At 67.4% G+C, this 227,729-nt stretch carries 211 protein-coding genes, 3 tRNA genes and 1 pseudogene (1 of these 215 running past the window's edge); 103 read left to right on the top strand and 112 right to left on the bottom strand.

The window, feature by feature from the left end; genetic code table 11:
* Window positions 1-4,196: the 3' portion of an alpha-(1->3)-arabinofuranosyltransferase family protein gene (locus ACKY0W_RS01075; RefSeq protein ID WP_409436025.1), read on the top strand. It extends 55 nt beyond the left edge of the window; 4,196 of the gene's 4,251 nt are visible here — the last part of the coding sequence; its start codon lies beyond the left edge, outside the window; it ends in the stop codon at window positions 4,194-4,196.
* Between the two features lie 291 nt (window positions 4,197-4,487).
* Here ACKY0W_RS01075 and ACKY0W_RS01070 read toward each other — a convergent pair whose 3' ends face one another.
* On the bottom strand, window positions 4,488-5,414 hold the full coding sequence (locus tag ACKY0W_RS01070) for a hypothetical protein (protein WP_409436024.1): 927 nt from the start codon (window positions 5,412-5,414) through the stop codon (window positions 4,488-4,490).
* A gap of 112 nt (window positions 5,415-5,526) precedes the next feature.
* Here ACKY0W_RS01070 and ACKY0W_RS01065 point away from each other — a divergent pair, with 112 nt between their 5' ends.
* Window positions 5,527-6,909, top strand: a complete 1,383-nt coding sequence (locus tag ACKY0W_RS01065; protein ID WP_409436023.1) for an NADP-dependent succinic semialdehyde dehydrogenase — start codon at window positions 5,527-5,529, stop codon at window positions 6,907-6,909.
* Window positions 6,910-6,918: 9 nt separating this feature from the next.
* Here the strand turns inward: ACKY0W_RS01065 and wrbA are convergent, their stop codons facing one another.
* From wrbA to ACKY0W_RS01050, 3 genes are read right to left on the bottom strand one after another with little or no spacing between them, the layout of a single operon-like run.
* Window positions 6,919-7,521, bottom strand: a complete 603-nt coding sequence (gene wrbA, locus ACKY0W_RS01060; RefSeq protein ID WP_409436022.1) for an NAD(P)H:quinone oxidoreductase — start codon at window positions 7,519-7,521, stop codon at window positions 6,919-6,921.
* Between the two features lie 30 nt (window positions 7,522-7,551).
* Window positions 7,552-8,151: an FMN reductase gene (locus ACKY0W_RS01055; protein ID WP_409436021.1), complete on the bottom strand. Its 600-nt coding sequence runs from the start codon at window positions 8,149-8,151 to the stop codon at window positions 7,552-7,554.
* Complete coding sequence (locus tag ACKY0W_RS01050; protein ID WP_409437910.1) at window positions 8,148-9,245, bottom strand: LLM class flavin-dependent oxidoreductase; 1,098 nt, start codon at window positions 9,243-9,245, stop codon at window positions 8,148-8,150. Before ACKY0W_RS01050 ends, ACKY0W_RS01055 begins: the two co-directional genes overlap by 4 nt.
* 159 nt (window positions 9,246-9,404) lie before the next feature.
* Here ACKY0W_RS01050 and ACKY0W_RS01045 point away from each other — a divergent pair, with 159 nt between their 5' ends.
* Window positions 9,405-9,863 (top strand): MarR family winged helix-turn-helix transcriptional regulator, encoded by a 459-nt coding sequence (locus ACKY0W_RS01045; protein WP_406758951.1) that lies wholly within the window; start codon window positions 9,405-9,407, stop codon window positions 9,861-9,863.
* Between the two features lie 53 nt (window positions 9,864-9,916).
* On the top strand, window positions 9,917-10,894 hold the full coding sequence (locus tag ACKY0W_RS01040; RefSeq protein ID WP_409436020.1) for a phosphotriesterase-related protein: 978 nt from the start codon (window positions 9,917-9,919) through the stop codon (window positions 10,892-10,894).
* Between the two features lie 15 nt (window positions 10,895-10,909).
* On the opposite strand, the gene ACKY0W_RS01035 is transcribed toward ACKY0W_RS01040, so the two are convergent.
* On the bottom strand, window positions 10,910-11,485 hold the full coding sequence (locus tag ACKY0W_RS01035) for a TetR/AcrR family transcriptional regulator (protein WP_409437909.1): 576 nt from the start codon (window positions 11,483-11,485) through the stop codon (window positions 10,910-10,912).
* Between the two features lie 94 nt (window positions 11,486-11,579).
* On the opposite strand from ACKY0W_RS01035, the gene ACKY0W_RS01030 reads away from it, so the two are divergent.
* Window positions 11,580-12,908 (top strand): DUF2236 domain-containing protein, encoded by a 1,329-nt coding sequence (locus ACKY0W_RS01030; RefSeq protein WP_409436019.1) that lies wholly within the window; start codon window positions 11,580-11,582, stop codon window positions 12,906-12,908.
* A gap of 13 nt (window positions 12,909-12,921) precedes the next feature.
* On the opposite strand, the gene ACKY0W_RS01025 is transcribed toward ACKY0W_RS01030, so the two are convergent.
* Window positions 12,922-13,515 (bottom strand): helix-turn-helix domain-containing protein, encoded by a 594-nt coding sequence (locus ACKY0W_RS01025; protein WP_409436018.1) that lies wholly within the window; start codon window positions 13,513-13,515, stop codon window positions 12,922-12,924.
* A gap of 150 nt (window positions 13,516-13,665) precedes the next feature.
* On the opposite strand from ACKY0W_RS01025, the gene ACKY0W_RS01020 reads away from it, so the two are divergent.
* Complete coding sequence (locus ACKY0W_RS01020; protein ID WP_409436017.1) at window positions 13,666-14,994, top strand: DUF2236 domain-containing protein; 1,329 nt, start codon at window positions 13,666-13,668, stop codon at window positions 14,992-14,994.
* On the opposite strand, the gene ACKY0W_RS01015 is transcribed toward ACKY0W_RS01020, so the two are convergent.
* Window positions 14,931-16,121: an acyltransferase family protein gene (locus ACKY0W_RS01015; protein WP_409436016.1), complete on the bottom strand. Its 1,191-nt coding sequence runs from the start codon at window positions 16,119-16,121 to the stop codon at window positions 14,931-14,933. The genes ACKY0W_RS01020 and ACKY0W_RS01015 overlap by 64 nt on opposite strands.
* Before the next feature lie 104 nt (window positions 16,122-16,225).
* Between ACKY0W_RS01015 and ACKY0W_RS01010 the strand changes: the two genes are divergently transcribed.
* Both ACKY0W_RS01010 and ACKY0W_RS01005 read left to right on the top strand, forming a co-directional pair.
* On the top strand, window positions 16,226-17,494 hold the full coding sequence (locus tag ACKY0W_RS01010) for a DUF3068 domain-containing protein (RefSeq protein WP_406758946.1): 1,269 nt from the start codon (window positions 16,226-16,228) through the stop codon (window positions 17,492-17,494).
* A gap of 7 nt (window positions 17,495-17,501) precedes the next feature.
* Window positions 17,502-19,211 (top strand): hypothetical protein, encoded by a 1,710-nt coding sequence (locus tag ACKY0W_RS01005; protein WP_409436015.1) that lies wholly within the window; start codon window positions 17,502-17,504, stop codon window positions 19,209-19,211.
* Here ACKY0W_RS01005 and ACKY0W_RS01000 read toward each other — a convergent pair.
* Window positions 19,189-19,968 carry a PhzF family phenazine biosynthesis protein gene (locus tag ACKY0W_RS01000; protein ID WP_409436014.1) on the bottom strand — a complete coding sequence of 260 codons (780 nt, stop codon included), beginning with the start codon at window positions 19,966-19,968 and terminating at the stop codon, window positions 19,189-19,191. The two genes, ACKY0W_RS01005 and ACKY0W_RS01000, sit on opposite strands and share 23 nt — an antisense overlap.
* A complete protein-coding gene (locus tag ACKY0W_RS00995; RefSeq protein ID WP_409436013.1) occupies window positions 19,969-20,391 on the bottom strand; it encodes a thiol-disulfide oxidoreductase DCC family protein in 423 nt (140 codons plus the stop codon).
* 106 nt (window positions 20,392-20,497) lie between these two features.
* On the opposite strand from ACKY0W_RS00995, the gene ACKY0W_RS00990 reads away from it, so the two are divergent.
* A complete protein-coding gene (locus ACKY0W_RS00990) occupies window positions 20,498-21,832 on the top strand; it encodes an amidase (RefSeq protein WP_409436012.1) in 1,335 nt (444 codons plus the stop codon).
* 12 nt (window positions 21,833-21,844) lie between these two features.
* Here the strand turns inward: ACKY0W_RS00990 and ACKY0W_RS00985 are convergent, their stop codons facing one another.
* A complete protein-coding gene (locus tag ACKY0W_RS00985; RefSeq protein ID WP_409436011.1) occupies window positions 21,845-22,999 on the bottom strand; it encodes a glycosyltransferase family 4 protein in 1,155 nt (384 codons plus the stop codon).
* A gap of 111 nt (window positions 23,000-23,110) precedes the next feature.
* Between ACKY0W_RS00985 and ACKY0W_RS00980 the strand changes: the two genes are divergently transcribed.
* From ACKY0W_RS00980 to ACKY0W_RS00970, 3 genes are all read left to right on the top strand, one after another.
* A complete protein-coding gene (locus ACKY0W_RS00980; RefSeq protein ID WP_409436010.1) occupies window positions 23,111-23,878 on the top strand; it encodes a class I SAM-dependent methyltransferase in 768 nt (255 codons plus the stop codon).
* A gap of 54 nt (window positions 23,879-23,932) precedes the next feature.
* On the top strand, window positions 23,933-25,405 hold the full coding sequence (locus ACKY0W_RS00975; RefSeq protein WP_409436009.1) for an aldehyde dehydrogenase: 1,473 nt from the start codon (window positions 23,933-23,935) through the stop codon (window positions 25,403-25,405).
* A gap of 66 nt (window positions 25,406-25,471) precedes the next feature.
* Complete coding sequence (locus tag ACKY0W_RS00970; RefSeq protein ID WP_409436008.1) at window positions 25,472-26,227, top strand: hypothetical protein; 756 nt, start codon at window positions 25,472-25,474, stop codon at window positions 26,225-26,227.
* A gap of 7 nt (window positions 26,228-26,234) precedes the next feature.
* Here the strand turns inward: ACKY0W_RS00970 and ACKY0W_RS00965 are convergent, their stop codons facing one another.
* From ACKY0W_RS00965 to ACKY0W_RS00940, 6 genes are all read right to left on the bottom strand, one after another.
* Complete coding sequence (locus tag ACKY0W_RS00965; RefSeq protein WP_409436007.1) at window positions 26,235-26,729, bottom strand: hypothetical protein; 495 nt, start codon at window positions 26,727-26,729, stop codon at window positions 26,235-26,237.
* 72 nt (window positions 26,730-26,801) lie between these two features.
* The gene (locus ACKY0W_RS00960; RefSeq protein ID WP_409436006.1) at window positions 26,802-27,725 is read right to left on the bottom strand and encodes a diiron oxygenase; all 924 of its coding nucleotides are present in this window, start codon (window positions 27,723-27,725) and stop codon (window positions 26,802-26,804) included.
* A 50-nt stretch (window positions 27,726-27,775) separates the two neighbouring features.
* Complete coding sequence (locus ACKY0W_RS00955) at window positions 27,776-28,441, bottom strand: TetR/AcrR family transcriptional regulator (RefSeq protein ID WP_409436005.1); 666 nt, start codon at window positions 28,439-28,441, stop codon at window positions 27,776-27,778.
* Between the two features lie 66 nt (window positions 28,442-28,507).
* Window positions 28,508-30,343 carry an acyl-CoA dehydrogenase gene (locus ACKY0W_RS00950; RefSeq protein WP_409437908.1) on the bottom strand — a complete coding sequence of 612 codons (1,836 nt, stop codon included), beginning with the start codon at window positions 30,341-30,343 and terminating at the stop codon, window positions 28,508-28,510.
* 50 nt (window positions 30,344-30,393) lie between these two features.
* Window positions 30,394-31,020, bottom strand: coding sequence for a S1 family peptidase (locus ACKY0W_RS00945; protein ID WP_409436004.1), 627 nt, complete (start codon window positions 31,018-31,020; stop codon window positions 30,394-30,396).
* Window positions 31,020-31,850 carry an arylamine N-acetyltransferase family protein gene (locus ACKY0W_RS00940; RefSeq protein WP_409437907.1) on the bottom strand — a complete coding sequence of 277 codons (831 nt, stop codon included), beginning with the start codon at window positions 31,848-31,850 and terminating at the stop codon, window positions 31,020-31,022. Before ACKY0W_RS00940 ends, ACKY0W_RS00945 begins: the two co-directional genes overlap by 1 nt.
* A gap of 189 nt (window positions 31,851-32,039) precedes the next feature.
* Between ACKY0W_RS00940 and ACKY0W_RS00935 the strand changes: the two genes are divergently transcribed.
* Both ACKY0W_RS00935 and fadD12 read left to right on the top strand, forming a co-directional pair.
* Window positions 32,040-32,780 (top strand): 1-acyl-sn-glycerol-3-phosphate acyltransferase, encoded by a 741-nt coding sequence (locus ACKY0W_RS00935; protein WP_406759026.1) that lies wholly within the window; start codon window positions 32,040-32,042, stop codon window positions 32,778-32,780.
* A gap of 5 nt (window positions 32,781-32,785) precedes the next feature.
* The gene (gene fadD12 / locus ACKY0W_RS00930) at window positions 32,786-34,420 is read left to right on the top strand and encodes an acyl-CoA ligase FadD12 (RefSeq protein WP_409436003.1); all 1,635 of its coding nucleotides are present in this window, start codon (window positions 32,786-32,788) and stop codon (window positions 34,418-34,420) included.
* Window positions 34,421-34,423: 3 nt separating this feature from the next.
* On the opposite strand, the gene ACKY0W_RS00925 is transcribed toward fadD12, so the two are convergent.
* On the bottom strand, window positions 34,424-35,842 hold the full coding sequence (locus tag ACKY0W_RS00925) for a WS/DGAT/MGAT family O-acyltransferase (RefSeq protein ID WP_409436002.1): 1,419 nt from the start codon (window positions 35,840-35,842) through the stop codon (window positions 34,424-34,426).
* A 44-nt stretch (window positions 35,843-35,886) separates the two neighbouring features.
* Window positions 35,887-37,119 carry an alpha/beta hydrolase fold domain-containing protein gene (locus ACKY0W_RS00920; protein ID WP_409436001.1) on the bottom strand — a complete coding sequence of 411 codons (1,233 nt, stop codon included), beginning with the start codon at window positions 37,117-37,119 and terminating at the stop codon, window positions 35,887-35,889.
* 89 nt (window positions 37,120-37,208) lie between these two features.
* On the opposite strand from ACKY0W_RS00920, the gene ACKY0W_RS00915 reads away from it, so the two are divergent.
* Genes ACKY0W_RS00915 through ACKY0W_RS00905 form a run of 3 tightly spaced genes read left to right on the top strand, consistent with a single transcriptional unit; the run spans window position 37,209 to window position 40,336 of the window.
* Window positions 37,209-38,105, top strand: a complete 897-nt coding sequence (locus tag ACKY0W_RS00915) for an alpha/beta hydrolase (protein WP_409436000.1) — start codon at window positions 37,209-37,211, stop codon at window positions 38,103-38,105.
* Window positions 38,106-38,109: 4 nt separating this feature from the next.
* The gene (locus ACKY0W_RS00910; protein ID WP_409435999.1) at window positions 38,110-39,177 is read left to right on the top strand and encodes an acyl-CoA dehydrogenase family protein; all 1,068 of its coding nucleotides are present in this window, start codon (window positions 38,110-38,112) and stop codon (window positions 39,175-39,177) included.
* 1 nt (window position 39,178) lies between these two features.
* Complete coding sequence (locus ACKY0W_RS00905; protein WP_409435998.1) at window positions 39,179-40,336, top strand: acyl-CoA dehydrogenase family protein; 1,158 nt, start codon at window positions 39,179-39,181, stop codon at window positions 40,334-40,336.
* A 158-nt stretch (window positions 40,337-40,494) separates the two neighbouring features.
* Here ACKY0W_RS00905 and ACKY0W_RS00900 read toward each other — a convergent pair whose 3' ends face one another.
* On the bottom strand, window positions 40,495-41,463 hold the full coding sequence (locus tag ACKY0W_RS00900) for a MaoC family dehydratase (RefSeq protein ID WP_409435997.1): 969 nt from the start codon (window positions 41,461-41,463) through the stop codon (window positions 40,495-40,497).
* Window positions 41,464-41,490: 27 nt separating this feature from the next.
* On the opposite strand from ACKY0W_RS00900, the gene ACKY0W_RS00895 reads away from it, so the two are divergent.
* Complete coding sequence (locus ACKY0W_RS00895) at window positions 41,491-42,642, top strand: acyl-CoA dehydrogenase family protein (protein ID WP_409435996.1); 1,152 nt, start codon at window positions 41,491-41,493, stop codon at window positions 42,640-42,642.
* A 70-nt stretch (window positions 42,643-42,712) separates the two neighbouring features.
* Here ACKY0W_RS00895 and ACKY0W_RS00890 read toward each other — a convergent pair whose 3' ends face one another.
* Window positions 42,713-44,998 (bottom strand): PGRS repeat-containing protein, encoded by a 2,286-nt coding sequence (locus ACKY0W_RS00890; protein ID WP_409435995.1) that lies wholly within the window; start codon window positions 44,996-44,998, stop codon window positions 42,713-42,715.
* A 384-nt stretch (window positions 44,999-45,382) separates the two neighbouring features.
* Here ACKY0W_RS00890 and ACKY0W_RS00885 point away from each other — a divergent pair, with 384 nt between their 5' ends.
* Complete coding sequence (locus tag ACKY0W_RS00885; RefSeq protein ID WP_409435994.1) at window positions 45,383-46,696, top strand: PGRS repeat-containing protein; 1,314 nt, start codon at window positions 45,383-45,385, stop codon at window positions 46,694-46,696.
* Between the two features lie 6 nt (window positions 46,697-46,702).
* Here ACKY0W_RS00885 and fadD4 read toward each other — a convergent pair whose 3' ends face one another.
* The 4 genes from fadD4 to ACKY0W_RS00865 form a co-directional block, all read right to left on the bottom strand.
* Window positions 46,703-48,220 carry a fatty-acid--CoA ligase FadD4 gene (gene fadD4 / locus ACKY0W_RS00880; protein ID WP_409435993.1) on the bottom strand — a complete coding sequence of 506 codons (1,518 nt, stop codon included), beginning with the start codon at window positions 48,218-48,220 and terminating at the stop codon, window positions 46,703-46,705.
* A 139-nt stretch (window positions 48,221-48,359) separates the two neighbouring features.
* A complete protein-coding gene (locus tag ACKY0W_RS00875) occupies window positions 48,360-50,180 on the bottom strand; it encodes a phosphoenolpyruvate carboxykinase (GTP) (protein WP_409435992.1) in 1,821 nt (606 codons plus the stop codon).
* Between the two features lie 131 nt (window positions 50,181-50,311).
* Window positions 50,312-51,799, bottom strand: coding sequence for a hypothetical protein (locus ACKY0W_RS00870; RefSeq protein ID WP_409435991.1), 1,488 nt, complete (start codon window positions 51,797-51,799; stop codon window positions 50,312-50,314).
* Window positions 51,796-52,740, bottom strand: coding sequence for a hypothetical protein (locus tag ACKY0W_RS00865; RefSeq protein WP_409435990.1), 945 nt, complete (start codon window positions 52,738-52,740; stop codon window positions 51,796-51,798). The genes ACKY0W_RS00870 and ACKY0W_RS00865 overlap by 4 nt, the downstream gene beginning before the upstream one ends.
* A 217-nt stretch (window positions 52,741-52,957) precedes the next feature.
* Between ACKY0W_RS00865 and trmB the strand changes: the two genes are divergently transcribed.
* From trmB to ACKY0W_RS00850, 3 genes are all read left to right on the top strand, one after another.
* On the top strand, window positions 52,958-53,719 hold the full coding sequence (trmB, locus tag ACKY0W_RS00860) for a tRNA (guanosine(46)-N7)-methyltransferase TrmB (protein WP_409435989.1): 762 nt from the start codon (window positions 52,958-52,960) through the stop codon (window positions 53,717-53,719).
* A complete protein-coding gene (locus tag ACKY0W_RS00855; protein WP_409435988.1) occupies window positions 53,719-54,414 on the top strand; it encodes an NYN domain-containing protein in 696 nt (231 codons plus the stop codon). The genes trmB and ACKY0W_RS00855 overlap by 1 nt, the downstream gene beginning before the upstream one ends.
* A gap of 74 nt (window positions 54,415-54,488) precedes the next feature.
* Window positions 54,489-57,395, top strand: coding sequence for an MMPL family transporter (locus ACKY0W_RS00850; RefSeq protein ID WP_409435987.1), 2,907 nt, complete (start codon window positions 54,489-54,491; stop codon window positions 57,393-57,395).
* On the opposite strand, the gene ACKY0W_RS00845 is transcribed toward ACKY0W_RS00850, so the two are convergent.
* Window positions 57,355-58,503, bottom strand: a complete 1,149-nt coding sequence (locus ACKY0W_RS00845) for an AI-2E family transporter (protein ID WP_409435986.1) — start codon at window positions 58,501-58,503, stop codon at window positions 57,355-57,357. The genes ACKY0W_RS00850 and ACKY0W_RS00845 overlap by 41 nt on opposite strands.
* Window positions 58,504-58,656: 153 nt before the next feature.
* On the opposite strand from ACKY0W_RS00845, the gene ACKY0W_RS00840 reads away from it, so the two are divergent.
* Entirely contained in the window at window positions 58,657-59,856 is a 1,200-nt protein-coding gene (locus ACKY0W_RS00840) for a YbhN family protein (RefSeq protein ID WP_409437906.1), read from the top strand.
* 19 nt (window positions 59,857-59,875) lie between these two features.
* Here ACKY0W_RS00840 and ACKY0W_RS00835 read toward each other — a convergent pair.
* Window positions 59,876-60,175 (bottom strand): annotated as a pseudogene (locus tag ACKY0W_RS00835) (hemophore); the annotation flags it as partial.
* Between the two features lie 383 nt (window positions 60,176-60,558).
* Here ACKY0W_RS00835 and ACKY0W_RS00830 point away from each other — a divergent pair.
* Together ACKY0W_RS00830 and ACKY0W_RS00825 are read left to right on the top strand one after the other, a co-directional pair.
* The gene (locus tag ACKY0W_RS00830) at window positions 60,559-63,555 is read left to right on the top strand and encodes an MMPL family transporter (protein ID WP_409435985.1); all 2,997 of its coding nucleotides are present in this window, start codon (window positions 60,559-60,561) and stop codon (window positions 63,553-63,555) included.
* A complete protein-coding gene (locus ACKY0W_RS00825; RefSeq protein WP_409435984.1) occupies window positions 63,552-64,046 on the top strand; it encodes a helix-turn-helix domain-containing protein in 495 nt (164 codons plus the stop codon). Before ACKY0W_RS00830 ends, ACKY0W_RS00825 begins: the two co-directional genes overlap by 4 nt.
* 24 nt (window positions 64,047-64,070) lie before the next feature.
* On the opposite strand, the gene ACKY0W_RS00820 is transcribed toward ACKY0W_RS00825, so the two are convergent.
* Together ACKY0W_RS00820 and ACKY0W_RS00815 are read right to left on the bottom strand one after the other, a co-directional pair.
* Entirely contained in the window at window positions 64,071-64,784 is a 714-nt protein-coding gene (locus ACKY0W_RS00820; RefSeq protein WP_409435983.1) for a hypothetical protein, read from the bottom strand.
* Complete coding sequence (locus tag ACKY0W_RS00815; RefSeq protein WP_409435982.1) at window positions 64,781-65,503, bottom strand: hypothetical protein; 723 nt, start codon at window positions 65,501-65,503, stop codon at window positions 64,781-64,783. Before ACKY0W_RS00815 ends, ACKY0W_RS00820 begins: the two co-directional genes overlap by 4 nt.
* 51 nt (window positions 65,504-65,554) lie before the next feature.
* Between ACKY0W_RS00815 and ACKY0W_RS00810 the strand changes: the two genes are divergently transcribed.
* Entirely contained in the window at window positions 65,555-67,561 is a 2,007-nt protein-coding gene (locus ACKY0W_RS00810) for a M13 family metallopeptidase (RefSeq protein WP_409435981.1), read from the top strand.
* A 46-nt stretch (window positions 67,562-67,607) separates the two neighbouring features.
* On the opposite strand, the gene ACKY0W_RS00805 is transcribed toward ACKY0W_RS00810, so the two are convergent.
* From ACKY0W_RS00805 to ACKY0W_RS00790, 4 genes are all read right to left on the bottom strand, one after another.
* Complete coding sequence (locus ACKY0W_RS00805) at window positions 67,608-68,738, bottom strand: L,D-transpeptidase family protein (protein ID WP_409435980.1); 1,131 nt, start codon at window positions 68,736-68,738, stop codon at window positions 67,608-67,610.
* Between the two features lie 160 nt (window positions 68,739-68,898).
* Window positions 68,899-70,110 (bottom strand): MFS transporter, encoded by a 1,212-nt coding sequence (locus ACKY0W_RS00800; protein WP_409435979.1) that lies wholly within the window; start codon window positions 70,108-70,110, stop codon window positions 68,899-68,901.
* Between the two features lie 79 nt (window positions 70,111-70,189).
* Window positions 70,190-70,483 (bottom strand): metal-sensitive transcriptional regulator, encoded by a 294-nt coding sequence (locus tag ACKY0W_RS00795; RefSeq protein WP_406758909.1) that lies wholly within the window; start codon window positions 70,481-70,483, stop codon window positions 70,190-70,192.
* Complete coding sequence (locus tag ACKY0W_RS00790; RefSeq protein ID WP_406782322.1) at window positions 70,480-71,052, bottom strand: DUF305 domain-containing protein; 573 nt, start codon at window positions 71,050-71,052, stop codon at window positions 70,480-70,482. Before ACKY0W_RS00790 ends, ACKY0W_RS00795 begins: the two co-directional genes overlap by 4 nt.
* A 76-nt stretch (window positions 71,053-71,128) precedes the next feature.
* Between ACKY0W_RS00790 and ilvD the strand changes: the two genes are divergently transcribed.
* Entirely contained in the window at window positions 71,129-72,850 is a 1,722-nt protein-coding gene (ilvD, locus tag ACKY0W_RS00785) for a dihydroxy-acid dehydratase (protein ID WP_409435978.1), read from the top strand.
* 55 nt (window positions 72,851-72,905) lie between these two features.
* Here ilvD and ACKY0W_RS00780 read toward each other — a convergent pair whose 3' ends face one another.
* Both ACKY0W_RS00780 and ACKY0W_RS00775 read right to left on the bottom strand, forming a co-directional pair.
* Entirely contained in the window at window positions 72,906-73,349 is a 444-nt protein-coding gene (locus ACKY0W_RS00780) for an SPW repeat protein (RefSeq protein WP_409435977.1), read from the bottom strand.
* A 129-nt stretch (window positions 73,350-73,478) separates the two neighbouring features.
* Window positions 73,479-74,138 carry an O-methyltransferase gene (locus ACKY0W_RS00775; RefSeq protein WP_409435976.1) on the bottom strand — a complete coding sequence of 220 codons (660 nt, stop codon included), beginning with the start codon at window positions 74,136-74,138 and terminating at the stop codon, window positions 73,479-73,481.
* A gap of 122 nt (window positions 74,139-74,260) precedes the next feature.
* Between ACKY0W_RS00775 and ACKY0W_RS00770 the strand changes: the two genes are divergently transcribed.
* Window positions 74,261-74,410 carry a metallothionein gene (locus ACKY0W_RS00770; RefSeq protein WP_125079112.1) on the top strand — a complete coding sequence of 50 codons (150 nt, stop codon included), beginning with the start codon at window positions 74,261-74,263 and terminating at the stop codon, window positions 74,408-74,410.
* A 110-nt stretch (window positions 74,411-74,520) separates the two neighbouring features.
* Here the strand turns inward: ACKY0W_RS00770 and ACKY0W_RS00765 are convergent, their stop codons facing one another.
* From ACKY0W_RS00765 to ACKY0W_RS00740, 6 genes are read right to left on the bottom strand one after another with little or no spacing between them, the layout of a single operon-like run.
* Complete coding sequence (locus tag ACKY0W_RS00765; protein WP_125079130.1) at window positions 74,521-74,853, bottom strand: Imm63 family immunity protein; 333 nt, start codon at window positions 74,851-74,853, stop codon at window positions 74,521-74,523.
* Window positions 74,854-74,911: 58 nt separating this feature from the next.
* Window positions 74,912-75,925: a TNT domain-containing protein gene (locus ACKY0W_RS00760; RefSeq protein ID WP_409435975.1), complete on the bottom strand. Its 1,014-nt coding sequence runs from the start codon at window positions 75,923-75,925 to the stop codon at window positions 74,912-74,914.
* A gap of 38 nt (window positions 75,926-75,963) precedes the next feature.
* Window positions 75,964-76,533: a hypothetical protein gene (locus tag ACKY0W_RS00755; protein ID WP_409435974.1), complete on the bottom strand. Its 570-nt coding sequence runs from the start codon at window positions 76,531-76,533 to the stop codon at window positions 75,964-75,966.
* 59 nt (window positions 76,534-76,592) lie between these two features.
* On the bottom strand, window positions 76,593-77,102 hold the full coding sequence (locus tag ACKY0W_RS00750) for a TIGR04338 family metallohydrolase (RefSeq protein ID WP_024442654.1): 510 nt from the start codon (window positions 77,100-77,102) through the stop codon (window positions 76,593-76,595).
* On the bottom strand, window positions 77,099-77,848 hold the full coding sequence (locus tag ACKY0W_RS00745) for a DUF2786 domain-containing protein (RefSeq protein WP_024442653.1): 750 nt from the start codon (window positions 77,846-77,848) through the stop codon (window positions 77,099-77,101). The genes ACKY0W_RS00750 and ACKY0W_RS00745 overlap by 4 nt, the downstream gene beginning before the upstream one ends.
* 45 nt (window positions 77,849-77,893) lie before the next feature.
* Window positions 77,894-78,733, bottom strand: a complete 840-nt coding sequence (locus tag ACKY0W_RS00740; RefSeq protein ID WP_409435973.1) for a lysophospholipase — start codon at window positions 78,731-78,733, stop codon at window positions 77,894-77,896.
* A 48-nt stretch (window positions 78,734-78,781) separates the two neighbouring features.
* Between ACKY0W_RS00740 and ACKY0W_RS00735 the strand changes: the two genes are divergently transcribed.
* Window positions 78,782-79,525, top strand: coding sequence for a glucose 1-dehydrogenase (locus ACKY0W_RS00735; RefSeq protein WP_409435972.1), 744 nt, complete (start codon window positions 78,782-78,784; stop codon window positions 79,523-79,525).
* A 68-nt stretch (window positions 79,526-79,593) separates the two neighbouring features.
* Entirely contained in the window at window positions 79,594-80,718 is a 1,125-nt protein-coding gene (locus ACKY0W_RS00730) for an NDMA-dependent alcohol dehydrogenase (protein ID WP_067968924.1), read from the top strand.
* Window positions 80,719-80,722: 4 nt separating this feature from the next.
* Here ACKY0W_RS00730 and ACKY0W_RS00725 read toward each other — a convergent pair whose 3' ends face one another.
* Together ACKY0W_RS00725 and ACKY0W_RS00720 are read right to left on the bottom strand one after the other, a co-directional pair.
* Window positions 80,723-81,196: an LppA family lipoprotein gene (locus tag ACKY0W_RS00725; RefSeq protein ID WP_409435971.1), complete on the bottom strand. Its 474-nt coding sequence runs from the start codon at window positions 81,194-81,196 to the stop codon at window positions 80,723-80,725.
* Window positions 81,197-81,279: 83 nt separating this feature from the next.
* Entirely contained in the window at window positions 81,280-83,193 is a 1,914-nt protein-coding gene (locus ACKY0W_RS00720; protein ID WP_409435970.1) for an alpha/beta hydrolase, read from the bottom strand.
* 65 nt (window positions 83,194-83,258) lie between these two features.
* Between ACKY0W_RS00720 and ACKY0W_RS00715 the strand changes: the two genes are divergently transcribed.
* A complete protein-coding gene (locus tag ACKY0W_RS00715; RefSeq protein ID WP_409435969.1) occupies window positions 83,259-83,981 on the top strand; it encodes a pirin family protein in 723 nt (240 codons plus the stop codon).
* Between the two features lie 124 nt (window positions 83,982-84,105).
* Entirely contained in the window at window positions 84,106-85,194 is a 1,089-nt protein-coding gene (locus ACKY0W_RS00710) for a phosphodiester glycosidase family protein (protein WP_406758892.1), read from the top strand.
* A gap of 24 nt (window positions 85,195-85,218) precedes the next feature.
* On the opposite strand, the gene ACKY0W_RS00705 is transcribed toward ACKY0W_RS00710, so the two are convergent.
* Together ACKY0W_RS00705 and ACKY0W_RS00700 are read right to left on the bottom strand one after the other, a co-directional pair.
* Window positions 85,219-85,851, bottom strand: coding sequence for an Mce protein (locus ACKY0W_RS00705; protein ID WP_409435968.1), 633 nt, complete (start codon window positions 85,849-85,851; stop codon window positions 85,219-85,221).
* Between the two features lie 139 nt (window positions 85,852-85,990).
* A complete protein-coding gene (locus ACKY0W_RS00700; protein ID WP_409437905.1) occupies window positions 85,991-86,536 on the bottom strand; it encodes a hypothetical protein in 546 nt (181 codons plus the stop codon).
* A 425-nt stretch (window positions 86,537-86,961) separates the two neighbouring features.
* Here ACKY0W_RS00700 and ACKY0W_RS00695 point away from each other — a divergent pair, with 425 nt between their 5' ends.
* From ACKY0W_RS00695 to ACKY0W_RS00650, 10 genes are all read left to right on the top strand, one after another.
* The gene (locus tag ACKY0W_RS00695; protein ID WP_406758890.1) at window positions 86,962-87,831 is read left to right on the top strand and encodes an MlaE family ABC transporter permease; all 870 of its coding nucleotides are present in this window, start codon (window positions 86,962-86,964) and stop codon (window positions 87,829-87,831) included.
* Between the two features lies 1 nt (window position 87,832).
* On the top strand, window positions 87,833-88,690 hold the full coding sequence (locus tag ACKY0W_RS00690) for an ABC transporter permease (RefSeq protein WP_406758889.1): 858 nt from the start codon (window positions 87,833-87,835) through the stop codon (window positions 88,688-88,690).
* 1 nt (window position 88,691) lies between these two features.
* Complete coding sequence (locus ACKY0W_RS00685) at window positions 88,692-90,260, top strand: MlaD family protein (RefSeq protein WP_409435967.1); 1,569 nt, start codon at window positions 88,692-88,694, stop codon at window positions 90,258-90,260.
* Complete coding sequence (locus ACKY0W_RS00680) at window positions 90,257-91,336, top strand: MCE family protein (protein WP_409435966.1); 1,080 nt, start codon at window positions 90,257-90,259, stop codon at window positions 91,334-91,336. The genes ACKY0W_RS00685 and ACKY0W_RS00680 overlap by 4 nt, the downstream gene beginning before the upstream one ends.
* A 57-nt stretch (window positions 91,337-91,393) precedes the next feature.
* A complete protein-coding gene (locus ACKY0W_RS00675; protein WP_409435965.1) occupies window positions 91,394-92,446 on the top strand; it encodes an MCE family protein in 1,053 nt (350 codons plus the stop codon).
* A 110-nt stretch (window positions 92,447-92,556) separates the two neighbouring features.
* Window positions 92,557-93,648, top strand: coding sequence for an MCE family protein (locus ACKY0W_RS00670; RefSeq protein ID WP_409437904.1), 1,092 nt, complete (start codon window positions 92,557-92,559; stop codon window positions 93,646-93,648).
* A 38-nt stretch (window positions 93,649-93,686) separates the two neighbouring features.
* Window positions 93,687-94,898, top strand: a complete 1,212-nt coding sequence (locus ACKY0W_RS00665) for an MCE family protein (protein WP_409435964.1) — start codon at window positions 93,687-93,689, stop codon at window positions 94,896-94,898.
* Window positions 94,895-96,145 (top strand): MlaD family protein, encoded by a 1,251-nt coding sequence (locus ACKY0W_RS00660; protein ID WP_409435963.1) that lies wholly within the window; start codon window positions 94,895-94,897, stop codon window positions 96,143-96,145. Before ACKY0W_RS00665 ends, ACKY0W_RS00660 begins: the two co-directional genes overlap by 4 nt.
* Window positions 96,146-96,164: 19 nt before the next feature.
* The gene (locus ACKY0W_RS00655; RefSeq protein ID WP_409435962.1) at window positions 96,165-96,770 is read left to right on the top strand and encodes an Mce protein; all 606 of its coding nucleotides are present in this window, start codon (window positions 96,165-96,167) and stop codon (window positions 96,768-96,770) included.
* A gap of 10 nt (window positions 96,771-96,780) precedes the next feature.
* Entirely contained in the window at window positions 96,781-97,566 is a 786-nt protein-coding gene (locus tag ACKY0W_RS00650; protein WP_409435961.1) for a mannan-binding protein, read from the top strand.
* Window positions 97,567-97,589: 23 nt separating this feature from the next.
* On the opposite strand, the gene ACKY0W_RS00645 is transcribed toward ACKY0W_RS00650, so the two are convergent.
* The 15 genes from ACKY0W_RS00645 to ACKY0W_RS00575 all read right to left on the bottom strand — a co-directional run bounded on the left by ACKY0W_RS00645 (window position 97,590) and on the right by ACKY0W_RS00575 (window position 113,240).
* On the bottom strand, window positions 97,590-98,258 hold the full coding sequence (locus ACKY0W_RS00645; protein WP_409435960.1) for a YoaK family protein: 669 nt from the start codon (window positions 98,256-98,258) through the stop codon (window positions 97,590-97,592).
* Window positions 98,259-98,287: 29 nt separating this feature from the next.
* On the bottom strand, window positions 98,288-99,013 hold the full coding sequence (locus ACKY0W_RS00640) for a mammalian cell entry protein (RefSeq protein ID WP_409435959.1): 726 nt from the start codon (window positions 99,011-99,013) through the stop codon (window positions 98,288-98,290).
* The gene (locus tag ACKY0W_RS00635) at window positions 98,980-99,528 is read right to left on the bottom strand and encodes a mammalian cell entry protein (protein ID WP_409435958.1); all 549 of its coding nucleotides are present in this window, start codon (window positions 99,526-99,528) and stop codon (window positions 98,980-98,982) included. The genes ACKY0W_RS00640 and ACKY0W_RS00635 overlap by 34 nt, the downstream gene beginning before the upstream one ends.
* Window positions 99,525-100,481 carry an RDD family protein gene (locus ACKY0W_RS00630; protein ID WP_409435957.1) on the bottom strand — a complete coding sequence of 319 codons (957 nt, stop codon included), beginning with the start codon at window positions 100,479-100,481 and terminating at the stop codon, window positions 99,525-99,527. Before ACKY0W_RS00630 ends, ACKY0W_RS00635 begins: the two co-directional genes overlap by 4 nt.
* Window positions 100,478-101,134, bottom strand: coding sequence for a hypothetical protein (locus ACKY0W_RS00625; protein WP_046189173.1), 657 nt, complete (start codon window positions 101,132-101,134; stop codon window positions 100,478-100,480). Before ACKY0W_RS00625 ends, ACKY0W_RS00630 begins: the two co-directional genes overlap by 4 nt.
* The gene (locus ACKY0W_RS00620; RefSeq protein ID WP_409435956.1) at window positions 101,104-102,696 is read right to left on the bottom strand and encodes an MCE family protein; all 1,593 of its coding nucleotides are present in this window, start codon (window positions 102,694-102,696) and stop codon (window positions 101,104-101,106) included. The genes ACKY0W_RS00625 and ACKY0W_RS00620 overlap by 31 nt, the downstream gene beginning before the upstream one ends.
* The gene (locus tag ACKY0W_RS00615) at window positions 102,690-103,841 is read right to left on the bottom strand and encodes an MCE family protein (RefSeq protein ID WP_409435955.1); all 1,152 of its coding nucleotides are present in this window, start codon (window positions 103,839-103,841) and stop codon (window positions 102,690-102,692) included. Before ACKY0W_RS00615 ends, ACKY0W_RS00620 begins: the two co-directional genes overlap by 7 nt.
* Before the next feature lie 17 nt (window positions 103,842-103,858).
* Complete coding sequence (locus ACKY0W_RS00610) at window positions 103,859-105,424, bottom strand: MCE family protein (RefSeq protein ID WP_409435954.1); 1,566 nt, start codon at window positions 105,422-105,424, stop codon at window positions 103,859-103,861.
* Window positions 105,421-107,025 (bottom strand): MCE family protein, encoded by a 1,605-nt coding sequence (locus ACKY0W_RS00605; RefSeq protein ID WP_409435953.1) that lies wholly within the window; start codon window positions 107,023-107,025, stop codon window positions 105,421-105,423. Before ACKY0W_RS00605 ends, ACKY0W_RS00610 begins: the two co-directional genes overlap by 4 nt.
* Window positions 107,022-108,050, bottom strand: a complete 1,029-nt coding sequence (locus tag ACKY0W_RS00600; RefSeq protein ID WP_409435952.1) for an MCE family protein — start codon at window positions 108,048-108,050, stop codon at window positions 107,022-107,024. Before ACKY0W_RS00600 ends, ACKY0W_RS00605 begins: the two co-directional genes overlap by 4 nt.
* A complete protein-coding gene (locus ACKY0W_RS00595) occupies window positions 108,047-109,258 on the bottom strand; it encodes an MCE family protein (protein WP_046190985.1) in 1,212 nt (403 codons plus the stop codon). Before ACKY0W_RS00595 ends, ACKY0W_RS00600 begins: the two co-directional genes overlap by 4 nt.
* 5 nt (window positions 109,259-109,263) lie before the next feature.
* On the bottom strand, window positions 109,264-110,133 hold the full coding sequence (locus ACKY0W_RS00590) for an ABC transporter permease (RefSeq protein WP_047320359.1): 870 nt from the start codon (window positions 110,131-110,133) through the stop codon (window positions 109,264-109,266).
* 1 nt (window position 110,134) lies between these two features.
* A complete protein-coding gene (locus tag ACKY0W_RS00585) occupies window positions 110,135-110,872 on the bottom strand; it encodes an ABC transporter permease (protein ID WP_109413487.1) in 738 nt (245 codons plus the stop codon).
* A 323-nt stretch (window positions 110,873-111,195) separates the two neighbouring features.
* Entirely contained in the window at window positions 111,196-112,779 is a 1,584-nt protein-coding gene (gene fadD5, locus ACKY0W_RS00580) for a fatty-acid--CoA ligase FadD5 (protein ID WP_409435951.1), read from the bottom strand.
* 20 nt (window positions 112,780-112,799) lie between these two features.
* The gene (locus ACKY0W_RS00575) at window positions 112,800-113,240 is read right to left on the bottom strand and encodes an SRPBCC family protein (RefSeq protein ID WP_409435950.1); all 441 of its coding nucleotides are present in this window, start codon (window positions 113,238-113,240) and stop codon (window positions 112,800-112,802) included.
* A 94-nt stretch (window positions 113,241-113,334) separates the two neighbouring features.
* Here ACKY0W_RS00575 and ACKY0W_RS00570 point away from each other — a divergent pair, with 94 nt between their 5' ends.
* On the top strand, window positions 113,335-114,756 hold the full coding sequence (locus ACKY0W_RS00570; RefSeq protein ID WP_409435949.1) for a serine/threonine-protein kinase: 1,422 nt from the start codon (window positions 113,335-113,337) through the stop codon (window positions 114,754-114,756).
* Window positions 114,757-114,773: 17 nt separating this feature from the next.
* Here ACKY0W_RS00570 and ACKY0W_RS00565 read toward each other — a convergent pair whose 3' ends face one another.
* Window positions 114,774-115,250, bottom strand: a complete 477-nt coding sequence (locus ACKY0W_RS00565; protein WP_409435948.1) for an acyl-CoA thioesterase — start codon at window positions 115,248-115,250, stop codon at window positions 114,774-114,776.
* Between the two features lie 14 nt (window positions 115,251-115,264).
* Between ACKY0W_RS00565 and ACKY0W_RS00560 the strand changes: the two genes are divergently transcribed.
* Complete coding sequence (locus ACKY0W_RS00560) at window positions 115,265-116,380, top strand: alcohol dehydrogenase catalytic domain-containing protein (protein ID WP_409435947.1); 1,116 nt, start codon at window positions 115,265-115,267, stop codon at window positions 116,378-116,380.
* On the opposite strand, the gene ACKY0W_RS00555 is transcribed toward ACKY0W_RS00560, so the two are convergent.
* From ACKY0W_RS00555 to ACKY0W_RS00525, 7 genes are read right to left on the bottom strand one after another with little or no spacing between them, the layout of a single operon-like run.
* On the bottom strand, window positions 116,361-117,827 hold the full coding sequence (locus tag ACKY0W_RS00555; protein WP_409437903.1) for a flavin-containing monooxygenase: 1,467 nt from the start codon (window positions 117,825-117,827) through the stop codon (window positions 116,361-116,363). The two genes, ACKY0W_RS00560 and ACKY0W_RS00555, sit on opposite strands and share 20 nt — an antisense overlap.
* Window positions 117,824-118,555 carry an SDR family NAD(P)-dependent oxidoreductase gene (locus ACKY0W_RS00550; RefSeq protein WP_409435946.1) on the bottom strand — a complete coding sequence of 244 codons (732 nt, stop codon included), beginning with the start codon at window positions 118,553-118,555 and terminating at the stop codon, window positions 117,824-117,826. The genes ACKY0W_RS00555 and ACKY0W_RS00550 overlap by 4 nt, the downstream gene beginning before the upstream one ends.
* Entirely contained in the window at window positions 118,552-119,301 is a 750-nt protein-coding gene (locus ACKY0W_RS00545) for an HpcH/HpaI aldolase family protein (protein ID WP_409435945.1), read from the bottom strand. Before ACKY0W_RS00545 ends, ACKY0W_RS00550 begins: the two co-directional genes overlap by 4 nt.
* Window positions 119,298-120,266: a zinc-binding dehydrogenase gene (locus tag ACKY0W_RS00540; protein ID WP_409435944.1), complete on the bottom strand. Its 969-nt coding sequence runs from the start codon at window positions 120,264-120,266 to the stop codon at window positions 119,298-119,300. The genes ACKY0W_RS00545 and ACKY0W_RS00540 overlap by 4 nt, the downstream gene beginning before the upstream one ends.
* 3 nt (window positions 120,267-120,269) lie before the next feature.
* Window positions 120,270-121,445, bottom strand: coding sequence for a cytochrome P450 (locus tag ACKY0W_RS00535; RefSeq protein ID WP_409437902.1), 1,176 nt, complete (start codon window positions 121,443-121,445; stop codon window positions 120,270-120,272).
* 50 nt (window positions 121,446-121,495) lie between these two features.
* On the bottom strand, window positions 121,496-122,212 hold the full coding sequence (locus ACKY0W_RS00530) for an NIPSNAP family protein (protein ID WP_409435943.1): 717 nt from the start codon (window positions 122,210-122,212) through the stop codon (window positions 121,496-121,498).
* On the bottom strand, window positions 122,212-122,769 hold the full coding sequence (locus ACKY0W_RS00525; RefSeq protein ID WP_409435942.1) for a hypothetical protein: 558 nt from the start codon (window positions 122,767-122,769) through the stop codon (window positions 122,212-122,214). Before ACKY0W_RS00525 ends, ACKY0W_RS00530 begins: the two co-directional genes overlap by 1 nt.
* A 145-nt stretch (window positions 122,770-122,914) precedes the next feature.
* Here ACKY0W_RS00525 and ACKY0W_RS00520 point away from each other — a divergent pair, with 145 nt between their 5' ends.
* Entirely contained in the window at window positions 122,915-123,610 is a 696-nt protein-coding gene (locus tag ACKY0W_RS00520) for a DUF427 domain-containing protein (protein ID WP_409435941.1), read from the top strand.
* Here the strand turns inward: ACKY0W_RS00520 and ACKY0W_RS00515 are convergent.
* Complete coding sequence (locus ACKY0W_RS00515; RefSeq protein WP_409435940.1) at window positions 123,605-124,504, bottom strand: acyl-CoA thioesterase; 900 nt, start codon at window positions 124,502-124,504, stop codon at window positions 123,605-123,607. The two genes, ACKY0W_RS00520 and ACKY0W_RS00515, sit on opposite strands and share 6 nt — an antisense overlap.
* Window positions 124,505-124,592: 88 nt before the next feature.
* Between ACKY0W_RS00515 and ACKY0W_RS00510 the strand changes: the two genes are divergently transcribed.
* Entirely contained in the window at window positions 124,593-125,453 is an 861-nt protein-coding gene (locus ACKY0W_RS00510; RefSeq protein ID WP_409437901.1) for an SMP-30/gluconolactonase/LRE family protein, read from the top strand.
* Between the two features lie 10 nt (window positions 125,454-125,463).
* Window positions 125,464-126,270 carry a thioesterase family protein gene (locus ACKY0W_RS00505; protein WP_409435939.1) on the top strand — a complete coding sequence of 269 codons (807 nt, stop codon included), beginning with the start codon at window positions 125,464-125,466 and terminating at the stop codon, window positions 126,268-126,270.
* Here the strand turns inward: ACKY0W_RS00505 and ACKY0W_RS00500 are convergent.
* Complete coding sequence (locus ACKY0W_RS00500) at window positions 126,247-126,864, bottom strand: SDR family NAD(P)-dependent oxidoreductase (RefSeq protein ID WP_409435938.1); 618 nt, start codon at window positions 126,862-126,864, stop codon at window positions 126,247-126,249. The two genes, ACKY0W_RS00505 and ACKY0W_RS00500, sit on opposite strands and share 24 nt — an antisense overlap.
* 163 nt (window positions 126,865-127,027) lie before the next feature.
* On the opposite strand from ACKY0W_RS00500, the gene ACKY0W_RS00495 reads away from it, so the two are divergent.
* A complete protein-coding gene (locus tag ACKY0W_RS00495; protein WP_406758864.1) occupies window positions 127,028-127,564 on the top strand; it encodes a TetR/AcrR family transcriptional regulator in 537 nt (178 codons plus the stop codon).
* Here the strand turns inward: ACKY0W_RS00495 and ACKY0W_RS00490 are convergent.
* A complete protein-coding gene (locus ACKY0W_RS00490; protein WP_409437900.1) occupies window positions 127,561-128,925 on the bottom strand; it encodes an FAD-binding oxidoreductase in 1,365 nt (454 codons plus the stop codon). The two genes, ACKY0W_RS00495 and ACKY0W_RS00490, sit on opposite strands and share 4 nt — an antisense overlap.
* A gap of 49 nt (window positions 128,926-128,974) precedes the next feature.
* Between ACKY0W_RS00490 and ACKY0W_RS00485 the strand changes: the two genes are divergently transcribed.
* The 3 genes from ACKY0W_RS00485 (at window position 128,975) to ACKY0W_RS00475 (ending at window position 132,365) form a co-directional block, all read left to right on the top strand.
* Window positions 128,975-129,874: an alpha/beta hydrolase gene (locus ACKY0W_RS00485; protein ID WP_409435937.1), complete on the top strand. Its 900-nt coding sequence runs from the start codon at window positions 128,975-128,977 to the stop codon at window positions 129,872-129,874.
* A gap of 45 nt (window positions 129,875-129,919) precedes the next feature.
* A complete protein-coding gene (locus tag ACKY0W_RS00480) occupies window positions 129,920-131,083 on the top strand; it encodes a DUF222 domain-containing protein (RefSeq protein WP_409435936.1) in 1,164 nt (387 codons plus the stop codon).
* 199 nt (window positions 131,084-131,282) lie between these two features.
* Entirely contained in the window at window positions 131,283-132,365 is a 1,083-nt protein-coding gene (locus tag ACKY0W_RS00475) for an IS110 family transposase (protein WP_409434447.1), read from the top strand.
* 388 nt (window positions 132,366-132,753) lie between these two features.
* Here ACKY0W_RS00475 and ACKY0W_RS00470 read toward each other — a convergent pair whose 3' ends face one another.
* Window positions 132,754-133,401: a TetR/AcrR family transcriptional regulator gene (locus ACKY0W_RS00470; protein ID WP_406759395.1), complete on the bottom strand. Its 648-nt coding sequence runs from the start codon at window positions 133,399-133,401 to the stop codon at window positions 132,754-132,756.
* A 134-nt stretch (window positions 133,402-133,535) separates the two neighbouring features.
* On the opposite strand from ACKY0W_RS00470, the gene ACKY0W_RS00465 reads away from it, so the two are divergent.
* On the top strand, window positions 133,536-133,679 hold the full coding sequence (locus ACKY0W_RS00465; protein WP_109470502.1) for a hypothetical protein: 144 nt from the start codon (window positions 133,536-133,538) through the stop codon (window positions 133,677-133,679).
* Between the two features lie 83 nt (window positions 133,680-133,762).
* On the top strand, window positions 133,763-134,599 hold the full coding sequence (locus tag ACKY0W_RS00460) for a tyrosine-protein phosphatase (RefSeq protein ID WP_409435935.1): 837 nt from the start codon (window positions 133,763-133,765) through the stop codon (window positions 134,597-134,599).
* 34 nt (window positions 134,600-134,633) lie between these two features.
* On the opposite strand, the gene ACKY0W_RS00455 is transcribed toward ACKY0W_RS00460, so the two are convergent.
* The 3 genes from ACKY0W_RS00455 to ACKY0W_RS00445 form a co-directional block, all read right to left on the bottom strand.
* On the bottom strand, window positions 134,634-135,494 hold the full coding sequence (locus ACKY0W_RS00455; RefSeq protein ID WP_406759397.1) for an SDR family oxidoreductase: 861 nt from the start codon (window positions 135,492-135,494) through the stop codon (window positions 134,634-134,636).
* Between the two features lie 126 nt (window positions 135,495-135,620).
* Complete coding sequence (locus ACKY0W_RS00450; RefSeq protein WP_409435934.1) at window positions 135,621-136,559, bottom strand: class I SAM-dependent methyltransferase; 939 nt, start codon at window positions 136,557-136,559, stop codon at window positions 135,621-135,623.
* Window positions 136,560-136,630: 71 nt separating this feature from the next.
* Window positions 136,631-137,203 carry a TetR/AcrR family transcriptional regulator gene (locus ACKY0W_RS00445; protein WP_409435933.1) on the bottom strand — a complete coding sequence of 191 codons (573 nt, stop codon included), beginning with the start codon at window positions 137,201-137,203 and terminating at the stop codon, window positions 136,631-136,633.
* A gap of 187 nt (window positions 137,204-137,390) precedes the next feature.
* On the opposite strand from ACKY0W_RS00445, the gene ACKY0W_RS00440 reads away from it, so the two are divergent.
* Complete coding sequence (locus tag ACKY0W_RS00440; protein ID WP_406759400.1) at window positions 137,391-137,981, top strand: TetR/AcrR family transcriptional regulator; 591 nt, start codon at window positions 137,391-137,393, stop codon at window positions 137,979-137,981.
* Here ACKY0W_RS00440 and ACKY0W_RS00435 read toward each other — a convergent pair.
* The gene (locus tag ACKY0W_RS00435; protein WP_409437899.1) at window positions 137,968-138,894 is read right to left on the bottom strand and encodes a DNA-3-methyladenine glycosylase family protein; all 927 of its coding nucleotides are present in this window, start codon (window positions 138,892-138,894) and stop codon (window positions 137,968-137,970) included. The genes ACKY0W_RS00440 and ACKY0W_RS00435 overlap by 14 nt on opposite strands.
* 64 nt (window positions 138,895-138,958) lie before the next feature.
* On the opposite strand from ACKY0W_RS00435, the gene ACKY0W_RS00430 reads away from it, so the two are divergent.
* On the top strand, window positions 138,959-139,348 hold the full coding sequence (locus ACKY0W_RS00430) for a nuclear transport factor 2 family protein (protein WP_047320337.1): 390 nt from the start codon (window positions 138,959-138,961) through the stop codon (window positions 139,346-139,348).
* 11 nt (window positions 139,349-139,359) lie between these two features.
* On the opposite strand, the gene ACKY0W_RS00425 is transcribed toward ACKY0W_RS00430, so the two are convergent.
* From ACKY0W_RS00425 to ACKY0W_RS00415, 3 genes are read right to left on the bottom strand one after another with little or no spacing between them, the layout of a single operon-like run.
* Window positions 139,360-139,746 carry a DUF427 domain-containing protein gene (locus ACKY0W_RS00425; RefSeq protein ID WP_409435932.1) on the bottom strand — a complete coding sequence of 129 codons (387 nt, stop codon included), beginning with the start codon at window positions 139,744-139,746 and terminating at the stop codon, window positions 139,360-139,362.
* Complete coding sequence (locus tag ACKY0W_RS00420; RefSeq protein WP_409435931.1) at window positions 139,743-140,753, bottom strand: NAD-dependent epimerase/dehydratase family protein; 1,011 nt, start codon at window positions 140,751-140,753, stop codon at window positions 139,743-139,745. Before ACKY0W_RS00420 ends, ACKY0W_RS00425 begins: the two co-directional genes overlap by 4 nt.
* Entirely contained in the window at window positions 140,750-141,256 is a 507-nt protein-coding gene (locus ACKY0W_RS00415) for a nuclear transport factor 2 family protein (RefSeq protein WP_409435930.1), read from the bottom strand. Before ACKY0W_RS00415 ends, ACKY0W_RS00420 begins: the two co-directional genes overlap by 4 nt.
* A 132-nt stretch (window positions 141,257-141,388) precedes the next feature.
* On the opposite strand from ACKY0W_RS00415, the gene ACKY0W_RS00410 reads away from it, so the two are divergent.
* From ACKY0W_RS00410 to msrA, 6 genes are read left to right on the top strand one after another with little or no spacing between them, the layout of a single operon-like run.
* On the top strand, window positions 141,389-141,928 hold the full coding sequence (locus tag ACKY0W_RS00410; protein WP_406759405.1) for a VOC family protein: 540 nt from the start codon (window positions 141,389-141,391) through the stop codon (window positions 141,926-141,928).
* Window positions 141,929-141,939: 11 nt separating this feature from the next.
* Window positions 141,940-142,773 carry an enoyl-CoA hydratase/isomerase family protein gene (locus ACKY0W_RS00405; RefSeq protein WP_409435929.1) on the top strand — a complete coding sequence of 278 codons (834 nt, stop codon included), beginning with the start codon at window positions 141,940-141,942 and terminating at the stop codon, window positions 142,771-142,773.
* Complete coding sequence (locus ACKY0W_RS00400) at window positions 142,770-143,408, top strand: TetR/AcrR family transcriptional regulator (protein ID WP_409435928.1); 639 nt, start codon at window positions 142,770-142,772, stop codon at window positions 143,406-143,408. Before ACKY0W_RS00405 ends, ACKY0W_RS00400 begins: the two co-directional genes overlap by 4 nt.
* A gap of 16 nt (window positions 143,409-143,424) precedes the next feature.
* A complete protein-coding gene (locus ACKY0W_RS00395) occupies window positions 143,425-144,537 on the top strand; it encodes an alpha/beta hydrolase (protein WP_409435927.1) in 1,113 nt (370 codons plus the stop codon).
* Complete coding sequence (locus ACKY0W_RS00390) at window positions 144,537-145,703, top strand: cytochrome P450 (protein WP_409435926.1); 1,167 nt, start codon at window positions 144,537-144,539, stop codon at window positions 145,701-145,703. The genes ACKY0W_RS00395 and ACKY0W_RS00390 overlap by 1 nt, the downstream gene beginning before the upstream one ends.
* Window positions 145,704-145,720: 17 nt before the next feature.
* Window positions 145,721-146,227, top strand: coding sequence for a peptide-methionine (S)-S-oxide reductase MsrA (gene msrA / locus ACKY0W_RS00385; protein WP_409435925.1), 507 nt, complete (start codon window positions 145,721-145,723; stop codon window positions 146,225-146,227).
* Between the two features lie 6 nt (window positions 146,228-146,233).
* On the opposite strand, the gene ACKY0W_RS00380 is transcribed toward msrA, so the two are convergent.
* Window positions 146,234-147,583, bottom strand: a complete 1,350-nt coding sequence (locus tag ACKY0W_RS00380; protein ID WP_409435924.1) for a cytochrome P450 — start codon at window positions 147,581-147,583, stop codon at window positions 146,234-146,236.
* A 109-nt stretch (window positions 147,584-147,692) separates the two neighbouring features.
* On the opposite strand from ACKY0W_RS00380, the gene ACKY0W_RS00375 reads away from it, so the two are divergent.
* Window positions 147,693-148,301, top strand: coding sequence for a TetR/AcrR family transcriptional regulator (locus tag ACKY0W_RS00375; RefSeq protein ID WP_409435923.1), 609 nt, complete (start codon window positions 147,693-147,695; stop codon window positions 148,299-148,301).
* Between the two features lies 1 nt (window position 148,302).
* On the opposite strand, the gene ACKY0W_RS00370 is transcribed toward ACKY0W_RS00375, so the two are convergent.
* Together ACKY0W_RS00370 and ACKY0W_RS00365 are read right to left on the bottom strand one after the other, a co-directional pair.
* Window positions 148,303-149,394, bottom strand: coding sequence for a fatty acid desaturase family protein (locus tag ACKY0W_RS00370; protein ID WP_409435922.1), 1,092 nt, complete (start codon window positions 149,392-149,394; stop codon window positions 148,303-148,305).
* A gap of 16 nt (window positions 149,395-149,410) precedes the next feature.
* Window positions 149,411-150,475 (bottom strand): ferredoxin reductase, encoded by a 1,065-nt coding sequence (locus tag ACKY0W_RS00365; protein WP_409435921.1) that lies wholly within the window; start codon window positions 150,473-150,475, stop codon window positions 149,411-149,413.
* Window positions 150,476-150,544: 69 nt separating this feature from the next.
* Between ACKY0W_RS00365 and ACKY0W_RS00360 the strand changes: the two genes are divergently transcribed.
* The 6 genes from ACKY0W_RS00360 (at window position 150,545) to ACKY0W_RS00335 (ending at window position 158,256) form a co-directional block, all read left to right on the top strand.
* The gene (locus tag ACKY0W_RS00360; protein ID WP_406759415.1) at window positions 150,545-151,243 is read left to right on the top strand and encodes a TetR family transcriptional regulator; all 699 of its coding nucleotides are present in this window, start codon (window positions 150,545-150,547) and stop codon (window positions 151,241-151,243) included.
* A gap of 3 nt (window positions 151,244-151,246) precedes the next feature.
* Entirely contained in the window at window positions 151,247-152,296 is a 1,050-nt protein-coding gene (locus ACKY0W_RS00355) for a DUF4185 domain-containing protein (protein ID WP_409435920.1), read from the top strand.
* A 163-nt stretch (window positions 152,297-152,459) separates the two neighbouring features.
* Window positions 152,460-153,860 carry an alkaline phosphatase family protein gene (locus ACKY0W_RS00350; protein WP_409435919.1) on the top strand — a complete coding sequence of 467 codons (1,401 nt, stop codon included), beginning with the start codon at window positions 152,460-152,462 and terminating at the stop codon, window positions 153,858-153,860.
* A 53-nt stretch (window positions 153,861-153,913) separates the two neighbouring features.
* Window positions 153,914-155,362 carry an alkaline phosphatase family protein gene (locus tag ACKY0W_RS00345; protein ID WP_409435918.1) on the top strand — a complete coding sequence of 483 codons (1,449 nt, stop codon included), beginning with the start codon at window positions 153,914-153,916 and terminating at the stop codon, window positions 155,360-155,362.
* A gap of 163 nt (window positions 155,363-155,525) precedes the next feature.
* Entirely contained in the window at window positions 155,526-156,959 is a 1,434-nt protein-coding gene (locus ACKY0W_RS00340) for an alkaline phosphatase family protein (protein WP_409435917.1), read from the top strand.
* Between the two features lie 178 nt (window positions 156,960-157,137).
* The gene (locus ACKY0W_RS00335) at window positions 157,138-158,256 is read left to right on the top strand and encodes a nitronate monooxygenase (protein ID WP_409435916.1); all 1,119 of its coding nucleotides are present in this window, start codon (window positions 157,138-157,140) and stop codon (window positions 158,254-158,256) included.
* 3 nt (window positions 158,257-158,259) lie between these two features.
* Here the strand turns inward: ACKY0W_RS00335 and ACKY0W_RS00330 are convergent, their stop codons facing one another.
* Window positions 158,260-158,871, bottom strand: coding sequence for a GNAT family N-acetyltransferase (locus ACKY0W_RS00330; RefSeq protein WP_409435915.1), 612 nt, complete (start codon window positions 158,869-158,871; stop codon window positions 158,260-158,262).
* Window positions 158,872-158,925: 54 nt separating this feature from the next.
* On the opposite strand from ACKY0W_RS00330, the gene ACKY0W_RS00325 reads away from it, so the two are divergent.
* Window positions 158,926-159,882: a dipeptidase gene (locus tag ACKY0W_RS00325; protein WP_409435914.1), complete on the top strand. Its 957-nt coding sequence runs from the start codon at window positions 158,926-158,928 to the stop codon at window positions 159,880-159,882.
* On the opposite strand, the gene ACKY0W_RS00320 is transcribed toward ACKY0W_RS00325, so the two are convergent.
* Window positions 159,879-160,805, bottom strand: coding sequence for an alpha/beta fold hydrolase (locus ACKY0W_RS00320; protein WP_409435913.1), 927 nt, complete (start codon window positions 160,803-160,805; stop codon window positions 159,879-159,881). The two genes, ACKY0W_RS00325 and ACKY0W_RS00320, sit on opposite strands and share 4 nt — an antisense overlap.
* A gap of 78 nt (window positions 160,806-160,883) precedes the next feature.
* On the opposite strand from ACKY0W_RS00320, the gene ACKY0W_RS00315 reads away from it, so the two are divergent.
* The 5 genes from ACKY0W_RS00315 (at window position 160,884) to ACKY0W_RS00295 (ending at window position 165,893) form a co-directional block, all read left to right on the top strand.
* Entirely contained in the window at window positions 160,884-161,216 is a 333-nt protein-coding gene (locus ACKY0W_RS00315; protein WP_373693206.1) for a VOC family protein, read from the top strand.
* A gap of 69 nt (window positions 161,217-161,285) precedes the next feature.
* On the top strand, window positions 161,286-161,768 hold the full coding sequence (locus tag ACKY0W_RS00310) for a hypothetical protein (RefSeq protein WP_409437898.1): 483 nt from the start codon (window positions 161,286-161,288) through the stop codon (window positions 161,766-161,768).
* A 264-nt stretch (window positions 161,769-162,032) separates the two neighbouring features.
* Entirely contained in the window at window positions 162,033-162,512 is a 480-nt protein-coding gene (locus ACKY0W_RS00305) for a hypothetical protein (RefSeq protein ID WP_409435912.1), read from the top strand.
* Window positions 162,513-164,232: 1,720 nt separating this feature from the next.
* Window positions 164,233-164,940, top strand: coding sequence for a DUF5631 domain-containing protein (locus tag ACKY0W_RS00300; RefSeq protein ID WP_409435911.1), 708 nt, complete (start codon window positions 164,233-164,235; stop codon window positions 164,938-164,940).
* A complete protein-coding gene (locus ACKY0W_RS00295; RefSeq protein WP_409435910.1) occupies window positions 164,937-165,893 on the top strand; it encodes a hypothetical protein in 957 nt (318 codons plus the stop codon). Before ACKY0W_RS00300 ends, ACKY0W_RS00295 begins: the two co-directional genes overlap by 4 nt.
* Window positions 165,894-165,900: 7 nt before the next feature.
* Here ACKY0W_RS00295 and ACKY0W_RS00290 read toward each other — a convergent pair whose 3' ends face one another.
* Complete coding sequence (locus ACKY0W_RS00290; RefSeq protein WP_409435909.1) at window positions 165,901-166,527, bottom strand: sensor domain-containing protein; 627 nt, start codon at window positions 166,525-166,527, stop codon at window positions 165,901-165,903.
* A 26-nt stretch (window positions 166,528-166,553) separates the two neighbouring features.
* Window positions 166,554-167,468, bottom strand: a complete 915-nt coding sequence (locus ACKY0W_RS00285) for a hypothetical protein (protein WP_409435908.1) — start codon at window positions 167,466-167,468, stop codon at window positions 166,554-166,556.
* Window positions 167,469-167,612: 144 nt separating this feature from the next.
* Here ACKY0W_RS00285 and eccB point away from each other — a divergent pair, with 144 nt between their 5' ends.
* The 12 genes from eccB (at window position 167,613) to eccA (ending at window position 184,486) form a co-directional block, all read left to right on the top strand.
* Complete coding sequence (gene eccB / locus ACKY0W_RS00280) at window positions 167,613-169,112, top strand: type VII secretion protein EccB (protein ID WP_409435907.1); 1,500 nt, start codon at window positions 167,613-167,615, stop codon at window positions 169,110-169,112.
* A gap of 3 nt (window positions 169,113-169,115) precedes the next feature.
* A complete protein-coding gene (gene eccCa, locus ACKY0W_RS00275; RefSeq protein ID WP_409435906.1) occupies window positions 169,116-173,324 on the top strand; it encodes a type VII secretion protein EccCa in 4,209 nt (1,402 codons plus the stop codon).
* 109 nt (window positions 173,325-173,433) lie between these two features.
* Window positions 173,434-173,739, top strand: a complete 306-nt coding sequence (locus tag ACKY0W_RS00270; protein WP_406759547.1) for a PE domain-containing protein — start codon at window positions 173,434-173,436, stop codon at window positions 173,737-173,739.
* Window positions 173,740-173,742: 3 nt separating this feature from the next.
* Window positions 173,743-174,927, top strand: a complete 1,185-nt coding sequence (locus ACKY0W_RS00265) for a PPE family protein (RefSeq protein WP_406759436.1) — start codon at window positions 173,743-173,745, stop codon at window positions 174,925-174,927.
* A 115-nt stretch (window positions 174,928-175,042) separates the two neighbouring features.
* Window positions 175,043-175,360, top strand: a complete 318-nt coding sequence (locus tag ACKY0W_RS00260; RefSeq protein ID WP_409435905.1) for a WXG100 family type VII secretion target — start codon at window positions 175,043-175,045, stop codon at window positions 175,358-175,360.
* A gap of 36 nt (window positions 175,361-175,396) precedes the next feature.
* Window positions 175,397-175,690, top strand: coding sequence for a WXG100 family type VII secretion target (locus ACKY0W_RS00255; RefSeq protein WP_065041726.1), 294 nt, complete (start codon window positions 175,397-175,399; stop codon window positions 175,688-175,690).
* A gap of 106 nt (window positions 175,691-175,796) precedes the next feature.
* Window positions 175,797-176,645 (top strand): ESX secretion-associated protein EspG, encoded by an 849-nt coding sequence (locus ACKY0W_RS00250; RefSeq protein ID WP_409435904.1) that lies wholly within the window; start codon window positions 175,797-175,799, stop codon window positions 176,643-176,645.
* A 94-nt stretch (window positions 176,646-176,739) separates the two neighbouring features.
* A complete protein-coding gene (locus ACKY0W_RS00245; protein WP_406759548.1) occupies window positions 176,740-177,756 on the top strand; it encodes a MinD/ParA family protein in 1,017 nt (338 codons plus the stop codon).
* 5 nt (window positions 177,757-177,761) lie between these two features.
* Window positions 177,762-179,360, top strand: a complete 1,599-nt coding sequence (gene eccD, locus ACKY0W_RS00240) for a type VII secretion integral membrane protein EccD (RefSeq protein WP_409435903.1) — start codon at window positions 177,762-177,764, stop codon at window positions 179,358-179,360.
* Complete coding sequence (mycP, locus tag ACKY0W_RS00235; protein ID WP_409435902.1) at window positions 179,345-181,027, top strand: type VII secretion-associated serine protease mycosin; 1,683 nt, start codon at window positions 179,345-179,347, stop codon at window positions 181,025-181,027. Before eccD ends, mycP begins: the two co-directional genes overlap by 16 nt.
* On the top strand, window positions 181,024-182,583 hold the full coding sequence (eccE, locus tag ACKY0W_RS00230; RefSeq protein WP_409435901.1) for a type VII secretion protein EccE: 1,560 nt from the start codon (window positions 181,024-181,026) through the stop codon (window positions 182,581-182,583). Before mycP ends, eccE begins: the two co-directional genes overlap by 4 nt.
* 103 nt (window positions 182,584-182,686) lie before the next feature.
* Window positions 182,687-184,486: a type VII secretion AAA-ATPase EccA gene (gene eccA / locus ACKY0W_RS00225; protein ID WP_409437897.1), complete on the top strand. Its 1,800-nt coding sequence runs from the start codon at window positions 182,687-182,689 to the stop codon at window positions 184,484-184,486.
* A gap of 15 nt (window positions 184,487-184,501) precedes the next feature.
* On the opposite strand, the gene ACKY0W_RS00220 is transcribed toward eccA, so the two are convergent.
* From ACKY0W_RS00220 to ACKY0W_RS00190, 7 genes are all read right to left on the bottom strand, one after another.
* Window positions 184,502-184,819 (bottom strand): DUF2710 family protein, encoded by a 318-nt coding sequence (locus tag ACKY0W_RS00220; RefSeq protein ID WP_406759441.1) that lies wholly within the window; start codon window positions 184,817-184,819, stop codon window positions 184,502-184,504.
* A 50-nt stretch (window positions 184,820-184,869) separates the two neighbouring features.
* Entirely contained in the window at window positions 184,870-186,411 is a 1,542-nt protein-coding gene (locus tag ACKY0W_RS00215; protein ID WP_409435900.1) for a DUF5631 domain-containing protein, read from the bottom strand.
* Between the two features lie 300 nt (window positions 186,412-186,711).
* Entirely contained in the window at window positions 186,712-187,026 is a 315-nt protein-coding gene (locus tag ACKY0W_RS00210; protein ID WP_409435899.1) for a DUF2694 family protein, read from the bottom strand.
* Complete coding sequence (locus tag ACKY0W_RS00205) at window positions 187,023-187,340, bottom strand: type VII secretion target (RefSeq protein WP_409435898.1); 318 nt, start codon at window positions 187,338-187,340, stop codon at window positions 187,023-187,025. The genes ACKY0W_RS00210 and ACKY0W_RS00205 overlap by 4 nt, the downstream gene beginning before the upstream one ends.
* Before the next feature lie 15 nt (window positions 187,341-187,355).
* A complete protein-coding gene (locus ACKY0W_RS00200) occupies window positions 187,356-188,666 on the bottom strand; it encodes a DUF4226 domain-containing protein (protein ID WP_409435897.1) in 1,311 nt (436 codons plus the stop codon).
* A gap of 123 nt (window positions 188,667-188,789) precedes the next feature.
* A complete protein-coding gene (locus tag ACKY0W_RS00195) occupies window positions 188,790-189,623 on the bottom strand; it encodes a C40 family peptidase (RefSeq protein WP_409435896.1) in 834 nt (277 codons plus the stop codon).
* A 2-nt stretch (window positions 189,624-189,625) separates the two neighbouring features.
* Entirely contained in the window at window positions 189,626-190,396 is a 771-nt protein-coding gene (locus tag ACKY0W_RS00190) for a helix-turn-helix domain-containing protein (protein WP_409435895.1), read from the bottom strand.
* A 148-nt stretch (window positions 190,397-190,544) separates the two neighbouring features.
* Between ACKY0W_RS00190 and ACKY0W_RS00185 the strand changes: the two genes are divergently transcribed.
* Window positions 190,545-190,961, top strand: coding sequence for a WhiB family transcriptional regulator (locus tag ACKY0W_RS00185; protein ID WP_409435894.1), 417 nt, complete (start codon window positions 190,545-190,547; stop codon window positions 190,959-190,961).
* A 70-nt stretch (window positions 190,962-191,031) separates the two neighbouring features.
* Window positions 191,032-192,006 (top strand): pirin family protein, encoded by a 975-nt coding sequence (locus ACKY0W_RS00180; protein WP_409435893.1) that lies wholly within the window; start codon window positions 191,032-191,034, stop codon window positions 192,004-192,006.
* A 9-nt stretch (window positions 192,007-192,015) separates the two neighbouring features.
* Here ACKY0W_RS00180 and ACKY0W_RS00175 read toward each other — a convergent pair whose 3' ends face one another.
* From ACKY0W_RS00175 to ACKY0W_RS00150, 6 genes are read right to left on the bottom strand one after another with little or no spacing between them, the layout of a single operon-like run.
* Window positions 192,016-193,086, bottom strand: a complete 1,071-nt coding sequence (locus ACKY0W_RS00175; protein WP_409435892.1) for a dihydrodipicolinate reductase — start codon at window positions 193,084-193,086, stop codon at window positions 192,016-192,018.
* Window positions 193,087-193,120: 34 nt separating this feature from the next.
* Complete coding sequence (locus tag ACKY0W_RS00170; protein ID WP_409435891.1) at window positions 193,121-194,146, bottom strand: alcohol dehydrogenase catalytic domain-containing protein; 1,026 nt, start codon at window positions 194,144-194,146, stop codon at window positions 193,121-193,123.
* 4 nt (window positions 194,147-194,150) lie between these two features.
* On the bottom strand, window positions 194,151-194,936 hold the full coding sequence (locus tag ACKY0W_RS00165; RefSeq protein ID WP_409435890.1) for an SDR family NAD(P)-dependent oxidoreductase: 786 nt from the start codon (window positions 194,934-194,936) through the stop codon (window positions 194,151-194,153).
* A gap of 2 nt (window positions 194,937-194,938) precedes the next feature.
* Complete coding sequence (gene fadD1, locus ACKY0W_RS00160; protein ID WP_409435889.1) at window positions 194,939-196,543, bottom strand: fatty-acid--CoA ligase FadD1; 1,605 nt, start codon at window positions 196,541-196,543, stop codon at window positions 194,939-194,941.
* A gap of 8 nt (window positions 196,544-196,551) precedes the next feature.
* A complete protein-coding gene (locus tag ACKY0W_RS00155; RefSeq protein ID WP_409435888.1) occupies window positions 196,552-197,469 on the bottom strand; it encodes an alpha/beta hydrolase in 918 nt (305 codons plus the stop codon).
* Window positions 197,466-198,830 carry a flavin-containing monooxygenase gene (locus ACKY0W_RS00150; protein ID WP_409435887.1) on the bottom strand — a complete coding sequence of 455 codons (1,365 nt, stop codon included), beginning with the start codon at window positions 198,828-198,830 and terminating at the stop codon, window positions 197,466-197,468. Before ACKY0W_RS00150 ends, ACKY0W_RS00155 begins: the two co-directional genes overlap by 4 nt.
* 117 nt (window positions 198,831-198,947) lie before the next feature.
* Here ACKY0W_RS00150 and ACKY0W_RS00145 point away from each other — a divergent pair, with 117 nt between their 5' ends.
* The gene (locus ACKY0W_RS00145; RefSeq protein WP_409435886.1) at window positions 198,948-199,589 is read left to right on the top strand and encodes a TetR/AcrR family transcriptional regulator; all 642 of its coding nucleotides are present in this window, start codon (window positions 198,948-198,950) and stop codon (window positions 199,587-199,589) included.
* The gene (locus tag ACKY0W_RS00140) at window positions 199,586-200,428 is read left to right on the top strand and encodes an LLM class flavin-dependent oxidoreductase (RefSeq protein ID WP_409435885.1); all 843 of its coding nucleotides are present in this window, start codon (window positions 199,586-199,588) and stop codon (window positions 200,426-200,428) included. Before ACKY0W_RS00145 ends, ACKY0W_RS00140 begins: the two co-directional genes overlap by 4 nt.
* Window positions 200,429-200,433: 5 nt before the next feature.
* On the opposite strand, the gene ACKY0W_RS00135 is transcribed toward ACKY0W_RS00140, so the two are convergent.
* The gene (locus ACKY0W_RS00135) at window positions 200,434-200,919 is read right to left on the bottom strand and encodes a winged helix-turn-helix transcriptional regulator (protein ID WP_409435884.1); all 486 of its coding nucleotides are present in this window, start codon (window positions 200,917-200,919) and stop codon (window positions 200,434-200,436) included.
* A 96-nt stretch (window positions 200,920-201,015) separates the two neighbouring features.
* On the opposite strand from ACKY0W_RS00135, the gene ACKY0W_RS00130 reads away from it, so the two are divergent.
* Genes ACKY0W_RS00130 through ACKY0W_RS00120 form a run of 3 tightly spaced genes read left to right on the top strand, consistent with a single transcriptional unit; the run spans window position 201,016 to window position 203,241 of the window.
* Window positions 201,016-201,717: an SDR family oxidoreductase gene (locus ACKY0W_RS00130; protein ID WP_409435883.1), complete on the top strand. Its 702-nt coding sequence runs from the start codon at window positions 201,016-201,018 to the stop codon at window positions 201,715-201,717.
* A gap of 31 nt (window positions 201,718-201,748) precedes the next feature.
* Window positions 201,749-202,174: a tautomerase family protein gene (locus tag ACKY0W_RS00125; protein WP_409435882.1), complete on the top strand. Its 426-nt coding sequence runs from the start codon at window positions 201,749-201,751 to the stop codon at window positions 202,172-202,174.
* A 14-nt stretch (window positions 202,175-202,188) separates the two neighbouring features.
* The gene (locus tag ACKY0W_RS00120) at window positions 202,189-203,241 is read left to right on the top strand and encodes a DUF6670 family protein (RefSeq protein ID WP_409435881.1); all 1,053 of its coding nucleotides are present in this window, start codon (window positions 202,189-202,191) and stop codon (window positions 203,239-203,241) included.
* Between the two features lie 88 nt (window positions 203,242-203,329).
* Here ACKY0W_RS00120 and ACKY0W_RS00115 read toward each other — a convergent pair.
* Window positions 203,330-203,412: transfer RNA gene (locus tag ACKY0W_RS00115), tRNA-Leu, on the bottom strand.
* A gap of 257 nt (window positions 203,413-203,669) precedes the next feature.
* On the opposite strand from ACKY0W_RS00115, the gene ACKY0W_RS00110 reads away from it, so the two are divergent.
* The 7 genes from ACKY0W_RS00110 (at window position 203,670) to pknB (ending at window position 213,262) form a co-directional block, all read left to right on the top strand.
* Window positions 203,670-205,157: an FhaA domain-containing protein gene (locus ACKY0W_RS00110; protein WP_409435880.1), complete on the top strand. Its 1,488-nt coding sequence runs from the start codon at window positions 203,670-203,672 to the stop codon at window positions 205,155-205,157.
* 151 nt (window positions 205,158-205,308) lie between these two features.
* A complete protein-coding gene (locus ACKY0W_RS00105; protein WP_406759465.1) occupies window positions 205,309-205,776 on the top strand; it encodes an FHA domain-containing protein FhaB in 468 nt (155 codons plus the stop codon).
* A complete protein-coding gene (locus tag ACKY0W_RS00100) occupies window positions 205,773-207,224 on the top strand; it encodes a PP2C family protein-serine/threonine phosphatase (protein WP_409435879.1) in 1,452 nt (483 codons plus the stop codon). Before ACKY0W_RS00105 ends, ACKY0W_RS00100 begins: the two co-directional genes overlap by 4 nt.
* Before the next feature lie 50 nt (window positions 207,225-207,274).
* The gene (locus ACKY0W_RS00095; RefSeq protein WP_409437896.1) at window positions 207,275-208,684 is read left to right on the top strand and encodes an FtsW/RodA/SpoVE family cell cycle protein; all 1,410 of its coding nucleotides are present in this window, start codon (window positions 207,275-207,277) and stop codon (window positions 208,682-208,684) included.
* Complete coding sequence (gene pbpA / locus ACKY0W_RS00090) at window positions 208,681-210,162, top strand: D,D-transpeptidase PbpA (protein ID WP_406759467.1); 1,482 nt, start codon at window positions 208,681-208,683, stop codon at window positions 210,160-210,162. The genes ACKY0W_RS00095 and pbpA overlap by 4 nt, the downstream gene beginning before the upstream one ends.
* Window positions 210,159-211,391 carry a protein kinase domain-containing protein gene (locus ACKY0W_RS00085; RefSeq protein ID WP_409435878.1) on the top strand — a complete coding sequence of 411 codons (1,233 nt, stop codon included), beginning with the start codon at window positions 210,159-210,161 and terminating at the stop codon, window positions 211,389-211,391. The genes pbpA and ACKY0W_RS00085 overlap by 4 nt, the downstream gene beginning before the upstream one ends.
* Window positions 211,388-213,262, top strand: coding sequence for a Stk1 family PASTA domain-containing Ser/Thr kinase (gene pknB / locus ACKY0W_RS00080; RefSeq protein ID WP_409435877.1), 1,875 nt, complete (start codon window positions 211,388-211,390; stop codon window positions 213,260-213,262). The genes ACKY0W_RS00085 and pknB overlap by 4 nt, the downstream gene beginning before the upstream one ends.
* 21 nt (window positions 213,263-213,283) lie before the next feature.
* On the opposite strand, the gene ACKY0W_RS00075 is transcribed toward pknB, so the two are convergent.
* Together ACKY0W_RS00075 and ACKY0W_RS00070 are read right to left on the bottom strand one after the other, a co-directional pair.
* Window positions 213,284-213,952: an aminodeoxychorismate/anthranilate synthase component II gene (locus ACKY0W_RS00075; RefSeq protein ID WP_409435876.1), complete on the bottom strand. Its 669-nt coding sequence runs from the start codon at window positions 213,950-213,952 to the stop codon at window positions 213,284-213,286.
* A gap of 92 nt (window positions 213,953-214,044) precedes the next feature.
* Window positions 214,045-214,794 (bottom strand): DUF881 domain-containing protein, encoded by a 750-nt coding sequence (locus ACKY0W_RS00070; RefSeq protein ID WP_409435875.1) that lies wholly within the window; start codon window positions 214,792-214,794, stop codon window positions 214,045-214,047.
* A gap of 92 nt (window positions 214,795-214,886) precedes the next feature.
* Between ACKY0W_RS00070 and crgA the strand changes: the two genes are divergently transcribed.
* Together crgA and ACKY0W_RS00060 are read left to right on the top strand one after the other, a co-directional pair.
* Entirely contained in the window at window positions 214,887-215,171 is a 285-nt protein-coding gene (gene crgA / locus ACKY0W_RS00065) for a cell division protein CrgA (RefSeq protein WP_406782669.1), read from the top strand.
* 141 nt (window positions 215,172-215,312) lie between these two features.
* On the top strand, window positions 215,313-215,744 hold the full coding sequence (locus ACKY0W_RS00060) for a PH domain-containing protein (protein ID WP_409435874.1): 432 nt from the start codon (window positions 215,313-215,315) through the stop codon (window positions 215,742-215,744).
* Window positions 215,745-215,764: 20 nt separating this feature from the next.
* Here ACKY0W_RS00060 and ACKY0W_RS00055 read toward each other — a convergent pair whose 3' ends face one another.
* The gene (locus tag ACKY0W_RS00055) at window positions 215,765-216,313 is read right to left on the bottom strand and encodes a peptidylprolyl isomerase (protein ID WP_406759473.1); all 549 of its coding nucleotides are present in this window, start codon (window positions 216,311-216,313) and stop codon (window positions 215,765-215,767) included.
* A gap of 40 nt (window positions 216,314-216,353) precedes the next feature.
* On the opposite strand from ACKY0W_RS00055, the gene cwsA reads away from it, so the two are divergent.
* The gene (gene cwsA, locus ACKY0W_RS00050; RefSeq protein ID WP_409435873.1) at window positions 216,354-216,779 is read left to right on the top strand and encodes a cell wall synthesis protein CwsA; all 426 of its coding nucleotides are present in this window, start codon (window positions 216,354-216,356) and stop codon (window positions 216,777-216,779) included.
* Window positions 216,780-216,810: 31 nt separating this feature from the next.
* Here cwsA and ACKY0W_RS00045 read toward each other — a convergent pair.
* From ACKY0W_RS00045 to dnaA, 9 genes are all read right to left on the bottom strand, one after another.
* A tRNA-Ala gene (locus tag ACKY0W_RS00045) sits at window positions 216,811-216,883 on the bottom strand.
* A 12-nt stretch (window positions 216,884-216,895) separates the two neighbouring features.
* Window positions 216,896-216,969 (bottom strand) — tRNA-Ile (locus tag ACKY0W_RS00040).
* Window positions 216,970-217,042: 73 nt separating this feature from the next.
* Entirely contained in the window at window positions 217,043-217,870 is an 828-nt protein-coding gene (locus ACKY0W_RS00035) for a DUF3566 domain-containing protein (RefSeq protein WP_409435872.1), read from the bottom strand.
* Between the two features lie 55 nt (window positions 217,871-217,925).
* Window positions 217,926-220,421, bottom strand: a complete 2,496-nt coding sequence (gene gyrA / locus ACKY0W_RS00030) for a DNA gyrase subunit A (protein WP_409435871.1) — start codon at window positions 220,419-220,421, stop codon at window positions 217,926-217,928.
* Between the two features lie 82 nt (window positions 220,422-220,503).
* On the bottom strand, window positions 220,504-222,555 hold the full coding sequence (gene gyrB, locus ACKY0W_RS00025) for a DNA topoisomerase (ATP-hydrolyzing) subunit B (RefSeq protein WP_409435870.1): 2,052 nt from the start codon (window positions 222,553-222,555) through the stop codon (window positions 220,504-220,506).
* 199 nt (window positions 222,556-222,754) lie between these two features.
* On the bottom strand, window positions 222,755-223,333 hold the full coding sequence (locus ACKY0W_RS00020; protein ID WP_409435869.1) for a DUF721 family protein: 579 nt from the start codon (window positions 223,331-223,333) through the stop codon (window positions 222,755-222,757).
* Window positions 223,330-224,490, bottom strand: a complete 1,161-nt coding sequence (gene recF, locus ACKY0W_RS00015; RefSeq protein WP_409435868.1) for a DNA replication/repair protein RecF — start codon at window positions 224,488-224,490, stop codon at window positions 223,330-223,332. Before recF ends, ACKY0W_RS00020 begins: the two co-directional genes overlap by 4 nt.
* A 39-nt stretch (window positions 224,491-224,529) precedes the next feature.
* Window positions 224,530-225,726, bottom strand: a complete 1,197-nt coding sequence (gene dnaN / locus ACKY0W_RS00010; RefSeq protein WP_409435867.1) for a DNA polymerase III subunit beta — start codon at window positions 225,724-225,726, stop codon at window positions 224,530-224,532.
* 533 nt (window positions 225,727-226,259) lie between these two features.
* Window positions 226,260-227,729: a chromosomal replication initiator protein DnaA gene (gene dnaA / locus ACKY0W_RS00005; RefSeq protein WP_409435866.1), complete on the bottom strand. Its 1,470-nt coding sequence runs from the start codon at window positions 227,727-227,729 to the stop codon at window positions 226,260-226,262.

Raw genomic sequence — 227,729 nt, 5'->3', positions numbered from 1 at the left:
TCAGCCTGCTACAGGCTCCCGGCCGGATCTCTCCGGACACCAAGCTCGATCTGACCATCGCTCCGCTGCGCTTCCTGGCTCGTGCCGCCAATCTGTGGAGCAGCGAACTGCCGTTCGGTCAGGTGCAGAACCAGGCGTACGGCTACCTGTTCCCGCACGGCACCTTCTTCCTGGCCGGTGACCTGCTGGGACTCCCCGGCTGGATCGTTCAGCGGCTCTGGTGGGCGGTGCTGCTCACGGTGGGGTTCTGGGGTCTGCTGCGGGTCGCCGAGACGTTGCGGATCGGGACGCCCACGGCGCGGTTGATCGGCGCCGCCGCGTTCGCCCTGTCGCCGCGAGTGCTCACCACCCTGGGGTCGATCTCGTCGGAGACGCTGCCGATGATGCTGGCCCCCTGGGTGCTGCTGCCGGTCATCCGGGCGCTCGGCGCGCCGCGTGATCCGAACCAGGACGCCCCGGAACGACCCGCTCGGGTGCTGGCCGGCCAGGCTGGGGTCGCGGTGGCCTTGATGGGCGCCGTGAACGCGGTCGCGACGCTGGCGGGGTGCCTGCCGGCGATGATCTGGTGGCTGTGTCATCGCCCGAACCGGCGCTGGTGGCGGTTCTCCGGCTGGTGGCTGCTAGCACTGGCACTGGCGGTGACCTGGTGGGTGGTGGCCCTGCTGCTGCTCGGCCGGGTCAGCCCGCCGTTCCTGGACTTCATCGAATCGGCCGGCGTCACCACCCGCTGGACGTCGCTGACCGAGATGCTGCGCGGCACCCACAGCTGGACTCCGTTCGTCGCGCCGAATGCCACCGCCGGGGCGCCACTGGTCACCCGCCCGGTGATGATCCTGGGCACCTGCCTGGTCGCGGCCGCAGGTCTGGCCGGACTGACCGGCCTGCTGTCTCGGCGGGCGCCCGGCGCCGGACGGCTGGTCACCATGCTGCTGATTGGGATGACGCTGCTGGCCATCGGCTATGCCGGCGGGCTGGGCTCGCCGCTGGCCCACTCGGTGCAGGCCTTCCTCGACGGAGCCGGAGCGCCGCTGCGCAACCTGCACAAGCTCGAGTCGGTGATTCGGATCCCGGTGGTCCTGGGGCTCACCCATCTGCTGGGCCGCATCCCGCTGCCGGGCAGCGCGCCGGCGCTGGTGTGGCGGCGCGCGTTCGTCCACCCCGAGCACCACAAGTCGGCCGCGGTCGGCCTGGTGGTCCTGACGGCGCTGATGGTCTCCACGTCACTGGCCTGGACCGGCCGGCTCGCCCCGTCGGGGACATTCAGCGCGCTGCCGCAGTATTGGCGCGACGCCGCCACCTGGCTCGCCGAACACAACGGTGGCGGCCCCACGCCGGGCCGGGTGCTGGTGGCGCCGGGCGCGCCGTTCGCCACCCAGACCTGGGGCACCAGCCACGACGAAACCCTACAGGTTCTCGACGTCGGACCGTGGGGAGTGCGCGACTCGATCCCGCTGACCCCGCCGCAGACCATCCGGGCACTCGACTCGGTGCAGCGCCTGTTCGCCGCCGGCCGCCCGTCGGCCGGGCTGGCCGACACCCTGATCCGACAAGGCATCTCCTATCTGGTGGTGCGCAACGATCTGGACCCCGACACCTCGCGGTCGGCTCGGCCACTGCTGGTGCACCGCGCTGTCGACGGCTCGCCGGGGTTGCAACGGGTGGCCCAATTCGGCGATCCGGTCGGGTCGGGCACGGTCCCGGGATTCGTCTCCGACAGCGGTCTGCGGCCGGCCTATCCGGCGATCGAGATCTACCGGGTCGGTGACCCGGGGGCCGTCGCAAACCCGGGCGCGCCGTACCTGGCCGACCTTGACGCGATGCCGCGGGTCGACGGAGGCCCCGAGGTGTTGCTGCGACTCGACGAACACCGACGGTTGCGCGGTGAGCCGGTGCTGGGTCCGGTGCTGATGACCGCTGACGCGCGGCGCGCGGACTTGGGCACACCGGTAGTCACCGTCACCGACACGCCCCTGGCCCGCGAGACCGACTACGGCCGGGTCGATGACCACTCGTCGACGATCCGGGCGGCCGGCGACGCCCGGCACACGCTGAGCCGGGTGCCGGACTATCCGACACCCGGCGCCAGCACGGTGTTCGGCGGCTGGCTCGGAGGCCGGCTCACCGCCTCCAGCTCGTCCTCGGACGCCACCACGCTGCCCGACGTCGCGCCGTCGACCTCACCGGCCGCCGCCATCGACAGCGACTCGGGCACCGCCTGGGTGTCCAACGCCCTGCAGTCGGCGGTCGGGCAATGGCTGCAGGTGGACTTCGATCACCCGCTGACCAACGGCACCATCACCTTGACGCCCAGCGCCACGGCCGTCGGCGCGCAGGTGCGCCGGATCCAGATCTCCACGGTCAACGGCACCACCACGCTGCGGTTCGACCGCGCCGGCGAGCCCCTGATCGCTGCGCTGCCCTACGGCGAGACACCCTGGGTGCGGATCACCGCATCGGGCACCGACGACGGCTCCCCGGGCGTCCAGTTCGGCATCACCGATTTGGCGATCACCCAGTACGACGCCTCGGGCTTCGCGCATCCGGTCGACCTGCGCCACACGGCCCTGGTTCCCGCGCCACCGGCGGGCGCCCAGGTGGCGCAGTGGGACTTGGGGGCGGGCTTGCCGGGCCGGACCGGTTGCGCGACGGCCGACGGCACGGTGCGCTGCGCGGCGTCGATGATGTTGGAGCCCGAGGAGCCCGCCAGCTTCAGCCGCACCCTGAACGTGCCGCGGCCCATGTCGGTGACCCCGACCGTTTGGGTGCGGCCGCGTCAGGGACCGAACCTGGTCGACCTGATCGCCGAGCCGGGCACCCTGCGGGCCCGCGGTGACGCCGACGTGCTCGACGTGCTGGGGTCGGCGTATGCCGCCGCCGACGGTGACCCGGGCACGGCATGGACCGCGTCGCAGCGAGTGGTCGCGCACCGATCCCCGCCGACCCTGACCATCACCTTGCCGCGACCGGTCAAGGTGACCGGAGTGCGGTTCACTCCCAGTCAGTCCCCACTGCCGGCGCATCCCACGCTGGTGGCCATCGACCTGGGATCCGGTCCCCAAGTCCGGGACCTGGCGGAATCCGACGATCAGCGGGTGCGCTTGCTGCCGCGGGTCACCGACACCGTCACCATCAGCCTGCTGGGTTGGGAGGACGTGATCGACCGCACCGCGATCGGCTTCGACCAGCTCAAACCACCGGGGCTGGCCGAGGTCAGTGTGCTCGGCGCCGACGGACGTCCCGTTGCTCCCGCCGATCCCGCCCGCAACCGGTCGCGTCCGGTCCACATCGACTGCGACCGCGGCCCGATCATCGCGATCGCCGGCCGGTTCGTGCACACCTCGATCACCACCACGGTCGGTGCGCTGCTCGACGACAAGCCGGTGGCGGCGCAGGCGTGCGACCAGCGTCCGATCGCGTTGCCGCCCGGCGCGCAGGAATTGATGATCAGCCCGGGTCCGGCTTTCGTCGTCGATGGCGCGACGCTGTCCGGACCATCAGCAGCCACCGGGGCGTCCGCGACGACACCCGCGGTCCTCGGCACGTGGGGCTCGGACCGTCGTGAGGTGACGGTGCCGGCCGCGGCGACCGCTCGAGTGCTGGTCGTTCCGGAGAGCATCAACGGCGGGTGGGTGGCCCGCACGTCGGACGGCACCCGCTTGGCTCCGGTGGCGGTCAATGGATGGCAGCAGGGCTTTGTGCTGCCCCCGGCCACCGACGGCGCGATCACCCTGACATTCGGGCCCAATCGGATGTACCGACTCGGGATGGCCGGCGGTCTGGCTCTGCTACCGCTGCTGGCGTTGCTGGCCTGGTGGCCGGCGCGGCGGACCCGTGATCCCGGCCCGCCGGTGCAGCCCTGGGGGCCGAGCCGCCGCGTGGCGGCGACCGGTGCGCTGACGGTCGGATTCTTGATCGCCGGGATCACCGGCGCAGCGGTGCTCGGGGCCGCGATGGCGTTGCTGATCGCGTTGCGGCATCGGCAGCGCGCCTTTGATGTGGCCCGGCTCGGGTTGAGCGCCGGCGGCCTGATCACGGCGGGTGCGATGCTGTGCCGGCATCCTTGGCGGTCGGTGGACGGCTATGCCGGCCATTCCGCGGGAGTGCAATTAGCGGCCCTGGTCTCGGTGGCGGTCCTGGCGGCCACGGCGGTGGTTGCGAGGCCGACGGAGTCGGGCGAAGCAGACCAGCGCCCATAAACACGGCGGTGGTTACGCGCGGTGGTCGCAAGCGCGACGGAGTCGAGGGCAGCGGGCCACCGCAATAGGCCCAGCCGACGGAGTCGGACGAAGCAGACCAGCGCCCATAACCCGCGCGCCACATCCGCACCGCGCGTACCGTCGGCCCGCCATTGTGTGTTGTTCGAATCGGATATTGACGGCGCTATCACCGACGGACCAACCGGCGGGCGATAGCGCATGCGCTAGCCGATCCGAACAGCTCTACGTGGTTCCATCACGAGGCAGGTGAGTCCCCTGCGGCGCCCGGGACTACTGCGCGGCTTCGAGCTTCTCGATCTGCGTGTTGAACAGCTTCACCAGATCATCGGCGTGCGAGGAGTCCTCGGATCCGTCGCTCTCCATGCGCAAACCGATGTCGTTGCTGGTCGCAACCACGAGCACCCCGCGGTAGTAACCGGAGATGGTGGAGGCGGTGATCGAGATCGGCAACCGGATGGCGGCCTTGCTCGCGCTCGTGATGACCGTCGCGACCGCCCACGGTGGCACCCCATCGGCGTCCAGCGGATTCATCTGGATGTCGGTGGTCACCGAACGCCCACCCTGCTCGAAGGTCTGCTTGAACGTCTGGCACTTCTCCACGTACCGCTTGAGGTTCGGGTGATCCGGCGTCAGGGCCAGTCGCACCCGCATCGTGTGCAGACCGCCGGGCTGCAGCTTGGCCAGTGTCGCCGTCGCCGTCTGGGTGGCCGAGGAGGGGCTGGAGTAGAAGTCGGCGCATTCGGGCGGGTCGACCGTCAGATTCGGCATATCCGAGGGCGCGTCGCCGGCGCTGTTCACCCCGCTGATCCACTTCCCGCCGGACGGGTCCGGGAAGGAGGACCGCTCCACGAGCATCTCCGACGTGAGGTCTTTGATGTCCGGCTTGCTAGACGGCTTGTCCTCCGTCGTGAGTCGGCCGCCCAGGCTCAGAACCAGACCGGCGACCACCACAACCACCACTGCAGCCGCCGCCAGCGACAGCCACAACACCTTGCGTGACCTGGGCTCGGGCGCCGGCCCCGGCCACGGCGCACCATAGGGCGGGTAGCCCCCGGGGGCCACGCCGGCAGCGTCGTCCTCCACCCACAGCGGCCAGCCCGGAGGCAGGGGCGGCCACGTCGGATCAGGCGCCCAATTGGCGTCCGGTGCCCAGCCAGGCGGCGCAGGCGGCCAGGTGGGCGGTGGGTTGAAACGCATCGGGCAACTCCCGTATCGATGTACTGACGCTGGCTCGTGGCGAGCCTACGCGGTTCGATGGTGGCAGGCTGGACATGCACTCTCACACCGCAGCGCTCCAAAGGAGGCCCGCGTGCCCGCAACACCGATAGCCACGACCAACCCGGCCACCGGCGAAACGGTCAAGACGTTCACCGCCGCCAGCGACGCGGAAGTCGATGCCGCGATCACCCGCGCGGCGAATCGCTTCGTCGACTACCGTCGCACCGATTTCGCTCAACGCACCAGATGGATGCATGCCGCCGCCGATCTGCTGGAGAGCGAAGCCGACGAGGTCGCCGCAATGATGACCCTCGAGATGGGCAAGACCTTGACTTCGGCCAAGGCGGAAGCACTCAAGTGCGTCAAGGGGTTCCGCTACTACGCCGATCACAGCGCGGAGTTGCTGGCCGACGAGGTCGCCGACGCGTCGAAGGTCAACGCGTCCAAGGCGTTCGCCCGCTATCAGCCGCTCGGGGTGGTGCTGGCGGTGATGCCGTGGAACTTCCCGCTGTGGCAGGCGGTGCGATTTGCCGCCCCGGCCCTGATGGCCGGCAACGTGGGCCTGCTCAAACACGCCTCGAACGTGCCGCAGACCGCGCTGTACCTCGCCGACCTGCTGGCCCGTGCCGGTTTCCCCGAGGGCTGCTTCCAGACCCTGCTGATCTCCTCGGGTGCTGTCGAGCGGGTGCTGCGCGACCCGCGGGTGGTGGCGGCCACCCTGACTGGCAGCGAACCCGCCGGGCGTTCGGTCGCCGCTATCGCCGGCGACGAGGTCAAACACACCGTGCTGGAATTGGGCGGCAGTGACCCGTTCGTTGTCATGCCCTCGGCCGACCTGGAGTCCGCGGTGCGCACCGCGGTCACGGCGCGGGTGCAGAACAACGGTCAATCATGCATCGCGGCAAAGCGATTCATCGTTCACACCGACATCTACGACGAGTTCGTCGCCCAGTTCGTCAGTCAGATGTCGGCACTGCGGGTCGGCGACCCGACCGACCCGGACACCGATGTCGGACCGCTGGCCACCGAATCGGGCCGGGACGAGATCGCGCAGCAGGTCGATGCCGCTGCCGCCGCCGGCGCGGTAATCCGTTGCGGCGGCAAGCGACTCAACCGCCCGGGCTGGTTCTATCCGCCCACCGTGATCACCGACATCAGCCGCGACATGGCGATCTTTACCGAGGAGGTGTTCGGCCCGGTGGCATCGGTGTACCGCGCCGCCGATATCGACGAGGCCATCGAGATCGCCAACGCCAGCCCGTTCGGGCTGGGATCCAACGCCTGGACCCGCGACGAGGCGGAGATCAGCCGGTTTGCCGACGAGATCGAGGCCGGCCAGGTCTTTATCAACGGGATGACGGTGTCCTACCCGGAGCTGCCGTTCGGTGGAATCAAGCGATCCGGGTACGGCCGGGAACTCTCGGGCCACGGCATCCGGGAGTTCTGCAACCTCAAGACGGTGTGGGTGGCCTGACGCCGGCCGTCAGCCCGCCGCGACCTTGGCGGCGACGCCCACCACCCGCGTGGCCAGGTGGTCAAGTGCGGCCAGCGTGGCCTCGTCCAGCGCGTTCTGGTTGTTCGGTCCCGTGATGTGCCCGACGCCGTAGGGGTTGCCGTCGGCGAACTTGATCGGGTCGGTGTAGCCCGGCGGGACCAGGATGCCGCCGAAGTGCATCAGGGACACGTAGAGATTCAGCAGCGTGGCTTCCTGCCCCCCGTGGGCGGTCTGACTCGAGGTGAAACCGGCATAGACCTTGTCGGCGAGTTCACCCTTGGCCCACAGCCCACCCAGCCCGTCCAGGAAGTTACGGAACTGCGCGGAGGGGGAGCCGAAACGGGTGGGCGAGCCGAAGATGACGGCGTCCGCCCAGACGATGTCATCCCCGGTGGCCGCGGGCAGATCCTTGGTCGCCGCGTAGTTGGCGGACCACGCCGGGTTGTGGGCAAAGGTCTCCGGGTCGCGTGTCTCCTCGATGTGTCGCACGCGGACCTCGGCGCCAGCCGCCTCGCCCGCCCGGGCCACCCGCTCGGCCATCTTGGTGCCGTGCCCGGTGGCCGAGTAGTAGATAACCGCCAACTTCGTCATTGCCATCTCTCCTTTGGTTGTTGTGTCGTGTCAGTGCGTGCTGGTCAGCAGGCCCTGTATCTCGGTCAGCTCGTCGTTGAACTGGTCTCGGTGCGGCCGTGGGCCGCTCGCCCGCAACAGCCGAGCGAAATCCCTGGCCGCCTTGGCGATCCGTTCGGGCAGGCCTGAGCCGGACCCGTCCGCACCGAAGTCCGCGGTGGCGGCGAACACCCCGGTGGGTGATACCAGCGCATGCAGATAGCAGAACATCGGACGGAGGGCGTGGTCCAGCACCAACGAGTGGCGCTGCGTACCGCCGGTCGCCGCGATCAGCACCGGCGTCCCGTCCAGCGTCTGCTCGGGCAGCACGTCGAAGAACGACTTGAACAGCCCGCTGAACGTCGCGTTGAACGTCGGCGTCACCGCGATCACTCCGTCACTGCCCGCGACCGCGTCGAACACCTCCTCCAGCTCCGGTGAGGCGAACCCGGTCAACATCGCGTCGGTGATCGCGCGGGCCAGATGGCGCAGCTCGATGACCTCGATGTCGACCTGCCCGACCTCGGCGCGGACCGCCGCGCCGAGCCGGTCGGCCAACAGTCGGGTGGACGACGGCTCACGCAGGCCGCCACTGATCACGATCAACTTCATGACGCCTCCTGAATCTCGGGTTGCCGCGCAGCCTCGACCAGCGACTGGTGCGTCGGCGCACCGGGAACGTGCGCGGGCCGTCCGATGGCGAACTCCTTGCGCAGCACCGGGACAACGTGCTCGCCCAGCAGATCGAGCTGTTCGAGCACCGTCTTCAACGGCAGACCCGCATGGTCGACCAAGAACAGCTGGCGCTGGTAGTCGCCGACGTAGTCCCGGAAGCTCAGGGTCTTGTCGATCACCTGCTGCGGCGAGCCGACCGTCAGCGGGGTCTGATCACTGAACTCCTCCAGACTCGGACCGTGCCCATAGACCGGGGCATTGTCGAAGTAAGGCCGGAACTCGTTGACCGCGTCCTGGCTGTTGGGCCGCAAGAACACCTGACCTCCCAGACCCACGATCGCCTGGTCGGCACCACCATGGCCGTAGTGCTCGAACCGCTGGCGGTACAGCTGCACCATTCGTTTGGTGTGCGACGCCGGCCAGAAGATGTGGTTGGCAAAGAAGCCGTCGCCGTAGTGCGCGGCCAGTTCGGCGATTTCGGGACTGCGGATCGAGCCGTGCCAGACGAACGGGGGAACCCCGTCCAGCGGACGCGGCGCCAGGGTGAATCCGTGCAACGGGGTGCGGTACTCACCGCTGAAGTCGACGACGTCCTCACGCCACAGCCGGCGCAGCAACTGGTAGTTCTCCACCGTCAACGGCAACGCGGCCCGAATGTCCTTGCCGAACCAGGGATACACCGGTCCGGTGTTGCCCCGCCCCAGCATCAGGTCCACCCGGCCGTCGGCGAGGTGCTGCAACACGCTGTAGTCCTCGGCGATCTTCACCGGGTCGTTCGTGGTGATCAACGTGGTGGCGGTGGTCAGCTGGATCCGCTCGGTCTGCGCCGCGATGTAACCCAGCAGGGTCGTCGGCGACGACGGCACGAACGGCGGGTTGTGGTGCTCACCGGTGGCAAAGACGTCCAGGCCCACTTCCTCGGCCTTCTTGGCGATCGCCACGGTCGCCTTGATGCGCTCGGCCTCAGTCGGCGCGCGGCCGGTGGTCGGGTCGACGGTCACATCGCCGACGGTGAAGATGCCGAACTGCATACCGGTGCTCGTCACGGCGGGCCCTCCTTGGTTCGTTGTCAGCACTCTAACTGATAGTTGCTAACGCAACTAATTGTCGGTCCATTCCCGCATTTTCTGGCCGCTTAACGCGTCTCTCCGCCTGGACGATTGTGCTCATGTCAACTATATTTAGGTCTCATGGAGACACGGTGGCTCAACGAGGAGGAACAGCAGATGTGGCGGGGCTACCTCGACAGCACCCGACTGCTGCTACGCAGCCTGGACCGACAACTGGCCGCCGATGCGGGACTGACCCTGTCCGACTTCGAGATCCTGGCGCTGCTGTCCGAGGCGCCGGAACGCCGGCTGCGGATGAACGAGTTGGCCGACATCACCGTGACGACTCGCAGCGGAGTGACCCGAGCGGTCAAACGGCTGACCGACGCCGGCTGGGTCCACCAGGTCAAGTGCGAGGAAGACAAACGCGGCCAGTACGCCGAGCTCACCGAGTCGGGTATGGACAAGTTGCGAGCCGCCGCGCCCGGTCACGTGCAAGCGGTGCGGGCCGGGTTGTTCGACTCGCTCAGTCCGCGCGAGGTGGAACTGTTCACCCACTCCTACGCGCGAATCCGCGACAATCTGCTCGAGCACCCGTAGGCATTCTCGGCGAAGGCAACCGACCGCCGCGTCGATCTCCATACGATCGAGCCATGTCGCACTGCCACACCGCGCGCGGGCCCATCGACACCGCGGACCTCGGCGTCACCCTGATGCACGAGCACGTGTTCATCATGACCACCGAGATCGCCCAGAACTATCCGGAAGCCTGGGGTGACGAGGACGCCCGAATAGCCGATGCCATCACCCGGTTGGACGCATTGAAGGCCGCCGGAGTCGACACCATCGTCGACCTCACGGTGATCGGACTGGGCCGCTACATCCCGCGGATCGCCCGGGTGGCCGCCGGCACCGACCTGAATATCCTGGTGGCCACCGGCATCTACACCTACAACGACGTGCCGTTCTTCTACCACTATCGCGGGCCCGGCACCATGCTGGACGGCCCCGAGATCATGGCAGACATGTTCGTCCGCGACATCGAGTCCGGCATCGCCGACACTGGGATCAAGGCGGGAATCCTCAAGTGCGCCACCGACGAACCCGGCGTGACTCCCGGCGTCGAGCGGGTGCTGCGCGCGGTGGCCAACGCCCACCGTCGCACTGGAGCGCCCATCTCCACCCACACTCACGCCGGCACCCGCCGCGGCCTGGAACAGCAGCGCATCTTCGCAGAAGAAGGCGTCGACCTGTCCCGGGTGGTGATCGGACACTCCGGGGACAGCACCGACCTGGGCTATCTGGAAGAGCTGATCGCGGCGGGATCCTATCTGGGCATGGACCGCTTCGGCATCGACCTGATCCTGCCGTTCGAGGAGCGGGTGAACACGGTGGCGGCCATGTGCGAACGCGGCCACGCCGGCAAGATGGTGCTCTCCCACGATGCCAACTGTTATTTCGATGCACTGCCCGGCGAACTGAGCTCGGTGGCCGCACCGAACTGGCACTATCTGCACATCCACAATGACGTGATTCCGGCGCTACGGCAGCGCGGCGTCACCGAGGAGCAGCTGCGCACCATGCTGGTCGACAACCCGCGCAAGATCTTCGAGCACTCCGGCGGCTACTGAGGCCGTACCGGGACTTCACCGGGCAGGTGCAGCCGCGCGTATCGCCAATGACCGGACCAGCGCGTGCAACCGCTCGTGGGTGGCCGCGTCGGGATCGCTGAGGCGCAGCTGCAGGAGTTCACGGGCGGCCGCGTGCAGCACGCGGGCGGTGTAGTCGGGGTCAGGCAAGTCCGGGTAGATGCGCAGCAACTCACCCGCCAGATAGGCACGCACCACTTCTTGCGCCTGCGCCAGACGCTCGTGCAGTTCGGGCGGCGCCCCCTGCGGCGGGAATAGGAACAGCCGCCACGTCGCGGGGCAAGCGTCGGCGGCCTTGACCACGCCGTCGAATCTGGCGACCAGAACACCGTCGCCGGCTGCGTTGGCGGTTCCGGAGATGACCTCGGCGAATTGGGCACCCGCGCGTGCGGCTTCGCGATCGATGAGCGCAACGAACAGGCCGGCGGGGTCACCGAACTGCTGGTAGATCAGCGACCGGTTGATCCCGGCCTCCCCGGCTATCCGGTTCGGCGTGGCGGCATGGAACCCCTCCGCATCCACAATGGCGTGGGTGACATCGAGGATCTGGCTACGCCTGGCCTCGGCCGTCATCCGCCGCCGTGACTGCGCCGAAGTCATAGTTGACAGCATAACTAACAGTCTGTTATTTGTGTAACTAACAATGTGTTAGTTATTCGGAGGTCAGATGCCCACGCACTATCCTGAGCTTGCGCGACGTGTGCGCAGTCAGCGCGAGCTACAACCGGGCCTCTACGGCGACATCGACTTCGACGCACAGCCCTACCGCACCACCACCGATCCGGCAGATCTCTCCGCGCTGCCGGAGTGGGTCGCCGACCGCGCTCCCTACCTGGCCGACGAACGAGCCGTCGAACTGATTCGCACGGCGACCCTGCTGGGCGACGTGGTGGCCGACCCCTATGCGGCGCTGATGTCCGAATACAGCGTCACCGCGTTGATCGACATGCTCCAGTTGGCCTGCCGCCAGGGCATCGACGCGGTTGCCGACGCGCCGCCGGAGCTGGTGGCGTTCATCGCCGACATGGAGGCCGCGCCCCCGTGGCTGGACATGGACCTGGTGCGTGAGGGTGCGCGGCACGCCCGCATCCCGGCGGCACTGGTGGCGCCGTTCGTGACCCGTGGCGCCTTCATCGCGACCTTCGTCAACACCTACGCCGCACTGCCCATGGCACTGACCGGCGCGCTATCCGGCCGTCGCGCCGCGCGCCGGGTCAACGAGACCACGAGCTTCTTCGCCGTCACCACACTGCCCGGGGCGCTGGACCGCTACGGCCCGGGCTTCGAAGCTGCCGCCATGGTGCGACTGATGCACTCGATGGTTCGCTACAACGCGCTCAAGCGCTCGGAGAAGTGGGACCTCGACGTCTACGGGGTTCCTATCCCACAGGTCGACCAAATGCCGGCCGGAATGATCAACCTCTACCTGCTGGCCACGGCCGCCCACCGGAAAGGGCGCACCGAGTTCAGCGCGAGCGAGCGCGCCGTCGTCGAATTCACGCGCTACCGAGCGTTTTTGCTCGGCCTGCCCGAGGAGCTCCTGCCGACCACGCCCACCGAGATCATCCACCTCATCCATACCCGCGGGGCGCTGCTGCGTGAGGACTTCGACGACGCCACCTGCGGAGAGATGGTGCGCTCGACCATGGCCGCCTATCTGCGGCCCGTCGATACCCGCTGGGAACGCATGGCCGATGCCGTCGAGAAGAGCTACAGCAAGGCCGCTTTCACGAAGGCCTTCTGCAACGGCGACCGCGCCGTGGCCAAGGCCAAGGGCGTCTCGATCGGCCTGGCCGACTACCTGCGGATCGGCGTGACGGCCCCGTTCATCGTCGGGCGTCTGCTGGTGGTCCGGCGCGCCAGCCGGATCCCGGCATTGCGCCAGCTCACCGATGACTACCTGGTGCGGCTCGTCAAGCGTCGGCTGACGACCTACGGAAAACCTGAATTCACCAGCGATGCAAGCGATTACACTCCAGCCGGGCAGCTGGCGTAATCGAGCCGGCCGGCTACCAGACGAGGCGGGCGAGGTAGGTCTGGGCGTAATGGCGGACGGCGACAGTGTCGTTGATATCCAGCACCCCCGCCCGGTTGGTGAGCAGTGATGCGACCAGGCGCACCAGGATTTCCGCGGTGGTGAGGACCGCCTCGTCGGGCATGGTGACTCCACACAGGCGCAGCGTCGCGGCCACCAGATGGCTGGCCCGCACCAGCGCCTTCTCACCGCTGGGGGTGTTGACGCCGATCAGCAGTTCCGGCTCGCTTTCAATGACCGCGGTAGCCAGCGGACTCTCGGTGATGCGGCGCATGGCGAGGGTGAAGCATTCCACGATCGCGCCCGCGGCGTCCTGCGCCCGGGCGGCATTGCCGAGTTCGACGAACAGCGCCTGGGTGTCGGTCTCCACCAGCTGTTCGAACAGTGCCTCTTTGGTGGGGAAGTGCCGGTACAACGTGCGTCGGCTTACTCCGGCGCGCTGGGCGATGGCATCGATGTTGGCCCGGCGAAATGCATGCCGGGTGAACTCCACGCGAGCCGCCTCGAGGATGGCGCCCGCGGTGCCGCTCATGGGGTCGCCGACCTTGACTGATGCCGGACTGGCCATGTCGTTCATCCTGTCATGCTGCGCGGTGAGCTGGACCGACGTGAAGCGGCCGCCGGAGCTGTCGGCGAGTCTCCCCACCTGTTATCGTGACACAATTACATGAGTTTGTGCCATTGTGCGGCCGATCTGTTATCACCGGAGGTATTTTCGATGCCCACGCACTACCCCGACCTGTACCAGCGCGTGCGCCGTCAGGCCGAGCTGTTGCCGGAGCTCTACGGCGACCTGGACTTCGACGTACAGCCCTACCGCACGGCGAACTCCCCCGACGATGTCTCGTCACTGCCCGGCAATCCGGCCAACCGGGCCAAGTTGCTGGCCGACGATGCCGCCGTCGAATTGATCACGACGGCCACCTGGCTGGGCGATGTGGTGTCGGACTCCTACGCCGCACTGATGGGCCAGTACAGCGTCAGCGCCCTGATCGGCATGCTCAAGCAGGCCTGTCGCCAAGGTATCGACGCGGTGGCCGACGCGCCGCCCGAGCTCGCCGCGTTCATCGCCGACATGGAGGCCACCCCGGACTGGCTGGACATGGACCTGGTCCGAAAAGGTGCCGAGCACTCCCGACTCCCGATGGCGCTGCTGGCGCCGTTCGTCGTCCGCGGTGCGTTCATCGCGACCTTCCTCAACACCTACGCCGCGCTGCCGATGGCACTGACCGGCGCGCTCTCGGGCAAGCGTGCCGCCGGGCGGGTAAACGAGACCACCAGTTTCTTCGCCGTCACCACGCTGCCCGGCGCGCTGGACCGGCACGGCCCGGGTTTCGAGGCGGCGGCCATGGTGCGGCTGATGCACTCGATGGTCCGCTTCAACGCGCTCAAGCGATCCCCGAAGTGGGACATCGGCATTTACGGCCTGCCGATTCCGCAGATCGACCAGATGCCGGCCGGGATGATCAACCTCTTCGTGCTGGCGATGGACGCCCGCCGCCAAAAACGCACGGAATTCACGCCGAGCGAGCGCGCTCAGGTCGAGTTCACCCGTTACCGCTGCGTTCTGCTCGGCCTGCCCGAGGAGCTGCTGCCGACCACACCCGACGAGATCATCCGAGTGTTCAGCGCACGTGCCGCGCTGTTGCGCGACGATTTCGACGACTCCACCTGCGGGGAGTTGGTTCGCTCGACCATGGCCGCCTACCTGCGCCAGGAGCAGACACTCAGCGAGCGCATCGCCGATGCGGTCGAGAAGAGCTACAGCAAGGCCTTTTTCGTCAAGACGTTCTGCGGCGGGAAACGTGACGTGGCCAAGAAGATGAGCGTCACCCTCAGTGCGGGCGACTATGCGCGGATCGCGTGCACGGCTCCGTTCGTGATGGGCCGCCTGCTGCTGGTGCAACGCGCGGTGCGCACCCCCGGCCTGCGCCGGCTGACCAACGCCTACGTGCTTCGGCTGCTCAAGCGGCGATTGGCCGCCTACGGCACGCCCGAATTCACCAGCGACTCCGCCGAGTACACCCCGTCCGGCAAAGCCGCCTGAGCGGCGTCGGGGCGCTCCGCCGGACGCCGGGTCTCCCAGCCTCGTAGCTTCTCGCGGCACGGCTGCTCGACCAGGGCATAGCTGACCGCGGCGATAGCAACGGTGAACACCATGGTCAGCGCCAGCACCACCGCCATGTCCCCGGTGAACGCGAATCGGCCGATCACGGGGAACACCATGTCCAGTGCCGCCAGGTGCCAGATGAAGATCCCGTAGGACCAGCGGCCCAACGTCACCATCGGCGCGCTGGCCAAGAACCGGTGCGGTGTGTCCGGCCGGTCCAGCACCAGTGGTGCCAACAGCGCCCAGGCCAGCACACCGCCCATCGCGGTGCGCACGATGAACTGCCCGACGGTGGCCGAGGTCAGCCCCTCCGGCCCGGCCAGCGGCGACGCCGCCACTCCGAACGCCACCACGGTCAGCAGCGCCATCGGCAGCCGCCGACGGGCCAGGCGGTGCACCCGGCCAACCGGGCTGTACGCCCACTCCGCCAGCAGCATGCCCGCCCCGAACCAGCAGCCATAGGCCGGCGCCCAGTTCAACGGGTTCACCCCGTAGGGCGTGTGGATGGGCAGGAATCCCCACCCGAGGCTGAGCAGCGCCATGCCCGCGATCGCCGGTATCCGGGCGCGCACCGGTAGCCGCCGCGCCGCCAGCGCCAGCAATGGCAGTGCGATGTAGAAGCTGACCTCTACGGCCAGGCTCCACATCTGGGTCAGGCCCGGGGTCAGGGTCAGCGGTACATAGATCTGCGTCATCGTGAGATTGGCCAGCCACACCACCAGGCTGGCGCCCCCCGCGTCGGGCAGCAGCGCCAGGATCACCACCACCGACACCAGGTAGGCCGGCATGATCCGCACCACGCGCGACCGCAGGTAATGCCCGGTCGGCGGCGCGGGACGCAGCCCGCGCGCGGCCGCGGCGTGACCACGCCACAGCAAAAACCCGCTCAGCGCGAAGAACACCGCGACGGCCATGTCGAAACGACCCCAGAGCCGGCCGCTGATCCCCGTCGAATGCCCGGTCTGAAACGCGACATGCGTGATCACCACCCCGATGGCCGCGCAGGCACGCATACCCTCGACGGCGGGCAGGAAGCTGCGTACGCCACCTACCTGCTGACTCATCTGTTTTACGACCGAGGCATCGATGGACACACAGTAGCTGTTGCGTCTGCTGCTGTTAGGGTCAAACAAATTTGGGTACGGGGTCAAAAGGAGGAAGCGGCGACGTGAACCGAGCAATCATGATGCGTATCGCGGCATGCGCAGTCATGGGTCTCGGCGCCGCCCTGATGGTCGCGGCACTGTTGCTGTCCACCTACACGGTGGGCAAGATCGCCAAGATTCCGCTCGACATCGATGTCACGCTGATCGGCAACGGCAGCGGCGCCGCGTTGGACCCGGAGTCCCTCGGCAGTGAACACGCCGTCGTCGACCAGGACGTGCCGCTGGTGTCCCAGCAGCAGATCGGTGTCGAGTCGCCCGCCAACGCCGACGTGGTAACCCTGCAGGTCGGCTCGTCGCTGCGCCGCGCGGACCGGCAGAAGGACACCGGGCTGTTGCTGGCCATCGTCGACACCGTGACGCTGAACCGCACGACCGCCGAGGCGATTTCGGATGACACCCACCCGGGTGGCTCGGTGCAGCGGCCGCGCAACTTTGAGGACGAAACCCCGCCCACCAACATCGCCCTGCCGCACGAGGGACTGTCCTACCGGTTCCCCTTCGACACCAAGAAGCAGTCCTACCAGTACTTCGACCCGATCGCGCAGAAGGCCTACGAGGCCAACTACGAGGGCGAGGACGACGTCAACGGGCTGACCACCTACCGGTTCGTCCAGAACGTCGGCTACGACGGCGACGGCAGCCTGGCCGAGCCGGTGCGTTACCCGTCGCTGTACGGCCACGACGAAGACGGTGAGATCACCGCGCCCGCCCGACTCTGGAACATCGAAGGCGCCGACCCCGACGAGGACGTCACGATGACGCGGTACTACGCCGCGCAGCGCACGATGTGGGTCGACCCCGTCTCGGGCACCATCGTGAAGTCGAAGTTGCACGCCAACCACTACTACGCCCGGGACGCGCTCAAGCCCGAGATTGCGCTGGCCGACTACACGGTCACCAGCTCTGAGGAGACCATCGAAGCGCAGGTCAACGCGGCCCGCAACGAGCGCGACCGGGTGGCGCTGTGGTCCCGGATCCTGCCGATCACCTTCACCGCGGCCGGGCTGATCTGCTTGATCGGCGGCATCCTGGTCGGCTGGTTCAGCCTGCCGGCCGAGGCCGCGCTGGGCCGTGGCGACCGACACGGCTCCGACGGTGGGTTCTTCGGCGGGTTCGCGCCCAAGGCACCCACGGCCGACCGCCCGTCCGGGGCCGAGGCCGAGACCGAGAAGCTGCCGGCGCAACGTCCCCAGCTGGACCGCCCGTCGGGACCCCCGGAATCGAGCCCCCCGGAGCGCGCCACCCCGGATTCAGCTCCCGACCAGTCGTAGTCCCGCGGTGGTGCGAGCCAGGCGCGCGATCGCGCCCTGCTATGCACTCGGGTTGACGCTGTTCATCCTGGCGCCATTGCTGCGTCCGGGTTATCTGCTGTTGCGAGACGCGGTTTCGACGCCGCGCTCATATCTGACCGGGGCTGCCCTCGGGCTGGGTGAGGCGTCACCGAGGGCGGTGCCCCAGGACTTCGCAGTAGCGCTGGCGTCGCGACTCATCGACGGCGGCACCGTGGTCAAGGCGCTGCTGTTCGCGGGCCTGTGGCTGGCCGGATGCGGTGCGGCACGGCTGGTGGCGATGGTGCTGCCGCAGGCCGGGCTGCCCGGTCAGCTGGTGGCGACCACCGTGGCGGTCTGGAACCCCTATGTGGCCGAGCGGCTGCTGCAGGGCCATTGGAGCCTGCTGGTCGGATACGGCTGCCTGCCGTGGGTGGCGGCGGCTATGCTCGGATTGCGCTCGGGCTCATCCGGGCTGTTCGGCCTGGTGTTCTTTCTGGCGCTGGCCGGTTTGACCCCCACCGGGCTGTTGCTGGCGGCGGTGGTGGCGCTGGTGTGCGTCGCGGCGCCCGGTGCCGGGCCGCCGCGATGGTGGTGCGCGGTGAGCGCGATGGCGATCGCGGCGACCGCCGCGCTGCCCTGGCTGATGGCGGTGGTGCTGAGCTCGGGATCCGCACAGGGCGAGTCGGCCGGGGTGGCGGCGTTCGCGGCCCGCGCCGAGCCCGGCCTGGGCACCCTGGGCAGCCTCGCCGGGCTCGGCGGGATCTGGAACGCCGAGGCGGTGCCCGGTTCGCGACGAACGGCTTTTGCGCTACTGGCGACGGCGGCATTCATCGGAGTGCTGGGGCTGGGCTGGTCGTCGGTGCGTGACCTACCTGCGGCGCGGCCGCTGCTGATCCTGGCGGGCACGACGGTGCTGGCGTTCACCCTGTTGGCCACCGGGCCGGGGCTGGCGCTGCTGCGGTGGGCGACCGATATCGCTCCCGGGATCGGGATGCTGCGCGACGGACAGAAGTGGGTGGCGCTGGCGGTGCCGGGCTACGCGCTGGCCGGTGCCGGGGCGGTCGTGGGGCTGCGGGACCGGCTGCCGCCGGCGCGCGCAGCGCTGGTGTGCTGTGTCGCGCTGATCGTCGTGCTGCCCGACCTGGCCTGGGGTGTAGCCGGGCGGGTCACGCCGGTGCACTACCCGCCCGGGTGGGCGGCGGTGGCGGCCAAGATCAACGCCGATCCGCGCCCGGTGGCCGTGCTGCCGGCCGACACCATGCGCCACTTCCTTTGGGCGGGACCGGCTCCGGTGCTCGATCCGCTGCCCCGATGGGTGCGTGCCGAGGTGCTCACCACCGGCGACCTGACCGTGGGCGGGCAGACCGTCCCCGGCGAAGGCACCCACGCCCGGGCGGTGCAGCAGGCCCTGCTGTCCGGCGCCGAACCCGCGACGCTCGGCGTCAACGGGGTGGGATGGGTGGTCAAGGAGACCGACGTGGATGGCGAAATAGGCTCTGCGGCAAAGATGTTGAGTCGACTTCCGGTGGCCTACCAGGATTCGGACTTCATCGTGTACCGGGTCGGCGGCCGTGCGCCGAAGGCTTCGGCCGGGCCGCGCCGGGCCGCGCTGGCCGCCCACCTGGTGTGGCTGGCAATGCTGGCGGTAGGCGCGGGAGGACTGGCGGCGCCCGCGCTACGACGTCATCTGCCGACTAACGGCGCAGCTCGCCACTGAAGACGGTGACGGCGTGACCGATCAGAAGGACACGGTCACCGTCGCAGCGGACCCGCAATTCCCCGCCGCGCGCTGAGGCCTGCTCGGCCGAGAACTCGGCAACCCCCAGACGCTCGCCCCACAGCGCGGCGAGAGTGCAGTGCGCCGAGCCGGTCACCGGATCCTCGGGCAACCCGAAGCGGGGCGCGAACACCCGGCTCACGACGTCGGCGGCGCCGTCACCGCCTGCGGTGACCACCACGGCGCGGGCGTCGACCTTCGCCAGCGACACCGTGTCCGGCACCAATGCACGGACTTCGGCGGCCGAGCCGGCTTCCACGGCTACGTCCATGCTTCCCCGCCACACCGAGCGGATGCTCACCCCGGGCAAGCCCGTCACCAGCTCCGCTGTCGGCGACTCGGCGCGCACCGGATCCGCCGGAAAACCCATGCTGATCGCACCATCTGGCCCCGTCGTACAGCACAACACCCGGTCGCCCACCCGGAACGACTGATCACCGCCGAGGACATGGGCGCCGGCCAGGGTTCCAGAACCGCACAACGCCAGTTCGGCTACCGGACTGAACCACCGTAGGGGTCGCGCAGCGGGGTCCGATTCGACCGGACCGATGAATGCGGTTGCCGGGCAGTTGAACTCTGCTGCCACCGCCTGCATCCACGAAGTGTCGGCCGGACCGTCCAGCAGCACCACGCCGGTGGGGTTCCCGCGAAACCTGGCCGTCGTGAATGTGTCGACTACATATGCCGGGACGGGCACCTAGGCGTCCAGGAAGCGGGCCCGCACACCAGGTCCCGGGATCGGGCAGGTGTCGTGCCGACCGCCCAACCGATAACGGACGGCGGCGAAGCGGTCGTAGAGCCAGTCGCGCAGCCCTGCCGGGATGATTCGGGCCGCGAGCAGCAGCCGGAAGGGCCCACCCAGATAGCTCAGCACCCGCAGGGCCGCCGCCGATCGAACATCGATGTGCTCGTCGGTCCGGCCAGGGTTCTCCACGAAGACCATCGAATCGACATCCCGCAGCTCCGGATGGCGTTCGATGATCGCGCGCGCGAAGTCACTTTCCAGTGCCGCGAATCGCAGGGTGCCGCGCCGGTCGAACCGCAGAATGCTCTGCACCGATCGATTGCAGATTCCGCAGACACCGTCGTAAAGCAGCACGGGAGCTGGGTGATCAGTCACCGGTGCACCTCCACGTGTCTGCACAACCTCTTAGGCCAGTATGAAGCAGTTCGCCAACCGGTGGAAGTTGGCGCCGACTGAGGATTGCGGGCGATAGGGTCTCGACGTGGAGTTCACCGCGACCGAGATTGCGGCCGCAGTTCAGAGCGGAATGCTGACGGCCCGAGCCGCCACACAGCAAGCGCTGCACCGGATCGAGCAGACCCAGCCGGCCTTCAACGCGTGGCAGGTGATCCGCACGGACGCTGCGCTGGCCGAGGCGGACGCGATCGATGCCCGCGACGATCGCGAGTCGCTTCCGTTGGCGGGCGTTCCGATTGCCATCAAGGACAACATCGCCGTCGCCGGTGAACCGATGCGGGACGGCACGCTGGCCACCAGCGCGGTGCCTCGAGCATCCGATCACGAGGTTGTTCGTCGCCTTCGCGTCGCCGGCGCGGTGATCGTCGGGGTGACCCGCGTCCCAGAACTCTGCATCTGGGGCGCAACCGATTCGGCGTTCGGTGTGACCCGCAATCCGTGGAATCCGGAGCGGACTCCGGGCGGCTCGTCCGGAGGGTCCGCGGCTGCGGTCGCGTCGGGAGCGGTACCCATCGCCCACGGCAACGACGGCATGGGCTCCATTCGGATCCCGTCCGCATGCTGCGGAGTCGTTGGCCTCAAGCCTGGCCACGGGGTGGTGCCGGTCGGAGAGGCGCACGCATCCTGGGGAGGGATGTCGGAGAACGGACCGCTGGCGACCACGGTCGCAGATGCCGCGCTGATGTTCTCCGTCATGGCCGACGATCCCGATACCGCGGCACTGATCCCTCCGCCCACCCTGCGCATCGGCGTGTCGACTTCGGCCCCCAGCCTCGCGACGCCGGTAGCGCGCGATTGGGCCGACGCGGTCCACCGGACGGCCGATCTTCTTCGCGGCGGCGGCCACCTGGTTCGATCGGCGACCCCGCGTTACCCGGCCACGCTGATGAACACGACCGCACTGGCGTTGTGGACGGCCGGAGCCGCGGCCGATGCACACGCCTCGGTGAACACGTCCTTGTTGGAGCGTCGCAACCGCATCCATGTGCGGATCGGAGACGCCGTCGAGAAGCGGGGTCTTGCGAACCCCAAGGGGCGCGAGGTGTGGCGGCAGCGCGCGTTCGACTTCTTCGCCGACACCGACGTCCTGGTCACGCCGACGCTGGCTCAGCCGCCGATCAAGGCACGACGCTGGGCTCAGCGGGGCTGGCTCGCTTCGCTGGTCACCAACGCGCGCTACGCTCCCTTCGCGGCACCGTGGAACATCATCGGTTGGCCCGCGATGAACGTGCCCGCCGGACTCGGCCGCCACGGCCTGCCCGTCGGCGTGCAGTTGGTCGGCAAACCCGGGTCCGAGCGGACCCTGCTGGGCCTCGCCGCTCAGATCGAGCAGCTCCAACCCTGGCCGCGCACTGCTTAGCGAGCCGAAACCTCACACCACGCCGCTGACATACCGACGTTCTCGGACCGCCACCAGCACGGTGTGCAGCCCTTCGGCGCTTTGCCGCCACGAGAATTCGGCGCTGCGGTCCTGCGCCTTGTCTCCGAGCTGCGCGCGCAGCACCTGATCCGCCAGCAGCCGGTGGAGCTGCTCGACCAGCTCGTCGCGATCGTCCACCAGCATCCCGGTAACCCCGTCGACGATCGAATCGGACAGCCCACCCGAGGACCGGTAACCGATGGTGGGCACGCCGTGCTGGCCCGCCTCGATGACGGCCAGGCCCCAGCCCTCCTTGCGGGACGGCAACACGTGCACCCACGCCCGTTGCACCACTTCGTGCTTGGTGACCTCGTCGACGTGGCCGTGGAAGGTGACCGCATCGGTGATCCCCAGCTCCGCGGCGTGCTCCACCAGCCGATCGCTCCACCAACCTCCACCGATGACGTCGAGGTGCAGACCCGGCACCTGGGAACGCAGCGCCGCAACCGCACCCAACGCGTCCTCGATCTGCTTGTGCGGCACCAGGCGGGACAGCACCACCACCCGCGGCGTCGGCGAGCGCGGATGGGTCAGCGTCGCCGGTGGCGCCTCGTCGAGGCCGTTGCGCACCACCGCGATGCGCTCGGGGCCCACCCCGAGCTCGATCAGGTCGCGCACCGAAGGTAGGGACACGGTCAGGTATTGGTTGCGCCGGTTCAGCCAGGGCGACAACCTCGACTCCACCATCCAGCCGATCCGGCTCAGCACCGGCCCAGCCACCGGCCACTGCTCGCGGTGGCAGTGGTGTACCAGCATCGCGACCCGCCGCCCGTATGCGAGCCGGGCCAAAAACGGCAACCCGTTCTGGGTGTCGATCACCGCGTCGGGCCGCACCCGCCGCAGCTGCCCGAGACCGAACCGGGCGGCCACCATGGCCGCCCCCGCCCACAGGTACACGGTGTACCGCCCACCGCGCCGGTAGATGTGCACCCCGTCGACGACCTCGTGTTTGGGTGCGCCCGGGTAGCGGGCGGTACGCAGCGTGACCGCCACGCCGGCGGCGGCCAGCTCGGCGCCGATGCGCTGCAGGTAGGTCTCACTGCCGCCACCCTGCGGATGCCCGGTGTCACGCCAGCACAGCAGCAGGACAGAGCGGACAGCAGGCACGCCGACCAGGGTAGTCGGCCGATTCCCCGCCCCGTCGAGCGTGAAGCCAGCTGCACGTTCGGGCCCCGGCGTGCGGCCACCTTCACGTTGGGCGAGTTCTAGGCTGGCTCGGTGGCTGCCACCGACCTGTTCGCGCGACGCGCGACGCTGGCCCGTTCGGTACGCCTGCTGTCCCAGTTCCGCTACGAGCAGAGCGAGCCGGCCCGGTTCTACGGCGCGCTGGCCGACGACACCGCCGCCATGGTCAGCGAGCTGTGGCGGGGGGTCTGCGGCGACGATCCGGCCGGCAAGACACTGCTCGACGTCGGCGGCGGGCCGGGCTACTTCGCCACCGCGTTCGCCGACGCCGGGCTGCGCTATATCGGGGTAGAACCCGACCCTGACGAGATGCACGCGGCGGGCCCGCGGCCCGCGGATGCCACCGGCAGCTTCGTGCGGGCCTCGGGGATGGCCCTGCCCTTCGCCGACGCCAGCGTGGACATCTGCCTGTCGTCCAACGTCGCCGAGCACGTGCCACGGCCCTGGCAGCTCGGCAACGAGATGCTGCGGGTCACCCGGCCCGGCGGCCTGGCGGTGTTGTCCTACACGGTGTGGCTGGGTCCGTTCGGCGGCCACGAAATGGGTCTGACGCATTATCTGGGCGGGCAGCGCGCCGCCCGGCGCTACACCCGCCGGCATGGTCATCCGCCGAAGAACAACTACGGCTCGTCATTGTTCGCGGTGTCCGCCGCCGAGGGGCTGGACTGGGCCCGCCACACCGGCGTCCTGGTCGCGGCATTCCCCCGTTATCACCCGCGATGGGCGTGGTCGATGACGAAGGTGCCGGGCATTCGCGAGTTCGGTGTGAGCAACCTGGTGCTGGTGCTGCAACCGGCATAACGGATTGACTGCAACGTGTTCTAATCCGTCCGCCGGCTAGGTAGGGTGACGCCCATGACCGACTCCAGCATCACCGAATACGACACCCTCTTCATCGGCGGCAAGTGGACCGCCCCGTCCACCGATCGGGTGATCGAAGTTCACAGCCCGGCCACCGGCGAGTATGTCGGCAAGGTGCCGCTGGCAGCCAAGGGCGATGTGGACGCCGCGGTGGCCGCCGCCCGCACCGCATTTGACTCCGGCCCGTGGCCGTCGACCCCGCCGGCCGAGCGGGCCGCGGTGATCGCCGCGGCGATCAAGCTGATGGAAGAGCGCAAAGACCAGTTCACCGCGCTGCTGGGCGCCGAGACCGGCCAGCCCCCGCTGAGCGTCGAGACGATGCACTGGATGAGCTCGCTGGGCGCCCTGAACTTCTTCGCCGGCCCCGCAGCCGACGAAGTCAGCTGGGAAGAGATCCGCACCGGCGCCTACGGTCAGACGATCGTGCGCCGCGAACCGATCGGCGTGGTCGGCGCGATCGTGGCGTGGAACGTGCCGCTGTTCCTGGCGGTCAACAAGCTGGGGCCGGCCCTGCTGGCCGGCTGCACGGTGGTGCTCAAGCCCGCCGCCGAGACACCGTTCAGCGCGAACCTGCTGGCGCAGGCGTTCGCCGACGCGGGCTTGCCCGAAGGCGTGTTGTCCATCGTGCCCGGCGGCGCCGACACCGGACAGGCGCTGACGTCCAACCCGGACGTGGACATCTTCACCTTCACCGGCAGCTCGGCCGTCGGCAAGGAGATCGGCAAGCGCGCCGCGGACCTGCTCAAGCCGTGCACGCTGGAGCTCGGCGGCAAGTCGGCGTCCATCGTCCTCGAGGACGTCGACCTGGCATCGGCGATCCCCATGCTGGTGTTCTCCGGGATCATGAACACCGGGCAGGCCTGTGTGGCCCAGACCCGCATCCTCGCACCGCGCTCGCGCTACGAGGAGGTGGTGGAGGCCGTCAAGAACTTCGTCACCGCGCTGCCGGTCGGTCTGCCGAATGACCCGGGCGCCCAGATCGGTTCGCTGATCAGCGAGAAGCAGCGCGAGCGGGTCGAGGGCTACATCGCCAAGGGCATCGAGGAGGGCGCCCGGCTGGTCTGTGGCGGCGGCCGCCCAGAAGGCCTGGACGGCGGCTTCTTCGTGGAGCCGACCGTGTTCGCCGACGTGGACAACTCCATGACCATCGCCCAGGAGGAGATCTTCGGGCCGGTGCTGTCGATCATCGCCTACGACACCGAGGACGACGCGGTCGCGATCGCCAATGACTCGGTCTACGGCCTGGCCGGCAGCGTCTGGACCTCCGATGTCCCGCGCGGGATTGAGATCGCCAACAAGATCCGCACCGGGACGTACGGAATCAACTGGTACGCCTTCGACCCGTGCTGCCCGTTCGGCGGCTTCAAGAATTCCGGGATCGGCCGGGAGAACGGTAAAGAGGGCGTCGAGCACTTCACCCAGCAGAAGAGCGTGCTGATGCCGATGGGCTACACGCTGGACGCCTGATCGGCCAGCGCCTCAGATCAGTTCACCCTGCCGTTGCTGCAACGGTAAGCCCCTATACTGCCGTGCGTGGGCGTGCTGGTGTGGTTTGCACCCTGGGCGGTGTATTGGGTGTTGGTGGGAAATGCGCCGCCCGTGATCGCGGCGGCGGTGGCGCTGGTTGTTGCGTTGACCGTCCTGGTCAGCGGCCGCGACTCGTCGGAACGGCCCGTGAGTATCGGCGCCGTTGCGACGTTCGCGGTGCTGGCCGCGCTGCCGCTGGCGGCCACCGGGGCGCAGCACTGGGCGCTGACGTTGAGTTTCGGTGGACTGCTCGCGACGCTGCTTGCCAGCATGGCCCTGGGCAGATCCGTGGTGGCAGCCGCCGTGAAGGCGGATCTGCCGGCGGCGGTGGCGCAATCCGAACTACTGCGTCCCGTGGTGAATCGGGTGACGTGGATCTGGCTGGGCGCTGTGACGGCAATGTTCGTCTCGGCGGTAATCCCAGCGATCCTGCTGCCCGACGCCGGCACACCGCTGATCTACCTGTGCTCCTGGGTCATTCCGTTCGCGATCCTGGCCGCGGCGGCGATCGCATCGCGCATCCTGTCGGATCGTATGACCGCCGGCTTCGGCGACGCGGTGCGCAAGACCAGCTTTGTCGCCTTCGTCGACCTGGAGATCGATCAGCTGTACTACCTGGCCACCGAACACGCCACCCGTGAAGTCGGCCCCGGCGAGGAGGCCTACAACGTCACCGTCGGCACCAAGGGAACACCGCTGTCAGGCGACGACACCCGAGTGTCGTGGCCGTCCACCTACAAGGTTCGGCAACGGCGCAGCTGATCAGCGCTCAGCCGTTGAGTCGGCGGCGTCGGCGGTGCTCGATGCAGCGCCCCACCTGGGCGCGGTAGAAATCTTCGTCGCGCCCGCCGGCGGTGTACAGCCGCGCACCGAGCCGGTCCCGCAGCTCGTCGAGATCCACCTCATCGGTGGTGGCATCGGCCAGCACCCAGTCGACGGCGGCGTCACTGCCCTGTTCCCGGCAGATCCGCTCGGCCCGTTTGGCGGCAGCGCGCCGGTGAAACCGGGCGAACCCCCGCCGGCTCCAGGCGCGCAGCTCCAGGGCTTCCAGATCGAGCAGTTCGCGCAACACCGACAGCGGCCCGTCGGGCACGGTCTTGAACGGTGCCACGTCGACGAAAGTCAGTGCGCCGTCGCGACGGCGAATCCCCTCGATGTCCGGTTCCACCGCTACCGCCCCGCGTCCCTGGGCCAGTTCGTGGGCCCACCGCACGATGGCATAGCCGTGGTCGGGCAGGTGGTACTTCCGGGTGTGGGTGTCCACGGTCCGCCTTTCCGGGCCGGCCCAGATCGCACAGGGCGCCGGCCACCCGTCTTCGGACACCGTACCGACGCGTCAGCTGAGGGGTCGTCCGTCGCGGTCGACGTGGCACAGCGTCCGCCACGGCTTGGAGATGGACCCCACTCGCAGCGCACCGCCGTCGATCAATGCCCGCAGCACCGGGCGAACCGCCTCGTGCAGCAGTTCACGACGCTGCGGCTGCCGGCGCACCGCCCGCCAGGTGCGCCATTTCGGTAGACCCACACTGGCATAGACGCCGGGATGGACCAGCTCGTGGAACAGTTCCCGCAGAATCAGCGGCGCGAGATAGCGGACCGCAAAGCGGTCGCCCCAGGTGGTGTCGGCCCAGATTTCGGGGATGCGTAGCCGCGCGAAGGACAGGTGGCGGGCTTCCTCTTGCCGGTGATAGCGGTTGACGGCAGCCAGGAACGGGTCGGTGTCCGGATGCTCTGCGGCCCGCTTCTGCATCAGGTCCGGGATTTCCTCGCCGCCGAGCACCAGCGTGGTGAACAGTGCCGGTCGCCGGATGAGCGCGAAATCGGCGCGAATCTCCAACCAGCGCCCCAATCTCCCGCGGGGGACAAAGGGGCTGCGGGCCCTCGGCTGCAACTGGTCGATCACCCGCAGGAACAATCGGGAATGCCGGGTCTCCTCGCCGACCTCGTGCAGAGCAAAGACCGTTCGAGGATCGTTGAGGTCAGTGCGAACCGCCAGCTCCAGGCAGAATCCCGCCATCAGCACCGATTCGAATCGGATGCCCATATCCATGAGCGCGGCGACCTCTTCGCGGGCCAGTCGGACCTTCTGGTCGGGAGTCAACTGCAGTTCCATGCCGTAAACGGACAGCAATTCGTCGGGCAGCACCTGGCCGGACCCGCACTGGCCCGGCATGTCGACGTCAGGGTCGATGACGTGCCGCTGCGATGCACGGCTGAGCCGGTCAATACGTTCGTCCACGTTGCCACGTGTGGTGGTCATCCCAGTCGCTCCGTTTCAAATAATGCCGTTATTTGAAACGCTAGCACGCGTCAGTCGCGGTCGCCAGGGACGACGTCGCCGCTGCCGAGCAGGACGGTCAATCCGCGCGCGAACACGGTTGTGGCGTCGATATCAGGGTCCAGCAGGGCGTGCACGCTCAAGCCGTCGCCCAAGCTCAGCAACGCCTCGGCAAGCATCTCCTCCTGCAATGGCAAGACGGCGCCCAACCGGTCGGCCTGCCCGCGGAGCAGCTTCGCCACGCCGCGAGTGAAGCCGCGTTGTCGCTCGCGCAGCCGGGCGGCCAGTTCCGGCTTGCTGAGCCCCGCGATGGCGAGTTCAACCTCAAGGACACGCCACCGGGGGTCGTTGCGGAACATGTCGCCGAACCAGCCGCTGACCTTATCCACCACTTCCGCGACTGAAGTCGCGGAACGCACTGCTGCGCCGAGCTGTTCGACGTCGCCGGCCACGTGCTGATCCAACACACCCAGCAGGAGGTCGTCCTTGCTGGCGAAATTGCTGTACAACGCCCCGGTGGAGTAGCCAGCCCGACGGGCGATCTCGGCGGCCGTTGCCCCGTGAAAGCCCTTTTCCAGGTATGCCTGTTCACCGGCCAAGAGCAGTCGCGCACGCGTGCGCTCCTGCTGTTGAACCCGGGTCGTCGGCCTGTCGCCCTGTTGACCCTCCGTGCCGGCCGAGGCAGCGTTGCGAACCATGGCAGCTAGTGCACCACAAGGTTGCCTAGCACGACCGCCCGATCCAAAACCTGCCTCGCTCGAACCTTAGAACGCGTCCTCGGAGAGATCCATCAACGCGAGGTCTTCGCTTTCCACCATGCGTCGGTCCGCGCCGAGGCGGGGTAACACGTTGGCCGCGAAGAACTTTGCCGCCGCCACCTTTCCGCGGTAGAAATGCTGCTCGTCACCGGACGCCCCTTGCTCCAGCGCCGTCAGCGCGATCTCGGCCTGACGCATCAGCAGCCAGCCGATCACCAGATCGCCGACGGCCAGCAGGAACCGCACCGAGCCCAGGCCCACCCGATAGAGCTCTCGGGCGTCCTGCTGTGAGCCGAACATGTATCCGGTCATGGCGGCCACCATCGCCCGGGCATCGTCGAGCGCGGCGGCCAGCAGCTTGCGCGAATCGGCCAGTTCCTTGTGGCCGTCGGCATTGTCGATCAACGCCTCGATCTGGGCTACCAGATGCGCCAGTGCCACCCCGCGGTCGCGGGCGATCTTGCGAAAGAAGAAGTCCTGCGCCTGAATCGCGGTGGTGCCCTCATAGAGGGAATCGATCTTGGCGTCGCGGATGTACTGCTCGATCGGATAGTCCTGCAGGAAGCCCGAGCCGCCGAAGGTCTGCAGCGAATCGGTCAGGTACTGGTAGGCACGTTCCGAGCCGACACCCTTGACGATCGGAAGCAGCAGGTCATTGACCCGTTCGGCCATCTCGGCGTCGGCGCCCGACACCTGCATGGCAACCTGCGGGTTCTGGTGGGCGGCGGTGTAGAGGTACAGCGCCCGCATGCCCTCGGCGTAGACCTTCTGCATCATCAGGGCGCGCCGCACATCCGGGTGATGGATGATCGACACCCGCGGCGCGGTCTTGTCGGTCATCTGGGTCAGGTCGGCCCCCTGGATGCGGGTCTTGGCGTACTCCAGGGCATTGAGATAGCCGGTGGACAGCGTGGCGATCGCCTTGGTTCCCACCATCATTCGCGCATATTCGATGACGTGGAACATCTGCGCGATGCCGTTGCGAGTGTCTCCGACCAGCCACCCTTTCGCCGGGATGCCATGTTGGCCGAAGGTCAGCTCGCAGGTGGTCGAAACCTTCAGTCCCATCTTGTGTTCCAGCCCGGTGACGAAGACCCCGTTGCGCTCGCCGGGCTCCCCGGTCTCGGGGTCCGGCAAGAACTTGGGCACCAGAAACAGGCTGAGCCCCTTGGTCCCCGGTCCGGCACCCTCGGGTCGGGCCAGGGTCATGTGCATGATGTTCTCGAACAGGTCGTCGGTGTCGCCATTGGTGATGAATCGCTTGACGCCGTCGATGTGCCAGCTGCCGTCGGGCTGCTCGATGGCCTTGGTGCGGCCCGCCCCGACGTCAGAGCCGGCGTCGGGTTCTGTGAGCACCATGGTGGCGGCCCAGTTCCGCTCGATCGCCATGGAGGCCCAGTGCCGCTGCTGCTCGTTACCCAGCCCGTAGAGAATGTTGGCGAAGATCGGGCCGGCCATGAAGATGAACACCGCGGGATTGGCGCCCAATGCCAGTTCGTTGATCGCCCAGGACACCATCGACGGCGCCGGCACCCCGCCGACCTCCTCGACCAGGCCGATCCGAAACCACTCGCCCTCTTTCCAAGCCCGCAACGACTCCTTGAAGGGTTCGGGCAGCGTCACATGGTGGGTGGCCGGGTCGAACACCGGAGGATGGCGATCGCTGGCGGCAAAGGACTCGGCTACCGGCCCCTCGGCCAGCCGGGCGGCTTCGGCCAGCATCTGGCGTACGGTGTCGCCGTCGAGGTCTCCGAACGCGCCGTCGGCCAGGCATTGCTCCAGCCCCAGCAGTTCGAACAGATTGAATTCCAGGTCGCGCACATTGCTCTTGAAGTGACCCATGATTCCAGCATGCACCTTGACGATGCGCAGGTCGCCGGAATCGCGACGTTCTAACGCACCACGTGCAATCCCCATTGGCGCAGAATCGGCTCCACCAAGACGAAGTCGGTGCTGGAGTCGTCGTCGACTGGTCCGCCCTGCAGGATCCCTACCGCGCTGACGCTGCCGTCGGGGTTGACCACGAAGCCGGGACTGCCACTGTCACCGATGGTGCTGTACACGCGGGTTTCGACGAGGTTGCCGTTGACGGCGGTCACCGGACCACAGGTCTCACCGGTCTGGGCACCGGTCTTGCAGATCGTCATCCCGACGTGAATCTGATCCGCCGACAGCACACCGGCCACCGGGTAGCGGCCGGCAATCTTGGGGTTGGGCCGGCCGGCGTCGGGGTCGAGCCGGATGATCGCGGCGTCGCGGTCCTCACCGTTGTCCTCGCTGGCGGTGATTATGCCGAGCGGCGTCTCGAAGATGTCGGTCCACTGCGATCCGTCATGCGAGTCACAGTGCCCGCTGGTCAGCAGGTAGTAGCCGCCGCCGTCGTCCTGGGTGAGAAAGCCCGCCGTGCAGCTGCTGTTGTCGTCCAGCAGCTCGATACCGGGCATCGGCCCGGCCGATGCGACGCCGGCAAAGGCCAGTCCCGCGGCCGTCATGACGCCCGCCCACGCGATCTTGCCCATCAGGTGTCCAGCACCGATGCCACTTTGGCCTCGACGTCGCCCAAACCGGCCAGATCGATGCCGAAGCGGTCGGTCAGGGCCGCGCACACCTGGGCGGCGTCGTCGAACCGAATCCGCTCGGTGCCACCGCCGGCGTGGATGGCGAGGTTGCGACCGCGCAGGTTCCAGCGTGCATCGTCGGTCACCAAGGACGCGCTGAGGCCGACGATAAAATTCGACTCGGGGAAGGTGGACACATACCAACTACCCACCTGCAAGTCGATCAGCGGCCGTGGCCGCAGGCCCAAGACGTACAGCGGCCGCCAGCGCTCACCGATCAGCGTCTCCACCACCAACTCGTCCGCGTCATTGCCGTGCCGGCGCAGCCGGAACGGCTCATGCGACGTCTGCTGAACTTCGTCGGGGACCATCGGGATCGGTGCGGTCGGTGTCTGCCCGCCGAAACCCACGTCGACAAGATAGAGCTGGTCCGAGCCCGGGATCGTCACCGCCAAGGCCTGGTGAGTCTGAGGGCTCGGCGGGCCTTCCAGCCCTTCCGGGGCCATCCACACCACCCGCGCGGCCAGCCGCTCGGCCCCAAAGCCGAGTTCGGACAGCACCTCGCACATCAGGTTGTTGTGCTCGTAGCAGTAGCCGCCACGGCGTCGCGCCACCAGCTTGGCGCTCAGTGCCGCCGAGCTGAGGTCGATCACCGGTACACCCATCAGAGGGTCGAGATTCTCGAACGGAATGCGCCGGACGTGCGCTGACACCAGGTCGGAGAGCGTCTCATGCGTCGGCTCGGTGCCACCGCGATAGCCGATGCGGTCGAAGTACGCCTGCAGGTCGATGCGGAGCTCCCCTCGGCTCTCGGAACAAGTGCGCTGATGGTATCCACCAGCGGGTCTGAGCCGGTAATATGGGCAAAACTAGAACACGTTTCAATTGAGGGGGCCACGGTGGACACGCCGGACAACGACTGGTCGGACGACGTTCCACGGCCCATCACGAAGTGGGATCCCGGTCTGACCGAACGGGTGATGGGCCTGTTGCGACCGTTCATCAAGGGCTACCACCGTGCCGAGGTACGGGGTTTTGAGTCATTCCCGAACGGCGGCGCCCTCGTGGTTTCGAACCACTCCGGCGGCCTGTTCGCGATGGATGTCCCGGTGTTCGCCACTGGTTTCTACGACACGTTCGGCTACGAGCGTCCGGTCTACACCCTGAGCCATGACCTGATCTTCACCGGTTTCACCGCCGACTTCTTCCGCAAGACCGGGTTCATCCCGGCCAACCACTCCAACGCCGACGAGGCCTTGCGCTCCGGAGGTGTGGTGGTGGTCTTCCCGGGCGGCGACTACGACGTGTACCGACCGACGTTGGAAGAGAACAAGATCGACTTCGGCGGCCGCAAAGGCTACATCCGCGCCGCGCTCAACGCCGGTGTGCCGATCGTGCCGACGGTCGGGATCGGCGGCCAGGAGAGCCAGTTCTACCTGACCCGCGGCACGGGGTTGGCCAAGGCCCTGCGGCTGGACAAACTGATGCGGGTCAAGATTCTGCCGATCTCGTTCGGTTTCCCGTTCGGGCTTTCCGCGGTGTTACCCGTTAACCTGCCGCTGCCCACCAAGATCGTCATGCAGGTATGCGAGCCGATCGACATCGTCGCGGAGTTCGGCGAGGACCCCGACATCGACGTCGTCGACGCGCACGTGCGCGAGGTCATGCAGAAGGCGCTGGACAAGCTCGCCAGCGAGCGCCGTCTACCGATCCTGGGCTGAACGGTATGGGCCTGTTCGACTCGCTCAATCGGGTCGGCTCGATGCTGGTGACCTTCAGCCGGGCCGGACTGTTGGCGCCCATGCGCCCGGACAAATACCTCCGGATAGCCGCCGCGGCGGCCGCGGAGGGCGGCACCACCACCACCGGGATCGCCATGGCGGCGCAGCGTTGCGGCGACCGCGCGGCGATCATCGACGAGCGCGGCACGTGCACCTACGCCGAACTCGACCGGCGCTGTAACGCGCTGGCCGCCGGCCTGCAACGGCTGCCCGGCCGCACGCCCCGGGCAATCGCGCTGATGTGCCGCAACCACCGCGGCTTCATCGAAGCACTGGCGGCCGCCAACCGGGTCGGCGCGGACGTGCTGTTGCTCAACACCAGCTTCGCCGGGCCGGCGTTGGCCGAAGTGGTCGCCCGCGAAGGCGTCGACCTGATCTTCTACGACGAAGAGTTCACCGCCGCAGTGGATCTGGCTGTGCCGGCAGCATCGGGGTGCACGAGGGTGGTGAGCTGGACCGACAGCGAGGTCCCCGGCCTGACCGCAGACGAGTTGATCGCCGCCAACGCCGGGCGTCGACCGGCAAAGACGTCGCGGAGCGGCAAGCTGGTCATGCTCACCTCCGGAACCACCGGTACCCCCAAGGGGGCACGCCGCTCCGGACGTGGCGGAGGCGGGATCGCCGACCTGCAAGCCATTTTCGACCGGATCCCCTGGCACACCGAGGAAACCGTGGTCATCGCCGCGCCGATGTTCCACGCCTGGGGCTTCTCCCAGCTGGCCCTGGCGCTGACCATGGCCTGCACGATCGCCACCCGGCGGAAGTTCGACCCTGAAGCCACCCTGGCGCTGATCGAGGAGAACGACGCGGCCGGACTGTGCGTTGTACCGGTGATGTTCGACCGGATCATGGCGCTGCCGGACGCAGTTAGGATTCAATATCCTTGTAAGTCACTGCGATTCGCGACGGCCTCTGGCTCACGGATGCATCCCGACGTGGTGACGGCGTTCATGGACACCTTCGGCGATGTGGTCTACAACAACTACAACGCGACCGAGGCCGGCATGATCGCGCTGGCCACACCGGAAGACCTGCGCTACTCCCCCGACACCGCCGGCCGTCCGGCCCCGGGGAGCGAGATCAGGATTCTGGATGCTGATTTCACCGAAGTTCCGGCCGGGGTGACCGGGCAGATCTTCGTGCGCAACTCCTCGCAGTTCGACGGCTACACCGGCGGCGACTCGAAGCTGTTCCACGACGGTTTCATGGCGTCCGGCGACCTGGGCTACTTCGATGACACCGGAAGGCTCTTCGTGGTCGGCCGGGACGACGAGATGATCGTCTCGGGGGGCGAGAACGTCTATCCGATCGAGACGGAGAAGGCGCTGATCAAGCACGGCGCCGTTTCCGAGGCGGCTGTGATCGGCGTCGACGACGCCGACTACGGACAGCGGCTGGTGGCGTTCGTAGTGTTGGCGCCCGGTAGCTCGGCCTCGGCCGACGAGCTGAAGCAACACGTCCGGGAGAATCTGGCCGGCTACAAGGTGCCTCGTGACATCACCATCATGGATGCGCTGCCCCGCAACAACACCGGCAAGGTATTGCGTCGCGAACTGCAGGAGCTGGCAGCGTCCGACTGAGATCTAGGCGGGCGCCATCGCCGTCTCGACGGTGGTTAGCTGCTCGGAAAGCCCAGCGGCACGGCGGATGTCGACGAACTCGTTGACCAGTGCACTGGTCACCTCGTGCGGATCTTCAACGGTGACACCGTCGGTCAGCACTGAGATGTTGAGCTGGTCCACGTAGCTCCACACGGTGATATTCAGACCGCTGCCGGCGGTCAACGGCCCCACCGAGTAGATCTCGGTGACCAGCGCGCCGCCGACCCTGCCGCGCTCTCGCGGACCGGGAACATTGGAGATGTTGAGGTTGAGGACCTTGTTCTGACCGTCCTTACCCGACAACCACCGGAACAACGACTCCGCCGGCGCCGGCGGCAGGTACGCCGACCACCGGCTGACCAACTCCGGCCCGACCAGGTGATGGGCCTCCTTGGCCAAATCGGCCGCCTCTTGGGCTTTTGCGATCCGCTCCCGGACGTCGGCCACGTCGACCGGCAGTGCCACCAACACTCCGGAGAACCGATTGCCGGAGATCCGGTCGGCGGAGAAGTCGAAGCTCATCGGCACCGACGCCAGCAGCGGGTGATCCGCCTTCCCGTCGTAACGCAGCAGCAGCGTGCGCAGCGCCCCGGCCGAGATGGCCAGCACCAGATCGTTGATGGTGACGCCCAACTGCTTGCTGGTCGCCTTGATGTCGGCCAGCGCCAGGGTGGCGGTGGCGAACCGGCGATCGGGCGTGAGTACGTGGTTGATGAAGCTCGGCGGCGGAGTGAACGGCCGGGTCAGGTCAGCGGAGAGTTTGCGCGTGCTGCGCCGGACCCGGCCGATGCCGGCCGCGGTGTAGCCGATGGTCGCCGGGATCTTGCCCATCTGCCGGAAATGGTCGCGGAACGCCGAGCGCACCAACTGCCCGCCGGTGGGCGCGGGATCGGTTTCGTAAGAATCACGCTCGTTCTGCGAACCGGCTACCAGATCCATGCCACGGGCCATCAGGTTCGCCGACGCGATCCCGTCGGCGAGTGCGTGGTGGATCTTGCCGACCACCGCGATCCGGTTGTTTGCCAGCCCATCGATGAAGTACATCTCCCACAGCGGGCGGCTACGGTCCAGCGGCGTGCTGCCGATCTCACCGATCGCCTCATCGAGTTCACGGCGGCCGCCCGGAGCGGGCAGCGACCACGGCCTGATGTGATACGCCAGGTCGACTTCGCAGTTCTCCCGCCACATCGGGTGGTGGAACTTGCCGGGGATGTCCACCAGTTGGTAGCGGAACGGATCCAGCTTGTAGAGCCGGCCATGGATCACCCGCCGGAACGCCTCGACGTCGAACCCGTGCCGATCGGAATCCAGCTCGATCACCGCGATCTTGAGAGTGTGCATGTGCACGTTCGCCGTCTCGCTGTACAGCAGAACCGCATCCCACCCGGTGAGCCGCTTCACCCCACACCCCTCGCCATGCACGGACCATACCGTGGCGGGCGGGTTCAGATGATCTGTTTGCTCCCGACCGTGGTGCGGTCGCGGTGAATCTGGTTGAGGAACAAACCGATTGCCGTGCTCGTCGCACCGGTACGGGCCCCGTCGGTCATGTCGAAACCGTGCCCGGCTCCCGGCAGCTCCAGGTACCCGACCTTGGAACGTGACACCGCTCGCAGGCGGTCGGCGAAGCTACGAGCTTGTTGTACCGGGATGACCGTGTCGGCGCTGCCATGGACCACCAGGAACGGCGGCGCATCCGGATGAACCCGCGCGATCGGGGATGCCTGCCGGTAGAGGTCGCGATGGCGCCGCATCGATCGACCGACCACCACCCGCTCCAAGAAGTCGACGAACGCGACCCGTTCGGGGGTGGAGCGATCCTCCCAGTCGTAGCGGCCGTAGATACCCACCACGGCGTCCACGGAGGTGTCCCCGCCGGCCGGCAATTGGTCGGCGAATTCAGGGTCGCTGACCGCGCTTCCGGTCAGCCCGGCCAGGGCGGCCAGATGCCCGCCGGCCGAGGCACCCGCCACGGCCACGAAATTGCGGTCACCGCCGAATTTGTCGACGTTGGCGTGCGCCCAGGCGATCGCGGTCTTGACGTCGACGATGTGGCTCGGCCACCGGTTGTGCGGCGCGACCCGGTAGTCGATCGACAGGCACACCCAGCCCTGCTCGGCCAAGTGGGACAGCAGCGCATAACCCTGCAAGAGCCGGCTGCCGTGCACCCAGGCACCACCGGGAACGTAGATCAGGACCGGCGCCGGACCGTCCGGCAGCTCGCTGGACCGCCAGACATCGAGCACCTGCGCGGGGTCGCTGCCGTACTGCACACCGGAGCGATAGATGTGCCGCCGGTGCTGCAACGCCTTCACCACCGGCGGAGCCTGCTCCGGTTCGGGCCAATCGATGTCGAGATCGGCCGCCGAGACCACACCGCGCAGCGCGGCATCGCTGACCACATGGGTCTGCTCGCGCTCCTGCTTGCGGATGGCCGCGGCCCCCGGAGCCAGCCAAGATTTGGCGGCGTGTGAGAAGAACTCCGGCATGTGGCGGGTGCCCCATACCCCCATCGCGGTCATCCCGCCCAGGGGTTCGAGGTGCTTCCCGACCACCGGCAAGGACGCTGAGGCAACGCTGAGTGCCAGCAGGTAGTCGCTCGGCCGAGCTCGCATCAGCCAACGCAGCCGGCCGGCCAGGTCGAGCCCGGTCTCCGGGGTCTGCGATCGTCCCGTCATTGGCGCAGGGTACCGCGTTTGGGGTCCGAGGCGACCGCAATCGGGTGGGTTGGCGACGCCGCCAGTGCGACGCCGGTAATACTGAGCCGATGGTAAGCAGCGGGTTCCATCCAGATCTGCGCAGAACTGCCCGATTCCTTCCGCGAGGCGGGATCGGGCGTCGGACGCTGCCGGTGCTGCAGACACTCACCGGGATGCAGGGCCGGCGCACTCCCGGCGACGTCGAGGTCCTGAGCCTGCCCTCGGGCGCCGGCGTCCGGATCTTTCGGCCGCCGAATCGGCCCGCCGATCCCGCACCGGCACTGCTGTGGATCCACGGTGGCGGCTACGTCATCGGCACGGCCGCCCAGGACGACCGCCTCTGCCGCAGGTTCAGCGCCGAACTGGGTGCCACGGTCGCGTCAGTGGACTACCGACTGGCGCCGCAGAACCCCTATCCCGCGGCATTGGAGGACTGCTGGGCGGCCCTGACCCGGCTCGCTGAGCTGCCCGGGGTCGATCCGGCCCGGATCGCGATCGGAGGCGCCAGTGCCGGCGGCGGGCTGGCCGCGGCCCTGGCGCAGTTGGCCGCCGACCGCGGCGAGGTCTCCCCCGTGTTGCAGCTGCTGGTGTACCCGATGCTCGATGATCGCAGCGCGGCACTGCCGGCCAATCGGAGCTACCGACTGTGGAATCCACGGAGCAACCAGGTCGGCTGGACCGCGTACCTGGGCGGCGCGGATCCGCAGGTCGCGGTGCCGGCACGGCGTGCCGACCTGAGCGGGCTGGCACCGGCCTGGATCGGGGTGGGCACCCTGGACCTGTTCCACGACGAGGATCTGGCCTACGCAGAGCGGCTGCGTCAAGCCGGCGTCCCCTGCGAGGTCGAGACCGTCCCGGGGGCGTTCCACGGATTCGATCTGTTGATGCCCAAAGCCACAGTCTCGCGGGCGTTCTTCGCCGGCCAATGCCAGAGCCTGCGGCAGGCCTTCGGCGGAAAGGCCTGACCCGGTGGCCAGCTCCAGCCCAGAGGAACTGCGGGCACTGCGCGGCGCTGTCGCCGAGTTGATGACCAAACGCTCGCCCGACGACGAGGCCTGGTCAGAGTTGGCGGCCATGGGCCTGCTCGGACTGTTGGTGCCCGAGCAATACGGGGGCGCCGGCGCCAGATTGGTCGAGGTAGGCGTAGTTGCCGAAGAGCTGGGCAGGGTCCTGTACTCCGGTCCGTATTTGTCCTCGGCGGTACTTGCGGTCAATCTTCTTATGACAGTGGACGACCCGGCACAGCGCGAGGCGGTGCTGCCGGGCATCGCTGCCGGGCGCACCCGGATCGCGGTCGCCTTCGCCGAGGGCGATTCGACCCGTCCCCCCGCGACGCCGACCACCACGGCCGGCGGCGAAGCGACCCCGCTGGTCTCCGGCGAGAAGCGGTTCGTGCTCGACGCGGACACCGCCGACCTGCTCTACGTGCTGGCCGGCTCATCGGACGGACCCGGGATCTTCGCCGTCGACCCGGCCGGACCGGGCGTGACGGTGGAACCGCTGACCACGGTCGATCCCTCCCGCCGGCTGTGTCTGGTCCGACTGGCCGACGCCCCAGCGACGGCGGTGGGGTCGGCCGGAGCCGGAGTCGCCGCCGTGACCGCCGCGCTGGACCGTTCCGCGGTGGCGCTGCTCGGCGAGCAGGCCGGTGCCGCCCGGTTCGCCATGGAGATGGCCCGCGACTACGCCAAAACCCGTTATCAGTTCGGCCGGGCCATCGGCAGCTTTCAGGCCGTCAAACACATGTGCGCCGACATGTTGCTGGAGGCCGAGTCGGCGGTGACGGCCGCGCGCCAGGTGGCCGCGGCCGGCGCCGAAGGATCCGGCGACTGGTCCGCCGATCTCGCACTGGCCCAGGCGTATTGCTCGGATGCCTTCGTCTTTGTGGGCGCCACCAACATTCAGGTGCACGGCGGGATCGGGTTCACCTGGGAACATCCCGCCCACCGCTATCTGCGCCGAGCACGCAGCGACGCCCACCTGTTCGGCAGCCCCTCCTGGCACCGGGAGCGCTACCTGCAAGAGATCGGAGCGTGAGATGACGCTGCCCGACCCCAACGACGAACTTCGCGGTGAAGTCCGCGACTGGCTGGCCGCCAACTGGTCACCCGGTACCGACCGGGCCACCTTCGCCGCGGCGATCCTCGCTGCCGGATGGACCGCTCCGAGCTGGGAGCCGCACTGCTACGGGCGCGGCCTGACTGACCGCCAATCCCGCTTGGTAGCAGCGGAGTTCGCTGCCGTCGGTGCTCCCGGAACCGGTCACGACCGGGCCGACCTGTTCGCCTGCACAATCCATGACCGCGGCTCCGATGAGCAGAAGCACCGGCTGTTGCCGCCGGCGCTGCGCGGCGAGACCAAGTCGTGCCTGCTCTACAGCGAACCCGGCGCGGGATCGGACCTGGCCGGTCTGCGCACCCGCGCCGAACGCGACGGCGACGACTGGATCATCAACGGGCAGAAGGTCTGGACGTCGTTCGCGACCACCGCCGACTACGGCATGCTGGTGGCGCGCACCGACCCGGACGTGCCCAAACACAACGGCATCACCTTTTTCATGCTGCCGATGCGCCAGCCCGGCGTGGAGGTCCGGCCGATCCACCAGATAACCGGCGAATCGGAGTTCAATGAGGTGTTCCTGACCGACGCCAGAGTTCCCGACGCCAACCGGATCGGCGAGCCGGGCGAGGGATGGTCGGTGCTGCAGGTGGCATTGGGCTACGAGCGCCGGCTGATGGGCGACGTCGCGCGCACTGCGCGCCGCAAGGAGAAGTCCAGCGGTTTGGTGGAATTGGCTCGCGACGCCGGTTGCCTGCCCGATTCGCACATCCGCCAGGAGATCGCTCGCATCCAGGCGCTGACGACGGTGAACCGCTGGAACAATCAGCGGGCCAAGACCAGCAGCGACCGCGCCGAATCGGCCACCCTGCTGGCACTGGGCAAGATCGCGATGTCACGCATCCTGCACGAGACCGCCCGGGTCCAGACCGAGATCGTCGGCGTCGAGTCGCTGCTGAGCGGTCCGGACAATCCGGTCGGCGACGCGGTGACCTTCCGGGCACTCAACGCCTACTTCACCTCGATCGGCGGGGGCACCGACCAGATTCAGCGCAACATCATCGGCGAGCGGGTGCTGGGCCTGCCCAAGGAACCCGATCCGTATCGCGAAGCCCCGTTCCGGGACCTACCGCACTAACCGCGCAGTGTCGCGAGCGTGCGTGTCTGGGGCCGACACGCCGCGAAATTCGCGCAACCGCGCACGCTCGCGATCAGCCCTGAACGTGCGCAGTTGTACACAAGAGCGCGGCGTGTCGTGTGCAAACACGCACGCTCGCGCAAAGTAGGAACCCGGCCTCAGAAGTGCAAGGCGGTGAAGCGCCAGTCCAGCACCTGACGGTCCGGTTCACCGTCGGCACCGGCGGCGTAGACCAGCGACCGCAGCTCCAACACGCTGTCGCGGGCGGATTCGATGTGCAGTTCGCTGTAGAGGGTGTCGCCTTCGTGGACCGGCGCCGTGTGATCGCAGGACTGCCAGCCCAGCACCGTGGCCAGATTCGGCAGTAGCCGGGACGCCTGTGCCAGTGCCAGGCCGATGGTGTGTCCGCCGTAGACCAGCCGCTGCCCGGCCACCCGCGAATCATGGTGGGTAGCAGCAACATTGAGGGTCAGCCGAGCCAGCTCCGGAGCAGAGGAGACCACATCGCCGGTGCTGGTCAGCACCGTCCCCGTCATCGCCGCGTCGAAGTGTGGCCCCGGCACCTGCTGACGAAACTCCGCCGCGTCCCAATCCGTGGTCACGTCCGGCGGCGCCGCGAGCCCCGCGCCGATGGCGGACAGGTCATCGCCGTGGCCGGTATCGGAGACACCAGGCGACAGCGGCAGCATCGCGCAGCGGTAGAAGTCGAGCACCAGTCGGTCCACCTGATCGATGGTGGTGACCCGCAGCGCCACCAACCCAGTGGGTTCGCGCCCGGGCTTGACCGAATTCTGCTTCAGTCCAACGACTTCCGTGCGAGTGAAAACCGTATCGCCGATCACCGGATACCGGAAGAAGGCCAGGCCGCGGTAGAAGAGGTTCGCCTTGACGCGCCGGGTGACCAGAGTGGACTGCCCGATCGCGACGTCGCACACCAGTCCGGGGTGGGCCAACGGAGTCGTCGAGCCGGTCACCGCCCGGGACAACTCGGCGTCCAGCGGCAGGCGTAGCCGGTCTCCGAGGATGGCCTGGTGCAGCGCCGCCGCACCCGCGGTCAGGGTCATTGCCGGGGCCGCGTCGAATACCTGACCGACCTGGAGTTCGTCGAAGTAGGGGCCGCTGGTCACAAGAAAATCCTGGCATACGGTGAACCGATGAACCACGAAGAGTCGATCTTGGTCGAAACCGTGCGTCAGTTCATTGACCGGGAGGTGAAGCCGACGGTCCGCGACGTCGAGCACGCCAACACCTACCCGGAGGCGTGGATCGAGCAGATGAAGCACCTCGGCATCTACGGTCTGGCTGTTCCCGAGGAGTACGGCGGGACACCGGTGTCGATGCCGTGCTACGTGTTCGTCACACAGGAGCTGGCCCGTGGCTGGATGAGCCTGGCCGGGGCGATGGGCGGCCACACCGTGGTCGCCAAGCTGCTGACCCTGTTCGGTACCGACGAGCAGAAGCGGCGTTACCTGCCGGCCATGGCCACCGGAGCACTGCGCGCCACCATGGCGTTGACCGAACCGGGCGGCGGCAGCGACCTGCAGAACATGACGACGTCCGCGGTGGCTTCTGCCGACCCGGACACGCTGACGATCAATGGCTCCAAGACCTGGATCTCCAACGCCCGCTACTCGGGATTGATTGCGCTGCTGGCCAAAACCGATCCGAAGGCCACCCCGCGACACAGCGGTATCTCGGTGCTGTTGGTGGAGAACCCCAGCGACGGGCTGACGATCTCACGCGACCTGCCGAAGCTGGGCTATAAGGGGGTGGAGAGCTGTGAGCTGAGCTTCGACGGTTGCCGGGTGCCGGCGTCGGCGGTGCTCGGCGGCACGCCCGGCAACGGTTTCGCCCAGATGATGAAGGGATTGGAGACCGGTCGCATTCAGGTGGCGGCGCGAGCCTTGGGTGTGGCCACTGCGGCGCTGGAGGATGCGCTGGCCTACGCGCAGCAGCGGGAGAGCTTCGGCAAGCCGATCTGGAAGCACCAGAGTGTGGGCAACTACCTGGCCGACATGGTCACCAAACTCACCGCAGCCCGCCAGCTCACCCGGTACGCGGCGGAGCGCTACGACAGCGGGCAACGCTGCGACATGGAAGCCGGCATGGCCAAGTTGTTCGCCTCGGAAGCCGCCATGGAGATCGCGCTGAACGCGGTGCGTATCCACGGCGGCTACGGCTATTCGACCGAATACGACGTGGAACGCTACTTCCGGGACGCGCCGCTGATGATCGTCGGCGAGGGAACCAACGAGATCCAGCGCAATGTCATTGCGGCACAGCTGGTTGCCCGCGGCGGCGTTTAGCTCCTCGGACCGGTCCGGAATGAAAAGCACCCCGCACGCGTGTGCGGGGTGCTTCTCTTGAGCTGTCCTACTAGGGCAGAACGACTCCCGGGGTGCCATCCTGACCGGCGCTACCGGCGTCGGGACCGGTACCGGCGGAGCCACCGGTGCCGGCGGTACCACCGGTGCTGCCGGTACCCGGGGTGTCGCCGGCGCCACCATTGAGGCCGTCGTCCCCGAGATGCGGGGTGATGACGTCGCCGCCGTCACCACCGGTGCCGCCGTTGCCACCGGTGTTGGCGCCGGCACCGCCCGCACCGCCGTCGCCCCCGGCGCCGCCGTGAACGTTGTCGATCGGGCCCGAGGACGAATCGCCGGAGGTGGTCTGCCAGTCCGGGTCACCCCAACGGATGTTGCTGCCGTTGCCGCCGTTTCCACCGACACCGCCATCGCCACCGACACCGCCCGAGCCGTCAGCGTTCGCCAGGCCCTGACCACCGGCTCCACCGGCACCACCGTCGCCACCGTGCGCACCGCCGGCGTTCGGGTCGCTGCCGCCGCTTCCGCCGTTTCCGCCGGTACCGGCCGTGGCACCGGAACCGCCGTTGCCGCCAGCGCCACCGGTACCGGCCGAACCCTGCGGGCCCAGGGTGCCTGCGCCGCCCGGCCCTTCCACGGAGGCCTGTCCCGTCACGTCGGCGATGTCGCCGCCGCTACCACCGTTACCGCCGTTGCCGCCGTCACCGATCTGCCCGTCGTTGCCGTTGGCCGCACCGGCGCCTGCCGCGCCACCGTTACCGCCGGCGCCGCCCGAGCCACCATTACCGGGGGCGTTGTACAGGCCGTGTACGGAATCGGTCGTCCCGTGAATCGAGGCACTGCCGTGGCCGCCGTTGCCGCCATCGGAGCCGACACCGCCGACACCGCCGTTGCCGCCGTTACCGGCGGTCCCGCCGCCGTTGCCGCCGGCGCCGCCGTTACCTCCGGCAGCACCACTACCGCCACTGGTAGCCGAGATGTCGGGCGGGGTGCCGCCGTCGCGGTAGCCGTTGACACCGTCGCGGCCGTCGGTCGCCGCAGAGGCGTTGCCGCCGTTACCGCCATCGCCGCCGTCGCCGTCGACACCGGCCGCGCCCACGTTGGCTCCGGCTCCACCGGCCGCACCACCGGCTGCCGCGGCACCACCGTTACCGCCCGCACCACCGGTACCGCCGCCGGAACCGTTGGCGCCCACGCCGTTCACCGCGAGGCCGTCGGCACCGGTACCGCCGTCGCCACCGAGGCCGCCGTTACCGCCGACACCGCCGTCACCGTCGGCACCGACCGTGCCGTTGGCCGATCCGCCGTTACCGGCCGCACCACCGACACCGCCCTTGCCGCCGACGGCACCGTTACCACCGTTGCCGCCGACGGCGCCGGCTCCAGTGCCGTTGTTCGCGAAGGTGCCACCGTCACCGGCCGCGCCGTTGCCACCGCTTCCGCCGGCGCCACCGACACCGCCCGCACCACCGTTTCCGCCGATGCCGACGTACGAGGACCCGGCGCCGCCAGCGCCACCGTTGCCGGCGTTGCCACCGGCCACACCGTCACCACCGGAGCCCCCGGAACCGCTTCCCGCGGAGCCGTTGGTTCCGGTCCAGCCGGCACCCCCGGCCCCGCCGTTGCCGCCGTTGCCCCACGCGCCCATACCGAAGAAGTCCTGGGCCTGGCCCGAGGAGCCACCGTTGCCGCCGTTACCCGCGTCCAACGTGGCGGTGCCGTTACCGCCGGCGCCACCGTCGCCGCCGTTGCCCCACATCTCGCCGCCGTGGCCCCCGTTGCCGCCGTCGGCGCCCAGGCCGCCGACGCCACCGTCACCGCCGTTGCCGATACCGCCGGCGTGGCCGCCGTTGCCGCCGCCTACGCCCTCGAGGTTCGAGCCCCAGCCGTTGCCGCCGTCGCCGAACCACAACCCACCGGCCTGCCCGTCCACGCTGGTCTCGGTGCCGTCGGCGCCGTTGCAGATCATCCCGCAGAAGCCGTCGGTGAACGGCGCGAACAGCTGGTTGACCACACCGTTGACACTCGAACCGAAGTCGCTGGTAATCCAGTCCTGCATCATCGCGTGCAGCGGGAGGTAGAAGCTTTCCTGCCACATCTGGGCGAAGTCGGCGTCGAACAGGCCGCCGTCGGCCGCGCCCGGGACCCCCCACGCGGAGACGTCGAACAGGTCAAAGCCCGAGGTGTTGCTGTCGCCGACGCCGAACATGTCCCAGAACGCGTCCAGGCCGAAGTCGTCGGCCTGCGCGGACGGTGCGGACGCCAGGGGCGCCATTCCGAACGCCAAGAATGCCCCGACCGAGGCTGCCGCCCCGATCGCACGGTCGCGCCGTCGCACGGCCGATTGAGTGTTGTGACTACCGCGTCGAATATGTGCCACCGTTGGCCCACCCCTTCTGAACTTTACTGAAACTTTGCTTGGGCTTAATAAAATCTGTGCCCGTCCCCCTACGGTGCTTGACGGTAGCGTTTGAGCCGACCAATGTCCACTTGACCGTACGGCAGAATGCCCTAAAGGCATACTAATGGTCTGATTCATGCCGTATATGTAGACTCTTAGTCGCCGCCTGGGTGAGGACTGACCTGCTCGTGAAGGTCCACCCGGTCGGGCACGGTCTGCCCGCTTCGCACCATGTGCCACCCGGAAGGTTGCTCAGCAATGCCGCTTCACCTCAGTAAGGCCACGCGGGTCCGCCAGGTGCATCCCGCACCGAATCATGGCGTGCGACGGACAGTTCCCGCGCTGGCCGCCCTGGCCGCGTTCGCCCTGACTCCGGTCAGTCCCGCTCCCGACGCACAGGCGGATGAGTTCGACTGGATCATCGACATGCTCAGCCCGCTTTTCGGACTGACGGACCAAGACATGGGCGCATCGACCGCGGGCCTGGCCTGGTTGGATCCCACCGTCTGGAGCTTGAGCAGCCCGGACCTTGGTGGCAGCGACGTGCTGGCGCTAGCCGCCGACGCGTCCGGCACCGCCGGGCTTTACGAGTGGCTGCACGAGGCCGTGCAGGACTGGATCGACAGTCCGTCCGGCCAGTTGTTCGACAACCTGGTCAACCCGCTGTTCGCACCGTTGACCGAGGGCGGCTGTGGCGTGATCTGCAACGGCGTCGATGGGACCGCGGACCATCCCGACGGTGGGGCCGGCGGACTGTGGTTCGGCGACGGGGGCGACGGCTGGACATCGAACCTTGATGACGTAGCAGGCGGCAACGGCGGCAGCGCCGGACTGTTCGGGAACGGCGGCGACGGCGGGGCCGGTGGCCTGGGCGCCGACGGCGGCAGCGGCGGCAACGGCGGCGACATGTGGGGCAACGGCGGCAATGGTGGGCACGGCGGGGACGGTGCCGAAGACGGCGGTTCGGCCGGCAACGGTGGTAACGGCGGCGACGGCAATTACCTGTACGGCAGCGGGGGCGCCGGCGGGGACGGCGGCAACGGTGGCGCCGCCGCGGGCGACGGTAGGACCGCCGGGGCCGGGGGGAACGGCGGCCGGGGCGGCGACGGCGGCCAGTTGGCCGGTGGCGGAGGTGCCGGCGGCAACGGCGGCCACGGCGGGGCGGCGACCGGGGACAGCACCGTCGGCGGGTCCGGGGGCAACGGTGGTGACGGCGGCAGAATCGGCGGCAGCGGTGATTCGGCCGGCGGCGGGCAGGGCGGTCACGCAGGCGACGGCGGCACCGCCACGGGGACCGGCAGCCGGGGCGGTCGCGGCGGTGATGGCGGGGCCGGTGGCGGTGCCACCCCGGTGACGGTCGGCGCCAGCGGCAGCGACGGGGGCAACGGCGGCGCGGCGGGTAACGGCGGCAACGCTATTGGCGTCGGGGGCACCGGAGGAACCGGTGGCCACGGCGGCGCCGGCGGGCACGGGGTCGGCTTCGGCGGTGACGGCGGCAACGGGGGCGCGGGCGGCAACGGGGGCGACGGGGCTATCGCCGGCGCAGGCGGCCCTGGCGGCGCCGCCGGCCCGGGCACCGTTCACGGGCAGGCCGGCAGCCAAGGCGCCCCCGGCCAGCCGGGCAATGCCTCCTAGCCGGCATCACGCCGAATACTTGGTCACCAGTTCGTTCTTGTAGAGCTTGCCGGTGTCGGTGCGCGGCAACTGCTCCTCGAAAGCGATCGACCGCGGGCATTTGTAGTGCGCCAAGCGATCCCGTACCCAGTTAAGCAGTTCCGCGGCGAACGCAGGTGTGGCGTCGGCCGGGTCGACGGTCTGCACGGCCGCCTTCACGCTCTGGCCCATCTCGTCATCGGGAATCCCGAACACGGCCGCGTCCAACACCTTCGGGTGCGTGATCAACAGGTTCTCCGCTTCTTGCGGGTAGATGTTCACCCCGCCGGAGATGATCATGTGGTGGCGCCGGTCGGTGAGGTACAGGTAGCCCTCGTCGTCCAGGTAGCCGACGTCGCCGACGGTCGTCCAGCCTTGCGGGTGGCGTGATTTCGCGGTCTTCTCCGCATCATTGAGGTACTCGAAGGCGTTGCCGCCCTCAAAGTAGATCTCGCCGGCCTCGCCGGCGGGCAGCTCGTTGCCGTCCTCGTCGAGAATGTGCACCGCCCCGAACATCGCCTTGCCCACCGAGCCGGGGTGCTTCAGCCATTCGTCGGCGCTGATCAGCGTGGAGCCGTGTGCCTCCGATGAGGCGTAGTACTCATCGACGATCGGCCCCCACCAGTCGATCATCTGCTGTTTGATCTCCACCGGGCACGGCGCGGCGGCGTGCATGACCCGCTTGAGGCTCGAAACGTCATACGACTCCCGCACCCCCGCAGGCAGTTTCAGCATTCGCGTGAAGTGTGCCGGGACGAACTGCCCGTGCGTGACGCGATAGCGCTGGATCGCGTCGAGCGCGGACTCAGCGTCGAACTTCTCCATCACGACGGTGGTCAGCCCGGCCGCCTGCACTTGCATCGACCACACCGACGGCGCTGTGTGATACAGCGGCGCGGGGCTCAAATAGACCGAACCCGGGCCCATCCACACCGAGACCAGCATCGCCATCAGCCCCGGCACCTCGGTCGGCGGCAGGTGCGGCAGCGGACGTTTGATGCCCTTGGGCCGCCCGGTGGTGCCCGACGAGTACTGCAGCAGATCACCTTCGATTTCGTCATCGATGGGTGTAACCGGTTGGTCAGCAACACATTCCGGGTAGCGCTGCCAGCCCTCCAAGTCGCCATCGGCGATCAGCAGCAGCCCGGGCAGGCCGGCCGGCAGGTGCTCGGCCAGGTCCGCGCAGGTTTGGCGCAGCGCGGCCGAGCCGATGATCGCCTTGGCGTTGCTGTTGTCGATGATGTAGGCGGCCTCGGCAGCGGTCAGATGGGTGTTGATCGGCACGTAGTACAGGCCGCTGCGCCGCGCCGCCCACATCGCCGCATGGATGTGCTCGTTGTTCTCCATGATGATCGCGACGACGTCGCCCTCCACCAGCCCCACGGCCCGGAAGAAGTGCGCCAACCGGTTCGCCCGGGCTTCCAGCTCGGCGAAGCTGACGACGGTGCCCGAAGGGTGCAGGATGACGGCCGGGTTGTCGGCCTCGAGGTGTTCGCGAATCTGCATGGGCTGACTGTACTGGGGCCAAACTTGACGGCTGTCAAGTGGGGGCGTGAGTCACGCGGGCGGTCTCCGCGCCCGGATAAAACAGAACCGCACTCGGGGGATCCCCGAGTGCGGTTCCGGATGTATTCGAAAAGAGCTGCTAGCCCAGGCGCTGCTTGAGGGCCTCGAACTCGTCGCGCAGGCCGGTGGGCAGCTTGTCGCCGATGAACTCGAACCACTCCTCGATCAGCGGCAGCTCCGCGCGCCACTCCTCGGCGTCGACGATCAACGCCTGGTCCACGTCGGCGGCGGTCACGTCCAGCCCGTCCAGGTCCAGGTCAGCAGCGGTCGGCACCGTGCCGATCGGAGTCTCCTGGCCGCCGGCGTTGCCCTCGACCCGCTCGACGATCCACTTCAGCACCCGGCTGTTCTCGCCGAAGCCCGGCCACAGGAACCGGCCGCCCTCGCCACGACGGAACCAGTTCACGAAGAACACCTTCGGCAGCTTCGACTCGTCGGAGTGCTTGCCGGTGTCGATCCAGTGCTGCATGTAGTCCCCGGCGTTGTAGCCGATGAACGGCAGCATCGCCATCGGGTCGCGGCGCACCTTGCCCACCGTGCCCTCGGCGGCGGCGGTCTGCTCGCTGCCCATGGTGGCGCCGATGAAGACGCCGTGCTGCCAGTCGCGGGCCTGGCTCACGAGCGGCACCGTGGTCTTGCGGCGGGCGCCGAACAGGATCGCCGAGATCGGCACGCCCTGCGGGTCGTCCCACTCCGGCGCCAGGATCGGGCACTGCGACATCGGGGTGCAGTACCGCGAGTTCGGGTGGGCGGCAGGGGTGTCCGACTCGGGCGTCCAGTCGTTGCCTTTCCAGTCGGTGAGGTGCGCCGGGGTTTCCCCGTCGATGCCCTCCCACCACACGTCATTGTCGTCGGTGTGGCCGACGTTGGTGTAGACGGTGTTCCCGCGCTCCAGCGTGATCATCGCGTTCGGGTTGGAGCTGCGGCTGGTGCCCGGTGCCACGCCGAAGAAGCCCGCCTCCGGGTTCACCGCGTAGAGCCGGCCGTCCTTGCCGAACCGCATCCAGGCGATGTCGTCACCGAGGGTCTCGGCCCGCCAGCCGGGGATGGTCGGCTGGATCATCGCCAGGTTGGTCTTGCCGCAGGCCGAGGGGAACGCCGCCGCCACGTAGTAGGCCTTGTTCTCCGGCGAGATCAGCTTCAGGATCAGCATGTGCTCGGCCAGCCAGCCCTCGTCGTGGGCCATCGCCGACGCGATCCGCAGCGCGTAGCACTTCTTGCCCAGCAGCGCGTTGCCGCCGTAACCCGAGCCGTAGCTCCAGATCTCGCGGGTCTCGGGGAAGTGGGTGATGTACTTCTCGGAGTTACACGGCCACGGCACGTCCTGCTCGCCCTCGGCCAGCGGGGCACCCACCGAGTGCAGGCCCTTGACGTAGGCGCCGTCGGTGCCGATCTTCTCCAGTGCGGCGGTGCCCATCCGGGTCATCACCTTCATCGACGCCACCACGTAGGGCGAGTCGGTGATTTCGATGCCGAGCTTGGGGTCCTCGGCGCCGAGCGGACCCATGCAGAACGGGATGACGTACATGGTGCGACCGCGCATGCAACCGCGGTACAGCTCGGTCATGGTGGCCCGCATCTCGTCCGGGTCCATCCAGTTGTTGGTCGGGCCGGCACCTTCGGCGGTGCGGCTACAGATGAAAGTGCGTGACTCGACCCGCGCGACGTCGGCGGGGTCGGAGAGCGCCAGGTAGGAGTTGGGCTTCTTCTCCTCGTCGAGCTTGACCGCCGCGCCGGACTCCACCAGCAGGGCCATCAGTCGGTTCCACTCCTCCTCGGAACCGTCCGACCACTCCACCCGGTCGGGCTGGGTGAGCTCCGCGACTTCCCGCACCCAGGCCAACAACTCGCCATGCTTCGTCGGGGCGGTGTCCAGACCGGGAATGGTCGCTGAGGTCATTGAGCTCTCCTGTGTAACCTGTGTCACTCGGTGGCGTTGGCGCTGATGTGTACAGCTGTCACCTCTTATACCGCCATTAAATAAGAGATTACCGTCAATAGCTACACGGATCGAAACAATCGCAACTCGGGCTATCTCTCGCCAGTTACCGTGGCGTTGACCGGGCCTGATTCACCCAGCTCAGCGCGCACATTGTCCAACGCACGCCGCAATGCCGGCAGCCTGCGGTCACGCACCGCGGCGGCGCGAGCCGTCGCGGCCGCATGCTCGCGCAGTTCCCGATCCAACCCGGCAACCCGGTCGGCCACGCGCGCAGCCTCGGTCTCGTTGCGTCCGGCGAGCTCGGCGGCGAGCGCCGACTCGGCGGCCACCACCCGCAGCGCCACCAGTTCCTGCACCGAGGACCGCACCGCGCTCGCGGCCTGTCCCACCCAGCGATCGAGCACCACCCGGTCGCGCAACAGCGCCCGAATCCTGACCACCCACACCGTGGCCACCACGCCGGCGACTGCGCATCCGGCCGCACCGACCGCGGCCAGCCCCGGGGCGAGATGGGCGAAGACCCGGCTCAACGTCAACGCCACGCCCAGCCCGAAGCCGATCCCCAGCACCGCCATCAACTGGGTCTCCAGCCGTCGGGACTCCAACGGCGGCTTGCCGGCGTCTACCTGGGGTAACGACGCGGCCGACGGTGAGTCTCCGGCCAGCCCCAGCTCCTGGGCAACGTCGGCCAAGTGCTCGGTGACCCCCTGATCGACCTCCGCCACCACCTCGGTCAGCCGGTCGTGGACATAGGACTCGAATTCGGCCCACCGCCGGCGCGTCATGCTCGCCGCGTCTTCGCCCAACTCGCTGCGTACCGAGGCGCACCGTTTACCGGCGAAGTAGGACAGTTGGACGCGGGCCTGGGCGATGCGGCTGCGCAGCGCGATCACGCGCTCCGATTTCGACATTCGCCGCTGCCGCACCACCTCGTCACGCTGCTCCTGTAGCTGCGTCACCCGGGCACGTCGCCCTTCCGCGCGGGCGTCGCGGTCGATCCGTTCGGCGTCGGTGCGCAACTGAAACTCCCACGAGCGCAGCCGGTTGCGTCGGTGAGTGTCACCGTCCGCGAGCTGTTTGGTCAGTTCAGCGATCAGGTCGTCGACCCTTGGGTCGCCGCGTTCGGGCGCCGCGGCCGCGCCTACCCATGCCACGTCGCGGTAGCGCGGCGCGTGGCCGGTGAGGGTTTCGCGGGCCGCCGACTGCATCTCACGCCACGGCCGGTGGGCGTCGATCTTGGAGACCACGCCGATCACCAGGTCGGTGTGGGCGGCCACAGCGTCGAGCAGCGCGCAGTCCGACTCCGTCAGTGCGGCGGCCGCCGACACCACGAACACCACCGCCAGCGGCACCTCCCCAGGCGCCAAGTCGGCGGCTTCCATCACCAGCCACTGCGGCATCCGGGCGGCCAGCACCTCTGTCATCGCACTGACCCCAGCCAGCCAGGGTCCGGTTACCACCACCACGTCGCAGCGCCGCACCGCCGGTGGGCGCACTCCCGGCGCGACCTCAGCAACGCGGGCGTCGACCCCGGCGACGGGGTCCGGATCAGCCGAACCTGCGCCCGAGGAGGTCATGGGCGGCCCCGTGTCGCCGCCCAGGCCCGCAGCGATCCCCTGGCGATGTCGGCGGCGCAGGCCCGCGCAGCGGCGTCGACCGGTGCGCTGCGGTGGGCTTGCCACCGGCGGGCCCGCGCCAGCACCGGCTCATCCCGCAGGTCGATCGCGGCCGCCGCAGCGGTCAGTCGGGCGGCGAGTGTCACGTCGCGGACCAGGAATTCATCGATACGTTCGTCGCTGACCGCCATCGCTTCCAGCCGGGTCACCGCCGCCGTCAGCCGCCGGTGATAAACGGCGGCGCCCATCACCTCCAGCCGGGCGACTACGCGGTCGACACCGCTGAGTCGGCCCAGCCGAGCGCGAGCCTGCGCCAGGGTGCCGTCCCGGCGGGCCAAATCGAGCAGTGCTCCGATCCCGGAAAGGTCGATGGTGGTGCACAACCGCTCGCGTATCTGACGGGGCACCGGGTGCGGGCAGTTGACGAACTGCTCGGCGGAGCACAGATCGGCGGGCCGGACGGCCAGGCACGCCAGCGCTTCCCACAGTCGATCGTCCAGCGCACCGCCGAGCGCGGCCAGCGCGAACAACGCCGACATCGGTTCAACCGGCACCGGCATCACCGCGACCTCGCGCCCGCGCAGGTCGGCCTTGTTCAGCACCACCAGCACCGGGCGCCGACGCGCGGCATGCAGTGCGGCGGTGTCCTCCGGCTTGACCACCTCGGCGACGACATGCACGGCCAATTCGGGGTGTTCGTCCCCGGCGGGCTCCGCGGCGACACGAACCCCGGCGGCGGCCAGCGCCGCGGCGACGGTGCGTCGGCCGACACCGCGGCGGCCGTGCACCGCGACCGGCACCGGCGCCGTGATGGCTGCGGCGATCCTTGCCAGGCGCGGGTCACAGTTCCGCGTGGCCAGCACGGTCAGCTCATCGGCGAAGAGCTGGTGCCCCTGTGTCACGACCCTGCCTCCCACGCAATCGGCCCCGGGGGGCCATGGTGTCAGCTGCTCCGCCGCGGCGCGAGTCACCGCCGGATTCGGTGAGCGATGTAGTCCCGCGAACAAGAGATCCGGCGAATGGGTACCGCGTGTCGATCGACACGCTTCAGGCAACTGTTGGGTATCAATGTGGACCGCGAAGTGGGTACAGAGGCGTCCATGGGCCACCATGGACTGCATGCATGCGCCGCGCGACGTCGAGTCGGTATCAGACGTCCCTGGCGTCGACACCACGGCTCCACGCCGTTTCCGCAACTTCAGCGTCCGCTACCGGCACTCCGCGCTGTCGGCCGGTCAGCGCCAGACCTGGGAACGGCTCTGGCCCGATCTGGGCGCCGATGTCGCACCGCCCGACGGACCCGACCGCCCCCAGCCCCTGGATCCGCGCCGCTGGTTCGGCCGCGATGCCCCCGTGGTGCTCGAGATCGGCTGCGGAGCCGGCACCTCCACGGTGGCGATGGCACAGGCCGAGCCGGACCTGGACGTGATGGCCGTGGAGGTCTACGAGCGCGGGCTGGCGCAACTGCTGTGCGCGATCGACCGCGAGCAGCTGAGCAACATCCGGCTGCTGCGGGGCGACGGCCTCGACGTGCTGGAATACCTGATCGCGCGAGAGTCACTGATCGGGGTACGCGTCTTCTTCCCAGACCCGTGGCCCAAAGCCCGACACCACAAGCGCCGGCTGCTGCAGCCGGCCACCATGGCGTTGATCGCCGATCGACTGCAACCGGGCGGGGTGCTGCACGCCGCCACCGACCACGCCGACTACGCGGTACAGATTGCCGAATCCGGCGACGGCGAGCCGGGCCTGCGCCGGGTGACCGACCCTTCCGGGGACGCCGCCTTACCTATTTCCATCGCTCGGCCCACCACCAAATACGAGGCGAAGGGCCGCACTGCGGGCAGCGCGATCAACGAGTTCGTCTGGGTACGGGTCTGATGACCAGCCCCGATCTCGCAGCCGGGCCGGACGCCGAACCGACCGGCACCGACCCGGCCAACGAGGGGACGCCGACGCAGCGGGTGTTACTGGTGTGGGACGCCCCGAACCTGGACATGGGCCTGGGCGCGATCCTGGGCCGACGTCCGACCGGCGTGGAGCGGCCCCGTTTCGACGCGTTGGGCCGCTGGCTGCTCAACCGCACCGCGGAGGTCGCGGCGCTGCATCCGCAGAGCCGGGTCGAGCCCGAGGCAACCGTGTTCACCAATATCGCGCCCGGCAGCGCCGACGTCGTCCGGCCGTGGGTCGAAGCGTTGCGTAACGTGGGTTTCGCGGTCTTTGCCAAGCCGAAGATCGATGAGGACAGCGATGTCGACTCCGACATGCTCGAACACATCGCGCTGCGGAAAGAGCAGGGATTGGTGGCGGTGGCCGTGGCCTCCGCCGACGGTCAGGCGTTCCGGGAACCGCTGGAAGAACTCTGCGGTCTCGGTATAGGCGCCACTGTGCTCGGATTTCGCGAACATGCGAGCTGGGCGCTAGCCTCGGATACCTTGGAGTTCGTCGACCTGGAAGACATCCCTGGTGTGTTCCGGGAGCGGCTGCCGCGGATCAGCCTCGATTCGCTGCCGGAACAGGGGGCGTGGCTCCAGCCGTTCCGGCCGCTGAGCTCACTGCTTACCTCGCGAGAGTGACAACTGGAGAGCCTGAAGTCAGGGACGCGCGAGTCCGAAAGATGTCTCCACAGACCTTAGTAAGGAGCGAATAGGTGTTCGCCTGGTGGGGTCGAACTGTATACCGCTACCGGTTCATCGTAATCGGCGTGATGGTGGCGCTCTGCCTGGGTGGCGGCGTCTACGGAATGAGCCTGGGCGACCACGTCACCCAGAGCGGCTTCTACGACGACGGCAGCCAGTCAGTGCAGGCGTCGATCGTCGGCGACGAGGTCTACGGCCGGGACCGCACCAGCCATGTGGTGGCGGTCTTCACCGCCCCCAAGGGTGAGACGGTCGACGACTCGGAATGGTTCGACGCGGTCAAGAATGGCCTGAACAAGGTCAAGAATGACCACCCCGATCAGATCATGAGCTGGGTCGGTTACTTCACCAATCCCGAAGCGCTGGCCAACATGGCGGACGCAGGCAAGAAGCATGCATTCGCGTCGATCCAGCTCAAGGGCGACGACGACGACACCATCCTGAAGAACTACCAGGCTGTCGAGCCGGACCTGCAGAAGCTCGACGGCGGCAAGGTCGAACTCGGCGGCCTGCAACCGATCGCCAACGCCCTGACCGGGACTATCGCCAGCGACCAACAGCGCATGGAAGTGCTGGCACTGCCGTTGGTGGCGGTGGTGTTGTTCTTCGTGTTCGGCGGGGTGATCGCCGCCAGCCTTCCGGTCATCGTCGGCGGATTGAGCATCGCCGGGGCGACGGGCATCCTGCAGCTCACCACCCATTTCGGGCCGGTGCACTTCTTCGCCCAACCGGTGGTCTCGCTGATCGGCCTGGGCATCGCGATCGACTATGGGCTCTTTGTGGTGAGCCGGTTCCGCGAGGAGATCGCCGAGGGGTACGACACCGAGGCGGCGGTACGGCGTTCGGTGATGACGGCCGGGCGCACCGTGGTGTTCTCTGCGGTGCTGATCATCGTCTCGTGCGCCAGCCTGCTGGTTTTGCCGCAGGGTTTCGTGCACTCGCTGACCTACGCGTTCTTCGCCTCGGTGGGGCTGGCCGCAATCTTGTCGATCACGCTGCTGCCCGCCATTCTGGGTGTGCTCGGCACCAACGTGGACGCCCTCGGGGTTCGCACTCTCTACCGGATACCGTTCCTGCGGGAATGGGAGTTCTCCAACCGCATCATCGGCTGGTTCGCCGAGAAGACCCAGAAGACCAAGACCCGCGAAGAGGTCGAGGCCGGCTTCTGGGGCAAGCTGGTCAACTACGTGATGCAGCGACCGCTGGCATTCGCGATCCCCATCGTCATCGCGATGATCCTGTTGATCATCCCGCTGGGCAAGTTGTCGTTCGGCGGAATGAGCGAGAAGTACCTGCCGCCCGACAACACCGCCCGCGTGGCCCAAGAGCACTTCGACGAGATCTTCCCCGGCTTCCGTACCGAGAAGCTGACCCTGGTGATCACGAGCGACACCGACAAACCGGTCACCGACCAGCAGGTCGCCGATATCCGCAACCGCGCGATGGCGATCAGCGGGTTCGTCGTTCCCGATGACGATCCCGCCGAGATGTGGAAGGAGCGCCCCTACCTTCCCGGGGCCTCCAAGTCCCCCTCCGTCCGGGTGATCGAGAACGGCTTGGTCAACCGCAACGACGCCGCGCAGAAGATCAAGGCGCTGCGCGCCCTGAGCACACCCAAGGGCCTGGACGTGCTGGTCGGCGGGACACCCGCGCTCGAACAGGACAGCATCCATGCGATGGTCGACAAGGGGCCGCTGATGTTGGCGCTCTTGCTGATCACCACCACGCTGCTGATGTTCCTGGCGTTCGGCTCCCTGGTGCTGCCGTTGAAGGCGGCGGTGATGAGCGCGTTGACCATCGGGTCGACGATGGGCATCTTGACCTGGATGTTCGTCGACGGCCACGGCGCCGGGCTGCTCAACTTCACCCCGACCCCACTGATGGTGGTGGTCATTGCGCTGGTCGTTGCGGTGGGCTGGGGCCTGGCCACCGACTACGAGGTATTCCTGGTCTCCCGGATGGTGGAGGCACGAGAATCCGGGATGTCGACCACCGAGGCGATCCGGATCGGCACGGCCACCACCGGCCGGCTGATCACCGCGGCCGCACTGATCCTCGCGGTGGTTGCCGCGTCGTTCGTGTTCTCCGACCTGGTGATGATGAAATACCTGGCGTTCGGCCTGATGGCGGCGCTGTTGCTCGACGCCACCGTGGTCCGGATGTTCCTGGTGCCGTCGGTGATGAAACTGCTCGGCGACGACTGCTGGTGGGCGCCACGCTGGATGAAGCGCATCCAGAACCGAATCGGTCTGGGAGAGATCCGGTTGCCCGACGAGCGGCGTCGGGTGACCCGCCGCCCCGCCACGGCAACGGTCGCGCCGACCCCGGTGGGCGCGGCCGCCCCGCGCCCGACGCACGACCCCACCCACCCGGCCCCGGGCCGCGCCGCCCCCGCCCGGTCGCGTCCCGGCGAGCAGCTTCCGACCCGGCCGGTGAGCGGTAATCCGTCCAACGCCCGGACCAATCGGATCAACACCGGCCCGGCTGAACCTCCCACCACGCGCTTCTCGGCAGCCGACCCGGCGACCGAGCGGGTGACGTCCCCCGGCAAAGAGCCCGCCGGCCAGGGCGAGGAACGCGAAATCGAGTCGTGGCTGGGCGAGCTGCGCGGCGGCCGTGACGCGGCGCAGGCCCGGCGCGGGCGACAAGGCGAAACCGATCCGGAAGCGTCCGACGAGCGGACCCGGTCACTGCCCAAGCCCACCGGGGACGCGGGCAACACCGAGAACGCCCCCACGACGGCCATCCCGGCTCAGGGCTCCCCAACCGACCCCGAGAACCCGGCCACCGAGAAGTTCACCGCGGTCGGTGACCAACCCGACGACGCCACCGGGGACAACCCGCAGAGCCCGCAGCGACGTGGCGCTGCCGGCGGTCTCAGCGCTGCTGAACTGCTGCGTCGGGAGGGCCGGTACTGACGTCGTCGGCTTCTGAGTCCGGCGCATCGGCGTCCGCGTCGTCCGGCGCACCCGAATCCGACGCTCCGATCAGCACCCGCACGGCTCGATCGATGAAGGCGATGGTCGGGACGGCCAGTAGCGCGCCGACGATGCCGGCCAGGATTCCTCCGGTGGAGATGCCCAGCACCACCGCCAGCGGGTGGATCGAGACGGCACGTCCCATGACCAACGGCTGCAGTACATGGGCTTCCAGTTGGTTGACCGCAATGATCAGCCCCAGGGTGACAAGGGCATAGATCCAGCCCTTGGCGATCAGGGCGACCAAGACGGCCAGCAGCCCGGTGAGCACCGCACCGACCAGTGGGATGAAGGCGCCCAGAAACACCAGCGAGGCCAGCGGCAACGCCAGCGGCACGGCCATGACCGCCAGACCGATGCCGATTCCGAGGGCGTCGACCAGTGCCACCAGGAAGGTGGCCCGCACGTAGCCGATCAGCGATTCGAATCCCGCCACACCGGCCGCATGCACCCGCTCGCGCACCTGACTCGGGAAGAACTTCACGGTGAACCGCCAGATGTCGCGGCCGCCGTAGAGGAAGAAGATCAGCGTGAACAGCACGACGAAAGCGCCGGTGACGATCTTGGTGATGGTTTCGGCCGTCGACAGCGCGCCGCTGGTCAGTTTGGCCTGATTGTTGCGCAGGCTGTTGACCACGGTGTCGCCGACACTGTCGATCTGCTCGCTGCTCAGATGCAGCGGCCCTTCGACCAACCAGTGCTGGGTCGAGTTGACCACCTGGGTGACCTGCTCGACCAGTTCGGGTACCCCGTCGATGAATTGGTCGACGACGAAGCTCAGCAACGCCGCAAGCACGGCCAGACCGCTGAGCAGCAGCAGAAACACCGCCAACCCCCGGTGCACTCCGTGCCGGGACAACCAGTCCACGCCGGGAAGCAGCAGCGCCGACATCATCATCGCGATTGCCACTGGGACGACGATCACTTCGAGGCGCCGGATGACCAGCAGCACCACCAGTGCGGCGGCGAACAGCACCAGCAGGCGCCAGGCCCACGCCGCCGCCTTGCGGACCGTCGGATGTACGGATTCGTCTGCGCTGGCTGACATTCCGGTAGCGTAACGATGCCGCAGCGGGTGCACATCAGGTAGCCGAATATCGACGTGACGCGGCTAACCTTTACATTCGTGTCCCCCGCCCCCGTTTCTGGCGAACGCGTCGCGCAAGACGTCGTCGTTCGCGAAGCCGTCGGGCGAGAAACCTTGACTCCCCAGCGCCCCGGCAGCAAATACCGTTGGGTGCGCCCGGCAATCGTGGGTCTGGTCGCGGTGGTGCTGACGGTCGAGATCGTCCTGGTCTGGGACCAGGTGTCTGCCGCATGGCGCAGTCTCTGCCGAGCCGATGGCCGCTGGCTGTTAGGGGCGGTGCTGGCCGCGGCGGCGTCGATGCACAGCTTCGCGCAGATCCAGCGGACCCTGCTGGGCTCGGCCGGTGTGCGCGTCACTCAGCGGCGGTCCGAGGCCGCCTTCTACGCCGCCAATTCGCTCAGTACCACCCTGCCGGGCGGCCCGGTGCTGTCGGCGACCTTCCTCTATCGCCAGCAACGGCGCTGGGGCGCATCGCCAGTGGTGGCGTCGTGGCAGCTGGTGATGTCGGGGGTGCTGCAGGCGGTCGGGCTGGCCGTGCTGGGCCTGGGTGGCGCGTTCATTCTCGGTGCCCGTAGCAATCCGTTCTCGTTGTTGTTCACCCTCGGCGGCTTCATCGCGCTCCTGCTGCTGGCGCAGGCGGTCGCCTCACGACCGGAGCTGATCGACGGCGTCGGCGTCCGCGCGCTGTCCTGGGTCAACTCGGTGCGCGCCCGGCCTGTGGATGCCGGGCTTGCGACCTGGCGCAAGATACTGGGCCAACTGGAGTCGGTGAGTCTGGGCCGCCGTGATCTGTCGACGGCATTCGGCTGGTCCCTGTTCAACTGGATCGCCGACGTCGCCTGCTTGGCTTGCGCCGCCTATGCCACCGGTGGGCGGGCGTCGGTGGCCGGTTTGACGGTGGCCTACGCCGCCGCCCGCGCGGCGGGAACGATTCCGCTGATCCCCGGTGGCCTGCTGGTCGTGGAGGCCGTGCTGGTGCCGGGCCTGGTATCGAGCGGCCTGACCTTGCCAGATGCCATCTCTGCAGTGCTGATCTATCGGATGATCAGCTGGGTGCTGGTATCAGCCGCCGGCTGGGTGGTGTTCTTCTTCGTTTTCCGCACCGACAACGCGGCCGATCACGACATCGACGACTACGCGCCGGTCCTCAGCGAACCGCTATCGGTTGAGTCACCGCCCCGGCTCCAGGTCCGCTCACCGGCAGACCGGCCACGGGCAGACCACCGACGGGCAGGCCGCCGGGCAACCCGCCACCCGGCAGGCCGCCCTGGGCCTGCACGGCCTGCAGGAGCCCGAGCACCTGCGGCAGGCTGACCGCCAGCTTGCACTGATCGGTCACCTCCTGCACCGGCGCGGTGATCTTGGCCAAGTCGTCCCCGACCTTCGGGTTGGCGTCGAAGTGCGCCTTCAGGTTTGCCAGCGTCTGCGGGCCGGGCTGCTGCTGCAGCGCACCGGTCATCACCTGATTGGTGTCCGGGTGCGAGTCCAGGTAATCACCGGTCGAGGTCACCACCTTGCCCACGGTCCGGGCAATCTCGCTGGCCACGCAGGGATCTTTGGCTGCGGTCGCCGAGGGTGCCGACGGAGTGGCCAGCAGCGCGGCCGTGACGGCCCCGCCCAACAAAACGGGCACGGCAGCAAAGACGCCAGTGCCCGACGGACTGCGACGCAGATTGGTGATGTTCACGTGTTCTCCTCACAACTGGCGGGATTCCCGATCGGCCACGACGAGCCCCGCCACGTTGCGGATGACGCTTCGAAGGTGGTTTGGGTGTGCGCGCGATGCCCCCCGGCAGCAACGGCAGATCGAAAGACGGCCTTTTCCCCATCCTGACAGTAACCACCAGATGCCGCCACCCGAGTACGGGTCGGCCTGGTCACAATGCGGTTCCCGGACGGCATCGGAGCAGCTCAGAGCCGAGAGAAACGGCCAGCGCGACACGTTGCTGCGGTAGGCTCGCAGCACGCGGCGCACCAGTGCGGGCGAGAGCGGGGAGAGACGAAATCCAGCAGTTCATGATGCGCTTCAGCAGCAACCTGCGCAGATTCCGCTGGGTGGTCTTCACAGGGTGGTTACTGGCTGTGATCCCCTCGCTCTATCTCGCCGCCACCCAGTCCGGACATCTCACCGGTGGCGGCTTCGAGGTCCAGGGATCGCAGTCGCTGCATGTGCAGTACCAGCTCGAGGATCACTTTCCCGAGCAGGGCGCGTCACCGCTGGCCTTGGTGGCCGCACCCCGCGCCGACGCCACCTACCGGGACATGAAGGACGCCGTCGCGCTGCTCCAGCGGTCCGCCGGCGAAGTTCCCAGCGTGACGGTGCTGCCGGATACGACGCAGCCGCCGCCGCGGCCCGACCGACCCTACGTGGTGTCGCTGCGGGTGGACTTCAACAACACCGGCGCGGTCGACGTCGCCAAGAGGCTGCGCACGAAGCTGGGCGTGGAAGGTGAACAGCCCGGCCGGATCGACAACGGTTCGGTGAACCTCTACGTGATCGGGCAGGGTGCGCTCGGCGCCGCGGCGTCGGCGAAGACCAAACAGGACATCGGCGCAGCCGAGCGCTGGAACCTGCCGATCGTGCTGATCGTCTTGCTGGCGGTGTTCGGTTCACTGGCGGCCGCGGCCATCCCGCTGGCTCTCGGGATCGGCACGGTGATCGTCACCATGGGGCTGGTCTATCTGCTGTCGATGTTCACCGCGATGTCGGTGTTCGTCACGTCGACGGTGTCGATGTTCGGGATCGCGCTGGCGATCGACTACTCACTGTTCATTCTGATGCGCTACCGCGAGGAACTGCGGGCCGGTCGCCAACCGCAGGAAGCCGTCGATGCGGCGATGGCGACGTCCGGGCTGGCGGTGGTGCTGTCGGGTCTCACCGTGGTGGCCTCCCTGACCGGCATCTATCTGATCAACACGCCGGTGCTGGTATCGATGGCGACCGGAGCGATCCTGGCTGTCTCGGTGGCGGTGCTGGCGTCGGTCAGTCTGACCCCGGTGGTGCTGGCCCTGTTCGGCCGGGCGGTGGCCAAACGGTCGGCGCTGCTGCACTGGGCACGCAGCCCGCAGACCGCACAGTCACGGTTCTGGACCAGCTGGACGGCTTCGGTAATGCGGCGCCCCTGGGCCTCGGCCTTGGTGGCCGCGGGTTTCCTGCTGGCGCTCGCGGCCCCGGCCCTGTCGTTGTCGCTGGGCAACAGCATGCTCCGCCAGTTCGACTCCTCCCACGAGATCCGGGGCGGGGTGGCCGCAGCTGCTCAAGCCCTCGGCCCAGGTGCGCTGGGACCCGTCCGGGTGTTGGTGACCATCCCCGGCGCGAACGCGTCAGCGCCGGCCCATGCCGAGACGTTCACGGCAATCCGCCAGGAGATGTCGCAGGCCCCCAACATCGCTTCGGTGTCCCCGCCGGTCTTCGGCAATGACAACAGCAGCGGCCTGCTGTCTGCGGTGCTGTCCGTCGATCCCGAGGACATGGCCGCACGGACAACCGTCGACTGGATGCGCGAACACCTGCCTGCGGCGGCCGGCTCGCCGGCGGTACAGGTGGATGTCGGCGGACCGACCGCGTTGATCAAGGACTTCGACGACCGGGTTGCGGCCGCTGAACCCATGGTGCTGGTTTTCGTGGCGCTGATCGCCTTCCTGATGCTGTTGGTCTCGATCCAGTCGGTGTTCTTGGCGCTCAAGGGCGTCGTGATGACAGTGCTCTCGGTGGCCGCTGCCTACGGCAGCCTGGTGATGGTGTTCCAGTGGGGCTGGCTGGAACGGTTCGGGTTCGCCGCGACCGGTTCCATCGACACGTTCATCCCGCCGCTCGTGCTGGCGATGACGTTCGGCTTGTCGATGGACTACGAGATCTTCCTGCTGACCCGTATCCGCGAGCGCTTCCTGCAGACCGGCAACACCCACGACGCCGTCGCCTATGGAGTGAGCACCAGCGCACGCACCATCACCAGCGCCGCGTTGATCATGATCGCGGTCTTTATCGGATTCGCGTTCGCCGGCATGCCCCTGGTCGCCGAGCTGGGAGTGGCCTGCGCGGTGGCGATCGCGGTCGACGCCACGGTGGTGCGGTTGGTGCTGGTTCCCGCGCTGATGGCGATGTTCGCCGAGTGGAACTGGTGGCTGCCATGCTGGCTGGCCCGGATCCTGCCGTCGGTGGACTTCGAAAAGCCGCTGCCCACAGTGGATTTGGGCGACGTCGTAGTGATCCCCGATGACATCTCCGCCCTGATCACGCCCAGCGCCGACCTTCGGGTGGTGGTCAAGTCGGCGGCCCGGCTCAAGGGACTGGTTCCCGACGCGGTCTGTGTCAGCGACCCGTTGGCCCTGCGCGGCTGCGGCGTGGCCGAGATGGCCACCAGCAAGATCGAAGCACTGCCGGTCGCTACCGGGCCGGCGGGATCGTCGCCGGCCGGCGGCAGGGCGGTGAGCCATGCGCTGGCCCGGCTGGCCGGTGGCTGGCAGTCGCGTACCGGTACCGACCGGGCACAACCCCGCACGATCCGTCCGGTGCACCCGGTCACCGTGTGGCGGCGCCGGCTTGCCATCGCGCTCGACGCGCTGGAAACCGAATCGTGGGCAGCCAACGAGATCGGGCTTGACGTCCCGTCGTTGACCCGGTGCCGTCCGATGGAGACCGCCGCGGTTCAACTGCCCACCGGTGACCGGCTGCAGATCCCCACCGGCGCCGAAACGCTGCGCCTGGCGGGTTACCTGGCACTGGCGCGCAACAGCCCCCGCGATTACGCCGGGCTGGCCGAGCTCGCCGATGCGCTGGGCCCGAAAACCGTTGCTGGGGCACTCAGCGAAATCGATGCGTACTACTCTGGTCAACCAGCCGACGGACACTGGATGGCCACCCAGCTGGTCTGTCGACTCGCCGATCCGGAGCCCACCGCACGCGGCGACTACGCCACCGGCGACGATGCGCTTGGAGCGAGTACGGACTGGGAACACGTCCAAGGGCGCTGCCTGGCAGTTGCCGTGGCGATGCTGGAGGAGGCGAGGTGACGTTGGCCGCGGACCGACGCCGTGGGCCGCTGCCCCGGCAGCCGTCCGGCGACACCGACCGGCCGGTCGAGTTCTGGCCCACGTCGGCTATCCGCGCTGCACTGCAGACCGGCGACATCGCCACCTGGCAGCTCATCGTGGTAGCGCTCAAGCGCGACCCCTACGGGCGGACCGCACGCCAGGTCGAGGAGGTGCTGGAGGGCACCGAATCCTTCGGCATCGCCAAGGCACTGTCGGAGGTCCTGACCCGCACCAGAGCACACCTGGAGGCCAACGAGCGCGCCGAGGTCGGGCGTCACATGCGGGTACTGATCGAGCGGTCGGGCCTGAGTCAGCAGGAGTTCGCCTCGCGGGTCGGGGTTCCCGCCGACACGCTCGGCGAATACCTCAGTGGCACGGTCAGCCCGCCCGCCTCGCTGATGATCCGGATGCGCCGACTGTCAGACCGTTTCGTCAAGCTCCACACGCGTGAGGCGCCCGACGTCGTCTGACGCCGGTCGCCCCTCCCCCGCGCGTCAGCGGGCGTGGATCGGTGACATCTCCAGCACCAGCCACTGACCGCCACGCTTGGTCAGCGTCACCCGCACCGGCACAACCGACTGCTTGACCTGCTGGTTCGCCACCGTCTGGACGCTGCGCATCACGACCGCGACCCGCGCGGCCGACGGCCCGAGCGCCTCGACACCGGCACTGAGCGTCTGCGCCTCGACCGCGATGTTGCGGTTGGCCATCTCGGTGGCGGTCCGGCCGATGCTCTCCCGGAACGCGTTGACCCGGTCCGGGACCATGTAGGTCGCGGCCTTCTCGATCGATGCGTCCGGGTTGGCCGGCGAAACCGTGGCCGCAGCCTCGGCCATGGCGACCGCGGTCTTGACCGCCTCGCCCGAGTCCGCCTCCAGGTCGCGGTCGGGAACCGTCCAGCGCAGGTATCCGAGCACCGCCGCGGCCACCAGCGCCGCCGCGGCCAGACCGACGACCCCGAAGCGCAGGCCGGGCCGCTCGTTGTCGGTGCCGACCGTGACCGCATCGCGGCGCAGCAGCACGAAGTTGACCACCATGCCCTCGACGATCAGCAGCACCAGCACCGAGCACAGCGACACGTACCAGACCGGCCAGTCCAGCGGCAGCCCGACCAGCACCAGGCCACCGATCGCGGCCAGCGGCGCGGCGATGTCGACGGCCAATACCCGCCACAGCGTCCGCGATTTCAGAAGTTCCAGCTTGCTCATCGAATCGACCTCAATCGGGAGATCATCAGATTGCCGGCGACGTCGGTGACGTCGAGGTGCAGAGCCCAGTGCACGGTCTGCGGCCTGCCGCCGACGTTCTCGGCGACGGAGGTGGCGATCACCATCACCGGATCGGTGCGGCCGGGGTTCGACGGCTTGTCACTGCCGGTCGCGGCCGGCTCGTCGAGGTCGTGGTGCTCCAGCTCGATGGCGACGGCTTCGATCCGGCCGCTGCTGCGCGACTGGATCCGCTGCACCACGTCACGGTAGGGCGCCAGGGCCGCGTCGAACTCGCCGTTGAGTTCGCCGACGGTCTTGTCCCGCAGCCGCGCCATGCCCTTCTCGACGTTCTCGGCGTTCAAGTTGATCAGCACGCTGGTCCAGCTGGCCGCCGTCTGCAAGACCCGGCTGCGGTAACCGCGCTCGTTGACGTCGTCGTAGTGCACCTTCAACGTGATCAGGCTGAAGACCAATGCGGCCACCGCGACCAAGCCGAGGGCCACCGACCCCCACCCGTAGCCCGACAGGCCGCCGCCCGAGGCCGCCGGAGCGGGCTTGCCGTGGGCGGCCTTCTTCGCGGCTTTCGCCGGGGCCTTTTTGCCGACCTTCTCTACGGCGTCAACGTCCTGATCCTCGGCGCTCTCAGCAGTGACGGCGCCGGGTTCGATGATTCCGTCGTCCATCTCGTTGGAGACGTCGGGTTGTTCCTCGTCAGGCATGGCGGTGACGCTACAGGAGAGCTTTACGGTTCGCCGTGGAAGGATGGGACGGTGACCTCATCAGCCACCCGATCCGGCCTTGATCTCACCTATATAGATAGTGGCGTGCGGCCGCAGGACGATCTGTTCGGTCACGTCAACGGCCGCTGGCTCGACGGTTACGAGATGCCACCGGACCGTGCCACCGACGGCGCCTTCCGCGCTCTGTTCGACCGGGCCGAGGTCCAGGTTCGTGACCTGCTCAATGAAACCCGCGAGTCGGCCGAGGCGAGTGCGGATGCGGCTGGCACCGACGAGCGCCGGATCGGCGACCTCTACGCCAGCTTCTTGGACGAGCAGACCATCCGCCGGCGCGGGGTGGAGCCGCTGCGCCGGGAGCTGTCCGCGATCGACAATGCCGGAGACCGCGAGGCCCTGGCGCGGGTGCTGGGCGCAGGTCAGCGCGCCGGGGTCGGCGGCGGCGTCGGACTCTATGTGGACACCGACTCGAAGGACTCGACCCGCTACCTGCTGCACCTGAGCCAGTCGGGCATCGGATTGCCCGACGAGTCCTACTTCCGCGAGGAACAGCACGCCGAGATCCTGGCCGCCTACCCCGGACACATCGCGGCGATGTTTGCTCTGGTCTACGGCGGCGCACCGGACGACCACGCCGGGACCGCGGCACGCATCGTGGCGCTGGAGACCCGATTGGCGGGCGCGCACTGGGACGTGGTGAAGCGGCGCGACGCCGAGCTGACGTACAACCTGCGCACCTTCGCCGGGCTGCCGGCCGAGGCGCCCGGCTTTGACTGGGCCGGCTGGGTGGACGCCCTCGGCGTGCATCCCGGCGCCTCAGCCGGACTCGACGAGCTGGTGGTGCGCCAGCCGGACTTTCTGACGGCGTTCGCCGCACTGTGGGAGAGCGCGGACTTCGCCGACTGGCAGGACTGGGCACGGTGGCGGGTCATTCATGCTCGCGCAGGTCTCCTGACCGAGGAGCTGGTCGCCGAGGACTTCGAGTTCTACGGACGGCGGCTGTCGGGCACCGAGCAGATCCGGGACCGCTGGAAGCGTGGCGTGTCAGTGGTTGAGTCCCTGATGGGCGATGCCGTCGGAAAGCTTTACGTAGCAAGGCATTTCCCGCCGGATGCCAAGGCGCGCATCGACGAGTTGGTGGGAAACCTCCGCGAGGCCTACCGGGCGAGCATCACCAACTTGGACTGGATGACCCCGGAAACGCGCGAGCGGGCGTTGGCCAAGCTGGACAAGTTCACCGCCAAGGTCGGCTACCCCACCGCCTGGCGGGACTACTCCGCGCTGGTCACCGACCCAGCCGACCTGTACGGCAACTACCTGCGTGGCTATGCGGTCAACTATGACCGCGAACTGGCCAAGTTGGGCCAGCCGGTGGACCGCGACGAATGGTTCATGACACCGCAGACCGTCAACGCCTACTACAACCCGGGAATGAACGAGATCGTCTTTCCCGCCGCGATCCTACAACCGCCGTTCTTCGACGCCGATGCCGACGACGCGGCCAACTACGGCGGTATCGGCGCGGTGATCGGCCATGAGATCGGGCACGGCTTCGACGACCAGGGCGCCAAGTACGACGGCGACGGCAACCTGATCGACTGGTGGACCGACGCCGACCGCGCCGAATTCGGTTCCCGCACAAGCGCGTTGATCGCCCAGTACGAGAACTATGTGCCGCGTGAACTGGATGGCGACCGCCACGTGAACGGCGCGTTCACCGTCGGGGAGAACATCGGCGATCTCGGCGGGCTTTCCATAGCTCTGCTCGCCTACCAGTTGTCACTGGCCGGCGCCGAGGCCCCGGTGATCGACGGCTTGACCGGTACCCAGCGCGTTTTCTTCGGCTGGGCGCAGGTGTGGCGCACGAAATCCCGTGACGCCGAGGCAATCCGGCGCCTGGCGGTGGATCCGCATTCACCGCCGGAGTTCCGCTGCAACGGGGTGATCCGCAACATGGACGCCTACTACGACGCCTTCGGTGTCACGCCCGACGATGCGCTCTACCTAGAGCCCGCTTCGCGGGTGCGCATCTGGAGCTGATCGCCGCCGAGCGCCCCGGCACGAGCAGCGGTTGCGGGCGCGCCCCCTACATCTGCCAGTCTTGGGAGCCGTCGTTTTTGGTGTAGGTGCCGACGGAGTTCTTCACCACGACGGGATCGCCACTGCCGAAGTTCTCGTAGAACCACTTGGCGTTGGCCGGGCTGAGGTTGATGCAGCCGTGGCTGACGTTGCGCTTTCCCTGATCGGCCACTGACCACGGCGCACTGTGCACGAACCCGCCGCTGTTGTCGATCCGGACCGCATCCTGCACGGTGAGCTTGTATCCCCAGCTGGAGTTCACCGGAACTCCGTAGGTGGAGGAGTCCATCACCACCGTGGGGAACTTCTCCAGCACGTAGTAGGTGCCGTTGGGGGTCTCGTGTCCCCCGGCGCTCATCCCCATCGACATCGGGAAGGTCTTCTCCACCTTGCCGTCTCGGGTGATCGTCATCTGGTGCGTCTTGTCATCGGCGGTGGCCACCAGGGAGTCCCCGGTGCGGAAGCTCGACTTGGTACCACCCGCGTCGATGTTGACGACGGTGTGAGCGGGCCAGAAGTTCAGCGGACGCCATCGCACCTGGCTCGGCGTCATCCAGTAGAACTTGCCGGACACCGGCGGGTTCGACGAGATGTGGATGGCCTGCTCGGCCATCGCCTTGTCGGCGATCGGCCGCTGGAAGTCGATGATGATCGGCTTGGCGACACCCACCATCGAGCCGTTGACCGGGTTGAAGGATGGCGGCAGGAACGGCGCCGTGCCGGTGAACGGCTCCGGATTCTGCCCGACGACCGGTCCGGAGGCGGCGGCCGGCACCGCACCGGGCTGCGCCGGGGCCGACGGGTCTGCCGACCCAGCGGGAACCGCCTGCGGGTCTGGACCCGGGGGGACCCCCTCGGGCGCGGCGGGTAGGCCGGGCGCGAGCTCGGGGGGCGGCGGAGGCGGGAACGCCATCGGGTCGCCCGGCGGCGGCGGAGGCGGCAGCTCAGGCGGGGGCGGCGGGAACTCCGGCGGGGGCGGCGGCGCGGCTGGATCGGCCGGGCCGGCATCCGCTGCGGCCGGGTCGCCGGGCTGCTGGGGCGGGTCGGCCAGTGCTGATCCGCAACCGAGCGTGAGACTCGCGGCCAAGCCAGCGGTGCTGAGCCACGCGCCGAGTTGCGCGAGCTTCCATCCCGACATCTACCTACCTCCGGTCACGATCTTGATCCCAGTGTCTCACAGGACGGTTTCCAGCTAACTCCGACGGCGGACGGAATTCCGCACACAACGACGGAAAGGAGGTTTCTGAACAGCGGCTTTGGCTGTCAGCGAAGTGGCGAACGTTACCGAGCCAGGACGGTCAGGGAACGATGAACAGGCGCTTGCTGGCCACGATGCCGACTGCGGCGATGCCGACCAGCACCGCCGACGCCGCCAACATGGCCGAGGTCCCGGCCCGCTCGAACAACAGCCCGCCGGCCAACGAGCCGCCGGTGATGCCGACCTGAAACGCCGTCACGTACAGCCCCGACGCCCCGTCGGGGTCGTCGGGTGCGGTGCGCATCGCCGCCGACTGCAGCATCGGCGACACGGCCATCGCCATCGCCCCCCACAGCACGATCGCGGCCGCCCCCACCACCGTGGTGCCGGTGGTGTGACGCCCGCCGATCGACAGCGCCGCCAGGACGACGAACGCCGCCGACATCGCAGCCATGCAGCCGCCGGTGACCAATTTGGGCCGGTGATCCACCGGTCGCGCCAACAGCGGCATCGCGATCAGCCCGGCAGCGCCGAACGCGGCCAGCAACCAGGCCAGCCGGGCCCCGGGGACACCGACCACGTCACCGATGATCACCGCGATGAAGGTGTAGGAGATGAAGTGCCCGGTGACGGCGATCAGCATCAGCGTGCTCACCGCCACCAGTCGCCCGTTGCGGTGGTGATGGTTGCCGACCAGCGCCAGTTGGTCGGTGCTGAGCACCAGGGCCGGCAGGGCAAGTCGGGCTGCCAGGGTGATGGCCGCCGCCGCCACCGTGATCACCACTACGGCCAGCCGCCAACCCCACAGCAGACTCATCGCCGAGGTCAGCGGGATACCGACCACCAGTGCCAGGCTGGTGCCGACGTAGATCGCCGTCGTCGCGCGGCCTGAATGGCTAGGTGGCACGAGCCGGGTGGCAATGGGCGCCAGCACCGACCACATCAGGCCGTGCGTGACGGCGCACAGCGCACGGCCGCCGGCCAGCACGGCGAAGTTCGGCGCCAGCGCCGAGATCACCTGCGAGGCGGTCAGGCAGACCAGGGTCAGCAGCAGCACCCGGCGGCGCGGCCAGAATGCGGTCCAGCGCACCAGCGGAAGCGTGGTCGCCGCTGCCACCACCGCATACCAGGCCAGCAAGGTCCCGACCAGCGCCTCGCTCACGCCCAGCCCGGCCGAGATGGCGGGCAGCGCACCCACCGGCAGGATCTCAGCAGTGGCGTAGATGAAAGCCGCGGCGGACAGGATCGCCAACCGTGCCGTGGTCTGTGGCGTCCACGGCCTCAATCGGGCATTTCCGGTTTCGACAGTCATGTGTTGGGGGCAGCGTCGAGTGGTGTGTGCCGCATGGCGCCCCCGGTAACTGCTGGGTCACATGGTAGCGGCGCAGGGGTCAGGAACGAACCAACCGCGCGATTGCGGCCGAAGCTTCGGTGAGTTTCGCATCGCCCTCCGCGCCGCCGGCCGCAACGGCCCCGCTGACGCAGTGCGCCAGGTGCTCGTCGAGCAGGTTCAGTGCCACGGACCGCAACGCGCTGTTGACCGCGCTGATCTGGGTGAGGACGTCGATGCAGTACTTGTCGTCCTCGATCATCTTGGCAATGCCGCGCACTTGACCCTCGATGCGGCGCAACCGCTTGGCGTAGTTGTCTTTGCGCGGGGAGTATCCCGGAGCTTCGGTGGTCATGGCGCCCCCAACAGTTGGTTCATCTGGTTGATCTCGGCTTGCTGAAACGGCACGAGCGAATGCGCGATGCTGATGGCCTCAGGACTCTCGCCGTGTTCGATTTCGTTCTGCGCCATCGCGATAGCGCCACGGTGGTGGGCGATCATCGACTGCAGCCACAACGTGTCGAATGCCTGTCCGCGCAGACCACGCAGCTTGTCTATGGTGGCCTGGTCCACCATGCCGGGAATCTCAGCGGCGTGGTCCCGGCCGGAATGACCGCCGGGGACCTCCCACTGCAACAGTTGCGCCTGGCATCCCTGTAGCTCAGTGCGCTGCTGGGTTGCACTTTGGTCGGCGAACGCCACCAGCGCAGGGTTCGCGCTCTGGCCGGGCGCCAGGGCCGCCAGCTCCAAGCCCTGCTGGTGGTGGATCACCATGTCCTCCAGAAACGTCACGTCCGCTGGACTGCCGATGGCCATTCCCGCCGAACTGGTCGACGTCTCGGGCGCCGGCGTGGGCGCGTGATGGCACCCGCCGGCGGCCATGCCGACACCGGCCGCGACGACGACGGTCAGGAGCGTTCTCATGCGCCCACTTTAGCGCATACCCCCGCGGGGTATTTATTCGTTTTGCCCGGTCCGACCCTAGCGGCATACTGAGCTGGTGAATTCGCCGAGCACCGACGCCGCCGGGGCGTCCGTCGACATCAAACCGCGCAGTCGTGACGTCACCGACGGCCTGGAGAAGACCGCCGCCCGCGGCATGTTGCGCGCCGTCGGCATGGGCGACGACGACTTCGCCAAGCCCCAGATCGGTGTGGCCTCCTCATGGAACGAGATCACGCCCTGCAACCTGTCACTGGACCGGTTGGCCAAAGCCGCCAAAGAGGGCGTTCTGGAGGCCAGCGGTTACCCGCTGGAATTCGGCACCATCTCGGTCTCCGACGGCATCTCGATGGGCCACGAGGGCATGCACTTCTCCCTGGTCTCCCGCGAGGTCATCGCCGACAGCGTCGAGACCGTGATGTGCGCCGAGCGACTCGACGGCTCGGTGCTGCTGGCCGGCTGCGACAAGTCGCTGCCCGGGATGCTGATGGCCGCGGCACGCCTGGACCTGGCCTCGGTCTTCCTCTACGCGGGCTCCACCATGCCGGGCTATGCCCAGCTGTCCGACGGCACCGAGCGTGAGGTGACGATCATCGACGCGTTCGAGGCGGTCGGCGCCTGTTCACGCGGGCTGATGTCTCGTGAAGACGTCGACATCATCGAACGGTCCATCTGCCCCGGAGAGGGCGCCTGCGGCGGCATGTACACCGCCAACACCATGGCCAGTGCGGCTGAGGCGCTGGGCATGTCACTGCCGGGCAGCGCCTCCCCGCCGGCGATCGACCGGCGCCGTGACGGGTATGCGCGCGCCAGCGGCCAGGCGGTGGTGGAGTTGCTGCGCCGGGGTATCACCGCTCGTGACATCTTGACGAAAGAGGCGTTCGAGAACGCGATCGCGGTGGTGATGGCGTTCGGCGGGTCGACCAACGCGGTGCTGCACCTGCTGGCTATCGCCCGCGAAGCCGAGGTGGATCTGACCCTGGCCGACTTCTCTCGAGTGGGCGCCAAGGTGCCGCACCTGGCGGACGTCAAGCCGTTCGGGGCGCACGTCATGTACGACATCGACAAGATCGGCGGGGTGCCGGTCATGTTGAAGACGTTGCTGGAAGCTGGTCTGCTGCACGGAGACTGCCTGACCGTCACCGGAAAGACGATGGCGGAGAACATCGCCGAGCTCAATCCCCCGGTCGTCGACGGCAAGGTGTTGCACGCGCTGACCAACCCGATCCACCCGACCGGTGGCATCACCATTCTGCGTGGCTCGCTGGCGCCCGACGGCGCGGTGGTCAAGTCCGCGGGCTTCGACACCGACGTGTTCGAGGGCACCGCACGGGTTTTCGACGGCGAGCGGGCAGCACTGGACGCTTTGGAAGACGGCACGATCAGCGCCGGCGACGCCGTGGTGATCCGCTACGAGGGCCCCAAGGGCGGACCCGGCATGCGGGAGATGCTGGCGATCACCGGCGCGATCAAGGGCGCCGGCCTCGGCAAGGACGTCCTGCTACTGACCGACGGCCGGTTCTCCGGCGGCACCACCGGCCTGTGCGTCGGCCACATCGCCCCCGAAGCGGTGGATGGCGGGCCGGTCGCGTTCCTGCGTGACGGCGACAAGATCCGCCTCGACGTGGCCAACGCGACCCTGGACGTGGTGGCGGATCCGAACGAATTCGCCACGCGCGCCCAGGGTTTCACCCCGCCGCCGCCGCGTTACACCACCGGCGTGCTGGCCAAGTACCGCAAGCTGGTGGGCTCCGCCGCCATCGGCGCGGTCTGCGGCTAGCCTTCGGCGGTCGGTGGGCCCACCAGCCCGCGGGGGACTCTTCGCGATCGGGTGATCAGGCGTGCCGGGCTGACTCGCCCCGCGCCCGCATACCGAAGTACGCGGCGTTAAGGCCGAGGATCGTCAACACCGCACCGGTGATCACGTTGGACCAGATCATGTCGGTGCTCGGCGATCCGTGCAGCAGGATCCAGGGCGATGCCATGAACCACACGCCGAAGACCGGCAGGGTCCACGCCAGGCCGTGCATGCGGTCCAGCGCCGCCGCCATCCCGCACGCCAGGAATGCGACGCAGAGTCCCACGACCAGGTTGTTGACGGCCAGCCGGGTGCTCGCGTCGAATCCGACAATCCACGGGGATACGGCCCCGTAGACGGCCGCAAGCAGCGTCAATCCGAAGGTTCCCTGCGCAGTCATCGACTCGGCGGCGCGCTCGTACCGTGCACGCAGAGCTAACAGATCAGGGTGGTGATCGATTGATGAATGGACTGTACTCATTTCGTAACCTTTCTGTTATTTAACAGGCGGTTTGGTGCCAGCTGCACCCATCCATCTGATGAAAGATTACGCCCGGACGCTGTTCGCCAGCAACGAAAAATTAGCCAGCAAGACGGGGGTCGGCCACCGCTAGTCGACGATGGCCAGGGCGAAGCCGTCCCAGCCCTTGGCCCCGACTGTCTGCAGCGCTGCGGCCCGCAACCGCGGATGTTTGCCCATCAGCTCCAACACGTCCCGGCTACCGCGCGCCGTCGCGTCATCCGAGCGCGGGTGAAGGATCGCGCCCTCGCGGATCACGTTGTCCACCACGATCACCGAGCCGGGACGACTCAGCTGCACGGCCCAATTCAGGTAGCCGACGTTGTTCTCCTTGTCGGCGTCGATGAACACCAGGTCGAACGGGTCGCCGGTCAGCGTCGGCAGGGTCTCCAGTGCGGCACCCACCAGAATCTGCACCCGGTCACCGACGCCGGCACGGTCCAGGTTGGCGCGAGCGACCTCGGCATGCCTGGGCTCGTACTCCAGCGTCACCACCGAGCCGGTAGGCCCGACGGCGCGCGCCAGCCAGATGGTGCTGTAGCCGCCCAGTGTGCCGATCTCCAGGATGCGGCTGGCACGGGCCGCGGTCGCCAGCAGATTCAGAAACTTGCCTTGTTGTACCGAAACCGCGATCGGCGGCAGTCCGGCCTCGTCGCTGGCGGCCAGCGCTGTCGTCAGCGCCGGGTCCTCTCCGGCGTACAGGTTGTCCAGCAGGGTATCGATTTCGCGGGGCGTGGGCTTTTCAGTCACTTAACCCAGGCTAGCCCGCGATCGCGGTTCTGGCTCCCGAATTTTCTTTACCCTATACCCCTATGGGGTATATAGTCGGGGAACCCGGCACCCGCTGGGGATCACAGAGGAAGGTGTGACACATGGCGAACTACGAGGATGGGACCGTACTGACGTGCGGCCACGACGGCTGTGGATGCCGGGTGCGTATCGAGACTGCGTGCCACTGCTCCGGTGCGAACGTGAGCTACCGCTGCACCTGCGGCGACGAACTGGTACCCGTCAGCAGCTGACGACAGACGGCGCCGGTGACGCACAACCTCGACCGTTGTGCGTCACCGGCGCCTGTTCTTGGTCTACACCACCTGGTCTGCTGAGGCCATGACAGAACCGACGCAGATCGTCACAAGGGTTCGCCGATGTCTGGAAGTAGCGCAATGTCCTGCGGTTGCCCGTTGCGGAAGAGGGCCGCGGTCTCACGGACATTTCTCTTCGCCCAGCCGACATTGAATTCGCTTAGCACCTCGTATTCATACCTGAAACGCTCTCGACGGTCACCGACTTCCCTAGATGCTTGTCGCGAGACGATACCTGCGCAGTACCAATAAAGTAGGTCATCGAGACTTCCCACCCGGTCGAATCCAAGTTTTCCCCGCTCGTAGAAGGTGAAGTGGTAGGAGCCATCCTCGTCGACGAAGATATTGAGCCCGTCATTGGTCCGTAGCCCGACAGGCATGGACCGGGCACCTAGGGCTTCCGACAGTTGATCGATCTCCACCTGGAGCGCGTTGGATTTATCGTCCAAAGGGCGGTCCATACTCATCGAGAACCCCTCGTCTTACGAGCTCCCACACGGATGGCCGGATGCCGTCGGGCGCAGTGATTACATATTGCGTCGCATTTGGCGATGGCGCCTGTCCGTAGTAAGGCTCAACTGGCCCTTGCACTATTTCCCAGCCGTCAGGCAATGGTTTCCCGGTGACAATATATCGATTGTAGTCCGAACCGACCGATTCCGGCGCCAAAGACCGGTCCGCAAATGGTGTGCCGTCTGGCGAGAGGTAGTGGCCCCATTCAGTACCGAACCTGTCGATAATCGTACCTTCAGTCAACTGTGCGGGCTGCGGAATATAGCCCGCCGGAAACCCGCCGTTTTCAGGCCAGACCCTCGTTTCAGGCCTGCCGAAGCTGGCCTCAAATTCTTGCCACGACAGACCGCCGGTCGGATTCCAGCCGCGCAGAACGGCAGCCGGTGCACCGCCCTCGGTCAGAACTTCGGCGGGCAGCCCCGCGCGGACTATTGCTCCCTCCGCGCCAAAGGGAAGGGTCACCGCGGCGGCACTGACATCGAAAGCCTTCTCGCCCAGGAAGTAGGCGGGACTGGGCGCGTTCAGGGCGTCTTTGACTTGTGCGACGCCCGCGCCGACCGGGTTGAGGAAGGAGTTACCGAGCCCCTTCGCCAGGCCACCCCACGATTCCAGGACCCCGGGGGCACCTGGGCCGCCCTGCCCGAGCAGGTTCTTGACGGCCCCTTCGGTGGTTCGCCAACGTTCCCCGAAGGCATCGCCGAACCCCAACGGCGCCCGCCGCTGCGACTCGGGGGCAACGTAGCGCGATAGCGGCTGTTGGGCCTGCAGCACCGCTGCGTTGATGCGCGCTTCGATCTGATCCGGCGGAACTCCGTCGTTGGCCAGGATGTCCCGAGCCAAGACCTTGAAACTCTCCACATCCGCGGGGCTCAACGGCACCGGCGCAGCGGGCACGCCGTCTGCCGGCACGTCGCGGTCGGCCTCGAAGCTGCGTGCCACGACACCGGGGTCGTAGCCATCCTTGACCCGCAGGTTCGTCAGCGCAGACTGCAGCACCTTGGCATAGCCGCCGCGGATAAGCGTGACGTTGACAGGACCGTCCGTGTGTCGGTTATCGCACCGTCCCAACACTTTTCGATCAGGCCATCAACGTCGTCGCCGTGCAACGTGTACGCCAAGTAGTGGGTGTTGTAGTCAGCCAGATACTCGTCGTAGCCCCGCAGATTCGCATTGAGCGCCTCGATCTGCTCATCGCAGCGCTGCCGGGCCTGGGCCAGGGCGGCGGCGATGGTCTCCAAGTCGGCTGCGATCTGGCCGAGCTGCTGGTTGGAGGCGCGCAGGCCGTCCTTGACCCGTTGCACCTCGGCGCTGTTGTTGATCGGCTGCTCGCCGTTCTCGCGGTTGTACTGCTCGAAGTGCTGCTGGGCGGTGCGGAAGGCTTCCTCGGCCGCGGTGGACGAGCCGGCCGCCGAATGAAACGCCTGCGCCAGGAAGTTGATCTGGGCGGGGCTGCCGGCCTGCACGCCGTCGTCAACGGCCCACGGATCACCGCCCGCGGCGGCAACAAGGTCACCGAGCCCGAGATGCTGCAGGCTCGGACGACTCACGGCGCACCCGCGCTACTCGCCATCGTCAGATCATGACCGACACCGCACCGGAGCGCACGTCACCGCACACCCTCTTTGGCGAACACCACCCGCAGCACATAGCCCAACTCCGGGCCCATCACCATTTCGGCCAACGCACAGAACGTCGCTACGAACTCCGGGCCGTGCGGCGGCCGAGCATCACACAGATGGTGCGCAATCTCATGCAGCACCACCAGTTCTCGCAACGCCCAGTCCACGCCGCGTTGATCCGGCACGGCGATAACGCCTGCTGCGCCGATCTTTTCGTAATGCGCCGCCGTGGCGCCGCGGCGTGCGCGCACGGTCAACTGCGTCGCATCGGGCCACCGAGCGCGCACCGTCGACAGTGCCATGACGTCATCGGCGTAGCGCTGGACGGCGGCCACCGAACCGAAGCGGGCCTCGGGCGGCAATGTCAGCTCGGCACCGAAGAACTCCAGATTGCGCCTGCCGGTCTCGGCGGCGCGGTCGAACAAGGTGCGGATGAAGACCTCCGCGGCGTAGACCTTGGCGCGCTGACCATCGCGCTCTGAAGCGTTGCCGCTCACCGCTCCAGCGCGGACCGCGCCACCGACAGCTCAGCACTGTCGCCCAGCCGGGCTTTGCGCCCAGCCCGATCCCCGGCCCGACGCGCCGCGGATGAATACCCTGCCGACGCCCGGGTGGCCCGCCAGGTGCCGCGCGCCTTCGACGTACCGCGGTAGAAGTCGCGCAGTTCCAGCTCCTTGTTACGCAACGCGATCGCGGTGCCCGGTGCCCTGTTCCGATCCTTCTCGGCATCGCGTCGGGTCTCATCGCGGGCCTCGGCCAGCCGCTGGCCGACCCGCGCGCCGAACGCCAGGTGGAAGTTCAGCCGAGCGGTGATGGTCGGGGTGGGGCGGTGCTCGCCGGTGGCGATATAGGTGTCCGAGGCCCGGACCATCTGAACGACCAGGCTGGCATAGAGGGCGTGGGTGGCGTCGATGTCCTCGGCGAAGCCGTAGGCGTACACATAGGTCGAATTGGTCGCCACGTCGCAACGCACGTCGTTGGCCGTGGCGATCCCGACGAACAGCTGCACATAGGTGCGCAGCCCCCGCGCACCGGGCGCTCCGATGGTGATGGTGCGCTGCACCGGCGCGGTGGCCGCTGTTCGGGTGGCGGAGTGCGCACGAGCCACCGCCAGGTCGATAGAGGTCGCGGTGGCGAGCCGTTGCGCCGCCGCCATGAATGCGTCGGCTTCGTGGGCGTTGTCGGTGCCCTCGGCCTGGCGCAACAGGGCGGCGATCCGCGCCAACATCTTGTCGTCGCTCATGGCCGCCACGCTAACCGACGCCGGCGACACCGCGCCGACGGCAACTCACAGGTGCGCGTCGATCCAGCCCACCACGTCGTCGAGCACCTGCGCGCGCTCTGGTTCGTTGAATACCTCGTGGTAGAGCCCCGGGTAGACGGTCAGCTGCACGTCGTCCGAACCGACGCACTGCACCAGCCGCGTGCTGCCCTCGGCGGGCACCAGACCGTCTTCGGCCCCATGTACCACCAGCAGCGGCACCGTCAGTGCCTGCGCCCGCGTCGGCATGGTCTCGCCGACCTTGATCAGCGCCCGTGCCACCCCGGCCGGTACTCGACCGTGGTGCACCAGGGGGTCCTCGTTGTAGGCGACCACCACTGCCGGGTCACGCGAGACCAGGGCACTGTCGAGTTTCTCCACCGGCAGGCTCGGCGCGACGACCCCGACCGCCTTGGCGACGAACGCCAACCCCGGCGACACCGTGTCGGTCATCGCCACCGCGGGTCCCGACAGCACCATCAGCTGGTAGTCGTCGGGCCGGTCGACGCCGTAACTGAACACGATCGCCCCGCCCATGCTGTGGCCGAGCACCACGCGCGGCACTCCGAGGTATTCACGGGCAGCGATGCCCGACAGCGTGTGGAAGTCACCGGTGTACTCCCCGATGTCGCGGCACAGCACTCGCTTGCCGCCCGAGCGCCCGTGTCCGCGGTGGTCCAACGCATACGTCACCAACCCCGCCGCACCGAACCGCTCTGCGACGTGGTCGTAGCGACGGGCGTGCTCACCGAAGCCGTGGGACAGCACCACCACGGCGCGTGGCGGTGCGTCCGGCGTCCACGTGTCGTAGACGATCGGAACGCCCCGCACTCCATCGAAGGTTCGCTCGGTGCGGGTCACAGCCATCAGGGCAGCGTAACGGGCAAAGCGCCCGCCCAGGTAACCTCGCCAGCCATGGGACGAGTCGAGGGCAAAGTTGCGCTGATCAGCGGCGGCGCGCGGGGAATGGGCGCGGCACACGCCCGGGCGCTGGCCGCCGAGGGCGCCAAGATCGTGATCGCGGACGTCCTGGAGGACGAGGGCAGCAAACTCGCCGACGAGCTGGGGGCCCACACCGCCCGGTTCGTCCGCCTCGACGTCACCCAGGCCGACCAGTGGCAAGCGGCCGCGGCGACCGCGGTCGATGCCTTCGGCAGCCTCAACGTCGTGGTCAACAACGCCGGGATCGCCAAATACAACACCCTGGAGAACTTCGACGCCGCCGCCTGGCAGCAGGTTCTCGACGTCAACCTGACCGGAACCATGCTGGGCATGCACGCCGCTGTCGCGCCGATGAAGGCAGCCGGCGGCGGCTCCATCATCAACATTTCCTCGGTGGAAGGCATGCGTGGCACCGCCGGCCTCTACGGCTATGTCGCGTCGAAGTGGGGGGTGCGCGGGCTGGCCAAGGCCGCCGCCGTGGAGCTGGCGCCGCACAACATCCGGATCAACAGTGTGTTGCCCGGGCTGATCCGTACCCGAATGACAATCGCGATCCCCGATGACTCGCTGCAGATTCCGCTGGGCCGGGGCGCCAAGTCGGCGGAGGTGTCCACCGCGGTGGTTTTCCTGGCCTCCGACGAGTCCTCCTACATGACCGGGGCCGACATCGTTATCGACGGGGGCCTGTCGGTGGGTATCCCCCACAAGACTGGATAGGACAGCATCTTCCCAGCTAAGAGCACCCGTCGGGGCAACTTCTGAAACGTGTTCTATGATGGCCGGTCATGAAGACCAAGGGCGCATTGTTGTGGGAGCTGAACTCGCCGTGGCGGGTCGACGAGATCGAGCTGGGCGACCCCGTTGAAGGCGAAGTCCAGGTCCGGATGCACGCCGCGGGGATGTGCCACTCCGATTACCACCTGACCACCGGAGCTACCCCGATGGCCCTGCCGGCGCTGGGCGGGCACGAGGGCGCCGGCGTCATCACCAAGGTCGGCAAGGGCGTCACCGGCCTGGAGGAGGGCGACCACGTCGTCATGGCCTTCATCCCGGCCTGTGGCAACTGTCCGCCGTGTATGAAGGGCTTCCGCTCGCTGTGTGACCGCGGGGCGGTACTGCTGGGCGGCAAGGCCATCGCCGACGGCACCAACCGGATCCACGCCGGCAGCCACGAGGTCTCGGCGATGAATCTGCTCGGCACCTTCTCGCCCTACATGACCGTGCACCAGGACTCCGTGGTCAAGATCGACAAGGACGTGCCGTTCGAGACCGCGGCCATCATGGGCTGCGCGGTGCCGACCGGGTTCGGTTCGGCCACCAACGTCGCCGAGGTCAAGCCCGGCGAGACCGTGATCATCATCGGTGTCGGCGGTATCGGCATGAGCGCCCTGCAGGGCGCGGTGCTCTCCGGCGCGCGCCGCGTCATCGCGATCGACCCGGTGCCCTTCAAGCGCGACCAGGCCGTCAAGTTCGGTGCCACCCACGTCTACCCGTCGATGGCCGAGGCGATCATGCCGGTCATGGAGGAGACCTGGGGCCTGATGGCCGACAAGGTGATCATCGCCGTCGGCGACATGAAGGGCGAGTACATCGAAGAGGCGCTCATCCTGACCGCCAAGACCGGCACCTGCGTGGTCACCGGGATGGGCTCGATGGTCGACGCCGACGTCAAGCTGAACCTGTTCTTGTTCACCATGTTGCAGAAGACGTTGAAGGGCAACATCTTCGGCGGCGGCAGCTCGCACATCGAGACGCCCAAGCTGGTGGGTCTGTACAAGTCCGGGCTGCTCAAGATCGACGAGATGATCACCACGACTTACAAGCTCGAGGACATCAACACCGGCTACCAGGACATGGTCGACGGCAAGAACATCCGCGGCGTGATCACCTACGACGAGTCGGACTGGTAGGCGGTTACTTCGCCTCCCGCGGCAGCCGGCAGCCGGTGTAACCGGAGACCACCAGGTTGCCGCGGTAGCCGACCTTGATGAAAAGGCCGGTGGGACCGTAGAAGCCGACGTCGTGATTGCCCGGCTGGTTCTGCATCACCTGCACCTCGGTGGCGTCCAGCTTCGCTGCCGCCTCCTTGGCGGTCTGTTCAAGCTTGGCCCAGGCCTGCTCTGACACCGCGACATCGCGGGCAACCGCGTCCGGCAGGAAGTAACGCTTACCGTCGGTTTGCTCGTATGGCCGCTCGCAATTTCCGCCGTCGCCCTCGTCCAGTGTCTCCCAGACGATGGACGGGATGAGTTGTCTTGCGGCGGCCGTTATCTCATTCATCGTGGCGGCTACCTGAGTTTGAGTGTCCTCAAACGACGGCAAAGACTTGAGCACGGCCAAGGCCTCGGCGGCGACGCTGGGCGGAGTGGGTTCATACGGTTGCGTCATGTGACATCCTGCGGTGAGTGCGGCGATGGCCAAGACAGTGAACAGGCATCGTCGCGGCTGGGGTGGGGACACTCGGTGAAACATCAATTTCCTTGAACCGCCTTGTCGCCCAGGCCGGCGAGGACGGCGGCGATGTTGTAGTTGGTCGTTCGAAGGCCTCCGCCGTCGGGGAAGCGGGGGTAGTCACTGTGTCCGTGAGCCTCTTGCAGGGTGATGGTGCCGCCGTGGCCGTCGGACACTATCGCGGCACCGGTTTCCAAGCGGGTGAATTCGGGGTTGGTGGCCGGGTTGGGCCCGAAGTCGCCGAGCTCGTTGTTGAGGTAGGTGCCGATGATCGGAATGCCCTGGCCGACCGCTCTGGCGTCGTAGACCCATTGGATCTTGTCGTCGGGGGCTTCCATGGCGAACACCTGACCGGGCTGCAGGTGCAGGTCCTGGGGTGTGGACGCCTCGATGCCGGGAGACCCGTAGAACAGCGCCCGCGACACGCCGTGATCGCCGGGCTCCTGCAGGGCCAGTCCGGTGGTCAGCGATCCGTAAGAGTGCCCGATCGCGGTCAGGTCGGCGGGCCCGCCCAGGTGCGAGGCCTGGATCCCGTCGTAGAAGCGAGCCAGATCGTGCGCGCCGGAGCGGGCGAGGTCGTCGTGGGTGACTCCCCAGAGTCCGGCCAGCGATGCGGTCTTGTCGTCGAAGCCGGGAACCTGCGGGGGGTCGTACCCGATCCAGGCGATCGTCGAGACGGTATCGCTCTCGTGTCCCGGGTCGAACCGCAATTGCCGCAGTGCTTCCCGTCTGACGTTGGTGGCCTCTTCCGCCATGCTTTCGATGCCCCCGTGCACCGTGGTGTTGAGCCCAGGGGTGGTGACCGACACGTGGGTCGCCTTGTCCGGATCTCCGACCGCGATGGCCGCGCGGGCCTGCGTTCCGCTCTGAGTGTCCAGCAGCATCAGTTTGCGATCCGGACTGGCCCGCAGCACCGAGTCGACGGCCCGCAGGTCAGGTAGATACTTGGCGCCTTCGCGCGCGGCGTCATATTGACGTTGCCAATTCTCGTAGGCGACGCGGTCATCGAAAATCGCCCCCGGCTCATTGGGACGCGGAATGTTGTTGCCGGCAGCCCAGTCCGGATGCTGGTTCTTCAATGCGTCGGCCTGCGCCGCGGCGCCCTGAGCCCGGCTGAGTTCGTCGGCCAGGTGCAGCTTGTTGTAGTGGTCGTAACCCAAGTGGTCCGGCGGATCGCTGGGCATGCCCGGATGGTTGCCGATGTTGTGGTCGGCGTTGTAGAGCCACTCCTTCTGTCCAGGAGTCAGGCTGTTCCAGTAGTCGTTGAACTGCTTGGGATCGTCGGGCACGGGTCCCGGGGGCGGCGCCGGCGCGTCCGCGTCGAACTTGCGCACCGTCACGTCAGGGTCGTAGCCGTCCCGTACCCGCAGATTCGTCAGGGCCTGTTGCAGGGTCTTGGAGTAGCCGTTGCGGATGACCGTGGCGTTGTGCAGCGCGGTCGCGGTGTCGTCCATGGCCAGCTGACGGCACTCGGCGATGTCCGCGTCGTGGTCGTAGCCCTGATTCTCCTGCTCCAGGTACACCCCGATACGGGCGTCGAGGACGATCAGGTTGGCGTTGAGCGCGGTGATGTTGGCCAGCGAGGCGGCGCGGGCCTGTGCCAAGGCCGCGGCGATGGTCTCCAGGTCGGCGGCGATCTGGCCGAGCTGCTGATTGGTGGCGTGCAGGCCGTCCTTGACCCGCTGCACTTCGGCGCCGTTGTTGATCGGTTGCTCGCCGTTCTCCCTGTTGTACTGCTCGAAGTGCTGTTGGGCGGTGACGAACGTTTCCTCGGCCGTTGTCGCCGAGCCGGCGGCCGAGTGGAATGCCTGGGCCAGGAAGTTGATCTGGGTGGGGCTGCCGGCCTGCAGACTGTCGTCGACCGCCCACGGATCGCCCCCGGCCGCCGCGATGAGGCTGTCCACCTGAAGGTGCTGCAGGCTGGGACGGCTCACCCGACTGAGGCTAACCCGTAGCGACCAACGGAACCAGCCGCTTTGGCGCGCTAACCTTGGCGGTCATGACCAGCCTGCTTGATGTACGACGGGCTGATGACCGTGCGACCACCCGTGCGCCGTGGCTGAACTCGCGGCATTCGTTCTCGTTCAACGATTACTACGACCCGGATAACACCCATCACGGGCTGCTGCTGGTCAACAACGATGACGTCGTCGCGCCGGGTGCTGGCTTTGACACCCACCCGCACCGCGACGCGGAGATCGTCACCTGGGTGCTGGCCGGCGCGTTGAGCCACCACGATTCGATCGGCAACGCAGGCGTCATTCATCCTGGCCTGGCGCAACGGATGTCGGCAGGCACCGGCATTCTGCATTCGGAGAAGAACGAATCCGCCAGCGAGCCGGTGCATTTCATCCAGATGTGGATCATGCCGGATACCCCGGGGCGCACGCCGGGTTATCAGCAGCACGACATCGGCGAGGCACTGGCGGGCGGTGGGCTCATCACCGTCGCCTCGGGCAGTGACCCCGACGCCGCGATCAGCATCGGCAACGCGGGTGCCACGCTGTACGTCGCGCAGTTGCAGCCCGGAGACCATGTCGGACTACCCGATGCGCCGTATACCCATCTGTTCGTCGCGGCCGGCCACGTCGATCTGGAGGACACCGGTGCGCTACACACCGGCGACGCGGTCCGCTGCACCGGCGGCGGCGGTCAACGCCTTACCGCATCCGCACCGTCGGAGATCCTGATCTGGGAGATGCACAGCCGCCTCGGCGGCTGATCGCTGGCCATAACCAATCCGCCACCGACGCAGCACAATCCGGTCACGTAGGTTGTCCCGGCGGTTTCGGTGGCTACCGTAGGAATTTGGTGTCTCCCCCAGTCCGGAGCCGAAGGGATGAACAGTGTCGACTCCAGTGGCTTTCGCGCGCCGACTGGCGGCCGGCTGCGCCGCGGTGCTGCTCTGCGCAACCCTGGCGATCGGCCCTGGCCAGCCGACCGCGCGTGCCGCCGCCCAAGACCAGTTGGCCGCCGCGATCGCCCGGACCCCGGGCTCCTACCTGGTGTACAACTTCGGCAGCGGGCATCCCACACCGATGCTCAACGCCGCCGGCGACTGGTATGAGATGTCCGGCGGCGGGCATCTGGTGGTCCTCAAGTCGGCCTCGCAACGCATCGAGCCGCACCTGCTGGTCGACAGTCATAGCGGCGCTCAGAGCCGCTGCGAGCGCGATCCGCGGGCCCGCACCAGCGAGGGCCTGATGCAAGCCTCCGAGCTCTACACCCCGCTGCAGGCCTGGCAGGTGCTGGGCCGGCCGATGGTGGCGATCAACGCCAACTTCTTCGACATCCGCGGCCAGCGGGGCGGATCCTGGCGAACCACCAAGTGCAGTTCCCCACTGGGCGCCTACGTCGACAACACCCGCGGCAAGGGCCGGGCCAACGTCGCGGTCACCGGCACCGTCCCCTACGCCGGCAAGCAAGGACTGTCCGGCGGCAACGAGCACTGGTCGACGCTGACCACGATGATCCTGCCGACTCGCGGCGCACCATATGTGTTGTGGCCGCGCGGCGGTCGCGACGGTGGGGACTACGACTCGGCCGGGCCGACGGTCACCGGCCTGGTGGAACGCGGGGACCGGTTCGTCGCGGTGAGCGGACTGGGATTGCTGGCCCCGGGCGTCACCGGGCAACTGAACGACGGCGGGCCGAGCGCGGCACGCACCGCCGTGGGCTATTCACGAGCCAAGGACGAGCTGTATATCTTCCAGGGCGGCCACTACACACCCGACAACATGCAGGATCTGTTCCGCGGCCTGGGCAGCGACCACGCCATCCTGCTCGACGGCGGTTCTTCGTCGGCGGTGGTACTGCGCCGCGACTCCGGCGGAATGTGGACCGGCGCCGGGGTGCCACGCGGATCCTGTGACACCGCACAGGTGCTGTGCGACGCGCACGAACGCGGGCTGCCCAGCTGGCTCGGATTCAATTGATCAGCGGCGGGCCGCCGCCACCGCTTAGGGCATCTCCACCTTGGCGGCCAGCCAACGGCCTTTCACCTTCTCCATGGTGATCACGATGCGGCTGCGGTCGATCTGCGCCTGGGGGGTGGTCTTGTTGCTCACCGCCTGATCGACGAACAGCAGCACCTCGACCTTGTTCTTGCTGGCGGATTTGACCGCCGAGTCGATGACGGTGCCGTGCGCGGACGCCTTGTTGTCGATCAGTAATTGGCGCAGCTGTTCACTGGATGCGCTGTAGACATCCTTGAACTCCCCGGTGGCTCCGTCGAGGATTTCGGCGAAGTTCTTGTCGATCGCGGTGGGGTCCACACTGGTGAGCACCAGGGTGTACTTCTGGGCCGCCTCGAGTGCCTCTTCGGCGGCAACCGTGCGCTGGTGGTGAGCGAACAGCAGCCAGCCCTCGTAGGTCGCCCCGATCAGGCCCAGCGCCAAGACCGCCGCGGCGATCCGCCGCCGGTTCGGTGTCAGGCCGCGTTCCTTGGGCTCGTCGGTTCCCTCAGCGATCTCGCCGGCGGCTGCAGTCTCGGCGGACTCGGCAGCCTCGGTTACCTCGGTGGCCTCGGTGTCGACGGCCTCGACCGCCGGTTCGACGTGGTCGGCCGCTTGCTCGTCCTCACGGTCCGACACCTGAACTACCTCTCGTGGTCCGCCTGCTGGGGGCCATCCGGCCGCAACGCCCCCCGAACCTACCCCAACCCGCTCCGGCGGGTTCTCGCTTGATGGCGGCGACCTGACCGGCCGGCGGCGCCGCGCCTGCAATCGCCGTCTAGGTGCAGGCCCGGGAATTCCGCAAGGCGTTGGCCCATCCGATCGCGGAGTCGATGTGGGGGCGCGCGAAGCCGGCCGGCTGTTTCTTGCGCATGCTGTCGGCGATGCGGGACAGCTGAAACAGCACGCCGGTCAGCTGTTCTCCGCCGTAGATCGGCGAGTAGGGGCCGAAGTTGTCCGGCGTGTTGCGGATGGTCAGCGGCTGAAGTCGTGGCCCCAAGAAGCCGGTCGACCGGTCGATGTTGGCCACCACCGCATCCGCCTGCGACTGAACGCCCGCGTAGACGTCGCGGTGGTCGGCAAGGTTGCCGTTGAAGGCGTTGATCTGTCCCATCAGCGGGTCGAACTGCGTGTTGAACCACTGGCACGAATCCGACATGCCGCCGATCATCTCGGGCGTCACCTGATAGGTGAAGGTGCTGTACGGCCAGATGTCCATCCGCGGAGACCAGTCGCTGGGCGCGGGGGTGAACCCTGGAAGCGCCGGCGGTTGATCCGGATCGGCGACGGCGGAATCTGGTGCCACCACTGCGGCGACTGCCATCGCACACGCGACTGTGGCAGCGATCTGGGTCCACCCTGCCCGCTTCGGCACCGTCTCGATTCCCTTCAACGCGTCGCGCTTGTCCCGGTCGAGTATCGCCATCGCCACCCGCACGCGGATGCCAAAACCACGAAAACGCGTGCTACTGGCCGGTAACCCCGCCATAACCGGAGTCATGTTGCCTGAAGCGCCCTTGCCGGGGCATTGTGTCCGACATCATGTCCGGATGAAAGGTCGCGGCGAGACCCCATGAGCTCCTCCCCATTGGTAGCCATGCGTATCCTTTCTATCTACCCACCAGTTGGTCCGAGAAGTTCCGAACCCTACCGCGGAGTAAGAACGCTGACTATGGTGGCCGCCATGGATCATCTGCCGTACACGCGCTCGGCAACCTCAGGTGATCTCACGACCACGATCGGCGACAAATGACCACCCAGGACGACCGCGACCTCGCAGCCGAGGCGCCGCTCGACGGTGTGGCAGCAATCCAGGACTGGACCGCCGGGTATGTCAACCGCCACCCACTGGCCTCGCTGACCACCGTCGGCGAGCAGTGCGTACTGGCGGTGCGCACCGTGCAGTACTTCTTCTCCGACCTGTTCGGCGGCCGATTCCAATGGGGCGAGTTCGTCCGCCAGAGCGCCTTCATGGCCAACACCGCTGTGCTGCCGACGGTTTTGGTCGCATTGCCGATCGGGGTCACGCTCTCCATTCAGTTCGCACTGTTGGCCAACCAGGTCGGCGCCACTTCGCTGGCCGGCGCGGCTGCCGGGCTCGCCGTCATCCGGCAGGCCGCATCCTTGGTGGCGGCCATGCTGATGGCCGCCGCGGTCGGGTCGGCCATCACCGCCGACCTGGGTTCGCGAACCATGCGCGAGGAGACCGACGCCATGGAGGTGATGGGCGTCTCGGTGATCCGTCGGCTGGTAGTCCCCCGCTTCGCCGCGGCCATCATGATCGGCGTAGCGCTGACCGGAATCACCTGCTTCGTAGGCTTTTTGGCCAGCTACCTGTTCAACGTGTATTTCCAGAAGGGCGCGCCAGGCAGCTTCGTGGCCACGTTCTCCTCGTTCGCCACCACCGGCGACATGATCGTCGCGCTGATCAAGGCCGTGGTCTACGGCGCGATCGTCGCGGTGGTGTCCTGCCAGAAGGGACTGTCCACCCGCGGCGGTCCGGCCGGCGTCGCCAACTCGGTGAACGCTTCGGTGGTCGAGTCGATCCTGGTCCTGATGATCGTCAATGTCGGCATCAGCGAGCTCTACAACGTGCTCTACCCACGGACGGGGCTGTGAGATGACCGCGTCCTCCTATGTCCCGGCATTCGCGCGCCCGCTGCTGCGCGCCTACCGGATGGCGTCCGAGCCGACCATCCGCTTGGGACACATGCTGGTGTTCTTCGGCCGCGCCGCGGCCGGTGTTCCGACCGTTCTACGTCACTACCGCAAAGAGTTTCTGCGGTTGCTCTCCGACATCGCCTGGGGCAACGGCTCCATCGTGGTGGGTGGCGGCACCGCTGGGGTGGCGATCGTCCTCGGCTTCACCGCCGGCGCGCTGGTGGCGATCGAGGGCTACAACTTTCTGAATCTGCTGGGGCTGGGGCCTGCGACCGGCATCATCTCCTCACTGGTCAACACCCGCGAGCTGGCACCGATCATGGCCTCGATGGCGTTCGCGATGCAGGCCGGTTGCCGCTTCACCGCGCAGCTCGGCGCCATGCGAATCGCCGAGGAGATCGACGCCCTCGATTCGATCGCGATCCGGCCCATTCCATTCCTGGTCACCACCCGACTGCTGGCCGCGACCATCGCGGTGATCCCGCTCTACGTGGCCTGTCTGGCGATCACCTACCTGACCTGCCAGCTGGTCACCGGCATCATCGGCGGCGGCTCCATCGGCCCATACATGCATTACTTCACAATGATGTTGAGCGGCAAGGACATCGTCTACTCCGTGCTCAAGTGCGTGGTGTTCGTGTGGCTGGCCTCTACCGTGCAGTGCTACTACGGCTTCTACGCCTCCGGCGGACCCGAAGGGGTCGGGGTGGCCGCGGGCCGCGCCATGCGCGCCAGCATCACGATCGTGATCATGGTCAACATGCTGCTGACGATGGCGCTGTGGAGCATCGACGCCGGCGCAAGGTTCGGTGGCTGACATGACCAATTCGCTGGACACCGACGGACGCGGCCCCTCCGAACACCAACTGCTGGGCGCGGGGATCGCGGTCCTGCTGGTGATCGCGCTGACCACCGGAGGCCTGTTGGCCAAGTCCACCGGCATGCTCAACTCCTACGTGCGGGTGGTGGCCGACCTGATCAACGTCGGCGACGGGCTGCCCGCCCAGTCCGACGTCAAGTACCACGGGCTGTTGGTCGGCAGCGTCACCGACGTGATCCCGGCCGCCTACGGCAAACCCAACTACGTACACATCAACCTCAAACCCGATTACGCCAAAGACATTCCGAGCTCGGTGACCGCCCGAGTGGTGCCGTCCAACGTCTTCGCGGTTTCGTCCATTCAGCTGGTCGATTCCGGCAACGGCGGGCCCACCATCCGCAACGGCAGCCACATCGCCGAGAACGGTGAACTGTCGACGGTGATCTTCCAGACCACCGTGTCCAAACTGCGCGACATACTCGCGGCCACCGGCCGCGGGCGCGAAGACCACAGTCTGGGCATCCTGGCCGCCGTCGGCGCGGCCACCGACAACCGCCGCGTCAAATTGCTCAACACGGCAGGGCAGATGTCCCGCCTGCTCGATCAGCTCAACAGCATCGTCGCCACCGAGCCCGGACCGTCGACCGTCTCGGCCCTGCTCGATGCCACCCATGGCCTGCAGTCCACCGCTCCCGACCTCGTCGACGCGCTGCACCAGGCCGTCGAACCGATGCGCGCGTTCGCCCAGAAGCGGGCCGAGTTGGCCTCGTTGGTCTCCGGTGGCCAGCACACCGTGGGTGTGGCCCGGGAAGCCCTCGACAATCACATCGACCAACTGATCCAGATCACCCACGACCTCACGCCCGTCATCGGCGTGCTGGCCAACAACGCCGACAAGTACGTCCCGATCTTCACCAGGGTCAATCGGCTCTCCGACAAGTTCTTCGACCAGCTCTACGATCCCAAGTTGATCACCCGGAACATGCGGGCCAACCTGTCTTTCACCCCGCTGCACACCTACACCCGGGCGGACTGCCCGCAGTACGGCGACGTGAAGGGACCGAGCTGCTACACCGCGCCGATGATCTCGGTACGGCCCGAACTGCCCGAGACACTGCTGCCGCAGAACTACCACTTCCCGGCCGGCCTCGAGCCGCCGGCAGGCACCGAGATCGGCCCGGATGGGAACCTCCGTGCCGTCGGACCGCCCCTGGTCAACCCGAATCGCAGCCTGGAGGACACCAACCCGCCGCTGCCCTGGTGGACCGGGCCCTTCCCGCGGGTTCCCAGCAACGCCGACCCGCTTGACCCTGCTCCCCCGCCCCCGCCGAGCCCGCCGATCCCGGCCCAACCCCACGCACCGGAGTGGCAGCCGGCGGCGCCGGCGTCCTTCGGCGGCAACGTCGGACCGGTCGGCAGCCAGGCCGAGCGCAATCAGCTCGGTCTGATCACCGGGCAACGCGAGCCGGCATCGGTGGCCACGCAGTTGCTGCTCGGCCCGGTCGCGCGGGGCAACGCCGTCTCTTGGGCCCCAGCCGGCCCCGCCAACACGGGAGGCCACAAGTGACATTCCGCGGACCGCTGATCGGCCTCTCCATCTTCATGGTCGTTTCGACGGTGCTGACCTGGCTGGTCTATGCCACGCTGCGCCGCGATGTGGCCGGATCCACGACCCCGTACGCAGCCATGTTCACCGATGTATACGGCCTGCGCGAGGGCGACGATGTCCGGATGGCTGGGGTGCGGGTGGGCCGGGTGGAGAAGGTCGCCCTGGACGGGAAGCTGGCGAAAGTCTCGTTCATCGTCCAGAACGACCAGAAGCTGTACGGCAACACCGTCGCCTCGGTGACGTACCAGAACATCATCGGCCAGCGTTATCTCGGGCTGTCGCTGGGCACACTCGGTACCAGCGAAGAGCTGCCCCGCGGCAGCGTGATCAGTGTGGAGCAGACCGATCCGTCCTTCGACGTCGGCGCCCTGCTCAACGGCTTCAAACCGTTGATGTCGCTGCTGGACCCCAAGCAGGCCGACGATCTGACCCGGGGTGTCCTGGAGTCGCTGTCGGGCGACCAGGCCTCGATCACCGCGCTGGTGGATCAGTCGTCAACGCTGACCGCGACGCTGGCCGGGCGCGACGAGGTGCTGGGGGACCTCATCACCAGCCTGAACAGGCTTACCGGCACCATCGCCGGACAGAACGATCAGTTGGACCACGCCCTGACCCAGGCCCGCCGAGCGGTCACCGATCTGGACTCGCGCCGCCCGGCGTTGCAGTCCTCGGTCGGTTCCTTGGCTCAGACGACTCGGCAGCTCGCACGGATCGCCGACGAGGTCTTCCCATCCTTGGAAGAGATGATCAACCGGGAGCCGGGTTTCACCAAGCACATGGCCGGGATCGAACCGCAGTTGGCGTTCACCGGTGCCAACCTGCCGCTGATGCTCAAGGGCCTGGGCCGGGCATTCGGGGATGGCGCCTACGGCAACGCCTACCTCTGCGACCTGAACGCCACGGGATTCTTCCCCGGCTTCAACGACATCACCACGATCATCGTCAACGCAGCCACCCCCGGCAATGCTCGGCCGATAACCCGGGAGAACCTGGCATGGCACTCGCCCCGATGCAGGAACACAGTCGATGGATAGCGCCATGACGATGCAGAGCGAAGCGATGAGGAGGAATGGCGCCATGGGTGGAGCGCCATGACCGCACGGGCCAAGAAGTTCTTCCGCGAGTGGCGCACCCGACCGCTGGAGTCCTACAACACCACGTGGCTGGGGTTCGGGGCACTGGCCATGGTGGGGATCGTGGTAGCCGGGGCACTGTTCGTCAAGCTGATCGGCTTCGGCTATTCCCGCTACACCGCCGAGTTCGCCCAGGCGGCCGCGCTGGCCCCCGGCAACCCGATCATGGTCGCCGGCATCGAGGTGGGCCGGGTAACGAGCATGCGACTCGCCGGGGATCACGTGGTGGCCGGGCTGACCGTGCGCAACGACGTCCCGCTCGGTAAGGACACCCGGGCCAAGATCCAGGTGATGACGATCCTCGGGTCGCGGTATCTCAAGCTTGAGCCCGACGGCCCCGGCTCGCTGCCCGGCAAACGGATCAACCTCGCCCACACCGAGGTGCCCTACTCGCTGGAGTCCCTGCTGGAGGACGCCACCACCACATTCGACCAGATTGACTCCGACCAGTTCGGGCAGTCCCTGGCCGTACTCGGCCAACAGCTGAGCGGACTGCCCCCGGTGATTCCGCAGGCGATGGCCAATCTGCATGCGCTGTCCAAGATCACCGCCGATCGACGCGATCAGCTCGGCACCCTGCTCGCCAGCACCCAGCGGGTGGCCAACACGCTGCGCAACCAGCAGACGAATCTGGGAAACCTGGTTGATCAGGGTCAGGACTTCCTCGGGGAATTGGTGGCACGGCAGAACACCTTCCACGCCATGCTGGCCGCGCTGACCAGCCTGGTGGGCCAACTCAACAACGTCGTGGTCACCGACCGATCGATGCTCGACGACATGCTGGTCAACCTGCGGGCGCTCTCGGACATGCTCGGCCAGCACGACGACCTGCTGCGCAGTCTGATCCAGTCGGCGCCACCAACCCTGCGCGGTATCACCAACGCCACCGGTTACGGCCCGGGCATCGAGTTCTTCGCCGGCAACGGCATTGCGATCGACTCGTGGATGTGCGCCATCAGCGGCCGCGCCAAGCAGTTCGGCATGATCGAGTACTTCAAGGACTGCAAATGAGCGCGACACCGACCACCGCGGCAGACGATCCGATCGAGGAGCCGACGGACATCGACTCCGCGACGCGCGAGCCCCAGCCGGTAGCAGCCCGAAAGAGCCGTCGTCGCGTCATGGCGCTGGTGACAACGCTGCTCGCCGGTGCACTGATCATCGCGGTCGTGGCCGGCTCGCACCTCAACCCGTTCGGCGGACACATCACCGTCACCGCCCAATTCGACAGCGCCGCAGGGCTGTACGAAGGCAACGTGGTCGCCGTGCTCGGCATGCCGGTGGGCAAGGTCAAGAAGGTCACGCCGAAGGGCGAATACGTTGAGGCGGAGTTCACCGTCGACCGCGGGGTGAAGGTCCCTGCCGACGTGAATGCCGTGACCATCAACACCTCGATCCTCACCGCGCGGCAGATCGAGCTGACCCCGGCGTATTCGGGCGGCCCGGTGTTGGCCGACCGAACCACCATCGGGCTGAACCGCACCCGGACACCGGTGGCATTCGATCGCGTGCTGGACATGCTCGACAAGGTGTCCAAATCACTCGGCGGCGACGGCAAAGGCAATGGGCCCGTGGCCGACGTGATCAACGCCGGCGCCGACATCGCCGACGGCAACGGCGAGAAGATCAAATCGGCACTGAGCGAGTTGTCCCGGGCATTGCGGCTCAGCTCCGACCAGGGTGAGGCGACCGGCGATCAGCTGACCACGATCATCACCAATCTCAGCTCGCTGATGGACGCGGCGGCCCGCAATGATGCGAAGCTGCGTCAATTCGGCTCCACCACACGTCAGTTGAGTCAAATGCTTGCCAACGAGGACTTCGGGACCGGGCGCACGGGCCGCAAGTTCAACGAGATCGTCACCCAGGCGACATCGCTGCTGCAGGCCAACCGCGACAACCTCAAGCAGAGCATCCTCAACGGCGATACCGCCGTGACCACCCTCGTCGAGAAGCAGCGTGACCTGGCGGAGCTCATCAACGTGTTGCCGCTGACGATGGAGAACCTCTACAACGCCGTCGACACCAACAACGGGGCGGTCCGCCTGCACGCCCTGGTCGACAAGATCCTCGTCGACAGCCAAAGCACCAAGGAACTGTGCAACATGATGCATCTGCGGCAATTGGGCTGCGGCACGGGAACCTTGGCCGACTACGGTCCGGACTTCGGCCTCACCTATGTCCTCGACGGCCTTTCGATGATGGGACAGTAGCCGTGACATCACGATCGAAGCGGACACCGAGGACCGCCATGGCACTGCTGTGCAGTGCGGTCGTCGCGTCATCAGCGGTGGGCTGCGGCACCAGTGGCCTGGACAGCCTCCCGCTGCCGGCTCCTGGTATCGGCAGTGGTGGATATCTGATCACCGCGGTTTTCGCGAACGCGCTCAACCTGCCTGGGCACGCCAAGGTGAAGCTCTCCGGCGCCGACATCGGCCAGATGGAGTCGATGGTCGCGCGCAACTACACCGCGGTCACCACGCTTCGGATCATGGACGGTGTCCGAATTCCGGTGGGCAGCACCGCTGAATTGCGGTCGGCGACTCCGCTCGGCGATGTGTTCGTGGCGATCAAGCCGCCGGTCCCGGTCGACCAGTCGGCGCCGCTGCTGAAGGGCGGCGATGCCATCGGACTGGAGTCCACCATGTCGGCTGCCACCGTGGAATCGGTGCTGAGCTCGGCGGCGCTGCTGGTAAACGGCGGCGCCGTGCAGAACTTCACCAATATCGTCAACGGCGCCGGGAAGGCAACCGGTGACCAGGGCAAGGCGTTCGGAAAGCTGATCAACCAGTCCAACGATCTACTGGCCAAGCTCAACGCCCGCTCCGGTGAGATCGAGACGGCACTGCGCGAGACCAGCCGGCTCGCCGACCAGCTCGATTCCCGCAGCGCCGCGCTCACCGACGTGCTCAACGCGGCGGGACCGGCGACCGACACGCTGGTGGACAACACCAGCCAGATCGCCGACCTGGTCGAGCAACTGGGTGCGACCAGCCGACAGCTGGCCCGGTTCCCGTCCATCGCCGGGACCGACGATTCCGGACATAGCTTCATCAAGGACGCCAACATCCTCGCCGGCGCCTGGAATGACGTGGCCACCGATCCCAGCACCAGCCTGGCCGCCCTGAACCGGCTTATGGCCCCGTTCATCAAAATGACGGCCGGTTCGGGTGTCTCGGTGCACGCCAGCGTCGACCGCCTGGTGTGGGGTTCGATGCCCGACGCCGGGTTCAAGGGCGACCCGGCCTTCCACGGCCCGAAGCGCTACGACTGGGCAAAGATGGCCGGATCGATCAAGTACGCGCTGTGGCGGCTACAAGAGCGGGTGGTGGGTCGCGGCCCGGACACCGACATGGGCCAGGCTCCGTGGACGGCGGTTGGTCCACCGATACCGCCCACACCGGCGGAGGTCGAGATGGAAGATTCCGCGCCCGGCCCGCTGATACCGAGGCCGACGCCATGATCGACGCACTCAGTCGCCAGATCGTAGCCCTGGTCCGCGCCGGCTACCGGCGGAAGAACCTGCTGTCCGGGCTCGCGTTGGCGACAACCCTGGTGGTGGCGGTGTCCTATCTGCTGGTGGGCGCACTGCGGGTGAATCCGGCCCGATCCACTTACCAAATCACCATCGCACTGCCCGATTCCGGCGGCCTGCTCACCAATCAGGACGTGTCGGTGCGTGGCGTCCCGGTCGGCCGGATCGAGTCACTGCGCGTCACGCCTAACGGCGTAGACGCGGTCGCCAACATCAACTCGAAGGTCAAGATTCCTGCGGCCAGTCCCGTGCGCGTCTCCGGCCTGTCGGCCGCCGGCGAGCAGTACATCGACTTCGAGCCCCCGTCGAGCTCCGGTCCGTTCCTGTCCGCCGGCAGCGTGGTCTCCCGGGATCGCGCGACGACTCCGATTCCGATCTCGCAGTTGCTCGCCGACGCGGACGGCATGCTGGCCCAGACCGATCCGCGCAAACTCGATCTGATCAAGTCCGAACTCAGCCTCTCCGACGAGGGCCCGCGCAAGCTGACCGACATCGTCGACGGCGGGTCGTTCCTGCTGTCCACGCTGGATTCGGTGCTGCCGGAGACAGTGAGCCTGCTGAAGTCGAGCCGGGTCGTGCTGACCATGCTCAGCGACGTCAACAACGGCATGGCCGCAACGTCGAACAACCTCGACAAGGTGCTCAAGGGCATCAACCCGATGATCGGTGGGTACCACCGACTGGTGGACCAGGCGCCAGGGATGCTGACGCAGGTCGACGGGCTCTTCGACGACAACTCCGACACTATGGTGGGCCTGCTGGGCAATCTGGTCACCCCGGCTCAGCTGCTCTACGTGCGGACTCCGGCGCTCAACGCACTCTTCCCCAACTACCGGGGGTCGACGGTTGAGGCGCTCAGCTCGGCCATCCATGAGGATGGGATGTGGGCGACGGTCGATATCTATCCGCGCTACACCTGCGACTACGGAACACCCCGGCGGCCCCCGTCGCAGGCGGACTACCCGGAACCGTTCCTCTATGGCTACTGCCGGGACACCGATCAGTCCGTGCTGGTGCGCGGTGCCCATAACGCGCCACGTCCGCCGGGCGATGACACCGCGGGCCCGCCACCGGGTGCGGACCTGGCGGCGACCACGGATCCGACACCCAAGGGCCGCTACACCATTCCCACCCCGTACGGCGGTCCGCCACTGTTGATCGAACCGCCTCGCTGATGCTCAAGGAGATATCGCGGTGAGCACCGCCGACGAACCGACCACCGAAGCCACGCCCGAGGACGTGGAATCCACGGCGGTAGAGCCGGAGTCGAAGGCCGTCGAAGAGGCGGTCGTGGCCACCCCGGTGGAGAAAGCCTCCGCGCCGGATCGCAGACGTCGGGACCTGTTGCCGATCGCGGCCACCTATCTGGCCGTGTTCGGGTTGGTCATCGGTCTTGGATGGCAACTGTGGCAACAGCATCGGATCTCCGCGGCGCAAGCCGCTGGACGCGATGCAGCGGTGGACTACGCCCAGGTGTTGACCAGCATCGACTCGAATAAGGTCGACGATGACTTCTCTACCGTGCTCAACGGTGCCACCGGGGAGTTCAAGGACACCTACACCAAGGCCAGCGTCCAGCTTCGGCAGCTGCTGATCGACAACAAGGCGACTGCACAGGGCACCGTGGTGGAGTCGGCCGTTCAGTCCAGTTCCACAGACAAAGTGGTGGTCCTGTTGATGGTCAACCAGACGATCACCAACACCACGCGTCCCGACCCGCGGGTAGACCGCACCCGAATGAAGATGACGATGCAGAAGGTCGACGGCCGGTGGCTGGCGAGCAAAGTCGAATTGCCTTAGGAGAGAAGCTATGTGGGCGACCCGGCTATTGACGGGATTGCTGGCAGCGGCACTTGCGGTATCTGCGGCGCCCGCGGCCGACGCTTCGGCGCCGTCGTTCTGCAGCGGGTTGGGCGGCAACTGGGACGGGCAGTACTGCGCCACCGACGTGCATTCCGAGCGGCTGGCCACCCGCTATATCCGGATGGCGGTGCCCGGAGATCTGGTCGACCACCCGGTCGCCGGGCCTCCGATCCGCGACTACCTGTCGAAGCTGTTCGCCAATTGGCGCAGCAAGGGCGCCTCCATGGTCGCTGACAGCTGGGGGAACGAGAACTACCAGATCTTCCAGCACGGCAACGCGTTGACCGCGGTCTTCCACGAGGACTACCACTCCGACGGCCCGTACATCAACAACGCCTACCGGACTTTCACGTTCGACATGGGGGCCGGTGGCCGGCAGCTGCAGTTGGCTGACATCACCAAGCCCGGCATCGACCCGCTGGCGATGATCCCGCAGCTCGGCGAGCCCTACATCGTAGAGGCGCTGGACCGCGCGTTCTGGGAACACCGCCCGGGGGACTACCCGTTCGTCCCGGAGCGCTTCACGCCCGACAAGGCCTTCTCCGGGGGCTACCGGTCTTGGGCGCTCACCCCCGATGAGCTGATCTTGTACATGCCCGACTACCCGGTCAGCCATGACAGTCCGATCCAGTACAACCAGATGCAGTGGTACATGGACGGCGGCAACGTCCAGGCGCACATCCCGCTTTCGGCGCTCAGCTCGATTCTGCGCCCGGAGTACGGCGGGGCATGAGCCCGTTCGGCGCGCGGAAGCCGCTAGCCGTACCGGAATAGCGCCAGGCTGACCAGTACCACTGCCCCTGCCATGGCGATGATCGGCGCCACGACGATGGGGGTCAACGTCGCGCCGACGACGGCGCCGAGGATCATCACGAAGACGACGCCGTAGCGTAGCTTTCCGCGTTCGCCGGTCCCACCGGCCAACCGGCTGTCCACCCCGATACCGACGATCGTCGAGGTGAGCACCGTGGTGTAGAGCTCCTGGATGCCAAATTGGCGGGCGGTCGAGTTCTGCACACCGAAGGCGACCGCGAGGCCTGCGATCAAGAGCAACTTGCTGGTGCCGTCGTAGTGCAACACACCCATTCCGGCGAGGGCGGCCAGCACCAACAGCATCACCGCCTCCAGACCGAGCGCAATGCTGATCCAGTCCCGGGGTCGCTGTTCCCCGAAGATCCGAAACAGCCTCCCCCCGATGACCGCGCCGAGAAGGAAGCCCGCGACCGCGACGACCGCGGCGGTCAGATCGAACCCGGTACCGGGGACGAACAGGAACCCCAGGAAGATCGCATTGCCGGTCATGTTCGCCACGAACACCCGCCCGAGCACCAACACACTGACCGCGTCGACCAGACCCGTGGCGAAGGTGAGCAGAAGCAACGCGACCACGGTGCGCCGCTGCGACAACGGCGACGCGATCGGCATGCTCCCCCGCTACCTTCGCCCGGCCTGCGCTAGCCCTGGAGACGTGGAGTGAGGTCGAGCGAGGTGATGGTGGGCATCCGGGTGACCACCCATCGGTTCTGGTCGCGCTTCATGAACAGCCGATAGGTCAGGTACTTGATCTGCGGGATCGATTTGCTCAGTTCACTGGTTGCCGTGGTGTTGGTGTAAACGATCACCGTCGCCTCGGGACCATCGAGGGTCTCGACGGCCGCTCCGACGATCTCGGTGGTGTCGGTGACCCTCGCCTGCTTGTTGCTGTCCGCGATCGCGTCTATGAACTTGCGGTACTGGGCTTCCAGGTCGCCGCTGAGATAGACCGAGGCCCGATCCGGAAGGGAATCCATGTTTTCCGGGGTGTAGTTCCACAGCGTGTGGATCGCCCTGGCCGCGGTCCGGGCGATGTCGAGTTTGGTCGCCACCTCTGCCCGGTCGATGAGATACGGCTGGGCTGCGGCACCCGCGAACGCGGCGGCGCCCACGAATGCCGCCGCCGAGACCGCAACCGCAAGCCGCACACCGAACTTGCGCCGGCCAGGGCGCTTGTCCTCCACCGGATCGGCCTCGACCGTGTCCTCGGTCGCGGCCTCGGCTTCGGTCTCCGACTCCGCCTCGGTGCCCTCGGCTGTCGACTCAAGGTCGTCCGTAGGTTCAGCGGAGGGATCGATCTCCGGATCGACCTCGGCCCCGGAGGACTCGTCGGTCACAGCACCTGGTTCAGATTGCTGATCTTCCATTGGTCCCCTTCCTTCTGCGCTGTCGCGAGCCAGCGGGTTGCCACCTTGACGTCGTGCTTTCCGTCCGGTGACTTTCCGCTGTTCTCGACGGCCACCAGCAGACTGACGCTGCCATCGTCGTTCCACCGTTCAACACCGGCCGCGGTCACCGTCCCGGTGGTCGGCTCGCTGCGCGCCACGGCGATCAGGATCTGATTCGCCTTCTCCTGGTACTGCTGGGCGAAGTCGCCGACGGCATGGTCCATGACACTGGCGAGGTAGTCATTGGCGTGGAACGGGTCCGGCGAGGTGAACATCGTCATGAACGATGCGACCGCGTCCCGTGCCTCGAGATTGCGCAGCACCGTCCGCCGGTGTTGTTCGTGGGTCACCAACGTCGCAGCGCACACCGCGACGGCGGCAGCAGTCACCACCAGCGAACTCGCGATCACCACCGGCAGCCGTCTGCGCCGTGGCACCGCCCGGTCGACGAACAGCGGTTGCCCTTCGGTGGGCACGCGGCGGCGCGGGCTCATCTGTCCCCCTCGGCGGGCAGCGGCTTGCTGACGACAGCGAGATCGTCGACGCGCCAGATTCCCGATTTCTGCACGAACATCACCTGGACGGTAGCGCTGATCAGGCGTTCCTTGCCCGGGGTGCCGCGCTGGCCCTGCAAGAACAGCAGCATGGTGGCGCGATGCGGGGCGGAGTTGAGCACCGCTGCATCGGTCACCCGGTAGAAGTTCGGAACGGGGTTGGCGTCGCGGATCGCGTCCTGCTGAGGAACCAGCTGCTGGCGATACTTCTCGGTGGCCAACGACTGCGCGCGATCGAAATCGTCCTGCAGAGTCTCGGGGTCGTAGGACAACATGTCCGCCACGATCTTCGGGCCCTGCCGGGCGATCTCGGCTTGGGCCAGATCCGACTTGTGATCATTCTGGTAGACCACGGAGTACGCCGTGCCGGCGGCGACGAGGCTCAGGGCGGCTGCGGCCACGAACACCGCAACCGTGACGGATCGGATGTTTGTCGGTGGCTGCCGCTCTACGGCCGGACGAACCTCGGTACGCGCCAGCACGTCGGCGAAGGTGCGTCTCCGTCGGTCCCGCAACGGCCAGAGCCAGCCCAGTAGAACCGGCACGGTGTCGAGCAGGTGCGCAATCTCGCGCAGCAACAGTCGGCCCACGCCGACAGCCGGGGCAGACCCTTCACCGCCGCGCACCACTTCGATTCCGGTGAACGCGCGGCCGAGGCTCCACCCCTTGAGCGCCGGCAGAATAATCCGGTTGACCTCGGTAGCCAGGAATGCCAGGGCGCCGACCATGGTCGCGAGCCACCGCCACAGTCCACCGGACGGGAAGCACAGCGCGGCCATGCCCATGGTCACCATCACGGCCGACCCCGGCAGCAGGTCGATTCCCAATGCCGTGGCGCGGGTTTTCCACCTGGCCGGCTCGGGACGCGGCGGGTCGGCCACTGTGTCGGTCACTTGGCCACCTGGTCGAGCCTGCCGATCCGGTACTGGCCGTCATCGCGGACCATCTGGACGCGCAGCCGGTAACCGACCTCTCGGCCCTTGGCCTCGATGTTGTCGACCTTGATCCGGAAGGCCACCAGGATGTCGACCGAGCCATCGGGGTTGTTGCGCTCCACCGCGGCGCCCATCTCGGTCAGCTCGACGTGGACCTTCGCCGCCTGATAGGCGGGCGGAAGAATCTGGGCGTACAGCGCTGCCTGGGTGCGGAACTCCCCGGCCGCACAGTTGAGCATCTTCTCCTGGGACAGCGACACATCGCCGGTGTCCGGGACCTGGGTCACGAGTACACAGGCTTTGGCCGCCTCAAGGGCTTCGGCGTTGTCGCGGGCCAGTTGCTGGCTTGTCGCGTGGTCACGTAACCCAACGAATCCCGCGGCCACCAGGCCGGCTGCCAACAGCAGTAACAGCACACAGATACCCGCCTGCTGGCGACGGCCGAGACGCGACGGTGCCGGTCCGGCGTCTACCGCCACCGAGTCGGTCGACTCCTCCGGAGCTTCCTGCTCCGTGTCCGCCACCGCGTTGTCAGCGTCCTCAGCCGAGGTCTCTGCGGTCTGCTGGTCCTCGTCCGTGCTCAGCGGAACGGTGCCAGCATCCCCTTCCATGCGTCGTCTCCTATGTTCATCGAGTTCTCGACGGAGTATTCGACGCCGTCTGGCCCCACCGCCTGGCCACTCTGCGGATTGTAGATCGCGGCTGGCCCCCCACCGGGGGTGTAGATGCAGGGGTTCGGTTGTTGCCCGTTGCACTGCACGCTACCGGTACCCGGCCGAGACAGCGGGTCGCTGGTCGGCGGGGGGGTTGCCGGGACCATATCCGCAGGTAGCGGATTCAGGCCGGTGTTGACCGACGGCGCCGGAATCACGTGACCCGGCTCGACCGGCTGGTCACAGCGAGCGCCCAGGGCCGGGCAGTTCCGGATCTGGTTCGGGTCGCCGTACCAGGGGTTGGTGCCCAGCGGGACGTACGGTTTGTCGCTGCGGCATTCCTTCGGTGTGGGAGCCCGCTTACCGGGCACGTCCACACACGGGATGTTGCGCACGCCGCGCACGTTGTTGGCCGGGGTGTCCTGCGGAATCCGGCAGGAGACGTCGGGCAGCTCGGCAGGGCTGGTGTCGGCGAACGCCCGCCACTCCGATGCCGGCAGATAGCCGGTCAGACACGGCGGTGGGGTGTTCAGGCTCAGGCCCGGAACCGGCACCGGGAAGATCGGTCCGGGGAACGCCCCGAGTGCCACGCCCAAGGATGCGCGACCGGGGTAGGTCGAGCTCACCGTCTGGATGATGGAGCCGGCCTGCGGCAGGAACACCAACACCTGCTCGGTGTTCCGGTTGTAGCGCTTGGCCATCTCGGTCAGGATCGCCATGTTGGCCATCACCTGCGGCAGGCTGTCCTTGGTCTCGCTGAACACGGTGTGCACCTGGTCGATCAGCGGCGGCAGCTCAGAGACGATGTGTTTCACCGTGTCTTCTCGGCTGGCCGCCTGACTGGCCAGAACGTTCAGGTTGCGCGCCCATTGATGAATGGCGTCACCGGTTTGAGTCTGACTCTCGATGATCGGCGCCGACTTCTCCACGATGTCGTCCACATCGGCGAGGTTCGTCTTGAAGTCGCCAACGATGGCCTGCGTCGCATCGACGAGGCGCTGCAGGGACGGGCCCAGCCCGCCCACGGCCGTCGCGGTCTCGTCGAGCAGGGCCGAGATCTTGCCGGCCGGCAAAGCCGCAAGCCCGCGGTTGGCGGTGTCCAGCGCCGGCCCGATCGCCGCCGGGACGGTGCCCGTGGTGATGGTCTGGCCCTGTTTCAGGTACTGACCCGGGTTACCGGTCGACACCAGATCCAGATACTGCTCACCGATCGCTGATACCGAGTGCACGTTGGCGCTGGCGTCGACGGGGATCTTGTACTTGCTGGAGATCTGGAAGGTGGCCTGCGCACCGGTCTCGGTCGGTTCGACGCTCGTGACCCGGCCGATGATGGTGCCCCGGTAGGTGACGTTCGCGGTCTTGTACAGGCCGCCCGCCTCGGGAAGATCCGCCTTCAGCGAGTACTGGCCCACGCCCGCCAAGGTCGGCAACCGCAGGTAGTAAACGCCCAACACCAGCAGGGCCACAGCGGTCAAGACGCTGAAGATGACCAGTTGACGCTTGATCTGAGGTTTCAGCAATTCCGGTCAGCCCTTTCCACATACGGACCGCCGGGTGCGGTAGCCGGGTTCGGCGTGTACCGAACGTCCGGAATCATCTTCGCCGGGTCGTGGCCGAAGGACTGCTCCAACGCCCGCAGCATCCCGGAGAAACCGGTTCCGGTCAGGATCGCGTTGTCGATGGACGCGTAGGTGAGGTCAACCACCAGCGAGGTGTTGATGAAGTCGCCGCGGACGGCCTTGAAGGCACCGTCGACGTGATACGGCGCGGTGATCATCACCTGCAACAGGTCGGGCAGGTACGGCGACGCCTTCCGCAGTTCCCGTCCCGGGCACTGGAATGACGTCAAGACCTTGTGCAGGTCGGACCGCGTGGGTGCGATGTGCTGGTTGACCTGGGTGCCCATCGCGCCCAGCGCCTCGACCGCGTTGATGAAGATCCCCTGCTGCGCGTTGAAGTACTTGAACAGCGGCGGGAAGTCCGTCAGGGCCTTCTCGATGCTGTCGTTGTGCGCACCGAAGTAGCTCAGCAACCGGTTGCTCGAGTCGATCGCCCGGGTGATGTCCTCACGCTGGTCGTTGAGGTTGCCGATGAACGTGTCCAGCTTGGTCAGGAACGCGTGGATCTGGTCGGCCCGCCCGGTGGACAGCGCGGCGAACTCCGTGGTGATGGTGTCCAGATCCGACAACCCACCGCGCTGCAGCAACAGCGCCAGCCCGGCCAGCGTGCGTTCGATCGTCGGGTATGACGTCGAGTTGCTCAGTCCGATCGTGTCGCCGTTGCGGAGTTCACCCTCCGGGTTGTCGGGTGCCTTCAACTCGATGTGCTGCGAACCCAGCAAGCTGGTCTGGCCGATCTTCGCCGTGGCGTTGCGCGGCAGATGAACGTCCTTGTTCAGCTTCAGCTTCAGCGTGGCGACCCAGTTCTTGAGCTCGATCCGCTCGACCGCGCCGACGAAGACGTCGGCGACCAGGACGCGGCTGTTGCCGTTGAGCGCCAGGGTGTCCGGCACCTGGACATACACCGTGTAGGCACCGGCACCACTACCCGGACCACCCGGCAACGACACGTTGGCGATTCCGCGCCAGCTGCTGCAGGACGTCAGCGTCAGGGCGGCCATCAGCAGCACCAGCGCCTGCCAGCCGCGGCGGCTGACCGTGTTCATCGCTGTCCTCCGTCTCATCAGCCGTCACCTCGCGGCGCCATCGGTGCCACCGGCCCCGGAATCACGTTCGGGCCCGGCGGGGGCGGCGCGATCGGCGCCTGACCCGCAGGTAGACCGATGAACGGCAGCGGACCGGCGGACTCGTCGTAGGAGTTCGGCGGGCCAGGCGGCGTCTGATACTGCGAGTCGACCGGGGCCGGGTCGGGGCCACCCATCAACTGCGCCAGCGACTCCGGGGTCAGCAGTCGCGCCGTGTCATGACCGGGCTCCACACCCTGCATCCCGGGCGCGGTGATCCAGCCCGGCTGGGTGTTGCGGTGTGACGTCGGGGTGTCAGGCACCCAGATGCCCGGGACGGTGGTGTCCTTGTACCCCGGTGGCGGCTGCAGCCGCGGCTCGGAGTAGGCGATCTGCTTGGGCGTGGTGTACGCGTTGGTCCAGATGTTGATACCGAACGGCAGGTAGTTGAACTTGATCGCGTCGGCCACCGGTGCCAGGTATTCCGCGCACAACTCCGCGGAGTCCTGGTAGCCCAAGCGGCTGCCCGCCTGAATCGCGCTGCAGATGAACTGCATCGGGTTCGCGAAGTTCACGATAACCGGGGAACCGAGGACCATGCCCTGCGCCGGGTGGTAGATCTCGTCCACACCCGCCAGCACATTCGGCAGGATGTGCAGCGCGGTCTCGAAACCGTCCAATGCATCCGGTTGCGTGATCGCCGTGGTCACCTCGGCCACGTTGTTGATGCTCTTTACCAACGGCTTTGCGTTCTGGTTCAGGAACGCCTTGATGATCGTCATGGTGGCGTAGAACTGGTCGGTAGCCGTTGCCAGTGCCTGGTCGGTGCTGTTCAGGTTGCTGGTGAACTTGGCCAGGTCATGGTTCAGCGCGACGAACTGCTGGTCGTTGTGGTCCAGCGCCTTGACGAACAACGACAAGCTGCGCACCACCGCGAAGAAATCCCCGCGGCCCTTGTTCAGTGCGGTCAGCGCATCCGACAGGCTGTTGAACGCCGTATTGATCTCCTGGCCCTTGCCAGACAGTCCATCGGCGAACGATTCGATGGCGTCACCGATGGGCCCCTTCGGCTGCTCGGCCGTCGGACCCAACTTGTTGATGATGTTGGTGACATCGTTACGCAGCGTGTCCCACTCGACCGGGACCTCGGTGCGCTCCTCCGGGATCACGGCCTTGTCGGCCAGCACCGCCCCGCCCCGGTACGGCGGCTCCAACTGAATGGTCCGCGATGCCACCAGCGTCGGGTTCAAGATGATCGCCTTGGCGTCGGCGGGCACCTTGTACTTGTTGTTGAAGTGCAGGGTGACCTTCATCTTGTCGCCGGCCGGCTCGATCTTGTCGATCGCGCCCACCCGGACACCCATGATCTGTACCGCGTCGCCGGGGTACAGCGCGTCGGTCTGCGGGAAGTAGGCGACGACACTGGTGCTGTTCAGCTTGCGGAAGAGCTGCATGCCCCCGAAGCCGGCCACCAGCGCCAGCGCCAGCAGCAGCGAACCGACGATCATCGTCGACCGGGACCGCTCCGGCAGTCGCAGGTTGCGAACATCAAAGACGGTACTCACGGCCGCTCACTCCCTCTTGCGCCACCGCCGCCACCAGGCTGACTGTTGCCACCTTCGCCGGGCGTGATGAACGGTGCCGGTAGCTGGTTGCCGGGTCCGGGCGGAGCCGGCGGACCGGGTGCCCGGGGTGCCGGCGGCGGTGCCGCGCCCGGGTTGGCGGGAGCCGGACCGGCGATCGGGCCCATCGGCTCGGAACGCCCGCCGGGGTTGGCGTCGGGCATTGGGACCGGGGTACCAGGGACCACCGGCGGTGTCTCGCCCGGACGGCCCGCGATCGAGATGCCCGGCGAGGACGGGATGCCATCGGGGTTTGCCGGCGAGACCAACACATCGGTCGGGCCCGGGTACGGTCCGCTGCGACCGAACGGGCCATCATTCGGGTCCAGGTTGGCGCATGGCAGCGGGTTGCCCGGGGTCGGGAACATGCCCGCAGCCGGTGCGTAGGAACACGGCGATCCGGGTGCGACGGCCGGCCCGGGGTGCTCGGGGGTGCCCTCGATCACCTGCGGAGCAGGCGGCGGTGCACCATTGGCGAACCTGGTTCCGTTGGGGTCGGGGTAGCGGAATTCCGGCAGCCCGGCGTTGCGCCAGAATTCCTCCGGCGAGATGCCGCGCTTCTTGAAGGCTGAGTCGACCCAGGGCTGCAGGATCCAGTACGGGATCAGGTTCAGGGTCGAGACCTTGAAGTACGGCCCCGAGGCGATCGCGTCGTTCACGATCGTCAGGTACCTGCCCAGGATGGTGAACATCTCCCTGAGGTCATCTTGGCGCCGCACCAACATGTCGGTGATGTTGGAGGCCTCGGTGAAAACATGGTTCAGATCCAGGCCGGGATTGTCGCGGACCAGGCCCTGTACCTGTTCGCCGAAGTAGGCGATGTTGCCCAGCAACGCCGAGATCGCCTGGCTGCGCTGGTTGACTGCCGCCGAGAGGGTCTGAGTATTGCGCAGCAGCGCGTCGATCTGGTTGCTGCGGTCACCGATAACGCTCGCGACCTGGTTGGTCTGTGCCAGCAGGTGGGTGATCTCGTCGTCGCGTTTGCCGATGGTGTCGGAGAACTTCGCGACGCCGTCGAGTGCCTCGCTCAAGTCGGGGTAGGTCTGATCGACCGTCTCCGACAGCACCTTCAACGACTTCTTGACCGTGTCAATGTCCCAGCCGGAGGCGGCTTTGGTGGCGTCGAAGACCGCATCGTAGAGCTGGTAGGGCGTGGTGCTCTGGCCCAACGGCAGGACGGCCTGCGGCGCAATGCGGCGCTCGCCCTTGGGCTCGATCGACAGAACCTTGCGGCCCAGGATGGTGTCGGTCTTGACGCCGATCACGCTGTCGCTGCCGATCGGGTTGGCCCCGACCGAGAACTTCACCAGCACGTGGTCGTTCTCGATCGACAGGTCTTGGACCTTGCCGACGTCCACGCCGGAGATGCGCACCTTGTCACCGGCGGTCAGGCCGCCGGTGTCGGAGAGCTGTCCGAAGTAACTCGGCTCGGCGAAGAGCATTGGCACCGTGGTGAAGGTCTGACCCACCAGGGTCACCAACGCCACTGTGGCGACACCGATGATGCCGATCCGCGCCCGGTTGGGCGGTTCCAGGGTCCTCACTGGGGCGTGCACCTCCCCGTCGGTTGCTGCCACAACCGGACGTTTCGGACCGGACCACCCGGCTGCAAGCCAGGAAGCTTGATGGTCGCGTCGCAGATGTAGAAGTTGAAGAAGTCACCGTAGACACCGGTGCGCCCGATCAGCTTCAGCGCCTTCGGAATCTTCTGCAGCAGCTCGTCGACGTCGTTGAGCCGGTCTGGCGGCTCCGGGCCGGCCACCGGGAACAGGCTGTGCAACTGCGTGCGGTTGTCGGCCAACAGATCCGCCAGGTTGCCGGCGGCGTTACCGAACTCCGCGGTGCCGTTTGCCAGCGGGTCGGCGTGGCTGTTCAAACCCTTGACCAGCTTGTCGAAGTTGTCGACCGTTTCGTCGAAGGTCTGGCGATGCCGGACCGCGGTGTCCAGCACCACGTTCAGGTTCTTGACCACCTCGCCGATGGCCGCATCGCGGTCGGCGATGTGGGCGGTCAGCTGGGCGGTCTGTTGCAGGATGTCGTTGATGGTGCCGCCCTGCCCCTGGAAGACCGTGACGATGGTCGAGGCGATGGTGTTGATCTTTTCCGGGTCCAGCGCCCGGAACACCGGCTTGAATCCGCCGATCAACGCATCCAGGTCCAGCGCCGGCTCGGTACGGGAGGCCGGAATGAATCCGCCGACGGGCAACCGCTGGTCGGCGCCCTCACCCTCGCCCCGCTTGAGCTCCATGTAGCGGTTGCCGATGAGGTCGTCGTAGCGGATCTGCGCGGTGGTCGACTGGAACAGCGGCAATGACCGATCGACGTCGAAGTCCACCACCGCCCGACGACCGCCGTCGACCAGCCGGACCTTCTTGACCTTGCCGATCTCCACGCCGGAGGCGCGGACGAACTGCCCCTGACGCAGGCCGCTGGCGTTGCTGAATTCCGCGGAGTAGTGGGCCGTCCGGTCGAACCGGATCTGCCCGAAGACCACGACGAGGCCGACCGTGAAGAGCAGCAGCACCGAGCCGACGGCGCCGAGTTTGAGGGCGGTTCTGGTGATGTTCATGGGTTGATCGTGTTATCCCCGACTTGGCGACCCCAGACGTAATCAATGGCCAGGGGCGATCCGGTATCAAAGTGGTTGTACGGCGCTTGGCTGACTCCCGTGTCGGCCACCAGGTAAGGCGCCGGCCAGAAGTCGTGGGTGATCTCCTGCCAGCAGCCCGGCGCACCGCCTGGGCCACCGCGTGCGTTGTAACGCGGCAGGTTCTCGGGATAGACGTACGGGTTGGCCGGTCCGACCAGTTCACTGACGGTGTCGAGCGCGTAGCCGTCGCCGCCGAGGAATTCGTAGACCTTGGGCGCGCCCTCGGCGAGGTTGCGGATGGCGCAGAACAACTCCGGGCTGTACTCATCCAGCAGTGCCGAGACCGGGACCAAGTCGGAGAACTGCCGGCGGAAGTACGGCCCGAACCGCTCGGTGACGTCCGCCCCGAGGTTGCCCACCCCGGCGGCGCCCAGCAACGCCGAGTCCAGTTCCTTCTGCTGGTTGGTGATCGTCTTGACCGTCACGACCGAGGTGTCCAAGAAGCCGATCAGATCCGGCGCCCCGTCGGCGTAGACCTCGCCCAGGGTCGCGAAGCCCTTGAGGTCGCGGCGGAACGAAGGCATCCGCGCGTTGACGTCGTCGAGAATCGCATTGCCGTTGACCAGCGATTCGCCAAGCTTGTCGCCCAACCCGGTCAACGCCTCGGCTGCGGCGTGCAGCGTCAGGTTGAGTTTGATCGGGTCGATGTGTTCCGACAGGTTGTTGACGGTCTCGAACAGCGTGTTGAGCTCCGTCGTCACCGAGGTCGCGATGATGCTCTTGCTGGTGATGCGTTCCCGCGCGGGATGCTCCGGGGCCGTCAGCGAGACGTACTTGTTGCCGAACAGCGTGGTCGCCAGGATGTCGGCTTTGACGTTGGACGGGATCAGCTTGATGTATTTGGGGTTCACGTCGAGGGTGAACTTGGCGGCCGGCTTGTTCTCGTACTCCGTCGGCGCAATGGCGGCCACGCGCCCGATCTGGACGCCGTTGTAGGTCACCGGCCCACCCGGATCCATCACCAGACCGGCGCGCGGAGCCACCATGGTCAGCGACGTGGTCTTGGTGAAGGACCCGCGGAACTGGCCGTAGACCAGCCCGCCGATCAGTGCCAGGACCGCGAAGGTCACCAGGCCCGCGATCCGGAACGGCGGGTTGTGCACTTTGTTCTGCTTGCCGGTTGCCATGCCCGTCACATCGTTAGGTTGAAGTTGGGGTCGACGCCGTAGAGCGCCAACGCTGCGAGCAGCACGACTGTGGGCACCGTGATCAGGGACAGGCGCATCGACTGGCCCACGGCGGCGCCGACGCCGACCGGACCGCCACTGGCGTTGAACCCGTAATAACAGTGCGTGACCATGACCACCACCGCGATCAGGATGGTCTCGATGAAGGACCAGAACACATCGTCTGGCCGCAAGAACGTTCGGAAGTAGTGATCGTAGGTACCCGACGACTGCCCGAAGAACAACGTGGTGACGATCTGCGGTGCGGCGAACGCCATGATCAGCGCTAGCGCGTACAGCGGGATGATCACGGTGAAACCGGCCACTACGCGGGTGGACACCAGGTAGGCGATCGAGTTGATACCCATCACTTCGAGGGCGTCGATCTCCTCACTGATGCGCATCGCGCCGAGTTCAGCGGTGGCGCCCGCTCCGACCGTCGCAGCCAAGGCGATACCGGCGTTGACCGGGCCGACTACGCGGACGTTGACCAGGGCCGCGGCGAAACCGGTGTAGGTCTCCACACCGATGTTGCCCAGCGAGGTGAAACCCTGAATGGCGATCAGCGAGCCGCCGGCCAGCATCACGAAGCCCATGATGGCGACGGTGCCGCCGATCACGGCCATGGCGCCGGTGCCCATGCCCAACTCGGCGACCAAGCGCAGCGTCTCGGTGCGGTACCGACGCAGCGCCCAGGGGATCTGCCGGAGGGCGGTTACCGAGAACCAGCCGAGCCGACCGCTCCTTTCGAGCCCGCGGCCGGCCATCCCGACGTAGCGCTGGTAGTTCGCAACCAGCCCGGGAAAGCGGCCCCGAACCACTGTCGATGTCGACATGTCAGGTCCCCGTTCCGAACTTCACGCCGATGGTGGTCAGCACCACGTTCACGGCGAACAACGCAAGCACGCACAGCACGACGGTCTCGTTCACGGCCGTTCCCAGACCCTTGGAGCCGCCGCGGACGGTAAGTCCCCGATAGCACCCGACTAAGCCGGCGATAAGTCCGAAGACACTGGCTTTCACGGTCGAGATGATGACCTCGGGCAGCCCGGTGAGCAGAGTCAACGTCGAGAGATAGGCGCCGCCGGACACGTTCTGCAGGTACACGCCGAAGAGGAAGCCTCCGGTCAGGCCGATCACGATCACCAATGCGTTGAGGAGCAAGGCCACCACGGTCGCGGCGATCACCCGGGGCACCACCAGTCGATGGATCGGATCGATCCCGAGCACTTCCATCGCGTCGATCTCTTCGCGGATGGTGCGCGCTCCCAGGTCGGCACAGATCGCGGTGGACCCGGCTCCGGCGACCACCAGCACGGTGACCAGTGGCCCCAGCTGGGTGACCGCGGCGATGCCCGCTCCGGCACCCGAAACGTCGGCAGCACCGAACTGCGCCAACAGGATATTCAGGGTGAAGACCAGGAGCACGGTGAGCGGAATGGCGACCGCGATGGTCGGAATGATGGCGACGCTGGTGATGAACCAGCCCTGCTGCAGGGTCTCACGCCATTGGAACGGCCGTACGAAAAGCGCACGAGCGGTCAGAGCACACATTCTGAAGAATCCGCCGACCATGATCAGCGGCGGCAGCACCCGATCCCGGAGGAAGTCGGTGACACGAGGACGCGCTGGAGCCGTCACACCACCCCCCTCACTAGAAATCCCGCCGCACGACTCAGCAAGGAACCGCGTCGCACAGTGTCTTCTCCCGTCCGTCGATCAGCGAGACCCGCGTCACCTTATCGGCCCGAAGTGCCCTTGGCGACCATCGGACAATACCTGATGGCTGCGTGAGAGGGGCATCGAACGGTAGGAACCTCCGCGGGTTTCCTACCGGAGAGTAACGTGCCGCGACCTCACTCATCGCTGTTTCGGGCGGCATCGCTTGGGGCGCTGTCCTACTCGGATCCCTGAGCCGACCCGTAGTTAATGCGCAGTTCGGTTTTGAGCACTTTCCCGGCCGGGTTGCGCGGCAGAGCGTCGACGATCTCGAGCGCCTTGGGGTGCTTGTAGCGCGCGAGCCGCTCGGTCAAGAAATCGTCGAGGTCGGCCAGGGTGAGGCTCGCCCCGGACAGCGCCGCGACCGCGACGGGGACCTCGCCCCATCGCTCGTCCGGACGGCCGATGACAGCGACCTCGATGATGGCGGGGTGATCGGCCAGCACGTTCTCCACTTCGGCGCAGTACACGTTCTCGCCGCCGGAGATGATCATGTCCTTCTTCCGGTCGACCACCCAGACGTAGCCCTCTTCATCCATTCGGACCAGATCGCCGGAGTGGAACCAGCCACCGGCAAAGGCCTCCGCGGTGGCCTCCGGGTTGTTCCAATAGCCGGCCATCAAGGTGGGCGCCCGGTAGACGATCTCGCCCACCTCGCCGACGGCGACGTCGTTCATCTGCTCGTCGACGACCCGGGCGGAGACGGTCGGGATGACGGTCCCGACCGAACCGAGCTTTCGGGTGGCGTCCTCGCCGAGCAGGATGCAGGTCACCGGCGACATCTCCGTCTGCCCGAAGGCCGCCAGGATCTTGGTGCCGGGGAAGGTCTCCGCCATCTGGCGCAGCAAGGCGTCCGAAGCCGGCGCCGCGCCCCACGACATGGTCCGCAACCGGATGTCGCGCGGGTTGGCCTGCTGCTGGGCGCAGACCGCCTGCCATTGGGCCGGCACCAGGAAGATTCCGGTGACCCGCTCGGCGGCCAGCACGTCGAGCAGTTGGCCCGCGTCGAACGCACCCAGCGGGTTGATGACGGTCGGGATGCCCAGCCACATGCCGGGCAGCAGGTTGCCCACACCGGCGATGTGGAAGAACGGAACCCCGATGAAGGCCACGTCGGCGGTGCCGGTACCGGCGGTGTGCAGCGCGGTCATCGTCTGACCAACCAAGTTGGTGTGGGTGAGCACCGCTCCCTTGGGGAGGCCGGTGGTGCCCGAGGTGTACATGATCAGGGCTGGTGAGTCGTTGAGGATGTCCACCGGCGCGTGCGGCTCGCCGGTCTCATTGATCAGGTCTTCGTAGGCGATCAGGCCCTCACCTGCCGCGTCACCGGCTACCACCACGTGGTCCAGCAGTCCGGTCAGCTCGCGCACACCGGTGGCGACCGGCACCAGCGCCGGTTCGGTGATCAGCACCCTGGCCTCGCAGTCGGTGACCAGGTAGGCGATCTCCGGTGGGGTGAGGCGGAAGTTGACCGGGACAGCGATGCCGCCCAGCATGTTCGCGGCCAGCACCGACTCGACGAACTCGGTGCGGTTGAGCATCAGGATCATCACCCGGTCACCGGCGCGGATCCCGCGGCGGCTCAGGGCGTCTGCCAGCGCGGTGACCCGGTCACGCAGCTGTGACCAGGTGGTGGTCTGGCCCAGGAACCGCAGCGCCGGAGCGTCCGGCTGCATCAGCGCGTGCCGGTCCAGCTGGTTGACCCAGTTCTGGCGACGCGCCCGGTAGGGCTGCTCGGCGGGATCGACGGTTGGGTGGCTCAATTCGGGTCTCCCGTTTCGTGCTAGCCCGAAGTCAGTTCTTCGGCGCGCCGTTTGAGATTGTCAGCTAGATAGTCCAAGGCGTTGCTGAATGCCTTTTTGAGCATCGGCTTGGGCACCGGCATCTGGGTCTCGACGTTCATGTCGACGGTGAGCAACGTGGTGGGGCCGATCTCGACCGCCGAGAACAGCTGCTCCTGCTTGGTGAACAGGTCGCCCTGCTGGAGAACGGTCTGGATCTGGGTGTCAGTGGGGTAGTAGACGGCCTGGATAAAGGTGCCGTCGAAGCCCGAGTAAGACGCGTCCAGCCGCAGCTGACTGGGCCGGCCGTCGTCGTAGCGGGCCAGCACCCAAGCCCCCTTGATCTCTTCATTCCACTGCGGGTACGCCTCGAAGTCGGCAACGATCCCCATGATGGTGGCGGCGTCGGCGGCGACTTCGACGGTCTTGCTCACGAGCGGCATCCGCCGAGCATAACCACCGGCAAGATCGGCCAGGGCGACGGTTGGCCGCCTAAAATTCGCTCAGTCCTCAGCCGCGCGTCAAGGTGGTGTTCCGGTGGAAACAGTGGGTGTTGCGGCGAGTTCGCAGTTCGGGCAATATCGGCTGCTTCGTCTCCTGGGCGCCGGCGGATTTGGCGAGGTCTACGCCGCCGAGGACACCGTCATGGGACGGCAAGTAGCGCTCAAGCTGATCGCCGCCCCGTACTCCCACGACCCGGTATTCCGCCAGAGACTGTTCCGGGAAGCCCGTACCGCCGGACGTCTCACCGAGCCGCATATCGTGCCGGTTCACGGCTACGGCGAGATCGACGGTCGACTCTACATAGACATGCGCCTGATCAGCGGGACCGATCTGGCCACCATCCTCGCTCGGAGCGGGCCGATGGATGCTGCGCGGGCAGTGGCGATCGTGAGTCAGATCGCGGCGGCGCTCGACGCTGCGCACGCCGCGGAGATGCTCCACCGCGATATCAAGCCGTCCAACATCCTGCTCGGTGACGACGACTTCGCATGTCTAGTCGACTTCGGTCTGGCGAACGCGGCCACCGACACCAAACTCACCAACACCGGCACCACGATCGGCAGCTTCGGTTACCTGGCCCCTGAACGACTAACCCACAATGCGGCGATCGGCCGAGAGTCTGACATTTACTCACTGGCCTGCGTGCTCTATGAATGTCTGACGGGTTCGGCGCCTTATCCAGGCAGTGATCTGCCAGTACTGATCTCTGCGCACTTGACCGCGCCAATCCCACGGCCCAGCCAACAACAGGTCAACGTTCCCTCTGGATTCGACGATGTGATCGCCCGCGGCATGGCCAAAGACCCCGCGCAGCGGTATCGCAGCGCGGGTGACCTGGCCGGCGCCGCCCAGCAGGCGCTGGCCACGGCCGGCCATCACTACCCCAACTCGGTTTACGCATTTGCCCCCACCCAAGACGCTGTGGCAGCTTTCTCGCCCGGTGGCGCCGAATCACCTCGCCGTCCACGCCCTGGCCGGACCGGAATCGTCATAGCGGTCCTGATCACGACGGTCGCCGCAATCGCAGGCGTTCTCGGTGGCATCGGATTCACACGCCGTAGTGCCCCCGCCAGCACGCTGGCTCAGGTCTGCGACCAGGCGCGCCAGGCGGCCACTTCGTACGCGACGATCCTCACGACTAGCGACTACCGAACGATCGACGAGAACTTCGCCGAGGTTCTCGCCGGCTCCACGGGTGAGTTCAAAGACAGCTACTCGAACACGAGTGCGCAATCGCGTCAGCAGCTAGTGGATAACCAGGCCGTAGCCCAAGGTGTGGTCATCGATTCCGCGGTTCAATCATGTAGCGCCGACAGGGTGGTCGTGCTGATGTTCATCGATCAGCACATGACCAATGCCGCGAACCCGCGTCCGAAGATCAACAGCTCCCGGGTGAAGATGACCATGGAACACGTCGGAGACAGTTGGTTGGCCAGCAAGGTCGAAGTGCTCTAGTCGGAACTCGACACGATTCACACCTGGGCGGTGGCCAGCAGCGCGCGAATACCCTCGGGGATCGGCACCGGCCGCCGGGTGGTGCGGTCGACATAAACGTGCACCCAGTGCCCGAGCGCGGCGAGCGGTACGGCGCCGGTGTCAACTCCGATTTCAGGGGCCCGGAACAGTGCGAGCCGATAGGTGACGCTGCTGCGGCCCAACCGCGTGACGGCCAGTCCCACCGCGAGCCGGTCCGGGAAGGCGAGTTCGCCCAGGAAGCGGCAGCCCGATTCGGCGACCACGCCCAGCTCCGGCATCGCGACCGGGTCGACGTCGACGTGAGCCGCGATCCAGCCGTTGATCGCGGTATCGAACAGCTGGTAGTACACCGCGTTGTTGAGGTGGCCGAACATGTCGTTGTCGGCCCAGCGGGTCAGCACCGGCCAGTGCACCGGAAAGTCGTGGCTGGTCAACCCTTCCGGAGCGGGCGGGACCGCTGCGTCCGAACTCATGGTTGTATTCCAGCATGACCACGATCCGCGGGGCGGTGCTGGAGCGGATCGGGGCGCCGCGCCCTTACGCCACCTCGCGCCCGCTGACGGTGACCGAGGTGGAGCTGGCCCCGCCCGGCGAGGGCGAGCTGCTGGTGCGGGTCGAGGCCGCCGGGGTCTGTCACTCCGATCTGTCAGTGGTCGACGGCAACCGGGTGCGGCCGGTGCCGATGCTGCTCGGCCACGAGGCCGCCGGCATCGTCGAAGCGGTAGGCGCCGGAGTCACCGGGATGCAGCCGGGCCAGCGGGTGGTGCTGACCTTCTTGCCTCGCTGCGGGCATTGCCCGGCCTGCGCCACCGATGGCATGGCGCCGTGTGAGCCCGGCAGCGCCGCCAACGGCGCGGGCACTCTGCTCGGCGGCGGGCTGCGGCTGCACCGCGCCGACCAAACCGTCTACCACCACCTTGGGGTCTCCGGGTTTGCCACACATGCGGTGGTGAGCCAGGCCAGCGCGGTGCCGGTGCCCGACGACGTGCCGCCGACGGTGGCCGCCCTGCTGGGCTGCGCGGTGCTGACCGGCGGCGGCGCCGTCCTCAACGTCGGCCGTCCGAAGCCCGGCGACACGGTCGCGGTGGTCGGGCTCGGCGGAGTCGGGATGGCTGCGGTGCTGACCGCGCTGGCCCACGACGGCGTGCAGGTCATCGCGATCGACCGGCTGCCGGACAAACTGGCCGCCGCAACCGCGCTGGGTGCCCATCTCACCTACACCCCGCAACAGGCGCTCGACGGCGGCGTGCGCGCACCGGTGGTGATCGAGGCGGCGGGTCATCCCGCCGCGCTGGAGGCCGCGATCGGTCTGACCGCACCGGGCGGGCGCACCATCACCGTCGGCCTGCCCCCACCGGATGCGCGGATCAGCGTGTCCCCGCTGGGTCTGGTTGCGCAGGGACGTTCACTGATCGGCAGCTATCTGGGTTCGGCGGTCCCCGCGCGCGACATCCCTAGCTTCGTGGAGTTGTGGCGGGCCGGCCGTCTGCCCGTCGAACACCTGGTTTCGGCGACCGTGCCGCTCGAGCAGATCAATGAGGCCATGGACTCACTCGCCGACGGCGCCGCGGTACGTCAGATCATTACCTTCGATCCGCACTGACTGCCGGTTCGAAGGTGAAGTCGGCGGCCCGGAACCGGCGGGTCATCGCCCAGAAGGCACCGGCACTGCGCGGCCACTGAGTGACCACCCGGCCGTTGGCAGCACGAAAGTAGTTGCTGCAGCGGGTGGTCCATACCGTACCGTGCATCCACCGGTCGACCTTGCTGACGAAGTCGGCGAGCGCGGCGGGCCGCACGGCGACATAGGACTTGCGTGTGCGCCGCAGGTGTTTGAGAACCCGAACGATGTAGCGCGCCTGGGCTTCCAGCACGAAGATGACACTGTTGGAGCCGACGTTGGTGTTGGGGCCATAGAGCATGAAGAAGTTGGGAAAGCCAGGCATCGCCATACCCAGGTAGGCACGCGGACCGTCGCGCCAGGCCTGCTTGAGTGTGGTCGCTCCCTCGCCCGTCACCTCGATCTGACCGAGGTAGTCCGCGGCGGCATATCCGGTGGCGCAGACCACCACGTCGACCTCGCACTCGGTGCCGTCCTCGGTGACCACCGATCGCGAGCGCAGCGCCCGGGCCGGGCTGGTCACCACTTCGACATTCGGTCGGGCCAACGCGGGCAGGTAGTCCGAGGAGAACACCAGACGCTTGCAGCCCAGCGGGTGGTCTGGGGTCAGCGCTGCCCGTAGTTGCTCGTCGGCAATGGTGTTGTCCAAGAGTTTTCGCGCGACATCGGTGAACTCTCGGGTCTTGTCACTGCCGCTCTCGATCACCGAGATGTTCGACTCACTGCGCAGCCACAGCCGCATCCGGTACAGCCGCTTGGCCAACGGTATGCGGACGAAGGCCCACCGCTCCCGCGGGGTGTAGCGCCGGTCCGGCTTGGGCAGGATCCACGTCGGCGACCGCTGCAACGAGTACACCTTCTCGGCGACCTCCGCCAGCTCCGGCAGCAGTTGCGCCGCAGTCGAACCCGTGCCGAGCACCGCAACCTTGGCTCCGGCGATCGGCACCGAATGATCCCACCGCGCCGAATGCATCACGGCGCCCGCGAAGGGCTCTTCTTCGATCAGATCGGGCAGCACCGGCTGGGTGAACAGCCCGACGGCCGAGACCACCACGTCGAACCGATGCTGCGCGCCGTCGCTGCTGCACAGACACCACTGCCGCCGGTCCGGCTCCCAGCGGGCGGCACGGATCTCGGTGCGCAGCCGCAGATGCGGGGCCAGGCCGTGGTCGGCCGCGCAGCGCTCGAAGTAGGCCAAGATCTCGGGCTGCTGCGACCACTGCCGCGACCAGTGCGGATTCAGATCGAAGGAATAGGAGTACAGGTGTGATTTGACGTCACAGGCCAGCCCGGGATAGGTGTTGATCCGCCAGGTTCCACCGACCCCGTCCTCCCGGTCGAAGATGGTGAAGTCGGAAAATCCCGCACGCCGCAACAGGATTCCCAGGGCCAGACCACCCGGCCCAGCACCGATGATGCCGATCTTCATCGGATCTGCAGGCACTGGCCGCCGTCCACGACGAGCTCGGCGCCGGTGATGAACGATGCGGCTTCGGACACCAGGAACGCCACCGCGTCGGCCACCTCGACCGGCCTGCCGATCCGGCCGCCCGCCGACACCGCGGCCAGGCGCTGCTGGGTGACGTCGTCGAGCATCGGGGTGGCGATCGGCCCGGGAAACACCGCGTTGACCCGGATGCCGGCCGAGACGAGTTCGGCGGCGACGGTCTGGGTCAGGCCGCGCAGCGCCCATTTCGACGACCCGTAGGCGCTGTGCTGCGGGAAGGGGCGGATCGCCCCGGTGCTGCAGGTGTTGACGATGGCGGCACCGTCTGCGGCACACAGGGACGCAAGCGCTGCCTGGATTCCCAGGAACGCCCCGAGACAGTTGACCCGCCAAGCGTTTTCGAAGTCCTCGGGTGTCTCGTCGGCGATCGCCGCACGGTGCAGGGTGCCGGCGTTGTTGATCAGTGCGGTCAGCGCGCCGAACCGCTCGACGGTGGTGGCCACCGCGGCCTCCCATTGCTCGGGACGGGTCACGTCGAGCCGAAAGCCGATCAGCGCATCGTCGGCCCGCGCGGTGATGGCGGCATTCAGTTCGGCGTCGTTGATGTCGCAGGCAACCACGGCGAACCCGTCGGTGCGCAGCCGTTCGGCGATCGCCCAGCCCTGGCCGCGGGCTGCGCCGGTGACCAGCGCTACGCGGGCTGAGCTCATCGGCCCCTCGCCTCGTCGAGATGTTCGAGGGCTCCGCGGCGCAGCGCCGCCGACTCGGCGGCCAGCGTGATCATCTGGTAGCCCCGCGCAGCCAGCGCCGCTCCCACCGCGCCCGATCCGCCGTGAATCGCCGCGATCACGCCCGCGCCCGTTGCCGCGCGCTGGATTCGCGTCATCGCCGTGAGCAGCTCGGGGTGGGTGGTGGACTGGGAGACGTCGACGCCCATCGAGATCGCCAGGTCGGCGGGTCCGACGTAGATGCCGGCCAGTCCGGGAACCGCGCAGATCCGTTCCACATCGGCCAAGGCTGCGGCCGTCTCGATCATCGCGAAGACGTCCGCCCGCGATTCCAGCGTGGCCAGGTCGCGACCCAGGCCAAGCCGCAGCGGCCCGAAACTGCGGACCCCCGCGGGCGGGTAGCGCGTGGCGGCCACCGCGGCGGCCGCCTGCTCGGCGGTCTCGATCAGCGCGATGATGACCGCGTCGGCCCCGGCATCGAGCACCCGCCCGATGGGAGCCGGATCCGCGTTGGGCAACCGGACCGCCGTGGCGATCGGCAGGTGTTCGGTGTGCCGCAGCATGGCGGCGATGTCGGCATCGTCGAGGTAACTGTGTTGGGCGTCGAAACCCACGTAGTCATAGCCCGCACGGGCGAATTCCTCCGGGCCCAGCACCGTGGGCCCGGTGACCCAGCCGCCCCAGAGCGGCGCCCGGTCCGCCAGGGCGGCACGCAGCGCCGACGTCATGCGACCATCGCGATCTTGACTCGGCCCGGCACCGGTCGAGTCGCCAATTCGAACGCCGCCTGGGCTTCGTGGCAACCGAAGACATGAGTGACGTAGTTGCCCAGCAGTTCTGGATGCTCAGCGGCGAACAGGCCTGCGGCGGCCAGCATCCGCCGCCGGTCCTGGGTGACTCCGGAGATCAGGGTCAGATTGTTGCGCAGCATGGTGCGCATACTGATCGGATAACTGTCGTCGTCGGGGACACCGAAGTAGAACACCGTGCCGCCGGGTGCGACGGCCTCGATGGCGTGGCCCAGGGTGGCGACCTGATGGCCAACGGTCTCGATCACGATCTCCGGGCGGTCACCCGCATCCAGGTGGCGTACCCACCGGTCACTGCTCGCCTGCACCACGGTGTCAACCCCGAAGGCGGCGGCCACATCTCGGCGGTCGATCGGGTCCACGCCGGTGACACGGCGCGCACCCGCCGCTTTGGCGACAGCGCTGAACAGCAGGCCGATCGAGCCCTGGCCGATCACCGCCGCGTGGCGGCCGGCCAGGTCGGGCAGTTGTTCGACGGCGTAGAGCACGCATGCCAGGGGTTGCAGGCCCACCGCTTGGGCGGGCGCCAGCGCCGGGTCATAGGCCACCAGGCCCTCGCCGTCGCTGATCACCTGTTCCATCAGTCCGTCAAAGCCCGACGCCCAGCCGACGACCCGGTCCCCGGGCTGGTGCTGCGGGTGCCGGCTGACGATGACGTCGCCGATGATTTCGTGGATCGGGAAGCCGAGCTTCTCCGCGGCGCCGGCGCCGTCGTCACCGGGCAATCTGCCCTGCGCGCCGCGAAACCCCGGCAGATCGCTCCCACACACCCCGGCGGCGACGAATCGCAACAGCACCTGCCCCGAACCGACCTGCTGCGCGGTGGGATCGGCGAGCTCGACCTTCTCGAACTCATACGGCGCGATCAACCGGTATGCCCACATGTTTCAGACCTCCACCGGGATGGTGTTCCAGCCCCACTGAAAACTGGACGGCAGCCTGGTGGCGCCATCGTCGACGATGCGGTAGTTCGGCACTCGGCGCAGCCATTCCTGCACCAGGACGGTCACTTCCAGTCGGGCCAGGTGGTAGCCGATGCAGAAGTGCTGCCCGCGCCCGAAAGCCAGTGACCGTTTGATCGGCCGGTCCCAGTGGAATTCGTCGGGGTCGGGATACTGGCGCTCGTCCCGGTTGGCCGACGCCAGCAGGGTGATGATGCGTTGCCCCGGCTCGACCGTCGTCCCGTGCAGCGTGAACGGTTTGCGGGCGGTGCGGGCGAACCATTGCGCCGGCGCGCAGTACCGGATCATCTCTTCGCGTGCCAGCTGCACCCTGTCCTGCGGATCGGCCCGTACCGCGGCCAGTTGTTCCGGTCGCCGAGCCAGTTCCCACAACCCATGCGCGACGATCTTGGGCACGGTCTCGGTACCGCCGATGAAGATGCACAGCAGTTGCGTCGCCGCTTCGATGTCATCGAGGTCGCTACCGTCCGGCAGTCGGTAGGCGAGCATCCCGTCGACGATCGGTAGTTCGGCGGGACCCTGCTCGGCGCGCCGGCGTTGCACGGCCGGGACAAGGTATTGCAGGTAGTTGGGCCGTGCCGCGGCCGTGTCCACCCCGCTGCCGGCCTGTGCGAGACTGCCGGCGTTCACCGCTGCCAGTACCTCCGCGGCGCAATCGATCGGAATGCCCAGCAGTTCGCAGACCACCTGGGCCACCACGACTCCGCCGTAGTCACAGGTCAGGTCGAAGCGGCCCAGCGGAAGCAACTCATCGAGCCGCTGGTTGGCCAAGTTGCGGACCCGGTCTTCCCAGTCGGCCACCGACCGGGGCCGAAACGCCGGGGACTGCAGGCGGCGAATGTCGTCGTAGATCGGCTTGTCGAAGACGGCGTGGAAGGGCAGCGGGTGCAACGGCGGGTCCGGGACCGCCCCGTTGTTGTGCTGCGCCAGCACATTGGCCGCCGGCAGCGTTCCCTCGGAGGCCACGAAGGTTCCGTCACTGACCGCCAGCACATCCCATATGTCGTCGAATCGGGACAAGGCGTACAGGTCCCACTGAGGGACGTAGTACATCGGATGCTGGTCGCGCAGCACGCGGTAATAGGGCAGGGGGTCGGCCATCACCGCCGGGTCGAACGGATCGTAGGAGAACTGCGGCGCGGCAACGCTTGTCACGTGGCGTCTCGCTGCAGCGGGGAGGGCGGTAGGGCTTGCAGGATCGAGTCCTCCCAGCCGTCGCGTAACGCGGGCGCCACGCTCATCCACGTCACGATCTCCGCCGGCGGGTGGTCCTTCCACGACGGGTAATGCTCGGCGAAGCATTCCCAACCGCCGTCAAGCGCCCAGTAGTGGATGACCTCGTTGTAGCGGAACGTGGTGGTGAACGAACCGAGCCAGCGCTTTCCGGTGCTCTCCGACCACGGCACGTACAGCCGCTCCAGTTCGCGGATGTAGTCGTCCTGTCGACCGGGCTTGGTCTGCATGATTTCCTGAATCACCACGGTCGCGTCGAACTCGGCCGCGCGCAGCGCAGCCAGGGTCTTGTTGTGCGGGCCGGGGTACATGATGCGGCCCTCCCCCGACGCTCCGATACCGCCGAGGTAGGTCGACCATTCGGTCGCGCGCTGGGCGTGGCTGCCGCCGCGGCTCTGTGCCTGCCCGATTCGGGCGTAGTCGGCGAATGCGTCGATCTCCCAGATGACCGTGACCTGCGGCCAGTGCCCGTTGTAGGCGGTGCTCTCCCACAGCGCGAACAGGCGGGCGCCCAACTCGGTCATCATCGGCTGGTAGATCTCGGTGAAATGGCGGGTGAAGTCGTCACGCAGGCCGCCGCCCAGTTCGATCGTCTCGTGCAGATACAGCAGGGTGTGGCCGTAGTGTTTGCGCATCAGCCGACCGGGACCAGGTCGGAATTGACCGGCAGGCAATGCTTCTGGTCGCTGCGGAATATCTCCGGGCCGTCGACCTGTGCTGTGTCGCTGATGTCGGCGGCGGCCAGCGCCTGCCTCTTGAACGCCCGGCCCGCCACGGTGGGCATGTGCTGCACGGCGCTCAGCCGGTGCTCCACCTCCAGCGGCCAGCGCTCACCCCACAACACGACCTCGGTCAGGCTGCGCCGCAGCGCCTGGTGCACCCGCCGGCTGATCCGCGGATCGGCGGCGAGTGCGTCGGCGACCACGGCCAGGCTGTGTCCGGATGCCTCGGCCTCGGGGCCGGACAGCTCCGTCTCGAGGTCGGCGGAGTTCAGGCCGAGGATCTGTAACGGCCGCAGATCCAGGTGCGGTGGCACCAGCACACGCACGTCCCAGCCGGTCGCCGCGCGGTGATACAGCCAGCCACCGGCCCCGTGCACCAGGCCGGGGACATCGAGGGCGATGACATCGAGGCGGTAGCGCAGGTACTGGTCCTGCGCCAGGGAATCCATGGCCGCAGCGGTACTCGTCATCACATCATCCCAGCTCGTCGCGAGAATCTCAGACGGCGCCGCCGGCCGGACGAACTGTCCGACCGGGCAGCACAACTTTTCCGAGATATTACAGTTGAAGCCAAATTTGTAAAGCAGAATGAGGCGAACGCGGGTGGGGAGCGAAATGAGTCTGGTTGCCGGGCAGGGCCCGCTCAGCACCGAACGCGCCGGCTGGTTCTCACCGGAGATCACCGGCGCCCTGGTGTATGTCGAACCGCATCCGCGCCGCGTCCAGGCGATCCGCGGCGAACGGACCGTGATCGATACCGAGGGCGCGCTGCTGGTGCATCGCCAGGGTGAGCCGTTGGGCTATGCCTTCCCCGCGGATTCCGTCGGCGACCTGCCGCACCAGGCGCTGCCGGAGGCATCGGGCTTTGTGCAGGTCCCTTGGGACGCCGTGGACGCCTGGTTCGAAGAGGGCCGCCGGCTCGTGCACTATCCGCCGAACCCCTATCACCGGGTCGATTGCCGGCCCACCCGGCGCGCATTGCGCGTCGCGGTCGCTGGCGTGGTCCTGGTGGACACCGACGACACGGTGATCCTGTTCGAGACGGCCCTGGCGCCGCGCCTGTACGTCGAACCGGACCGGGTCCGCATGGATCTGCTCCAGGCGTCGACGACGTCCACCTACTGCAACTACAAGGGCTACGCCCGCTATTGGTCCGCAGTGGTCGGTGACACCGTCGTGCCGGACGTGGCCTGGAGCTACCCGGACCCGCTGCCCGAGAGTGCGCCCATTGCAGGCCTTTTCAGCTTTGACCTGTCACGCGTCGGCGGTTTCGCCGAATTGCCCGAGCCGGCCGGACGCCCGCGGCTATAGCCGCGAGTGCTCGGCGATCTTGTTGTCGCTGGTGCGCAGCGGCCGGATGAGACCGTCCTGGGCGAACGAGGCGAGCAGTGCGCCGTCCTCGGTGTGCACGGTGCCGCGGACGTAGGACATGCCCGCACCCACCTGGGTGCTTTCATGGCCGTAGAGGATCCATCCAGCCCAGCGCACCGGTTCGTGGAAGCTCACCGTGACCGTCATGGGAGCGGTGGACACCGTCAGGTGCGACTGGCTGGTGCCGATCCCGGCGTGCGCACGCATCGTCGTCGAGATGCCCAAATGCCCGGTGAAATAAGCGATCAGAGCCTTGGCGAGGTCGTCGCGGGCGGGTATGGGGTCGTAGTGCAGCCAGGCGTAGAGCTCCGGCGGGCCCACCTCGTCGGGACTGTTGACGTCGACGACATCCACGAGGCGCACCTCGCGCCCGGTCATCGGCATGACGCAGGGGTTGGCCTGCGCGGGGGCTGCCACGTCGGGGCGCGGCAGGTGGTGCGTGATGACGTCGGCCGACGGGACGTCGGCGAGCACCGTGATGGTTGCGCAGCGCTTGCCGTTCTGCAGCACCGAGATCACTGCGGTGGCTGTCGAACGCCCCTCACTGACCACGTCGATCAGGTATTCCGCCGACGGCCCCACCAGCACAGCCCGGGCGAACACCGCGTGCACGGATCGGACGGACTTGTCCGAGAAGCGTTTCGCCGCCGCGACGATCGCCTGCGCCAGTAGTTGGGTGCCCTCCACGACTTGGCGCTCGTCGTCGCCGGCCAGCCCGGTGGCGCCGGTGAACCGGTCCGGGCCGTCCGCCGTCACCTCGAAAAGCTCCAGCAGGCCGCTCACCGACCATTGCGTCGCGGGGGAGGTCTCGGTGGTCGGAGTTGCTTCAGCCATTCCGCGAGCGTGACATTTAAGCCATATTTTGTAAAGTGGGCTCTGACCGCGCCAGCGGCCGCCGGACAGGAGGGCGACAGTGTTGGGTATCGCCGAAACGACTTCGCAGCAGGACAACCCGGGGTCAACGTCACCACCCGCGCCGCTGGTCGGCGGCTTCTGCTTCGGGGAGGGACCGCGCTGGTTCGAGGGCCTGCTGTGGTTTTCGGACATGCTCGGCGAGGCGATCCACACCGTGAACCTGCGCGGCTCGATGACCACGGTCCCGCTGCCGGGGCATACCCCCAGCGGCCTGGGTTTCCGGCCGGACGGATCGCTGCTGATCGCCTCGGCCTCGGACCGCCAGGTGCTCTGCTACGACGGGGACGCGGTGAGCACACTGGTCGACCTGAGCGGGCTGGTGCCGGCCGATCTCGGCGACATGGTCGTGGACGCGGCCGGCCGCAGCTATATCGGATCGCAGGCCTACTCCGGCGGTGTGGTGGTGCGCGTCGATCCGGACGCCAGCGTGCGCGTCGTCGCCGAGGACCTGGACTTTCCCAACGGGATGGTGATCACCCCGGACGGCGGCTCGCTGATCGTCGCCGAATCGATGGGCCGCCGGCTGACCCGGTTCACCATCGGCGCCGACGGCGGCCTGCGTGACCGCCGGGTGTTCGCCGACGGGCTGGACGGTCCACCGGACGGCATCGCACTGGACGCCGCCGGCGGAATCTGGACCGCGATGACCCTGGCCAATCAGTTCGAGCGCATCACCGAGGGCGGCGCCGTGACCGACCGCATCGCAACCGACGGGCGGGCCGCGATCGCGTGCGCGCTGGGCGGGCCGAGACGCCGCACGCTGTTCCTGCTGTCCAGCCCGTCCGCCTACCCCAAGCGACTGGTCGGGACCCGCGAGTCGCGCCTGGACACGGTGGCCGTGGAGATTCCCGGCGCCGGACTGCCCTGAAAGGGATTCGATGACCGACTCCTACTACGAGCTGCTGGATGCCGCCGACCCGCGGGGGGAGAAGTTCGCTGCCACCGACTTGGTGCGCGGTACCTGGTCGGCTCAGATTCAGCACGCCGCACCGGTTTCGGCGCTGCTGGTGCGGGCGCTGGAGCGTTTGGCGCCCCGCGACGACACCCGGCTCAGCCGGGTCAGCATCGACCTGTTGGGGCCCGTGCCCGCCGAGGGCGCGTTGTGGGTACGCGGCCAGGTCGACCGGGCCGGCAAGCAGATCGAACTGGTCAGCGCCGAGATGCTGGCACCCGGTCCCGACCAGCTGCCTCGGCCGGTCGCGCGCGCGAGCGGTTGGCGGCTGCAGACCTTGGACACCGGCGACGTGCAGCACGCCTCGGCTCCCCCGCTGCGGCCCGTCAGCGAGGCGCGCAGCAACAACATGCAGCAGAACTGGGACCGCAACTACGTGCACAGCCTTGATTGGCGGTGGCTGACCACGCCACTGGCCCCCGGCGCCGGCGAATCCTGGATCTCACCGATCGTGGACCTGGTCAAGGGTGAAGCGATGACTCCGCTGCAGCGGCTGTTCGCGGTGGCCGACGACGCCAACGGGGTCGGTACCAAGCTCGACATCAGGAAGTGGACGTTCCTCAACACCGACCTGGTGGTGCACGTGCACCGGATTCCCGACGGCGAGTGGATCGGGATCCGCGCCGAGACCAACTACGGCCCCGACGGCATCGGGACCACCATCGGCACCCTGTTCGACCAGCAGGGCGCGGTAGCGGGAATTGCGCAGTCAGTCCTCGTGCGCCGTCGTTAGCGGACCGCTCCTTGCAGCCGGGAGTAGTTCGACGAGACGCAGCCGCGACTCGGTGGCCATCCCGGCCACCAGGCGGCCGAGCTCAGCGGTGAACGCCAAGGCACCAGGCTGGGCCGACCGCACCACTGACGCTCGCACCCCGGTGCCGACGAACTCCGCATCCAGGGCCGCAATCCAGGCGTCGACCTTGCGCCCGGCGGCGGCGCAGCTCACCCCGGCCAACTCCGGGCCGATCAGTACGACGTCACCGCTGCCCCGGGCGATCATGGCCGGAATCACCCGGGTGGCAAGGGTTTGCGCCCCCACTCCGGCGCTGTCCGAACACTCGCCCGCCGGGCCGACCAGGCCGAAATCGGTGATGAGGACGTCCGGCGTGCCGATGAGGTAGTGCGCGGCGGCAAGGAATCGGTTGATCGAACGCGGGTCAGCGAGATCAAGGTGAGCCGCGAACGCACTGCCGCCGCGGTCGCGCAACCGCGCTGCGAACCGCTCGGACTCCTCGAGTCGTCTACCGCCGATCAGCACCAGATGTCCGTGTGCGGCCAACTGGGCCGCGGCCGCCCGGCCGATACCGGCTGCTTCGATGACGATCATCACGGCTCGCGGCGGATGCGTGCGTTCCTCGCACGTGACTTGCGGCGCTTCGATCACAATAATTGCCCTACGGCCCGATCCTGCGGGGCCCGTGACGGTGAGGAACTATGTCCAAGCACCGAACCAGCGTGACACTATCGCTATTTTTTGTAAAGTCTCCGCTATGACCCGCAGCACCGTGGACGCACCCGACAGCTCGACCCGGCAGCGGATCCTCGCGGCCACCGCCGAGGTGCTCGGCCGCAATGGGATGACCAAGCTCAGCCTGTCCGAGGTCGCCTCCCAGGCCGGGGTATCCCGCCCCACCCTGTATCGATGGTTCCCATCGAAGGAAGAGCTGATCTCGGCGTTCTCCCGCTACGAGCGGCACATCTTCGACAGTGGGATCGCCCGCGCCACCGAAGGCCTCAAGGGCGCCGAAAAGCTCGACGCTGCACTGCGGTTCATTGTCGACTACCAGCACTCGTCGACCGGCGTGCGAATGATCGACATCGAGCCCAAACATGTGCTCGCCGACTTCTCCCGCATCATCGTGCCGATGCGCGAGGGTCTGCAACGGATGCTGACCGGACCGGACGCCCCGGTGAAGGCGGCGGCAGCGATCCGGATTGCCATCTCGCACTACATCATTCGTAGCGACGACTCCGAGCAGTTCCTCGCCCAGCTGCGTCAGGCCGTCGGCATCAAGCACCGCGACTAGTCGAAGAGCACCGCGGCATTGAGATAGCCGGTCGGATCGAAAGCGGCTTTGATCGTCCGCATCGCGGCGATGTCGTCCGGTCCGCGCGACATCGCCAGGTAGGCCCGCTTGCGGCTGCCCACCCCGTGTTCGGAACTGACGTTGCCGCCGCACTCGGCGATGAGTTGCATCATCGCCGCGTACAGTGCCGGCTCGGCCGATGCCGAACAGCGCAGCACGTTGAAGTGCAGGTTTCCCTCACCGATGTGGCCGAACAGCACCGGAAACGCCTCGGGTGCTTGCCGGCGCACCACCGCGCTCGCCGCCGCGGCGAATTCGGCGACCGCTGCCAGTGGAAGGGACACATCGAACTTCAGCGGCGGCCCGAATGCACCTAGCACGTCGGCGATCGCCTCGCGAATCCGCCAGAGCCGCTGCTGAGTTGCAAGATCAACGCCCACCGCCGGTTCGTCGCAGGACCGCACCTGCGTCAGCAGTTCGGCGAGGCGATCGGTCTGATCGGTGTCGCCAGCCAGTTCCACCAGCAGTAGCCAGTCACCGCGCACCGGGGCACCGATCCCGAGCCGCTCGCCGGTCAGCGCAGCAACGCGGGCATCGACCAACTCCAGGGTGGCGATGCCGTCGAGGTCGCGAAAGATTCGGGCCGCATCGACCAAGGCTGTCAGCTCCGCGAAGCCGCAGACCGCCGTGACCCGGTGCACCGGGACGGGATGCAGCCGCAGATCTAAGCCGGTGATGACGCCCAGAGTTCCTTCGGCACCGACGAACAGTGCCGGCAGGTTGTAGCCGGTGTTGTCGGAGCGCACCGCGCTGTGCCGATGCACCAATGTGCCGTCCGGCAACGCGACCTGCAGACCCAGTAGCTGCTCGCCCATGTTGCCGTAGTGCACGGTGTACAGCCCGCCGGCGTTGGTCGAGGCCATGCCGCCGACGGTCGCGGTGTCGCGGGCGGTCAGGTCGACACCGAAGATCAGCCCGGCGCCGGCCGCCGCCCGCTGCACCGCCGCAAGGGTGGCACCCGACCCCACCCTCACCCGGCGCTCGACGACGTCAACCTCACCGACGGTGTTCAGCCGCTCGGTGGACAGCAGCACGTCGTCGTGTTCGGGAACGGTGCCGGCCACCAGCGAGGTGCGCCCGCCCTGGACGGTGACGTGCGCGCCGCCGTCGCGGCAGAGCCGCAGCACCGCGGCGACTTCTTCGGGCGAACCGGGACGCACCAGCGCACCCGCCCGGCCCCGGTAACGACCGGTGTAGTCGACGCTGCGGCCGGCCAGCACGTCAGGATCGTCGGTGACATAGGCCGGGCCCACCACCTTCGCCAGGCTCTGTAAAAGGCTCCGAAACTGGCTTTGAGTCACCGCCCCGGTCACGAAGCCGGTTTACCACATACCGGGGCTACCTTTAAGCATGACCATCCGCGAAGACGTCTCGTTTCGATCGGGCACGGACCGCATCAGCGCCTGGCTGTACCGCCCCGACAACGCCGGTCGCAACGGTGCCCCGCTGCTGGTGATGGCGCATGGCCTGGGTGCGGTGCGAACCATGCGGCTCGACGCCTACGCCGAGCGGTTCGCCGCGGCCGGTTACGCCTGCCTGGTGTTCGATTACCGCAATTTCGGCGACAGTGAAGGCGCTCCCCGCCAATTGCTCGATGTGGGCATGCAGCTGGCGGACTGGTCCGCCGCCGTCGACTTCGCGCACACCCTGGCCGGTGTCGACCGCAACCGGATCGGCCTATGGGGCACGTCGTTCGGTGGTGGCCACGTGATCGCCACCGCGGCGCGACTGCGGGTGGCGGCGGTTGTGGCGCAATGCCCGTTCACCGATGGGATCGCCTCCGCGCGCACCATTCCACCGTTGACCATCGCGCGGATCAGCCTGTTGGCGTTGCGGGATCTGGCCGCGGCCCGGCTCGGGAACCCTCCGGTGATGGTGGCGACCGCCGGTCGCCCCGGAGACGTCGCCCTGATGAGTACACCCGACTCCTACCCGGGCTACCTGAAGCTGGTTCCGCAGGGGCAGAACCTGCGCAACGAGGTCGCCGCGCGGATCGGGATGAAGATCCTGGCCTACCGACCGGGCCGGCAGGCGGCCAAGGTGAGCTGCCCGATCCTGTTCTGCGTCTGCGACACCGACTCGGTCGCCCCGCCCGAGCCGACCCTGCGCTACGCCGCGAAGGCGCCCCGCGGCACCGTCAAGAGATATCGCGAGGGCCACTTCGACATCTATGTCGGCGACGCTTTCGAGCGAGCGGTCGCAGATCAGCTGGACTTCTTGGACCGCAACCTCAAGACCGCGGGGGCCTGAGGGCGCGGCACCAACTTGTCAGACCCCCACCCTAAGATCGAAAGTATGTTCGAAACATCGTTGGCGGGCCCGGAGGTGCTGGCCGACGTCGACGACAAGGCCCTGGTGGCGGCGATCTCGGGGTGGGCCCGACTGGAGGCCGCCTCAGCTGCGCGCCGCCTGGCCGCCATCGGCGAATTGGTGGCACGGCGCACCCGCGGAACGGACGCGGTGAACCGGTCACGCTGGTCATGTGACTACTGGGACGCCGCGGCCTCCGAGGTCGGCGCTGCCGAGCAGATCAGCCACGGGATGGCGTCCTCGCAGATGTATCTGGCCACGGCGCTGCGTGAACGGCTACCGAAGGTGGCCGCGCTGTTTCTCGACGGGGCGATCAACAGCCGGCTGGTCGCCACGATCGTCTGGCGCACCACGTTGATCACCAACCCGTACTTACTGAACGCCGTCGACACCGAACTTGCCGCGATCGCCACCGGGCTGGGGTCCCTCTCGGCCGCCAAGACCGCTGCGGCCATCGACGCCCTGATCGACCGGTACGACCCCGATGCCGTCCGGCGCCAGGAGCGCGACGCCCGCGGCCGCGAAGTTGTTGTCGACACCCGCAACAGCGAAAACGGCACCACCGCCCTGTGGGGTCGGCTGTTTGCCACCGATGCCACCGCACTCGAACGGCGCCTGACCCAATTGGCCCACACCGTCTGCGACGACGATCCCCGCACCCTGGCCCAGCGTCGCGCCGATGCCCTCGGCGCCTTGGCCGCCGGAGCTGACGGCCTCGCCTGCGCCTGTGGCAACAGCGACTGCCCGGCCGCCGACACCGACGCCCGGGCCGCCAACGTCACCGTCTACGTCCTCGCCGACCAAACCGCACTGAACACCGCGACCGATCCGCGATACGGCAACGGCCAAGAACCGTCAACCGTCCCGGCTGGCAAACCCTCTGCGCGCCCAGCGCGCTCCGGGCAGATCATCGGCGGCGGTACGGTGCCCGCACCGCTGCTGGCCCAGCTCGTCAACAACGGCGCCACCGTCAAACCGCTGCGCGACCCGGCCGACCTGCTGGCCGAACCGCACTACCGGCCCTCGACAGCGTTGGCCGCCTTCGTCCGGGCCCGCGACCTCACCTGCCGATTCCCCGGCTGCGACCAGCCCGCCACCCACTGTGACATCGACAGAGATGATGAGGTGTCACCCGCGACGGCGGCCTGACTCTGACCTCGATTGGCGCCGGTGGGCTGTCCTTGTGTGGATCTGTCGACCGCCGTCGTGGGTGACGCGCTCGACGTCACCGACGTGACGGCTGTGACTTCATAGGAGCTTGCGCCACAAGCACCCATCTCTGTCTTGTCCAACCGCCAACGCCGGTGATGCCACCCATCCACCGGAAATTGAGGACGGTAGAACAAGCATGACAAGTAAGGCAGGGTCGCGTCACATCGTCGCCGGGGTTGATACCCACAAATTGACCCATCATGGCGCCCTCCTCGACGCCAACACGGGAAAGCTACTGACAGAACAGGAGTTTCCGGCAACCCGCGCCGGCTACCGGAAAATGCTGTCCTGGATGCGCTCGTACGGCGAGGTGGTCAAGGCGGGACTGGAGGGCACGGGTTCCTACGGCGCTGGGCTGCACCGGTATCTGCAAACACACGCGGTGACGGTGATCGAAGTGGCTCGACCCAACCGCCAAGATCGACGCCGACAAGGCAAATCTGACCCGATCGATGCGATCAACGCCGCGCGTGCGGTGTTGAGTGAGTCGGCAACCACTACCCCGAAAGACCGCGACGGGTACGTCGAATCGGTGCGCCAAATTCGCGCCACCCGGCGCAGCGCCACCAAAGCTCGCCGGGCCGCATTGCACCAGATGCACGGTCTACTGTGGTGCGCCCCCGAAGAGCTACGCGCCAAACTGGGCAGCTATGACCGAGCCGCCCTGGTTTCGCGATGCGCACGGCTGCGCATTCCCGCTAGCGCCACCCTGGAAGACCCCGCGATGAACGCCCGCCGCATGCTGCGCCGCCTGGCCAAACGTATCCAGATGCTCGACGACGAAATCGCCAAGGCTAACCATGAACTTCACGACCTCCTCACCCGCCACGCTCCGAATCTGCTGGCCGTCAACGGCGTCGGTACCGAGGCCGCAGGACAAATCCTGACCACCGCCGGCGAGAACATCGACCGTCTCAAATCCGAAGCATCGCTGGCCCGACTGTGCGGCGTGGCCCCCATCCCGGCCAGCACTGGTAGCACCACACGGCACCGACTGCACCGCGGCGGCGACCGGCAAGCCAACAGCTCGATCCACCTGGTCGTGGTCAACCGGCTGCGCTGGCACCAACCGACCAGAATCTACGCAGCCCGCCGCACCGAAGAGGGCAAGTCGAAAAAGGAAATCATGCGCTGCCTCAAACGAGCGGTAGTCCGTGAGCTATACCGAGCCCTCCAAGCCGATCTCAACCCTCAAAACGGGGCCCTTGACGCTGCATAGGAGCATCCATGCCGTGGCCCACCCGCATGGAGCCACCCACCCAGCCAACCTGCGATGCCTATGCCGAAAACACCACTTGCTCAAGACCTTCTGGACCGGCCGCGGGGGCTGGAGCGACCGTCAGCACCCCAACGGCACCATCGAATGGACCAGCCCCACCGGCCACACCTACACCACGCAGCCCGGCAGCCGCCTGTTGTTTCCCAGCCTGTGTCTGCCGACCACCGCGCCACCTGCCAGGGCTCCCTCGTCATCGGCAGATCGCAACGTCATGATGCCCACACGCAAGAGCACCCGCAGCCAAGACCGGCTCCGGTGCATCCAGGCCGAACGCGCCTACAACCTTGCCCAGCGCGATAGGCCTCCCCCTTAGTGCAGGCCCGCGGTTCTACACACCCAGCGGGGACTCGACCCGGATCGTCTCGTCGCGGATCAGCCCGCGCAGCAGCGCCGTGCTGAACTCCGCGGCGATCTCCTTGGCGCTGCGCCGGCCGCTGGGCCGCAACCAGCGGTAGGCCCCCAGCGTCATACCGATATAGCCCAGCGCCAGCACGTGCGAGTCGCACGGGTAGAACTCGCCGCTGGCGATACCGCGATCGATCAGGCCATGCACATGCTCGTAGACCTGGGCCTCCTTCTCCCGGATCTCGGCGACCTGTTCCTCGGTGAACCACTCGGTGATGTAGGGCTGCTCCTGGAAGTAGACCGCCGCGCCCTCGGGATTGACCGCGATCTGGTCGAGCAGGCGCACGGTGTACTGGTACAGCGCCTCACGTGCGGTCCAAGACGGGTCGTCGTGGACGGCCGCCAGCGTCCGTTCCGCGGCCTGCTGGTAAATGTCATAGAGGATCAACGACTTGCTGGCGTAATAGTGGTAGACCGTCGCCTTGTTCAGCCCCACCACGTCAGCGACGTCGTCCATGCGGGTGCCGTGGTAGCCGCGGGCCGCGAACAACTTGGTAGCGACCGCGAGCAGCTCCTCGCGACGAGATGGGGTCTGGGACGATCCCCCCGGCGTAGCCTTGCCGTTTGCCATGTCCACTCACTCTTCGGCCAGGCCGGTGTCATCGGCGCGTCAATCAACTGGTTGGAAGGATTCTAGGCAGTCCGCTGTTGCGGCGTTGACGGGCCGACTAAACTGGTGGAAATCCAAACTAAGGGGTTGACGACATGGGTCCTGGTTACGGTTACGATCCGAATCCGGATTACGAGCTGAGCGACGAGGCCGAGTTCTTCTTCAAGTACCTGACTTGGGGCCTTCGTGGCGTCGAAAGCGGTGGCGGCTACCCCCCGCAGAACTACCCGCCGGTCTAAACCGCCACAACGAACCGCTACAGACGGCCCCTGATCCGCCCGGATCGGGGGCCGTTTCACGTCTGATCGGCCAAGCCGCCGGCATGGTGTCCTATCGTGGCCGGGTGACCTCCCAGCCGAATCTGCCCGGGGCGTGGAATTTTCGCGACGTCTCCGAGACCACCGGCGCGCTGCGCCCCGGCCGGTTGTTCCGGTCCAGCGAACTGAGTCGCCTTGAGGACCGGGGCCGCGAAGAACTGCTGCGACTCGGGGTGGCCGACGTGGCCGACCTACGATCACCGCGCGAAGTCACGCGCCGGGGACCGGGGCTGGTGCCCGCCGGCGTGGGCATCCACCTGCTGCCCTTTCCGGATCTGGCCGGTGACCAATCACCGGACAGCTCGGCTCCGCACGAGGACGCGTTCCGCAACATGATGGCCGAGAAGCCCGACGAGGATTCCGCCGCCGACGTCGCCGCCCGCTACATGCTCGAGGAGTACGAGCGCTTCCCCACCCTCGCCGGGTCCCGCCGGGCGGTGCAGCGGGTGGTGTCACTGCTGGCAGAAGGTCGGCCGGTGCTGGCGCACTGCTTCGCCGGTAAGGACCGCACCGGATTCGTGGTCGCGGTGGTCCTGCGAGCGGCCGGGGTCGACCGCGACGCTGTCATCGAGGACTACCTGCGCAGCAACACCGCGGTGCCGGTGCTGCGAGACCGGATCATGGAGATGATCCGATCCCGGCCCGAGGCTGAGATCACCCCTGAGGTGCTGACCTTCACCGAAGCGCGGCTCTCCGACGAGGTGCTCGGTGTGCGCGCTGACTATCTGGATGCCGCCGAACGCTCGATCGAGGAGAACTTCGGCTCGCTCGACGGGTTCCTGCGGGCCGCTGGGGTCACCGACACCGACCGCGACGGGCTGCGCGGCGCGCTGCTCGGCTAAAAGCAGCGCGCCGCGTCCCGAACCTGACCCGCTGTTACAGCGAGAAGCTGGCCGACTTGGCCGCCGAAAGGTCGGCGATCGTCGACCACTGCGCCGCGATCTCGTCGACCGACGGCGGGTTCTCGAAGGTGGCGCCGGCGTTCTCGAACAGCGCGGTCCGCTGTACCTTGCCGCCGCCGGCGATGAAGACCGAGCCGGTCTCGGCGACCTCTTCGGTGCACAGGTAGGCCACCACCGGTGCGACGTACTCGGGCTTGAGCTTGGCCAGCACCTCCGGCGGCAGGATGTCCTCGGTCATCCGGGTCGCCGCGATGGGGGCGATCGCGTTGGCCTTGATGTTGTACTTGGCGCCCTCGATGGCCAGCGTGTTGATCATGCCGACCAGGCCGAGCTTGGCCGCACCGTAGTTGGCCTGCCCGAAGTTGCCGAACAGTCCGCTGGTGGAGGTGGCGACAACCACGCGGCCGTAGCTCTGCTCACGGAAGTGCGGCCACGCCGCGCGCACCACGTTGTATCCGCCGTAGAGGTGCACCTGCAGCACGGCGTCCCAGTTCTCCGACGTCATCTTGTGGAAGGTGCCGTCGCGCAGGATGCCGGCGTTGCTGACGACGCCGTCGATCTTCCCGAACTCGTCGACCGCAGTCTTGATGATGTTGGCCGCGCCCTCGGCGTCGGCGACGCTGTCGTAGTTGGCGACGGCCCGGCCGCCGGCCTCTTTGATCTCAGTGACTACCTGGTCGGCCATGTTGTGCCCGGCACCCGTGCCGTCGCGGGCACCACCGAGATCGTTGACCACCACACAGGCCCCCTCGCGGGCCAAGGTCAGGGCGTACTCACGGCCCAACCCACCACCGGCTCCGGTGACGACGACAACACGATCCTGCACTCCGGACATCAGTTTCCTTCCTCGATTCGATCGCCACGCTAGAACAGACCTAGATAAGGCCTAGCGCCAACTTCCAGGCCTTCTCTGTATACGGGGGATGAATCGAGTCCGCCATGTCGGGTCGGGTCTGCCGAGTCAGCCGCGCACCGCGGTGACGAACTCGGAGAACGCGTCCGCATCGTCGGTCACCGACACGTCCACCCAGCGATTCAGCCGGCGCATCTCGGCGGTGGAGGGCTGCGACGCGGCCTGCCAGCCATGCTCGTCGAGCCATCCCCGAACCGACGCGCGGTTCTCGTCCTGGTAGATCAGATCCTGGATGTCCAGGCTCTGCGTCAGGCCCATCGTCTCCGCGATCTTCTTGAACCGCTCCGCCATCTGCTGGCGCCGCTCATCGGAGCGGTGGTTGCCCGCGGTCTCCGCCGCGATCCGGCTCCCCGGGGCGCTGAGCGCGGTGATCTGGTCGAACAGCCGGTCCTGACCCTCGGCGGGCAGGTACATCAACAGTCCCTCGGCCAGCCACGCGGTCGGGGCCGCCGGATCGAAGCCGGCGGCGGTCAACGCCGCCGGCCAGTCCTGCCGCAGGTCGATGGCCACGGTGCGGCGCTCGGCCGCCGGCGTCACGTCGTTGGCCGCCATGGTCTGCTCCTTATAGGCCAAGACCTTCGGCTGGTCGATCTCATACACCGTGGTCCCGGCCGACCAGTCCAGCCGGTAGGCCCGCGAGTCCAGCCCGGACGCCAGGATCACCACCTGGCGGATGCCGGCAGCGACCGCGTCGGCGAAGAAGGCGTCGAAGAAATGCGTCCGGACCGCCTGGTAGTTGCGCATGTGGTGATACACCGCGGCGACCTCGGCGTCGATAGCCTCCACCTTGTCGACCAACGTGTCGTCGAGCAGCAACTCCCAGATCCCGGTGCCTGCCCCGGCGACCAGGAGTTTGGCGTACGGGTCGTTGATCAGCGGATCGGCGCTGGCGGTCTCGGACGCGCGGGCGGCGGCCACCATGACCGCCGTCGAGCCGACACTGGTGGCGATATCCCAGGTGTCATCGTGGGTACGGAGTGCGCTCATCGGTTTACCTCACTTGGTCGCGGCGGTGTCGCACGCGATACTACCGATGAAAGTTAGCCGGTCTATTAACTTTATCCGTCGGCTGGCTGACGCAACTGCCAGAGTTCCTGCGTCAACAGCGCCTGCAGCGTGGCGACCACCCGCGCCGACGCCGCTTGACTACCAACCAGCGACACATAGAACGCGATCCCCCACAACACGGCCAACAGCATCTCGGTCAGCTCGCCCACACTCGAGGTGGCGACCAACTCGCCCCGATCGATGGCCTCGGTGAGCGACTCTGTCAGAAACGCCCGCGGCGGGCCCTGGATGTCGCCGACCAACGACTTCAACGCCGGGTCGCGCTGAGCGTCGACCACAGCGGTGACCGCAAACGCCGCCACCGTACGGTCGTCTTCGCCGAGTTGGGTGAAAGACACCATGACGGACGAGATCTGCCCGACCAGGGTGGGCTCGGTGCGCGCCTGGTCGACAGCGTGCCCGAACAGGGTCTCAGCCTGCGTCAGGACCGCCTGATAGAGCAGTTGCTTGCTAGGAAAATAGTGGTTGATCGCCGGGCGGGTCAGCTTCGCCCGTTCCGCTATCGCCTGAAACGTCGTTGCGTGATAGCCGAATTCGCCAAACACCCCGCTGGCAGCGGTCACGATGCGTTCCCTAGTCACGCCAGACCGCGCCCCGCGGGGGCGCCCCACCCTGCGAAATGCCGCATCCCGCACTGGACAAGTGTGGCACGGCATAGCTTCCAACCCCAGAAAAATCGTAATTAGGAAGATTCACTTAAGACTCAGCCGTGCTGTATGCCAACGGCGTCCAGCGAACTAAAGTCGACTTATGGGCGCGGTTCTCTCCCGTCAGGCGTACTTCGAGACAGGTTTCGAAGTGCTGTCCGAATTGGGCTACGGCGGCCTCAAGCTCGCCGAAGTCTGCAACCGGCTCGGCGTGACGACGGGCTCGTTCTATCACTACTTCACCAGCTGGCCGGTTTACACCCGTGACCTGGTTCAACACTGGCTGGATGAGCGCACGCTCCAGCACGTGGAGTTCGTCCGAGCGATACCCGACCCCCGGCAGCGCCTCGACAGCCTGATCCAGATCGGCCTGACCCTGCCGCACGGGGCCGAAGCCTCGATCCGCGCCTGGAGCTCGGCGGACGCCCGGGTGCATGCGGTGCAGGCCCAAGTGGATCAGCAACGCTTCGACATTCTCTTCGAATCGGCGCTGGAAGTCCTCGACGACAAGCGGCAGGCGCAACTGTTCGCAAACTGGGCGATCTATCTGCTGATCGGTTACGAGCAGGCCCTGCTGCCGCGCGACACCTCCACATTCGAGTGGATCGCCGGCCAGTTGCTCGATGCGCTCGACTCCGGACGGTTTGCCACGGCGACCGACGACCCTCCCGGCGAGCCGTCTACAGCGAGCTGATCCGCTGCAGTGCCAGGCGCGGCCCCCGTCGTTTGCTGACAGCGAGCCCGCTTTCGATCAGCAACCTCGTCACCCGGTGCCGGTGTGGCCGCATCGGCTCCAACAGTTCGACCATGGCGTCGTCGGTGAAAGACGCGTCGAGCGGGAGGCCGAGCAGCGTGCGGCCGATCATCGTCGCAAGGTGGTAGTCGCCGACCGACAACGCGTCAGCATCACCGAACGCTCGCTGCGCAGTTTCGGCCGCGGTCCACTCGCCGACGCCGGGCAGCGACATCAGTGCCGCCCGGGCCTCTGCGGCGGGGCGCACCACCAACCGCTCCAGTGCGGTCGCCCGACTCGCGCAACCGACGATGGTGCGGGCCCGCCCACCATCGACGTTGGCCCGATGAAACTTCCACGACGGGATGGTCCGCCAGGTCTGCGCCGACGGCGGCACCCGCATTCGCGACGGCGCCGGACCGGGGGCCGGCGTGCCGAACTCGGTGACCAGCAGCCGCCAGGCCCGAAAGGCATCGGCGCCCGGCACCCGCTGCTCGAGCACGGCCGGGATGAGCGACTCGAGAACCAGACCGGTGCGCCCGAGCCGCAGGTGCGGCACGCGCCGGTAGGCGGCGGCCACCGTCGGCTCGGTGGGCGCGAAGTCGGTCGCGTCGTCGTGGACCCCCAGCAAGGCCGGCGCCTGGTCGAGAAACTCCGCGGCGCCGGCGCCCCAAGCCGTGCAGTCCACCGCGTCGGGGGCCACCTGCACGATGCGCGCCGTCACCGGCCCGCTGGACATCAGGCTGGTACGCCAGGTGGCGCCGTCGACGACCTGCAGGCACGGGTCACCCGGCCCGCGGCGCAGTGGGCCCAGGGTCAGCGCGGGGCTGGCAGGGCCGGGAAAAGCGACGGTACGACAAAGCGAATTACTGATGACGCGATCATAAGGATCGCTTGTCGTCGTTGACCGCTCCGCGCTGCCCGGTCACGATGGACAAATGGCCACCCCGTTCGATGACCCGCAGGCGGAATTGGCGTGGATGTTTCTCCAGGGCATCTGCGGCGACGACGACCTGGACGACATTTTTGCGCTGGTCAGCGACGACTTCACCTGGTGGAGCATCCTGACCCGCCAGGCCGTCGACAAGGATGAGCTGCGGCTGGAAGTCGAGCAGCGCCGCCTCGGCTTGCGGATCAACCTAGAGCTGGTCCGGTGCATCAACGAACACGAGACCGTGGTGATCGAGGCGCTGGGTGACTGTCATGCCGCCGACGGTTCGCACTATGACAGCCCGCTGGCGTACATCGTCGACACCCAAGACGGACGGATCGTCTCGGTTCGCGAATACACCGACACCCGGTTCGCCGGGCAATTGTTGGGGCTTTAGCGAAGCTCTGGCTAGCCTGCGGCTTCGGCGACGCTGATGTCGGCCTTGTCGGGGTAGAACGCAACGTGGCCGGCGATCGGCGCAACCGCCGCAAAAGGCTGCTCGTAGGTCCAGATCGCGTCGGCGACAGTCTCGCCCGCCGCGGTGGTGACGCTGTAGTAGGCGGCATCGCCCTTGAACGGACAGTAGCTGGCGGTCTGGGTGCGGGTCAGCAGATCGGTCTTGACATCAGCCAGCGGAATGTATTGCACCGCAGGGTGATTCGATTCCTGCAGAGTGAGCGCGTTCGCGCTGTCGGCAATGATCTCGCCGGCGATCCGCACTGTGACCTGCCGTCCGGTCGGGGTCACGGTGATCGGGTACTCGGGAGTCGGGATGTGAATCGGTCGTTGGTTCATGCGGGGGTACCTCGCTTTTTGGCGTCGCGCAGTTTCATCCAGAAACGCGCCGCCTCCCGGATCGATTCCTCAACCGGTCGTGGCTGCCAACCGAGCTCGCGCACCGCCTTGCTGTGATCGACCGGCGCTTCGGCGCGCATCATCTGCACCGACTTCAGGCTCAGCTCGGCATCCTTGCCGGTCAGGCTCGCCCGCAGGCTGCCCAGCGCGCCCAGTGCATACAGTGCCGGCACCGAGATCGAACGCGACGGCGCGGGCATACCGGCTTCGTCGGCCGCGATCTTGACCACGTCCTGCAGCTGGATCAACCGTTCGGAAATCAGGTAGCGCTGGCCGTTGCGTCCACGGTCGGCGGCCAGGATCATCGCGCGGGCGGCGTCGTCGACCCCGACCACCTCCAGCTCGATCCCTTTCATCAGGAACGGCAGCTTGCCGAATGCCGCCCCGGCAATGAACGCACCGTGCGGGGTCCGGCCCCAATCCCCGTCGCCGTAGGTGGTGGACACACACATCGCGACCGCGGGCAGGCCGGATTCGGCGCTGCGCAGCACCAGCTCCTCGGCCTGCACCCGGGACTGGACATAGGGGGTGAGTCCGCGCGGGTTGATGATGTCGTCCTCGGTGGCGACATGCCCGCGGCGCCGTCCCACCGTCGCGTAGCTGCTGGTGAACACGAATCGGCGCAGGTCGGCATCTTTGGCCACTGCCAGGACGTTTCGGGTGCCCTCGACGTTGGTGTGGAACAACGGGCTCGGGTCGCGCAGCCACGCGCGGGTGTCCACCACGCAGTAATAGACGTCGTCGCAGCCCGCCATCGCCTCGGCCAGGGTGGCGGAGTCGAAGATGTCGCCGTGGAACCGAGTGACGTCGAGGTGGTCGATGGCGATGGTGTTGGCGTTCGGACGCACCATCACCCGTACGTCTTCTCCGGCGTCGACGAGCTGGCGGGTGACGTGCGAACCCAGGAACCCGTTGGCTCCGATGACGAGTTTGGGCTTGCGGCTCACGCCTTGCCCCCGAACTGCTGCATCCAGGCGGCTGCCTCGTCGTCCAGGGTGCCGAGCTCCTGGGCTTTGCGGCACCACTTCATGCTCGCGGCCACGAAGCGCAGCGGGTTGTAGATGTCCTCCTGGCGGGACCACAGGCCGTCGCCGGCGTAGGTGACGATCGAGATGTTGGTGGCGCTGATAATGGTGCCGTCGCCGGGGTCGCGCATGGGGTTGTCCAGTTCGCAGATAACGCGCCCGCTCTCCTCGTCGATGACCGTCCACAGTGCCGGGAACTCGGTCATGTAGCTGCCCGGGAACGTCGACATGGTCTTGCGGATCCAGCTGCGCACCTCGTCACGGCCGTGCATGGTGCCCATCGCATGCTCGACGTATTCGACGTCGGGGGTGTAGTGCGCCACCCAGGCATCCCAGTCCTTGGTTTCGGCGGCGCGGGCGACGGTCTGCTCGAACACGTCGAATGCGGCCGCCAGTTCTGCGCGGCTGAACTGCGGTTTCGTCATGCCAAGAACTAGAACACGTTCTAGCGGGGTTGTCGAGGGTCCGCGCCCAGAATCGAATCTGGGTTTATATTCAGGAAAATGCTACGGTGACGCCGTCGGCCCAGCGCGGGCCGTGAGGAGGTTCGGTAGCCAGTGACATCCCCCAAGCCCGCCGTCGGTCTGCACCACGCCGCCTACGCCTGCGCCGACCTGGAGGCCACCAACCACTTCTACGAAGACCTGCTGGGATTGCCGCTGGTGCACACCGAAGTCGAGCACCTGCAGGAGGGCTACTTCCGGCATGTGTTCTACGACCTCGGCGACGGCTCGTGCATCGCGTTCTTCGACCTGCACGGCGTCGGGGAGAAACCCGACTGGTCCAGCTCGTTGTCACGCCCGAATGGACTGCCGGTGTGGGTGAACCACTTCGCCTTCCGGGCCACCGAGGAGAAGCAGAACGAAGTCCGGGCGCGGATGGACGCCGCCGGCATCAAGGCGCTGATGGACGTCGACCACGGCTGGTGCCACTCGCTGTACTACCTGGACCCCAACGGCATCATGATCGAGCTGTGCCGCGACACCCCTGGGTTCGAACCCGATCCGGAGAAGGCGCACGCCCTGCTGAACAGCACCGAGCGCGCCGCTGACCCCAAGGTGGTCACGTCGAAGACGACCACCACCCAGCTCGGCTGAGCCTGGCACTCATGGGTCTCGGTTCCCTGACGTCGCTCACCGTCGACCAGGACGGCCCGGTGGTCCGGGTGCGCATCGGCCACGGCGAGATCAACCTGATGGACGCCACCATGATGGGCGACCTGTGGCGCCTGGTGAACTGGCTGCGGTCGCCGGCCGGAAGCGACGTCCGCGTGGTGGTACTGGAAAGCACCAACCCCGACTTCTTCATCGCCCACGTGGACCTGGCGCTGCTGGCCGCCTCGGTCGACGACACCGAGGCTGCCGTCGGCTCGTTTCAGAACCTGGTCGGGGCCTTCCGGGCGCTGGACCAAGTCACCATCGGGGTGGTCGCCGGGCGGGTTGCCGGCGGTGGGATGGAGCTGCTGGTAAACCTCGATCTGCGGTTCGCGGTCACCGGCCGGGCGGTGTTCAACCAGGTCGAGACCGGAATCGGGGTCATCCCGGCCGGTTCGGGTCCGCAGCATCTGCTTCACCTGCTGGGCCGCGGCCGGGCACTGGAGGTCATCCTCGCTCACGACGACCTCGATGCCGATCTCGCCGAACGCTACGGGCTGGTCAACCGGGCGCTGGACGCGGACGCCGTCGGACCCTTCCTGGACCGGCTGGTGAAGCGCATCGCAACGGTGCCGCTGGCCGACATCGCCGATGTCAAGGCCACGCTGGCCGCCCCGGACGTCGCCGCGGGTCTGGCGGTGGAACGCTCCGCGTTCGCCCAGATGCTGGGACGCGGTGCGGCGCTTCCGAAGATGGAACGCTTTCTGGCCGCGGGTGGCCAGACGCCCGATGGCGAACGTCGACTGGCTGATCTGGTGGCCGACCTGGACCGGATGGAACCGGCGTGACGTCCGCGGACGGGACTGCCGGCCGCCCCACCGTCCGGGGCCGCGACACCCAGGCTCGCCTGGAACGGGCGGCCCGCGAGGTGATCGCCCGCAAGGGGTTTTTCAAGACGACGATCACCGACATCACCTCTGCCGCCAAACGCTCTCCGGCGTCGTTCTACCACTACTTCGGCTCCAAGGAAGAGTTGCTGGCGTCGCTGGCCGAGGACTTCCGGGCCATGGCCCGCAGCCGTGCGGTGCAGGCCCTGCACCCGGGGCAGGATCTGCGGGACATCATCCAGGAGTCCGTGCGTGCGCACTGGGACACCTACCGCGAGCATCTCGGGGTCATGGTCGGGGTGTTCCAGCTGGCGATGATCGACGACGCGTTCGCCCAGCGCTGGCGGGAGATGTGCGCCGACGCCATCGACTGGGTGGCGCAGACGGTGCGAATGGCTCAACGCCAGGGCTATTCGACCGACGCGGACCCGGAGCTGGTCGGATCGGCCATCGTCGCCATGCTCAACCACTTCACCTATGTCTGGCTGGTGGCCGGCGGCGACGTCGCGGGCCGCGAACTGGACGAAGAAGCAGCGATCAAGACGCTCACCGATACCTGGTATCGCTCGGTGAGTTGGCGCGATCAGGGTTCATGATCAAAGGAGCAATGCAGTGGCCGTAACCCGCGAATTCGTTTCGCTCACTTCGGCATCGGCGGGCGTGAACCCCGCCGGTTACCATCCGGCTCAGGGGCTGTACTGGACACCGGCCGGCGTGAAGCCGAAGGTGGCGGTGATCGCCAGCCACTACAACGTGGACTTCGCCGAGCACTACCTGGCGCCGCTCATCGCCGAACGCGGGTACGGCTTCTTGGGTTGGAACACCCGGTACCGCAGCGGTGAGTCGTTGTTCCTGCTCGAGCACGCACTGCTCGATATCGCGGCCGGGGTGCAATGGCTGCGCGAACAGGCCGGCGTCGAGACCATCGTCCTGCTCGGCAACTCCGGCGGTGGATCGTTGATGGCCGCCTACCAGTCGCAGTCCGTCGACCCGCACATCACAGGAGTCGGCGGCGGCCCAGTGCCCGATGCGGTCAACACGCTGCCGCCGGGCGACCTGTACGTGTCGACCCAGGCACACGCCGGGCGCCCGGAGGTGCTGACCGCGTGGATGGACCCGTCGGTGACCGACGAGACCGACCCGCTGTCCTGCGATCCCTCGCTGGACATGTACGCCGAGCAGAACGCGCCGCCCTACACCCCGGAATTCATCGCCCGCTACCGCCAGGCCCAGCGTGACCGCAATGACCGGATCACCGCCTGGGCGCAGGCGGAGCTGAAGCGGCTCAAGGCCGGCGGCACCTACGACCGGTCCTTCTCGGTGCATCGGGTGTGGGCCGACCCGCGCTACCTCGACGCCTCGCTCGACCCGTCGGACCGCCCGCTGAACTCCTGCTACCTGGGTGACCCGCGGCGCGCCAACCGCGCGCCGTACAACATCGCCGCGCACTGCACGCTGCGGACCTGGCTGTCCATGTGGAGCCTGCAGACGTCGTTCTGTCAGGGCGCTCCGCACCTGGGCCGGATCACGTTGCCCTCGTTGGTGATCCAGGGCACGGCGGACACCGGTGTCTTTCCCAGCGACGCGCACCACATCCACGACTCGCTGGCCAGCACCGACAAGCAGCTCCATTTCATCCCCGGCGATCACTACCTGGAGCAGCCGACGGACAGCCGCACGATCTGCGCGGATCTGGTGGCGTCCTGGATCGCCGAACGCACCTGATGAGCTCGCTCGACTTCGACTTCCGCGACCCGGAGCTGCACGTCGATCCGCTGACGTATCAGCGACGGTTTGCCGAAGCCGAACCGGTGCACCGCAACAGCCAGGGACTGTGGGTGCTGACCCGCTACGCCGACGTGCTGGCGATGCTGCGCGACGAGCGGGTCAGCACCGACCGGCGAAACCTCTACCGCAGCAAGCTCGATACGGGTCGCCCGTATCTGACTCACGTGGAACACAACCTGTTCTACCGCTCCGGTGACGATCACCGCCGGCTGCGGGCCCCGCTGTCCCGGGCGTTCACGCCGCGGGCGCTGGCCTCCTTCGAAGCTGAAGTCGCCGCCCGGGCCCGGTCTTTGGCCGCCGGGCTGGACGCGGAAGGCTTCGACCTGGTGGCCGAGTTCGCCAAGCCATTGCCGCTGGGGGCGATCGCCACGCTGCTGGGGGTGCCCGACAGCGAACTGGACAACCTGGCGACCTGGTCGATGGCGCTGATCGGGGCGCTGGAGCCGGCGGCATCTCGTGACGTGTTCGTCGCCGCGGACGACGCCGCCGCCGGGATGAAGGCGCTGCTCGCCGATCTGCTGGTGCTGCGCCGCGCCGATCCCGGCCACGACCTGCTGTCGGTGGTGGCCACCAGCGGACTGCCGGTGTCGGACGACGAGCTGCTGCACAACGCCATCTTCTTGCTGTCGGCCGGACACGACACCACCACAGCCGTGCTGACCGGAGCGGCCGCGCTGCTGATCGAGGAGAGCGGGCAACGCGGCCTGCTGGCCGATTCCCCGCACGCCGTCGACGAACTGGTCCGGATGATCAGCCCGGCCCTGATGATCTCCCGGGTGGCCGGCGCCCCGATCGAGATCGGCGACGCCGTGATCGACACCGGTGCCCCGATCCTGCTCGGGTTGGCGGCCGCCAACCGGGACCCGGCGGTGTTCCCCGACCCCGACCGGCTCGACCTGGCCCGGTCGCAGACCGGCCACCTGGGATTCGGGTTCGGTCCACATGTCTGCCTGGGCGCGCCGTTGGCCCGTATGCAGATCCGGCTGGGCCTGCTCGCCCTGTTCGACCGGTTCCCCGAGCTGACGGCGCAGGCGCCGCCGCACCGCGAGCCGAGCGCCGTGCTGACCAGCTATCGCTCCTATCGGCTGGCGGGCCACGGATAGCTGCGGATAATCGGGGCATGACCAATTACCAGAGAGCGATCCTGGCCGGCGGCTGCTTCTGGGGCATGCAGGACCTGATCCGCAAGCAGCCCGGCGTGGTGAGCACCCGAGTCGGCTACACCGGCGATCCCCATGTCCCGAACGCCACCTACCGCAATCACGGCACCCATGCCGAGGCCATCGAGATCACCTACGACCCCGCGGCTACCGACTACCGCAACCTGCTGGAGTTCTTCTTCGCCATCCACGACCCGACCACGCCTAACCGGCAGGGCAACGACGTCGGAACCAGTTACCGCTCGGCGATCTTCTACCTCGATGACGAGCAGCGCCAGATCGCGCTGGACACCATCGCCGACGTGGAGGCGTCCGGCCGCTGGCCGGGCAAGGTGGTGACCGAGGTCAGCCCCGCCGGTGACTTCTGGGAAGCCGAACCCGAGCATCAGGATTACCTGGAGCGCTTCCCGGGCGGGTACACCTGCCACTACATCCGACCGAACTGGCAGCTGCAGCCCCAGCGCTAGCCGGGATCAGTCCCGGCGGCGCACCGTGATCCGACCGCCCTGCTTGGGGGTGAAGGCCACGCCGCGGGAGTGGAACTTCTCCCCGGGCGCGGTGGTGGGCTCAATGGTCAAGCGCTCCAACACCGTCCGCAACACCACATCCATCTCCAAGTTGGCGAAGGTCGAGCCCGGGCAGCGCCGGGTGCCGCCGCCGTAGGGCATCCACTCGAACGCCGACGGGCTGCCGTCGATGTAGCGCTTGGGGTCGAATCCCTGCGGGTCATCGAACGCTGCGGGGTTCTGGTGGACCTGGTTGATCGCGACGATCACCGAATAGCCGCGCGGAATCACCCATTCGCCGATCTGGACACTGGGCGCGTAGACACGCCGTCCGGAGAAGTCGATCACGGTGCACACCCGCTGCACCTCGCGAATCGTGGCGCGCCGCAACGTGTTCCCACCCGCGTCCGCCTCGGCGGTCAGTTCGTCGAGCAGTTGTGGGTAGCGGCTCAGCCGCTCGAAGACCCAGGCCATGGTCGACGCCGTGGTCTCATGTCCGGCGGCCAGCAGGGTCAGCAGCTCGTCGCCGAGCTCCTGGCGGGTCATGGTCGTACCGTCTTCGTGGTTGCTACGCAGCAGCCGGGTCAGAACGTCGGATCGGTTCTCGAAATCAGGGTCGGCCCGCACATCGGCGATCAGCTTGTCCAGGATGACGTCATAGTGAGCACGCCACGCCTCCAGCCGGCCCCACGGGGTGAACCGGCCGTACTGGCGAATCGGAATCGGCAAAGCCGCCAGCCGAGAGCCCAGCGTCACCCACTTGGGCAGGATCGCCCGCAGCTGATCCAGCTCAGCGCCTTCGGCTCCAAAGATGGTCCGCAGGATGACGTTCAGGGTGATCCGGTTCATCGGACCGAAGGTCTCGAAGGACTTGCCGGTGGGCCAGCCGGCGATCTCGCGAAGAGTCTCCTGGACGATGATCTGCTCGTAGGCGCGCACGCTCTTGCCGTGGAACGGTGGGCTCAGCAAGTTGCGCCGGCGCCGATGCGCCGCACCGTCGAGGGCGAACACCGAACCCTTGCCGAGGATCCGCGACAGGTTGGGCTGGATGTTGCCCAGATCTTCGGGGTTGGTCAGCATGATCTGCCGAGCCAGCTCTGGGTCGGTGACGATGACGGTCGGCCCGAACATCGGGACCTGGACCGTGAAGGCGGCGCCGCATTTACGGGTCAGGCGTTGCAGCGCCCGGCGCCGGGCCAGGATGAACAGCAGGCCGGCCGCCAGCTTGGACCCACGCGCGCCGGGCGGCAGGTTGATCGCCGGTGAATCCGAAGTCTTGACGGTGTCCGCGGCCGTGCTGGCAACCGTGTGGGTCATGCGACGCCTCCCGACGTGGTCTTTGGTACCACTGCGTACCAATGCTTGCGGGAAACGGTACTCTTAAGTACCAACAAGTGGCAAGGCTTACGCGCAGGGAGGTGCGGCGATGACAGTGCCTGCGATCGATACCCCGGCGGCCAATGCCGCCGACCCCTACCGGCACCGATTGCTCGACGGGCTGGCCGATTCGATCGCCGAGCGCGGCTACCGGGCCAGCACCGTCGCCGAGATCGTGCGCGCGGCCCGCACCTCCAAACGCACCTTCTATGACCACTTCGCCAGCAAGGAAGAGTGCCTGCTCGAGCTGCTGCGGGTGGACAACGAGGAGTTGGCGCTGCGAATCCGGACCGAGGTGGATCCCCAGGCCGATTGGCAGGTCCAGATCCGCCAGGCGGTACAGGCCTACGTCGCCCAGATCCGATCCCGGCCGGCGATCACGCTGAGCTGGATCCGTGACATGCCGTCACTCGGCGAGGTGGCACGGCCGGCCCAGCGCCGCGGCCTAGAGCTGATGTCGAACCTGCTGATCGAGCTCAGCGGCAGTCCGGGGTTTCGCCGCGCGAATCTGCCGGCGTTGAGTCCGGCGCTGGCGGTGATTCTGCTGGGCGGCCTGCGCGAGCTGACTGCGCTCGCCGTCGAGGACGGTGCCGACATCGGCGTCATCACCGAGCCGGCCGTCGATGCGTCGATCGCGCTGCTGGGCCCCCGGGCCTGACTCAGTTCCAGGGCAACGCCAGTTTGCAGATCTTGCGGACCACGGTGCCGAACTGCTTGAGCAGCGGGCCGGTGTTGTACGGCACGCCATAGCGCTCGCAGATCTCGCGCACCTGCGGGGCGATCTCGGCGTACCGGTGTGCCGGCAGGTCGGGGAACAGGTGGTGTTCCACCTGGAATGACAGGTTGCCGCTGAAGATGTGGAACCACTTGCCGCCGGTCAGGTTCGCCGAGCCGAGGATCTGGCGGTAGTACCACATGCCACGGGACTCGTTCTCGGTCTCTTCGACAGTGAACTCCTGCGTGCCGTCAGGGAAATGCCCGCAGAAGATGATCGTGTAGGACCACACGTTGCGCATCAGGTTGGCGGTCACGTTGCCGGCGAACACCAGTGGCGCGAACGGGCCGGCCAGCAGCGGGAAGGCGACATAGTCCTTGAGGGTCTGCCGACGTACCTTCTGCCACGTCTCGAGCAGCATCTCCTTCTTGTCGGCGAAACCGATCTCGCCGGCCCGGATGCGCTCGGTCTCCAGCTCGTGCACCGCCACGCCGTACTGGAACAGCACCATCAGCAGGAAGGCGTAGAGCGGGTTGCCCAAGAAGTAGGGCTCCCACGGCTGCTTCTCGCTCATCCGCAGGATGCCGTAGCCCACATCGCGGTCCATGCCGACGATGTTGGTGTGGGTGTGGTGCATGTAGTTGTGCGAGTGCCGCCACTGGTCAGCCGGGCAGGCGTTGTCCCACTCGAAATCCCTGCCGTACAACGCCGGTTCGCCCATCCAGTCGTACTGGCCGTGCATGACGTTGTGGCCGATCTCCATGTTGTCGAGGATCTTCGACAGACCCAGCATCACGGTGCCGGCCAGCCAGGCCGGCGGGATGATGCTGAAGAAGAGCAGGGCGCGACCACCGACCTCCAAGGTGCGCTGCGCCTTGATGATCCGATGGATGTAGTCGGCGTCGCGCTCGCCGAGGTCGTCGAGGACACGCTGACGGAGGGCGTCGAGTTCGGCGCCGAATGCATCGAGGTTCGCCGGCAGGTCGACGCGCGGGGCTTCGAGGACTTCGGTCGCTTCGAGAACTGGTGCGGACATGGTTGGCTCCTTGGTTTTAAAGGTCGATTTCGACGTCGCCGACGGGCACGGAGACGCAGATCTGGATGTCTTCGCTCTCGGCGGTGGAGATCGCGCCGGTGATCAGGTTTCGCACCGCGCCACCGGTCTTGCGGCAGGTGCAGCTGTGGCAGATGCCCATCCGGCATCCGCTGATCGGTTGCAGGCCGGCCGCTTCGGCCTGCTCCAGCAGAGTCCGGCCGTCGTCGACCACCGAGACGGTGCTGCCGAGGAAGCTCACCTGCCCACCGGACGGGTCGGCCGGAACCGTGAAGACCGGGGGCACGAAGCTCTCTGAGATCGCATCGGGGCAGTGCTCGCGTACGGCCGCCACCAGCGCCGGCGGCCCGCACACATACACCGCTTCCGGGTTCGGCATGGCTGCCGCAAGATGCTCGGCGTCGAAGTAGCCCTGCAGGTCGCCATCGTCGGGGGTGCGGGTGTAGCCGTGCAGCACCTGAACTCGCGGCATGGCGGCGAGCTCGTCGTGGTAACAGGCCTCTTCGCGGCTGCGGGCGTAGTGGATGAAGGTCACCCGGCCCGCGTATTGCTCGGCGGCCAGCGTGCGCAGCATCGACATCACCGGGGTGATACCGCTGCCACCGGAGATCAGCAGAATGCGGCGGGGGCGGATTGCCGGGAGCACGAAGTCGCCGCCGACGTTCTCCAGTCCGACGACCATGCCGGGCCGGGCGTTGCGATACAGGTGCTCGGAGACCAGGCCCCCTTCGTGACGGCCGATGGTGAGCTCGAGGAGCCGTTGGCCTTCGGCGCTTGCCGGCGAGTAGCACCGGGTGCGGCGGCGCCCGTCGATGTCCACGGACAGGTTGATGTGTTGGCCGGCTCGGAAACGGGGGAAGCAGCCGAACGCGTCGTTGGGTTCGAGAAGCAGAGTCACGCTGCGCGGGGTGGAGCGCCGGACCGCGACGACCCGGGCACGGGCGTCGTTGCGGGTCCACGTCGGCGACACCAGCTCGGTGTAGCGGTCGACCCCGTGGGGACCGGTGAGCAGGTCGACCAGGCTGGAGCCCAGTACCCGCCGCGTCAAAGTTTGAGTGAACATATGTACACAGTGAACACTTGTTTACGACGAGTCAAGGGCTATTTGCCCGCTGTGTTACGCTTCACAACAGTGAACAGTCGTACGCCGAATTCACGGTCCGGGCGCACGCGGCCGCCACGGCCCGAACGCACGCCCCGCCCCGAAAGGCCGGAGCGGGTTTCGCGCGAGGAACGCAAGGAAGCCACCCGCCGCGCCATCATCAACGCGGCGCTGACCCTGCTGGACGAACGCAGCTTCAGTGCGCTGAGCCTGCGCGAGGTGACGCGCGCCGCCCACATCGTTCCGGCCGCCTTCTACCGGCATTTCGAGTCGATGGATGCCCTGGGCCTGGTGCTTATCGACGAATCGTTTCGGGCGCTGCGCGAGACGCTGCGCGATGCCCGCACCGGCGGAGTGGACCCCAGCAGGGTGATCGAGTCCTCCGTGGAAGTCCTGGTCAACAGCGTGGCCTCCCGCCCCGAGTACTGGCGATTCATCAACCGGGAACGTTTCAGCGGGATGACCGTGCTGCGCTATGCGATCCGCACCGAGATCCGGCTGATCACCTCCGAGCTGGCCACGGATCTGGCGCGGTTTCCCGGGTTCAATGCTTGGAGCGCCGAGGATCTCAATGTCCTGGCGGGACTGTTCGTCAACGCGATGATCGTCACCGCGGAGGCCATCGAGGACGCCCCCGATGCCGAGACACTCGCCGAGATCAAACATGTTGCCGTCAAACAACTCCGGATGATCGCGGTCGCCGCCGGCGGCTGGCGCAGCAAGCCTTGAGCGGTGCACCCCGCCGCGCGGAACGCCCCCGGGAAGCTGGCCGACGTCACCGGCCCAGGCATCACCGACCGCTGGGGCGTGACGTGCGCAGACCTGGGCGCCTCCGTACTGGCTCCTAACGGCACCCTGGTGTCGGTGTTCGGCGACACCTTCGCCGGCGAGCGGGTCGGCCAGGGCGATTGGCGATCCCCGGTGATCCTGATCGGCACCGGCGATGCCCGGCACCGGGTGCGCTACCAACGAGCCGGCGGCACCGATGCGCACTACGCGCGCCAGCTGTGGCACTACCGACACCGCCAACCAGCATCACGGCTGGACCGCTCCGCCATCAGCACCGTGATCCCGTCGGATCTACTGCGGGTGGAGCAGATGCTTTACCTGCACGCGATCGTCAACCGCGGGTTCGGCAAGGTGGCCTGGACCGAGATCTGGCAATCGGCCGACAACGGAATCACCTGGCACAACATGGGGGCGCGGTTCCCCGCTCGGCTGCATCGCGGGTACGCCCAATGCTGGTCCTGGGACTACGACCCCGACGACGGCTGGGTGTACGTGGTCTCGACCGGGTTCCGGCGCGACAAGGGCGTCATCCTGCGAAGGGTTCGCCCGGCACACCTTGGCGACCCGAGCAAGTACTCCGGCTGGGGCTACCGCGGAGAGCGCCGGGCCTGGGGCAGAGCCCCGGTGCCCATCACCCCACCCGGTGAGACATGGGGCGAGCTGTCACTGCGACGCCTGGGCCCGCAGACCTGGGTTCTCGGCGGGTTCGAATCGTCGCGCTACGCCCTTGGCTATCGAGTGCTGGAGTCCCCTACCGCCGAACTGACCGGGGCCCCGCTGCAACGCCCGCTGCTTGGGAGTAGTTGGGACGACGAGGATCACGCGTCGGGTCGAGTCGCCCAGCTCTACGGCGGCTATGTGCTGCCCGGTTCCCGGGTGGATCGCACCGGCGAGGTGGGCCTGATGGTTTCGCAGTGGAACACCGCGCACGGCTGGCCGTACCGGGTGATGCAGTTTCGCGCGACGCTCCTCAGCGGCGAGAAGGTTCTCTAGTCCGGAGGTGCCGACACCTGCGCACCTGGACGGTTAACCGAGATTCCTCAGTAACTTTCTGGGTAAATGAGGGAAACTAGCCATAAAGCTGAGTTTTTCCTGGGGACCAGCTGCTAGGATTTCCGGCCAGTGGTCCGTGTAACTCCGGCGAGGGATATCGATCGTGACAAAGGTGAAGCAGTTTCTGTGCGGTGCGGCCGTCGCAAGCTTGGTTGCGGGAACGGGAGCGGCAGTAGGGACGCAGGTGGGCCTGTCCACGGTGACCGCCGACTGGATGCTTACCGCCGAGCACGTGTTGCTGATCGGCCTCGACGGCGTCAACCTCGCCAAGGTCCTGGAATACGCCTACAACGACGACAGCGGGTTCAAGACCGCAATGGACCAGGGCATCACCGGCACCGCAAGTCTGACCAACCACACCACACTCTCCGGGCCTTCGTGGTCGACGATCCTGACCGGCGTGTGGGACGACAAGCACGGGGTCTACAACAACCTGTTCCGGCCCGAGCCGTACAACGCGTGGCCGTCGGTGTTCAACCTGATCGAGTACAACAAGCCGGAGATCGACACCACGATCATCAGCAATTGGGAGTACCTCAACGAGCTGGCCGACTCCGGCCAATACCCGGTCGACAACAACGTGTTCGTCCCCGCCGGGGACAGTGCCGCCGACAGCGACGAGCAGGTCACCGCGCTCACCATCGCGCAGATTCTCGCTACCGCGGACAACCCCGACGACATCTCGAGTTTCCTGTTCTCCTACCAGTCCCAGGGAGACCACGCAGGGCACTCGTTCGCCAGTGGGTCGGACGAATATATGCAGGCCATCATCAATCTCGGTGCCAACATCCAGCAGATCCTGGCCGCGATCGCTCAGGTACAGGCGATCACCGGCGACGACTGGTCGATCATGATCACCACCGACCACGGCCACCAACAGAGTGTGACCCTTCCCGGGCTCAGCATCGGCCACGGCTTCCAATCACCCAATGAGACAACGTCGTTCGTCATCTTCGATCAAGCCGGAAATGATGCGACCGACGGCAGCCAGAACCTGAACTACTCGATCGCCGACATCACGCCGACCATCTTGTCGCTGTTCGGCATCCCGTTGCGCTCGGACTTCGACGGTGTCTCCATGGCGTTCGACCCGACCGTCCTGAACAGCCTGGTGGACCCCGTCGACCTCAAGCAGGCGCTGACCGACGCGATCGCGATGTACGGCTACCCGAACATCGGCAACGACATCACGCTGGCCATCCGGACTCTGGCCGGGTCCGTGCCGTACTTCCTCGACAAGTTCGTGGTCGGGATCGACACATTCCTGCAGGGGATCGTCGACAAGGACATCTTCCTGGTCAGCGGCCTGGCCGAGGTCGCCCAGCAGATCAACGAATTCTTCGGCGGTCTGACGGTGAACGTGACCAACACACTGGCAATGGGAGTCACGCATCTGCTCGGGTCGGGCGTGATCGCACCCGAAGACGCGCCGCTGCCGGCGCCGGGCAGCGCCGAGTTCACCGACCTATCTGCGCTGCTCGACCTCGAGGCCCTGCTGGGCTGATCGGCCGCAGCCGGCGGCGCCACACCCAACCACTTCAACGAGGAGACCCGACCGTGACGAAGGTAAAGCAGTTTCTGTGCGGTACGGCCGTCGCCAGCCTGGTTGCTGGAACGGGAGCCGCGGCAGTAGGGACGCAGCTGGGCCTGTCTGCCGTGACCGCCGAGTGGATGCTCGCCGCCGAACACGTGCTGCTGCTGGGCACCGACGGCACCAACCTGGACAAGATCCTGGAGTACGCCTACAACGACGACAGCGGCTTCAAGATGCTGATGGACCGGGGCATCACCGCGGCAACCACCATCGCCGGCCATATGACCATGTCCACACCGTCGTGGTCGACGATTCTCACCGGGGTGTGGGACGACAAGCACGGCGTGGTCAGCAACGTCTATCGGCCCGAGCCGTACACGACCTGGCCGTCGGTGTTCAACCTGATCGAGTACTTCAAGCCCGAGGTCGACACCACCGTGATCTCCGGCCGGGGCCTGTTCACCGAGATCGCCTCGACGGGCAACTACCCGGCCGACAACATCATCGGCATCTCCGGTGGCTCCACCTCCGCGGAGATGGATGCGCTGGTCACCCAGGAAACCATCGCCCGGATCCTGGCGACCACGAACAACCCGAACCTCGACACGTTCATGTTCTCCTACCAGTCGCAGGTCGACCATGCCGGGCACTCGTACGGCGGCGGCTCGGACGAGTACCGGGACGCCGTCATCAACGTCGGGGCCAACTGGAAGGAAATCCTGGAGGCCGTCGGCGCCGCCGAGGCGGCCACCGGTGACAAGTGGACGATCATCGCGGTCACCGACCACGGCCACCAGCAGAACCCAGACCTGTTCGGATTCAGCCTCGGCCACGGCTTCCAATCACCCAACGAGACGTCCAGCTTCGTCATGTTGTCGCTGGCCGGGAACGAAGCCCAGGCCGGCGGGCAGAGCCTGGCCTACCAGACCATCGACATCACCCCGACGATCTTGCAGGCCTTCGGCATCCCGATGCGCTCAGACTTCGACGGCACCCCGATGCAGCTCGACCCAGACCTGCTCAACAGTGTGGTGTTCCCCGCCGATCTCAAGCAGGCCCTCACCGACGCGATCCACAGCTACGGCTACCCGAACATCGGCATCGACGTCATGCTGAGCATCCGGGCGCTGGCGGGCGGGGCCGGCTACTTCCTGGAGAACTACGCGCTGCCGCCCATCCTGAACTACCTGCAGTCGATCGTCGACCAGGACATCTTCCTGATCAGCGGGCTCGCTGAGGGCGCACAGTGGGTGCTCAAGACCGTCGGCGGCGCCACGGCCGACGTACTCACCGATATCGGCAGGGTCGTCGCGTATTTCACCGGCGCGGGGGTCATCCCGCCGAACGACGCACCGCTGCCGCTGCCGGGAAGCGCCGAGTTCACCGGATCGCTGGAGGCCTTGCTGGCGGACCACGCCTCTGCCGCACCCGACCTGGACTCCTCCCTCGACGTGGATGCCCTGTTGGGCTGATACAGCTGCGCTGACGCGCGTCTCGTCAGGTGAAATAACACACTGGCCTCCTCAGCAACACCCTGCTCACATGAGTGATTTTGGGCAGAAAGCTGAGTTTTCGCTGGGTAACTGTTAGTCTTGCGCCCAATTGGCTGGCACAACTCGACGAGGGAATCCGATCGTGACAACAATCAAGAAGTTCCTCAGCGGTGTGGCCGTCGCCGGCCTGGTTGCCGGGACGGGTGCCGCCGTCGGGTCGCCGGTGGGGCTGTCCGCAACGACGGCCGACTGGCTCCTTGCCGCCCAGCATGTGCTGTTGATCGGCACCGACGGCACCAACCTCTCCAAGATCCTGGAGTACGCCTACAACGAGGACAGCGGTTTCAAAACCGCCATGGACCAGGGCATCACCGGAGCCACCAGCGAGGTCAACCACACCACGATCTCCGGCCCGTCGTGGTCGACGATCCTCACTGGCGTGTGGGACGACAAGCACGGTGTGATCAACAACGTGTTCGAGCCCGAGCCGTACGACAAGTGGCCGACGGTGTTCAACCTGCTCGAGTACCACGACCCGAACATCGAGACCTCGGTGATCGCCGACTGGGACTACATCAACGACATGGCCGCCGCGGGCGGTTACGGGGCCGACAACAACTTGTTCGTCCCGTTCCAGAACAGCTGGGCCGACACCGACGCAGAGGTCACGGCCCAGACCATCGCCCAGATCCTGGCGACCACGACCAACCCGAACGTCGACACCTTCACGTTCTCCTACCAGGTGCAGGTCGATGAGGCCGGACACGGGTTCGGTGGCGGATCCGAAGAGTACAAGCAGGCCGTCATCAATGTCGGCGACAACATTCAAGCGATCTTGGCCGCAGTGGCGCAGGCCAGGGCGGCCACCGGCGACGACTGGTCGATCATCATCACCACCGACCACGGCCACCAGCAGTCGCTGGGCTTCGGCCACGGCTTCCAATCGCCCAACGAGACTTCGCAGTTCGTCATCTTCGATCAGGCCGGCGATCACGCCACGGACGGCAGCCAGAATCTGAACTACACGATCGCCGACATCACGCCCACGATCCTGTCGTTGTTCGGCGCCCCGATGCGATCGGACTTCGACGGTGTCTCCATGGCGTTCGACCCGACCGTTTTGAACGGCCTCGTGGATCCGGTCGACCTCAAGCAGGCGCTCATCGACGCTATCGCGATGTTTGGCTACCCGAACATCGGCAACGACCTCGCCCTGGGCTTCCGTACCGTCGTCGCCACCATCCCGTACCTGCTCAACGGCGTGGTCACCGACATCGACAAGATGCTGCAGGGGATCGTCGACCAGGACATCTTCCTGATCAGCGGACTGGCCCAATTCGCCCAAGAGATCAACGACTTCTTCGGCGGTCTGTCGGTGGACGCGCTGCAATTGGTGGCACATGGCGTCGCCTACCTCACTGGCTCCGGGACCATCGAACCGACCGACCCGCCGCTGCCGCCCCCGGGAAGCTCCGAGGCCACCAGCATCGAGTCCCTGTTGGCCGACCACAGCTACTCGACTCCCGACCTCGGGGACTCCGGCCTGTCGGGGCTGCTCGACGCACTGGTGGGCTGACAGCTCTTCGCACGCCGACATGCCGCCAGGTCGTTGACCTGGCGGCATCGGTGTTTCGGCCGGAGACCGCACCAGCCGCGCCACTTCAGCGGTGCTGCGCTAACGTCGCGGCAGGTACCTCACCCGGCGGGGCCCGGACCCGTTCTCGATCCCTGTTGAACAAAGGAGCGGCGACACCGTGAAAACCCCCATCTGCGAGCAATACGGCATCGACTTCCCGCTTTTCGCCTTCAGCCACTGCCGCGACGTGGTGGCCGCGGTGACCAACGCGGGCGGCTTCGGCGTACTCGGCGGCGCCGCCTACACCCCTGAGCAGTTGGATCAGGAGCTGACCTGGATCGACGAGCAGGTCAAGGGAAAGCCCTACGGCATCGACATCATCGTGCCCGCCAAATTCGAAGGCAAGGGCGAGAACCTTTCCGGCCACCAACTCTCCGACCGGATTCCCGACGAGTACAAAGCCTTCATCGCAGAACTGTTGGCGCAGCACGACATTGAGCCCGACGAAAAGCCTCGGTTGGGATCTGCCATGCTCTCCGGTAGCAACGGCGAACAACTGCTCGAAGTCGCGGTCGCCCATCCCATCCGCATGATGGCCAACGCGCTGGGCGTACCGCCGGATTACATGATCAAGTCCGGCAAGGACAACGACATCCCCGTCGCAGCGCTCGTCGGCGCCAAGGAGCACGCCCTCAAGCAGGTGGCACAAGGCGTGGATCTGATCGTCGCCCAGGGCACCGAGGCGGGCGGACACTGCGGCGAGGTCTCCACGCTGGTGGTCGTTCCCGAAGTCATCGAAGCCATCGACAACGCCGTGCCGGTGCTTGCCGCCGGCGGAATCGTCACCGGCCGACAGATGGCGGCCTGCGTGGCCTTGGGCGCCGCCGGCGCCTGGACAGGTTCGGTGTGGCTCACCACCGAGGAGGCCGAAACAGCTCCGCACACCGTGCAGAAGATGCTCGCGGCCACCTCGCGCGACACCATTCGCTCCACCGGACGCACCGGTAAGCCCGCCCGTCAACTGGTCTCCGATTGGACTGACGCATGGCGGCCGAACGACGCGGGCCACCCGACGCTGCCTCTGCCGCTGCAGTCGATGATCGCCGAACCCACACTGCGTCGCATCGACAAACTGGCCGCCACCGGACACCCCGGGGCACAAGCACTGTCCACCTATTTCGTCGGTCAGGGCGTTGGGCTGATGAACAAGGTGAAACCCGCGCGCGACGTCGTGTTCGAGTTCGCCGAGGACTACATCGCCGCCGCCGAGCGCCTCAGTGGCTCGGTCAGCGACTGAGGACTACGGGTTCTGCGGCTCCCGCCACATCTTCCACAGCGTCGGCCCACCGTTGGGGACATTGATCTCGCCGATCACCCGGAAGCCGAAACGCTCGTAGTACGGCACGTTTTCGTGCTTGCTGGACTCCAGGTAGGCCGGGCAGAGCTCGGCATCGCAGCGATCGAGCCGCGGTTGCATGACGGCCTGCCCGAAGCCGCGCCCCCGTACGGACGGGTCACTGCCGATCACCGCCAGATACCAGTGCGGCTCCTCGGGATGGTTGGCATCCAGCAGGTCCGTCAGTGCACGGCCTTGCGAAAGCCGGAAGCCGAAGGACCGGAACAACGACGGCACCATGCGCAGCTGGGACCAGATCGACTGCTTCCAGCGGTTCGGCGGATCCCACAGCGCGGCCGCCCCGACTACCGCGCCGTCGTCGGCAACCTCGACGCCTCCGCCCGCCAGGTGATGAACCCGCGTGGAAGTGCCGAAGAACGTCGTCAACTGCTCGGTGCGGGCCTGGTCGTCGGGAAGCAGCCACATCGAGACCGGGTCGTCGTAGAACGCACGTCCCAACGCCTGCGCCAGCGAGGGGATATCCGATTTCAGCGCGGGCCGCGAGTCGATTGCCATGGGCCTAGATTAATGCGTCGCTTTCGCACGCCGTGCAGAGCAAGATCAGCGGCTATGAGCACGCTGCTGTGGGACCAGCACACCTGCCTGCCGCTGCAGGACAGCGCCGAGGCGGCACCGCTGACCCGCTACCAGCACTCCGGCGGCGCACTGCTGTCGGTGAACGCGGGCTACGCTCCGCAGCGCTTGGCCGACACCCTGGCCCTGCTGCGGCACTTTCGTCGCGCCATCGAGGCTCACCCGGGCCTGACGGTCGCGGCCGGACTGGATGACGTCGACGCGATCACCGGCGCCGGCGGCATCGCGGTGGTGTTCGACCTGGAGGATTCCAACCCGCTCGACGACGATCTGGGCAATCTGGCCGTGTTGGCCGAGCATGGGGTTCGCACCTTGCTGCCGACCTACAACCACGCCAACCGCGCCGGCAGCGGGTGCCTGGACGCCGTGGATGAGGGGCTGACGGCGTGGGGCCGCGCGATCGTCACCGAGATGAACGCCGTGGGCATGGTTCCCGACGGCTCCCACTGCAGCGCGCGCACCGGCCTGGATATGTGCGCGGTTTCGGCCGGCCCCGTCGTCTACAGCCATTCGTGTATGCGGGCACTGTGGGATCACCCGCGCAACATCACCGACGATCAGGCCCTGGCGTGCGCGGCCACCGGCGGCGTGGTCGGTATCACCGCGGTGGGAATCTTCTTGGGCCCCAACACACCAACCCTCGACGCGGTGGCGCACCACCTGGAGTACGCGGTAGAGCTGGTGGGCATCGAACATGTCGGCGTCAGCACCGACTACTCCTTCGACCACGCCGACTTCAATGCCGAGCTGCTCGCCAATCCGCAGTTGTTCGACGAGAGCTACACCCGCTGGGGCCCGATCCAGTGGATGCCCCCGGAGACCTGGCTGGGCCTGCGTGATCACCTTTCGGCACGCGGCTGGGCCGATGACGACGTCAACGCGGTGCTCGGCGGCAACTTCCACCGGGTGGCACGCGAGACCTGGCAGACCTAGGTCTTGTGTTGTCCGTCGATGAAAGGCTTTATGGTGCTGATGAATTCGCTTGGCTTCTCCAGCAGGGGGCTGTGTCCTGATCCGGCAATGACGACCGGTTGCAGGCCGGCCTGGCGATAGCGGTCGACGTTCTGCACGGTCGGGGTCAACACATCGCTGTCGCCCCACACCACCAGCACCGGTTTGCCCAGACCCGCCAGCCGGTCGGCCACCGCCCGCTCTTCGTTGATCCGGCCCGCGGTCTTGGCGTCGCACAATGCGTTGTGGGTCATACGTTTCAACGAGCGGTAGGCCAATGTGGGAATCGGAAAGTCGGCGGCAAAGCCGGTCTGCAGCGAACTCTTGTCGACGGCGTCGAGGCTGCGCAGTTTGTCCACAGCGGCGCCGAGCACCGGCCAGCACACCGCGTTGCCCAGCGCGGGCATGGCGGTCATCCCCAACCCCGCGGGGGTATCGGAGACGACCACGCGGTCCACCAGCTCCGGTGCGCTTTCGGCCAGCGCAGTGGCCACCGTCCCGCCCATCGAATGCCCGACCAGCACCGCGTGGCGCACACCCAGGGCATCGAGCGCTTGGTGCACGGCGGTTGCCTGGCCCTCGGCGCTGTAGGGCGCGGCGTCGCTCGGGGCCTCGGAGCCGCCGTGGCCGACCAGGTCGATCGCGACCACCCGCGCTGTGTTTGCCAGCGCGGGCGCCACCGCCTGCCACCACTGGATCGACGCCGAATAGCCGTGCAGCAGCACGATGGCGCGGTCCCCACCGGAGCCGTACTCGCGGACGTTGAGATCCGGTCCGGGCAACTCAAGCACCCGCCCCTGCGCGAACGGCTCGGCAGCGCGTGAGATGCGGTCGGTGACCACGGTATTGACCAGCAGTGCGACAAGGACGAGCGTGATGACCAAAGCGGCAAGGCGTTTACCCACCCGCTGACGGTATCCCGGTCCTAGCCTGGATCGAGATCGAATCCACAGGAGGTAGCAGTGAGCGACCACGACATTCGGATGATCGTCTTGTCCACGGACGACCTGGACGAATCGATCAAGTTCTACAGCGAGACCCTGGGCATGCCGCTGAAGTTTCGCGACGGCGCGCACTTCGCCGCCCTCGACGGCGGATCGGTGACGCTCGCGTTGGCGACCGCGGTGGATCACCCCATCCACGGGCAGGTGGTGGTCGGCATCAAGACCGACGATGTCGACGGCGCCGCGAAAGCCATCGAGGCCAGCGGCGGCGGAATCGTGAAGGGCCCCTACGACGACGCGCACGAGCGGCGGGCCGTGGTCTACGACAACAAGGGCAATGGGCTGGTGTTCTATAAGCCGTTGGGGCGGTAAGGGTCAGCGCGGCCAAGCACGATCCGGGGGCCTTGGGCCTGGTTGAGGTCTACCATCCGGATTGTGACCATGACACCACCTCCTTGGCCCACACCACCTCCCGCCCCGTCATCCCGGCGATCCACTGCGGTATTCGCGGCGCTTGCTGCGTTGCTATCTGTCGCCGCGTTGATCGTGGCGATCATTTCGCTAACCCGGTCAGCAGATACCTCGTCGCCTCATTACACGGCCGCGCAGCAAGCCGACGCCAAGAAGCATCTCTGTGACAGTTACAAACTTGCAGCTCATGCGGAACACATCGAGACGAACACGCCTAACAACATTGCGCTCGCGCGTCTGTCGGCGACCAACGGCGCAGTGATCCTCGAGACGGCTGCGATGGACCCTGCATTAGACCCTGAGTACCGCGACGCTGCCCGTGCACTCGCACTCACATACCAGAATCTCGTTGCTATCTCCACGGGTAGAGGCGAAGGCGCCCCGGAGCTCGAGGCGGCGATCGCCGACGCAAACGCCAAGGACCGCGTGATGATCGAGCTTTGCGGCAATTAGTCACCCACTAGAGGCGGTGAACGTCGGCCGAAGCCACTCCGATGCTGCGCCAGCGGCTCAAACAACTGGCTCGCAAGATCAGCCTGTCCGAGCCGTACGTCGCGGCCACACCCCGCTGGAGCAGCAACTACGGCTTCGTCCGACGCCGGATAACGCGCCTGCCGCTGGCATCAGCCTCAGCGTCCAGGATTTCCGCCGGCTGAAGGAGAACAGTCTCAATCAGGATGTAAACGTGAAATCGCGTTGAGGGCTACCATCCGCAATGTGACCATGCCATCGGCCCCCTGGCCGGCACCTCCCACCGTTCAGCCGCGCCAGCGGTCTGCCGTGGCGTTCGCGGCACTTGGCGCACTGTTGGGTATCGCCTCGATGATCCTGGCAATCGTGGCACTCACCCGAGCTCCGGCCAGCCCGACCTATTCGGATGCCCAAAGGACGGCCGCCAAGACCGACTTATGTGGTCAGTTCAAACCTGCCATGGATGCTGTCCACATCGAGACCAACGGACCCGACGCAGGCTTTGGACGTATCACCTTGGTGAACGGCGCCCCTATCCTCGAAAGCGCGGCATCCAACCCCGCATTGGAATCTACCTATCGCGATGCGGCGAACGCGGTAGTGCAGTCGTACGAGAGCTTGGTTGTTGAGTCGTCCAGCGGTAGAGCGGGTGACTCACGATTCGATTCAGCCGTAGACGCCGTAAACGCCAAAGAACGCGTATTGAAGGAACTGTGCGGTGACTGATTCACCGACTGATCTTCCACCGGGTAAATGGTCATTTTATTTGGTGGGCACATGGTGGCCTGGTGCCCCGACCCGACCTGAGAGCGGCATCCAGCACTGGTCTAGTCAATCTGATGCCAAAGAGAACGAAGCTATGGAACTCCGGGACTTCACAAACGGCGTAAGCGCGAGGAACAGTGGAAAGACCACAGAAGACGAGCTGATACGGCTACGTATCGGTTACAACCGCCTGATGAACGCCGCCGAACACTGTCGGAGCAAAAGCACCGCTAGCGACAGTGTCGTCAAGGCCGTTAAAGAACTCCGTCAGAACTTGACGAATATCGCCGACCAGTACAACCCAAAAATTGATGACCTCGTCGCGAAAAATACGCCCGAGGCAATGACCGAAGCCGTCGGACTAATCGTCGAAGCCAACGGCAAAGCAGCCGAACACAGCTCAGAAACCAACCGACAGATCATTGAGGCAACCCAGCAGATATTCAAGGATCTGGATATCGAAGGCGACGCCCAGAAATGGCTGCAAGATAACGGCGCACAATTCAGCACGCCACCGCCCCAACCACCCACCGCCGACGAGCTAAGCAGAAAGGCAGCTGGTACCGACCAGCTTCCACTCCCTTACGGTGCTGGGGACGCGGAGAATCGCCCAATTCCCAAGAGCGTGGACGACCTCCTTCTTCCGGAAGGCCGCGCCAACAGCGGCGCTGGCGGCAACGACACCGGGGGGACGGACGGTACCGGAACCGGTGGCACCACAGCCGGCACGGGCAACAGCGGCAGCGGCGGCGGGACCAGCGGCGGCACAGGCGGCGAAGGCACGGGAGGCAGCGGAACCGGCGGCGCCACAGCCGGCACGGGCAACAGCGGCAGCGGTGGCGGAACCAGCGGCGGAGGCACGGGAGGCAGCGGAACCGGCGGCGCCACAGCCGGCACGGGCAACAGCGGCAGCGATGGCGGCGGCAGAGCCAGCGGGACTGGGGGAAGCGGCAACATTGCTTTGCCACCCGGCCAAGTAAGTGACCCGGGCCTCGGAACGCCCGGCTTTAGTACACCGCCTGCTGCCGGCATACCCGGTCCAACCGCGATGAATGGAGGCGGCGGCGTCCCATCTCCCATGACCTCCGGCATGTCAGGCCTGGGCAGCCCCGGTGGCGGGATGCCACCCGGCCTACCGGGCGGCGGGCCGACCCAGGCGCTCGCATCGGGCATGCCTGGTGGTGGGCCTGCGGGTCCGGGAGGGCCGCCCTCGCCATTGGCGCCAGGCGGAGCCGGCACCGGGGGGTTCGGTCAGCCATCGCAGATTCCCCCCTCTCCATCGGTGACGCCGATGGCCGGCGGTGCGCTCGGCAATATGGCCCAATTGGCCAGTCCCAACACCGAGATCGCCCCGTCCGCACCCACCGCCGGTGCGACACCGGCAGCACCAACGGCACCCCCGGTAACAGCGAGCCCGGCCTCGGTTTCGTCGGGGCCTATCAGCGCCGGCCCGGCGGCCCCGTCGGGCCCCTTGCCCGGCTACGGGGCAGACCTGCGCCCAGCAGCTGGAGCCGCCCCGGCAGCACCCATGGCGCCTGCCGGTCCTGCGGGCCCGACTCCCCCGCCCCCGCCCGGCGGGCCCACGACGCCGGCGTCCGGGGGGCCAACGGTCGCCTCCGCAAGCGATCGTCCGGCACCGGGCAAACCGACGCCCAGCGCAGCCAGTCAGTCCGGAGCATCGGTGGCCGGGAGCATGGGCGCTGGGGGCACGGCCGGAGCCGGAGCCGGTACGGCCGCCCGGCGTCTGGCCGAACATCATGATCTGCAGCGCAAGGTCGACGCCGTGGCCCGCCAGGCGCCGAACCTGACCTGGGCGGCCGGCCTTCGCGACGACGAGACCACCACCGTGCTGGCCACCGACTTGGCCGGCGGCTGGATCCCGCCCACCGTCAAACTCCCGCCCGGGCTCACGCTGCTGGATCCGGCCCACCGCCGCCGCGACACCAGCGCGGTGGATCTGCTGGGTGCGGTGATCGCGGCCGCCGCCCACCAACCGAACACCTACGTCACCGAGCCCGGTCCGAACGATCCGATTCCCGGCAGCGGGGAGCGCGCCCGCTATGGCCAGCACGTCGACGAACTCGGTCCCACGCTCATCGATATCACCGGCACCAACGACCGCCTGCCGCGGATCGTGCAGACCGTGGCACGCGCCGTGGCACGCAGATCCGGCGTCGCCGACAACGAGATCGCGCTATTCCGGCAGGTAGTCACCGATACGCAGACGCGCGTACTGTCGGCCTATCCCCAACATGCTCCGCGGGATGTCGCCGACTGGATGCTGTTGGCGGCTATCGACGCCCTGATCGACGGAAGCGAAGAGCTGGCCCGCTACCACCTGGCGTGGTATCTGGCAGTGGCAGTACGGCATGGAGGTGTTACGCCATGACAGATGACTTCGTAAGGCATTACGGTGCGGACTTTTTGCACATTGCGCTCTCACAGCCACCGACGCCGGTCCCCCCGGGCCCGGTCCATCCCGGCGGATCGTCCCCGGTCGACGCGACGATGGCCGCATTCGGTGCCGCAACCAACCTGAACCTGGTCGAGCAGAACACCGAACTCGCCAACGATCACCGAGACCGCACCGGCCACGCCGCCGATGCCGTGCGCAAGTTCGGCGAGCACGAGGCCGACGCGGCATCGAAGTTCCAGAACGTCGCCTCGCAGGGCGACGCCCTGATGGCACAGCAATCACCGCAGGAAGCCATGGGCGGGGCGATGCAGGGTGTCAACGGCGCGATGCAGGGCATCACCAGCGCACTCAGCGGGGCTCTCGGTGCGGTGAGCAAGCTGCCCCAGGGGTTGATGCAGGCCGGCCAGGGCGCGTTGTCGCCGCTGATGAGCGCCGCGTCGTCGCTGGGCAAGGCCGGTCTCGGCGGCACCACGCTGGCCTCGGACATCAGTCCCGATCCCGGCTTGGGCGGCGGGGATTTCGGCTCCGGCGGAAGCGGCGGAGGGCTGGGCCTGGGCACCACGCCGGCCAGCAACCTCGGCCCGCCCCCGGTTCCGGGGACATCGACACCGACTACGCCCGCCAGCTCCCTAGCCAATACCGGTGCGGCCGGTCCGGCAGGCGGTGCGCCCACCGCGGGTGGGGGCGGCGGTGGGATGATGCCGATGATGCCGGGCGGGGCAGGCGCCGGCGGCAAGGGCGGCAAGGATGACAAGGCCGACGCGAAGCGGATCGCCGCCCCCGGGGTACCCAACGGCCAGCCCGTCAAGGGCCGCACGACGGCCCCGCCTAATGTGCCGGTGACCAAGTCCGTGGCGAAGGACGCCGGCCATCCCGGCATCACACCGCTGAAACGCATTGTGGACAAAGACGATCCGTCGAAGTGACCGCGCCTCACCCGCGCTCCTTCACCCGCTCGGAGATCATTTGCGCCACGGTTTCTGCGATCTGATCCGACCGCGGAATCCCTTGGACAACGACATCAATCAACACCGACGATGCAACGCGGTACATGACGCTCTGCGAATTTCCAGGGAAGACCAGGGCAACGGTGGATGGATCCTGCTTGTTCAGGCTGAAATCGTAAAGCTTTGCCTGTAACGCCGCACAGGCCTCGAAAGAGGCTGCGAGGCGGTTGAATTCACTCCTCGCCGCGCCTTCGTCAGTATAAATTCCGATCCCCTGCGCGACGGTAGATATGGTGCTAATTTCTCCACCAGTGGCCGTGTATGTCACGGCACGAAACTGTGACCAGTTGTGACCAAAAGCGTCCTCTTGGCCAAACACCGGGCGACACTGCTCCGGCGTGTAGGAGCTTTCATGATGCGACGCCGGCGCGTCCCTCACCGGCAGCGAAGTGAGATCGTCACGGTCAGCGACATGCTGGACGTCACCGAGGCCGACGAGCAACGAACCGGCATCAATGCCGGGTGCCGCGCCAACACCACCGGAATGGCAGGCGCTTAGCGCCACGAAAAGACAGCACGTTATCGCCGGACTCTTAAATCCCTTGCGAATCACGCTAATCCCTCCCAAAGACCACAGGATCAGACACCGATAAGCGCGGCGTTTTGTCGCCTCAGGAACGGACCGATCAGGTCGACCACCACCCAGTGTCGCGCCACATCGATCCCAGTGATGATTCCTAGGTTGCCGGTGGAGCCGTCGACTTCGGCTGTTACCGGCGCGCCGATGATTCTGGCATCGATGCCGGCGTTCGCGTCGTCCGCGGCGACGACAACTCGGTCGATGCCGGCAGGAACGTCCCGCAGTTCCATCGTCACAGCGGGATCGACCACGTGCCCTTCGATGACTCTGCCGTCGAGGTCTGTCCACGCTGCGTGAGCCCGGTTGTGTTGCACCGCATCGATTGTCTCGATCGTGTCGGCTGCCGGCGGCCTGCCGTTGACTGTTCCGTCGACGGGCAGAGGCCAGCCGCCCGGACCGGAACTGAACACTGCCAGCGCAGATATCGGCATCGTCCAAGGCTCATCGGCCACTCGCGGACGTGATTCGCCTGCCGCCAGGTAGGCGATCTCGCCGATCTTGGTCCGAGTTGGAGCCAATCCAGCGTCTTCGATCTTCATGACGGCGACCGGAGCATCGCCGTCACCGTGGGCGCACTGTGCGCCGGTCACAAAACCGGTTGCCCGTCGTCCCGCGGCGTCTGGATCCGGGAAATCCACATAGAAGCCGGTCGTACACACGGTCGCCGTGGATCCCTCGCCCACCAATACCTGAGTGCCGGGCCGCAACTGCGACACCGGTCTCGGCACCACCGTCGCTTCATTGACTGCAGGGGGAAGGTTCGCCATATACGTTGCACCAGCCGATGGAGCCGTCGCGGTTGAAGCGCTTCCGGGGTTCCTCGCCCCACAACCAGACACCGCCAAAACGAGGACTGCGCCCACGACGCTCAATGCACGGGCGGCCGCAGCGAACGCGCCCGACTGGTCCGCCATAGCGCAGAACCTACGCGCGTCGTCGTCATCGCGTGTGCGCAAGTGACTGGTTCCCGCTGGCCAAGGCCAGTAATGTCGTCGCGGTGCGCTTTGTCGCCGCAGGGGGCGGCGGCGCCGAGCGTGCGTCGTTAGGGGTAGCAGAGCATGCCGCTGAGTCTGTCGAACCGGGACCAGAACTCCGGTCACCTGTTCTACAACCGACGACTGCGCGCCGCCACCACCAAATTCTCGGTGCGGATGAAGCACGACGACCGCAAGCAGACCGCCGCGATCGTGCTGTCCATCGTGCTGATCTTCATCGGCATGGGCTGGATGCTGCTGCTGAACGTGCTGCGTCCGGCCGGGATCGTGCGGACGTCGTCGATCGTCGGCGACCGCGACTCCGGTGCGATCTACGCGCGCATCGACGGGCGGTTGTACCCGGCGCTGAACATCACCTCGGCACGGCTGGCGGTCGGAAACGCGCAGGTGCCCACCTGGGTCAAGCCCGCGGAGATCGCCAAGTACCCGACCGGCCCCTTGATCGGCATCCCCGGCGCCCCGACGTCATTGGTCGCCAATACCGGCGCCCCCTCGGCGTGGGCGGTCTGCGACACCGCCGGCTCCCCGCGCCGTGCCGAGCCCCCCGTGGTCACCGCGATCGCGGGCCCGTTGAGCCCGGCCGGCCGCGCCGCGCCGCTGGCCTCGGGCGCGGCCGTACTGACCCGCTTCCAGGGCGCCACGTACGTCATCTGGGGCGGCAAGCGGTCCCAGGTCGACCCCGCCGATCGGGCGATCACGCTGAGCCTCGGCATCGACCCGGGCATCACTGCTCCGGTGGAGATGTCGCGGGCACTGTTCGACGCGCTGCCGAGCACCGAGCCGCTGCGGGTCCCGGTGATTCCCCTGGCGGGCACGCCGTCGCAGTGGGTGCCCGGGTCCCAGGTGGGGGCGGTGCTGGAGACCCGCACGGCCGGCGGCGGCTCCCAGTTCTACGTATTGGTGCCCGACGGGGTCCAGAAGATCACCAGCTTCGTGGCCGACCTGATCCGCAGCGCGAACTCGTTCGGGTCGGTGGCGCCCCTGGTGGTCAGCCCGGACAAGCTGGTCAACATCCCGGAAGTGGGCACGCTGCCCGTCGAGTACTACCCCAACAGCAGGCTCAAGTTCGTCGATACCGCCGCCGACCCGACGACGTGCGTGGGCTGGGAAAAGGCTTCCGGCGACCGGCAGGCGCGGATCACCTTGTACAACGGGCGCGGCCTGCCCGTGTCGCCGGGGATGGACAACCGGATCGTCCGGCTGGTGCGCGATGACCGCAGCCCCGCCTCCGTGGTGGCCAACCAGGTTTTGGTGTTGCCGGGCGCAACCAACTTCGTCACCTCGACCAGTGAACTGCTCGACTCCGATTCCCGCGAAACCCTGTTCTGGGTGTCGCCCAACGGTGTCCGGTTCGGCATCGCCGCCGAGAGCGAGACCCTGCGCGGCCTCGGTCTGGATCCCGGCTCGGCGCAGCAGGCGCCGTGGCCGCTGCTGCGCACCTTCGCGACCGGTCCGGAACTGTCGCGGCATGCCGCGCTGCTGGCACGCGACACCGTGGCCTCGGCCGGCGCGGTGCAGCCGGTGGCCCCCAACAATCAGCAGGGCGTCCCGGGAGGGCACTGATCGATGTCCAAGCGTGCATTCGTTCCGGTCCGACTTCAGGTTCCCGAGCCCAAGCCGGTGCGGGTCGCTCCCCGCGCACCGGACGCCCTGCCCGAACGCGAGCCGCGCAACCTCTGGGTGATGATCGGCATGCCCGCGCTGATCGTCGCGCTGATCGGCACCATCGTCATGCTCTACGTGTCCGGGGTGCGCAGCTTGGGATCGGGCATGTTCCCGATGGTGGGCATGGCGGGCCTGGGCATGCTGATGTTCTCCGGGCGATTCGGGCGGGCCCGCAAAATCAGCTGGGGCGAGCAGGAGAAGAATCGGCGCAGCTATCTGCGCTCCCTCGACGGCGAGCGCGACGAGATCCAGAAAGCGGTCTGCGCCCAGCGCAATGCCCAGGAGTTGGTGCACTCCAACCCGCAAGACCTGGGTGCGGTCATCGGCGGGCCGCAGATGTGGGAGCGTCGCCGCTCCGACGCGGACTTCCTGGACGTGCGGGTGGGCGTCGGCGTGCAGCATGCCCCGGACTCGGTGTTGTCGGTGCAGTGGCCGGAGATCCCGATCGACGAGGAACTGGAGCCGGTCACCGGCCAGGCGCTGCGCGACTTCATCCTCGAACAACGCAAGATCCGCGACATCGCGAAAGTGTTCAACCTGCGCTCCCGCCCAGGCTTCAGCTTCGTCGGCGAGGACCTCGATGCAGTCCGTTCGCTGCTGCGGTCGATGCTGAGCGGGCTGGCGGTTTTTCACAATCCGCTTGACGTCAAGTTGATGGTGGTGACCCGGCACCCCGAGCTGTGGTCGTGGATGGTCTGGCTTCCGCACAACCAGCACGACGAACTGTTCGACGCCTGCGGGTGGCGGCGCCTGGTGTTCACCAGCCCCACCGAACTCGAGGTGACGCTCGGCGCCGACCTGCACATGAAGGGCAAGCGCGGCGCCTGGCGGCCGCCGTCGGCACCGAGCCCCACCACCATGGGATCGGCGTTGGAGACCGGCGCTGACGGGCACGATCTGGGTCCGCACTGGGTGATCGTCGACGACAACACCGGCAGCCCCGAGGCCTGGGAGAGCGTCGTCGGACGCGTCGGCAAAGAAGGCATCACGGTGCTGCGGGTGGCGTCCCGGCTCGGCACCGGTGTCGGGTTCGCCCGCGACGAGATCTTCGAGGTGATCGACCACGCGGCGCGGCACCACAGTGCCGAGGACCCGTCCCCGGACCATGCCGGCGACGGGCGCGGCACCGGCGCGGCACCGCGGCCCATGGTCCGCGCCGGAGGCAAGTTCTTCGCCCATGCCGACCAACTGTCGGTGCCGCGCGCCTACCGCTACGCGCGGGCGATGGCGCGCTGGTCCCCGACGGCCAGTGTCGACGTCGCCGACGCGGGCAGCGGCGCCCTGGAACTGTTGCGCGCGCTGGGAATCGACGACGCGCGCGAGCTGAACGTCGACCGGCTGTGGGCCGAGCGGCGCAGTCGCGGCGACGAGCGCTGGGCGGAGATCCCGGTCGGAGCCAAGCCCAACGGCGAGTTGCAGAATGTTGTGCTGCGAGCAAAAGACTTCGGCGGCTTCGGTTTCCACTCGGTGGTGATCGGCACCAGCGGCTCGGGCAAGTCGGAGTTTTTCCTGTCCCTGGTGTACGGGATCGCGCTGACCCACTCACCGGAGACCTTCAACGTGATCTTCGTGGACATGAAGTTCGAGTCCGCGGCCCAGGACATCCTCGGCATCCCCCATGTGTCAGCAGCCCTGTCCAACCTCGGTAAGGACGAGCGACACCTCTCCGAACGGATGCGCCGAGCCATCGACGGGGAGATCGCCCGGCGGTACCGACTGTTCAACTCGGTCGGTGCGCGCGACGCCAACGACTACGAGGAGATCCGGCTGGCCGGCCGGGACCTGGAGCCGGTGCCCATCCTGCTGGTGGTGATCGACGAATACCTGGAGCTGTTCCAGAACCACTCCAAGTGGATCGACCTGATCATCCACATCGGCCAGGAGGGCCGCGGCGCCAACGTCTTCTTCATGCTCGGCGGGCAACGCCTTGACCTGTCGTCATTGCAGAAAGTCAAGTCCAACATCGCCTTCCGGGTCGCCCTGCGCGCCGAGTCCGGTGACGACAGCCGCGAGGTGATCGGCTCGGATGCCGCCTATCACCTGCCGTCGAAGGAGAACGGCTTCGGGCTTTTGAAGGTCGGCCCGCGCGACCTGGACCCGTTCCGCTGTTTCTACCTGTCGGCGCCGTTCGTCGTCCCAAAACGCAAGACGTCCTCGGGCAAGACCCTCGACATGACTCTGACCAAGCCCCGGCTCTACACCTGGCAGTACCAGCCGCTGGATGAGGCGGATGCCCAAACGCTGCAGGATATGTCGGCCACCGACGCCGAACCCGACGAGTTCCTTCTGCACGCCGACGGGTTCAAAAAGAAGAAGATCGTCGACGTGCTGCGCGAGTCGCTGATCGCCGCCGACCGCAAGGCGCCGCACCTGCCGTGGCTGCCCCCACTGGAGATCTCCGAGCCGGTCGACGCCCTGGTGGCGCGGTACCGCGGCAAGCCGTGGGACGTCGACTACGGCCGCAACCCCGGGCTGGTGTGGCCGCTGGCCGTCAAGGACATCCCCGAGGACGCCCAGCAGCTGGTTCACTGCGTCGACGTGTTGCGCAGCAACGTCATGGTGGTCGGGGCCAAGAGCCGCGGCAAGACGACCACGCTGATGACGCTGATGTGTTCGGCGGCGCTGATGTATTCCCCGGCTCGGCTGACGTTCTTCTGCGTCGGCGGCGCCACGCTCGGGTATGCCGAGACGCTGCCGCATGTCGCCGACATCGTCTCGCCGGCCGACCGTGAGGGCGTGGAGCGCACCGTTGCGACCATGGCCGCGCTGATCAGCGCCCGGCAGGACACCTTCCGCCGCGACAAGATCGACATCAACGAATTCCGGGAGCGACGCTTCGGTTCCGGCGGCGAAAGCCTCGCGGGCACCGACGCAGCCGATCCCTACGGTGACGTGTTCCTGGTCATCGACGATTTCTCGGACCTCTACGCCGCCGACACCATGCTCGGCGACCGGATCATCGCGCTCAGCGGTGTCGGTCCCGAGTACGGCGTCCACCTGATGACCAGCGCGTCCGGCTGGATCCACGGCCAGCGCCAGACGTTGCTGCAGAACTCCGACGTACGCATTCAGTTGCGATTGCAGAACCCGGGCGAGAACGAGATGGGCACCGCGTCGCTGGACGCCCGCGACGCCGCCAAGCGCACCGTGAACCGGCCCGGCTTCGGTCTGACCGAGTCGCTGCACGAGATGCTGATCGGAGTGCCGGAACTGGCTGCCGAGGACGGAGCCCGGATCGGGACACGCGAATTGGGGACACGGGTCGCCGAGGTCGCGGGCGTGACCAAGCACGCCACGCTCAAGCGGCTGCCGCCCGCAGTGGCGCTGTCGGAGGTCCTGGCCTACGACGTGGCGCAGCGTCCACCCGCCCAGACCGCCCCGTCGATCGCGTTCATGATCGGCGAGCAGCACGACCTGCTTCCGGTGCCGCTGATGCTGTCCGAACACCCCGGGATGATGATTCTGGGGCGGGCCCTGTGCGGCAAGAGCGCCACCCTGGGCGCGATCGGCGAAGCGGTCATGGCGCGGTTCAGCCCGCAGGAAGCCCAGATCACCATCGTCGACCCCAAGACCGGTCCGCTGCGCGACCTGCAGGGCGCCGGCTACGTCAATGCCTACGCCTACGACCAGGACGAGATCGACGAGGTGCTGACCACGCTGGCCCAGCAGGTCCTGCTGCCCCGGCTGCCCGCCAAGGGTCTGAGCCAAGAGGAGCTGCGTGCGCTCAAGCCCTGGGAGGGCCCGCGCCATTTCGTGTTGGTCGACGACGTGCAGGACCTGCGGCCGGCGCAGATCCATCCGGCCAAGCCACCGGTGGGCGCGGCACTGTGGAAGTTGATGGAACGGGGCCGCCAGATCGGCCTGCACGTCTTCGCCACCAGGAACTCGTCCAACTTCGGTCAGCTGGAGATGGACCCCTGGGTCAAGACCCAACGCGCCGCCAAAGTGCCCACCTTGTTCATGGACAACGACCCGCAGAACAAGGTCAATCGGATGGTGCGGGCTCAGGCCCTGCCCGCCGGCCGCGGGTTACTGGTCAACGACTCCGAAGTAGAAGGCGTCCTGGTCGGAGTGCCGTCGTCAATGATCCACGATTTCGAGCAGCAATAACCGGTATTTACATCGTGAAGTGACGGCGGCCCGATATCGGTTTACGATCGACTCCGACCTGCCAACGTCGGCATATCAGCGATGAGGCTGGTGGGGTTTATGGGAGGAAATTATGTTCTCTGTAGAACCGGAAGCAGTCCTGGCGTCATCGGGCGTCGAAGCGGGAATCACCGCCGAAACGGAGGCAGCCGCCTCCGCGGCCAGCCCGGCCCTGCTGGGCGTTCTGCCGATGGGTAACGACCCCGATTCCCTCGCGTTCCAGGCCGCGCTGCTGGCCTCCGGAACCCAATACCTGGGCATCGTCGCCGAACACTCGGCGCAACGCGGGCTGTTCTCCGGCGCGCAGGCCACCGCCTCGGGTGTGTACGGCGCTACCGAGGCACTGCGAGCCGCCACCGTGGCACTCGGCGGCTAATCCGTGGCCGACCCGGGGTGGGCCGCCCGCACACCGGAGACCAACGACATGTTGATCAAATCCGGCGCGGGTGTGATGACCATGCTGACCAACGGGGCGGCATGGACGTCGCTGGGTGTGGCCCACCACGCGTCGGGTATCGCCTCGGCGGTCAACACCGCATTGACCTCAATCGGATGGGTCGGTGCCGGTTCGGAGGGATCCGTTCTCAACGCCACCCTGCTGAACGTGGCCCTGCACGGACTGGCGGGCTGGGTGGATGTCAAGGCGCCGATCGTCGCGGCGGCGGTCGAGGCCTACCAGCTGGCCTACGGCAGCATGCGCACCACCCAGGAGTGCGAGGAGAACCGGATCGAGACCGCCACCGACTACGGGATCAATCCGTCGGTACTGGGGGCGTTGACGCCGCGGATCACGTCGCTCGAATTCGAGTACTTCGGCCTGTTCTGGCCCAATAACGCCGCGGTGGGCGCGTCCTACGGGGCGGTGCTGACCGCGCTCACCTCCAGCCTGACGGTTCCCGCGCCGGTGGCCGGGATGGGCGCTTCGCCCGCAGCGCCGGCGGCCGCGGCCAGCGCCGTCGGCCAAGCGGCATCGCAGGCCGCGGCCGGTGGCGCGATGCGCGCCGCCTACACCGGTACGTCGTCGGCAACCAATGCCGCCGGCCAGGGCGCCAACGCCGCCCAGGGCATGGGCTCACAGATGAGCTCGATGCTGGGCCCGGTCCAGCAGATCGGCTCGACACTGATGCAGGCGCCGCAGTCTCTGATGCAGATGCCGCAGTCGATGATGAGCCCGATGCAGTCCCTGATGGGCATGTTCATGAACCCGAGCATGCTGGGCGGCGCTCTCAATCCGGCCGGGGCCGGCGGGGTTCCGGCCACGGCGATGCTGGCCAATGCGACGGTCTCACCCGGTGCTGGGGGCTTCGGGGGCGGCGGAGCGGGTGCGCCGGTGTCCGCGTTCACCCGGCCGGTGAGCGCATTCGAGTCCGGCGGCGGGCGTCCGGTCGGGTTGCGGCCCAGTGGCGCGCTGGGCTCCGTCGAGTCCCAGCGGGTGACGGCCACCAGCGGCGGCGGCATGGGCGGCATGCCCATGGCCCATGGCGCCGGGGCAGGCGGAAAAGGCCAAGGCGACCGGTCCTCCGACCGGACAAACACCGTGCGAGTTGTCGACGACCGGGTGTGACCTGGGCGTTTGCTGAAGACAGGGTGAATCGACACATCCGAAAGGAGCCAATACACTACCGCCAGCTACATCCCGCCGAACCCGGGGGGGTTGTTCTACAACCGAGGAGGAAACGATGGCAGCCATTGTCGTCACGCCCGAACTGATGCGGAACACCGCGTCGAAGTTGTCGCAGCACATCGAACACGCGCAGGCGATCGCCAACCAGTACCTGGCCGACCACGAGAACATCCTGGGCGCTGGGACGTGGGACGGTGGCGGCTCCAAGGCCTCGTATGCCACCGCCGCGCAGATCCACGAAGACGTACAGAAGATCCTCACCGGCGGCCACCGCCTGACCGAGGGCCTCAACCAGGCCGCTGCCCTGATGGAGTCGCACGAGTCCCACTCCGAGCACGCCTTCCACTCGCTCTTCGGCGGACAGTCCGCCTAACCCCCGACCCCCAAACTCGAAAGGACATCGATCCCCATGGCAGACAGTGGCGGTATCACTTACAACCCCGGCCCCGTCTCCGATCACGCCCACAGCGTGGTCAGCAGCGCCGGCACTCTCGACCAGATCCACCAGGACTCCCACCAGCTCACCCAGATGCTGACCGAGTACTTCGCCGGCCACGGTGCCACCGGCTTCTTCGAAGCCCAGGCCCAGATGCTGTCCGGCCTGCAGGGCCTGATCGAGACCATCGGGCAGCACGGGTCCACCATCGGCTCCGTGCTGGAGGGTGCCATTTCGACCGACCAGACGATCCAATCGCTTTTCTGATCGGACCCCGATCGTCACCGAGGTGGGGTGTCTGCGCGAGCGGCGCAGATGCCCCATTTCGCGTGTCAGGCCGGCTACCGGAGACCACAGATGAGACGAGGGTGACGTGCTGACAACCACGCTCGACGGGCTGTGGGTGCTGCAGGCCGTCACCGGGATCGAAACCCTCTGCCCGGAACTGGGGCTTCGTCCCCTGCTGCCCCGCCTGGACACCGCCGAGCGGGCACTGCGCCATCCGATCGCCGAGGAGCTGACCGAGATCGGTGTGCTCGACGACCAGGGCGCGGTGGACTCGATGGTCCGGGAATGGCTGACGGTGATCATGCGGCGCGACATCGCGCTGATGCTGAACCTCAACTTCCCCGGCCGGCCGTACGGCGACCCCCAGCACATGACCCGAGTCTCGATCAGCCGGTTCGCCTCCTGGTGGGTGGTGCTCGAACGCCATGACCAAGAGGTGCGGCTCTATCCCGCCGGCAGCGCCACCGACCAGGCGGCCGCGGGCGACCTGCTGGTCGGCCAGATCGAGCGGTTGTGCGGTGTCACCGAGGCCGCCCAGCTGCGGCCGGTCACCCTGGAGACCAAGGAACTGCTCGAGCGGGTCCGCGACCAGGACAGCCTCCGCCGATACCTGGCCGCACAGCGGCTCGACATCGACCAACAGCAGATCGTGGCGATGACCGCCGACCCGGAGGTGTCCGGTCAGGCCAACATCGTTGCGATCCAGCCCGGTGCGGGCCCCGAGGAGCTGGCTCGAATGGCGATCGGGGATACCGCGGTGCTGATCTCCGACACCCCCGCCGGCCGCGTCTGCGTGGAGAACATCGACAACGGTGGCCGCCGCTACCAGATCGTCTCCCCCGGCACCCGTGCCGATGTCGCCAACGCGATCCTGCGGCTCATCGCTCGTCTGCCGGCCGGCGCGGACTGGCATTCACACCGGCGGGTTGTGTGACAGTGAATTCACATCTTCACCATTACCGTGCATTACCGTCCACCGTCAGAAACGTTGCAAACGCCGAATCAGCAGCCGTGTTAACATCACGCACGTGACGAGCCCATGGAATAGCCAGAATATGCCTGACGAAGGCTCATCCGGGCGGTGGGATCCGACATCCGGTCACCGCTACCGGGATTCCGTATCGGACTCCATGCGCATTTCCGACCTGGCGACACCACGCAAGATTCCGCCCGGTTCGGGCTGGCGCAAACTGGTCTATGTCGTGTCGGCGAAAGTTATTAATCCGGGCGAATCTCCGCGCGAACGTCATTACCGTGATTTGCGCAATAGAATTCGTCGGCACATCCGGCGCCAGTACGTGATCACGTTGGTGTCCGGAAAGGGCGGCACCGGCGTGACGACGATGACCGCCGCAATCGGCAGCGTATTCCGGGAATGCCGACCGGAAAATGTGATCGCGATTGACGCTGTCCCGGGCTTCGGAACCCTGTCCGATCGCATCGACGAGCACCCGCCCGGTGACTACTCGGCCGTTCTGAGCGACACCGACGTACAGGGGTATTCCGATATCCGCGAACACCTCGGGCAAAACGCCGTCGGCTTGGATGTCCTGGCCGGCAACCGCACCTCGGATCAGCTCCGCCCGCTCGTCCCGGCCATGTTCAGCGGGGTGTTGTCGCGGCTGCGGCGAACCCACAACGTGATCCTGGTCGACACCGCGGCGGACCTGGAGCACCCGGTCATGAAGCCGGTGTTGGAGAACACCGACACGCTGGTCTTCGTCTCCGGAATCACCGCGGACCAGTCCCGGCCGGTGCTGCGAGCGGTGGACTACCTGGCCTCGCAGGGCCACCACGAGCTGGTGTCCCGGGCCACGGTGATCCTCAACCACTCCGCGCAAGGTGAGGACAGCGCCGCGGTGGCCTATCTGACCGAACGGTTCAGCAAAACCGGCGCCACGGTGGAAGTCATGCCGTATGACGCCCATCTGGCGAAGGGCGGAATCATCGACGTCCACAACGAGGTGAAAAAGAAGACCCGGCTGCGGTTATTTGAAATAACCGCCGGTCTGGCCGACAAGTTCGTGCCCGACACCGAAAGGTAAGCGCGGTGACTTCTCCGACACCAGCTAAAGTCGCGTTTCCGGCACGCTGTGCGGTGAGTCTCGCATACGACAAACACCTCGTGTCCCAGGTCTTCCCGGCCGGTATTCCGGTGGAGGAATTCTTCGAGGGAATGGTCGAGCTGCTCGACGAGGATCTGCGGCACCACGGTTTCGACGGGGTGGCTCTCCCCCCGGGCAGTTACGAACTGCATAAAGTCAACGGCGTACGGCTGGACATCACGCGCAGCCTCGACGACCTGGGCGTTCAGGACGGCGACACCCTGGTTCTGGTCCCGGCGGTGGGCGGCGACTCCTTCGAGCCGCAGTACGAATCGCTGTCGAGCGCCCTGGCCGCGACGGCCCGCCGCCTGGGCACCCAACCCGAGATCAAGTGCCAGGAGTGTGGGCACAAGGCCGACGAGCAGACCGTGACCCGGCTGCTCAACGTCAAGGTCGATCGGATGTTCGCCCCGGTCACCGCGTTGACCGCCGCGCACACCGCGATCGGGCTGATGGCCATGGCCGTGGTGGTGCTGTCGGCGCTGGCGGTTCGGGCCCGAACGTTCAGCGACAGTTGGCCCCCCGCGGCGGTCCTTGCCGGCCTCGGCGGACTGCTGGCGCTCGGTGCCACGGTGATCCGGCGGAACTGGCCCGCCCGCGACGACCTGTTGAGCGGATTCGGCTGGCTGGCGGTGGTCGCGCTGTCCTGCGCCGCGCTGTGCGCGGCCCCCGGGGCCCTGGGCGCGCCCCACCTGATGATCGGGGTGACAGTCCTGGCATTGGGCGCGATCGGCCTGAGTGTGCTGCTGCGTTCGCAGACCGCGGTGGCTACCGCGATCGTCACCGCCGCGGGAATCGGCGGGGCGGTGGCCGCGGCGCGGATGTGGCATCCGGTATCACCGCAGGTCATCGGTATCTGCATGCTGTTGGGCCTGCTGATCCTGTTGCGCATGTCGCCGACGATCGCGCTGTGGGTGGCGCGGGTGCGGCCACCGTACTTCGGTTCGATCACCGGGCGGGACCTGTTCGCCCGTCGCGCCAATATGCCGATCGACACGGTCTCGCCCGTCACCCCGGAAGACGGCGAGGACGACGAGGACGACCTGGTCGATATCTCGGCGCGCGGTACCGCGATCGCGGCCTCGGCGCGGTTGATCAACGCGGTGCAGGTCGGGATGTGTGTCGCGATCGCCACGGCGCTGCCGATCGCGGTGTGGATGGTGCTGGACCCGGGCGGGGCCCGACCGCGGGGCACGCTGGCGCTGTGCGGTCTGGTGGCGGGCCTGTTCATCACCCAGGGCCGTGGTTTCGCCGGCCGTGTCCAGGCGATCGCCCTGGTGGGCGGGGCGTGCGCGGCCGTATTGACCGGAATCGTGAAATACGCACTGGCGAACCCGGGCGACACCGCCGGCGGGTTCCTATGGCCGGCCGCCGCCGTCGCGGTCTTCGCCGGACTCGGGGTGGCCGCCGGACTGCTGGTCCCCGAGACCAAGTTCGTGCCCTGGATCCGGCTGGCCGTCGAATGGCTCGAAGTACTGGCGTTCATTGTGGTGGGGGTGCTTGGCGCTTGGCTGGGAGGACTGTTCGTGTGGGTGCGCAACTGAATCGCCTGCGCGCCCGCGGGGCCGCGGTCACCGCGGTGATGCTGCTGGTGAGCCTGTCGAGCGGCTCCCCGATGGCGCAGGCGATCGAGCCGCCGTCCGTCGATCCGGCCCTGGTGCCGGCCGACGGCGTACCCGGGCCTGACCAGCCGATGCGCCGTTCGAATTCCTGCAGTGTGCCGATCACCGTCAGCAACCCCGATGTGGCCCAGCTGGCACCCGGATTCGACATGCTGGGGATCGCCGCGGCATGGCAGTACTCCACCGGCAACGGCGTTCCGGTGGCCGTCATCGACACCGGCGTCACACCGAACCCCCGGCTACCGGCGGTCGCCGGCGGCGACTACATCATGGGTGGCCCTGAGGGCCTGGGCGGTCTGCAGGACTGCGATGCGCACGGCACCATCGCCGCGTCGATCATCGCCGCGGCCCCGCTGGGCGTGCTGCCGATGCCCCGCCCTATGCCGGAGGTCCCCGCCTTCCCCCCGCCGGCCGGTCCGCCGCCGAGTATCGGCGAACCGCTGCCGCCGGCCGATGTGCCCGGCCCGCCGGCACCGCCGCCGATCCCGGCTCCGGTGACCATCACCCAGGTGGCACCGCCGCCACCCCCGCCCCCGCCTCCCCCACCGCCGGAGGGTGCCGTGGCACCGGCCTCGGGGCCGGCCGATCCGCAGACCGAGGACGAGCCGGCGGTCCCCCCGCCCCCGCCGGGCGCCCCCGACGGTGTCGTCGGGGTGGCACCGCACGCCACCGTCATCTCGATCCGCCAGTCGTCCCGGGCGTTCGAGCCGGTCAACCCGCAACGGTTCGGCTACGACGACGAGCGGGTCAAGGCCGGCACGCTGGCCACGCTGGCCAAGGCCGTCGTCCACGCGGCCGACCTGGGTGCCAAGGTGATCAACATTTCGGTGACCTCCTGCGTTCAGGTGGCGGCCGGACTCGACCAACAGGTGCTGGGGGCGGCGCTGTGGTACGCGGCGACGGTCAAGGACGCGGTGATCGTCGCGGCCGCCGGCAATGTCGGCGAAGCCGGCTGCGCCGACAACCCGATGTTCGACCCGCTGAACCCGAGCGATCCGCGGGACTGGAACCAGGTCAAGGTGATCTCAAGCCCGTCGTGGTTCTCGGACTATGTCCTATCGGTGGGCGGCGTGGATGCCACCGGGGCGCCGATCGACAAGAGCATGGCCGGTCCCTGGGTGGGGGTGGCCGCGCCGGCCACACACGTGATGGGCCTGTCGCCGCAGGGCGCTGTACCGGTCAACGCCTATCCCCCGATTCGGGTCGGCGAGAAGAACATGCCGTTCTGGGGCACCAGCTTCTCGGCCGCCTACGTCAGCGGCGTGGCCGCCCTGGTCCGGGCGAAATACCCTCAGCTCACCGCGCATCAGGTCATCAACCGGATCATGCAGACCGCCCACAATCCGCCCGCCGGCGTCGACAACCGGGTGGGCTACGGCTTGGTCGACCCGGTGGCGGCGCTGACGTTCAACGTGCCGTCGGGCGACCCGCTGGCCCCGGGGTCGCAGCAGCGGGTGATCACCCCGGCTCCGCCGCCACCGCCGCCGGACCATCGGGCCCGGACCGTTGCCCTGGGGTTCCTCGGCGTGATCGCCGCGACCGTCCTGGCCGCCGCGATCACCGCGCGGATCCGGAGGGCCACCAAGTGAGCCAGAACCGGGTCCGGCTGACCGGGTTCACTGCGTCGAGCAACCGGCGGCTGCTGTGCGCGGCGACGATCGCACTGTGCGGGCTGGCCGGGTGGGCGCTGGGCGGACTGATCGGCGCCGCGGTGGCGGTCCTGCTGGCGGTGCTGGTGGTGCTGGTGCCGTGGTGGGGCCAGCCGGCGTGGTCGTGGGCCCGGCTGTGGTTGCGGCGCCCGGCAAAGGCCGCCTGGAGCGAGCCGATCACGGTCGCCAACAACCGCGCCGGCGGGGGGGTGCGAATCTCCGACGGTGTGGCGGTGGTGGCAGTCCACCTGCTGGGCCGGGCACATGCGGCGACGGTGGCCACCGGCTCGGTGAACGTGGAGACCGACAACGTCGTGGACGTCGCCGAGCTGCTGCCGATGCTGCGCCACGCGCTCGGACTGGTGCTGGAGTCCATGAGCGTGATCAGCATCGGGGCGCGCCGTGCCACCACCGGCGACTTCCCGCGGGTCTACGACACAGAGATCGGCACACCGCCCTATGCCGGCCAGCGGGAGACCTGGCTGCTGCTGCGATTGCGGGTCATCGACAACACCGCGGCGCTGCGCTGGCGCACCACACTGGGTGCCACCGCGGTCGCCGTAGCGCAACGGATTGCCGGCCTGCTGCGTTGCGAAGGCCTACGCACCCGGGTGGCCACCGCCAGCGACCTGGTCGAACTCGATCGGCGGCTCGGCGGGAATTCCCTGCAGGCCGGCGCCGAGCGCTGGAAGACGCTGCGCACCGAGGGCGGCTGGGTGACGACCTATGCCTATCCGGCCCGCCAGATCAGTGCCCAGCTGCTGGCCCAGGCATGGACTCTGCCGGTCGACGAGGTGATCCAGAACGTCACGGTGTTCCCAGATGGGACGTGTACGGCCACCGTCACCCTGCAAACACCGCAGCCGGCCCCGACTCCCCCGGCGGTGGTGCTGCGGCGGCTCAACGGGGAGCAGGCCGCCGCGCTGGAGGCCAACATGTGCGCCCCCCGCCCGCGGTTACGCGGCCTGCGACCCGGCCGGTTACCGGCGAACCTGCCCATCGAGATCGGTCCGTCGGGCGTCCTGATCGGCAAGTTGGCCAACGGCGACCGGCTGATGGTGCCGCTGACCGACTCGGGCGAGTTGAGCCGGGTGTTCATCGCCGCCGAAGACCTGATCGCCAAGCGCATCGTCATCCGGGCGGCCGGCGCCGGCGAACGAGTCTGTGTGCATACCCAGGACAAGGCCCGCTGGGCCAGCGTCCGAATGCCCGAGGTGGCCGTGGTCGGTGAGTCGAGGCCGACTCCGCGCAGCACCGTCAGCGTGGTGGACGGGCCGATCGCGCCGTCACCGCGGCCGGCCACCGTGATCACGGTGGCGCCGCCCGGGACACCGCCCCCACCACCGGACGCGGTCGAGGTGAGCATCGAGCAGATCGACCGGAACGCGGTACGGGTTGCGGCCGGCGGAAAATCGTGGCTGGCTACGGTGGAGTTGTTCCGGGCGGAAAACCGGTACTGCAGCCCGGAGGCGCTGGCCCCGATGTCGTCGCGATGACACCGCACCGCATCGGTTGTCAGCGGAGAGACCCTGGACGCGCGACAGAGGACGACAGACATTGAGTGACTTGCTGGCGGCCCGTCGACACTTCGACCGGGCCATGGTGAGCATGGACGGGCGCTACGGCACCCCCGACGCGTTGACCGACTTCGTCGCGGCAACCGAGGCCGATCCCTCGATGGCCGACGCGTGGCTGGGCCGCATCGCCTGCGGCGACACCGACCTGGACACCCTCAAGCGTCTCTATGCCAACAGCGACTGGCTGCACAAGGAGACCACCCGGCTGGGCCGGCACCTGGCCGCTCAGATTCCGCTGGGGCCGTATCTGTCGATCACGGTGACCGATGCCTCGCATGTGGGTTTGGCCCTGGCATCGGCGCTCACCGTTGCGGGTGAATACGAACGCGCCGACGCCCTGCTGACCGACAGAGCCTTGCTGGACAGCTGGATCAACCACCAGTGGCACCAGCTCGGCCGCGCCTACCTGATGTTCGTCACCCAGCGGTGGCCGGACCTGCTGACCGTGGCCGCCGAAGAACTCCCCGACCGCGCGATCGTCATGCCGGCGGTCACCGCGTCGGTGTGCGCCCTGGCCGGCTACGCGGCCGCGCATCTGGGCCAGGGCCGGGTGGCGCTGGATTGGCTGGATCGCGTCGACATCACCGGGCAGACGCGTTCCTCGGAGCGGTTTCCGGCCGGTGTGCTGACCGCGTCGATCAACCCGAGCGAGATCCCCCTGCTGGCTGCCGATCTCGCCTACCTGCGCGGCATGGTGCACCGCCAGCTCGGCGAAGAGGACAAGGCGCAGGTCTGGCTGTCCAAGGCGGCCATCAACGGTGTGCTGACCGAACCGGCCAAGGCCGCGCTGGCTGAACCGAATCTGCGCCTGGTGGTCACCGAGGAACAGATCATCGACAGTCGCACCGACCGTTGGGACGCCGGCTCGGCAAAGAGTCGTGCGGAACTCGACGAGCACAATGCGCTGGACCGTCGTGCTGAGCTGCTGGAGCAGGGGCGCGCCGAGCTGGAGAAGCAGGTCGGCCTGGCGGAGGTCAAGCGCGCGGTCAAGGCGTTGGAGGACCAGCTCGAGGTCCGTGCCATGCGACTCGAACACGGCCTGCCCGTGGAAGGCCAGACCAACCACATGCTGCTGGTGGGCCCGCCCGGCACCGGCAAAACCACCACCGCCGAAGCGTTGGGCAAGATCTACGCCGGCATGGGTATCGTGCGTAACCCGGAGATCACCGAGGTGCGCCGTTCGGACTTCTGCGGCGAGCACATCGGATCGTCCGGTCCCAAGACCAATGAACTGATCGAAAAGGCCTTGGGTGGAATCCTTTTCATGGATGAGTTTTATTCGCTGGTGGAACGTCACCAGGACGGGACTCCGGACATGATCGGCATGGAGGCCGTCAACCAACTGTTGATCGCACTGGAGAAGCACCGCTTCGACTTCTGTTTCCTGGCGGCCGGCTATGAAGACCAGGTCGATGAATTCCTGACCGTCAACCCCGGCCTGGCCAGCCGGTTCAACCGCAAGATCCGGTTCGAGTCCTACTCACCCGAAGAGATCGTCGAGATCGGTGAACGCTACGGATCCAGTCGCGCGACCGAACTGAATCCCGAAGCGCGCCAGCGGTTCCTGGAGATGGTGACCACGATCCGTGGCTACGTCAGCCCGCGCGGTGAGCATGGCATCAACGTCATGCACAACGGGCGGTTCGCCCGCAACGTGATTGAGGAGGCCGAGTTAGCCCGCGATACCCGGGTGGCCGCCCAGAAGCGTGCCGGGAAGCCGGTGACGATCGACGACCTCAAGACCATCACCGCGGTCGACATAGACTCCGCCGTGCGCGCCGTGTGCCACACCAAACGCGAGATGGCCGCTCTGAACTGGTAGATCGGCAAGCCACTGTCAGACCGGGCTGGCGCCGTATCGCGTCTCGAAATCTGACTGGGCTTCCTCGCGCAGTGCGGCGAACACGAGATTGAGTCGGTCCGCCAACTCGCTGTAGGTGTAATCGCTGACCACACACGGGTGCAACGTCAGCTCGAGCAGCCGCCCATCGGAGTTGGCCACGGCACGGACATCTCCGAGATCGACGCTGTAGGTTGTGTTCTCAGCCTCGGCTACCAGCGCTTCCCATTTCTCGGCGGCCTCGCGCAGATCCCGCAACACGGACTCAACGAGGTCCTTGTCGCTGAGTTCCGCGCGGCTCTCCGCCCCCGACATTGGCTAAGTATGTCCAGCCGGTGTGAACAGCGTCAATTCATCGGCGCCGGCTATGTCTGTGAATCCCACAAGCTCGCCGGTGGTACGTTCAGCGTCCGAAACCAGCCGTAGTGGTAATTGGCCGAGACCGTGTCTCCGGTCGCGATGCCTTCGGTGGCGGCCAACAGCATGCAGTTCAGCACCAAGGCGATATCGGAGTCGGGATACTGCGCCAGCAGCTGGTAGCGCATGGTGTCCAGATGCACACGCAATAAGTCGATTTCGGCGTCCACCACACCGGTGCCGGCGGCGCCCGCCTTCGCCAGCGTGTTGGCCATCCGCGGAATTCCTTCGCGCCAGTGGGTAGCCTCGCTGAGCTGCCAACCGAGATCGGCGATGGGCGCCAACTCGCGGGGCTGTACCGAGGTGTCGGTCACGGCGAAATCACTCGCCCACCCCAGACGATCGCCGGGGCTGTAGGTGGCCGACTCCGTCGGGTTGCCCAGCATCTCGGTGGCGGTTCCGTTCCGACGGCCGGGTTCCAGCAGCTGTACCCCCTCCGGCAGCTCGATCCCCGAGGGAATCCATCCGTTGGCGATGTCGGTGACCAGGCGGGTGGTGCCGTCGGCCAAGATGCCAATCGCCCAGCGCAGTCCGGGTTCCTGACGGGCGACGAAGGCAAGCAGACGCTGGAGTCGCTGTTCGTCGGATTCGGCGACCGCCGGCACGACGGGTTCGAGCTGGGCCTCCGCGGGTGGTTCCGGGGCTGCGGGAGCCGGGTCGGCCGGCGGGAGGACGACCGGTTCGAGCGGCGAGGCGAAGACCGGCTCGACCCGCTCGATCGGCGAGACCTGGATCGCTTCGGTCGGGAATGCGGCCGCCGATGGTTGCTCGTGCTCTACGCTCTCGATCACGCTCGGCGGCGGACCGTATGGCTCAGCGGGGAGCTCGGGTTCGAGTACCTCCGGCGTCGTGGCCACCTCGACTTCTGGTGCCGGCGGCGGCGCAGTCGCCGGCAGCGGGTCGAGCGGCTCCGCCTGGGGCCCGGCGGCGAAGGTTTCCGGCTGCCGATGACGGGCCCGTTGAGCAAATACCTCCGAAGGTTCCTCGGGCGGGTCGGGCGGGCGTGGCACCTCGACCGGTTCGGCCGGGACCTCAGCGGGCGGCAACACCACAGCCGGGGCCGGCGCTGGGGCCGGAGACCGGACCGGGGCGGGGGCCGGGGCCGCGTTGAGGCTGATGTACTCCCCGCCGAACTCCAGGGCCTCCTTGTGAAGTTGGCGCACCGTCGACTCCACCCGCAGTACGGCGAAAGCCCTGGCCACATTGATGACCCGGGACTCGGCAGCTTGACGGGCAGGGCCGGCCAGATCTGATCGACTGATGGCGGAGAGCTTCTCGTTGGCCGAATGCGCGATTCGCTGCAGATCGGCGTTGAGATAGTCGGCAAGCGGCGCCGTCTCGGGGGTGACCGTCGCCAGCTCGGCGGGCCACAGACCACCGAGCACCCAGGAACTGCAGTCGACCGGCGCGCTGAAGGCCGGGATCGTCAGTGATTCCCGTGCCGCGTTCCGGAGACGCTGCCGCGCCGACCGCCGACCGAAGAGTGCCACCGCGCAAGCGTACCGTTGCCGTCCTGGCGCTCTGGCCCGAATTCGCCCTCACCGGACCGCGCCGCCCACACTGTTCGGGCTTCTTTCCACAACCACTGTGCGCGGTGAATTGTCAGCTCCTGAACCGGTCGGTAGCGTGCAAATCGTGGCTGATGTCGGGTCCCCCGGGACGGGGTGTGCAGCGCAGTTGAGCGAGGTACTCGCCTTGCTAGAGCGGGCCCGAAACCTGTTTGGCGACACGGTGGTTGATCCTCCGGCAAACATCGCACCCAACGCTGAGGCCGCCGGAAGATGGGTGCTTTAGCGACCTGTTTTCCCGCCCGGGTGCAGTTTGTGGGCCGAAAGCCGCTCGGCAGCCATCCTCAGATCGTCATTGGTGGGCACCGCGGCCGAGGGTGCGTGCCCGGTGGTGACGATCTCGCCCCGGATCTCTAACGCCGCCTTGAGAAACGAGACGTCCGCTGCCAGGACGATAGCCTCTGCCAGCCGATGCACGTCCGTGTCCATCACCGCCTCAGTGAGCACCACACTGTGCAGATAGCCGCCGCGACAAGACCGGAACAGCACATCACCACTGGGGTGCAGCGTGTCGAATGCCGGATTCGGCTCAGTCATCGGCGCCCGTCGGTGAGGTGCCTGAAGGCACTGGCGGCATCGTCTTCATTCTGGTTCCACGTCGCCACCGCGCGGTTCAGATTGTCGGACACCGTCGAATGCTCGCTGGACTGGCCGTCGTAGCAGTCCTTGCGTGCGTCGAGCAACGACGCGGCCGCCTGGCGAAAGTCGCCGTAGATCGGACCGAGCGAGTTCAGGGTCGCCTGGATCCCCTCGTGTGAGGCCGAAACGGTGGACAGGTAGTCCGACGCCTCTTGATGGTTCCCGGCCGCGTTGGTCAGAACGTCCTGATTGACGTGGATCTTCTCGGGCATGTTCCACCTTCCTGGCTAATCGACGATGACTGTTGGAGCCGGCTTTTTCAAGCTCAGGTGGCCATCGAGCGCCCGCGCCGGCCTGGTCTCAGCTGGAACGGCGGGCGGCACGGGCTCCTGGGCCGAGGTTGGCGGATGCTGCCATCCCAGGAATCCGGGGCCGCGCAGGTTCTCCGCGAGGTGCACCTGCCCGTCGAGCAGCGCCTTGCCCGCCCCGACAGCAAGAGCATGGCGGTCGGTGAACACGCCGATGTCGCCCGGCCGCAGGCCGGCCACATCGACTGCGGCCACCACCGGTGTGCCGGGCGGCGGGATGTGTATGCCCTGGCTCCGAAACGCCTCCACCACTGGCTCTCCATCGGCGACGGCCTGCATCGCCGCAGCCAGTCGCGGGTTGGCCACGGTCGTGGTCTCGCCGTCGGGCAACCGCACGGTCACGGGGTCCTGCTCCCCCGCGTTCTGCGTCGACGTATCACCGTCAACCGCCTCGGCGTCGGCACCATCGGGCGCTTCGGCGACACCTGCATCGTCGGGCCCGAACTCATCGACGGGAGGGGCGTCACGGCCCACTCCAGGCGTCAGGCCGGTCAACGGAAATCCCGAGGGCATAGCGGCCGGCATCGCACCGAAGCCCGGCCCATCGGCGCCCAGGCCCGGGACCATCGGCGTCGGCAATGGGGGCAGCCCCTGCCGGGTGTCCGGGTCATCCGCCTCTGGCTCGTCGTCGGCCAACACGTCCAGGTAGGGATCGGTAGCCGGATCCGGCGGGAGCGCCTGCTCATCCTCGGCGGGCGTCGGGCCGCCGCGATCATCCGATTGCGCGGCCGCGTACAACCCCGTCAAGGCAGTGGCGAGCTCTTGCTTGGAGACGTCATCGTCATTGGCCTCTTCGACGACGGCGATGATCTGCCCTAGTTTCCCGATCAAGAATCTCTGGAATTCGCGTGCGCCCGCGGCGGTGCTCAGGTCCCACGATCGTGCGGCGCCGGCAATCTCCGACTCGAGGTCGTCGAGGCGCCGTCTGCCTTCCAGCGTCGTCTTGTGTGCGTGGCGCAGCGCTTCGATGATCTGCCGGTCAAAGTCCGCGGTACTCGACAGTTGCTGCGCCAGAGCCACTTCGGCCTGCTTCATGGCCGACGCCGCCCTGCCCTGTTGTTGATTACCGGGCGCCGGATACGCCGCGCCCAAGCCGCTCAGGACGCTGTCGTAGCCCGATGGCGGCAACGGGAGGGTCAGTGCCGCCTGGGCCATGCGTGTCGCCTCACCCGCGCCGCCGGCCCTTTCGATGCGGTCGATCGCATCCAGCACATCGTCGCGGGTAGCCATCTCCTCAGCCCAACATCGCTGCGCCGGGCCGACGCTCGAGAGCTGACCGCTTCATGGCCGGTGACTGTACCGACGCCCACCAAGGCCGGCAATTCACCCGGGAACCCGTTGTGGACAAGCCGATCACGGCGCCGGCCGGCGGATCGCCACATGCGCGCCGAGGGGGCTGATCTGCACCGTTGCTCCGGCGTGCGGGGCTTCGATCACCCGGTTGCCACCGATCGCCAGCTGAACGTGTCCGGTGCTGGGGAACACCAGGTCCCCGGGTCGAATCTGGGAGCGTGGCACCGAGATTCCTTCGAATATCTGGGTATAGGTAGTGCGCGACAGTGGCACGCCGGCCTGGCGATACGCCCACTGGGTCAGCCCGGAGCAGTCGAATCGGTCTGGACCGGTCGCACCCCACACATAGGGTCTACCGAGCCGCGACAGTGCGGCACGTACCGCCAGCCCGGCACGAGTGTTGGGCAGCCGCAATCGATCCAAACCCACGGGCCGCCGCCGCGCCCCCCGGTAGCGCAGCCGCCGCAGCCCCGCACGGTGGGCGCGCGCGCGATGCTGCGCCGAGACCACGTGGGCATGTTGGGCGCGTAGTCGTGCCGCCCGCCGGCGCATCGCCTCCCGGTGCGCCAGAGGCGTGTCGGCGGCCACTGCCGAGTCGGCGCGGGCGGCGGAAATGACGTTGCCGGTCTGCTGGTGTGCCCGAGCGTGGTCGGCAACCACAGCGGCCAGCACCGTTGTGGCTTGTGCATCGGTACGTGCGTTGGCCAACAACAGATCACGCTGGGCAAGCACTGCTGTGCGGTACCTGTCATGGGCGGCACCGGTCGCGATGTTGGCGTTGCGCTCCAACAGCTGGGCGTAGCGGTCCACCCCGGACTCCAGTGACACGGGCCGCGGACTGCCCACGAACAGCTCATTGGCGCGCGTCAGTAGCTCCAACTCACCATTGCTCACCGTTATCCCCCTTCGTCGCCACCAGCTGTCGCGTCCATGGATCCGTCGGCGAATGCCCGGACTCGGGCCAGCGCCCCGGGTGGAATGACGCCTCGGTTGCGGATGTCCCACATCTCCTCGGCGCCGACGCCGATCAACGCCGCGATCACCGGTTCGGGCAGCGACGACTGTGCGCATGCCCGGTCGAAGCGGGCGGTCAGACTGCCGGGCATCCGTTGCAGTAGGTCGATGCGGGTGGCTTCCAGGGCCTGTAGGTGCCCCATCAGTCGGGCGGCGTGTTCGGCGCCCGCGTTGACCGCCACCCGCCAGGAGCTGGCCGCGAGCATCTCCGCCTTCACGCACTGCGTGATCACGGAAAGAATATACGTCTCGTATTCGTCCGATGCTTCCGAAGGAAGTCTCGCTATCACCGAACGGAGCGCATCGAGCTGCGCCTCGGCGTATCCCTCCAGCACCTCGGTGTCGCTGTGCCGGTCGACGACGATGGCCCCGGCGGGGCGGGCGGCGGGCGTTTGCGGCCCGGCGGCGGAGGTCAGCTGAGCCAGTTCGGCGTCCGCGTCGTCGGCCACCAGGAGCCGAGAATAGGTGCCCGGCGGCAGGCCGAGCCCATTCTCAACCTTCTGAACTGTGCCTTTATGGGGTTTCCGGGCGCCACGCTCCAGGTAGCTCAACCCCATGATGCTGACGCCGGTGGCCGCTGCGAGGTCGGCCAGCGACCAGTCCCGCGCTTCCCGCAGTGCTCGAATGGCCGCACCCGCCGCTTCGCGGCTCATTGTTGCGCCCCGGCCATGGACGGATAGTACACAGCCTGGCCCTTCACTACTTACATATATGTTTTTATCAACTTCTGTTGCGCTTGTCGTATTCGATCATATACGTTTCCATCTACGTTATCCGGTCTGTCCCGAGGAGGTCCTTCCGATGGCACCCCCCTGCTCCGCCAATCCCGAACTGTGGTTCGGCTACCCGGACGCCGACGCGTCCGACGGCGCCTCCAAGGCCCGGGCGTATGAACAGTCGTCCACCGAGGCGCGGTTGCAGTGCCTGCGACGCTGCCCGCTGGCGCAGCAGCGCCGGTGCGCGGCGCTCGCCGTGGAACGCGGCGAGGAGTACGGCGTGTGGGCCGGCGTGAAGCTCCCCGGCGGCCAGTACCGCAAGCGGGCCGAACTCGCCCGGGCCCACGCCCTGCTGCTCGCGATCGCCGCCGGCGAGATCAACACCCGCGAGCTGCCCGACAACCAGACACTGTTGACCAACCACGAGCGTGAGCAGCTGCCGGTGACAGCGACGGTTTTTCACCTGCCCGCCGGGCGGATCGGGCCTAGGTCAGCGGCGTGACCAAGCCGGTCCACGGCATGAGTCGGTAGGATCTCCACAGCGGCATGGCACCCGGCCCGGAGGTGGACAGTTGAGCAACCTGGAAACCTCCTCGACTGAATTCGACTGCGCGGCAACGCCCGAAGATCACATCGAGGTGTTACACCCCCGCGAGGTGCCGCTGGGCGGACCACGCGCCATCGGGGTCCGGCGCACGTTGCCGCAGCGCGACCGCTCGCTGATCGGCGCCTGGTGCTTCGTCGACCATTACGGGCCTCACGACGTCGCCGACGGCGGCATGGACGTGCCCCCGCACCCACACACCGGGCTGCAGACGGCGACCTGGCTGTTCAGCGGGCGCGTCGAGCACCGCGACAGCGCCGGCGTGCACGCGGTGGTGAACCCCGGCGAGCTGAACCTGATGACCGCCGGTGCGGGCATCTGCCACTCCGAGGTCTCGGTCGATCCCCAGGCGGCTCCGGTCCTGCGCGGCGTACAGCTGTGGGTGGTCTTGCCCGACAGCGCCCGTCACACCGCACGCGACTTCACCCATTTCGCGCCCGATCCCGTTTCGCTGCCCGGCGCATCGGCGCTGGTGTTCCTCGGCGAGCTGGCCGGGTACCACTCCCCCGTCGGGTCGTTCACTCCCCTGCTGGGCGTCCAGCTTGACCTGGATCCGCGCACCGAACTGGCACTCGACGTCGATCCCGTATTCGAACACGGCGTGCTGTGCGACCTGGGCGCGATCACCCTGGGCGGCGCGGCTCTGGGTGTCGGTGCGCTCGGCTATCAAGGCCCCGGTCGCGCGGTGCTGGCGCTGCGCAACACCGCCGACTCCCCCGCCCGGATCCTGGTGCTGGGCGGGTTGCCGTTCGGCGAAGAGTTAGTGCTGTGGTGGAACTTCATCGGACGCACCCACGACGAGATCGTCGAGTTCCGGCGCCGCTGGCAAGACGGCGACGAGCAATTCGGCCAGGTAAGCGGCTATCAGGGTCGCCTGCAACGGTTGCCCGCCCCGGCGATGCCGCCGCTGCGGCTACGGCCGCGACGGCCCCGCACCGGGTAGATCCCGCTTTCAGCGAATGGTGCCCGCTCCCGGGATCAGCGGCAGGTCCACTGCCGTCACCCAGCCCGGTGGAAGGTCGTTGACCGCCGGCACCGCGTTCAGGGCGCGCATCCCGGTGGCCAGGCAGCCGGCCGTCGCCGCGTCGCGACCCGAACCATCGGTGAAGTGAAACGCCGTCTCCTGCGAAATACTCGGCGTCCCTTCGATATCGACGCGGTAGACGTCGTCCTGGGTGCCCGCCGGCCAGTCCGGCGCGGCATCTCGACCGATCCGGTTGACGTGCTCGAGTTGGATACGGGTCTCTCCTCGGTAGATGCCGTTGATGGTGAACCGCACCGCCGCGACCTGGCCGGGGGCGATCACGCCTTTGGCGGTCGTGCGTTCGTTCGGCGTCACCCAGGTGTCCCAGGTGGTGGTGATCTCGTCGAGTTCGATCCCGGCGGCGTGCGCGATCATCGGCACGGTGCCACCCCAGGCGAAGATCAGGACCTCGGGGATCTTGAGCACGGGCTGGAAGTCGGGGTCGCGGCCGATCCCCATCTCGTTCTCGTAGTCACCGGTGTAATTGGTGTAGTCCAACAACTCCGAGGCGCGCACCTTGCGCACCACGGCGCAGACCCCCATCAGTGTCATCGGGAACAGGTCGTTGGCGAAGCCCGGGTCGATGCCGGTGGTGAAGCATGATGCGCCGCCGTCCTCGCACGCTTGAGTGATCGGTGTCAAGAGGTCCGGCGGGTTGAGCTTGAGGCCGGGCCACACCCACGGGGTCATCGCGGTGGAGCAGACGTCGATGCCGGCACGCAGGAAGCGCGACATCAACGCGATATTGTCGCCTGCGCGTGCGGCGGTCGGGCCGTAGTGCACCAACGCGTCGGGGGCCAAGGCGATCAGGGCGTCGACGTCATCGGTGGCGGTGACGCCGACGTGGGGGATCCCGCAGATCTCACCGACGTCACGCCCCACCTTGGCGGGGTCGCTGACGCCGACGCCGACCAGCTCGAACAGAGGATGCTTGACGATCTCGGGAATGACCAACTTCCCGACAAATCCGGTGCCCCAGACGACGATCCGCTTAACCATCTGACATCCTCTCGTCCCCCGGCGTCGCTTCAGGCTACGGCGTGAGCAGCACCTTCACCACGTCTCCGGACCGCGCCGCCACCGCACGATAGGCGTCGGCCGCGTCGTCCAAGGCCATCTCGGTGGTGAAGATCCCGTCCACCGACAGTCGCCCGGATTGCAGCAGCGGCACCAGCTGCGGCCACGTCTGTTGCACCGGCGCGGTAGTCATCCGCAAGGTGGCGCTGCGCAGCAGTGCCGGCAACGCCGGGAACGGGAAGGGCTGCAGGTCATGCACGCCGACCACCGATACCGTCCCACCGGCCCGTATGGCGTTCAGCGCGTCGGACATGGTGGTGTCCGAGCCGACCGCGTCGATCACCGCGTCCACGCCGCGTCCGCCGCTGAGCTCCATGGCCGCGGCCGTGGTCGGCGGCTCTGCCGGGGTCACGCCCATCAGCGCGGCCCGTTCCCGACGTGCCCGCACCGGATCGATACCGAGAACCGTTGCTGCGCCCAGGAACAGCGCGCTGCGTGCCGCACACAGGCCGACCGCGCCCAAGCCGATCACCCCTACGGTGCCACCGACCGGGATGTCGGCGCGCAGCGCGGCCGCCCATCCGGTGGCGAGGTTGTCGGTGAGCAACAGGGCTTCGGCGTCGACGATCCCCTCGGGGATGCGGGCGAGCTGAAAGTCGGCTCCCGGCACGGCAAGCAGCTCGGACTGCGCGCCGCCCAACAGCCCCGATCCGAAGATCTGCGGGCCCGAGTGACACCGGATGGGGTCGAGGGTGCCGCACCCGGCGCAGTGCCCGCAGCCCGCGACCGAGGAAACCATGACGCGGTCACCGACCCGCACGGAGTTCACCTGCGAGCCGGCCTCGACGACGGTGCCGATCGCCTCGTGACCCAGCGGAACCGGGTCCACGATCGGGTAGTCGCCTTCGTAGAAGTGCAGATCGGAACCGCAGATCGCGGTCGCTGTCACCTCGACGATGGCGCCGTCGGCGCCGGGCAGCTCGGGGTCGGGGCGGGTGTCGACTCGGATCGACCCGGGCCCATCGATTACGACACTGCGCATGGCTTCATCCTTCAGGTCCTGTGGCTAAGGCTTGTACTTTGCCGAGCACGTCGGGGTAGCGCTTGAGATGCGCGCCGCCGTTGACGTCGAAGGCCGATCCGGTGATCCAGCCGGCGCGCTGCGAGGTCAAAAACTCCACGGTCTGCGCGATGTCCTCGGGGATGCCCGAGCGCCCGAGCGGGGTGTTTTCGATGTACTCGTCGGTGAGGCCGGGCACCATCGCCAGGCCGGCGACCAGGGGAGTGTCCACCAGGCCGGGGGAGACCGCGTTGACCCGGATGCCGCGGGGGCCCAGCTCCAGCGCGGCCACCTGGACCAGCATCAGGACCCCGGCCTTGGCGCTGCAGTACGCGGCCATGGTGGTGCCGGGCTGGCGGCCGTTGAGCGAGGAGATCGCGACCACGCTGCCGCCGTCTTCGAGATTACGGGCCGCGTGTTTGATCACCAGCATGGTGCCGGTCAGGCAGACATCGATGGTGGTCTGCCAGCCGGACAGCTCGATGTCGGCGATGGGCCCGATGATCGACAGGCCGGCACAACTGACCACCGTGCGGACCGGACCGATTTGCCGGGCGAGCGCGAATGCCGCTGCGACACTGGCCTCGTCGGTGACGTCCGCGGCCACAGCGGTGGCCATATCGGCCAGCTCGGCCGCCCTGGCACGTGCGGCTTCTTCGTTGATGTCGGCAATCACTACGTGGTCGCCGCGAGCGACCAGGGCGTGCGCGGTGGCCAACCCGATTCCGGACGCGCCGCCCACGATCAGGGCCACGGGTTTCTGAGTCGTCATCGTCACGCTCCCGTCGTCGCGGTGGTTCGGTAGGCCCGCTCGCGTTCGGGTCGCGCCCACAACGTGTCCTCGCCGACGCCGGTGCCGTCGGCGGCCAACAGGCGTTTGAGGATCTTGTTGGTTGCCGTCGAGGGCAGCTCCGCGGTCAACCGGACATAGCGCGGCCAGGCTTTGGGGGAGAGGTCCTCTTGAGCGGCAAGGAAATCGGCGAATTCGCTCTCAGTCAGCTGGGCGTCGTCGCGCAGCACCAGTGCCGCCATCACCTGGTCTCCGACGTTGCCGTCCGGCACGGCGTACACCGCGGCCTGGTTGATGTCGTCGTGGCGCATCAGGATCCGCTCGATCGGCGCCGCCGCCAGGTTCTCGCCGTCGACCCGCATCCAGTCGGCGGTGCGCCCGGCCAGGTAGATCCAGCCGTCGGCGTCGGCGTAGGCGAGATCGCCCGACCAGTACATGCCGTCGCGCATCCGCTCGGCGGTGGCCGCCTCGTTGTTGTAGTAGCCCGAGAAGAATCCCGAGCCCGCGGTGTTGACCAGTTCGCCGATCGCCTCGTCGGCGTTGATCAGCACACCGTGGTCGTCGAAGACCGCCGGTGGGCATTCGGTGTTCGTGTCGCTCTGGTAGATGGCGACGCCGGGGAAACCGCGTCCGACCGAACCGGACGGGGTGCCTTCATCACGAGTGATGGTGACGGCGTTCTCGGTGGAGCCGAAGGCGTCGACCACGTGGACACCGAATCGGCGGGCGAACTCACCGATGTCGCGCTCGGAGGCCTCGTTGCCGAAGGCGACCCGCAGTGGGTTGTCGGCGTCGTCAGGCTGCTCGGGATGCGCCAGCAGGTAGGCGAACGGCTTACCGACGTAGTTCATATAGGTGCCACCGTAGGCGCGGATGTCGTCCAAGAACCGCGAAGCCGAGAACTTCGCCGGCGCCATCGCCGCGCCGGCGGCCACCGCGGGGCCGAAGCCGGCCGCGATGGCATTCGAATGGAACAGCGGCATGGACAGGTAGACCACGTCGTCAGCGCCCAACTCGAATCGCTCGGTGAGGCTCTGCCCGGCGACCAGCACCATGAAGTGGCTGACCAGAACGGCCTTCGGGTCACCACTGGTGCCCGAGGTGAAGATCAGCATGAACGGGTCCAGCGGCGCCACCTGCCGATGCGGCTGAAGTACCCCGGCGTCGGCGCACTCGCTGGCCCAGGAGGCGTCGTCGACGTCGATGATCGTGACGCCGGGCAGCTCGAGTCCCTCTAGCAGCGCGCGGTGTTCGGCATCGACCAGCAGGATCTGCACATCGGCGGTGCGCAGGTCCCCGGCGAGCGCCGAGCCGCGACGGGTGTCGTTGATCCCGCACAGCACGTATCCGCCGAGCCCGGCGGCCGCCAGAGCGGTGAGCATCGCGGGGGTGTTGCCCAGCAGGGCGCCGACGTGCAGGGGCCGGCCGGTATCGGCGCGCGCGATCACCGCGGCCCCGTGCCGCGCCGCCCGGACGAGGTACTCCCTCCAGGTCCAGCGGGTCTGCCCGCCATCGGCGTCGTCGTAGAGCACCGCCAGCCCGGTGTCGCCGATGCGTTCGGCGAGCAGTTGCTGCATGGTCTCGGCCATCGGACCTCCTAACCCGTGACCGTAGCGGTCGCGCCGACCAGGTGCCGGGTCAAAAACGCGATCTGGTGTTCGACGGCGTGATCGAACCAGTCGCCACCGGCGAAGACGTCGAAGTGATCGCAGGGGTAGTGCCGCACTTCGGCGCGGGCGGCGAACGCCGCTTTGGCGGCAGCCTGCGGGGGAGCGCCGCGGTCGAAGTCCGCTATCTGCACCAGGATCGGGCAGGTGATGGCTTCGGCGTGCTTGGCCGCCGGCCGGTAGGCGCCGAGCTGAACGCCGACCTGGGCGTCGATCTCGTTGCGCCAGGTCGGGCCGGCCATCGCGGTGTAGGCCTCGTGGTAGCCGTCAGCGGTCAGGGTGGCCAGCTCCCCGGGGCGGCCCACCAGGGGGATGGTCGCGGGCGGCCCACCGAAGCGTTGGGCCAGCGCGCTGCGCCAACCCGTCGCCGTCGACCGCAGCATCGCCGACGGGCGATGGTGGGGCATTGCCGCGATCGCCGCGGCCGGACCGCTCACCAATGGTGTCAGCGCGATGGCAGCGGCGACGCCGGGCGTGGTGGCCGCCACCTCGAAGACATGCCCGCCGCCCAGCGAGACTCCCCACACCACGATCCGGCGCGGATCGACGCCGGGCTGCTCCGCCGCGATCGAGCATGCCGCGCGGAAGTCCTCGATCTGTTCCTGCATGGAAATCCGTTGGCGCGGTTGAGCTTCTGACGCTCCGAAGTACCGGTAGTCGAAGGCGAAGGCGGCCAACCCGGCTGCGCTGAGTCGTTCGGCAAACGGCACAAGACCGGAATCGACGGTGCCGCCCAACCCGTGTCCGAGCACTACGACCGGGGCGCCGCCTTCGTCACCATGCTCCGCGGGGAAGAACTGCCCGACACACGTGGCGCCGCCGTGGGTGAATCGGATGGTCTCGCTCATGCGGATGCCTCCATCTTGCACACGCCGGCCCATCCGGGCGCACCGAGTTCGGTGGCGCGTCGGGTGCCGCGCGGGATCTCCGCGGTGCGCATGTCGTGTTCATAAAGGAAGTAGTCGAGCTGCTGAGTGTGCCGCGGGGTGTCGAGCATGTGGCCGGTGTACTTGCGCCGGTCCGCGTCGATCACCCGGCGCATTTCGGTAGCCGACGGCAGCCGGTAGCGGCCGGCCGCGTAGGCGCCGATCAGGCGGGCCTGGGACTCCACGAACGGGAACAGCGTCGGGGTGGCTTGGGCGAATCCGGCGAACACCAAATCGTCGATGCCCGGATAGAACATCCGCTTGTATAGGTCGATCCGGTTGTCTGGTGCGCTGATGAATTCCGGGTCGAAGAACGGGAAGGTGATGTTGTAGCCGGTGGCGTAGATGATGACGTCGAATTGGCCGCTGGTGCCGTCGGTGAAGTGCACGGTGTCGCCGTCGAGCCGGCTGATGTTGGGTTTGGGAATGACGTCACCGGACCCCAGCCGCAATGGCAGTTCCACCGATTGGGTGGGGTGCGCTTCGAAGAACTTGTGGTTGGGGGTGGGCAGCCCGAGGTCCTCGGGGCGCCCGGCGATGATCGGCTGCGCCCATTGAGCGGCCTTGCGCTGCCAGGAGAACGGTAGGTACGGGCTGGTCCGGAAGTACTTGTCGGCGGGCTTGCCGGCCAGGTACTTCGGCACGATCCAGGCGCCCGAGCGGGTGGACAGCGTCAGCTCGTTGTCCAGGGCCTTCGACGACAGTTCGACGGCAATGTCGGCGGCGCTGTTACCCAGGCCGACGACCAGGATCCGTTTGCCGCTGAAGTCCAGCGGCGTCTTGGGGTCGATGTAGTGGTGCGCGTGCAACGTCTCCCCGCTGAATTCGCCGGGAAAGTCCGGCAGGCGCGGATCCCAGTGGTGCCCGTTGGCGACGACCAACAGGTCGAAGCGACGGCGCACGCCGCCGGCCAGCTCCAGCTCCCAACCGCCGCCGGGAAGCCGGTGGGCGTGGGTGACTTCGGTGTCGAACTCGATGTTGCGTTTGAGCTCGAACGCCGCCGCATAGGACTCCAGGTACTCCTTGACCAGCGTGTGGTGCAGGAAGTCGGGGTAGTGCTCCGGCATGGGGAAGTCGCGGAACGACAGCTGGTGCTTGGAGGTGTCGATGTGCAGTGACCGGTAGGCGCTGGAATGCCCGTTCGGGTTGCCGAAGGCCCAGTTGCCACCGATCCGGTCGGAAGACTCGAAGCAGGTGTAGTCAACCGCGTAGTCGCTCAGCATCTTTCCGGCGGTCAGGCCGCTGATGCCGGCACCGATGATCGCGGTGCGAGGTGAGGGCATGGGGGAACCTCCGGGATCCGGGGTAGACAGGTTTGCAGAAGTGTCTACGCGACGCGTCGCAATAGTACACACATCTGCGGATGTGTCTACTCCCTTGTTAGGCTTACCGGCCAGGAGGTGGCCGTGAACGCAGCATCAGCGTCACCCGCGTCCCCGTCGACAACCGATCGGCTTCTCGATGCGACCGAGAAACTGCTGGCCGACAAGGGGATCCGGGCGACGACGATGATCGACGTCGCCCAGGCAGCGGGGGTGTCCCGGGCCTGGTTGTACCGGAATTTCCCGGACAAGCCGACGCTGGTGGGCGCGGCGATCATCCGGCTCATCGAGACGAGCTGGGCCCAGACCCGCGCCGAGCTGTCGACGCTCACCGACTTCGAGGACCAGCTGGTGGCCGGCGTCCAGATCGGCCGCCGGGCCTACGACGATCCCGGCACGCTGCTGATGCGGCTGCGCACCGCCGAGCCGGATGAGTTCACCGCCTGCGCCGGGGCCGGCGTCCGCGGCCTGGTGCCCGACCTCGCGGCGTTCTGGCAGCCCTTTGTCGAGGCCGCCGCCGATGGCGGAGACATCCACCCCGACACCGACATTCCCGAGGCCAGTGAATGGATCGCCCGGGTGATGATCAGCCTGGGCAGTGTCCCGGGAAACCACATGGACCCCGACGATCCGGCAGCCGTGCGGCAGCATCTACGCCGCTACGTGCTGCCGGGCCTGCGACAGGCGCCGACGACTGCGACACCGAAGGGGAAGCGATGACGGAGTGGTTCCTATACCTCCCGCAAACCAGAATCGGCCTCGATGATCTGGTGTCGCGCGCACAAGCGGCCGAGGCGTCGGGCTTCGACGGCGTCGCGTTCCTCGATCACCTGGACACCCCGATGGACCCCGCTTCGCCGCTGTGGGAGGCGATGACCGTCGCCACCTGGGTGGCCGCTTACACCCAGCGGCTCAAGGTCGGCCACGTGGTGTTGTGCGACGGGTTCCGGCACCCGGCGGTGTTGGCCAAACAGGCGACCACCTTGGCCGAGGCCACCGGTGGGCGCTTCGAGCTGGGGCTCGGTTCCGGCTCGATGCCCGACGAACTGGTCAAGTACGGCATCACCACCGCCGGCCCGCGGCAGCGCGTCGACGCGCTGGGGGAGACGCTGGCGCTGCTACGTGAGTACTGGGGCACCGAGGGGGAGCGGACGCAGACTCCCGCGCCGACCCAGCCCATCCCGCTGGTGCTCGGGGGTGTTGGCCCGCGGATGCTCGAGTTGACCCGTCGGTACGCCGACTGGTGGAACCTGCCCGCGACGCACGTGCACAAGCTGCCGGAGTTGCTGCCGTCGATCGGGTCTGCGCGCGCCTCGGTCCAGCAGATGGTGGGTTTCGCCCGGCGCGATCAGGATGTGGTGGCGGTAGCGGCGACGGCGCAGCGGCGATTCGGCCGGCTGGGATCGGGCCTGGTGTGCGGTGATGCAGCGGCGCTGACCGAACACTTCCGGATGCTGGAAAGCCAAGGTGCACAGCGCTTCTACGTCTGGTTCGCCGATTTCGCGCCACCGGAGTCCATTGCCGAGTTCGCCGAGACCGTTATCCGGGCGGGTGGCTGAGCTCGTCAGCGTGATCGGCGCGGCGCGTTCCAGTGGATCTCGATGTCGTCGGCGTCGGTCTTCGGCCCGTCCAGATCGTCGGTAACGCGGACACCCACCCGGCGCTGGGTGGTGGCGTCGACGAAGCTCAGCGGCGGCGCCCCGTCCTGTAGGTACTTGTCGCCCCACTGCATCAGCGAGAGAAAGACCGGCAACAGGTCTTCGCCGGCGGGCGTCAGCCGATACTCGTCGCGGACCCGCTGCCCCGATTCCTGGTAGGGCACCCGCCTGATGATCCCGGCGGCTTCGAGCTGCTTGAGCGCCCGGGAGACCGCCGGTGCCGAGGCGCCCAGGCGTGCGGTGAAGTCCTCGAAACGCCTGGTGCCGTAGAAGCATTCGCGCACCACCAGGAACGCCGTCTTGGTGCTGAGCACATCGAGCAGCCTGGCCACCGAACACGCATCGCCGGCCGACCATCGCGTGCGATCTCGCAACCGAGGCTCGAACTCCATGGGGACCAGCTTACGTGACTAACACTTGCGTTATCCAGATATCCATGCTTCGCTCTTACTAACGTTGTCGTTAGTCAGGATGGAAGGGATCGGGAAATGGTTGCAATCGAAGGCAAGGTCGTGGTGGTCACCGGCGGCCGGCGGGGGCTGGGAGCGGCGTTGGTGGACGAGGTACTGGCCCGCGGTGCGGCCAAGGTGTACTCGACGGCCCGCACCGCGTTCACCGACGAACGCCCCCGGGTGGTGGCACACACCCTCGAAGTGACGTCCCCCGAGTCGGTCGCTGCGCTGGCCCACGCCGCCGGCGACGCCGACATCGTGTTCAACAACGCGGGCATCCTGCTGCCTGCAGCGCTGCTGACCGGCGATTTCGCCGACATCACCACCACCTTCGACATCAATGTCTTTGGGCCGCTGCGGGTGGCCCGCGCGTTCGCGCCGATCTTGGCGGCCAACGGGGGCGGGGCGCTGGTCAACATGCATTCGGTGTTGTCCTGGCTGGCCGGCTCCGGTGCTTACGGCGCCTCCAAAGCCGCCGCCTGGTCGGTGACCAACTCGCTGCGCACCGAGCTGGCGGCCCAGCACACGCAGGTGGTCGGCGTGCACGCCGGCTTCATCGACACCGACATGGTCTCGGCGATCAGCGCGGCCAAGGTCACTCCGGTCGAGGTGGCCCGGCGCATCGTCGAGGGCGTGGAATCCGGTGCCCTGGAAGTGCTGGCCGACGACGTGTCCGTCGGTGTCAAAGCCGCACTGTCCGGCCCGGTCGAAAAGCTGTCGTTCGCGCTGCCGCACTGAGCGTCTTATCACGAAGGAGCACTGAACCGTCATGCCACTGTGGACCATTCATCACACTCCCGGGATCTTCACCGCCGAGCAGAAGCACGAGCTGGCGTCCCGCATCACCGACCACTACGAGGGTGCCGGGCTGCCGCGCTTCTACGTGGTCACCGTCTTCCACGAGACGGCGCCGGAGGACTTCTATGTCAGCGGTGAGCCGACTCAGGTCGGTATTCGGGTGGTGATCGACCACATCGCCCGGCACGCCGTTGACACCGAGAGCCGTCGGCGGATCACGCAATGGATCCAGGCGATCCTGGCTCCGACGCTGGATCGGCATCCGGGCGTGCACTCGGAGTTCCACGTCGACGAGACCAGCGAGGAACTGTGGATGATCAACGGCCTGGTTCCGCCGCCGGGGGGATCGGACGCCGAGAAGCGGTGGGCGAAGGAGAACGTCGTGTCGGCGTACTGACGTACGGTGGCTCGGTGAGGCACCCGTTCTCTCGCGCGTTGTCCTATGCCGTTATCGACGGCCTGCTGCCGCTGGTGGACCGGCGCCTGGCGGCATCGCGGCGGCCATTCGACTTACCGCAGATCCTCAAGCCCCATGCCCGATCACGCGTTTGGGCCACGACGCACTACGGCGTCTTCGTTCCCGATCTGCCCGCACCCCACCGCTACCTCAACACCATGACGCTGCTCGGCGCGTCGGGCACCGAACTGTTCGACCTCGATCACTTGGCGGCGCCCGATGCGCGCGACACCACCACAGTGTTCTCCTCGACGGCGAAAGGTGATCAGCGGTTCTATCGGGCCTACGACATGAGCACCCAATGTCAACTCCCCGACGACGGGGGAGAGTTGCGTTGGGGCGACGAACTCGCGGTGGATGTCGCGCTGCCTAAGGTCGCGGTGCGGGGCCGCTATCCGGGCTTCGACGTCGATCTCGAACTGGCTGTCACCGACCAAGTCTCGTACTTCGTGAAGTCACCGATCTACGACCATCTAAGCCTGCTGGCCCCGTACCACGGGGTGGTCGACGGCGTCGACGTCCGCGGCCGGGCCACCTTCGAGTACGCGCGAATCCGGACCCCGCAGGGATTCCTGCGCCGACCCATGCCGGCGGCCCTGAAGCTGCCGCTGGACTTCTTCACCTATCAGATCATCGATATCGATGCGCGCACCCAGATCCTGTTGACCGATGTTCGCGCTCGGGGCAGGGTGGCCTGCCGCCTGGCGCACGTGCGGGTGCTCGACGGGACGACCGAGGTCTATTCCGACGTCGAGTTCACCGTGGCGCAGTTCGGCGAGCCGCTGGTCGACGACCGCGGCGATTCGATGCGCTGCCCCCGAACATTCCGCTGGACGGTTCGCGAAGGCGGCCAGGAGATCTTGGCCGTGGAAGGCACCGTCGACTCACCCTGGCGGCCGGGCCACGGCCCCGGATACGTCGCGGCCTACTCCTACACCGGAATCTGGCGGTCGGCTGCGGTGTCCGGCAGCGCCTACCTGGAATGGATCGACGTCCAGCCGGGATGATCCGCACCGTGCTCGCCGCAGCCGGTGTTTGGCTCGGCTCAGCGAAACAGAAAAACCCCAGCCATTCCGGCCGGGGTTTTCCGCACTGTGGGCGAAGGGGGACTTGAACCCCCACGTCCCGAAGGACACTGGCACCTGAAGCCAGCGCGTCTGCCATTCCGCCACTCGCCCGAGCAACCGGGGGAGCGTATCACGGGTCCCCTTACCCCTTAAAAATCGGCTCCGGACCTGCGGGCCAGCACCGCCCGGCTCCTATCCAAGCCGCCGTGATCCCTTCGTGACCTGGTCTTATCCGATTCTCCGCCGTAGAAGGGTGCCGCCGTGGCACCCCGGGTCGATACCATGTCCAGGGCGGATGCAGCTGAGCGACACGCCGCAGCAGCGTCCCGATACGGCTAGTGGCGGCGGAGAGTAAGGCGGGTAGCAGCTTGAACAGCCAGCGTGGGCTGGTTCATCGCATCGAGCGCAAACTCGAATCCGCTGTGGAGGATGCGATGGCCCGGGTCTTCGGAGGGGAAGTCCTCCCCGAGGAAGTCGAGGCTGCCCTGCGCCGCGAAGCCGCCGCCGGGGTGCGCTCACTAGCGGGAAATCAACTTTTGGCACCCAACGAATACGTCATTACCCTCGGTAGAGACGACTACGACAAAATGGGCGCCGACCAGGATCTGACGTCGAAGGCTTTCGCCCGGCACTTGGCCGGCTACATCGGCGAACAGGGGTGGCAAACGTATGGTGATGTGGTTGTCCGGTTCCAGCAGTCGCCGAACCTGCGTACCGGACAGGTCCGCGCACGGGGTGGGGTCAACCCTGACGCCCGCCCCCTCAAGACGCTCAACGAATCCCGCCCGCCACAATCAGTTCATGCGTTTACCGCAGAATCAGGAGTGCCACCGATGACCGATAACCCGAGCTACCGCGGCGCCCACGGGCAGGATCGTCCCGGCGACGACTATTACGACCCCCGCTACGGCCGGCCCGCTGACGATGCTCGCGGCGGTCAGGACCCCCGTGGCCCCTACGGCCCCGAAGGCGACCACTACCAGCAGCATGAGCAGCGCGGCGGCTACCCCGACCAGGGCCAGGGCGGCCCCGGCGGATACGCCCCGCCCCGTCACCCCGAACAGGGCGGCTACCCCGAGCAGGGCGGCTACCCCGGCCAGGGCGGCGGCTATGCCCCTCCCGCCCCGCCGGCCCAGCCCTACGAGCAGCGTCCGCCCAGCGGCTACGGCGCTCCCGCCGGTTACGAGCAGGGCTACCCCCAGCACCAGCAGCCCGCGGCACCTGCCTACCCGGCCGGCGGCCAGCCCGGCTACGGCGATTACGACCGCCCGCCGGCCCGCCAGGATGACTACGCCTACCCCGAGGGCCAGTACGAACAGCGCCCCGCCTACCCGGACCAGGGTGGATATGACCAGGGTGGCCAGTACGGCCGGCAGGACTACGGCCAGCCCGGCTACGGCTACGGCGAGGCGCCGCCTGCTCCGGCCGGCTACGACTACGGCCAGCCCGCGCCCGGTGGCTACGGCGAGGGTCAAGGCGCCCAAGGCGGCTACGACTACGGCCAGCAGGCTCAGGGCGGTTATGGCGAAGGCCAGGGCGGCGGCTATGGCCAGCGCGCCTACTCCGCACCGGCGTCGGTCACCCTGCAGCTCGACGACGGCAGCGGCCGGACCTACCAGTTGCACGAAGGTGCCAACGTGGTGGGCCGCGGCCAGGACGCCCAGTTCCGGTTGCCGGACACCGGGGTGTCGCGCCGTCACCTCGAGATCCGCTGGGACGGCCGAGTGGCCCTGCTGTCGGACCTGAACTCCACCAACGGCACCACGGTGAACAATGCCCCGGTCCAGGAGTGGCAGCTGGCCGACGGTGACGTCATCCGGCTGGGCCACTCCGAGATCATCGTCCGGGTCCACTAGGCACGGCGGCAGCGTCCACCCGACCGACAATCTGAACCAGCAAAGCGCTGCCGCTTTGCCCTACGGCCCCCCGCGCCCAAGTATCGTGACTTTGCCGAAGTGCTCCGCAAGGAGCACGCCATGGGCTGCGCGACGACGGAGAGGACGCCGGATGCAGGGACTGGTGCTGCAGCTGACGCGAGCCGGTTTTTTGACGTTGTTGTGGCTGTTCATCTGGTCCGTGCTGCGGATATTGCGGACGGACATCTACGCACCCACCGGTGCGGTGATGGTCCGCCGGGGGCTGTCGATCCGCGGAGTGCTGCTGCCGCCGCGCCAGCAACGAACCGGCGCGCGGCACCTGGTGGTGACCGAGGGACCGCTGACCGGGGCGCGCATCGCGCTCAGCGATCAGCCGGTTCTGGTGGGCCGCGCCGACGATTCGACACTGGTGCTGACCGACGATTACGCCTCCACCCGGCACGCTCGGCTATCTCAGCGAGGCACGGAATGGTATGTCGAAGATCTGGGTTCGACCAACGGCACCTACCTTGACAGGGTGAAGGTGACCACTGCGGTACGGGTTCCGGTCGGCACGCCGATACGAATCGGCAAGACCGCGATCGAGCTCCGCCGGTGAGCCTGGTTCTGCGGTACGCCGCCCGCAGCGACCGCGGTCTGGTGCGCTCCAACAACGAGGACTCCGTCTACGCCGGAGCCCGGCTGTTGGCGTTGGCCGACGGCATGGGTGGGCACGCGGCCGGTGAAGTCGCGTCCCAACTGGTGATCGCCGCGCTGGCGCATCTCGACGACGACGAGCCCGGCGGCGACCTGCTGGCAAAGCTGGAAAGCGCCGTGCAAGAGGGCAACTCGGCGATCGCGGCCTATGTCGAAGAGCATCCCGAGCTCGAAGGCATGGGCACCACGCTGACCACGATCCTGTTCGCCGGCCCCCGGCTGGGGCTGGCCCACATCGGCGACTCCCGCGGCTACCTGTTGCGCGATGGCGAGCTCACTCAGATCACCAAGGACGACACCTTCGTACAGACCCTGGTCGACGAGGGCCGCATCACCTTGGAGGAGGCGCACAGCCATCCCCAGCGCTCCCTGATCATGCGCGCCCTGACCGGCCATGAGGTGGAGCCGACGCTGATCATGCGCGAGGCGCAGGCCGGCGACCGCTATCTGCTGTGCTCCGACGGTCTGTCGGACCCGGTGAGCACCGAGACCATCCACGAAGCGCTGGAGATCCCCGACGTCAACGACTGCGCGCTGCGGCTCATCGAGTTGGCGCTGCGCGGCGGCGGCCCCGACAACGTCACGGTGGTGGTGGCCGACGTCGTCGACGTCGACTACGGCCAAACCCAGCCGATCCTGGCCGGGGCGGTCTCCGACAACGACGACGACCACCTGATCTCCCTGGACACCGCCGCCGGTCGGGCGTCGGCGATCTCCCCGCGTAAGACCGTCGCCAAGCGCGTGTTGCCACGCATCGAAACCCCGGACCGGCCGCCCCGCTCCCGGCGCCGCAAGTTCATCGTCGCGGCGCTGCTGCTGGCACTGCTGGGCGCCGGGTTATTGGTCGGGCGCGCGGTCGTCCGCACCAACTACTACGTCACCGCCTATGGCGGCACGGTGGCGATCATGCGCGGTGTGCAGGGTTCGATCCTGGGTGTGCCGCTGCAGGAGCCGTATCTGCTCGGCTGTCTGGACAGCAAGGGCGAGCTGGTGCAGATCAGCTTCAGCCAGTCCGGTGACAAGCTGAGCTGTCGGCTGATGACGTTGCAGGACCTCCGCCCGCCGGCTCGCCAACAGGTCAGCAACGGCCTGCCCGCCGGCACCCTCGATGACGCGATCACCCAGCTGCGCAATCTGGCACGTGATTCACTGCTGCCGCCGTGCCCGCACGGCACCACCGCCGGTACCAGCTCGACGCCGTCGCGCACCCCGGCCCCGGGGCTGGTGCCGACCGGTCCGCGGCCCGGCCCGCCGCCCCCACCGGCCTCTGGAAAGTCGCGCCTGCCCACCCTGACCAACCTGCCGCCGGCCCCTCCAGAACCGGGGACCGACTGCCGGGCGGCCTCATGACCCGCGCCGGCGACGATGCCGTGGGGAGTGCGGAGAAGGAGCGGCGCGAGGTGAGCACGGCGCCGCAGCCACCGGTGGCGCTGACCCCGGCGCTGCCGGATCGACGCAACGCCGAACTGCTGCTGCTGTGCTTCGCGACCGTGATCATCGCGGTGGCAATGCTGATCGTCGAGGCCGGCCACGAGCAGGGCCTGCGCTGGGACCTGGTCGGCTACGGGGTGGCGTTTCTGGTGCTGTTCGGCTTCGCGCACCTGGTGATCCGGCGGTCGGCGCGTTACGCCGACCCGCTGCTGTTGCCGGTGGTGGCACTGCTCAACGGCCTGGGGCTGGTGATGATCCACCGCATCGATCTCGGGGTCGGGATCGACGGCGCCGACGCCCGTCCCGGCGCCAGCGCGCAGATGCTGTGGACGCTGGTCGGCGTCGGCGTCTTCGCCCTGGTGCTGGTGGCGCTCAAGGACCACCGCCAGCTCTCCGGCAGCGGCTATGTCTGCGGCCTGGCCGGCCTGGTGCTGCTGGTGATCCCTGCCCTGCTGCCCGCGTCACTGTCCGAGCGCCAGGGTGCCAAGATCTGGATTCGGTTGCCGGGCTTCTCAATTCAGCCCGCCGAGTTCTCCAAGATCTTGCTGCTGATCTTCTTTGCCGCGGTGCTGGTGTCAAAGCGCCGATTGTTCACCAGCGCCGGCAAGCACGTGTTGGGCATGAACCTGCCCCGGCCCCGCGACCTGGCACCGCTGCTGGCCGCCTGGGTGATCTCGGTCGGGGTGATGGCGTTCGAGAAGGACCTCGGCACCTCACTGCTGCTGTACGCGTCGTTCCTGGTGGTGGTGTACCTGGCCACCCGCCGGTTCAGCTGGATGGTGATCGGCATGCTGCTGTTCGCCGCCGGCAGCGTGGCCGCCTACTTCCTGTTCAGCCACGTCCGGGTGCGGGTGCAGACCTGGCTGGACCCGTTCGCCGACCCCGAAGGCGTCGGCTATCAGATGGTGCAGTCACTGTTCAGCTTCGCCACCGGCGGCATCTTCGGCACCGGGCTGGGCAACGGGCAGCCCGGCTACGTGCCCGCGGCGTCGACGGACTTCATCATCGCCGCGTTCGGCGAGGAGCTGGGTCTGGTCGGGCTGGCCGGTGTGCTGATCCTGTACACGATCGTGATCGTGCGGGGCATGCGGACGGCGATCGCGGTGCGCGACAGCTTCGGCAAGCTGTTGGCCGCCGGGTTGGCCGCCACCCTGGGCATCCAGCTGTTCATCGTGGTCGGGGGCGTGACGAAGCTGATTCCGCTGACCGGGCTCACCACCCCGTGGCTGTCCTACGGCGGATCGTCGTTGCTGGCCAACTATGTGCTGCTGGCGATCGTGCTGCGGGTCTCGCACGCCGCCCGCCGGCCGCTGAGCACCCAACCCGCGCGCCCGGCCCCGATCGGTGACACCGGCACGGCGGTGATCGAGCGCGTATGAATACCTCCCTGCGCCGCGTCACGATGACCCTGATGGCGCTGATCGTGCTGCTGTTGGGCAACGCCACCCTGACCCAGGTCTTCGCCGCCGACGGGCTGCGCGCCGACCCGCGCAATCAGCGGGTGCTGCTCGACGAATACTCCCGACAACGCGGCCAGATCACCGCCGCCGGCCAGTTGCTGGCCTACTCGGTGGCCACCGACGATCGGATCAAATACCAGCGCATCTACCCCGACCCGGCGGTGTACGCGCCGGTCACCGGTTTCTACTCGCTGCGGTATTCGAGCAGCGGCCTGGAGCGCGCCGAGGACACCGTGCTCAACGGTTCGGACCCGCGGCTGTTTGGGCTGCGGTTGGCCGACTTCTTCACCGGCCGCAGCCCGCGTGGCGGCACAGTGGAGACCACCATCCGGCCCCGGGTGCAACAAGCCGGCTGGGAGGCGATGCAGAAGGGTTGCACCGGCGGCTGTCGCGGTGCGGTGGTGGCCCTGGAGCCGAGCACCGGCAAGGTCCTGGCGATGGTGTCGGCGCCGTCGTATGACCCCAACCTGTTGTCCTCGCACGATTCGGCCCTGCAGGGACAGGCCTGGCAACGGCTGCGCGACGACCCCGCCTCACCGCTGACCAACCGCGCCATCAGTGAGACCTACCCGCCGGGTTCGACGTTCAAGGTCATCACGACGGCTGCCGCGCTGCAGGCCGGCGTCAGTGAGAACGACCAGCTGACCAACGCGGCGCGCATCGCGCTGCCCGATAGCACTGTCACGCTGGAGAACTACGGCGGCAACACCTGCGAGGGCGGCAACGAGCAGACCGTTCCCCTGCGGGTGGCGTTCGCTCGATCGTGTAACACCGCCTTCGTCCAGTTGGGTATTCGTACCGGCGTGGACGCCTTGCGCAGTACCGCCCAGGGGTTCGGTCTGGATATCACCCCCGAACCGATGCCCCTACAGGTCGCGGAGTCCACCATCGGCCGGATCGGCGACGCTGCCGCGCTCGGCATGACCAGCATCGGCCAGAAGGATGTCGCGGTGACACCGCTGAAGAACGCGGTCATCGCGGCGACCATCGCAAACGGCGGGCTGACGATGCAGCCGTATCTGGTCGGCGGGCTGGAGGGTCCGGACCTGGCGGGCATTGCCACCACCCAACCGCACGAGCAGCGCCGTGCAGTGTCCTCGCAGGTCGCGGCTAAGCTAACTGAACTAATGATCGACGCCGAAAGAGTGACCCAGCAGGAGGGGGCCATCCCGGGCGTACAGATCGCGTCGAAGACCGGCACCGCCGAACACGGTCCCGATCCGCGGAACACCCCGCCGCACGCGTGGTACATCGCCTTTGCCCCGGCCAACGCCCCGAAAGTGGCCGTTGCCGTCCTGGTTGAAGACGGCGGCGATCGCTTGGCCGCCACCGGCGGCGCCTTGGCCGCGCCGATCGGACGAGCCGTCATCCAAGCCGCCCTGCAGGGGCGATCATGAGTCCACAGGTCGGCGCGGCACTGGCCGGGCGGTATCGGTTGCAGCGACTCATCGCCACCGGCGGTATGGGCCAGGTGTGGGAGGCCGTCGACAACCGGTTGGGCCGCCGCGTCGCGGTCAAGGTGCTCAAGCCGGAGTTCTCCTCCGATCCGGAGTTCATCGAGCGGTTCCGGGCCGAGGCCCGCAACACCGCCATGCTCAACCACCCCGGTATCGCCAGCGTGCACGACTACGGCGAGACCGAGCTGGACGGCGAGGGCCGCACCGCGTTCCTGGTGATGGAGCTGGTCAACGGTGAGCCGCTGAACTCGGTGCTCAAGCGGACCGGCCGGTTGTCGCTGCGGCACGCCCTGGACATGCTGGAGCAGACCGGGCGCGCCCTGCAGGTGGCGCACAGCACCGGCCTGGTGCACCGCGACGTCAAGCCGGGCAACATCATGATCACGCCCACCGGCCAGGTGAAGATCACCGACTTCGGCATCGCCAAGGCCGTCGACGCCGCGCCGGTCACCCAGACCGGAATGGTGATGGGCACCGCCCAGTACATCGCCCCCGAACAGGCACTCGGCCAGGACGCCACGGCCGCCAGCGACGTGTACTCCCTGGGCGTGGTCGGCTACGAGGTGCTCTCCGGCCGCCGGCCGTTCACCGGCGACGGCGCGCTGACCGTCGCGATGAAGCACATCAAGGAGCCGCCACCACCGCTGCCGGCCGAGTTGCCGCCCAACGTGCGCGAGCTGATCGAGATCACGCTGGCCAAGAATCCGGGGACGCGCTACCGCAGCGGCGGCCCGTTCGCCGACGCCGTGGCCGCGGTGCGATCCGGCCGGCGTCCCACCCGGCCCAGTCAGGCACTGCCGGCCGGGCGTGCCGCCCCGTCGGCCATCCCGTCGGGTGCCGCCACCCGCGCCGCACCGCCGGTGTCGGCTCGGGCGACCGCGGCCCGCCGGGCCCGGCCCAGCACCGGCAACCATCGCACACCGCCACCCCGACGCACGTTCACCGCCGGGCAGCGCGCGCTGCTGTGGGCGGCCGGCGTGCTGGGCACGCTGGCGATCATCATCGCGGTGCTGATCGTGGTCAACGCCAAGAGCCCGGGCGGCTCCCTGGCGCCCGCCACGGTCACCGACACCGGGGCACCACTGACCAGCTCGTCGAGCTCTGAATCGTCGTCGGCAACACCACCCGCGCACCCGTCCGGATGGACCTGGCACAGGACTGCGCAATGACCACGCCGCAGCGGCTCTCCGACCGCTACGAACTCGGCGAGATCCTCGGCTTCGGTGGGATGTCAGAGGTGCACCGCGCCGTCGACACCCGCCTGCACCGCGAGGTCGCCGTGAAGGTGCTGCGTGCCGACCTGGCCCGCGATCCCAGCTTCTACCTACGCTTCCGGCGGGAGGCGCAGAACGCCGCCGCCTTGAACCACCCGGCGATCGTCGCCGTCTACGACACCGGTGAAGCCGAGACCCCGGCCGGGCCGCTGCCCTACATCGTGATGGAGCTCGTCGAGGGCGTCACGCTGCGCGACATCGTGCACAACGACGGGCCGATGCCGCCGATCCGGGCCATCGAGGTGATCGCGGACGCCTGCCAAGCACTGAACTTCAGCCACCAGCACGGCATCATCCACCGGGACGTCAAGCCGGCCAACATCATGATCGACATGCACAACGCGGTGAAGGTCATGGATTTCGGCATCGCCCGGGCGGTCGCCGACGCCGGCAACAGCGTCACCCAGACCGCCGCCGTGATCGGCACCGCTCAGTACCTGTCGCCCGAACAGGCTCGCGGCGACACCGTCGATGCGCGCTCCGACGTGTACTCGCTGGGCTGCGTGTTGTATGAAATCCTCACCGGCGACCCACCTTTCGTCGGCGACTCACCGGTGGCGGTGGCCTACCAGCACGTCCGGGAAGACCCGGTACCCCCGTCGCAGCGGCTCCCGAGCCTGCCCGCCGACCTGGACGCGGTGGTGCTCAAGGCGCTGGCGAAGAATCCCGACAATCGCTATCAGACGGCCGCCGAGATGCGCGCCGATCTGGTGCGGGTGCACAACGGGGAGACTCCCGAAGCCCCCCGAGTACTGACCGCGGCCGACCGTGCCTCGATCATGACGCCGCGGTCCGGCGACAGCATCGGGGCTCAGACCGACCCGCTGCCCCGCCAAGAACTCGACTTCGGCCACGAGCGGCCGGGCTCGGTGGGCCGCTGGCTGATCGCCGCGATCGTGCTCGCCGTGCTGACCGTCATCGTGACGGTGTCGATCAACACCTTCGGCGGGCGCACCCACCAGATCCAGGTTCCCGACGTGAGCGGCCGCGCGTCGGTCGACGCGATCGCCGAACTCCAGAACAAGGGCTTCAAGACCCGCACCGAACAGCGCGCCGATTCCACCGTCCCGCCGGACCATGTGATCGGCACCGATCCGCCCGCCGGCGCGCCGGCCAACAAGGGCGACAAGATCACCGTCGACGTGTCCTACGGGCCGGAACAGCGTCAGCTTCCCGACGTGGCGACCTTGAGCTACGCCGACGCGGTCAAGAAGCTGACCGCCGCCGGGTTCGGCAAGTTCAAGCAGGTCAACTCGCCGTCGACACCGGAGCTCAAAGACAAGGTGGTCGGCACCAACCCGCCGGCGAATCAGACCACGGCGGTCACCAACGAGATCATCATCGTGATCGGCAGTGGCCCGGCCACCAAGCCCGTTCCCGACGTCACCGGCCAGACACTGGACCTGGCGCAGAAGAACCTGACCGTCTACGGCTTCACCAAGATCACCGAGGTGACGGTGGACAGTCCGCGGCCGGCCGGTGAGGTGATCGCCACCAGCCCGCCCAGCGGTGAGACGGTGCCCGTCGATGCGGTGATCGAACTGCGGGTGTCGCGCGGCAACCAGTTCGTGATGCCGGATCTGGCCGGCATGTTCTGGACCGACGCCGAACCGCAGCTGCGGGCACTGGGCTGGACCGGGATGTTGGTCAAGGGCGCCGACGTCGACGCCGGCGGTTCTGGCCACAACCGGGTGCTCTACCAGAGCCCGGCGGCGGGTCAGGGTGTGAACACCGACGGCAACATCACGTTGCGCTTCGGCCAGTAGCGCGGCTCTACCCGCAAGCCGCTACACGACGGGCGCGGGTGGGCGGGCCGTCTGCACGGTCGCGGCGATTTCCTCCTCCAGCCGGCGCACCAAGGCGTCGTCGCAGGAGTACCCGCAGTAGCCGAGCCAGTTGGCCAGCATCCGGTGACCGCCCTCGGTGAGGATGGACTCCGGGTGGAACTGCACCCCGTGGATGGGCAGCTCGGTGTGCCGGACCGCCATGATCACCCCGCCGCGGGTGCGCGCCGTGGCCTCGAGAACCGGCGGCAGCGTCTCGGGCAGGATCGTCAGCGAGTGGTAGCGGGTGGCCGTGAACGGGTCCGGCAAACCCTTGAGCACCCCGGCATCGGTGTGGAAGACGGTGCTGGTCTTGCCGTGCAGCAGCTCGGGCGCCCGGCCCACGGTGCCGCCGAATGCGACGCCGATCGCCTGATGCCCCAGGCACACTCCCAACACCGGGATCCCGGCGGCCGCACACGCACCGACCAGGGCGATCGAGGCGCCGGCGCGTTCCGGCGTGCCCGGTCCGGGGCTGAGCAGCACCCCGTCGAAGTCGGCCACGGCGGCGGCCGGGTCGACGAGGCGGGCGTCGTCGTTGCGCCAGACGGCAGCCTGCACACCCAACTGACCCAGATACTGGACCAGGTTGAACACAAAGCTGTCGTAATTGTCGACGACGAGGATCCGCACGCCCAACAGGCTACCGCCGTGTTAGTGGCGACGACCCGCTGCGCCCGGCTCCGCCGCGCTGGCGATCGTCGCTTGCGGCGCGGGCACCGGCGTCAGTAGTCGACCGGCCCGGCCGGCACGGCGTACCGCATCCGGGCGACGGCCGGCGTCTCGGCCACCTCCAGGTCGGTACTGACCTGCTCGCTGTAGCCCAGACCGAAACGGATCACGTACTGCTTGTAGAGGGTGATCAGCGGATCTGCGGCCAAGGCGGCCTGCATCGCGGCCGGGTCACCGATCGCAGTCACCACGTAGGGCGGGCTGTAGGTTCGGCCCTCCAGCAGCAGGGTGTTGCCCACGCAGCGCGGTGCTGACGCCGCGGTGATCCGCTGGTCCTGCATCTGCACGGCTTCGGCGCCGGAACTCCACAACGCGTTGAGCACGGCCGAGATGTCCTGCTGGTGCACCACCAGGTCGTCGGGGGAGGCGTCCCGGGGGAACCGGCCATTGGCGTCGCGCTGGGCGTCGGTGAGCGTGACCACCAGGCCCGGGCCGTGCATCGCCTCCAAACCGGCCGCCGCGGCGAGTTGCTCGGTGCGTTTGCGCATCGCCGACAGCGCAACGCCGGAGCCTCGGCCGTGTACGGACCCCACATCGGTTGCCAGTGTGTCGCGCTGGGCGGTGAGTTCTTCCACGGTGGCCTGCGTCGAGCGGACCAGATCGACCAGCCGGGGGGCATCCCCGCGTCGAATCTCTTTGCCGCCGGAGACCCCGTGGGTGGCCGCCAGCAGCAGGCCGGCCAGTAGGCAGACCAGCGGAACTCCGACCCGCCACGGGGAGGACGGCGGCCCGTTGCGCTCCATCGGCTCTCCCGTTCTCGGCTGGGTTATCCTGCTGGGCTAATCTCGTACCGACCCATACTCGCAGCTTCACGCCGCACTTTCCCGAGGTACTGATGCCCAAGTCCAAGGTTCGCAAGAAGACCACCAGCTTCACCCCCTCGGCGGTGAGCCGTACCCCGGTCAAGGTCAAAGGTGGCCCATCGAGCACATGGTTCGTCGCACTGTTCCTGGGGCTGATGCTCCTCGGCTTGGTGTGGCTGATGGTGTATCAGCTGGGCGCCACCGGGCTGGACGCTCCCGCGGCACTCAACTGGATGGCTGAGCTGGGCCCGTGGAACTACGCCATCGCGTTTGCCTTCATGATCACCGGGCTGTTGCTCACCATGCGCTGGCACTGAGCTGCGCAGACGCGGTATTTCGGTGATTTCGGGCTGCCGCCGATGCCAGCGAGGCAACCAAGCAATTGCTCAATCACATCGATGTGATTTATCCCCACTGTGGACAACTCCTGTAGATAACTTTGAAACCCGCAGGTCGAAATGACTCAGGACAGGCACGAGCAAACGGACTGGTCGCCGCCGGCCGGCGGAATCGCTGGTTGCGCGCTTGTCGGTGCATTGTTAGCTATCAGCGCTGTGACGGTCGCCACAGATACGCCCGGACGTGTTCTGGCCGGCATTGCCGGAGTCGGCCTGCTGTTGTTTGCCGGGCTCTCCTGGCGGGCCCGGCCCAAGCTTGCGCTGACATTCGACGGCCTGGCGGTGCGCGGTTGGTGGAGCACCACCATGCTGACTCCGGACAGCCTCACCCGGCTGCGGGTCACGGAGTATCAGCGCATCGGGCGCAAGCACCGGCTCCTGGAGATCGAGACGCGCGGTGACCAGATGCTGATCTTGTCGCGGTGGGATCTGGGGACCGATCCGCGCGAGGTGTTCGAGGTGCTCTCAGCGGCCGGCTACACCGGCCGCTGACAACAGCTGCGTGTCGCTGCTTAGGCGACGGTGATCGACTCGATGACGACGGGCTCGGTGGGCCGGTCGGCACGGTCGGTGGCGGTGGTGGCGATGGCGTCCACGACAGCCTGCGAGTCCGCGTCCACGACCTCACCGAAGATGGTGTGCTTGCGGTTCAGGTGCGGGGTCTGGCCCACGGTGATGAAGAACTGCGAACCGTTGGTGGCCGGGCCGGCGTTGGCCATCGCCAGCAGGTAGGGCTTGTCGAACACCAGCTCGGGGTGGAACTCGTCCTCGAACTTGTAGCCGGGGCCGCCGCGACCGGTGCCGGTCGGGTCGCCGCCCTGGATCATGAAGCCGTTGATCACCCGGTGGAACACCGCGCCGTCGTAGAACGGCCCCGACGAGCCGCCGGAGGCGTTGGTGGTGGAGTACTCCTTGGTGCCCTGGGACAGGCCGACGAAGTTGGCGACGGTCTTGGGGGCGTGGTTGCCGAACAGCGCGATCTTGATGTCGCCGCGGTTGGTGTGCAGCGTGGCAGTTGCGGTGGCAATGGAGCTGGAGGTCATGGGATCACAGTCTGCCATTCGCGGCGTGGTGGGCTACGTCACGGGTAGCGTTGTGCCCATGCGCCTGGCGACCGAGACCCCGCTGACCCACCGAGAGCGCCTGACGCGCGGGCTGGCTCATACCGCTGCCGGGCCGGTGGACGTGGCCCGGGGCGCCGTGGGGCTCAGTGGCGACGCAGTCCGCCGCGGGGCGGTGGAATTGCGTCGACGCTACCGGGAGAGTCAACTGTCCGACCGGGTCGCCGAGGCCGCCGAGGCCGCGGCCCGGGAGCTGGCCGCCGCCCAGGAAGCCGTTGCCGGTTTTCCGGAACTGTTGGAAGGTAGCGCCCCGCGCCGTCATGTTCGCCGGTCCTGGCTGCTGGTGGCGGCCGCCGGGGCGGCACTACTGGCGGGCGGGGTGGTGGCGGTGCTGATCCGCCGCTCGAACCGGCCGCAGGAGCCGGGACCGCGCCCACCGAGCGTGGACGCACAGCACAAGATTTAGTACGCAGGGCGACGCTTTCGCGTTCGCATTGTGGAGCCTAGGAGATTCGAACTCCTGACATCTGCCTTGCAAAGGCAGCGCTCTACCAACTGAGCTAAGGCCCCTGGTGGGACTCGTGGGCCTAGGAGGACTCGAACCTCCGACCTCTTCGTTATCAGCGAAGCGCTCTAACCGCCTGAGCTATAGGCCCGTAGTCGTCTGCGACCGAGCGAGATTACCGCACCGGGTGCCCGCTCACCAAAATGCCATGAACACCAGGCCGGTCAGTCCCGGTCGGCCAGGGTTACCTCCACGCCGCCGACGACGTCGGTGCTGAGGTTGTAGATCACCACACCGAGGGTCGCCATGGCGGTCAGCACCACGACGTTCACCAGCCCGATCAGCGCGGCGCCGCCGAAAATCGAACCGGCGGAAACCAGTTCGGCGGCACTGTTGTTGGTCAACAGGTCGCCTACGTTGCTGTTCAGCTTGCTCCAGACGCCCATGGCGCCCAGGGCGACGTAGAGCACGGCCACCGCCATCATCCAGACGAAGAACAGCGCCGTCGAGAGCAGCAGCGACACCTTGAGGGCACTCCAGGGGTCGATCCGTCGGATCTGCATGCTGGCCCGCAGCGGACCGCGTGGCCCCGCCGCGACCTGGGGGCGGCGGACCGCAGAGCGCCGCTGCGCCGGTTCGGACAGATCCGGCAGTTCGCTGGCGTAGGCGTCGTCCGCCTGGGCGGGCTTGCCCGGCGGCGCGGCCTTGGCTGCCGGCTTGGCCGGCTGTGCCGGGGGCTTGGCCTGTGCCGGACCCTTGGCCGCGGCCTGCTGCGGCGCACCGGGCGCCGGAGGTGTTGTCGGGGCGGCCGTACCGGAGACGAACCGGCGTAGCCGCTCGTCAACGCCGGGGGAGTGCGCACCGGCCTCTCCGGGACGGGCCGCGGCGGGCGGCCTCGGCTGGCCACCGCGTTGCCACGGCGGTGCCTCCCCGGTCTCGGTGATCCGGCCGGGCCGGCCCGGGGGCCGCTGACCCGCGTCGGCCGGACCGTTGCCGGCCGGCTCCGCCTTGCCCCCGTTGCCCGGGTGCCCCGGCTCGTTCGGTGCGCTCACCCACGACTCCTTACCTGCGTGTCCCGACCGCTCCGCGGCCGGGTCTGACGTCGGATCAGCTGCCCGAGTCCTCGTCGGCCGCCTCTTCGTCGGCGTTCCGCGCAATCGCTATCAGTGTGTCGCCCTCACCCAAGTTCATCAACCGAACGCCCTTGGTCTGCCGGCCGGCCTTGCGAACCTGCCGTGCGGCGGTACGAATCACTCCGCCGCCGGAGGTGATCGCGTAGAGCTCACTGTCGTCGTCGACGATCAGCGCCCCGACCAGTCGGCCTCGCCGTGAATCGTACTGAATGGTGAGGATTCCCTTGCCGCCACGACCCTGCGCGGTGTACTCCTCGATCGCGGTCCGCTTGGCATACCCGCCCGCGGTGGCCACCAACAGGTAGGTGTCCTCGCGAACCACATTGAGCGACAGCAACCGGTCGTCGGCGTTGAACCGCATGCCCTGCACACCGGAGGTCGCGCGGCCCATCGGCCGCAGCGCCTCGTCGGTCGCCGAGAACCGGATGGACTGACCGTTCGCCGACACCAGCAGCAGGTCCTCCTCGGCCGAGCACAACACGGCGCCCACCAGTTCGTCGCCGTCCCGGAGGTTGATCGCGACAATGCCGCCTGACCGGTTCGAGTCGAAGTCGGTCAGCTTGGATTTCTTGACCAGACCGTTGCGGGTGGCGAGCACCAGATACGGCGCGTCTTCGTAGCTCTTGATCTGGATGACCTGAGCGATGCGCTCCTCGGGCTGGAAGGCCAGCAGGTTGGCGACGTGCTGGCCGCGGGCGGTGCGCAGCGCCTCTGGCAGCTCGTAGGCCTTGGCCCGGTACACCCGGCCCTGTGTGGTGAAGAACAGGATCCAGTCGTGCGTCGAGCAGACGAAGAAGTGCGCGACGATGTCGTCCTGCTTGAGGCCGGCGCCCTGCACACCCTTACCGCCGCGCTTCTGGCTGCGGTACAGATCGGTCTTGGTGCGCTTGGCGTAGCCGGTCTCGGTGATCGTGACGACGACGTCCTCGCGGGCGATCAGATCTTCGTCGGCGACGTCGCCGTCGGCGGCGATGATCCGGGTACGCCGGTCATCGCCGAACTTCTCGACGAGCTCAGCCAGCTCGTCGTGCACGATGGCGCGCTGCCGTTCGGGCTTCTCCAGGATGTCCTTGAGGTCAGCGATCTCCGCTTCGATCTTGGCCAATTCATCGATGATCTTCTGGCGTTCCAGGGCAGCCAGCCGACGCAGCTGCATGTCCAAAATCGCTTGCGCCTGAATGTCATCGATCTCGAGGAGCTCGATCAGGCCCTGGCGGGCGATGTCGACGGTCTGGGATGCCCGGATCAGGGCGATGACCTCGTCGAGGGCATCGAGTGCCTTGACCAGACCTCGCAGGATGTGGGCTCGCTCCTCGGCTTTGCGGAGCCGGTAACGGGTGCGCCGCACAATGACGTCCAGCTGATGCGCCACGTAGTAGCGGATCATCTGGTCCAGCCGCAGGGTGCGCGGCACGCCGTCGACGATCGAGAGCATGTTGGCGCCGAAGCTGGTCTGCAGCTGGGTGTGCTTGTAGAGGTTGTTCAGCACCACCTTGGCCACGGCGTCGCGCTTGATCTCCACGACGATGCGCAGGCCCACGCGGTCACTGCTCTGGTCCTCAATGTTGGCGATTCCCACCAACTTTCCGTCGCGCACCTGCTCAGCGATGGACGTGATGAAGTTGTCGTGGTTGACCTGATACGGCAGCTCGGTGATGACCAGCAGGGCACGCCCGCGCGAGTCCTCTTCGATCTCCACCACACCACGCATCCGAATGGAGCCGCGGCCGGTGCGGTAAGCGTCGCTGATGCCCTGCGAGCCGACGATCAGACCGGAAGTGGGGAAGTCCGGGCCCTTGACCCGCTCCATCATCGCTTCGAGCGTGGTCTCTTCGTCGGCGTCGTAGTTTTCCAAGCACCAGAACACGCCCTCGGCCAGTTCGCGAAGGTTGTGCGGCGGGATGTTGGTCGCCATGCCGACGGCGATACCGCCGGAGCCGTTGGCCAGCAGGTTCGGGAACCGGCTGGGCAGCACCGTCGGCTCTTGCACCCGGCCGTCGTAGTTCGGAACGAAATCGACTGTTTCCTCATCGATTTCGCGAAGCATCTCCATGGCCAGCGGGGTCAGCCGGGCCTCGGTGTAACGCATCGCGGCCGCTGGGTCGTTGCCCGGCGAGCCGAAGTTGCCCTGGCCGTCGACCAGGGGATAGCGCAGCGACCACGGCTGGGCCATCCGGACCAGGGTGTCGTAGATCGAGGCGTCACCGTGCGGGTGGTAGTTGCCCATCGTTTCGGCAACCGAGCGCGCCGATTTCGCGTGGCTGCGGTCCGGCCGGAATCCGGAGTCATACATCGCGTAGAGGACCCGGCGGTGTACCGGCTTGAGACCGTCGCGCACCTCGGGCAGCGCGCGACCCACGATCACGCTCATCGCGTAGTCGATGTAGCTGCGCTGCATCTCGTGCTGGATGTCGACCGGCTCGATCCGGTCCACCGAGTCGTCTCCGGGTGGCAGCGTGGTGTCTGTCATCTATTCCTCGCTCTGTGAAGAAGTCAGTCAGGTCAGATGCCGCGATATCTCGCCGACGTCACTGGAACATCGGCCTACATCGCTAAACATCGAGGAAGCGAACGTCTTTCGCGTTGCGCGTGATGAAACTGCGCCGGGCCTCGACGTCTTCGCCCATCAGGATCGAGAACAGCTCGTCCGCGGCCGCGGCGTCGTCGAGGGTGATCTGGCGCAGCACTCGCACGGTCGGGTCCATCGTGGTCTCCCACAGTTCCTTGGCGTCCATCTCACCAAGACCTTTGTAGCGCTGGATGCCGTCGTCCATATTGATCTTCTTGCCGGCGGCCTTGCCGGCTTCGAGCAGACCGTCCCGCTCGCGGTCGGAATAGGCGAATTCAGCGTCGTTTCCGCGCTGCCACTTGAGCTTGTACAGCGGCGGCTGCGCCAAGAACACGTGCCCGTGCTCCACCAGCGGCCGCATGAAACGGAACAGCAGGGTGAGCAGCAACGTGGAGATGTGCTGGCCGTCGACGTCGGCGTCGGCCATCAGCACGATCTTGTGATAGCGCAGCTTGGAGATGTCGAACTCGTCGTGAATACCGGTGCCCAGGGCGGTGATGATCGCCTGGACTTCGTTGTTCTTCAGGACGCGGTCGATGCGTGCCTTCTCGACGTTGATGATCTTGCCGCGCAGCGGCAGGATCGCCTGGAACATCGAGTCGCGGCCGCTCTTAGCGGAGCCGCCGGCCGAATCACCCTCCACCACATACAGTTCGGACTTGGTCGGGTCATTGGAGCGGCAGTCGGCCAGCTTGCCCGGCAGGCCGCCCAGATCGGTCGCGCTCTTGCGCCGCACCAACTCCCGAGCCTTGCGGGCAGCCATCCGGGCCTGCGCCGACGACACCGCCTTGTTGATGATGGTCTTGGCTTCGGCGGGGTTGGCCTCGAACCAGTGGCCGAGTTGCTCGTTGCAGACCTTCTGCACGAACGACTTGACCTCGGTGTTGCCCAGCTTGGTCTTGGTCTGACCCTCGAACTGCGGCTGGGACACCTTCACGGAGATGACCGCGGCCAAACCCTCACGGATGTCGTCGCCGGTGAGGTTGGGATCCTTGTCTTTGAGCAGCTTCTTGTCTTTGGCGTACTTGTTGACGACGCTGGTCAACGCGGACCGGAAGCCCTCTTCGTGAGTACCGCCCTCGGCGGTGTTGATGGTGTTGGCGAAGGTGTGCACCGACTCCGAGTAGCCGCCGTTCCACTGCATGGCGATTTCTACTTCGTGTCCGGTTCCCTTGCCGTCGAAGTCGACGATGGTCGGGTGGATCGCGGTCTTGCTGCGGTTGATGTGTTGAACGAAGTCCCGCAGGCCGCCGGGGTAGTGGAAGACACGGTGCTTGACCTTGTGCGGGGCCACGGCTTCGGCGGCCTGTTCCTCGGCGGTCTTTGGCGCTTCGGCGGTGTCGCTGACCACTTCGTCGACGACCTCTTCGACCCGCACCCGCTCATCGGTCAGGTCGATGGTCAGGCCCTTGTTGAGGAACGCCATCTCTTGCAGGCGCCGCGCGACGGTCTCGAAGTCATAGGTGGTGGTCTCGAAGATGTCCGGATCCGCCCAGAATCGGATGGTCGTGCCGGTCTTCTTGCTCTTCTCACCCTTGCGCAGGGTTCCGGGAACCGACTTGTCGTAGGTCTGGAACCACTCGAAACCATCCCGGAAGATGTCGGCTTCCAGGCGGGTCGACAGCGCGTTGACCACCGAGACACCGACACCGTGCAGACCACCGGAGACGCTGTAGGCGCCTTCCTCGAACTTTCCGCCGGCGTGCAGCACGGTCATGACGACATCCACCGTGGGTACGCCGGTCGCATGCATCGCGACTGGGATGCCTCGACCGTCGTCGGTGACTTCGACACCACCGTCTTCGAGGATGCGGACCGTCACCTTCGAGGCGAAGCCGGCCATCGCTTCGTCGACGGCATTGTCGACGACTTCCCAGATCAGGTGGTGCAGACCGCGTTCACCGGTGGAGCCGATGTACATACCGGGTCTTTTACGGACGGCTTCGAGGCCTTCGAGAACCTTGATCGAATCGGCACCATACTTGTTTTCGGCAGCCACGGTCGGGGAGCTCTCCTCAGGTTTGCAAGCCAGCATTCGACGCGCCACAAGGGTGCGTACGCGGGATACTGAGTCAGTCTACCTTGGGGTCCCGACGGCGAGCATTTTCTTGGGGTGTTTCTGCCTACCTGATTGCGCCGTGGCGTCGATATCGCGGTTTGCCTCGTGTCCGGCCGCTGGCCGGAGCGATTTTTTTGCTCGTAGCGCCACTCAGGCGTCAGATTCCGGCATCCACTCAGCCGTAGGTATCGCGCGGGCCTCGGCCCGAGACGTGCAACGGTCCCTTACGCCACGACGGCGCGGTCGGACCGGTGATCTTCAGCGTCTTGACCACACCGTCGCCGACGGCGGCGGCGATCTTCGCCAGTAATTGGGCCTGGACCAGGCGCAATTGCGTGGCCCAGGCGGTCGACTCGGCCGCGACGCTCAGTACGCCGTCGGAGAGCCTCGTGGGAGTCGCATGCGAAGCGATGTCGTCGCCGACCACCGCGCGCCACTGTCCCAGCACCGTGCCTTCGGCCACTTGCGCCGACCAACCTCGCGACTGCGCCAGGTCGCGGGTGGCCGCACCCAGCGTCTGGGGGTCCCGCCGATCGGGTCCAGGTCCCGACCAGCTGCGGCGACCGCCACCGGTGCCGGTGGGACGGCGGCGCAGCGGCGCCCGGCGTCCCTGCCCGACGTCTTTGCCCTGGCTGCGGGCCGCTTCGCGTGCTTCGGCGAGGGTGCGGCGGACAAGATCCATGCCGGTCAAACCGGCCAGATGCGCCGGTGGCTGCCATGCCGGTTCGTCCGGCGAATCGTCGACGCCGGTCATGGCGCGGTGCCGATCAGTTCGGAGACCCTGCCCTCGTCACCTTCGGTGACGGCGATCCGGATCTGGCGGGCCTGCCAATCGTCGGGGATATCCTCCGCGACAGCGGCGGTGATCAAAACCTGCTCCGCCGATGCGGCGACGCCGGCGAGCGCGCGGCGCCGGGCGACGTCCAATTCGGCGAAAACGTCGTCGAGCAGCAGTACTGGCTCGGCGCCCTCACTGCTCAGCAGTTCATAGGAGGCCAATCGCAGGGACAGCGCCATGGACCACGACTCACCATGGCTGGCAAAACCTTTCACCGGTCGGTCCCCGAGTCGCAACTCCAATTCGTCGCGGTGCGGGCCGACCAGACACACACCACGTTCCAGTTCCGCACTGCGGCGGCGCGCCAGCTCCGTGAGCAGAGCTTCCTGTAGTTCGGTCGCGCCCGGATTCTCCTCACCGAGGGCGATCTCCAGTTTCGGCCGATAGGCCACGGCAGCGCTGCGCGTTCCGGGGGCTAGGAGTTGGTAGGCCTTCTCGACTTCCGGCGCCAGCTGATTGACCAGGTCGATGCGGGCGGCCATCAGCTCGGCCCCGTGGTTGGCCAGCTGAGCATCCCACACGTCCAGGGTGTCCAGCACGGATCGGTCACCACGATGCAGTGCACCCGGCGCGCTCTTGAGTAGCGCGGTGCGCTGTCGGAGCACCTTGTCGTAGTCCGCACGTACTCCCGCGATCCGCGGACGACGCACACTGGCCAATTCGTCGAGGTAGCGGCGACGCTCACCGGGATCGCCCCGTACCAACGCCAGATCTTCCGGGGCGAACAGCACCGCGCGCAGCACCCCGACGACTTCGCGTGCGTGCCGTACCGGTGAGCGATTGAGACGCACTTTGTTGGCGCGGCCCGCGGCGATCTCCAAATCAACGGCGAGTTCGCGGCCCTCATTGACGACGATCGTGGAAACTACGGCGCGACTGGCACCCGATCGGATCAACGGAGCGTCGGTGGCCACCCGGTGTGAGCCCAAAGTGGACGAATACCACAGTGCTTCAACAAGGTTGGTCTTCCCAAAGCCGTTCGGTCCGACCAGGACCGTCGCGCCCGGTTCCAGTTCCAGATCGACGTGCGCCCAGGACCGGAAATCGCGAAGGCCCACGTGGCGGACATACACCGAGAAACCAACCCCTCCCGTCGTCGCGACCTGCGCTGATCAGCCTGGCAGGCGGACCGGCATCAACAGGTAGACGTAATCCGACGGAATCGCCGGGAACGGTCCATCGCCGATCAGCGCGGGGTCATCCGCACCGACCGGGCGCAGCACCGCGGGCTTCTTCGGATCGGTGAAGCCCATCGACACCTTCTCGCTGTGCAGCGAACCCAAACCATCCGTGAGATAGGTCGGGTTGAACGCGATGGTCAACGGCTCACCGACGAAGTCGATGGGCAGATCCTCCTCGGCGCGACCGACATCTTCGGCGCCGGCCGAAAGTCGCAGAGTGCCCTCGGACAACTCCATGCGTACCTGGGCACCTCGGTCGGCCACCAAGGCCACACGCTTGATCGCTTCGGTCAGTTCCGCCACACCAATGGTCGCGACGGCCAGGTGCTCGTTGGGCAGCAGCTGCCGGAACTTCGGGAATTCCGCGTCCAACAGTCGGGTGGTGCTGCGCTTTCCGGCGCTGGTGATTCCCAACAGCCCCTCGTTACCGACCGCGGAACCGGCTCCCAGCGCCAGATGCACCTCGTTGCCGTCGCTGCTGGCCTTGGCCGCCTCGGCCAAGGTCTTGGCCGGGACCAGCACGGCGGCTTCGGTGCCGGGCGCGGCCGTCCAACTCAATTCTCGGACAGCAAGCCGGAAACGGTCTGTAGCAGCCAAAACGACTGTGTTGCCGGAAATTTCGACGCGTATACCGGTCAACATGGGCAACGTGTCGTCGCGGCCGGCCGCTACGGCTACCTGGCCGATGGCCTCGGCGAACACATCTGAGGACAGCACGCCCGTCTCGTCGGGCAGTGTCGGCAGAGTGGGGTAATCCTCGACCGTCATGGTCGGCAGCGAGAATCGGGCGTTGCCGCAGGTCAAAGAGACCCGGGTGGACTCCACCTGAACTTCGACCGGCTTGGCGGGCAGCGCTCTGGTGATATCCGACAGCAGTCGACCGGATACCAAAACGCTTCCAGGAGAAGCGATCTCAGCAGCAAGCTGAACTTCGGCGGAGACTTCGTAATCGAATCCAGACACAGTCAGGCCGTTGTCGGAACCCGTCAGCAACACCCCGGCCAGCAGCGGCACAGTAGGCCGGGCCGGCAGAGACTTCGCCACCCACGCCACCGCGTCAGCGAAGTCATCCCGGTCCAGGCGGAACTTCAAGTCGGTCAGACCCGCGTTCGTGGTCGCCGCGTCCATAGCGTCCTCTCGTCACCCCGATATCGAGCTCTACTCTGCGGCGACTGGTGAACACCCCCACCCGCGGCCGTGCAACGCCCCACGCCGAAGTGTAAGAGCGGTAGGCCACCAACCGTAGAGCCTGTACGGCCTTCTTGAAAGTTAAACGTCGACACCGAGCGGCTCAGCACGGCCTTGGCCGGTGCCGAGACGGGCAGGTTGTGAACAGCCCGGGTTGACCCGAATCCCCAACGACCTGTTTTTAAAGAGAATCAAGGGATAACTCCCAGTATTAGTAGTAAGTCCTGTGGATGCTGGGCATAGCGTGGCATCGTCGCTGCTGAGCGGGCGCGTGGGGTTGGGGAAGAGCAGTGAATGACACGCCCGGGTCGGCCGGCGCGGCTGTGTATGAAACCGCCGGTGTGGATCGACTGGTGATTCGTCATCGGATGGTGGACAGGTTGTCCGCAGCGGTATCCACAGGGCTGGACCGTGACGGGTGGTACGAGTGGGTCCAAAGTTTTTTGTAAGAGCGACGGACTAGAACCGGCGAATCAGCGCTTGGCGCGCTGCCGGATCCGGGTGGTGAGCTCTTTGACTTGATCGAAGACCTCGCGACGCTCGGCCATCTCGCCACGGATCTTGCGCTCGGCGTACATCACCGTGGTGTGGTCGCGACCGAATGCCTGGCCGATCTTGGGAAGGGACAGGTCGGTCAGTTCGCGACACAGATACATGGCGATCTGGCGGGACTGTGCCAGCGGGCGGGTTTTGCCGGGCCCGCGTAGTTCCTCGATGGAGGTGTCGAAGTACTCGGCGATGACGGCCATGATGATCGCTGCGCTGATCTGCATGGTGCTGGCGTCGGCGATCAGGTCACGCAGCACGATCTCGGCCAACGATCGGTCGATCGGGGTCTTGTTGAGCGAGGCGAAGGCGGTCACCCGGATGAGTGCGCCCTCGAGTTCTCGGATGTTGCGCTCGATGCTGGTGGCGATGAGTTCGAGCACGTCGCCCGGCACGTCGAGACGTTCCATCTGCGCCTTCTTGCGCAAGATGGCGATCCGAGTCTCCAGATCGGGCGGCTGGACGTCGGTGATCAAGCCCCATTCGAAGCGGGTGCGAAGCCGATCTTCCAGGGTGGCAAGCTGTTTCGGCGCCCGATCGGACGTGATCACGATCTGTTTGTTGGCGTTGTGCAGGGTATTGAAGGTATGGAAGAACTCTTCCTGGATACCTTCTTTTCCTTCGATGAATTGGATGTCGTCGACCAGCAGCACGTCGATGTCGCGGTAGCTGCGCTTGAACGCCACCTTGCGGTCGTCGCGCAGGGAGTTGATGAAATCGTTGGTGAACTCTTCGGTGGAGACGTATTTGACACGCATTCCGGGGAAGAGTCGCTGGGTGTAGTTGCCGGCGGCGTGCAGTAGGTGGGTCTTACCGAGGCCGGATTCACCCCAGATGAAGAGCGGGTTGTAGGCACGCGCCGGTGCTTCGGCGATGGCCAGCGCGGCGGCGTGGGCGAACCGGTTGGAGGTTCCGATGACGAAGGTGTCGAAGGTGTAGCGCCGGTTGAGGCTCGCGCCGTCGGCGGTCGACGAGTCATCACTGGGGCGTTCGGTGAAATAGTTGGGCCAGTCGTATGCGACGTCGGTGGTGTCGTCGTCTTCTTCGTCCGTGCGGACCTCGGCGGCATTGTCGGTGCTGGAGGTACTGAGTTGGTCTTCGGCGGTCTGCGGTGAGATCCGAACCCCGAGTTCGATGGCGTGACCGAGGCGGCGGCTGAGTGCATCGGTGATCTGGGTACGCAGATGCCGTTCGATCTCGTTTTGGACGAAGCTGCTCGGAACCGCCAGCAGGGCGAAGCCCTCGACGATGGCCAGTGGGTGGACGAGCTTGAGCCAGGCCTTTTGCTGCGGAGTCAGGGTCGGGGCCGAACCGTTGGTTGGCGGGACTTCTCCGTTGAGTTCGGCTACTACTTCGTCCCAGAGACTGAGAAACGCGGTGCCGGGGTCCTCACTCAA

This window comes from Mycobacterium sp. SMC-14 (genome assembly GCF_046250075.1).
In the GTDB taxonomy this organism is placed as follows: domain Bacteria; phylum Actinomycetota; class Actinomycetes; order Mycobacteriales; family Mycobacteriaceae; genus Mycobacterium.
This window is presented reverse-complemented; position numbering and strand designations above follow the sequence as displayed.

What these genes read in the sequence shown, in the direction of transcription:
- ACKY0W_RS01070 (WP_409436024.1), bottom strand. Translation starts at nt 5,414, where the DNA reads ATGCGTTTCAACCCACCGCCCACCTGGCCGCCTGCGCCGCCTGGCTGG.
- wrbA (WP_409436022.1), bottom strand. Translation starts at nt 7,521, where the DNA reads ATGACGAAGTTGGCGGTTATCTACTACTCGGCCACCGGGCACGGCACC.
- ACKY0W_RS01055 (WP_409436021.1), bottom strand. Translation starts at nt 8,151, where the DNA reads ATGAAGTTGATCGTGATCAGTGGCGGCCTGCGTGAGCCGTCGTCCACC.
- ACKY0W_RS01050 (WP_409437910.1), bottom strand. Translation starts at nt 9,245, where the DNA reads ATGCAGTTCGGCATCTTCACCGTCGGCGATGTGACCGTCGACCCGACC.
- ACKY0W_RS01045 (WP_406758951.1), top strand. Translation starts at nt 9,405, where the DNA reads ATGGAGACACGGTGGCTCAACGAGGAGGAACAGCAGATGTGGCGGGGC.
- ACKY0W_RS01040 (WP_409436020.1), top strand. Translation starts at nt 9,917, where the DNA reads ATGTCGCACTGCCACACCGCGCGCGGGCCCATCGACACCGCGGACCTC.
- ACKY0W_RS01035 (WP_409437909.1), bottom strand. Translation starts at nt 11,485, where the DNA reads ATGACGGCCGAGGCCAGGCGTAGCCAGATCCTCGATGTCACCCACGCC.
- ACKY0W_RS01030 (WP_409436019.1), top strand. Translation starts at nt 11,580, where the DNA reads ATGCCCACGCACTATCCTGAGCTTGCGCGACGTGTGCGCAGTCAGCGC.
- ACKY0W_RS01025 (WP_409436018.1), bottom strand. Translation starts at nt 13,515, where the DNA reads ATGGCCAGTCCGGCATCAGTCAAGGTCGGCGACCCCATGAGCGGCACC.
- ACKY0W_RS01020 (WP_409436017.1), top strand. Translation starts at nt 13,666, where the DNA reads ATGCCCACGCACTACCCCGACCTGTACCAGCGCGTGCGCCGTCAGGCC.
- ACKY0W_RS01015 (WP_409436016.1), bottom strand. Translation starts at nt 16,121, where the DNA reads ATGAGTCAGCAGGTAGGTGGCGTACGCAGCTTCCTGCCCGCCGTCGAG.
- ACKY0W_RS00975 (WP_409436009.1), top strand. Translation starts at nt 23,933, where the DNA reads ATGACCGACTCCAGCATCACCGAATACGACACCCTCTTCATCGGCGGC.
- ACKY0W_RS00960 (WP_409436006.1), bottom strand. Translation starts at nt 27,725, where the DNA reads ATGACCACCACACGTGGCAACGTGGACGAACGTATTGACCGGCTCAGC.
- ACKY0W_RS00955 (WP_409436005.1), bottom strand. Translation starts at nt 28,441, where the DNA reads ATGGTTCGCAACGCTGCCTCGGCCGGCACGGAGGGTCAACAGGGCGAC.
- ACKY0W_RS00950 (WP_409437908.1), bottom strand. Translation starts at nt 30,343, where the DNA reads ATGGGTCACTTCAAGAGCAATGTGCGCGACCTGGAATTCAATCTGTTC.
- ACKY0W_RS00945 (WP_409436004.1), bottom strand. Translation starts at nt 31,020, where the DNA reads ATGGGCAAGATCGCGTGGGCGGGCGTCATGACGGCCGCGGGACTGGCC.
- ACKY0W_RS00935 (WP_406759026.1), top strand. Translation starts at nt 32,040, where the DNA reads ATGGGCCTGTTGCGACCGTTCATCAAGGGCTACCACCGTGCCGAGGTA.
- fadD12 (WP_409436003.1), top strand. Translation starts at nt 32,786, where the DNA reads ATGGGCCTGTTCGACTCGCTCAATCGGGTCGGCTCGATGCTGGTGACC.
- ACKY0W_RS00920 (WP_409436001.1), bottom strand. Translation starts at nt 37,119, where the DNA reads ATGACGGGACGATCGCAGACCCCGGAGACCGGGCTCGACCTGGCCGGC.
- ACKY0W_RS00915 (WP_409436000.1), top strand. Translation starts at nt 37,209, where the DNA reads ATGGTAAGCAGCGGGTTCCATCCAGATCTGCGCAGAACTGCCCGATTC.
- ACKY0W_RS00905 (WP_409435998.1), top strand. Translation starts at nt 39,179, where the DNA reads ATGACGCTGCCCGACCCCAACGACGAACTTCGCGGTGAAGTCCGCGAC.
- ACKY0W_RS00895 (WP_409435996.1), top strand. Translation starts at nt 41,491, where the DNA reads ATGAACCACGAAGAGTCGATCTTGGTCGAAACCGTGCGTCAGTTCATT.
- fadD4 (WP_409435993.1), bottom strand. Translation starts at nt 48,220, where the DNA reads ATGCAGATTCGCGAACACCTCGAGGCCGACAACCCGGCCGTCATCCTG.
- ACKY0W_RS00875 (WP_409435992.1), bottom strand. Translation starts at nt 50,180, where the DNA reads ATGACCTCAGCGACCATTCCCGGTCTGGACACCGCCCCGACGAAGCAT.
- ACKY0W_RS00870 (WP_409435991.1), bottom strand. Translation starts at nt 51,799, where the DNA reads ATGACCTCCTCGGGCGCAGGTTCGGCTGATCCGGACCCCGTCGCCGGG.
- trmB (WP_409435989.1), top strand. Translation starts at nt 52,958, where the DNA reads ATGCATGCGCCGCGCGACGTCGAGTCGGTATCAGACGTCCCTGGCGTC.
- ACKY0W_RS00855 (WP_409435988.1), top strand. Translation starts at nt 53,719, where the DNA reads ATGACCAGCCCCGATCTCGCAGCCGGGCCGGACGCCGAACCGACCGGC.
- ACKY0W_RS00845 (WP_409435986.1), bottom strand. Translation starts at nt 58,503, where the DNA reads ATGTCAGCCAGCGCAGACGAATCCGTACATCCGACGGTCCGCAAGGCG.
- ACKY0W_RS00830 (WP_409435985.1), top strand. Translation starts at nt 60,559, where the DNA reads ATGATGCGCTTCAGCAGCAACCTGCGCAGATTCCGCTGGGTGGTCTTC.
- ACKY0W_RS00820 (WP_409435983.1), bottom strand. Translation starts at nt 64,784, where the DNA reads ATGAGCAAGCTGGAACTTCTGAAATCGCGGACGCTGTGGCGGGTATTG.
- ACKY0W_RS00815 (WP_409435982.1), bottom strand. Translation starts at nt 65,503, where the DNA reads ATGCCTGACGAGGAACAACCCGACGTCTCCAACGAGATGGACGACGGA.
- ACKY0W_RS00805 (WP_409435980.1), bottom strand. Translation starts at nt 68,738, where the DNA reads ATGTCGGGATGGAAGCTCGCGCAACTCGGCGCGTGGCTCAGCACCGCT.
- ACKY0W_RS00800 (WP_409435979.1), bottom strand. Translation starts at nt 70,110, where the DNA reads ATGACTGTCGAAACCGGAAATGCCCGATTGAGGCCGTGGACGCCACAG.
- ACKY0W_RS00795 (WP_406758909.1), bottom strand. Translation starts at nt 70,483, where the DNA reads ATGACCACCGAAGCTCCGGGATACTCCCCGCGCAAAGACAACTACGCC.
- ACKY0W_RS00790 (WP_406782322.1), bottom strand. Translation starts at nt 71,052, where the DNA reads ATGAGAACGCTCCTGACCGTCGTCGTCGCGGCCGGTGTCGGCATGGCC.
- ACKY0W_RS00780 (WP_409435977.1), bottom strand. Translation starts at nt 73,349, where the DNA reads ATGAGTACAGTCCATTCATCAATCGATCACCACCCTGATCTGTTAGCT.
- ACKY0W_RS00770 (WP_125079112.1), top strand. Translation starts at nt 74,261, where the DNA reads ATGGCGAACTACGAGGATGGGACCGTACTGACGTGCGGCCACGACGGC.
- ACKY0W_RS00765 (WP_125079130.1), bottom strand. Translation starts at nt 74,853, where the DNA reads ATGCCTGTCGGGCTACGGACCAATGACGGGCTCAATATCTTCGTCGAC.
- ACKY0W_RS00745 (WP_024442653.1), bottom strand. Translation starts at nt 77,848, where the DNA reads ATGAGCGACGACAAGATGTTGGCGCGGATCGCCGCCCTGTTGCGCCAG.
- ACKY0W_RS00740 (WP_409435973.1), bottom strand. Translation starts at nt 78,733, where the DNA reads ATGGCTGTGACCCGCACCGAGCGAACCTTCGATGGAGTGCGGGGCGTT.
- ACKY0W_RS00735 (WP_409435972.1), top strand. Translation starts at nt 78,782, where the DNA reads ATGGGACGAGTCGAGGGCAAAGTTGCGCTGATCAGCGGCGGCGCGCGG.
- ACKY0W_RS00730 (WP_067968924.1), top strand. Translation starts at nt 79,594, where the DNA reads ATGAAGACCAAGGGCGCATTGTTGTGGGAGCTGAACTCGCCGTGGCGG.
- ACKY0W_RS00725 (WP_409435971.1), bottom strand. Translation starts at nt 81,196, where the DNA reads ATGACGCAACCGTATGAACCCACTCCGCCCAGCGTCGCCGCCGAGGCC.
- ACKY0W_RS00715 (WP_409435969.1), top strand. Translation starts at nt 83,259, where the DNA reads ATGACCAGCCTGCTTGATGTACGACGGGCTGATGACCGTGCGACCACC.
- ACKY0W_RS00700 (WP_409437905.1), bottom strand. Translation starts at nt 86,536, where the DNA reads ATGGCAGTCGCCGCAGTGGTGGCACCAGATTCCGCCGTCGCCGATCCG.
- ACKY0W_RS00695 (WP_406758890.1), top strand. Translation starts at nt 86,962, where the DNA reads ATGACCACCCAGGACGACCGCGACCTCGCAGCCGAGGCGCCGCTCGAC.
- ACKY0W_RS00690 (WP_406758889.1), top strand. Translation starts at nt 87,833, where the DNA reads ATGACCGCGTCCTCCTATGTCCCGGCATTCGCGCGCCCGCTGCTGCGC.
- ACKY0W_RS00685 (WP_409435967.1), top strand. Translation starts at nt 88,692, where the DNA reads ATGACCAATTCGCTGGACACCGACGGACGCGGCCCCTCCGAACACCAA.
- ACKY0W_RS00675 (WP_409435965.1), top strand. Translation starts at nt 91,394, where the DNA reads ATGACCGCACGGGCCAAGAAGTTCTTCCGCGAGTGGCGCACCCGACCG.
- ACKY0W_RS00670 (WP_409437904.1), top strand. Translation starts at nt 92,557, where the DNA reads ATGGCGCTGGTGACAACGCTGCTCGCCGGTGCACTGATCATCGCGGTC.
- ACKY0W_RS00665 (WP_409435964.1), top strand. Translation starts at nt 93,687, where the DNA reads ATGGCACTGCTGTGCAGTGCGGTCGTCGCGTCATCAGCGGTGGGCTGC.
- ACKY0W_RS00660 (WP_409435963.1), top strand. Translation starts at nt 94,895, where the DNA reads ATGATCGACGCACTCAGTCGCCAGATCGTAGCCCTGGTCCGCGCCGGC.
- ACKY0W_RS00650 (WP_409435961.1), top strand. Translation starts at nt 96,781, where the DNA reads ATGTGGGCGACCCGGCTATTGACGGGATTGCTGGCAGCGGCACTTGCG.
- ACKY0W_RS00645 (WP_409435960.1), bottom strand. Translation starts at nt 98,258, where the DNA reads ATGCCGATCGCGTCGCCGTTGTCGCAGCGGCGCACCGTGGTCGCGTTG.
- ACKY0W_RS00640 (WP_409435959.1), bottom strand. Translation starts at nt 99,013, where the DNA reads ATGGAAGATCAGCAATCTGAACCAGGTGCTGTGACCGACGAGTCCTCC.
- ACKY0W_RS00635 (WP_409435958.1), bottom strand. Translation starts at nt 99,528, where the DNA reads ATGAGCCCGCGCCGCCGCGTGCCCACCGAAGGGCAACCGCTGTTCGTC.
- ACKY0W_RS00625 (WP_046189173.1), bottom strand. Translation starts at nt 101,134, where the DNA reads ATGGAAGGGGATGCTGGCACCGTTCCGCTGAGCACGGACGAGGACCAG.
- ACKY0W_RS00615 (WP_409435955.1), bottom strand. Translation starts at nt 103,841, where the DNA reads ATGAACACGGTCAGCCGCCGCGGCTGGCAGGCGCTGGTGCTGCTGATG.
- ACKY0W_RS00600 (WP_409435952.1), bottom strand. Translation starts at nt 108,050, where the DNA reads ATGAACATCACCAGAACCGCCCTCAAACTCGGCGCCGTCGGCTCGGTG.
- ACKY0W_RS00595 (WP_046190985.1), bottom strand. Translation starts at nt 109,258, where the DNA reads ATGGCAACCGGCAAGCAGAACAAAGTGCACAACCCGCCGTTCCGGATC.
- ACKY0W_RS00590 (WP_047320359.1), bottom strand. Translation starts at nt 110,133, where the DNA reads ATGTCGACATCGACAGTGGTTCGGGGCCGCTTTCCCGGGCTGGTTGCG.
- ACKY0W_RS00585 (WP_109413487.1), bottom strand. Translation starts at nt 110,872, where the DNA reads ATGGTCGGCGGATTCTTCAGAATGTGTGCTCTGACCGCTCGTGCGCTT.
- ACKY0W_RS00575 (WP_409435950.1), bottom strand. Translation starts at nt 113,240, where the DNA reads ATGCCGCTCGTGAGCAAGACCGTCGAAGTCGCCGCCGACGCCGCCACC.
- ACKY0W_RS00565 (WP_409435948.1), bottom strand. Translation starts at nt 115,250, where the DNA reads ATGAGTTCGGACGCAGCGGTCCCGCCCGCTCCGGAAGGGTTGACCAGC.
- ACKY0W_RS00560 (WP_409435947.1), top strand. Translation starts at nt 115,265, where the DNA reads ATGACCACGATCCGCGGGGCGGTGCTGGAGCGGATCGGGGCGCCGCGC.
- ACKY0W_RS00555 (WP_409437903.1), bottom strand. Translation starts at nt 117,827, where the DNA reads ATGAAGATCGGCATCATCGGTGCTGGGCCGGGTGGTCTGGCCCTGGGA.
- ACKY0W_RS00550 (WP_409435946.1), bottom strand. Translation starts at nt 118,555, where the DNA reads ATGAGCTCAGCCCGCGTAGCGCTGGTCACCGGCGCAGCCCGCGGCCAG.
- ACKY0W_RS00545 (WP_409435945.1), bottom strand. Translation starts at nt 119,301, where the DNA reads ATGACGTCGGCGCTGCGTGCCGCCCTGGCGGACCGGGCGCCGCTCTGG.
- ACKY0W_RS00540 (WP_409435944.1), bottom strand. Translation starts at nt 120,266, where the DNA reads ATGTGGGCATACCGGTTGATCGCGCCGTATGAGTTCGAGAAGGTCGAG.
- ACKY0W_RS00535 (WP_409437902.1), bottom strand. Translation starts at nt 121,445, where the DNA reads ATGGCCGACCCCCTGCCCTATTACCGCGTGCTGCGCGACCAGCATCCG.
- ACKY0W_RS00530 (WP_409435943.1), bottom strand. Translation starts at nt 122,212, where the DNA reads ATGCGCAAACACTACGGCCACACCCTGCTGTATCTGCACGAGACGATC.
- ACKY0W_RS00525 (WP_409435942.1), bottom strand. Translation starts at nt 122,769, where the DNA reads ATGACGAGTACCGCTGCGGCCATGGATTCCCTGGCGCAGGACCAGTAC.
- ACKY0W_RS00520 (WP_409435941.1), top strand. Translation starts at nt 122,915, where the DNA reads ATGAGTCTGGTTGCCGGGCAGGGCCCGCTCAGCACCGAACGCGCCGGC.
- ACKY0W_RS00515 (WP_409435940.1), bottom strand. Translation starts at nt 124,504, where the DNA reads ATGGCTGAAGCAACTCCGACCACCGAGACCTCCCCCGCGACGCAATGG.
- ACKY0W_RS00505 (WP_409435939.1), top strand. Translation starts at nt 125,464, where the DNA reads ATGACCGACTCCTACTACGAGCTGCTGGATGCCGCCGACCCGCGGGGG.
- ACKY0W_RS00500 (WP_409435938.1), bottom strand. Translation starts at nt 126,864, where the DNA reads ATGATCGTCATCGAAGCAGCCGGTATCGGCCGGGCGGCCGCGGCCCAG.
- ACKY0W_RS00495 (WP_406758864.1), top strand. Translation starts at nt 127,028, where the DNA reads ATGACCCGCAGCACCGTGGACGCACCCGACAGCTCGACCCGGCAGCGG.
- ACKY0W_RS00485 (WP_409435937.1), top strand. Translation starts at nt 128,975, where the DNA reads ATGACCATCCGCGAAGACGTCTCGTTTCGATCGGGCACGGACCGCATC.
- ACKY0W_RS00480 (WP_409435936.1), top strand. Translation starts at nt 129,920, where the DNA reads ATGTTCGAAACATCGTTGGCGGGCCCGGAGGTGCTGGCCGACGTCGAC.
- ACKY0W_RS00475 (WP_409434447.1), top strand. Translation starts at nt 131,283, where the DNA reads ATGACAAGTAAGGCAGGGTCGCGTCACATCGTCGCCGGGGTTGATACC.
- ACKY0W_RS00470 (WP_406759395.1), bottom strand. Translation starts at nt 133,401, where the DNA reads ATGGCAAACGGCAAGGCTACGCCGGGGGGATCGTCCCAGACCCCATCT.
- ACKY0W_RS00465 (WP_109470502.1), top strand. Translation starts at nt 133,536, where the DNA reads ATGGGTCCTGGTTACGGTTACGATCCGAATCCGGATTACGAGCTGAGC.
- ACKY0W_RS00460 (WP_409435935.1), top strand. Translation starts at nt 133,763, where the DNA reads ATGGTGTCCTATCGTGGCCGGGTGACCTCCCAGCCGAATCTGCCCGGG.
- ACKY0W_RS00455 (WP_406759397.1), bottom strand. Translation starts at nt 135,494, where the DNA reads ATGTCCGGAGTGCAGGATCGTGTTGTCGTCGTCACCGGAGCCGGTGGT.
- ACKY0W_RS00450 (WP_409435934.1), bottom strand. Translation starts at nt 136,559, where the DNA reads ATGAGCGCACTCCGTACCCACGATGACACCTGGGATATCGCCACCAGT.
- ACKY0W_RS00440 (WP_406759400.1), top strand. Translation starts at nt 137,391, where the DNA reads ATGGGCGCGGTTCTCTCCCGTCAGGCGTACTTCGAGACAGGTTTCGAA.
- ACKY0W_RS00430 (WP_047320337.1), top strand. Translation starts at nt 138,959, where the DNA reads ATGGCCACCCCGTTCGATGACCCGCAGGCGGAATTGGCGTGGATGTTT.
- ACKY0W_RS00425 (WP_409435932.1), bottom strand. Translation starts at nt 139,746, where the DNA reads ATGAACCAACGACCGATTCACATCCCGACTCCCGAGTACCCGATCACC.
- ACKY0W_RS00415 (WP_409435930.1), bottom strand. Translation starts at nt 141,256, where the DNA reads ATGACGAAACCGCAGTTCAGCCGCGCAGAACTGGCGGCCGCATTCGAC.
- ACKY0W_RS00405 (WP_409435929.1), top strand. Translation starts at nt 141,940, where the DNA reads ATGGGTCTCGGTTCCCTGACGTCGCTCACCGTCGACCAGGACGGCCCG.
- ACKY0W_RS00390 (WP_409435926.1), top strand. Translation starts at nt 144,537, where the DNA reads ATGAGCTCGCTCGACTTCGACTTCCGCGACCCGGAGCTGCACGTCGAT.
- msrA (WP_409435925.1), top strand. Translation starts at nt 145,721, where the DNA reads ATGACCAATTACCAGAGAGCGATCCTGGCCGGCGGCTGCTTCTGGGGC.
- ACKY0W_RS00380 (WP_409435924.1), bottom strand. Translation starts at nt 147,583, where the DNA reads ATGACCCACACGGTTGCCAGCACGGCCGCGGACACCGTCAAGACTTCG.
- ACKY0W_RS00375 (WP_409435923.1), top strand. Translation starts at nt 147,693, where the DNA reads ATGACAGTGCCTGCGATCGATACCCCGGCGGCCAATGCCGCCGACCCC.
- ACKY0W_RS00370 (WP_409435922.1), bottom strand. Translation starts at nt 149,394, where the DNA reads ATGTCCGCACCAGTTCTCGAAGCGACCGAAGTCCTCGAAGCCCCGCGC.
- ACKY0W_RS00365 (WP_409435921.1), bottom strand. Translation starts at nt 150,475, where the DNA reads ATGTTCACTCAAACTTTGACGCGGCGGGTACTGGGCTCCAGCCTGGTC.
- ACKY0W_RS00330 (WP_409435915.1), bottom strand. Translation starts at nt 158,871, where the DNA reads ATGGCAATCGACTCGCGGCCCGCGCTGAAATCGGATATCCCCTCGCTG.
- ACKY0W_RS00325 (WP_409435914.1), top strand. Translation starts at nt 158,926, where the DNA reads ATGAGCACGCTGCTGTGGGACCAGCACACCTGCCTGCCGCTGCAGGAC.
- ACKY0W_RS00315 (WP_373693206.1), top strand. Translation starts at nt 160,884, where the DNA reads ATGATCGTCTTGTCCACGGACGACCTGGACGAATCGATCAAGTTCTAC.
- ACKY0W_RS00310 (WP_409437898.1), top strand. Translation starts at nt 161,286, where the DNA reads ATGACACCACCTCCTTGGCCCACACCACCTCCCGCCCCGTCATCCCGG.
- ACKY0W_RS00295 (WP_409435910.1), top strand. Translation starts at nt 164,937, where the DNA reads ATGACAGATGACTTCGTAAGGCATTACGGTGCGGACTTTTTGCACATT.
- ACKY0W_RS00285 (WP_409435908.1), bottom strand. Translation starts at nt 167,468, where the DNA reads ATGGCGGACCAGTCGGGCGCGTTCGCTGCGGCCGCCCGTGCATTGAGC.
- eccB (WP_409435907.1), top strand. Translation starts at nt 167,613, where the DNA reads ATGCCGCTGAGTCTGTCGAACCGGGACCAGAACTCCGGTCACCTGTTC.
- eccCa (WP_409435906.1), top strand. Translation starts at nt 169,116, where the DNA reads ATGTCCAAGCGTGCATTCGTTCCGGTCCGACTTCAGGTTCCCGAGCCC.
- ACKY0W_RS00260 (WP_409435905.1), top strand. Translation starts at nt 175,043, where the DNA reads ATGGCAGCCATTGTCGTCACGCCCGAACTGATGCGGAACACCGCGTCG.
- ACKY0W_RS00255 (WP_065041726.1), top strand. Translation starts at nt 175,397, where the DNA reads ATGGCAGACAGTGGCGGTATCACTTACAACCCCGGCCCCGTCTCCGAT.
- eccA (WP_409437897.1), top strand. Translation starts at nt 182,687, where the DNA reads ATGGTGAGCATGGACGGGCGCTACGGCACCCCCGACGCGTTGACCGAC.
- ACKY0W_RS00220 (WP_406759441.1), bottom strand. Translation starts at nt 184,819, where the DNA reads ATGTCGGGGGCGGAGAGCCGCGCGGAACTCAGCGACAAGGACCTCGTT.
- ACKY0W_RS00210 (WP_409435899.1), bottom strand. Translation starts at nt 187,026, where the DNA reads ATGACTGAGCCGAATCCGGCATTCGACACGCTGCACCCCAGTGGTGAT.
- ACKY0W_RS00205 (WP_409435898.1), bottom strand. Translation starts at nt 187,340, where the DNA reads ATGCCCGAGAAGATCCACGTCAATCAGGACGTTCTGACCAACGCGGCC.
- ACKY0W_RS00200 (WP_409435897.1), bottom strand. Translation starts at nt 188,666, where the DNA reads ATGGCTACCCGCGACGATGTGCTGGATGCGATCGACCGCATCGAAAGG.
- ACKY0W_RS00190 (WP_409435895.1), bottom strand. Translation starts at nt 190,396, where the DNA reads ATGAGCCGCGAAGCGGCGGGTGCGGCCATTCGAGCACTGCGGGAAGCG.
- ACKY0W_RS00185 (WP_409435894.1), top strand. Translation starts at nt 190,545, where the DNA reads ATGGCACCCCCCTGCTCCGCCAATCCCGAACTGTGGTTCGGCTACCCG.
- ACKY0W_RS00175 (WP_409435892.1), bottom strand. Translation starts at nt 193,086, where the DNA reads ATGGTTAAGCGGATCGTCGTCTGGGGCACCGGATTTGTCGGGAAGTTG.
- ACKY0W_RS00170 (WP_409435891.1), bottom strand. Translation starts at nt 194,146, where the DNA reads ATGCGCAGTGTCGTAATCGATGGGCCCGGGTCGATCCGAGTCGACACC.
- ACKY0W_RS00165 (WP_409435890.1), bottom strand. Translation starts at nt 194,936, where the DNA reads ATGACGACTCAGAAACCCGTGGCCCTGATCGTGGGCGGCGCGTCCGGA.
- fadD1 (WP_409435889.1), bottom strand. Translation starts at nt 196,543, where the DNA reads ATGGCCGAGACCATGCAGCAACTGCTCGCCGAACGCATCGGCGACACC.
- ACKY0W_RS00155 (WP_409435888.1), bottom strand. Translation starts at nt 197,469, where the DNA reads ATGAGCGAGACCATCCGATTCACCCACGGCGGCGCCACGTGTGTCGGG.
- ACKY0W_RS00150 (WP_409435887.1), bottom strand. Translation starts at nt 198,830, where the DNA reads ATGCCCTCACCTCGCACCGCGATCATCGGTGCCGGCATCAGCGGCCTG.
- ACKY0W_RS00140 (WP_409435885.1), top strand. Translation starts at nt 199,586, where the DNA reads ATGACGGAGTGGTTCCTATACCTCCCGCAAACCAGAATCGGCCTCGAT.
- ACKY0W_RS00135 (WP_409435884.1), bottom strand. Translation starts at nt 200,919, where the DNA reads ATGGAGTTCGAGCCTCGGTTGCGAGATCGCACGCGATGGTCGGCCGGC.
- ACKY0W_RS00130 (WP_409435883.1), top strand. Translation starts at nt 201,016, where the DNA reads ATGGTTGCAATCGAAGGCAAGGTCGTGGTGGTCACCGGCGGCCGGCGG.
- ACKY0W_RS00125 (WP_409435882.1), top strand. Translation starts at nt 201,749, where the DNA reads ATGCCACTGTGGACCATTCATCACACTCCCGGGATCTTCACCGCCGAG.
- ACKY0W_RS00105 (WP_406759465.1), top strand. Translation starts at nt 205,309, where the DNA reads ATGCAGGGACTGGTGCTGCAGCTGACGCGAGCCGGTTTTTTGACGTTG.
- pbpA (WP_406759467.1), top strand. Translation starts at nt 208,681, where the DNA reads ATGAATACCTCCCTGCGCCGCGTCACGATGACCCTGATGGCGCTGATC.
- ACKY0W_RS00085 (WP_409435878.1), top strand. Translation starts at nt 210,159, where the DNA reads ATGAGTCCACAGGTCGGCGCGGCACTGGCCGGGCGGTATCGGTTGCAG.
- pknB (WP_409435877.1), top strand. Translation starts at nt 211,388, where the DNA reads ATGACCACGCCGCAGCGGCTCTCCGACCGCTACGAACTCGGCGAGATC.
- ACKY0W_RS00070 (WP_409435875.1), bottom strand. Translation starts at nt 214,794, where the DNA reads ATGGAGCGCAACGGGCCGCCGTCCTCCCCGTGGCGGGTCGGAGTTCCG.
- crgA (WP_406782669.1), top strand. Translation starts at nt 214,887, where the DNA reads ATGCCCAAGTCCAAGGTTCGCAAGAAGACCACCAGCTTCACCCCCTCG.
- ACKY0W_RS00060 (WP_409435874.1), top strand. Translation starts at nt 215,313, where the DNA reads ATGACTCAGGACAGGCACGAGCAAACGGACTGGTCGCCGCCGGCCGGC.
- ACKY0W_RS00055 (WP_406759473.1), bottom strand. Translation starts at nt 216,313, where the DNA reads ATGGCAGACTGTGATCCCATGACCTCCAGCTCCATTGCCACCGCAACT.
- cwsA (WP_409435873.1), top strand. Translation starts at nt 216,354, where the DNA reads ATGCGCCTGGCGACCGAGACCCCGCTGACCCACCGAGAGCGCCTGACG.
- gyrA (WP_409435871.1), bottom strand. Translation starts at nt 220,421, where the DNA reads ATGACAGACACCACGCTGCCACCCGGAGACGACTCGGTGGACCGGATC.
- gyrB (WP_409435870.1), bottom strand. Translation starts at nt 222,555, where the DNA reads ATGCTGGCTTGCAAACCTGAGGAGAGCTCCCCGACCGTGGCTGCCGAA.
- ACKY0W_RS00020 (WP_409435869.1), bottom strand. Translation starts at nt 223,333, where the DNA reads ATGACCGGCGTCGACGATTCGCCGGACGAACCGGCATGGCAGCCACCG.
- dnaN (WP_409435867.1), bottom strand. Translation starts at nt 225,726, where the DNA reads ATGGACGCGGCGACCACGAACGCGGGTCTGACCGACTTGAAGTTCCGC.